Here is a 194,872-nt window from a genome sequence, read left to right on the forward strand (position 1 = left end):
GCGAGTTGGTAGCTCCATCAATTCCCGTGCTACAGCCCGAACGTTGTTGAGCCGAGCAGCCCCCATAAAGCCATATGGTGGATCGGCCTTGTCGAACGAGACGGGCTCCATGTAACGAGCAACGTTGCCAGCAGCCAAATCAATCAGGTGAAAGTTGCTGGCCACACCGCTTGCGTGAGCGAGGGCCGAAATTAACCGTGGCTCTTGGCAAAATGCGCTCAGATGCAGAAAAGAACCTGTTGTTCCGATAATATGCGCCGCCCCTGACATTAAATTTATCTGGTCTACAAAATTCAACTCCTCAGGATAGACTATGCGCGCTCCAAGGCTTCTGATCTCTTCTTCGAGGTCGAAGTCATTTATGATTTTGAGCGTGCCCATCCGAAGCTTAGTTCTAGAGTAAAAAACCGTTTCGTTTGTGGCTTCAACCTTTTCGCCGCCACACAACACACTTGAAATGCGACGGCACATATCAGCATAGACAGGGTGAATAAGGGTTTGCCCAACCAATGCGGGTCGAGGAACGATTAACTTTTTTATTTTTGTTGGGCGATCCAAAACTACGAAATCTTCGTGGCTGAGCCCAAGTGATCCCATAATCCGGGCGACAAAGGGATTGTCGAACCATTCCTTAGGCGGCTCCTCCGAATGGCAGATGATTTTGAGGCGGTTGTTATCAAATAGATTTTTGCTCCAATATCTAGGAAGCGTATCAACTAGAAAATGGCCAAAATGACAATTAAAAAAACCGCCATAAATATATACATCGTCATTTGCGACGAATTCAATGTCGTCGGATGTAATGCCTACGTCCAGAGGGATGTTGTAGATTAGGCGGCCGACCATCGCGTCAACCACGGGAGTTCCGTCCGACGTAAAGATCCCCCATGGTCCCTGGAGGCTCCATGGGACATAAAAAGCATTTTTAACTTCGGACAAGCTCGGATCTGAGTGTACGAATTTGGTCCCGCCCCAAATCTTGGATGCGGGACGGAGCGCTCCATCCTTCGACAGCGCCTCGCTTTGTTCAATGATGGCGGCAATTTCATCTTTATTGATTAAATCAAATGTTTCCCATTGATTTGCACTCTTTCGGTCGAACTCAACAGCATTCCACCCCGGCGCGGCGCAAATATAAAAATCATTCAATCTAAGATGGGCGCTAGATTGACCAGCCCTAACAAGCTCATATCCCGCCAGTTTTCCTCCCTGGACCCTGTGGTCTCTTAGTTCTAGGTCAATGAATTTCGGCAAATTTTCAGCTGAAATTGATAGTTGTACGACGTCGCCGACCGAATTTGATCCCAATACTTTTCCGCTTGTTGTCCGCAAAAACATATTAACTCCCGATCGCCGGCTCAACCTCAGGTCTATCTAGGTTTTCCTCAAATTATCCGGCTTTGCAAGTTTTGCCTTGCCCCTGCAGATCCTCTGCGCTCAGCGCGCCGACCGGGCAATCGGCCGCGGCACCTGCCGCGTCGCGCTTCAGCCCCTCTGATCCTCCCGCGCCAGGACCGCCGATGTCCCGCCTCGCCTACTATGCCGATTTCGTGTCGATGCCGGCGCTCGCGCTGGCGCTGATCCTGTTCGGCGGCGCCACGCTGCCGGGCATCGTCCTCGGCCTCGTCGGCTGGACGCTGGCCGAGTACGCGATCCACCGCGTGCTGTTCCACCGGCTACCGCTGTTCAAGGCGGGCCACGACGAGCATCACGCCAAGCCCTCGGGCCGCACGGGCGTCACGTCCTGGCATTCGCTCCTCGTGTTCGGGGTGCTGTTCCCGGCGCTGCCGGCGGGCGTGCTGGCCGGGCTCGCTCTCGGGTATCTGGCCTACATCGCGGCCCACCACGCCGTGCATCACTGGCGGATCGCGCCAGGTCACCCGCTCTACGGCCTCAAGATCCGGCACGCGATGCACCACCGCGGCGACGAGGTGAACTTCGGCGTGGTCACGACGGTCTGGGACCGGGTGTTCGGGACGTACCGCCCGTATGCCAAGCGCTGATCGCTCTTGCCAGCGGCCATTCTCGCTATAAGATCTGGGGATGCGAGAGAACGACAGACACTATCGCCTTGTAGCACTTGAGCAAATCGACGGCGAAAGATGGCTGTTTCGTTGCGACTGCGGTTCGGAAAAAGCAATTCGGCGACGGAACGTCGAGAGGGGCCTGTCGCGATCCTGCGGTTGCCTTCAAAAGGAGCGGACGTCCGCCGCAAAGGCGACCCATGGACATAGCCAGGGCGGTCGGATCACCCCAGAGTTTCAGGCCTATCGAAGCATGATGGCTCGCTGCTACCGGAAGTCGAACATCCGGTATGAGCAGTATGGCGGACGGGGTATCACCGTATGCGAGGAGTGGCGGACGTCCTTCGCCGCCTTTCTTGCTGATATGGGCCTACGCCCTGACAACTCGTACTCGCTGGATCGTATGGATAACGACCTTCCATACTCCGCCGAGAACTGTCGGTGGGCGACCCGTACAGAGCAGATGAGAAACAGAAGCTGCAATCTGTGGGTCAAGCTAGAAGGCGCCCGCATCACCTTGGCGGAAGCTGCTGATCGCTCCGGTATCCCATACCCGACGCTCAAGGCGCGCATCTTTACGCGCGGCTGGCCGGCTGATCGGGCTCTCTCGGAACCAGTAAGACCGATGAGACGGAAGACCCCGATTTAGCTCGCGCTACCGCGAACACGCTCTTTGACATCGTGAGGATACGACATGGACCTGAGTGGCATCGGCCGCGCAGCCCTCAAGGCGCGCGAAGGCGACGTGCTGACCGCCTACAAGGATTCGGTCGGTGTCTGGACGATCGGCGTCGGCGTCACCACCGCCTCCGGCCTCATCAAGGTCGTGCCGGGACTGCGGATCACGCAGGCGCAGAGCGACGCGCTCTTCATTCGGGCGGTCGAGAAATACGTCGATCCGGTCCGCAAGGCGCTGCGGAGCGACCGAGCGTTCCCGCAGGAGTTCTTCGACGCCTGCTGCTCGCTCGCCTACAACATCGGGCCGGTGCGGTTCGCGGAAAGCACCATCGTGCGCCGGGCGAATGCAGGGGACCTCGGGGGCGCGATCGAGGCGTTCCTGATGTGGAACAAGCCGGCCGCAATCATCTCGCGCCGGCAGGGTGAGCGCGACCAAGCGGCGACGCCCTACAGCAAGGCGCTGCCGAAGGCGCGGCGCGGGGACAAGAGCCCGGTGAAGGTGCCGGCCGGCGCCGCGATCTCGGCTTCGGCCCCGAGGGTGGTCGATCCGCTGGCGCCGATGACGGGGGCGCCATCGCCTCTCACCGGTGAGAAGCAAATCGATCTGTCTCTCACGAAAGCCGATCCGCTCAACACAAAGCCCGCCCCCACCGGCGGGCTTGTTCGTTCCGGGGTCCAGGCCACCGGCGGCGCGGTCCGCTCCGGCCTCGCCGGGCTCTACGACCTGATTCACACCTCGTTCCGGAAAGCCTGACCATGGCGCCCCGTCCCTTCCTCGCGCGGGCCCGCCTCGGCCTGCGCCGTTGCTGGCGCGCCGCCTCCGGCAAGCGCGTCTACCTACTCGCGGGCGTCATGGCCCTGCCCGACGTCCTCGATGCACTGCCCGGCGTCGATCTCACGCCGCTGCTGCCGGAGTGGCTGCCGGGCGCCAAGGTTGCGACCTTCCTCGCCGTCGCCCGGCTCGCGGCGCGTGCCTACGCGACGAAGCTCGCGACGATGCCGGCGCGGGAGCCGCCGCGATGAACCTTCTCGGCTGGCTCACCAATCCCGTCGGAAGCCTGCTCGGCACCGTCGGCTCCGGCCTGATCAAGGTGTTCGGCAACTCGGTGCTGCAGCCCATCCTCAAGGGGATGGAGAACGGCCAGAACACGCAGCGCGACGTGGCGGTGCAGGTTGTCCAAGCCGAGATCGCAGCCAACCAAGCGAAGGCGGCGATCGCGCCCGCCTTCAAGGGGCTGATCTACGGCATCGGTATCCCGCCGGCCGTCCACTTCGGGGCGATCTGCCTCTCGAAGACCTTCGCCCTCGGCTGGCCCATCGAGCCGCTGCCAACCGAGTACGTGCCGATCGAGGCCACGATCCTGACGGCCTTCTTCATCTCCTCGCCGCTCACAACGCTGGCGCGTGCCGGTGCCGCCCGCCTGCTGAAAGCCTGATCCGATGGACACCTCGTTCCTCTCGCCCGGCCCGATCACCTGGGCGCAAATCGTAGCGCTCGCCGCCTTCCTCTTTGCCCTCGGCAAGGGGGCGGATTGGGTCATCGGCAAGCTTCGGGCCGGCACGAAGGACGCGGTGTCCCCGCTCACCATCGACATGGCAGCGGTGAAGATCCAGGTCGCGGCGCAGAACGAGGCCCTGCACAACTTCAAGGTCGAAGTCGCCCGAACCTACGTGACCGGCGACGTCATCACCCGGATGGAGCGCCGCATCGACGACCTCGTGACCTCGATGCGCGAGGAAATGGCCGCGACCCGGCGGGAAATGCTCCAGGCGATCACGGGGCGCCCGCCCCGCTGATCCCCGCTATTCACATCCGTCAACACACCGCCCCGGGGCTTCGGCCTCGGGGCTTTTTCGTGCGCGGCGCCACGTGAAAAGGCTTGATTGGCGGAGCCGAAACCGCCGATTTCCGCTTTGCGAAGCCCGCCTAACTTATTGATAAACATAGCGGCTAAAATTCAGTCTTTTGCAAAAATAGCATTTCTTTCCAGCAATCCGAGCCTGTCTGGGGGACAGGGGGTCGTCGGTTCAAGTCCGGCCACTCCGACCATTCATTGCCGAGACCGCGTTCCTGCCGGTGGACGAGGCCGTCTCGCACTTCCCCTCTCGGCCACCTTTATGCGCGGCTGCCTTCGCTTTTGCTGAGGCGATGGCGCTGGTCTACGGCTGATACGGTAAGCCCGGCGCTCGAGGGCCGCCGCCATCCGCCATCCCGAAGGGATCAATCGGGTGTCGCGTGAGATCCGGCGGCCGGCGGCCGGGGATCGGTTTTGCGAAGCTTCACGATCGTCTCCCGCAGCCAGCGCTGACTGGGGATGGCGTCGTTGGATGTGTGCCAGATCATCGAGATGGACACGTCCGGCAACGCGATCGGTGCCGGGCTCACGGTCAGGCCCATGCTGTCGGCGAAGAAGCGCGCGAGCCGGGCGTGCATCGTGGCGATGACGGGGGCCTGCCGCACGACGAAGGGCGTCACCGAGAACCGCGGCGAGGTCAGCGCGATGACGCGTTTGCGGCCGATCTTGGCGAGCGCGTCGTCCACCACGCCGTGGGCGCTCTCGACCAGGCTCGTGAGCAGGTGGGGAAGCCGCACGTAGTCCTCGAGCGAGATCGGCGGCGTCACGCCGACCAGCTCGGCGTTGAAGATGCAGAGGTAGTTCTCCTTGTTGAGGATGCGTCGCTTATGATGCGTCTGGCCCTGTTCGAACACGCCGATGCCGAGATCGACCCGCCCCGTATCGAGGTCGTCGAGGATGCGGTGCCGATCGACCGTGTGCAGCAGAAGCTTCACCCCCGGTGCCACCGCCCGCAGATGCGCGATGAGGGTCGGCATCAGGAGAACTTCGGTCGAGTCCGGAATGCCGAGGGTGAAGGTGAGGTCGGCCGTGGCCGGATCGAAGGCGTCCGGCGGCGTCGTGATCTCCTGAATCTGGGAGAGTGCCGCCTGCACCGGCCCCATGAGCGCCAGCGCGCGCGGCGTCGGCCGCATGCCGTCGGGGCCGCGCGTTAGCAGCTCATCCGAGAAGGCGGTGCGCAGCCGCGCGAGGGCATGGCTCATCGCCGACTGGCTGATGCCGATCCGTCCGGCCGCGCGGGTCACGCTCCGCTCCGTCAGAAGCGCGTCGAGAGCGACGAGCAGATTGAGATCGAGTCGGGAAAGATGCACGTGATCGATGCGCATTATGAAATCGATCCATTTGATTCATGGGCTATGACCCAGCACATACAGTCTCACGAAGCGACGGGGAGCCCGCCGCCGGAAAAGAGGCTGATCTCGATGTCCAAGACTTTTCTCTCGCTCACCACCGCCGCGCTGGCCTTCACCGCCCTCGCCACGGTGCCCGCCCGCGCCGCGGAAATCGGCGGCGTCCACAACGTCAAAACGGTCGGCGCGCTGACCTTGGAAACCCAGGGTCTGGCCACCAGCGATGTCTCGGTTCACCGCCAGGGCGGCTTCGCCCTCCCCGGCTCGGTCCAGTGGATCGACACGCCCGCCGATCAAGTCAGGACCCGGCAGGCCGCCTTCTGAGCCGGCCTCGTGAGACGCATCGACGGAACAGATGACCCTCCGGCGCCATACGGCGCCGGAGACGTTCTCGACAGGTACGGAACAGGCCCGCGGGCCGACGCCGCGTCGGGATAGAGCATCATCCTTTTCCGAAAGCCGGCAACCACCTTTCGGGATGATGCTCTAGGAAGCGGGATCTCGCCTCCGATCCGACGGTCACAGCATGCCTTCCGCGGGCTTGAACCGGGCGAAGCGCAGGGCCAGCATCGGCAGCACGGCGAGGTTGAGCAAAGTCGAGGTCGCGAGGCCGCCGAGGATGACCAGGGCCATCGGGCCCTCGATCTCCCGGCCGGGTTCACCCGCACCGAGCGCCAGCGGCAGCAGCCCGAGGCCGGTGACGAGGGACGTCATCAGGATCGGCACGAGACGGTCGGAGGCGCCATCGATGGCCGCCGCGAGGTTCCAGGGGCGCCCTTCCACCAGCACCAGATGCTCGTAATGCGCGACCATCATGATGGTGTTGCGCAGCGAGATGCCGAACAACGTCACGAAGCCGACGATCGAGCCCAGCGAGATCACCGCGCCGCTCAGTGTTACGGCCAACACGCCGCCGACGAAGGCGAAGGGCAGGTTGACGAGGACGAGGGCGAGATTGGTCAGCGAGCCTGTCACGACGAGGAGCAGGAGCACGATCCCGAGACCGGCGAGCCCTGCGTAGAGCGCGAGTTCGCGCCGCGCCTTCGCCTGCGTCTCGGCGGCCCCCCCAAATCCGATATCGATGCCCGAGGGCTGCGCGACCTCGCGGGCGATCTTCCGTTTTGCGGCCTCGGTGAAGGAGGCGACGTCGCGCCCCTCCACGTTCGCGGTCACCACCCGCACCCGCTGCGCGCCGATATGGCCGACGGCATAGCGGCCGGCGGTCTCGTAGATGTCGGCGACCTGGGCGAGCCTGATGTAGCTGCCGCTCGGCGTGCGCAGCGGCAGGTTGCCGAGCGTCGAGAGGCGCGTGCGCACGATCGGTTCGAGCACCACGACGACGTTGAACACGGCGTTACCCTCGTAGGCTTGGCCGACGACATCGCCCTGATAGGCGGTGCGAACGATCTCCAGGACTTCGATCGCGTCGAGACCCCAGTGGCGCAGGTCGGTCGGACGCAGGCTTACATTCACCTGCGGCAGGCCCGGCGGCGACTTGAGCTGGACGTCGGCCGCGCCGCGCACTTCGGCGAGTTCGCGCGCCACGTCGCGGGCGGTGGCCTCGATCCGGTCGAGATTCGTGCCGGTGACGCTGATCACGACCGGCGCGGTGAACCCTGAGACGACCTCCTCGATGCGCTCGGTGAGGAAGGTCTTGAGCGAGAAGCTCGCGCCGGGCGTCGCCGCCATCAGCGCGCGGATGCCGGCCTCTGCCCGCTCCTGCCCCGCGCCGTCGAGGCCCGGTTCGAGGTCGATATGGATCTCGCTGTCATGCGTGCCGCCGAGATCGTAGCCCGCCTCGGCGCGCCCGACCTGCTGGGCCACCGCGCGCACGCCGGGCACCGCCTTCAGCCCCGCCGTCATGCGCTCGCCGAGCCTCAGCGTCTCCTGAAGGGAGGTGCCCGGTGCCGAGGCCATGTGCAGGATGAGGTGCCCCTCCTTGAGGTTCGGCAGGAACATGCCGCCGAAGAACGGCACCGGCAGGGCTGCCGCGAGGGTCAGGGCGAGGCTGGTGCCGAAGACGAGACGCGGGTGACGGTTGAGCCGCGCGAGCCCGCTGATATAGACGCCCCGCACGCGGCGGCTCACCGGCGGCTCGCGGCTCGGCAGGTTCGTGCGGCCAGCGAGCAGCAGGCGGGCCAGCGCGGGCGTGACCGTCAGCGCCACGGCGAGCGACGTCAGAACGGCGAGGATGTAGGCCAGCGCCAGCGGGCCGAACAGCCGGCCGGGCACGCCGGTCAGCGCCAGCACCGGCAGGAACACGAGCAGCACCGCGAAGGTGGCGTAGGCGACCGAGACGCGCACTTCCAGGATCGCGTCGAGCACCACCCTCGCCCCGTTCAAAGGCACGGCGGCGCGGCGGTTCTCGCGCAGGCGGCGCATGACGTTCTCGACGCCGATCACCGCGTCGTCCACGACTTCGCCGATGGCGATGGCGAGGCCGCCCAGCGTCATGGTGTTGAGGCTCTGGCCGAACAGGCCGAGCATCAGCACCGCGCCGATCAGCGAGAGCGGGATCGCCGTGGCGCTGATCAGCGCCGTGCGCCAATCGGCCAGGAAGACGAACAGCACCACGACGACGAGGATGCCGCCGAGGGCGAGTGCCTGGACCACGTTGTCGGTGGCCTGCGTGACGAAGCTCGCCGGGCGGAACAGGTCGGTGCGCAGGGTGATGCCGTCGCGCTCCAGCCCGGGGCGCATCTCGGCGAGCGCCGCCTCGACGCCCGCCGTCACGTCGAGGGTGTTGGCGCCGTATTGCGCGCCGACCATCAGCAGCACGCCCGGTTTGCCATCGACGAGAGCCGCGCTGATCGCCGGTTCCGGCGCCACCGCCACGTCGGCGACGTCGCCGAGCACCACGCTCGCCCCGCCCTCGTTGATGAGCACGGTGCGCGCCACCGCCTCCGGGGTCAGGGATTGCCCCTCGGTCTGCAGGGTGATGCGCTGGTTGACGGTATCGACGAAGCCCGCCCCGCGTACGCCCGTCGCCTTGCGGCCGGCCGAGAGCACGTCGTTCAGGCCGATGCGGAAGCGCACCAAGTCCTGCGGCCGGACCTGGATGCGGATCGAGCGGGTGTCACCGCCATAGACCAGCACCTCGCCGACGCCGGGGGCGGCGAGCAGGCGCAGGCGCAGGCGCCAATCGGCCACCGTGCGCAGGTCCATGAGTGACGGCGTCGGGGAGGTCAGGCCGATGAGGAGCACCGAACTCGTCGAGGAGGTCAGCGCCGTCATGGTGGGGGGCAACACGCCCTGCGGCAACCGCGCGGTGACGGAGGCCAGACGCTCGTTCACGAGCTGGCGGGCCCGGTAGATGTCGCTGCCGGAGGCGAAGGTGGCGGTGATGACCGAGAGGCCCTGGATCGAGTTCGAGCGCATCGTCGCCAGCCCCGGCAGGCCGCTGATCGCGACCTCCAGCGTCTGCGTCACCAGGGTCTCGACCTGCTCGGGGTTGAGGCCGGGCGCCTCGGTCTGCACCGTCACCGTGGGCGGGGCGAATTCCGGGAAGACGTCGTACTTCGCCGAACCCAAGGCGACGATGCCGTAGACGGCGAGCGCCAGGACCAGGGCCAGGACGATGCCGGGCCGGCGCACCGCGAAGGCGACCAGGGCGGCCTGAGGGCCCGAAGCCGCGAGCGCAGGCGAGAAGGCCGGCGGAGGCGGGGCCGGCGGATCATCGCGCGCCGGTCCGCGTGCGGGCCGTTGGTCGAGCATGCTCAATCGTCGTCCGCATCCGAGGACTGGATCTGCCCCTTCAGCTCCTCGGAAAGGACGGCCTGCGGCCCGGTCACGACGATCTCCGCCTCCGGCCCGAGATCGTCCACGACGTAGGCGTCGGCCGAGATCGGTGCGTCGGCCCGGAGGGGATGGCGCGCAAAGGCGTCGTCGCCGACGCTCCGGTAGATCCAGGCGCCGCCCTGCCAGTGCACCACGGCGCTTTCCGGCACGGCGATGCCGGTGGTCTCACGCTCCGAGGTCAGGAAGGCGAGCGTGCTCATGCCCGGAAGCAGCCCGCTATCGCCGGCCACGGTGTAGAAGTAGCTGACGCCCTGGATGCGCTGGTCGGTCCGGGTCGCGGGCGAGACGTAGCGCAGCGCGACGCGCTCGCTCTGCGGCGGCACCTCGGCATGGGCCGTGCCGGGCGGTGCCCTCAGGGTCTCGCCGGGCGGCAGCGTCACCTGCACCAGGAAGTCGGTGCGCTCGATCAGCCGGGTGATGACGGGCGAGCGCTCGATGATCGCCCGCCCGATCACCGTGCCCCATTCCTGCTGCGCCGTCGCCGCGAGCGTGCGGACCTGCGACTGCGCCGCGGCGAGCGCCGCCTCGTCGGTGCGAAACGTGCCCTCCGCCGTCTCCAGCTGTACCTGCGTCGCGTACTGGCCGAGGCTGCGCGCCCGGCTGTAGGCGGCGCGCGAGACTTCCGCCTTGGCTTCGGCGGTCTGCAATTGCGCCCTGGCGCTGGCGTAGCTGTTGGTGAGCTCCGTGACCCGCGCGAGATCGAGGACCGAGCCGAAGGCCTGGACCTCGATGCGATGGGGCATCCGCTTGTGGCGCGCCGTCGCGATGCCGATCCGCGCCTGCTCCGCATCGGTCAGCCGCACGACGGCCTGACCGCCTTCCACCGCGACCCGCGATGGCGGGGGGCTCGGTGCGGCCGGCAGCTGATGCGCCGCGGGCGTCATCACCCCGGAAAACCGATCATGCAGGTCCGAGAGGATGGGGCCGGCCTTCACGCGCAAGCCGATGCCGGCTTCGGTCAGCATGAGCGCTCCAAGCGCACCCGCGCCGAGCGCCAGCCCCACGGGCAGGACGACCCGCCGCATCACCACGCCTCCACAGCCCTCGCGTTCTCTGCGCGATTTGCCACTTTTGCCCGGTTTGTTCAGCGTGGTCTACCTGGTTCTCGCGGACCGATCCGCATGGAACGGGACATGTGCCGTGACATCGGCAAAAAGCGCGTCCGGCCGGCGCGGTGAACCTGCCCTCCGGCCCGATGTGGCCCTCCGGTACTGGACAGGCCGGCGCAATCCGCCGATGACGGATGACCTGTCCAAGAGAGTCGTTGAGAGCCGTGCGCGCGGTGAAGAAGTTTCTGAAGAAGCCGAGTCTGTCGGCGCTGACGACGCGGCGAGCGCCGTCCTCGATCGTTCGCACCCCGCTGCCGGGCTTCGATCCGATCTATTACCTGTACTGGTATCCGGACGTCCGCGCGTTCCCGCAGGGGCCGCTGGTCCATTACATCCATTACGGTTGGCGCGAGGGACGCGATCCGAGCGCCGGCTTCAGCGGCGAGGGCTATTTGAAGGCCAATCCGGACGTGCGCGAGAGCGGCTGCAATCCGCTTGTGCATTTCGTCGAATGCGGCCTCGCCGAGGGCCGGAGGGGCTGGCAGAAGAATCCGGACGCGCCGCCGCCGAAGCCGCATCCGATGGATTACCAGTCGGGCAAGCTCCTGCCGCCGCCGGCCCGCCCTGCCGGCGGCTGAGGCCTACAACGGAGCCGGTCTGCAAACCCGATCCCGTTGACGCGTGGGGCCGGCTGTGGCTGTAGGCCCCACTGCCTCCCCGTTTGATTGAGAATCTCCGTGATGTCCGAAGGCGATACGCTGGCCAAGGCCCTGGCCGATGTCCGGCAGCGGATGACCGATCTCCAAGCAGAGTACGACCGTGTCTCCGGGGAGCTGACCAAGCTCCGGGCCGCGGAGAAGTCCCTCGCTTCCATCGTGGAGGGCGGCCCTTCGGAGGCGGTCACGAGCGGACGCGGCGCGGTCGCACCGGCGTTTCCGGGTGAGGCGCGTTCGGCGCGCGGCGGCGGGCGGGGCAGCCGCGGCCCGCGGGCCAACTCGGCCAAGGGGCGGCTGAAGGCTCTCCTGGAGGAGGCCGGGCCGCAGGGCCTGTCGCATGCCGAGATCGCGCGGCGCCTGCCCGATGTCGCGCCCAACACGCTCAACACCTATCTCAGCGTCATGGCCAATAGCGGCGAGGCGGTGCGCCGAGGCGACTTCTACGCGGCTGGAACCCCCCGCCCCGCCTCCGACGAGGCGCGGGAGGACGAGGCGGACGGGCACGAGCCGGATGACGGGGACGAGGAGCCCGACGCGGCGGAGTAAGGCGCGGGCCCGCTACTCGGGCAGCGCGAACACCACGAGCGCGTCGCCCGTGCCGAACCCCGACCCCTTGGTGAAAGAAGCGCCGCCCGCAGCGACCGCCACGTATTGGCGGCCCTCGACGGTGTAGGTGACCGGCGGTCCGCCGATTCCCGCCCCGCACTGGAAGCGCCAGAGGATCTCGCCGGTCTTCGCGTCGTGCGCGTCGAGATGCCCGTCCTCCTCGCCTGAGAAGACCAGACCGCCCGCCGTGGCGAGGGTGCCACCGGAGAGCCGACTGCCCGCCTTGCGCGACCATGCCACCGCTCCGCCCTGCGCGAGATCGACCGCGGTCAGTGTCGAGAAGGTCGGCTCTCCTTTCGCCTCCCCTGTCTCGGTGTAGCGGATCTCGCCGCGTCCGCCCGCGGCCGGCGCGGTCTTCACCGTGTAGGTCGCCGCGCCATGCCGCACCTGGGCGAAGGCGAGGCCGCTGCCCGCATCGTAGGCCACCGGATGCCAGGAGACCGCACCGAGGGGGCCGGGGCTGACCACCGTGCCTTCCGGGCTCGGGGGCACGAACAGGTTCTTGTGGGTGATGAGCGGGGCGGATTTGGCGAGGAGCCGCCCGTCGGCGCGGTCGTGGACATAAATCCAGCCGAGCTTGCTCGCCTGCGCCACCGCCTTCACCACGCCCTTCTCGGTCGGGTAGTCGAGGAGGAAGGGCGGGCTCGCCACGTCGTAGCCCCACTGCTCGTGCGGCACCTGCTGGAAGTGCCAGCGCAAGCTGCCGGTCTTCACATCAAGGGCGACGAGACTCATCGTGTAGAGGTTGTCGCCGGGGCGCGTCAGGCCGAAATTCTGCGGCGCCGGATTGCCGGTGCCGAGATAGATCAGCCCGAGATCGGCATCGTAGGCCGGCGTCATCCAGAGCGAGCCGCCGCCGACCTTCCACGCTTCCCGGTGCTCGGGGGCGGCGGCCTTCTCCGCGGCGATGTCGCGGTGGAGCGGGATTCCGTCCGCTGTCTTCTCCGCGAAGCCACCCTCCCAGCCGTCAGCCTTGGTGACGTACCAGCGCCAGCGCTCCTCGCCGGTCTTCGCGTCGTAGGCGGCGAGCCAGCCGCGACGGCCATAGCCGCCTTCGATCCCGACCACCGCGCCGCCGTCGAGCCCGCCCTTCTCGTCCTCGACATGGAGGCCGTAGCCCGCCCCCGTCACGCCGACGATGACGAGGCCGTCGGCCACCAGCGGCGGCATCTTGAAGCCCAGGCGGCTCGAGCCCTGGACCGGCTTGTCGCCGAGGCTCGCCGCGAGCGCCGAGGCGGTCTCGGTCTCGCCCTCCTCCGGTCGCACCGCCTCGCGGTCCCAGACCAGCCGGCCGGTCTTCGCGTCGAGGGCGATCACGCGCCCGTCCATGGTCGCCTCGAAGACGAGGCCGCCCGCGACCGCCACGCCCCGGTTCGAGGGCGGCCCGAAGATTTTCTCCGTGCGCGCCCTGTGGGTGTAGGTCCACAGCGTCTTGCCGGATTTCGCGTCCAGCGCCGCGACGTGGTTGCCCGTGGTGGAGACGTACATCACGCCCTCGATCACCACCGGCTCGGCCTGGAAGTAGCCGGTGACGCCGGTCTGGAAGATCCAAGCCGGGCGCAGGCGGCCGACATTGCCGCGGTCGATCTGCGCCAACGGCGAGTGATGGGTGTTGCTGGCGTCGCGTCCGAAGGCCGGCCAGTCGCCGGACGGTCGGACCGTCTCCTGCGCGGATGCGTGCGCCGTCGGCAGTAGATTCGCCGCAAGGAACAGCAGGGCGGCAAGGCCGGCGCGTCCCCGATTCGGATGCGAGCGCCGGCGCTCGGCAAGCGTCTTCGTGCGGCGTGTCACTCTGCTTCTCCCGTGCTTCGATTCTTGGTTACGGCGGGGCGGCGATCCTGTCGAACGGCGAAAGCGCTTTCGGCGAAAGCGCTTTGGCCGCACGACTTTCTCGGACCCAACATCCGTCTGCGTGGTTCTTCCATCACAGACCGACCGCCGGCCTGCGCGACGGGCACCCGAGCGGCGGTTCCATCACTCGAGACGTGAGGACTTGATGCGAACCCTGATCCTGGCCGCGACGCTGGCCTTTGCCGGCTCGGCCTTCGCCCAGACCACGGCACCGACGGCGCCCCAGTCCGGTGCGCCCGTGGCGGGTGGCCAGAACAATACCGGTGCCGATACGAACGTCACCATCCCGCGCGGCAGCACCGGGGCGGACACGGTGCAGACCAATTCGGCCGCGGGCGGCAATGCCAACCAGCCCTCGCGCGCCGTGCCGCAGGGCAGCGGCGGCGGCGGAAGCGGCAGCGGCGGGGGCAACTGATCCGCGAAGACTTGAGCCGGGGCCGGCTCTCGTGCCGAGCCCGGTTCACCCGCGTGGCGCCATCCGCAGCTCGAACTGGGCGCCCTTGCCCGGCCTCAGCGTCAGGGTGCCATCGAGCTGTCGGGAAAGATTGCTGACGACGCGCATCCCGAGGCTCGCACGTGTTTTCAGCGGGTCGAAGCCCGGTGGCAGGCCGATGCCGTCGTCGCAGACCGAGACGGTGAGTCCGCCATCCTCGCGCATGACGGCTTCGACGCGGATCTCGCCGTGTCCGTCGGGATAGGCATACTTGATCGCGTTGGTGACGAGTTCGTTCACGAAGAGGCCGAGCGGAATTGCGAGATCGGCCGGCATGGTCACCGTCTCTGCGCGGCAGATCAAGGCATGGGCGCCCGCCGTCTCCGTGAGCTTTTCGCACAAGGCTTCGAGGAAGCCGGCCACGTCGATGCGCGTGAGGTCCGGCTGACGCCAGAGTTGGTCGTGGACCTGGGCCACCGCCTCGACGCGGGCCCGCGCGTCGGCAAGAGCGCTTTTCACGTCCTCGTTGTCGGTGCCGCGCGCCTGAAGCGCGAGAAGCCCCGCGACCACGGCGAGGCTGTTCTTGACCCGGTGGCTCATCTCGCGGCTCAGCAGGTCCTGCCGCTCCAGGGCGACCTTGAGCTGCGCCTCCGAGCGCTGCCGCTCGATCGCGCTGCCGAGCAGGTTGGCAAAGCCCTGCATGAAGGCGATGTCGGCAGGGCCGAACATGCCCTCGCGGGTATCATCCACCTCCAGGACGCCGTAATGCCCCTCGCGGTTGGTGATGAGCACGTTCACCGCACGGCGGATGCCATGGCTCGCCATCAGCTCCGGCGTGCGGAAGCGGGTCTCGTTCTCCAGATGGTTGGAGATGACGGGGCGGCCGGTCTTCAGGGCATAGCCCGCGGGCGAGGCGAGGTCGGCACCGACGATGGCCCGCCCGATACAATCCGGCTCCCAGCCGACGCCTGCGCAGACGAGCAGCATGTCCTGCGCCGGCTGATATTCGAGTGCCTTGCAGAACTGCGCGTCCATGCCCTCGGCGCAGAGTTCGGTCGCCCGCTGCAGCAGAGGCAGCAGTTCGGTTGCGCGCAGGGCCTCGACGCCGAAATCGGACAGGATCGCCTGCTGGCGCAACCGGAGGTCCAGAACCTCCGGTGAGATCTCGGTCATGCGGTCGTCTCTGGGTTCCCGAAATGCGGGCTCACGCGCGAACAATGCGCGGTTGCAGACGACGGTGTCGGCAATGTCGGAAGGTTGGGTGCGCGGAGGACAAAGGAAAGACTGGCGCGGACGGAAAGGCACGATCGCATCGCGCCTTCCCTCCGTAAATGCGATCGATGGAAATTCGCGGACGCGCCGCGTTCCGCTCAGGGCTTGGCGTCGAGGAGCTTTTCCGCCCGGGCGACGGCCGCCTCGCAGCCTGCGGTGTCGCCCTTCTTGTCGGCCGCCAGGGCCTCTTCCATGGCCACACGAGCCTGTTGCGCGTGCTCGCCGCCCTTGCCGGCCTCGGCGGACTTCTCCGGAGATGCGGTGCCCGTGTCGGTCTGACCGCCGGTGCCGGTCTGTCCCTCGCCCTCGCGCTGGGCGGCGACGGACTTGCCGCTCGACGCGGCCGAGATCGAATCCGACGCCTCGGACTTCGCCCGGCCGTTGAGCCCCGCGATCTTGTCCGAGCAGGGGGACGCGAGCGCCGGCCCGGCCAGCAGGATTCCGGCCAGCGACAGGCCGAGGGTGAGGCGGGCGGTGGATGTCATGAAGGGTGGGTCCTCGTGCAACACAGATGCCTGTGAAAGTCGCGAGGCGCCCGAGGGTTGCCGCTTACGCCAACCCTCGGACGCCTCGAATTTCGGCCGACGCCCTCCCCCGGCGAAGGAGACGAGCGTCGGCCGGCGACCTCAGGTGCTGAGCTGGTCGCGCAGCGGCAGTTCGCGCACCCGGCGTCCGGTGGCGGCGAAGACCGCGTTGGCGATGGCCGGCGCGACCGGGGGAACGCCCGGCTCACCGACGCCGCCGAGCGGGCTGTTAAAGTCGTTCGAGGGTACGAGATGCACCCGCACCACCTTCGGGGCGGCGTCGATGCGCAGAACCTCGTAGCCGTCGTAGTTGGACTGCTCGGCCCGGCCGTTCTTGAAGGTGATCTTCGAGGTGAGCGCGAGGCCCATCCCCATGACCACCGCGCCCTCCATCTGCGAGCGGACGCGCTCCGGGTTCACCTGCGGCCCGCAATCGACGGCGATGTCGATGGCGTGGACCTTCACCTGACCCTTGTCGTCCACCTCCACCTCGGCCGCGACCGCGGTGTAGGTCACGAAGCTGTAGTGGCCGGCGATGCCGAGACCCCGACCCTTCTCCAGCTTGCGGCCCCACTTGGCGCCGTCGGCCACCGTCTCGATGACGCGGCGCAGGCGGCCGGTATCGACGGGGTAGTGCTTGGGATCCTCGCCGTAGTTCCAGACGTCGCCGATCTCGGTCGGGTCGATCTTCCGGGCGGGGCCGATCAGTTCGAGAAGGTAATCCTTCGGGTCGCGGCCCGCGGCATGGGCGAGTTCGGCCACGAAGGACTGGATCGCGAAGGCGTGCGGGATGTTCGAGACCGAGCGGAACCAGCCGATCCGGGTATGGGCGCTGGCTTCCGGGTTCTCGAACCGCAGGTTCTTCAGCGCCAGCGGGTTGTTGACGAGGCCCATGCCGAGCTCGAAAGGCAGCTCGTGCTTCGGGTCGGGCGCGAAGATCGAGCCGATCGTCGGCGCCACCGAGCGGTGGAGCCACGCCACCGGCATACCCTTCTCGTCGACGCCCGCCTCGATCCGCTCGACCGAGATGGTGTGATAGTAGCTGTGCTGGATGTCGTCCTCGCGGGTCCAGACCAGCTTGACCGGCTGACCGTCCATGGCCTGCGAGCAGAGGGCGGCCTCGACCACGTAGTCGGGCTTCGACTTGCGGCCGAATCCGCCGCCGAGCAGCGTGACGTTCACCCGAACCTTGTCGGCGGGCAGGTTGAGGCGCTTGACCACCCGGTCATGGGCGGCCTGGGGCCCTTGGGTGCAGGCCCAGATCTCGCAGGCGCCATCCTTGATGCGGGCGACCGCGGCCGGCGGCTCCATCGGTGCCTGGGCGAGGTGGGGCACGAAGTACTCCGCCTCGAACTTCGCCTTGGCGGTCCTCATCGCCGCATCGACGTCGCCGGCCACGCGCACGACCTTGCCGGGCGCGCGGGCGGCCTTCTCCAGCTCCTTGCGGAAGGCGGTGGTGTCGTAGGAGGCGTTCGGGCCGTCATCCCAGGTGATCTTGAGGGCCTCGCGGCCCTTCATCGCGGCCCAGGTGTTCTTGGCGATCACCGCGATGCCGCCCAGCGGCATGAACTCGGACGGGATCTCACCGCCCTCGATCTTGAGGATCTTGACGACGCCCGGGACCTTCTTGGCCTCGGTGTCGTCGAACGAGACGACCTTGCCGCCGTAGACCGCGGGGCGCGCGACCAAGGCATAGAGCATGCCGTCGAGCTTCACATCGAGGGCGTAGATCGCCTTGCCGGTGGTGATGTCGCGGTTGTCGATCAGGCCGATCTTACCCTTGCCGATGTAGCGGAAGGCTTCCGGCTTCTTGAGCTGCACGCTCTCGCGGGCCGGCACCGGCAGGGCGGCGGCCGCCTCGGCGACGTCGCCGTAGCCGAGGGTACGGCCCGACTTGGCGTGGGTCAGGACGTGGTTCTCGGCCTTCACCTCACCCGCGGGCACGCCCCAGTGCTTGGCGGCGGCCTGGATCAGCATCAGCCGCGCGGCAGCACCGGCATGGCGGAAGTGCTGGAAGAAGTGGCGGAGCGAGCGCGAGCCGTCGGTGTCCTGGTTGCCGAAATGAGTCTCCTCACCCCAGGCCTGGACCACCTTCACTTTCGACCAATCGGCCTCCAGCTCGTCGGCGACGGTGAAGGCGATCGAGGTGCGAACGCCCTGGCCCATCTCGGAGCGGTGGTTGGTGACGGTGACGGTGCCGTCCTTGGCGATCGCGACGAAGACCTTCGGATCGTCGCGCCAGCCGTTCGGCATGCCGTCGGCGCCGAACTTCTTCGCCTTCTGCTCCTCGGTCTGGCCCTCGTCGGCCTTGGCGCGGTCCGAGAGCGAGAGGGCGAGCACCAGGGCACCCATGCCGCCGAGGATGCCGCGGCGGCTGACATTGTCGATCCGGACCGGGCCGGCGGCGTTCTGGGAGGCGGCGAGTTCGGCCATCAGTTTTGCTTCGTGGATCACAGGCTGTCTCCCTTGGAAGCGGGCGCCTGACCGGCAGCCTGATGGATCGCGGCGCGGATGCGCGGATAGGTGCCGCAGCGGCAGATATTGCCGCTCATGGTCTCGTCGATCTGCTGGTCGGTCGGCTTCGGGCTGTCCTTGAGGAGGGACGCTGCCTGCATGATCTGGCCGGTCTGGCAGTAGCCGCACTGGGCGACGTTGAGGTCGCGCCACGCCACTTGGACCGGGTGGTTGCCGTCGGGCGAAAGCCCCTCGATCGTCGTGATCTCCTGGCCCTCCGCCGCGGAGACGGGGGTGATGCAGGCCCGCGCGGCGGTGCCGCCGAGATGGACCGTGCAGGCGCCGCACTGGGCGATGCCGCAGCCGAACTTGGTGCCGGTGAGGCCGAGTTCGTCGCGCAGGTACCAGAGCAACGGCATCTCGGGATCGCCGTCGAAGCTGCGTTCGGCTCCGTTGACCGTGAGTTTTATCATCGCTGTCATCTGCCGTTTCAGAATGGAGGGCGCGCGAGCGGAGGGAATGCCCGCCCGGCGGCCGGATCGATCTACCGTTCCCCAGGGATGCCGTACCGGGACCGGCCCGAAGCCCGACAGGCGGGTGGGCGGTGCCGTGGCGACCGGTTTCACGGGCGACGCCGTCCGGCTCTTGGTTCGTGCCTGCCGTCGGCCGCAGCCGTTTCGCTGCGCCGCGACGATGCGGAGGCCGCAGGACGGCCTCGACTGCATTTCTTATCTGGAATTAATCAGAACTGGGACGCTCTGGCAATCGCGCGACCCGGCTGTGTCCGTCGCATCGGCGTCCCGAGGCGTCGATCGGCCGTACCCCGAGCGATCGCTCGGAATCGTCTGTGCGGTCGCGCACATCTGGGTTGTATCAAATGCTGGCCCCGCCCCGTTCTCAGCGGCGCTCGTGCTCGAGCTTCACGGCGGCGGGCAGGGCCGTGTACCACGCGGCATAGGGCGTGTTGGCGATCATGCGCCGGTTGAGGTCGGGCGTTCCGTCCGTCCACCAGACGGGGCCGCGTTCGCCGAGCCCGTGCTTGGCGGCATCGACGGCCGCGCGGGCATGCACGAGTGCCGCTTCGTCGCCGGAGCGCTTGGCCGCGCGCACCCCGCGGCGAGCATCCATCAGGTCGCGGACCAAGCGGTCGCGCTGCAACGGTTCGAGATCCGGCCGATGGCGCCGCCACAGCCGGCCGTGCACGACGATGTAGCGCCCATCCGGCGTTTCCAGCACCCGCATCGCCGCTCCCTCGCCTGGATCTCAGGATGCCCCGTCACCGATCCCGAATCCTCCGACCGCGACCGTCCAGCGGAGGTTGCCCGAGAGGGACCGAGACGGGGACGCTTGTCCCACGTGAAGGTTCCGGGGCGGCATCTCAGGCGAAGTCGCCGACCTTGTCGGCGACGACGTCGGGCGCCGTGACCGAGGCGTGGCCCGCCTGCCAGAGCCGGTGATCGTCCGAGCCCGATTCGTGCGGGTTGCTGTCCGCCCCCTCGCGCCGCTCGGCAGCCCGGCGGCCATCGAGATAGGCAGGCTCGTTGGTCTCGTCCCAGTCGATGCCAGTGCCGATACCGTCCATGGTGCCCCTCCGCTCGCGACCTGCAGCCTCCGCGCCCTCGGAATGTATCGCTGCCCGCGCTGATGGCGAGGGGCGCGCTGGAGCAACCGCACCGCGCTGCCGGCCAAGCGAGGTTTGCGTTCGGGCGTGGTTCACTTAAGCCGCGCTGGGTGTCTCTCAGCAAATTCCCGCCCCACCGTCAGGCCCGAAGGGGTAACGGTCGGTGATCGGGAGTCTTGAAAGGCACGCTGAGGCTGCCTCCCGCCGGAGACGGGACGGGGTGGCGCGCGTTTCATGCGTGAATCCGCACGGCCGGCCCTGTCGGCAGGATCACCCAACACCGAGTACGGCCCCGAGGACGCCCGATGAGTCGCCTGGACGAACTGAAGAACGACCCCGCCTTCCGCCAAGCCGTGCTCGCGGTGCGCGGCGCGGCCAGCACCCTGAGCGGGCGGGCGATGACCCTCGAGGAGGCCGAGCTGCTGGTGAGCTTCGCGCTCGCCACCTACGCCAATGCCGGCGGCCTCGCGGAGCCGAGCCTGAGCCGGCTCGCGCGCTTCGCCGGCAAGGTCGAGCCCCATGAGAGCTTCGAGAGCATGATGAAGCACTGAGGCCAGCTCAAGCGCATTCCGACGAAGTGGTCACCGGTTCGTCGAAAGACTGCGCGTCACAACCACGGGCTGGAGTCATATTCGGCCTGATGCAATGGGGTCGGATACGGCCCGAGGGGGGAAACGAGCCCCCCTTGCTCTTGATTGTGCCCTTGCCTCTTGGTTTCAGCCGAACGCGCCGACCTCGTGCTGGATGATCCCCGAGATCTCCCGCACCCGCTCGAACATCCGCCGGATCGGGCCGAACAGCGTGTTGTGCTCGGTCTCGTAGGTGCCGACGTCGCGCGGGCCCGGCGGCTCGCCGAAGTTCAGGCCGAGCGTCGGGTCGGGGGTCACGGGGTAGATCTCGTCGAGCAGCTTCAGGCAGCCGTCGATGTCGAGGCGCAGGAAGCGCTCCAGCAGCGCCTCGCGGGTCAGGCCCGCCTGCGGGCGGAAGCTCGGAATGTGGGCGGCCAGGAACCAGATCCGGTGGATCAGCGCGAGGCGGATCGCGTGGAGCAGGGCCAGCCGGGTCGACATCGCCGCCAGATCCGGCGCCGCGGCCTGGAGCAGAAGCCCGTCGCGGGTGAGACGACCGAACAGGCGGCGCAGGTCGGGCGAGAGGTTCAGCCGCTCCAGCGCGGCGGCGATGGTGACGAGCTCGTCGCGCCGCGCGTCGCGCCGGGTGCGCCGGGCCCGCTCCAGCCACACGGCCGGATCGAGCGTGTCGATATAGGCGCGCATGACGTCGAGGTCGCCGACGCTGGCGGCGTGCTGCACGAGGCGGAAGGCGCGGGAGAAGCGCACCGAGTTCGTCCGCATATGCCGGAACAGCTCCGGCGCCCGGTGCGCGGCGCGGCCGACGCCGTGCAGCGAGTTCGCGAGATAGCCGAGCTGCTGCAGGATCGCGTTGTTGGGGATCGCCCGCATCTGCCGCGGATGGGTGATCGCGGCCGGGCCCCCGCCATCCGACTGGCGCGCCACGGGGCGCGAGCCGGTGCGGTCGATCAGGCTCGGGCCGAAGGTGCCGAGAAGGGCGGCGTAGCCGCGATCATCGACCAGGGTTTCCATGTCCTGGCGGACAACGCGGAAGAACTCGGCGGCGAAGTCGGCCTCCTCGTAGATCGGGTCCGTGGTGGGTGCGGCGGCCCGGTCGTTGAGCGCGTAATCGGCGAAGGCGTCGTCCTCGGTCAGCGCGTCGGCGAAGACGTGCTCGGCGATGCGCGCCACCGAGGCGCCCGCGAGTTCGGGCGAGCCGAACATCAGGTAGCCGTCCGAGCCCTGGAAGCTCGATTCGAGCCGCTCGCGCATGCCCGCCTTCGCGTTGCGCTGGCGCGAATCCTCCGGCGCGAGATAGGCGAGGCGGTCGCGGAGGCTCGTTGGGTGGGCACCCCGGCCGATCGATTCGCCGTGGGTGTCGAAGATGACGAGTTCGATGTCGGAGAGCCCGTTCTGCGTCATCAGCTCGGTGATGCGCAGGCGCAGCCGCTCGATCCAGAAGGTGGCCGCCAACTGGCCGACATAGCGCCCGGAATCCGAGTAGCCGAACTGGACCGAGAGCCGGCCGAGGCGCTTGAGGTGGTTGCGCCAGTGCGGGTTGCGCAGGGCGTCGTCGAGGACGCGGATGCCCTGTTCGAGCGCGCTTGCGGTCTCGAACAGCGGCGTGATCTCGAGCTTATCCGAGATGCCGTAATGGCGCGCGAGCCAGAGCGCGGAGAGCAGGGTGTAGCCGGTCTCGGTCTCGGCGATGAGGAAGCGCACCGGGTGCGTGCCGTCGACATGCTTGAGGATCTGGGTGATCGTCATCATCAGCCGCGCGGCCGAGGCGCGCTCAGCGGCGAGCGCTCCGAAATCGACGGGCACGGGGCGCACGTCGTTGAGCAGCGTGTTGATCGCCGAGAGGTGCGAGCGGCGCTGCGCCGCGTCGGTCGGCTCGCCCTCCAGATCGATGACCCGGCGCACCGCGTTGTGGATCTGGCTGGCGTTGAGCCGGAAATGCGGCAGGGCGTTCGAGAGGCCGTGGGCGGCAATGCCTGAGCGCAGCACGGCGATGGCGCGGCGGTCCGCATCGGTCTCGGCGGCGCCGATCGCCGCGGCCAGCCCGGCCAGGATCGGCCCGGCATCGGTCTGCGCGCGCTCGCGCTCGATGATGAGGGCCAGCGCGAAGCGGTGGACCGCTTCCAGCGAGGGCTTGGTGCCGAGCAGCGGCGCGCCCGCGAGCTGACGCTCGACGGCGTCCCGCGCCCCCGCGGTCAGCTCGCGCACCACGCGGGTGGCCGGCACGTCCGGCAGGTCGCGCATCAGCCGGTCGAACTGCATGCGCTTGGAAATCAGCCGGTAGCGCATCGTGTCCCACCAGCCGATATCGGTGCGACCGTCGGTGTCGCAGCCGACCCAGCTCGCGATGGCCAGCGGCTTGGGCACCAGCTCGGTCCAACGATCCGGCCAGCGGGCGCGGGCGGCATCGAGGATCGCGCCGTTGAAGGCGTCGATCGCCGCACGGCCGTGGTTGGCGGCGACGCAGGCCTGCTCGAATTCGTCGTCGAGGCTGATCTGCGGATCGGGCCGGGTTGAGCGGGCGGCGGCTTCGCCGATGATCGGCGCGCGCCGGTCGGCATCGGCGAGCGAGGCGGCCCGCGCGATCAACTCGGCCACGGCCCGCGGCATGCCGAAGGTGGGGTGCGCCGTGAACACCGCCGCAAAAGCGGTGCGGCCGACGCGCTCGCGGAACGCGTCGAAATCGCCCGAGCCCCGCGCCACCGCCGCCACGAGCCGGTTCGCGACCTCCACCGCGGGCGCCGCCTCCCCCGTGGCGGCTTCGGTGTCGAGGCCGACATAGGCGCGCAGCCGCTCAGCCCTGTCTGTCAGCGCCCGCCGCCGCAGGGTGGCGAGCAGGGCGTCGAGATCCGATTCCCCGATCTCGTCCCGGTCGAGCCGGCGGGTGATGGCGAGCGTGACGGCGAGAACGGGGTTGCGGAACGGGTCCTCGCTCGCCTGCTCGCGGGTGCGGGCGACGAGGTCGAGAAGCTCGGCTTCCAAATCGCGATCCGTGGGCCGTGCGGACGCGGCGGTCGGGTGCCCGGACGTCGGCATCGAGGCGTTCGGCATCGAGGATTGCGGCGGGCCGGAGCGGGGATCTTCGAGGGGCATCGAGCGTTCCTGGGCGTGAGCGGCCGGTGACCGTCGGACGGCGTCGACCACGCGGTTCTCACCCTTCGGCCCGAGACGCAAGGACCGTTCCGGCAAGGGGGGTAGACGGGGATGTGGAGGGAAGACGTGTCGGCGTGATCGCGCGGCTCGATTGCGAAAAGTGCCGCCAACCCTGGCCCTCTCCCCGCTCGCTGCCTCGGCAAGGCCGAAGCCTCCTGCGCGTGCAACGGCTTGCGATCCGGTCTAAGGTCGGGACGATCATGGAAACCCTGGTGATCCTTGCCGCGGCGGCGGCGACCCTGCTCGCCTGCGTCTTCGTGGTAACGCTCTCCAAGGGGCCGCGCCGGCCGCCCCTGCGCCTTCCCCGCGAGGAGGAATGGGCCGACGATGCGGATGCCGTCGTGAAGGCGCTGATCCCGTCTCAGCCGAGCCTGATCGACCGCGGGGCGCAGGTGCTCGATGCTCGCGTTCTCGACGACCCGATCCGCGATGGCGATCTCATTGACGGTCACGTCATCGACGGCGAAACGGTCGATGCGCCCGAGGGCGGAGAGCCTCGAACGTTTCAAGCGGAAGAACTCGATAGCCGGATGCTCGATCAACTTCTCGACCAGCAGAACCAAGTGCTGAAGCAGACGCTCGAGCCGGACCCGCTCCCGCCCTCCGAGGCGAAGGACCGGGCGGCCCGATGAGGCGGGTCGGCCTGCTCGCCGCCCTCGCGGCGGCCTGGACGGCGCTCGTCCCCGGCCTGATTTCCAACGTCGTGGCACAGGACGAGGCGGCCCCGGCGCCCGCCGAGGCGGTGCCGGAGGCGCCCAAGCGCAAGGTACGGCCCAAGCCCCGCCCGAAGCCGCAGGCCAAACCCGCGCCGGCCCGGACCGAGCCCGCGACGTCGGCCGACACGCCGCCCGCCGAACCGGCCGCGAACCCGATTCCCTCCGCTCTCCCCTCGCCCACGGGGATGAACTTTGCCGCGCCGCCGGTCGCCTGCGATCCGGGACAGGCTGTCCGCTATCAGGGCGACAAGAATACCGAGCTGTGGGTGACCCGCAGCGGCCGCATCACCATCGACAACCCCCTGCGTCCGCTGACGCCCGATGTGACCCGCGTGCTGCAGGTCGTGGTCGCCGGCAAGGTCGCCACCGCCTACGGGCCGGACCTGCTGTCCCTGCGCCGGGGCGCGTCGCCGGCCACGCTGGAGGGGACCATCGGCGGCCGGATCCAGTGGGACGCCTCCCTCGTGGCCCTCCCCGACAGCCTGCCGATCAACGCGGAAACGGGCACGCCCCTGGCCGAGCTGCGCTTCCGCGAATGCGGCACCGCGCCCTCGGGCAGGCTCCTGCCGCCGCCGAAGGCCCGCCGCATGGCGCCGACCCCCGAAGCGGTCGCAGCGGAGGCGGAGAAGGCGGAAAAGGCGGCCAAGGCCGCCGCGCAGGCGGCCGCGAAAGCCGCGAGCGTGGGCCGGGCGGTGCAGCCCCCGGCCGGCGGCGCCCCGCAAAATCTCACGCCGCCGCGGGCGCCGGGCTCGGCCTTGCCGCAGGGAGCGATTCCCTGAGCGGACCCGTGATCCTCGTGGTGGGCGGGGCCGGCGCCTTCGGGGCGCGGCTCGTCGCCGGGCTCGCTGCGACCACCGATCTGCGCGTGATCGTCGCCGGCCGCGATGTCGCCAAGGCGGAGGTCGTGGCTCGCACGCTGCCGGATGGACGCGGGCGGGCGGCACGCCTCGACGCGACCGAGGCGGATGCGGCGCAGTTGCGGGCGCTCGGCGCGACGGTCGTGGTGGACGCCGCCGGGCCGTTCCAGGGCGGGGCGCCGGTGCTCGCCCGCGCGGCGATCGAGGCCGGCCTGCCCTATCTCGATCTCGCCGACGGCCGCGACTTCGTGGCGGCCTTTCCCAGGCTCGATGCAGCAGCGCAGGGCAAGGGCGTCGTCGCGCTGACCGGCGCCAGCTCGACCCCGGCCCTGTCGAATGCGGCGCTCGATGCGCTCACCGCGGGCTGGCGCACGGTCGAGACGGTGCGGGTCGCCATCGTGCCGGGCAACCGGGCGCCCCGCGGCCTCTCGGTGATGCGGGCGATCCTCTCCTATGCCGGGCAGCCGGTGCGGGTGCTGCGTGCCGGAACGTGGCAGAACCGGCCCGGCTGGGGCCTGCTCGGCCGGATCGCGGTGCCGGGCCTCGGCCGGCGCTTCGCCAGCCTGTGCGAGACGCCCGACCTCGACATCCTTCCCGCCCGTTTCCCCGCCTTGCGCACGGCCCTGTTCCGCGCCGGGCTCGAACTGCCCCTGCTGCATCTGGGCCTGAGCCTCGCGAGCCTGCCGGTGCGCTGGCGGCTGCTGCCCTCGCTCGTGCCCCTCGCCCGCCCCTTCCTGGCGATCGCCGGCTGGCTCGACCGGTTCGGCAGCGACCGGGGCGGCATGAGCGTCGAAGTTCTGGGAACGGACGCGACCGGCCGGCCGGTCCGCGCCGTGTGGAGCCTCGTCGCGGAAGCCGGCGACGGGCCCTATGTCCCGACCCTGCCCGCGCTCGCCGCGATCCGCCGGCTCACCGATCCGTCCGCCGCGGCGATCCCGCCCGGTGCCCGCCCCTGCGTCGGCGTGCTCCCGCTCGCGGCGATCGAGGCGGAGATGGCGCGCCTCTCGATCCGCACTCGCTGCGACACCGATCACCCCGTGCCGCTGTTCGAGCGCGTGCTCGGGGATGGGTTCGCGCGGATGCCCGACGCGGTGCGCCTCTTGCACGGCGCGGTGGGCGATGGCGCCTTTTGCGGCCGGGCCGCGGTGGTGCGCGGGCGCGGCCCCCTGGTCGCCCTCGTTGCCGGGCTGTTCCGCTTGCCGCCCGCCCTGGAGGATGGGCCGATCCGCGTGACGATGGAGCCCGACCTCGACGCCGGTTCGGAACGCTGGACGCGCCATTTCCCGAGCCGCCGCTTCTCCAGCCGGATGCGGCGCGCCGGCCCCGACGGGAGCGGGCGGGTGCGCGAGCGTTTCGGCCCGTTCGCGATGGATCTCGCGGTGAGGGCCCATGCCGACGGGCTCGACATGGCGGTGACGGGCTGGCGGCTCGGCCCGCTTTCCCTGCCGCGGTTCTTGCGGCCGACGACGCAGGCGAGCGAGCGGGTCGATGCGCAGGGCCGCTTCCGCTTCGACGTGGCCCTGTTCCTGCCGTTCCTGGGGCTGCTCGTGCATTATCGCGGTTGGCTGGTCCGCTGCGACGAGAGGGAAGAAGAAACGCCATGAGCGACACGCTGACGGCCGCGCAGGTGATCGATACCCTGGGGTTGAAGCCCCATCCGGAGGGCGGGCATTTCCGCGAGACGTTTCGCGACCCCCGCACGGTCGAGGGGCGCTCGGTCGGCACCGCGATCTACTACCTGCTCGGCCTCGGCGAGACTTCGGCCTGGCACCGGGTGGATGCGGCCGAGATCTGGCACTGGCATGCCGGCGCGCCGATGGTGATCACGATGAGCCCCAACGGCCACGACGCCTCCGCCCACCATCTCGGGCCCGACCTCCTGCGCGGCCAGCGTCCGCAGATCGTGGTCCCCGCGGGCCACTGGCAGACCGCGACGAGTCTGGGCGCCTGGACGCTCGTCGGCTGCACGGTCTCGCCGGGCTTCGCGTTCTCCGGCTTCGAGATGGCGCCCGAGGATTGGCGCCCGACGCCGCGGCGCTGACGGGCACCGGAGGAACCGCCCGGCGGGCTGTTCCATCTTGAGTTGATGACACCATGCCGCGGCACGGAACGCGAGAGTCGGGCGTTGCCGGTCAAGGCCCCGACGCCTTCGACCTTTGCCAGGAGACCTCCGTTTGCGCATTCCCGCTAACTCCCGCCGCCTGTTCCTGGCCGGAGGAGCCGCCGGCCTCGGCGCCGCCATCGCCGGCAGCCGCGCCGCCGCGCAGGGCGGCGGGAGCGGTATCCCGACCGGGCCGGTCGGGCGGCCCGAGCCGACGCTGGAGGCGGAGCCGCCCCTCCCGCTCGACCGCCAGGTCGGCTGGGCGGTGGTCGGCCTCGGTGACTATGCGCAGGGCTATGTCCTGCCCGCCCTCGCCCGTGCCCGCCGCTCGCGGGCGGTCGCCCTCGTCTCGGGCAGCGCCGAGAAGGCGAAGGGCGTGGCCGCGCGCTACGGCGTCAAGGAGAGTGCGCTCTACGGCTACGACACCATGAGCCGGCTCGCCGAGAACGACGCGGTCGGCGTGGTCTACATCGTCACCGCCAATTCCACCCATGCCGAGCTGACGGTGAAGGCGTTCGAGGCGGGCAAGCACGTCTTCTGCGAAAAGCCGATGGCGAACTCGCCGGCCGAGTGCCAGCGGATGATCGACGCCGCCAAGGCCGCCGGCCGCAAGCTGATGATCGCCTACCGGGCGCATTGGGAGCCGCACAACCTCCGCGCCAAGGAGATGCTCGACGCGGGCGAACTGGGACAGGTCTGGTTCGCGACGTCAGACCATCACCGGCCCCTCGACCCCGCGCTTCCCCGCGACCAGTGGCGGATGAAACGATCGGTGGCCGGCGGCGGCTCGCTCGTCGATATCGGGATCTACAGTCTCAACGGGCTGCAATGGTTCTTCGGCGAGAGCCCGAACGCCGTCGCGGCGTCGATGCAGGCACCGCCCGATGATCCCCGCTTCGCGGAGGTCGAGAACGTGTTCACCGCCGAACTCGCCTTCCCCTCGGGCCGGCGGGCGACGATGTCCTCGGGCTATACGGCCAACAAGAAGCGGATCGACCTCTGGGGCGACCGGCTCGTCGCCACCCTCGATCCGGCCACCGCCTATCAGGGCAACCGCCTCGTCGTCTCGAACGCGAAGCGGGCAGAGGAAATTCTGACGAAGGAGACGAGCGCTGCCCAGTTCACCGGCGAGATCGACCATTTCTCGCAAGCCGTGACGGAGGGCGCGGCGATCAGCACGCCGGGCGAGATGGGCCTGCGCGACGTGCGCCTGATCGAGGCGCTCTACTGGGCCGCCCGCGAGCGCCGCTGGCTCGATCTCAACCCGGACATGACCGTGCGCGGGGCCTGACCTGTCTCTCACGCCCCCCTACGCCACCGCACCCGGACGGGGCACGTTCGCTGATCGGGCGTTGTTCGAGACACTCTGACACCCTGCGGAGCCGAACGATGCCGTTTCTCATCGCCGCCGCGGCCGCCATCGCCGGCATCCTCAACACAGTGCAGTCGGGCGCCAACGCCTCTCTGAACAAGGCGCTCGATCAGCCGATCCTCGCGGCCCTTGTCGTCACCGCGGCCAATGTCGCGGTCTATCTTGCGGCCGCGCCCTTCATCGGGATCGGCTGGCCGGGGAGCCAGCGGCTTGCCGGCGTGCCGTGGTGGGCGTGGCTCGGTGGGGCGATGGGTGCAACCTACGTGCTCGCCACGATCTTCATCGCCGAGCGGCTGGGGGCGGCGGTGTTCACCGGCATCACGGTGACGGCCGCCATCGTCACCTCGGTTCTGCTCGATCATTTCGGCTGGGTCGGGTTTGCCCAGCACACCGCCGACCCCTGGCGCATCCTCGGCTGCGCGCTGATGATCGGCGGCCTCGTCCTCATCTGCCTGCGCTGACGCGGCGGCCCGTCTCCGCCAGGAAGCGCCTTGCCGGATCGCGTCACGCCGAGATCGGCCAGAAGCCGCGCGTCGAGACCGGACAGGTCCTCCGCGATCGGCTCACCCCGCCCGTCGCGCGAGGCCCCCGGCCGGTATCGGTGCCATCCGGCCGCGAGGCGGGCGATCCCCCGCTGCAGGGTCCGTTCCAAGCGTCCGATCATGGCTGCCTCCGCTGTTGCGACGGACAGAATGGGGCGTGTCGCGCGATGAATCGAACGAATTGATCTCACGGAAACGATGAGGAATGCTCATCGGAAGGACGAAGCTGCCGCAGCAGGATCATCGCCGCCGTGAATGCGCTCAATCCGTCGAACCTCGATCTCGATCTCATCCGTACCTTCGTGACGATCTGCGAGGCCGGCACCTTCGCCCGCGCGGCCGAGCGGGTCGGGCGCACGCCCTCGGCGATCAGCCTTCAGGTCAAGCGTTTGGAGGCGCGTCTGGGCCGGGCGCTGTTCCTGCGCCAGCCGCGCGCCGTCGTGCCGACGGCGGACGGCGAGGCGCTGCTCGGCCTCGGCCGGCGCCTGCTCGCCTTGAACGATGAGGTGGTGACCTTCTTCGACGCGCCGCCGATGGAGGGGCGGGTGCGCTTCGGCGCGCCCAACGATTCCGGCCTGTTCGCCCTGCCGGCGATGTTGCGCCGGTTTGCCGCCACCCATCCGCAGGTCGAGGTCGATGTCCGGCTCGATGCGAGCCGCCTTCTGGTGGAGGCCATCGCCGACGGCGCGCTCGATCTCGTGCTCTATGCCGGCCGCTTCCCGTCGAACCGCGCGGCGCAGGTGGTCCATTCGGAGGATCTGGTCTGGGTCGGCCTGCGCGGCGGCCTCGCCGAGGCGCGCCGCCCCTTGCCGCTCGCGCTCTGCCAGAGCGGCTGCACGTGGCGGGCGGCGGCGCTCGACGCCCTCGATCAGGCGGGCATCGCCTACCGGGTCGCCTATACGAGCGAGCATTGCCAGGGACAGATCGCGGCGGTGGAGGCGGATCTCGCGGTGGCGCCGCTCCCCCTGAGCGTCGCGCGGCCACCCTTCCAGCGGATCACGGCCCTGCCGCCGCTCGGCAGCTACGACGTGCTGATGCGCCTGCGCGACGGTGCCGGGCCGGCGGCGCGGGCGCTCGCGGGCCATGTGGCGGACAGTGTTCGCGATCTTCCCGGCCTCGGCAGCCGGCTCTTCGCCTGGACGCTTTGATCTTCGGGTGGGAGCCCATCGCGATAACGCGATGGGTGCCTTCCGTCAGGCGCCGCGCGGGCGGAGCGATACGGTCCCCGCTTCGATCAAGCGGCGATCAGAGCGTCACGAGGATCTTCCCGAATACCTTCCGCGATTCCAGGCGCTCCAGGCCGCTGGCGAAATCGGCGAGCGGCAGCACCGTGTCGATGACCGGGGTCAGGCCGGCGGCCATCTTGTCGAGGCTCTGGCTCATATTGGCGATGCGGCAGCCGAACGAGCCGGTGATGCGGTATTGCTGCTGGAACAACTGCATCAGGTTCATCTGCACCGAGACGCCCGAGGTCGAGCCGCAGGTGACGAGCCGCCCGCCGCGCTTCAGGCAGAGCAGCGAGCCGTTCCACGTCTCGGCGCCGACATGCTCGAACACCACGTCCACGCCCTTGCGCTTGGTCAGCCGCCGCACCTCACCCTCGAAGCGCTCCTCGCGGTAGTTGACGACGTGGTCGGCACCGAGCGCCTTCGCCTTCTCACCCTTCGCGTCGTCGCCCACCGTCGTGTAGACGGTGCAGCCGATCGCCTTGGCCATCTTGATCGCCGCCGTGCCGATGCCCGAGCCGCCGGCATGGACGAGGATCGACTCGCCCGGCTCCAGCCGCGCGTTGTCGAACAGCATGTGCTGCACCGTGCCGAAGGCGATGCCGGCGCAGGCCGCCTGGACGTGATCGACGCCGCCCGGCACCCGCACCACGAGGCGGGCCGGCAGGTTCACCCGCTCGCGGGCGAAGCCGTCGAGATGGAAGCCCATCACGCCCGAGACGTCCTCGCAGAGGTTGTCGCGGCCCTCCTGGCAGGCGCGGCACCGGCCGCAGGTCAGCGCGCCGTAGGGCACGACCGCATCGCCGACGGAGAGCCCCTCGACGCCCTCGCCGACCGCCGCGATCTCGCCCGCCGCCTCCGCGCCGACGGTCAGCGGCAGCTTGCGCTTGGCGAAGGCCATGCCGCGAAAGCCCCATACGTCGATGAAGTTGAGGCCGACCGCCCGGACCCGGATCTGCACTTCGCCCGGCCCCGGCGCGGGCGGCGGCTCGACCTCGGTGAGGCGCAGATCTCGGTCGCCGAAGAGCTGGAGGGCTTGCATCAGGATCGAACTCGTCTGGCGTTGAGGGATGGGCGCAGCGTACGAACCGGGCCCGGCCGGGGTCGCCCGACGCCGTACCGCGAAACAGCGGGCACCGGGAGCCCCCTCCAGCTCCGGCGCATCGACGACGCGCTGACCGGTTCGGGCGCCTCCCGGTTCGAAGGACGGTTCCTCTCGATCCCGTCCGACACCGTTGCGTGATTGATACAGAACGCTAGGTGACTTTTGGATCGGAGCATGTCTTTCACATAAGGATGTGTCGAGTAGGCAGCGAATGGCCAACCGGTGCGGGAATGTCCGCGCGTATTCGTGCTTACGATTGGGCACGGACACCTCTTGGTGCCATTGCTGATTGGCCGCAGAGCTTGAGGACGATGGTCGAGTTGATGCTCGGCTCTCCTTTGCCGGCCGCGATCGCCTGGGGACCTGAACTTACGGTAATCCATAACGACAGTTTCGACGCGATCGACAACTTCAGCGATCCGCCACCCCTTGGCCGCCCGTTCACGAAAGTCTGGCCAAAGCCGGAAAGCGACGGCATCGTCCACTCGATACGACAGGGGCAGGCTCGTCAGATCATTGATCGCTACTGGGAGCTGCCTGCGCGGCCGGAGCGACCCTTCGGCTGGTTCACGTCTCAGTGGACGCCCTTGCGGGACGAAGCGGGAGGCTTCGCCGGGTTCTATCTCTCGGCCTTCGAGACGACCGATCGCGTCCTCGTCGAGCGGGCCTTGCTCGAGCGCGAGGAGCAGCAGGCCTTCGTGCTCGGCCTCAGCGACGCGCTGCGCCCCCTGGCCGATCCGCTCGAAGTCCAGGCCGTGGCCTGCCGCTTGCTCGGTGAGCACCTTCAGGCCGACTACACGTACTACCTCAACCTGTACGAGGCGGAGGGTTTCGCGATCATCGCACAGGATTTTGCGCGCGCAGGTCTCCCCTCGCGAGCCGGGAAATATCCCCTCAGCCTCGTCGGTTGGGCGATGCCCCATCAGCGTCAGGGCCAGCCGATCGCGATCACGGACGTGCAGACATCCCCCCTGGTCCCGGACGACTGCCGGGAGAAGGTGCTGGCCGATCGTGTCGTGAGCCTGCTCGGCATTCCGCTGGCGAAGCAGGACCGCCTCGTCGGCGCACTTGCGATCTCCATGACGACACCGCGAGAATGGACCCCCGCGGAGATCACGCTGGCCACCGAGATCGGCGAGCGCACCTGGGCGGCGATGGAGCGGGCCCGCGCGGAGAAGACGGCGCGCGAGGCCGACATTCGCCTGCGCACCATGGCCGATGCCGCACCCGTCCTGATCTGGGACGCGGATTCGAGCGGCGCGATCCTCGTCAATGACCACTATCTCGACTTCTTCGGAGTCGGCTTCGAGGCCGTGGCGGGGCATGGCTGGCAGAAGTTCCTGCATCCCGAGGATGCCGAGCGACACCTTTCTCTCTTCCAAGGGGCGTTTGCGCAGCGCCATTGCTTCACCGACGAGGCCCGGCTCCGCCGTGCCGACGGGCAGTACCGCTGGCTCAGCACGTCAGGCCGCCCGCTGGAGGACGGGCGCTTCGTCGGCGTCTCGATCGACGTCACCGAGCGGCGCCTTGCCGAGGAGCGCATCAGGCGCAACAACGCCGTTCTCCAAGCGATCAACCTCGTCTTCAGCGAGACGCTCGGCGCCTCCTCGGAGGAGGAACTGGCGCGCATCTCCCTCGATGTCGCCGAGGAGCTGACGGGCAGCGCCATCGGCTTCATGGGCGAGATCGACAAGACCACCGGGCGCCTCGACGGCCTGTTCTTCAGCGACCGGAGCCGGGCCCGCTACGCCGCGCGCACATCGGACGGAGATGACCGCTTCCCGATGGGCAAGTCGGCCCTGGGGCTCGCGATTCATGGCATCTACGGGCGGGTGTTGCAGGACGGCGCGGGCATCATCGTCAACGATCCCGCCTCCCACCCCGACCGCGTCGGCACGCCGGCCGGCCACCTGCCGCTGACGGCCTTCCTCGGCGTGCCGCTGAAGCAGGGCGACAGGACGCGGGGTATGATCGGGCTCGGCAACCGCCCGGGCGGCTACCGTTCGGAGGACCTGGAGGCGGCGGAAGCGCTGGCGCCCGCGATCTGGCACGCCCTGCGCAGCAAGCGGGCGGAACTGCGCCTGCGCGAGAGCGAGGAGCGTTTCCGGCAATTCGCCGAGGCCTCCTCCGACGTCCTCTGGATCCGCGATGCGGAGACTCTCGCGATGGAGTACGTGAGTCCGGCCCTGCGGACGGTCTACGGCATCGAACCCAGCTTGCTCGGCACCGATATCCGGCGGTGGGCAAGCCACATGCTGCCGGAGGATCGCGAGCACGCCCTGCAGAACCTGCAGCGGGCAGCGACCGGCCAATCGCTGCTGAACGAGTTCCGCATCCAGCGGCCGAGCGACGGCGCCTTCCGCTGGATCCGCAGCACCCTGTTCCCCTTGCGCGACGAGCAGGGCCGGGTGCGGCGCATCGGCGGTCTTTCCTCCGACATGACTGAGGCCAAGTTGCTGGTCGACCATCAGGCCGTATTGCTCGCCGAGCTGCAGCACAGGGTGCGCAACATCATGGCGGTGACCCGCTCGATCGTCGCCCGCACGGGCGAGCGGGCGGAGACCGTATCCGACTACGCGTCCCTGGTGGGAGGGCGCCTCCTGTCGCTGGCCCGCGTGCAGGCCCTGCTGACCCGCTCTCCCAATGCCGGTGTGCTGGTCGCCACCATCGTCCGCGACGAGATCGACGCCCAGGACCTGCGCGCGGACCAGTACGATCTGTCGGGACCCAAAGTCGAACTCTCGCCCAAGGCGGCGGAGATCCTGACCCTCGCCGTTCACGAACTGGCGACCAACGCCCTGAAATATGGAGCCTTGTCGGTGTCGGAGGGCCGCGTGCGGGTGCGCTGGTCCTTGTTCGAGAAGAAGGGCGAGTCCTGGCTCGGCTTCGATTGGGCGGAAGATGGCGTGCCGAAAGCGAAGATTGCGGCTGAGCGCGAGGCAAATGGCCGCACCGGCGCGCGCCGTGGTTTTGGCCGCGAACTAATCGAGGGGCGCCTGCCTTACGAACTCGGGGGGCGCGGCCGCCTGGAGATCGGTCCGGAGGGGGCGCGGTGCCGCCTCGAATTCCCGCTCCGCGTCGGCGCCAGCATTCTAGAAACCGATGCCCCGCAACGCGCGACCGTGTTCGGAGGAGCGCTCGACATGACCGGTCAACCAGACCTGAGCGGCTATCGCATCCTCGTGGTGGAGGACGATTATTATCTCGCCACCGATACGGCACGCGCGCTTCAGGGAGCGGGTGCGGAGGTGGTCGGCCCCTGCCCCAGCGAGGAGGCGGCGCGCGAGGCGCTCGACGAAGGTGCGCTGGCGGCGGCGCTGGTGGATATCAATCTCGGCTCAGGGCCGTCCTTCACCCTGGCGGCCCTGCTTCGGGAGCGCGGCGTGCCGTTCGTGTTCATCACCGGTTACGACGAGGGGGTGATTCCGCCGGATTTCGCGGATGTGGAGCGTCTCCAGAAGCCGGTCGAGCTGAAACGCGTGGTCAATTTCCTCGCCGAGGCGCTCCACGCGGTGCCGTGAGATCACCGGAGCGCGCTGTTCGGGGATGCCGCGCCTGTGTTCGTCGCCCGGGACGTCGGCGCGGATCTCAATCCGGCGTCAGGTAGCGCCGCCGCGCCCAGCCGAGGGTGCGGTCGAACTTCACCCGGCACCATGTCAGCCCGCTCGGCGTCTCGTTGGTGCAGCCGAAGCCGAGCACCCGGCGCCCGACCGGGATCTGTCCAAGGGCCGGCGCGCCCGCATCCGGCGTCTCGCGGATCGTCAGGCTGTCGTCCCGCGGCAGGCCCTCGACCCGGAAGGTCTCCGCGCCCCAGGCGGAGCCTCCCCCTGCGAGCAGCAGAGCGAGGGCGAGGCGGGGCAGGGAGCGGGACATCGCCGGCAGGCTTCAGGTGCGGTGGATGCCCATCATCGCGGTCAAACCGCCATCGACGGGTAGCACCGCACCGGTGATGTAGGCCCCGCCCTCCCCGATCAGGAACGCGGCCATCGCCGCGACCTCTTCCGGCTTGGCGAAACGTCCGAGCGGGATCTGGCGCTCGATCCCCTCGCGGTGGCTGGCATAGGCCGCCAGCATCTCGGTGTCGATGAAGCCGGGAGCGATGACGTTGACGGTGACGCCGCGCTTGGCCGACTCGATCGCCAGCGTGCGGCAATAGGCGATCAGGGCGCCCTTGGTCGCCGCGTAGGCCGCATTGCCGGCATTGGCCTGGAGCGCGGCCACCGAACCGATGGCGACGATGCGGCCGGCGCGCGCCCGGATCATCCCACGCACCAGCGCCTTGGCGATCCGGGTCATCGACCAGAAGTTCACCTGCATCGCCGCCTCGGCCCGCTCGCGGTCGAGCATGGCCGCCAGCGCATCCGCCGACTGGCCGGCATTGTGGACGTAGCCGTAGAAGCCCTCGCCCTCGGCCCATTCGCAGAACGCCTCCACCGCGTCGCGGTCCGACAGGTCGAGGGCGCGGGCGGTGAGGCTGCCTTCGCCATGCATCGGCACGAGCTCGTCGGCGAGCGCCTGCGCCCGCTCCGGCGAAGAGCGGTAGGTGAAGGTGACGGCGTGGCCGGCCGCCGCCAGGGCGCGGACGGTCGCCGCACCGAGCCCGGAGGCACCGCCGACGACGAGGACGGATTTTCTTTCGTCGCTCATGCCGGCTCGTCTCCCAGAACCAGGCAGGTGTTCTGCCCGCCGAAGCCGAAAGAATTCGAGAGGATCCGCGAGACGCGGGTGTCGCGGGCGCTTCCCACCACGTCGAGGAGCAGCGCTGGATCGGGCACCGCGTAGTTGATGGTCGGCGGGATGCGCCCATTCTGGATCGTCAGCAGCGAGACCACCGCCTCAATCGCGCCGGCCGCGGTCAGCGTATGGCCGATCATCGACTTGTTGGAGGAGATCGGCAGACGCTCCACCCGCTCGCCGAACACCGCCGAGCAGCCGAGCGCCTCCATCTTGTCGTTCTCCGGCGTCGAGGTGCCGTGGGCGTTGACGTGATCGATGGCCTCGGGCGTGACGCCGGCATCCTCGAGGGCTGCGCGCATCGCCGCGATGACCGGCGCCCCGTCGGGGCTGGAGCGGGTCCGGTGGAAGCCGTCGCCCTTCTCGCCGCAGCCGAGCACATAGCCGAGGATGTTTGCGCCGCGCGCGCGTGCCGACTCGGCACTCTCCAGCACCAGGGCGGCGGCGCCCTCGCCCATGACGAAGCCGTCGCGGTTCTTCGAGAACGGCTTCGAGGCGCCCTCCGGCGGATCGTTCTGCGTGGAGAGCGCCGAGAGCAGCGAGAAGCGGATCAGCGATTCCGGATTCACCGAGCCATCGGTGCCGATGCAGAGCGCGGCGTCCATCTCGCCCCGGCGGATCGCCTCGACGCCGAGCTGGATCGCGGTGGCGCCCGACGAGCAGGCGGTCGAGAGCGAGATCGGCGAACCGCGCGTGCCGAAGCGGTCGGCGAGCCGGTCGGCCACCGTGCCGAAGATGAACAGGTCGTGCCAGGCATCGAAGCGGCGGGAGGCGGCGGCGCGCTGAAGCCCCGCATAGGTCACCTCGTCGGGCTCGCCCGCGGCCTCCGCCAGGGCCTGCCGCTGCGGCCATTCCATCTCGACCGGCGGCACCGCCACGAACAGCCCGCCCGGAAAGCCCGCGCCGATGCCGGATTGCGTCACCGCCTCCTCGGCCGCCACCATGGCGAATCGCTCGGACAGGAGGGGGGCCACCAGCGGGTCGGTGTCGAGGAAATCGACGGTGCCGGCGATGCGGGTGCGCAGGCCCTCGGTGGAGAAGCGGCTGATGGCGCGGATGCCGGAGCGCCCGGTCGTCAGCGCATCCCAGTTCTCGGTGGCGCCGCGGCCGAGCGAGGTGACGATGCCGAGGCCCGTCACCGCGACGAGCGGGCGTCCCAGGGCATCGTGGGTGGATGAGGAGCGCGGTTCTGGCATCGGGGCCTCAGACCATGGTTTCGGCCGGCACGCATCCGGACCGCGGCGGCGGCGGTCTCCGAAGCGGCGGACACTCGTTCTCGCATCGCCATCGTCCCGAAAGCCGGCAACCACCTTTCGGGATGATGCTCTAGGTCTTCACGACGCGGATCACACCCTCGCCGCGGCGGTGGCCGACCGAGGTGACCGCGACCTCCGCAGCCGATCCTGCCGCGCAGAGTGCTGCGGCCAGAGCCGTCCCGAACGGGGCCGCGACCTCCATCGGATGGCCGATCATATCGCCCGTGGCGCGGATGCGCGCGCCCGGCAGCGCCGTGTGGAGGCCGGCGATCTCCTCGGCCGCGAGGTCGGCCAGGCCGGTGGCGCCCGAGAGCACCACGTCCGGCCGCTCGATCCCGGCCTCGCCGATGAGACGAGTCAGACTCGCCGACACGCTGCCCGGCGCGCGGGCCACCCGGTCGTTGGCCACCGGCATGAGCCGGGCCAGGGCCCTGGCGCCGCGGGCGGCGGCGTGCTCGGCCGCTTCCAACACGAGGAAGGCGGCGGCACTGCCGAGCACGAAGCCGCCCGTGCCCTCTGCCCCCCGCTCGAAGACCGGCCGGTAAGCGGTCTTGAGAAGGTAGCCGCCCATCTCGTGGACGACCATCACGTCGGGCCGCTCGGCGTTGTAGGAGCCGCCCACCATCATGGTCTCGACCTGACCCGAGGCGATCCGGGCATGGCCAATGCGCAGGGCATCGACGCCGCTCGACTCCTCGCCCATGAAGGTGCGCGAGGCACCGGTGACGCCGTGGACGATGCTGATGTTGCCCGCGAGCAGGTTCGAGAGCTGCGCCAGGAACAGGGTCGGCCGCAGGTCGTTGAGGAGCCGCTCGTTGAGGAAGGCGCCGGGATCGTTGGTGCCGCGCAGGCCGGTCAGGATCGCCCCATCGACCGCGTAGTCGCGTTCGCCGCCGCCCGCCGCCACCACGAGCGACAGCGCCGACTTGAAGCCCGCGTCCTCCTTCACCCCGGCCGAATCGAGCGCGAGGCCGGCGGCGTAGACGCCGAGCCGCTGCCACGCCTCCATCTGCCGCTGATCCGACTTCTTCGGGATCTGCGCGTCGAGGCTTACCGGCGCCGCCGGGTGCACCGGATAGGGCGCGAACGTCTCCGCATCCGTGCGCGGCAGCGCATTCGAGGCGAAGGCGGTCAGGTGCGTCTCGATCCCCTCGCCGGCACAGGAGACGAGGCCGATCCCGGTGACGACGACGTCGCGGGCCTGCGGACGGCTCACGGCTGCGCTCCATCCAGAAGGCCGATCTTCCGAGCGCGCTCGCGCATCGGCGCATCGAGGCCGGCCGGGAACGGCATGGTGCGGAACCGCAGTTCCGCGTCGCAGAGCGCCTTGCCCTCGTGGCGGATCGCGGCCTTCGTCACCGCGTAGCCGGAGCCATCGTGCTCCAGGCTCGCCGTGATCTCGAGGGCCGCCCCCGGACCGACGAAAGAGCGGAAGCGCGCCTTGTCCACGGCCATGAGGAACGGCATCTGCGCGAAGTCGAGATGGGCCAGCACGAGGTAGCCGGAGGCCTGCGCCATGGTCTCGGTGAGCAGGACGCCCGGCACCAGCGGGTGCCCGGGGAAATGTCCCTCGAAGACCGGGCTCGCCTCGGGCACGAGCGCCCGCGCCTCGATGCGGCCGGCGGCGCGGTCGAGCCGCACCACAGAGTCGATCATCTCGAAATATTCGAGCCGCATCGCGCGTTAATCCCTGAAGCCCGACGGATCAGGCCTTGGCGGCCTTCTCGGCGACCAGAGCGTCGATGCGCGCGCAGAGGTTCTTCAGCACGAAATACTGCTCGGCCGGAACCTTGCCCTCGTTGACTTCCTGGGTCCAGCGCTCCAGCGGCAGCTTAATGCCGAAGGCCTTGTCGACCGCAAAGGCGATGTCGAGGAAGGCGAGCGAATCGATGCCGAGATCGTCGATGGCGTGGCTCTCGGGCGTGATCTTGTCACGCGGGATATCCGCCGTCTCGGCAATGATGTCCGCGACGCGGTCGAAGGTGGCGGTCTCGTTCGACATTAGGGCTGGCCGCTTTCTTGATTCTTCATATCCGGCGTCGCCAACCCTTCGCGCGGCACGCCCCCATGGCGCCCGAGCCGGTCTGCGGCCCCGCTTCGCCGCCGGTTCCCGATGGCGTCTATGAAAAGATCGCGACCCCTTACACGAAGCGATGGAGCACGGGCAACCTCGGGCGTCGCAGCCGGCCAGCCTCCCGCGCTGCTTCTCAGCCGGCTGAGCGGCTGAGGTCGAGTGCTGGCGCACGAGTGTCCGCACCCTGCCGCGGACGCTCGCGACCGGTGCGGCGGCCCTCCGCCGGCAGCGTCCGCTTGCGCTCCGCCGTGCGCGGGCGCACCAGTTCGCCGAGCGCCACGAAGCGATCGTTGTGCCGCTGCCCCGCATCCTGAATCCCGAAGCCGAGGGCGAAGGAGCGGGCGAGATCCGCATCAGCCGCCACACCGTAGCGATCGAGGGCGGCCAGGAAGACCCGCCGGAAGCCCAGCGGCGCACACCACGCCTTTTCGGCGAGCTGCATCGGCCAGGTCCACAGCCCGTCGCCGCGCCGGCTGGCGATCTCCTCACGGGCGATGAAATAGCCGCTTGCCGGGTGTTCGAGGCCTTCCTCGAGGATGCGCCAGTCGCGGTCCGGGGACGGTTGCCGCGTCGCAGGCGCCGGCCGGTCGAGCCCGTCGTCGTCGAAGCCGATCTCGATCATGGAAGCCTCCTGCCTTGCGCGCTGCGCCGAGGCAGCGAATCAGTCCGGAACGTTCCATGAACAGTGCGTCTGCGCGGCGAACAGGTCAAGCCTTTGTTCGCAGTTCGTTCCAATTCCCGCCGGGCGCTTTCCCGGCTTGCGTGCGCGTCGGACAAGACGAGGAAACCAGTCTCGGTGAGCGCAGAAAAGAAGCCGCCTGGCATCGTGAACCTGGGCCCGGACGCCTGCCTCGTCCGGCCCGGCGGCGACGAGTTCGTGCTGCTCGTGTCCGAACGAAGCCCGGCCGAGGCGCGCCGGCTCGCCGACAAAATTCGCCACGCGGTCGCTCGTGCGGACGACCTCCCGGCCTGGACCATCAGCCTCGGCATCGCCGCGGTCGAGCCGGGCGAGGCGGATGTTTCCGCCGCCGTCGAGCGGGCCGACCGCCCCCTTTATCGCGCCATGGCCCGGGGCGCGACCGCGCCGCGGCCTGAAGCCACCTCTGGATTGCCGCTGTGCCCGCCATAGGTCGCTCGCGCCGACACGGCGGAGAAACGGAGTGAGGCGGCGATGGCTGGCACGGATCGGACGGAACCTGAGGTCGCCCGCAGCCAGTGGGTGCTGCGCGCCCTCCTCGTCGCGGGGCTGCTGGCGCTCGGCGTCTACATCCTGTCCGGCTTCCTGAGAGCGCTGGTGTGGGCGGTGGTGCTCGCCATCGCCCTCTGGCCGCTCTTCGTCCGTGCGCGACGCCGCTTCCCGCCGGGGCGGCACAACATCCTGTGGCCGGCCGTCTTCACCGGCCTCGTGGCTCTGGTTCTGCTGCTGCCCATCGCCGTGCTGGCGGTCGAGGCGGGCCGCGAGGCGCACGACCTCCTGGCCTATGCCCGCGAGGCCGAACGCAACGGCATTCCGGTGCCGGATTTCATCGCCCGCCTGCCCTATGGGGCTGCCGCCGTCACCAAGTGGTGGAACGCCCACCTCGCCCATGCCGGGCTGGCGCATGAACTGAGCGAGCGGCTGAACACGACCTCGAACCGCGATCTCACCCGCAGCCTCGGGGCGGGTTTGGTGCACCGGGTGGTGCTGTTCGGCTTCTGCCTGTTGGCGCTGTTCTTCCTGTTCCGCGAGGGCGATACGGTGATCGCCCAGACGCTCCGGGCGAGCCATCGCCTGTTCGGTCCGCGCGGCGAGCGGGTGGCGCGCCAGATGGTGGCCTCCGTCCACGGCACGGTGGATGGGCTCGTCCTCGTCGGGATCGGCGAGGGCTTCCTGCTCGGGATCGTCTACGCCTTTGCCGGCGTGCCGCATCCGGTGCTGTTCGGGGCGCTCACCGCGGTCGCCGCGATGATCCCCTTCGGCGCGCCGCTGGCCTTCGGCCTCGCCGCCGTGCTGCTGCTAGCGGGCGGGGCGGTCGTCCCCGCCGCGATCGTGGTGGCGGCGGGTTTCGTCGTCACCTTCGTCGCCGACCATTTCGTGCGCCCGGTGCTGATCGGCGGCACCACCCGCCTGCCCTTCCTGTGGGTGCTGCTCGGCATCCTCGGCGGCGTCGAGACCTTCGGGCTGCTCGGGCTGTTCGTCGGCCCGGCGGTCATGGCCGCCCTGATCCTGCTGTGGCGGGAGCTGACGGAGCGGTCGCAGGAGCCGGCCTGACCCCTCAATGCTTCAGCGCGCGCCCGAGCTTTCGCGCCAGAATCCGCTGCGGGCTCTTCTCCGGGTCGGCCTGGTCGGCGACCGCGATGTAGGCGGTCTGCTCCAGCATGTAGCGTCCCCCCATGGCGCCGTGCATCACGAGATCGGAGAAGGTCACCCAGGTCTCGCCCGGCTGGAAGCGCACATCCGCCTGGGGCGCGTTCGCCTGATAGTCCAGGTCGCGCTTCAGGGCGTCGTGGAGGTGCAGCATCAGGTGGTCGTATTCCGAGCGCTTGGCCTTGGTGATCTTGAGCGCGGCCAACACGCTCGCCGAGAGGCCGGAATAGCCCGGAAGCTTCGGCAGGAATTTTTCGGCCATCGAGCCGAAATCCTCGCCGACCCGCCACAGCCGCGGCTGCCCCTCGGCGTTGATGTTGCGGAAGATGCGCAGGATGCGCTTTTCGCCGATCGGGTTGGAGGGGAAGGCATCGACATGCATCCGCGTGTCGTCGCGCCGCCAGCTCAGCTTGCGCTTGTCGACATCGAACGGCCGGTAGGATGTGCCCGCGAGCGAGACCTTGCCGCGGTAGGCCGGCAGGTAGCTGTCGATCAGATTTTCCGCGAAGCGGCGGTAGCGCACCAGGAGGTCGCGCAGGCGCGCCTGATCCTCCGCGCTGCCGGCCCCGCCCCTCAGTTCGGCGGTCTCGTTGCGGATCGCGACGTTCTTGGCCTTGCCGTCGGCGAAGGGGCGCTCGACGAAACGCTGCTCGAAGGCGTCGAAGGGGAAGTCGAGATCGCGGAAGACGAGGACCGAGCCGCTTTCCAGCGCCTCGACGAGACCGGGCGCGCCCGGCACCGCCTCGGCGCGGGAGACGGGGTGAACGGGGCTGATCATGGCTGGCATTTCCCGCACGATTGGATGGTGCGCGGTGTAACCGACCGGCTCACGCTCTGCCAACATGCCGGCCCGCTGCGGCATCGGGTCGGCCGCGCCTGAGCGTTTTGCGGTGGACGAGAGCGTCCATCCGCTTGCCCCGCTGCTCGTGCGCGCGTCTCCTGAATCCGCAACCTGAGGCATGGGCGGAGCGTTCTTCCCGCTGAACGTCCGTTCCCGGACGAGGAGCCCGCCATGGCGACGCTGAAGGAATTCGAGGAGGCTCTGCGCGAGCACGGCATGCATATGGCGCTCGCCCTGCTGGAGCGCCTGCGCGAGCGTGACCGCCAGACCCGCACCATCCGCCCGGCCCGGCGCATCACCGGCCAGAAGATGACGCCCGATCTTGCCCGCGCGATCCTCGAACTGCACGCCTCCACCGGCATGACGCAGCAGGAGATCGCCTTCAAGGTCGGGGTCAACCAGGGCCGGGTCAACGAGGTGATCAAGCGCGGCAAGTGGCTCGACGACGACCCGCACGCCCCCGAGGCGGTGGCGCGCGACAAGGCGAAGGCGCGGATGCGTGCCGACCCCAAGCCACGTCCGAAGCTCTCGGTTCGCAAGGAGACGCCGCGCGCGGCGAAGCGGCCCGCCGCCCCTCAGGGGCAGTTCGCGTTCGGGGACATGTAGCGCCATGACCGGCACGGGCGCGGCGCTCTGCCGGGTGGTGCGGCCCGGCGAGCCCTTCATCGGCAAGCAGGGACTTTCCTACGCGCCCGGCATCTCGGCGGAATCGGCGGGTGCCACGGGCCTTCACCTACAGATGGTGACGATCCCGCCGGGAGCGCGGGCCAAGGCGCACAAGCACGAGGGCCACGAGACCGCGATCTACGCGCTGGCCGGCACCTCCTGCACGTGGTGGGGCGAGCGGCTGGAGCACCACACCGAGCTGCGGCCCGGCGAATACTTCTACATTCCGGCCGGCATGCCGCACCTGCCCTACAATCCGAGCCCGACCGAGCCGTGCACGGCGCTCATCGCCCGCACCGATCCGAACGAGCAGGAAAGCGTGGTGCTGCTGCCGGAGCTCGACGGGATCCATCCGTGACGGGCATGGTTGAGGAATCAGATGTCCTCTCGCCGGACCCCCTTCATGCGATGCGCCCTGGTTTGCTCGGCCTCAATCTGCTTGGCCCTGCTCGCCGGCATCGGGCCTGCCCTGGCACAGCGCCCCTCCACCACGACGCTCACCTGCGTCCAGGCCCGCGCCGTGGTCACGCGGCAGGGTGCGGCGGTGCTCGGCACCGGCGGGCCGACCTTCGACCGCTTCGTGCGCGACCGTTCGTTCTGCGAGGCCACCGAGATCGGCCGGCGCGCCTTCGTCCCGACCCGCGACAATCCGGGCTGCTTCGTCGGGTACACCTGCTACGAGCCCGGTCCCGGCGATCGGTTCGGGGATTTCTGATCCCTCGGCACGAATACGCCCCGGCCTCGACGGCCGGGGCGCTCCCCTGCGGGGTCAGCCTCGCGGCTGAGCGGTTACGCGGCCTGCTGGACCGAGCCCTCGATCACCGGCTGGCTCGACGGCCGGCTGGCGATCTCGATGCGGCGCGGCTTCTTCGCCTCCGGGACCTCGCGGACGAGATCGACATGGAGGAGGCCGTTCTCCAGCGCCGCGCCGGTTACCTGAACGTGGTCGGCGAGCTGGAAGCGGCGCTCGAAGGCGCGGGCGGCGATGCCCTGGTAGAGCACTTCGGCGGACTTGCCCTCGGCGGGTTTGCGCTCGCCCTTGATGGTGAGGGCGTTCTCCTTCACCTCGATCGACAGGTCGGCTTCGGTGAAGCCGGCGACCGCGACGGTGACGCGATAGACGTTCTCACCGGTGCGCTCGATGTTGTAGGGCGGGTAGGTCGGAGCCGCCTCGGTGCTCACGAAACCGTCGAGGGCCGAGAACAGGCGGTCGAAACCGACGGTGGAACGGTACAGGGGAGCAAGATCGAACTGACGCATCACATATCCTCCAGAAGAAGCAACATGATCGATGTATTCGGGTCCGCCCGTAGGCCGGACCGTCGCGCCGCCGTCTCGGCCGGCGCATCGATGATATTGGTAGGCCCCAAAAACCGTGCAAGGGTCTGTTTGCGGGGATTTCGCGTGAGCTTGAGCAAAAATTTTCCCGGGGTGAGCCAGCCGTGCTGACCCTCCGTCCCACCCCCGGCAATCCGGTGCCGCCCGGCGCCCGCCTCGTGCCGGTCGAGACCGCCGACGGCGTCCCCTTGCGGGCCGCGACGTGGCAGCCGACGACGCGGGGCGTGAAGGGCACGGTCTGCCTGCTTCAGGGCCGAGCCGAGTTCATCGAGAAATATTTCGAGACGATCAGCGACTTGCGCGCCCGCGGCTTCTGCGTGGTCGCCTTCGACTGGCGCGGCCAGGGCGATTCCGGCCGTCAGGTCCGCGACGCCCACAAGGGCCATGTCCGTCACTTCGATGATTACCCCCTCGATCTGCAGGCGATCACCGAGACCGTGCTCGTGCCGATGATGCCCGAGCCGCATTTCGGGCTCGCCCATTCCATGGGCGGGGCGGTGGCGCTGATACGCGCGGCGGAGGGCCGGCTACCGTTCCGGCGGCTCGTCACCGTCGCCCCGATGCTGTCGATCCGCATGGTGCGCTGGCCGGCGGGCGCCTCGCTGCTGGCGCGGGGCCTGCATCGGCTCGGGCTCGGGCGCTGTTACATCCCCTTCGGCAAGGCCGTCTCGATCGCCACGAAGCCGTTCGCCGGCAACCGCCTCTCGACCGATCCGGTGCGCTACGCCCGCAACGCCGAGGCCGCCCGCGCGGTCGGGGCCGGCGCGGTGGGCGATCCGACCATTGCTTGGCTCGCCTCCGCCTTCCGGGCGATGCGCCGGCTGGAGGATCCGGCCCTGATCCGGAGGATCCGCACACCCTGCCTGATCGTCGCGGCGGGCGCCGACCCGGTCTGCAGCACGCCGGCGGTCGAGCGTTTCGCCGCCCGGCTCAAGACCGGGCACCTGATCGTGCTGCCCGGCGCCCGCCACGAGATCCTGACCGAGTGCGACGCGGTCCGCACCGATTTCTGGGCGGCCTTCGACGCGTTCATCCCCGGCCATCTCGTCCATTCGGCCGCCGCCGAAGCCGCTCCTCACGCCCCCGTCGCCGGCTGAGCGGATCGGACTTCGCGGACATCCTCCGCTCGCGGCGCTGACGCTCGGCCACGTCCGACGGCTCGGTCGCAACCCGTGCGGATGCAGGCTGGCAACCGTTCACGTGTGGCCGAGTTCGGGCTGGCCTGCGCCTCGCTGGCGTCAGCCGTGACGTCCTCGAGCGGCGCTCGTTGATCGGTTTGCGCTTCGATCCAGCGGAACCCGGATCGATCGACAGGACCACCGGTCGCGCCGCGGGCGCTTGGGGACCTCGTCATCCGGTTCGCCGGGACGCGATCCGGCCATGTCGGATCCGCAGGTCTGAAGTATTCCCGATCGGAATGTGCCGCTCGCCTTCTCGGCGCGTTCGATGTCCGGACCGCGTCGGCCCTGCACTCCATAGTAATGCCCGACGGCTGTTTTGATTTCGGATTTTCTGTTTCGCTCTTGGAGTTTCCCGGGATCGCAGCCTGTCGAAGCGAAACCTGTTCCATGTTGTTGCTGTTATATCAGTTACGTCTTGGATAAATTTGTGATCTATATGATATCCGTTTTGAAAAAGGGCGATTAAACAAGTTAAAATACTAATTTATAGGTCAATCGATCAGGAGCATCTTCATACTAGATTGCGATTCATCCGGTCTCTTGTTGGTAAAACTCAGAGCTGGCCTGTCGCGGGCCGACTTAGAGTTGCCCGACGGTGGCTGAACGGCGAAGCGATCCGGAAGCGGCGCGGATGGTTCGGAGGATGCAAGTATGGCGAAAATTTCGGTCACCTGGGCCAATGATTACTCGATCAGATCGGCGGGGGCGCAGGCCAGTCTGATCCTCGCGACGGCACAGGCGGCTGCCGACGCCTGGGCCAAGTACATCCAAGTCGAGAGCACGATCGATATCGCGCTCGGGATCGGCAATGTCGGCGGCGGCAATTTCCTCGCCAACGGCGGTCCTGAATGGTCCTGGAACGGGAGATGGTGGGAACATACCCCCATCCTGAAGGCACGCGAGGGGTATGACCCGAACGGCGGCGCGCCGGATGCCAGAGTCACGCTCGGCGAGCACAGGCTCGGCGATTTCTTCTACGACCCGGCAGGTGTGGCAGCCGTTCCCGGCAACAAGATCGACGCCTTCACCCTCTTCCAGCACGAGATCGGCCACGCGCTGGGCTTCCTCGATTTCGCTGCCACGGACGGGGGCAACGGGGTGCTCCTCTTCAATGGAGAGAACACGCGGACGGTTCTCGGCGGCCCGGCCAGGCTCGATGCGATCCGGTCGCACGTGTGGGGAATCGAGGATCTCATGGACCCCTTTTCCAACTGGGGTAGGCGGTCCCACATCTCGGATCTCGACCTGGCCATGCTTCAGGACAAGGGGATGCCGATCTCGACCGAGCGGGCCGACAAGGTCTGGCTCGGCAACCGAGCCGACACCTTCTTCGCCTATGGCGGTGACGACTGGATCGACGGCGGCGGAGGCAACGACAAGCTCTTCGGCGGCGCGGGCAACGACACGCTCATGGGCGGAAATGGGAACGACGCGCTGGACGGGGGCGCGGGCAACGACACGCTCATCGGCGGGAACGGGGGCGACGCGCTGGATGGGGGCGAAGGCACCGACAAGGCCGTGTTGACGGGCCGGAGCCAGGACTACGTCGCGCTCTACGGCACGAACGGTTCGCTCGCCGTCAAGCACCTCGCCTCCGGCAGCATCGACACGCTGACCTCGATCGAGACGCTGAACTTCGACGACACCGTGCTTGGCGTGTCGGGCCTCCTCGCCCATCTGCAGCAGCGCTTCGGCTCCGTACAGGCCGGCAAGGCGCCCTACGAGATGGCCCTGAACGCCGCCGCGGACGAGGCCTACCGCCCCGACATCCCCGAAATCGACGGCGCGTTCAGCGTCACCGCGCGGGTGCGGTTCGACGATCTCGCCGGCGGCCATTTTCAGCGCGTCTTCGATACCGGCAACGGTCCGGACAGCGACAACATCTGGCTCGGTCAGGTCGGCAACGGACGGGACATGGCCTTCGAGATCCTCGATGGCGCGATCAAGCATAGCATCATCGCCAAGGACGGCATCACCCAGGGCGTCGAGGCGCGCTGGACCGCCGGCGTCAACGAGCGGGGATGGATGTCCCTGTACAAGGACGGCGTGCTCGTCGCCGAGGGTCAGGGGACGGTGCCGCGCGACGTGACCCGCGCGAAGGATCTCGTGGGCCAATCCAACTGGGCGCACGACAGCGCACTGAAGGGCAGCATCTACGACCTGACCTTCAAGGACGACCTGCCCGACATCCACGGCGCCTTCACCGCCAGTGCGACGGTCCGGTTCGATGATCTCGATGCCGGCGCGTGGCAGCGTGTCTACGACATCGGCAACGGTCCCGGCGCCGACAACGTCTATCTCGGCCAGATCGGCACCTCCAAAGACATGCAGTTCATGATCATGAACGGCACCAAGTCCGCCAACATCGTGGCCAAGGGCGCGATCGTCGAAGGCCAGGAAGCGACCTGGACGACCAGCGTCAACGAGACCGGTTGGATGCGCCTGTTCAAGGACGGCGTGCTCCTGTCCGAGGGACAGGGCATCGTCCCGAAGGACGTCGTGCGGATCAACGAGTTCGTCGGCAAGTCCAACTGGGCGGCGGACAAACCGCTCGTCGGCGAGGTGAGCGACCTGACGATCACGCCGTTCAAGGGCATCCCGGAAATCGACGGCGCCTTCAAGATGTTCGCCGAGGTCCGCTTCGACGATCTCGCCCACGGGAGCTTTCAGCGCGTGTTCGATACCGGCAACGGGCGGGACAGCGACAACATCTGGCTCGGCCAGGTCGGCAACGGTGACGACATGGCCTTCGAGATCTTCACGGGCGCGACGAAGCACCGGATCACGGCGGCGGATTCCATCGTCGAGGGTGAGATGGCGAAGTGGCAGGCCAGCGTGGACGAGGCCGGCTACATGCGCCTGATCAAGAACGACAAGCTCGTGGCCGAGGGGCAGGGCGCGGTTCCGCTGGATGTGCTGCGCACGAGCGATCTGGTCGGCCAGTCCAACTGGTCGTGGGATAGCGCGCTGGCCGGACAGGTGAAGGATCTGATCTTCGCCTGAGCCCGGCCCCGCCCATCGCCGGGGCGGACCCACCTCCCCGGCGATGGACGCGTAGGGCACGGACAAGCGCGAAGACCCGTTCGCGCCGCTCCCGTTCGCCGTCGCGATCGGGGCGGCTCCTCTCGCGAGGGACGATGTCCGGCATCCCCCCTCCGGGGCGGAACCCTACGGGTTGAGCCGCTTCAGCGCCGCCTCGTGCAGCCGGCGGTCGCCCGCCGCGACGATCCGGCCGCCCTCCGTCGCCGGGCCGCCATCCCAAGCGGTGACGACGCCACCCGCGCCCTCGACGATGGGGATCAGCGCGACGATGTCGTAGGGCTTCAATCCCGCTTCGACCACGAGGTCGATCTGGCCCGCGGCCAGCATGCAGTAGGCGTAGCAGTCGGCGCCGTAGCGGGACATCTTCACCTCCGCCTCGATCGCCCGGAAGCGTTCGGCCTCCTCGCCCTCCGCGAACAGGCGCGGATCGGTGGTGGCGAGGATGGCGTTGCCGAGCGCCTCGTTGCGGCGGGTATGCAGGGGGCGTTCGCCCTTCGCGGAGCGCACGCTCGCGGTCCTGCCGTCGCCGAGGAAGCGCTCGCCGAGATAGGGCTGGTGCATCAGGCCGCGCACCGCCGCGCCGTGATGGGTGAGCCCGATCAGCGTACCCCAGGTCGGCAGGCCGCTGATGAAGGCGCGGGTGCCGTCGATCGGGTCGAGCACCCAGACGCATTCCGCATCCGCCCGCTCGGAGCCGAACTCCTCGCCGAGGATGCCGTGGCTCGGCAGCCGGTCGTTGATCATCCGCCGCATCACCGCTTCCGCCGCCCGGTCCGCCTCGGTGACGGGGTCGAAGGCGTGGCCCGTCCCGTGGGATTTATCGTCCAAGCCGAAATGCGCCCGGAAGAACGGCAGGATCGCCGCTCCGGACTGGGTGGCGAGGTCTTCCATGAACTGGGCGAGATCGACGACGCTCATCGAGGGGCAGCCTCCCATTGACGGACTGAGACGAAGCCGTCGGCAAGTTCTTCCGTCAAGCCGTCGCGTCGCCGTCCCGTCAGGCCGGCTCGGGCAGCGCCTGCCGCGGAGGCGTGGCCGCATCGCTCCGCTCGGACCGGTCCGGACCGCCCTCGTGACGGGCGATGGCGAGGATCGTCTCGATCAGGTCGCGCAGGGAGGTGACGTGGTCGTCCGCGCCGAGCTTGGCCCGCACCGCGTCGTCGGCGAGCATCGGCTCGTCGAGGCGCCATAGCCCGGCGACGATCGGCACGGTGTCGATCTTCTGGCGCAGCCGCGAGACGAGGCGGCGCAGATGGGTCGGCTCGCCGGACAGCGCCAGCGAGATCACGCAGACCGCTTGAGCCGGACCCGGCTCCCATTCGGCGATGCGTACCCGGGCGACCTCGGCAAAGGGCACCTGCCGGGTGCCGAAGCCGCGCTTGCGCAGGAGCTGGTCGGCGATGGCGGTCGCCGCCCCGTCGAGGAAGCCCCGGCCGGAGACGAGAAGCACCGCACCGTCGGCCCGCCACGCGGCGGGCAGCTCGCCGGGCTCGGGATCGGCGATCGGCCCGTTCTTGCACGCGCTCTCCCCGTCGCTCTCGAAGAGGCGAGCGGATTTGGTGGCCGGATCGGGCACGGCATCCTCGCGATCCTCCAGATCCTCCACCAGAGCGGTGATCGAGGCGCGGATCTCGTCCTTCTGGCTCGGCGTCAGCACGCCGCGGGCGGCGTCGCGGGAGGCAAGTTCGAGACCCTTCAGCACGACGTCGTCGTAATAGGCCGAGAGCGAGCATTCGCGCAGGATCAGGTCGGCATGTTCCTGCGCCTCCTCCGGGTCGTCGGCGAGCATGCGCTGGTAGAAGTTCTCGATCGGCGTCAGAGCCGGGCGGTTGCTGAACAGCACGTCGAGGAATTCCAGCCGATCGACGTGGCGCCCGAGCACGACGAGGCAGACGGTGAGCGGCGTCGAGAGCAGGAGGCCGACCGGTCCCCACAGCCAGGTCCAGAACAGGGCCGAGACCAGCACCGAGAATGGCGAGACACCCGTCGAGTGGCCGTAGACCAGGGGCTCGATGATTTGTCCGACGATGGGCTCGACGAGGGCGAAGAGCAGGAAGGTCGCCAGCACCATGCTCCAGCCCGGATCGACCGCGGCCGCGAGCGCGATCGGCAGGACTGCCGAGAGGAAGGCGCCGATATAGGGCACGAAGCGCATGACGAGCGCGAAGATGCCCCACAGCACGGGGCTCGGCACGCCGATGATCCAGAGCCCGACGCCGATGACGAGGCCGAAGGCGGAGTTGAGGGCGAGCTGGCCCAGGAAGTAGCGCGAGAGCCGCCGGGCCGCGTCGTCCATCGCCACGGTCGTGCGGTGGAGGTCGCTCGAACCGGCGAGCCGGATCAGGCGGTCGCGCAGGTCTTCCCGCTGCATCAGGATGAACAGGAGGACGACGAAGACGATGCCGGCGGTGGCGAGCGGCTGGGCCACCGGCGCGAGCACGGTGGTGGCCAGTTCAAGCGGGCCCGGGCGGCGCTCCTCCACCTGCACCAGTACCGGTTTCGGCGGCTCCGGCTCGGCCTTGCGGGGATTGTCGCGGGCGGCCTGCTGTTTGGCCTTCTCGGCCGCCTCCTTGCTCTCCTCGCCGCCCTGGTGGATCGCCCGGTTGATGTTGGCGATGTAATCCATCGTCTGTCCGAGCGTGCCGGCTCGCAGCCCCTCGATCTTGCGCTCGACGGTGCGCTGGTAGCGCGGCACATCCTGCGCGAGTTCGGCGACCTGCACGCCGATGACGGTGGACACCGCGGCGATGATCCCGGCGGCGAGCAGCACCGAGACCAGCACCGCGAAGGCCCGCCCCAGCCGCAGCCGGCGCAGGAAGTTCACCAGCGGGCCGAGCACGAAGGACAGCAGCACCGCGATCGCGATGGGGATCAGCACCTCGCGCGCGAGGAAGAGACCCGCGACGATGATCGCGAACACGACGAGGGAGGAGGCGAGCGGGCCTTTGGGCGTTTCGGCCGCGGAAACGCGCGTCGGGCGCGGCGGCACGATGAAGCCCTCACCGGGGGAAATACGCTTCATGTCAGGCCGGGCTTCCCTATCACGCCACGCTGCATCCAAGGCCCGACGGATCGCGTCGCAAGGCGGGCCTCGGTTCTGTTCACAAGGGTCCGCGCGAGCGCTGCACGGCGATCCGCGGCCTATCCCGGCGATCGTCGTTACGGGCCAGCGCACGGGCCTGCGCCCGAAGGCACCTGAACTCAAGAAACCGTGAGCAGGCCGAATTCGATCCCTGAAACGTCGCCGTAACGGATTCGTCCCTCAGGACGTCGCAAAAGACTCGGCGAAGGGATGCAGGCTAAAGCCCGCCCGTTCGAGCTCGGCCCGTACCGCGTGTGCCATCGCGAGCGCTTCCGGGTTGTCGCCGTGTACGCAGACCGTGTCGATCGCGACCGGGATGCGCTGGCCGCCGAGCGTGAATACGGCGCCCTCCCCGACCATGCGGGCAACGCGCGCGGCGGCCTCGCCCGCCTCGTGGATCACCGCACCGGGCGAGGCGCGGGGGGCGAGCGTGCCGTCCTCGGCATAGGCGCGGTCGGCGTAGATTTCCCGCACGAGGCGCAGGCCGAAGCGCTCGCCGGCCCGCTCGGCGGGAAGCCCCGGCATTACGACCAAGGCGAGATCAGGGTCGACGCCGGCCACGGCACGGGCCAGCGCTTCGGCGATGGCCGCATCCTCGTTCGAAAGGTTGGCGAGCGCCCCGTGCGCCTTGACGTGGGTGACGCGGGCACCGGCCAAAGCGGCGCAGGCCTGGAGTGCGCCGATCTGATAGGCGATGTCGCGCTCGATTCTTTCGGGACGCTCCTGGATCCGGTTTCGGCCGAAGCCGCGCAGATCGTGGAAGCCGGGATGGGCGCCGATCGCCACGCCCCGCGCCTTCGCCGCAATCACCGTCTCGACCATGATGTCGGGATCACCCGCATGAAAGCCGCAGGCGACGTTGGCCGAGGTGACGATGTCGAGGAGCGCGGCGTCGTCGCCGAGGCGCCAGGGCCCGAAGCCTTCGCCGAGATCGGCGTTGAGATCGATGCGGGTGCTCACCCGGCGGCCCGCATGGATCTCGACGTCTTCCCCGGCTGCGGCCCCTGTTGTGACCCTTGCCCCGGCCGCATCATCACGCCGAAGCCTTCGCTCTCGTCGCCGATGAAGCGGATGCCCTCGCCTTCGAGCACCGTGCGGATCGCGTCCAGGGTCCTTGCGCGCGGGGCGACCTGATCGCTCTCGATCATATTCAGCGTCACCACCGACACCGCGGCCCGACTCGCCAGAACCCCTTGCGTCCATTTGAGGAGACCGCGGCCGGCGCGGATCTGGGCGGGGGTGATGGCAGATGGGTTCATGGAGGGGAGATGCGTGAAGCTGAAAGAATTTTCAAGTTTCGGGTTGACGCAGTTCGGGTGCAACCGTAAGCACAAACCATCGGCTCAGCCGGGCCGGAGATGGAGCGTTCCCTCTTACCCCTACGGGTAAGCGTCCGATCTTTCGTACCGAGGTCCGGCTCTCTGTTCGAACAACATCACCGGCGCGGGCCGGTGGGCATCGGTTATCACCTATCTCGTGAAGCCCCGATCGCCCGTTCTCACGTCCGCGCTTCCCATTGGCCCCACCTCGACGGAGCAAGGCATGAGAAACGACGATCTACGCGTCTCCGCTTTCGCCAGTCCAGGGTCTGAGCGGCCATGGTCGAAGCGGTCGTATCCGATCGCGCGAGATACGGTCGGCCACGCGGGCCGATAGCGGACGGTTATCTCAGGGAGTCGAACGCCTGACGCCTTCGGGCGGAGGGCTCGATTGTCCGCAAGGACATTCCCGTCCGTAACCCCCATGCCCGCGTGGCCGCCGCTCCGGTTCGGCCACCCAATCCCCCCACGCCTCGTCCCGGCGGCCCCTGCGGGCCGAACGGGGACGGTTATCGATAGAGCGCCGCGGCCCACGCCGCGGAGGTCGCGAATTCGATCTTCGCCGGGCCTTGCGCCCGTAGCTCAGCAAACCCGTCCCCAACCCCCATGACCGCAGGACTGTTCGCGGCTGAGTTGTAGGAAAATATTCAGAACGCGCGGGCCGAAGAGGGAAGGTTACCGCTCCAAACGGGGATGTCGCGGGTTCGAATCCCGCCGGATCGCAAGGTCCGTAGCTCAGCGGCAGAGCACCACACGCCTTTCCTCACACCATGACCGCGCGGCCTGAGGCCGGACACCCGTCCGGACGAGGGGCGCAAACCAACAAAAATTCGGCCGTGCGGGCCGATGGAGACAGGTGATCGTCGGCCGAAAGGCCGGGTTCGAATCCCACGGGCCGCGAGGTCCGATGCCCGGGTGGCGGACGGGCGACGCAGGCCGCGCGAGCGGACCGCCTGTCTCCCCTCCATGCCCGCACGGCCGCTGACGCAACAAACGAATTCGGCCGCGCGGGCCGGATTGCGAGGGTGATCGGGTCCTCAGGGTTCGAATCCCAGGTGCCGCAAGGTGCTGTGGTCCCTCGCAAAAATCCACGGCCGCGCGCCGCAACGAGCCTCGGGGACAATCCCCAAAAAGCCCCGCGGAGAGAGGAGCGAGCAATGTTGAACTATGGAAAGCTGTTCTCGCTCCGGCGCACCCCGCAGTCGGAGCCCCTTCCCCGCACCGTGCCGAATTCGGCCGGCGGCCACGTCTTCGCCCTGAGCGACTGGGCGCGGCTCGACCGCTTCCTCGTGCTCGGCTCGGAGGGCGGCTCCTACTACGCGGGCGAGCGGGCTCTCTGCCGGGAGAACGCGGTCGCGGTGATGCGCTGCATCGCCGAGGACGGGGCGCGGGCGGTCGCGACCATCGTCGCGATGAGCGAGGCGGGCCGGGCTCCAAAGCAGGATCCGGCGATCTTCGCCCTGGCGCTCGCGGCGTCCGCAGAGGCCGAGGCGACCCGCCGGCTGGCGCTCGCCGCCCTGCCCCGGGTCTGCCGCACCGGCACGCACCTGTTCCAGTTCGCGGGCGCCGTCGAGGCGATGCGCGGCTGGGGCCGGGCGCTGCGGCGCGCGGTCGGCGACTGGTACCGGGCGCGTCCGGTGGATGCGCTCGCCTACCAGGCGGTGAAGTACCGCTCCCGTCAGGGCTGGTCGCACCGCGACCTCCTGCGGCTGGCTCATCCGGAGACGGACGAGCCGGCGCGGAAGGCGCTGTTCGACTGGATCTGCCGCGGGACGCTGACCGAGGAGACCCCTGCCCTCGTCCACGCCTTCACCAGCGTGCAGGCGGAGGGCGTCGACGGCGCTTACGCGGCGGCGCAGGTGCGCACCCACAACCTGCCCTGGGAGGCGCTGCCAACGGGGCTGATGACGAGCCGCGCGGTGAACGAGGCCCTGATCGAGCGCATGCCGGTCGGTGCCCTCGTGCGCCAGCTCGGCCGGCTCACCGCTTCGGGGGCGCTCGCGCCCTTCACCGTGGCGACCGAGCACGTGGTCGGCGTGCTGTCGGACCGGGAGCGCCTGTTGAAGGCGCGTCTGCACCCGATGGCGCTTCTGGTGGCGCTGCGGACCTACGCGTCCGGGCACGGCCAGCGCGGCCGGCTCTCCTGGGAGCCGGTGGCGGCCATCGTCGAGGCGCTGAACGCAGCGTTCTACACCGCCTTCGCGAACGTCGAGCCCACGGGCCGGCGTCTCGTGCTGGCGCTGGACGTCTCGGGCTCGATGAGCTGCGGCTCGGTCGCGGGCTCTTCGCTGACGCCCCGGGAGGCGGCCGCCGCGATGGCGCTCGTCACCGCGGCGACGGAGGAGCACTGGCAGGTCCTCGGCTTCACCGCCGAGCCCGGCCGGTCCTGGAGCCAGGGGGCGGCGCTGACCGCCCTGCCGATCGGGCCGTCGATGCGGCTCGACCAGGCGGTGGCGGCGACGGACGATCTGCCCTTCGGCGGGACGGATTGTTCGCTGCCGATGCGGTGGGCGCTGGAGCGGGGCGTCCCGGCCGACGCGTTCGTGGTCTACACGGATTCGGAGACCTGGGCCGGCCCGGTCCACCCGGTCGAGGCGCTGCGGGAATACCGGGAGAAGACCGGGATTCCGGCCAAGCTCGTGGTCGTGGGGCTCGTCTCCAACGGCTTCAGCATCGCCGATCCGAACGACGCGAGCATGCTCGACGTCGTCGGCTTCGACACGGCGGCACCCGCGCTGATCGCGGATTTTCTCCGCGGATGATGAGTGGGGTGGACGGCGACTTGCCGCCCGCCCCAATCCCAAAAAATTCAAGAAGACGGAGCGGCACCATGACCGCGATCAACGGACGCGATCTCATCGCTTGGGGCTTCCAGCCGGGCGAATGGTTCAAGCGGGCGGTTTCCATCGCCAACGCGATGCGCCTCGAGGGCGCCGACGATGCGGCGATCCGCGCGCATCTCGTCACTCTCGACCCGGCCACCCACGCGATTCCGATGCGCACGAACAGCCTCGAATTCGGCGTCTTCCTCGACGCCGAAACGGCGGCCGAGCGGGCGAACGCGGCCGCGGTGATCGCGCATATGGACGCGCTCATGCGGGTGCCGACCATCGTGAAGGGCGCGGTGATGCCGGATGCCTGCCCCTCCGGCTTGGTGGAGGGTACGATCCCCGTGGGCGGCGCGGTTGCCTGCGCGGATGCGATCCATCCGGGCTTCCACTCGGCCGACATCTGCTGCTCGGTGGCGATCACCGTGTTCCGTCGCGCCGACGACCCGAAGCGCGTGCTCGACGCGATGCAGGCGGTCACGCATTTCGGTCCCGGCGGCCGAAAGGGTGCGGTCGCGCCGCCGGACGCGGTGATGGCGGGGGTTGCGGGCAACCGCTTCCTTACCGAGTTCGCGGGGCTCGCGGTCGGCCACTTCGCCAGCCAGGGCGACGGCAACCACTTCGCCTATGTCGGGCACCTCGGCTCGACGGGGCAGGTGGCGCTCGTCACCCATCACGGCTCGCGCGGGCTGGGCGCCCAGCTCTACAAGAAGGGCATGGCGGTGGCGCGCCGGCATACCGGGATCGTCGCTCCGCGGGTTCCGGCGCACAATGCCTGGATCAAGGCGGAATCCGACGACGGCCGGGCCTATTGGGAGGCGCTGCAGATCGTGCGGGACTGGACCAAGGCGAGCCATTTCGCGCTCCACGACCTCGTGGCGCGTAAAACCGGCAACGCCGTCGCGGACCAGTTCTGGAACGAGCACAACTTCGTCTTCCGCCGCGAGGACGGGCTCTACTACCACGGCAAGGGGGCGACCCCGTCGTGGCAGGGGTTCTCGGCCGACGATGACGGGCGCACGCTGATCCCGCTCAACATGGCCGAGCCGATCCTGATCGCCCGCCACCGCGACCAAGTGGGCTCGCTCGGCTTCGCCCCGCACGGGGCGGGCCGCAACATGAGCCGGACGGCTTACCTGCGGGAGCACGCGCCCGTCCTGCCCGAGGGCATCGACGTGCGCTTCTTCTGCGGCAAGCCCGACCTGTCGGAGCTGCCGGGCGCCTACAAGGATGCGGCTTCCGTGCGTGCCCAGATCGCGAAGTACGATCTGGCCGAGGTGGTCGACACGGTGGAGCCTTACGGCTGCATCATGGCCGGCGACTGGGAAGCCGACGCACCGTGGAAGCGCAAGGCGGCGGAGAAGCGGGCGGCGAAGGCGGCTGCGGAGCTGACAGCGAAGTGAGAGTGGCGCCGGGCGGGAAACCCGGCGCCGCGTCTCCGTCGAGGCTGAGGCGGCCGCGGGCCATGTCGTCCTGCGCCTCGGGGGGAAGGGCGCGAACGCGCTCGAGGGCGCGTTCCAGAAGTTTGGTCATGCTTTGCATCATGCACGAGGCACGGAGGTCGGAAAACCAGTCGAACGAGGCCGCTCGTGCTGAGAGTCGTGCGATTTTCGGCCGGCAGACTCGCGCAAAACGTGCCTCACACCGCCACCGCCATCGCGGCCTGCTCCTCGACCCCGAACACCCGCTTGTAGCGCTCCACCTCGGCTGCCGGCCCCTGGGCCTTGCTCGGATTGTCGGAGATTTTCACCGTCGGGCGGCCCTCGGCTTCGGTGACCTTGCAGACGACCGAGATCGGGTCGAGCCGCCCCTCCGGCACGAGACCGCGAAAATCGTTGGTCAGCCGCGTGCCCCAGCCGTAGCCGATGCGCATGCGGCCGTGGAAATGGGCGTGGATCGCCTCGATGTCGTCGATGTCGAGCCCATCGGAGAAGATCGCCAGCTTTTCGCGCGGATCGCAGCCGCGCGACTCCCAGAAGGCGAGCGCCTCCTCGCCGCCCGCGATCGGCTCCTTCGAATCGATGCGGATGCCGGTCCAGGCGGTGAGCCAGTCCGGCGCCTTCGCGAGGAAGCCGGTGGTGCCGTAGGTGTCGGGCAGGGCCACCAATAGGTTGCCGGCATAATCCTGCTGCCAGTCGGCCAGCACCGCGTAGGGAGCCTGAGCGAGGGCGTCATCGTCGTCGCCGGCGAGCGCGGCGTAGACCATCGGCAGTTCGTGGGCGTTGGTGCCCACCGCCTCGACCTCGCGGCGCATGGCGATCAGGCAATTCGAGGTGCCGAGGAAGGCGCGCTCGCCCAATCCTTCCCGCATCGCCTGCACGCACCAATCCTGCCACAGGAAGCCGTGGCGGCGGCGCGTGCCGAAATCGGCGATGGAGAGGTCGGGCAGGCGCTTCAGGCGCTCGATCTTCTCCCAGACGCGGGTCATGGCGCGTGCGTAGAGCACCTGCAGCTCGAACTTGCCGAGGCCGCGCAGCACCGCGCGGGAGCGCATCTCGTTGAGGATCGCGAGAGCCGGCACCTCCCACATCGTGGTCTCGACCCAGGGGCCGTGAAAGGTCAGAGCCACCTGTCCGTCGCGCACCTCCAGCTCGTAGTCAGGCAGGCGAAACGCTTCGAACCACGCCATGAACTCGGAGGAGAGGATCTGGCGGCGGCCGTAGAAGGTATTCCCGCGCAGCCAGGTGGATTCGCCCCGGCTCAGGCGGATCGTGCGGGCATGGTCGAGCTGCGCCTGCAACTCCCCGAGGTCAATCTCGTCGGCGACCCGCACGCTCCGGGTGCGGTTCTGGATTCCGAAGCTGACGTTCAGCTCGCGATGGCGGCGGAAGATCATCTGCGCCATCAGGAGCTTGTAGAAATCCGTATCGAGCAGCGAGCGCACGATCGGGTCGATGCGGAAGTTGTGGTCGTAGACCCGCTTCGCGAGGTCGATCATGGGCCGTCCGTGTTCGGGGAGTGTCGCCCGAGCTTGGGGCGGAACGCCCCGGCGATCAACGCCGGTGGGCGCAGGGCTTTGTGACAAAAACGGCGCCCCCGCCGGGGGCGGGAGCGCCGAACGTCACGGAAAGGGGCACGAGGCCCACTCCCGAATAGAATCAGGCGAGGTTGACCTTCTTGGTCTCGGTCTTCGGGCTTTCGCCGGTGAGCGAGGCCTTCACGTAGCCGTAGAGGTGGACCATCGTGGAGGACGGGCTGTCCCAGTACTCGCCCTGCTCGGGATGGATGCGGATCAGGCCGACCTCGGGGTCTTCCTTGCCGTTGGGGAACCACGTCTTGAGGCTCTCCTGCCACTTTTCGTCGATCAGCTTCTGGTCGCGGATCACCTCGGCCTTGCCGGCGATCGAGACGTAGGTCTGGCTCGACGGGTCCGAGTAGGACAGGTTCACCTGATTGTCGCGGCCGATCTCGGCGGTCTTCGGGCTGTGCAGCTTGGTGAAGAACCAAACGTCGCCGTTCTCGTCGATCTCGTTGTTCCACATCGGGCGGCTGTTGAGCGTCCCGTCCTGGTCGGCGGTGGTCAGCATCGCCACCTTGACGTCCTTGACCAGCTCGAAGAGCTTCTTCGCGCCCTCGTGGTCGCGATGGTTGCCCTGGTGCATGAGATCCGTACTCCGTCTGTCGTCAATGGCGTGAGCCGGGCAGGCTGAAGACCCTTGTCGATGGTCCGCTGCCCGGCGATTGCCTCGACAACGAGCGAGGTCGATCTTGGTTCAGGGGGCGGTCGAAGCTTTGCCGGAGGGTGACGGGTGAACGGAATGAGCGTTGCGCTGCTGGCCACGCTGCTGGTCGCCGCTGTGCCGGCCTCCGCGGAGGTGCGCTTCGGCCCCGGCGTGCGCATCGGCGGCCACGATTTCTCGAACCGGCGCTCCCGCAGCGTCCATATCGAGCGGGTGAAGCGGCTGCGCGGCCCCGTCGGCTGCCGGCACCTGCGCCGCGGCGTCTACCGGCGCGGCGACGGCTCGATCGTGCGTGGGCCGATGGAGGAATGCAACCTGATCGCCATTCCGCCGGGGCGGCGGCGCTGAGAACACCGCTTGAAGGCTGGCGTTTGGCGCAAGGGTGGTTAGATGGTCGGGAGCGGGACGGCCCGCCCCGGCGCCCGATGGAGCTTGAGTTTTGGCGATCACGCGCGACGACGTGCTGAAGGCGCTCTCGACTGTCACGGTCGATCGCGGCGGCACCACCCTGCCCGATTCCGGCCGCCTCTCGCCGGTGGTGATCGACCCGGGCAACCGGGTGATGTTCTCGATCCGGATCGATCCGAGCGAGGCCGAGCGGTTCGAGCCGGTGCGGCGCGAGGCCGAAGGCCGCATCCTGGCGCTGTCCGGCGTGTCGAGCGTGCTCGCGAGCCTGACCTCGGAGCGTGCGCCCAACGCGCCGGCTCCCGGCGCGGCCCCGCGTCAAGCGGCCGGCGGTCCCGGTGCTCCGCCGCGCCAGGGCAACGCATTGCCGGGCGTGCGCCATATCGTGGCGGTGGCCTCCGGCAAGGGCGGCGTCGGCAAGTCAACCACCGCCTGCAATCTCGCCCTGGCCTTGAGTGCCCAGGGCCTCAAAGTCGGCCTGCTCGATGCCGACATCTACGGTCCGTCGGTGCCCAAGCTTCTGGGGCTGTCCGGCAAGCCGCGGGTGATCGAGGGCAAGACCCTGGAGCCGCTGCAGGCCTACGGGCTGAAAGCCATGTCGATCGGCCTGCTGATCGAGCCGGAATCGGCGATGATCTGGCGCGGGCCGATGGTGCAGTCGGCCATCACCCAGATGCTGCGCGACGTGGCCTGGGGCGAACTCGACGTGCTCGTCGTCGACATGCCCCCCGGCACCGGCGACGCGCAGCTCACCATGGCCCAGGCCACGCCCTTGTCGGGCGCCGTCATCGTCTCGACGCCGCAGGATCTCGCGCTGATCGACGCCCGCCGCGGCGTGACGATGTTCCGCAAGGTCTCGGTGCCGATCCTCGGCGTGATCGAGAACATGGCGACCTTCGTCTGCCCGAATTGCGGGGCGGCCTCCGCGATCTTCGGCCATGGCGGCGCCCGTCACGAGGCGGAGCGCCTGGAGGTGCCCTTCCTCGGCGAGATCCCGCTCACCATGGCGATCCGCGAGACCTCGGATGCCGGACGCCCCGTGGTCGCGACCGATCCGGACGGGCCGCAGGCCAGGATCTACCGCGAGATCGCCCGGAAACTCTGGGCCAACCTCAGCGGCGCGCCTGCCGGCCGCGCGGCGCCGAAGATCGTCATCGAGTGACTCCCGCCCCGGTCTCCGGGTCGGGTATCTTGGGCCTGATCCTGGCCGGCGGCCTGTCGCGGCGGATGGGTGGGGGCGACAAGCCCCTGCGCCGGCTTGCCGGGCGCACCCTCTTGGAGCGGGTCGCCGAGCGGCTCGGCCCGCAATGCGCCGGCGGGCTCGCGCTCAGCGCCAACGGCGATCCGGCCCGCTTCCGCGCGGCGTTTTCCGGACCCGTCCTGCCCGACACCGTGCCGGACCATCCGGGGCCGCTTGCCGGCATCCTCGCCGGGATGGAGGCCGCCGGTAGAGCGGGCCTCACACACATCGTCAGCGTGCCGGGCGACGCGCCCTTCCTGCCCGTGGACTTCGTCGCGCGTCTCGTCGCGGCCGCGGCTGTGGAGGGCAAGCCGATCGCGCTCGCGGCCTCGGGCGAGCGGCGCCACTTCACCAGCGCGCTCTGGCCGGTCCACTTGCGTGAGGATCTGCGCGGCTGGCTCGCTTCGGGCGAGCGGCGCGTCGGCGGCTTCATCGAGCGGCATGGGGCGGCGGTGGCCTCCTGGCCGGTCGAGCCGGTCGACCCCTTCCTCAACCTCAACGCACCGGAGGATTTGGCCGCGGCCGAAACGCTTCTGGCGCGGGTTCCTTGACGAGCCGGCAATGCACCGCCGGCAGGCTCGCGGATGTTGTGCAAGCCCCTCGGAATTCATATTTAAGTAACTGAGACGACGGCCTTTGGCAGGCAGCGGGTCATCCCACTTCTCCCCCCTCATCCTGAGGTGCCGGAGCGAAGCGGAAGCCTTGAGGGATCCTCCAGAACACGCGCGGGATCGGGAGGATCCCTCAAGGCCGCTTCGCGGCACCTCAGGATGAGGGGAGCGGTCGGGATTGGCGGCCCGTTGACCCGTCCTTGCTAATCTCCGTCCGTTGGCGTTCCGCCATGGGCGACCGAACGAGAACCCGAGAGAGCGACGTTGGCAGACGACAACGACCAACCCGGCGCCGGCACGCCCCCGCCCGCGACCGACATCAAGCCCGTCTCCATCACCGACGAGATGCGCCGGTCCTACCTCGATTACGCCATGAGCGTGATCGTGAGCCGCGCGCTGCCCGATGCGCGCGACGGCCTCAAGCCCGTGCACCGGCGCATCCTGTTCGCGGCGCACGAGAGCGGGCACCTGCCCGAGCGCCGCTACGTCAAGTCGGCCCGCATCGTCGGCGACGTGATCGGTAAGTACCATCCGCACGGCGACCAATCGATCTACGACGCCTTGGTCCGCATGGCCCAGGACTTCTCGATGCGCCTGATGCTCATCGACGGGCAGGGCAATTTCGGCTCGGTCGACGGCGATCCGGCCGCGGCCATGCGCTACACCGAATCGCGTCTGGCCAAGCCCGCCAGCGCGCTCCTCTCGGACATCGACAAGAACACGGTCGATTTCCAGGCGAACTACGACGGGGAGCACGAGGAGCCGACCGTCCTGCCGGCCCGCTTCCCGAACCTGCTGGCCAACGGCGCGGGCGGCATCGCGGTGGGCATGGCCACCAACATCCCGCCGCACAATCTCGGCGAGCTGATCGACGCCTGCATCGCCCTCATCGACGATCAGAGCCTGACCATCGAGGCGCTCAACGAGATCGTGCCCGGTCCCGACTTCCCGACCGGCGGCCTGATCCTCGGCCGCGCGGGCACGCGGCAGGCCTACGCCACGGGCCGCGGCTCGATCATCATGCGGGCGAAATCCCATGTCGAGGAACTGCGCAAGGAGCGCGAGGCGCTGATCTTCACCGAGATCCCGTATCAGGTGAACAAGGCGACGCTGGTCGAGAAGATCGCCGAGCTGGTCAAGGAGAAGCGCGTCGAGGGCATCTCGGACCTGCGCGACGAATCCGACCGCGACGGCATGCGCATCGTCGTCGAGATCAAGCGCGACGCCATGGCCGAGGTCGTGCTGAACCAGCTCTACCGCTACACGCCGCTGCAATCCTCGTTCGGCTGCAACATGGTGGCGCTGAACGGCGGCCGCCCCGAGCTGATGAACCTGAAGGACCTGCTGCTGGCCTTCAACGACTTCCGCGAGGAGGTCGTCTCCCGGCGCACCAAGTTCCTGCTCAACAAGGCGCGCGAGCGGGCCCACGTCTTGTGCGGTCTGGCCATCGCGGTCGCCAATATCGACGAGGTGATCCGCCTGATCCGCACCTCGCCGGACCCGAACACCGCCCGCGAGGCGTTGATGGCCCGCGACTGGCCGGCCCACGACATCGCGCCGCTGATCGCGCTCGTGGACGATCCGCGCTACCGCGTGGCCGAGGACGGCACCTACCGGCTCTCGGAGATCCAGGCCCGCGCGATCCTCGACCTGCGCCTGCAGCGCCTCACCGCTCTCGGCCGTGACGAGGTCGGCGACGAGTTGAAGAAGCTCGCCGACGAGATCGCCGATTATCTCGACATCTTGCGTTCGCGCGCCCGTATCCAGGCGATCGTGAAGACCGAACTGGCCGAGGTGCGCGCGCTCTTCGCCACCCCGCGCAAGACCGAGATCATCGATTCCGATTTCAGCGTCGAGGACGAGGATCTGATCGCCCGCGAGGACATGGTCGTGACCGTGTCCCATGCCGGCTACGTCAAGCGCGTGCCGCTCTCGACCTACCGGGCGCAGCGCCGCGGCGGCAAGGGCCGTTCCGGCATGGCGACCCGCGACGAGGATTTCGTCACCCGGCTGTTCGTGGCCTCGACCCACACGCCGGTGCTGTTCTTCTCCGACCAGGGGCAAGCCTACAAGGAAAAGGTCTGGCGCCTGCCGATGGCCGCGCCGAACGCCCGGGGCAAGGCGCTCGTCAACATCCTGCACCTTCAGAACGAGGGTGAGCGCATCTCGACGATCATGCCGCTGCCCGAGGACGAGACGTCCTGGGACACGCTCGACGTGATGTTCGCCACCGCCTCCGGCAATGTCCGCCGCAACAAGCTGTCGGACTTCACCACGGTGAACCGCAACGGCAAGATCGCGATGAAGCTCGATCCGGGCGACCACATCGTCCATGTCGAGATCTGCCGGCCCGAGCAGAACGTGCTGCTCACCACCGCGCTCGGCCAGTGCATCCGCTTCCCCGTCGAGGATGTGCGCGTCTTCAAGGGTCGCGACTCGACCGGCGTGCGCGGGATCAATCTGGCCAAGGACGACAAAGTCATCTCGATGGCGATCCTCAACGCCTTCGACGCTTCGCCCGAGGAGCGGGCTGGATACCTCAAGATGCGCCGGGCCGTGATCGGCGATGCGGGCGAGGCGGAGGCCGAGCCGGCCGAGGCCGACGAGGCTTCGGAGGCCACGGCGATCTCGCTGGAGCGCTACAACGAGATGGGGGCCGCGGAGCAGTTCGTGCTGACCCTGTCCGAGCGCGGCTTCGGCAAGCGCTCTTCGTCCTACGAGTACCGGACCTCGGGCCGGGGCGGCAAAGGCATCACGGCGATGCGGGTCAACGCCCGCAACGGCCACCTCGTCGCCTCCTTCCCCGTGGAGGCTTCGGACCAGATCATGCTGGTCACCAATGCCGGCCAGCTCATCCGCGTGCCGGTGGACGACATCCGCATCGTCGGCCGCGCCTCGCAGGGCGTGACGGTGTTCAACACCGACAAGGCGGAGCGTGTCGTCTCGGTGGAGCACATCGAGGGCGAGGACGAGAACGGCGACGGCGAAGAGGCCGTCTGATCGAAGGGGCTGCGGAGGGGGCGAAATGGCCTCCCCCTCCGCAGCTCGGCAGGAGTTCTCCATCAAAATTTTGTGATCGAGGATTATTTTTGGAATTACAGTGCCCAGATCTAGTCATGACAGGGTGTTGTTGTCGCGACATCAGTGTTGCCGTTATATCATAGTTTCCATATCCAGCCGTTGGTAGAGAAAGTGCAGCTTTCCTCACACCTTCGGTTCGAGCCGTGCGCAACTCCCTGATTCTCTCCGGCCTCGCGGGCATCCTCCTCTCCGGGACTGCGCTGGCCGCCGACCTGCCGCGCCGCGCCGAGGCGCCGGTCTTCACGCCGATCCCCGTCTTCGCCTGGACGGGCGCGTATTTCGGCGCCAACGGCGGCTACGCCTACACCGAGAGTGACACGCTGCGGACCACCGGCATCGGTGCGCTCCAGGCCAACGTCACCAACGACCTGCGCCGCGCGAACGTCGCTCTGCCGAAGGATGGGTTCAGCTTCGGTGGCCAAGCCGGCTACAACTTTCAGCTCACGCCGGGCACCGGCTTCGTCTTCGGCTTCGAGACCGACGCGCAGTACCTCGATCTGGCGCGCAGCCGCACCGAGACGATCTTCCGACCCGCCATCAACCCGAGCGTGCTGACCAACGTCTACGCCGCCGACCTCGACTTCCTCGGCACCGTGCGCGGCCGTGTCGGCTACGCCTTCGACCGCGTCCTGGTCTATGGCACCGGCGGCTTCGCATACGGCACCACCACGCTGGCCGCGGTCTTCCGCACGGGGACGCCCGTGACCTATGCCGGCGCCCGCTCCGGCCTCGAGACCGGATACGCCTATGGCGGCGGCATCGAGTACGCGATCCCGGCCAATTCCTTCCTGGATCTCACGGGGTCCCTGCAGATGACGGTCAAGGCCGAGTATCTGCGCTACGACCTCGGCAGCCGCACGGTGCTGATCCCCAGCCGGGGCGGCCCCGGCGTCGGCTACAACATCGAATCCCGCACCGAGGGCGCTCTGGCCCGCGTCGGCCTGAACTTCGGGTTCGGCACCTATTAAGCCAGGAAATCGGCGGAGCGCTCCGGTTCCACCGGAGCCTCCTTTCATCCCCGCCCCATCTCGTTCGCGCGGGCGCCCTCCGGGGCGCCCGTTTCTGTTGGCGGCGGTTCCGTTTGTGGGGAAAATGCTCTAGGCCCGTTCCCGTGACGACCCGTACAGCGCTCTACGCCGGTTCCTTCGATCCGGTCACCAACGGCCATCTCGACGTGGTGCGACAGGCCTGCCGCCTCGTGCCGCGGCTGGTGCTGGCCATCGGCGTGCATCCGGGCAAGGCGCCGCTGTTCACGGCCGAGGAGCGCGCCGCCCTGCTGCGCGAGACCTGCGAACCGCTCGCCGCGGCCGAGGGCGCGAGCCTCGAAGTCGTGACTTTCGACGACCTCGCCGTCACGGCCGCCCGGCGCTGCGGCGCACGCCTGTTCATCCGGGGGCTGCGCGACGGCACCGACCTCGATTACGAGATGCAGCTCGCCGGCATGAACGGCGCGATGGCCCCCGAGGTCCAGACTGTGTTCCTGCCCGCCTCCACCGGCGTGCGCCCGATCACCGCGACCCTGGTGCGCCAGATCGCGGCCATGGGCGGCGACGTCTCCCCCTTCGTGCCGCCGGTCGTCGCCGCGCAGCTTGCCGCCCGCTTCGCCAAATCCTGATCCTCATCCAATCCTGATTCCCACTACGGAGCTTTAGACCGCATGAATCGCCGCCACGCCGTCCTCGGCCTCGCCCTCTCCGCCATGCTCCTCGCCGCCCCGGCGCGGGCCGGCGAGAACACCGTGCTTCTCGAGACCAAGGACGGGCGGGTCACGATCGAGCTGCGCCCGGAGATCGCGCCCAAGCACGTCAAGCAGCTCAAGACGCTGATCGGCCAGGGCTTCTACGACGGCCTGAAGTTCCACCGCGTCATCGACGGCTTCATGGTTCAGACGGGTGATCCCAAGGGCAACGGCACCGGCGGCTCCACCCTGCCCAACATTCCCGCCGAGTTCTCCTCCGCGCCGTTCAAGCGCGGCACGGTCGGCATGGCCCGCTCGGGCAGCCCGAACTCGGCCAACTCGCAGTTCTTCATCTGCCTCGGCGACGCGGACTTCCTGAACAACAACTACACCGTCGTCGGCGTCGTCACCTCGGGCATGGACGTGGTCGACAAGGTCAAGAAGGGCTCCAAGGCCGATAACGGCTCCGTGCAGAACCCCGACAAGATCGTGAAGATGACGCTCGCCGGAGGCGGCCAATAGCGGCCCGCCGGCCATCGCGCCGCGGGGTCTGCATCCTCGCGGCCTGCCTTGCCCCGATCATCGCGGGCAGGGCCGATGCGTTCGAGGGCATTGAGCCCTGGCGCACCCTGCCCCAAACCTTGCGGGGTACGCAGCATGTGCCGCTGCCCGCCGGTGACACGGCGGCGGCCCCGGCCGATACCCTGAAGGCGCTCTACCCGGCGCTCGCCGCCTGCTGGAAGGCGCCCGAAGGGCTCAGCCGGTTCGAGCGCGCGGAAATCACGGCGCGTCTCTCCCTGCGCCGGGACGGCTCGGTGATCGGCACGCCGCAGATCACCTTCGCCAAGACGCCGTTTGCGAACACGCCGGGCGATGCCAGAGCCCGGGACATCCTGATTCGGGCGACGCTCGACGCGATCGCCCGCTGCACGCCGGTCCGGCTCACCCCGGCTCTCGGCGGAGCCATCGCGGGGCGCCCCCTGGCGCTGCGCTTCATCTACGACGGACCCAGAGGACAGGGAATTTAACTCATGGCAGAGACGAACGAGACCATCGTCCTGGAGACCACCAAGGGCCGCGTCGTCATCGCGCTGCGCGCCGACCTCGCCCCCAACCACGTCGAGCGGATCAAGACGCTGACGACCCAGGGCTTCTACGACGGCGTGCCGTTCCACCGCGTCATCGACGGCTTCATGGCCCAGACCGGCGACCCGACCGGCACCGGTTCGGGCGGTTCGGAGCTGCCCGACCTCAACGCCGAGTTCAACGCCGAGCCGCATGTGCGCGGCACCTGCTCGATGGCGCGCACCAACTTCCCGCACTCGGCGAATTCGCAGTTCTTCATCTGCTTTTCCGACGCGCGCTTCCTCGACCGCCAGTACACGGTGTGGGGCAAGGTGATCGAGGGCATGGAAGTGGTCGACACGATCAAGCGCGGCGAGCCCGTGCGCGATCCGGACCGGATCGTGAAGGCGACCGTCGCGGCAGCCTAAGCTTGGTTGTACCCCTCTCCCCGCTGTGCGGGGAGAGGGGATGCGCTTCTGATGCTTTGAATGGTCCGGCCGCGGCTCAGCTCTCCGGCGGTTCCCTGAGTCCCGCGGCCTCTTCGAGCCATGTCAGGATTTCCGGTGCCCGCCAGGGCTTGGGCATGAAGGTCGCGGTGACGCGCAGGTCGCTCGGCTGGTCGCCCGCGTCGCCCGAGGTCAGCAGCAGGCGGATGCGCGGCCACGTCACGCCGATGATCCGCGCGAGTTCGAAGCCGCCGATCGTGCCCGGCGTGCGCACGTCCGAGAACACGACGTCGATCCCGTCGCCCCGCTGGTGCAGGATGTCGAGCGCGCGCTCGGCCGTCTCGGCCTCGATGACCTCGAAGCCCTTCTCCTCCAGCAGCTCGGCTGCGAGGTAGCGCTCATCGGGTTCATCCTCGACGACGAGAATGACGGGCCGGCGGCCTGTGGGTCGTGCGTCACTCATGACTGGTCACTCATGACCCTGATAAATCTGGAGAGCTCGCGGGAAAAACGCAGACTGCGCATCCCATGCGACAACCTCCGGCAAAGTCCCCGGTAGACAATACGATAGAACGGTGTGGGCAAACGTCTGTCGTTCATGGGCAACAGCGCCCGGATTTGTTGCGCTCAAGTCCAGTCGGTATGCGGTTTTGCGTGAGATAAGCCGTCGCACCCGCTCTGCGTGCAGGGCTTGATGCGCCCCGACCCCACCGGTCCGGGGTCAAGTGTGCGGTCGGAATAAAATCCGCATTTTCAACGGGGATGGCAACGCGAGAGCGGTTGACGGGTTAAGGCTCAGGTGTGTTCACTGTTTGTTCTGAGCGATGCCCTCCCGAGCCCCTTCGAACCTGCGCCATGCCCCCTTCCCGCTCCTCCGACGTGCCGACGCTGGATGCGCTACGCCGCCTGACGGAGCGCACCGGGACCGGGAGCGAACCGGCGGATTCGCGCACCCTCCCCTTCGGGGTGACGGGGCTCGACGCGGCTTTGCCCGGTGGCGGGCTGGCCCTCGGGGCGCTCCATCAGATCCATGAGGGCGGCCCGCGCGGGCGCTACGCCGCCACCGCCGTGCTGTTTGCCGGCGGCATCCTCGCCCGGCTCGACGGGCCGGTGCTGTGGTGCCTGCACAGCCGCGACCTGTTCGCTCCCGCGCTGGCCCGGGTCGGGCTGCATCCCGACCGGGTGGTCTATTGCGAGACGTGGCGGGATGCCGAGGTGCTGCCGGCCATGGAGGAGGGTTTGCGCCATCGCGGGCTGGCCGGCGTCGTCGGCGAACTCACCCGCATGACGCTCACCCCGTCCCGCCGGCTCCAACTCGCGGCGGAGGGCTCGGGCGTCACCGCGCTCGTCGTGCACCGCCTCTGCGCGGGGGAGGCCGTCGAGCCGGAGCCCAGCGCCGCGCGAACCCGCTGGCGGGTGGCGCCCGCCCCTTCCGAAGGAACGAACCGTCGAATGGGCCGGCCGCGCTGGCGGCTCGACTTGCAGCGCTGCCGCGGCGGGGCGCCGGGGGCTTGGATCGTGGAGGCTTGCGATGCGCAGGGTCGTCTCGCTGTACCTGCCAGCCTGGCCGACCGACCGGCTGCGCCGGAGCGGGTCCAGCGCCGCGCCGCCGGATGAGCCGCTTGCCACCGTGGCGCAGGACGGTGCCCGTCGCGGGCTCGCCGGCGTGGACGCCGCCGCCCGCCGCCTCGGCCTGCGACCGGGCATGAGCGCGGCCCAGGCGCAAGCGCTGGTGCCGGGCCTTCATCTCGTCCCCGCCGATCCCGAGGCGGATGCGGCGGCCCTGGCGCGGCTCGGCCTGTGGTGCCAGCGCTACGCGCCGATCGTCGCCCTCGACCCGCCCGACGGCCTGATGATCGACATCACCGGCGCCGCCCATCTCCACGGCGGCGAGGCGCCCCTGCTCGCCGACCTGTCCGCGCGTCTGGAGCGGTCGGGAATCCTGGCGCGGCTGGCGCTTGCCGACATTCCGGGCTGCGCCTGGGGTGTGGCCCGCTTCGGCGAGGGCGGGATCGTGCCTCGGGGCGGGGCGGAGCAAGCGATCGCGGGGCTGCCGGTGGCGGCCCTGCGGCTCGGCTTCGAGGCGGTGCGGGCGTTGCAGGATGTCGGCATCACCCGCGTGGGCCACTGCCTCGACAAGCCGCGGGCCTCGCTCAGGCTGCGCTTCGGTGCCGAGTTGCTGTTCCGCCTCGACCGGGCGCTGGGCCGCGAGCCGGAGCCGCTGACGGCGCTTGAAGCTCCCGAGACGCCGCGTGTCGCCCTGCGCTTCGCCGAGCCGGTCGGCGCCCGCGAGAGCCTGGAGCGGGTCGTCGCCGACCTCTGCGCCCGGCTCGTGCCGGAACTGGAGCGGCGCGGCCTCGGCGCGCGCCGGCTCGATCTCGTCTTCGTCCGCGTCGATCGCCTCGATCAGGCGATCCGAATCGGCACGGCGGGGCCGAGCCGCGACGCCGCCCACCTCGCCCGGCTGCTCGGCGAGCGCCTCTCTCTGATTGATCCCGGCTTTGGCATTGAGGAAGCGGTGCTCTCCGCCTCGCGGGTCGAGCCTCTGGCCGAGCGGCAGGACACGCATCTCGCCGCCGGCCCGCAGGCGCCGGACCTCGCCGCTCTGGTCGATACCCTGCTGGTGCGCCTCGGCGCCGCCCGGGTCTACCGGCTGGCGCCGGTGGAGAGCGACCTGCCCGAGCGGGCGGTGTGCCGCGTGCCGGCGCTGGCCGCTCCCCTCGGCGCACTCTGGCCCACGGACCTGCCGCGCCCGGCCCGCCTCCTGGCGCCGCCGGAGCCGGTCACGGCGATGGCCGAGATCCCCGACGCGCCGCCGCTGTTCTTCGTCTGGCGCAACACCCGCCACCGGATCGCCCGGGCCGACGGGCCGGAGCGCATCCTCGGCGAGTGGTGGGTGGCGGATGCGGAGGCCGACCTGACGCGCGACTATTACCGCGTCGAGACGGAGGCGGGCGAGCGCTTCTGGCTGTTCCGCGACGGACCGATGGAGGCCAACGGCCGCTGGTGGCTGCACGGGCTCGGCGAGGCGTGACACCGACCCGCGATGATCCATGGCTGGTCGCCCCCGCGACTGCGGGGCGGCGGGCGTCCGACTTTGGTCGGGAGCGATGCAATTCAGCATGAGCACGCCGGAGCTTCAGGTCACGACGCACTTCTCCTTCCTGCGCGGCGCATCGAGCCCGGAGGAGCTGTTTTCCGCAGCGAGCTTGCTCGGCATCCCGGCTTTGGGCGTGACCGATCACGGCTCTCTCGCGGGGATGGTGCGGGCGCATCAGGCGGCGAAGGTCACGGGCGTGCGCCTCGTCGTCGGCTGCCGGCTCGACCTCGACGATCTGGCTTCGCCGCTGCTCGTCTATCCGACCGACCGGGCCGCCTACGGCCGGCTCTGCCGCCTGCTCAGCATCGGCAAAGCCAGGGGCGGCAAGGGCCGCTGCCGCCTGACATGGCGCGATCTCGAAGTGTGGCAGGAGGGGTTTTTTGCGATCCTGCTTGCCGAACGGCCCGAGCCGACGCTGCCGGGCGACCTCGTCCAACTCAAAAAAACATTCGGAGCCCGCGCCTCCTGCGCGCTGACCCGCCGCTTCCGCCCCGACGACGCCGACCGGCTCGACGCCGTGGCCGCCGCGGCGCGGGCGGCGCGGGTGCCCTGCGTCGCCACCGGCGACATCCTCTACCATGTGGCGGGCCGGCGCCGGCTTCAGGACGTCGTGACCTGCATCCGGCTCGGGCTCACCATCGACCGGGCGGGCTTCGCCAAGGAGCGCCACGCCGACCGCTACCTGAAAGCTCCGGCCGAGACCGCGCGCCTGTTCGCCCGCTTTCCCGAGGCGCGGGCGCGGGCGGGCGAGATCGCCTCCGCCTGCACCTTCTCGCTGGACGACCTCGCCTACACCTACCCGACGGAAACCCGCGAGGACGGGCTCTCGCCGCAGGAGCGGCTGGAGATCCTGACCTGGGCCGGCGCCGCGACGCGCTATCCGGCCGGCGTGCCGGAGGCGGTGACGCGCCAGTTGCGCCACGAACTCGACCTGATCGGGCGGCTCGCCTACGCGCCCTACTTCCTGACGGTCGAATCCATCGTCGCCTTCGCCAATCTTGAAAAGATCCTGTGCCAGGGGCGCGGCTCGGCGGCCAATTCCGCCGTCTGCTTCTGCCTCGGCATCACCTCGATCGATCCGATGCGGCAGAACCTGCTGTTCGAGCGCTTCGTCTCGGAGGCGCGCCGCGAGCCGCCCGACATCGACGTCGATTTCGAGCACGAGCGCCGCGAGGAGGTGATCCAGTGGATCTTCGCCACCTATGGCCGCCACCGCGCCGCCCTCACCGCCATCGTCAGCCGCTTCCGCTCCCGCGGGGCGCTGCGCGAGGTCGGCAAGGTGATGGGCCTGCCTGAGGACGTGACCGGCGCCCTCAACCGGATGACCTGGTCCTGGAGCAGCGAGGGCGTCGGCGAGCGCGAATTGCGCGAACTCAACCTCAACCCCGACGATCGGCGCCTGCGCCTGACGCTCGAGATCGCCCGCGAACTCATCGGCACGCCGCGCCACCTCTCCCAGCATCCCGGCGGCTTCGTCCTGACGCTGGACCGGCTCGACGAGCTGGTGCCGGTCGAGCCCGCGGCGATGATCGACCGTCAGGTCATCGAGTGGGACAAGGACGACATCGACGCCCTGAAGTTCATGAAGGTCGACGTGCTCGGGCTCGGCATGCTCGGCTGCCTGCGCCGCGCCTTCGACCTGTTGGCCGAGATCAAGCACGCGCCGCTCGATCTCGCCTCGATCCCTTCCGAAGATCCGGCCACCTACGCGATGATCCGGCGCGCCGACACGCTCGGCGTGTTCCAGATCGAGAGCCGCGCGCAGATGGCGATGCTGCCGCGGATGAAGCCGGACAAATTCTACGACCTCGTCATCGAGGTGGCGATCGTGCGCCCCGGCCCGATCCAGGGCGACATGGTCCATCCCTATCTGCGCCGCCGCGAGGGCCTCGAAGAGGTGACCTACCCGACGCCCGAGCTGCGGGCGGTTTTGGAGAAGACCCTCGGCGTGCCGCTGTTCCAGGAGCAGGCGATGCAGGTGGCGATGGTCGGCGCCGGCTTCTCCGCCACCGAGGCCGACGAGCTGCGCCGCTCCATGGCGACCTTCAAGTTCACCGGCGGCGTCCACCGCTTCCAGGACCGCCTCGTCGAGGGCATGGTCGCCAACGGCTACGCCCGCGACTTTGCCGAGCGCACCTTCAAGCAGCTCGAAGGCTTCGGGTCCTACGGCTTCCCCGAGAGCCACGCCGCCTCCTTCGCGCTCCTGGCCTATGCCTCGTCGTGGATGAAGTGCCACCATCCGGATGTGTTCTGCGCCGCGCTGCTGAACGCGCAGCCGATGGGCTTCTACGCCCCCGCCCAGATCGTGCGCGACGCCCGCGCCCACGGCGTCGAGATCCGCCCGCTCGACGTGAATTTTTCGCAGTGGGACTGCACCCTCGAATCGCTCGGTGCGGGCCGAAAACTGTTCGCGGTGCGTCTGGGTCTGCGCCTCGCGGGCGGCCTGTCCGAGCGGGACGGGCAGCATCTGGCGAAGATGCGCGGCGGGCGCCCCTTCGCCTCCCTGCCCGAACTGGCGGACCGGGCCGGAATCCCGGCAGCCAGCCTGACCTGCCTCGTGCGGGCCGATGCGTTCCGCTCGCTCGGCCTCAACCGGCGTGAAGCCGCCTGGGCGGTCAAGGCCCTGCGGCCCGATCCCCTGCCCCTCTTCGCCGCCCTGTCCGCACCGATGCCCGCCGAACCCGCCGTCTCGCTGCCGGCGATGAGCGAGGGCGGCGAGGTCGTCGCCGATTACGGTGCCAACGGCCTCAGCCTGCGCGCCCACCCCCTCGCCTTCCTGCGCGAGACCCTCACGGCTCTGGGGGCCCGGCCCTGCGCGGCGCTGGAGCGGGTGGGCAACGGGGCGCCGATCGTCGTCGTCGGGATCGTGCTGATGCGCCAGCGGCCGGGCTCGGCCAAGGGCACGATGTTCATGACTCTGGAGGACGAGACCGGCATCGCCAACCTGATCGTCCGGCCCGAGCTGTTCGACCGGCAGCGCCGGGTCGTGCTCGGCGCCCGGCTGATGGCCTGCCGCGGTCGGGTGCAGCGGGTCGGCGACGTGATCCACCTCGTGGCCGTGGAGCTGTTCGATCGCTCCGGCCTGCTGCGGCGGATCGGCGAGGCGCCGATTGCCCTGCGCACCGGCCGCGGCGACGAGACCGGCCAGAGCGTCCGGCCCGATCCGCGTGAGGCCGCGCTGCCGGTGCGGGCTCGCAATTTCCGGTAGGCTCGAAGCGCGATTGGCCCGTACAGAGACTGAGGACGCGCATCGGCGATCGCGCGGACGAGCCGGATGATCTGGAGGCCGTATCATGACCTCGGCGGAGATCGGTCTCTCGGAGCCGCCTACACATCGACGTCGGTCGCTGTCCCCGACCGTCATCGAGCGCGCGTTGGCTTATGCCTCGATCGCGTTGCTTGTCGCAGTGGCAGGCGCGCTCGTCCGTGGCCACGCGGACTGGCTGAAGGTTCCCGCCCTCATCCAGCTGCACATCGCGACAATCAGCCTGTGCCTTGTGCTGACGCCCGTGCTGCTCCTCGGACGGCGCGGCGTGCGGTGGCACCGCGTGCTCGGTTATGGATGGGTCGCGTCCATGAGTGCGACGGCTCTGCTGACCTTTGGTATCCGCGACAGCAACCACGGCGGGCTGAGTGCCATCCACGTCCTATCGGCAATCACGCTGACGCAAGCACCGATGCTGGCATGGCATGCCCGCAAACATCGCGTCGATGCGCATCGCTACACAGTCCTGTCGCTGGTTTCAGGTGCACTCTTGATCGCGGGGCTGTTTACCCTGTTGCCCGGTCGCATGTTGGGTCGATGGCTGTTTGCCTGATGCTAGAGCCATGCATTTCACCGATGTATCACTAAGGAAACCATGACCGGCCTCTGTGATCAGATTCATGAAGTCTTCGCATTGAGGTCTTTGGATCGCTCTCGAGTCGAAGCAATCAATCCCGGGTTAAACCCCATCTTTCGGCCGTAACGCGAAAGCCCGGGCCCTGCCCTCGCCGGTCCGTCACGCTGTCCGGGTGATCAGGATCCGATCTGCGCGCCGATCCTCATGTCGGGGGCCGGGCGAGGCCTTCTCGCCTCATTCTCCGCCGGCCGCGGCGACTCAGCGATCGACAGAACATGATCGCTTCCTGCCGGGTTAGCCCGAGCGCGAGGGGGGCCACGATGATCCTGCGAACGGGCGCGGTCTGGCTCGGGCCACCGCGAAGAAAAAAGGTCCGTTCCGTCGATGCAGACAGTCTCCCAACCGCGCGACACCGCCATCGTGTTCGGCGGCGGCAACGCGCTCGGTGCCTATCATGCCGGCGCCTTCGCGGTTCTGCAGGCCCGCGGCATCCGGCCGGACCGATTGGTGGGCGCCTCGATGGGGGCCGTCACCGGGGCGATCATCGCCGGCAACGCGCCGGAGGACCGGATCGAGCGGCTTGACCGGTTCTGGAACGAGGCGACCCTGCAGACCGGCCTCTCCGGAACCGATTTCCTGAAGCCGCGGCAGTACTACAATGCCCTCCACTCGCTCCTGACGCTGGCCTGGGGGCGGCCCAGCATCTTCACGCACCGCTATCCCGGCCTGTGGTCGGCCCTGCCCTGGGTGCCCAACGACGTCGCCTTGTTCGACCACAGGCCCCTGCGCGCCACGCTCGAGCGTCTGGTCGATTTCGAACGCCTGAACCGGGCCGAGATCCGGCTCACCATCGCCTGCATCGACGTGGCGACCGGCGAGGAGGTGTACTTCGACAACACCCATCAGGCGATCCAGCCCGAGCACATCCTGGCCAGCGCCGCCCTGTTGCCGGCGTTCCCGCCGGTCGAGATCGACGGGCGCATGCTGTGCGATGCCGGCTACACCAACAACCTCCCCCTCGATCCGCTGTTCGAGCCCGAGCCGACCCGCGACCTGCTCTGCATCGCCCTCGACCTGTTCTCCCTGCGGGCGGATCGTCCGCGCTCGCTCGACGCGGTGCTGGAGCGGGCCAACGACCTCATCTTCGCCAGTGCCGCCCGGCGTGCGGTCGCGGGGCTCGCGCGCAGCTATGCCCTGCGCGAGCGGCTCGATCCGGACGGCCCCGCCGCGACGCTCTTGCACATCGTCCATCAGGCCGGCGCGGACCAGCTCGCGTCGAAGAGCTTCGACTTCTCGCCCTCCTCGATCCGCGACCGCTGGGAGGCGGGCGCCCGCGACATGGAGCGGGGTCTCGACCGCCTGGCCGAACTGCCGCCTCCGCCGGGCCGCTTCCGCTACGAGTGCCCGTGACGGCACGGCGACGGCCGGCTTGTCGGGGGCAGACGATGCTCAGCGGTCGCAGCCTTGCCGGCTTGCGTTTGCGAGGGGGGGCTGTCGACCTCTTGCCGACCTTCGAAACGTCCGCTTCGAGGCTGTCGAGGCGGAGGACAATGACCGGGTCAGGTGGACGGCGCTCCAGCACGACCTGGGCAAATTCTGCAGAAAAAGTGTTTCAGATCAGAGAATTAGCCCAGTGGCCCGCTTTTGTTGAGTCATTGATCTCGCTGCGGAAATCCGGAATCTCGCCCAGGTAGTGCTCGCTAGTTTGGAGTTAAGGCAGATCAATATTTGCATTTGAAAACGATCGCTTTATAGGGATGTCCTTCGTTCAATGGATCGAAGCATTGTCAGCAATTCCGCGCTAACGCGTGCAATTTGGCGGTGATAAACTAGGGAAACGACTGATGTCCAGCGATCTTGGCCTCGACCTGCCGAACGACTTGTCTGCGTTCGTGGGAACCCATTTCATCTATACCTACGCCAACGGCTGGAAGTATGAGTGGTATGCCCGTAACGAGAAGACATGCGATTACCGCATACACCAGGGCTTGGTCGGTGGGCGCTGGGTGACCAACCAAGCGGTCGATCTCGTCCAGCTCGCGCCGGACATGTATAAGGCCGATTGGCACGAGCCCACCGGCACCTGCGTCAGCCTCTATTTCGATACGAAGCGCAGGCTGGTGCACGGCACCATCTTCTTCCCGCAGTGGATCGCGGGTGAAGGAGCACATCCCGAGAAGACGATCTGCTACCAGAACGACTTCATGGACGATATGCACCGCTTCCGAGACGAAGGCCCGGCATACCCATACGTGGTCATCGGCGAGTTCGCCAAGATCACATTCATGGAGCAGCGTGGCCGCGACAACGACGAGGTCATCAACGCGGCCCCCGGCCAGCTTCCTGCGGGCTATCTCGAACGCACGAACTGATCACGCCAGAGCGGATGACGGCATTCATTTGACCGAATGCCGTCGTCACTCGCTGTAGCGCCAGCCGAGCATGGTGCGGGAACGCTATAGACACGGTTGGGTTGGAGCCAGTTGGTCCCCTCTACGGCACACTTGGGTCGCATATGGAATGCCCGCCTCTGGTCAAAGGGTCCGCTCCCCACCCCAACGGTCCTTCGCACAGGCAAGCCGGCTGCGTTTCACCCCGATCCCCGCCGGCGTTCAGATCTGCGCCGACTTGGCCGGCCTGAGCGAGCGCCGCCACCGGCCTGGCATCGGCCACGCCGAGGCCGAGCGCGATTGCCGCCGCGCGGCCAGCACGAGGTAGATGAGCGAGGCGAGGTGCCCCGCACCCACCGCCGCCGCGGCGCCGCTGACGCCGCCGGCTTGCATCAGCGGGACCACCACGGCGAGCGACACGACCATGCTCACGCACAGCGACTCGAACAGCACCCGGGTGTTCTGCTTGGCGCGGAAGTAGTTCGCGGCGAGGTCGCGGGCCAGCACGATCACGACGCTGACCGAGAGGATGTGCAGGCAGTTGGCATAGGCCGCATATTCCGCCCCAAAGATCAGGCGCAGCCACATCTCGCCCGGAATGGCGAGGAACGCGAGGATCGTGATGATCGGCACTCCGAGCTTGACGCCTGTGCGCAGCAGGTAGCGGCGCAGAGCCGCCTCCCCGCCCTCGGAATGCGCGCGCGCGGCGGCCACCGGCAGGACGTTCTCCGTGGCGGCGAGCAGCAGCAGCACGGTCCCCACGAGGTACTGCGCCGCCCGCAGGCCGCCGAGTTCCTTGAGGCCGAGCGTCGAGCCTGCCATCAGCCAGATGAGCTGCTCCTGGACGAAGGTGACGAAGACGATCGGCAGGAGCCAGCGCGCGAGCGGGATGTGGCGTCGAAAGACCGCGCCGGTTTGCACGCGGCCGGGCCGGTGCAGGATCGGCCGGCCGAACGCAACGATGAAGGGCAGGCAGGTCGCGAGCGAAGTCGCGGCGAGCAGCCAGACGAAGCCGTTGCTGCCGATGGCATCGTGCTCGAGCCAGATCAGCAGGGCGACGAAGGGGAAGCTTGCGGCGCGGGCGAAATCCATGAGCAGGGCCTGCACGCCCCGACCTTTCGCAAACAGGAGGCGGCGCAGGGTGAACTGGAGGTTCTGCGCCAGCATCAGGGCGCAGGCCGCCAGAAGCGTCTCGCCCGACATCCCGCCGATGAGGAGGGCGATCACAACGAAGACCGCGCCGGGCACGCAGAGCAGGAAGGCGCCCGCGAGGATGGTCGCGGCATAGGCCGTCGAGACGCCGCTGCGGGCGCCGACAAGGGTCATCATCGGCGCGGTGATCAGGGCGTTGTGCAGGGCCTGTGCGAAGCTGAGCACGATCAGGATCATCGCGAAATGCCCGAACTCGGCGATGCCGAGCAGGCGGGCGGCAACGATGCCGCTGAGGAAGCCGAAGCCGCTGACGACGCCCTGGTCGGCCAGGGCGGCGAGGGCGGCCGGCGGACGCCGGACGAGGCCGGCGGCGCGCCGGAGCAGGCCTGCCGGCCGGGAGGACGCGGTGTGAGCTTCGGGCATCGCGGATTTCCTGCTCAGCGCGTGGCCAGGATGGCCGTCGCGGCGCGGCGCATCGCCCGGCTCCGGCTGAACAGCCAGAGCGGGTTGGATGCCACGACGTTGCGGCTGGCGCCGCGCTTGAATTCGGTGACGCCCGGGTTACCGGCGGGGTCGATGCCGCCGAGATCGAGCACCGACCCCCCCTCGCGCTTGGCCCGCTCGATCAGGCGCCAGAGGGCGAGGCGGCCGGCTCCGGTCGCCTTGGCCCGCTCGTTCGAGGCGACGTAGAAGTCCGTCCAGCGGTTCGCAGCCCGGTGGATGATCCGCACCAGAACGGGCTCGTTCCGCTCTCGTATTTCGAGGAACAGGAGGTTCGGGTCGTTCGCGGCCAGATCGCGGAAGGCGGTCGTGTCGAGGCTGTTGCGGAACCCTTTGCGCCGTTTCAGGGCATCGTAGAGCCGGACGAAGGTCTCGAAGGCCGCCAGCCGTTCTGCCGGACCGGTCGGGAATGTCGTCGTGAGATCCGGGTTTCGCTCGGCGGTCTTGAGAACGTCGCGCCAGCGACCCTCCATGGCGGAGCGGATCTGGTCGATCTCTCCGGTCAAATTGAGTTCCAGCGTGTGCATCCGGGCGGTGACGACCGGCGCGAAGCCGTGGCCGAGCAGGGCCAGCACCGCGGCCGGCGTCTGGAACTGTTGGTAGTTCACGCCGAGCAGATCGAGGCGGCCGAGGTCGAGATGGCCGAGGAAGGCGCGGAACACCGCCTCCGCCCGCTTCTCACCGAGCCGTGTCAGGACCGGGCAGCCCTGCGCCAGGACGATGTGGCTGAGCCAGCGGCGGCGGCGCTGAACCTGGGCGTAGGCGAGTGCCTGTCCGTCGCCGGCGCGGATGGCGAGCCGCCGCACCTCCCAGCCGACGCGGCGCTTGTACTCGCCCCAGTGGCGCGACGCGTAGAGGTTGGCGCCCGGCTGCTGCCAGACCGCCTCGTCCCAATCGGGATCCTCTGTGACGTCGACGACCGTCAGTTGCCCCACCTTCGAACATCCTTTCCGTGCCGGCCGTTCCGGCGCGGGACAGGCCATGGCCTGCCTGACGCTGATCAGCAAGGGACGAGCCACCACGCCGTCATCAATAATGAAACCAATATGTCAGATTAACCACGGTCGATCGGGATGATTTGTGCAGATGCCATCAGCTTATCCCTGTGATAGATGCGGGCATCGGAGGGTGAAGCGCGGATGAAGCACTGGGTCAAGACGACGTTGCGCCGCGCGCCGGCCCTGCGCGCGCTCGCCCTGCGCGGGGGCGCCCTGTTCAAGTCGCTGGCCTGCGCCGAACCCGGTCTCTACACCCTGTGCTACCATCAGGTGCCGGAAGACCAGCAGGATCGTTTCGCCGCGCAATTGCGCCATCTCAGCCGGCACGGGGATTTCATCGATGCCGACGGGGCTGCCGAACGCCTCGCCGCGGGCTGGCCCGCCCGCGACCGCGCCTTCCTCGTCACCTTCGACGACGGCTACGCCGACACCTTCGAGGTGGCGCGTCCCGTTCTGCGGGCCCTGGGCATTCCGGGTATCGTCTTCCTGATCAGCGACTGGATCGATGCGCCGCCGGGCACGCCGCCCGGCCTCGACCGGGCGACGTCCCTGGCCCCGAGCGGGCGCCTCTATATGGGACGGGCCGAGATCGCGGCCTGGTGCGCCGACGGTCTCGACATCGGATCCCACACCGCCACCCACTCGCAACTGAGCCGGCTCGACCGGGCGCGGGTCGCCGACGAGATCGCCCGCTCCCGGCGCGACCTCGCCGCCCTCACCGGCCGGGAGATCCGCCATTTCGCCTGCCCCTGGGGTGTCGCCGGCCGCGATTTCGACCCGGAACGGGACCCGGCGCTGGCCCTGGAGAGCGGTTACCGGACCTTCTTCACCACGCGGCGCGGCCGGGCGCTGAGCGCCGCGGATCTGCCGACGATGCCCCGCCACGTGGTCGAGCCGCATTGGCCGGTCACCGATTTCGAGGCCCTGATGGGCGGCCGCAGGACGGGATGGCGGGCGCGCGGCACGGCTTGAGACGAGTTCCGTTCAGAGCCGTATCCAGCCTGATCGCATCCGGCCGGCGCCGCTCGGCCCTTGTTGTGACGCGCTTTCTTTCGACGAGCCGGTGACCCCTTCGTCGGAATGCGCTTTCGCCTTCTGCCTCGTCCGGTTCCGAAAGCCGGTGGTGACCTTTCGGGACGATGCTCTGGGTTCCTGTCTTGGCATCATCTTTTTCCGAAAGCCGGCAACCACCTTTCGGGATGATGCTCTATCCCTGCCGATCGGCGCCGGGCCGGTTCGGGTCCGCGGCGCCTGACTTGAGGCCGCCCATCCATGGCAACCGGTGCGATGCGCCCGATCCTCGTCGTGACCGGGGCGCTCGCCCCCTACACGCATGTCCTCTACGATCATCTGGCCGAACGGCTCGCCGGCCGTGACGGCCGGGCCCTGCATGTTCTGTCCTGCACGCCGCGCGAGAGCGCCCGGCAGTGGGTGATGCCGCCGCCGCGCTTCTATCGTCATGCGGTGCTGCCGGGCCTGCGCTGGCACCGCTCCTCGATCCGGAACCTCTACGTCAACCCGGCGGTGGTGCCGCGGCTCGCCGCCCTCCATCCGGCGGCGGTGGTGCTCAACGACTTCTCGCCGACCATGCTGTTCGCGGCCGGCGCCGCGCGCCTGCGGCGTATCCCGACCCTGATCCGCAGCGACGGGGTGCCCGAGACCGATCCCGGGGAGCGTTCGGCCCCACATCGCTGGCTGCGCCGTGCCATCGTCGCGGGGGCCGCCGCCGGGATCGGGCCGAGCGAGGGCAGCGGCGCCGTGCTCGCCCGCTACGGCTTGCCGGCTCGAAACTTCGTCCTGAGCCCGCTCTTTCCGGCCTGGACGCCGCCCACCCCGCCTCCGCCCGACTGCGAACGGCCCTACGACCTCCTGTTCTGCGGCATGTTGAACGAGGAGGTAAAGGGCGCGCGCTTCTTCACCGACGTGGTGCTCGGCTGCTCGGCCCGCGGCCGGCGCCTGTCGGTCCGGGTCGCGGGGGACGGGCCGCTGCGGACGGAGATGGAGGCGCGTTTCGCGCAAGCCGGACTCTCCGCCCGCTTCGATGGCTTCCTGGGCCAGGAGGCGCTGCCCGAGGTCTACGCCTCGGCCAGACTCTTCCTGTTTCCGAGCCGCGGCGACGTGTGGGGAATCGTCGTGCAGGAGGCGCTCCAGAGCGGGACGCCGGTGCTCGCCTCGCCCCATTCCGGCGCGGCCCGTGGTCTCCTCGAAACCTATGGTTGTGGCGAGGTGCGGCCGATGGCGGTGGCGGATTGGGGCGAGGCGACCCTGCGGCTCCTCGACGACGAGGGCCGCCGCCGGGACCTGCGACGTGCGGCAGAGCGCGCGCTCCCGCACTTCACGGTGGAGGCGGCCGTCGCGGGGTATCTCGATGCCCTCGAGCCCCTTCTGGTGCAGCGCAGCTGACCTCGCCATCCGGTCCGGAGCACGCAATGCGAAGTTGTATCCAGACTTGTTCGCGGCAGGGGGCGGTCTGCAACCGATCCGAGCGGAGGCTACCTTCGACGGCGCAAGCGCAGATACTCGATGTATCCGGCCGGCTCAGGGTCAAACCTCTGTCGATAGTCCGAAAGGCCGCAACTCACCTCTATCGAACTGCCGAGCGTCTCAGGCGGGAGCGATTAACATTCTATATTAAATCGAGAATACATGTATCATATTTGTGATATTTTTACAACATCTTACTAGAAGGTAAACTCGGCAATATCGTCCTTAAAAATTTGCCTTGCTTCGGACGTTTATTTCGAACGATTGTGTTGTTGCGGATCATTCCTCGCCCGCTTGTGTCCGCCTGGCCTCCATGTCTCGCTGGAAGCGTTTCAAAATGGACATAATCAAGAAATTGCGCTGGGAGCGTCCACTTGATCTTGATCGCGGCGAGCCTCAAACTATGACCGTTGCTTCTCACGATGCTTCAAAGCAGGCCGATAGCCTGACGAGTATCCTGCGTCTCGTGCAATCGGATGCCGATGCGAACGCCGCCGTGCCGGTTGCGTCGCCCTCCTCCTCTCAGGATTGGGCGAACCTGATCGACCGCGTGCGGGCCGCCGCCCAGCGGACGCGCGAAGTCGAGGCGCAAGCCCAGGAGCAGGAGCAGCGCGTGCACGAGCTGCTGGAACGCGTTCGTGACGACGTGAAGCTCGCCAGCGAGCGGGTCCGGGCCGCGGAGACCAAGGCGGCCAACGTGCAGGCTCAGGCCGAGCAGCGCATCCGCGCGGCGGAAGAGCGGGCAGAGGCCGCCGAGGAGCGCGCCCGGATCGCCGAGGATTGGCTGAAGCAGGTGCACGAGGCCATCGTCAGCGAGTTCTCGACCCTCACCGAGGTGCCGTCCAAGGCTGCGTGAGACCTCCGCGGTCGTGATACCGGCCGGCGATCGTCCTCGGTGCCGATTGGTCGAGCTGTCAGCGCCGGGCGTCCGTGAACGGCGAGGCCGGTAGCCCGTCCCGCCGCATCTTCGACGGATCGAGGCGAAGCGTGACGCCGCGCTTGGCGGTGAAGCGGGCAAGCGCATCGAGGTCGCCCGGATTCGGGACCGGGCCGTCGAGGCGGGTGTTGAACAGGATGATCTGCCGGCCCGCCTCCGCCTTGTCGGTGAGCGCGAGATCGTCGCTGCCGATGCTCACGTTGTCGACGATCTGGTTGTTGCGCGCCACGCCCGGCTCGTCGTTGAGCGCCTCCGCGAGCTTCGGGTAGCGCATCCGCCAGGGCGGGGCGTCGAGCGGCATCGCGGCGAAGGCGGCTCGGAATTCCGAATCCGCCTCGGTCAGGGACGGCTTCATCCACGTCAGCCCCCGCGCGTCGAGGGCGACCATCGGGCTCGAAGCGACGAAGACGTTGCGGGTGATCGTGTTGTCGCTGCCGCCGCCGATGAAGACCGGCTGCTGCACATCGACGAACAGGTTGCGGCGGATGGTGAAGCCGCTCGCCATATCGTCGAGATAGATGCCCTTCACCTCCATGCCCGGCACGGTGCGGATGTCGTGGATGTAGTTGTCCTCGATGATCGAGCCGCGGGCCGTGAAATCGCGTCCGGCATAGATCGCGCCGGTATCGCTCAGGCCGTGGATCAGGCGGGCCACCTCGTTGCCGCGAAACAGGTGGTCGTTGCCGCGCAGGTAGATGGCGTAGCCGATCGCGTCGGTCATGAGGTTTCCGCTCGCCTCCGCGCCGACGCCGTCGAGTTCGATCGCCGAATTCTGGGTCCGGCTCAGCCGCGAGAAGCGGGTGAAGCGGGTGTCGCGCACGAACAGCCCGCCCCGCTGAAGCGTGGCGCGGTCGCCGCCGACGAGGCGGACCGCGCTCGCGCCGATGTCGTGGACCGTGCAGCCGGAGACGCCGCCCCCGGTCACCCCCTCGAACACCGCCGCACGGCCCGCCGCCCAGGCCATTTCGCTCGCGCGGATCTCGATATCCTCTCCCCCTTGCACGACGACCAAGTCGCCGCGTGCGCGCTCCAGCCGAAGCCGCTCGATGCGCAGGTGCCGCGCGCCATCGGCCCGGATCAGCGTCTCGGCGAGGCTGGCTTCGAGGCTGGCCGCGCCGGGAAACGGCCACGCCAGCAGCAGGCCGCTCTCGCGGTCGCGCCACCATTCACCGGGTTCATCGAGAGCACCGAGCGCGTGGACAAGTCGCATCCGCGCTCCCGCGCGGATGCCCTCGTAGGGCGGCTCCGCCAGTTCGAGCCGACGGCGCTGATCGACACCGGCGACCGGAAGCGTCTCCATCAGCCAATCCCAGCGCCAGAAGCCTTCGGCCCACATCTCCCGCTCCAGGGCCAGATCGGGCAGGCGCGGCGCGTCCTCGGGGGTGAAGTCGAGGCCGCCCGGTGCGGCGGTGGCGACCGTCGCCCAGCCGGAATTCAGCCCGGCGTTCGGCCCAAGGTTGGGCCCAGGGTTGGGCCCAGGGTTGGGCCACTGCGCCGGTCGCAGGGCGCCGTCCGCATCGAAGATCTCGGTAACGCGCGGATGCGTCTCGCGTAAGCGCCGCGGCGCGCGGTAGGCGGGCTCCCGGCGCAAGGCCTCGGGCAGTTGGTAGGCGCGCACCGCGCCGCGGGCCGAGGCGGTTAGCCGCGCGCGCAGGCGCAACGGCAGCGATGCGGGCGCCAGGGGCACGCTGCCGACGAGCCGGCTCGATCCGTCGGCCGCCCCGCGCAGGATCAGGGGCGACCCGGCCTTGCCGGCATGGTCGGGGCCGATCCGGACGGGCACCGAGATCCGGTGCGTTCCGGGTTCCAGCTCGACGACGATCGCCCGCCCCTCCCCCTGACGGCGCAGCGCGGCGACGCGCGCGAGCGCCAGCGGCAGATCCGCGAAGCGGTTGTCGCGACGGGGGCCGAGGTCTCCGGTGGGCGCAACCCGCAGGACCAGCGGCGCTTTTTCCTCGCCGCCCCGAACCTCCGTGGTGAAGCCGAAGAGCGGCGATCCGACGAGGACGGCGGCGAGGAGCGCGGCTGCGCTCCGCATCGCGGGGCTCACCCCTCGGCCTCGGCGTCGGTCATGACGAGCTGCACCCGCGGGTCGCGGCCGAGGGCATCGAGCGCCCGCCGCAGCCGGGCGGTGCCGCTGCGGGTGGCGCTCGCCGTCAGCAGCAGGGCCGGGAAGCGCTGGTCCTGGGCGAGGCGCTCGGCGGCGATGTCGGTGCCGATCAGTCCGATATCGACGAAGACCGTGTCGAACGCGGTCGCCGCCGTCAGGACCGCGCCGGTATAGGCCGCCGTTCCAAGGCGCAGAGCCGCGTCGTCGAAGGGCAGGATCTTGACCCCGGTCGGCCCCTCGACCAGCGCGTCACCGAGCCCCGAATGCGTCCGCAGCACGTCGGCGGCTCCGCGCTTGGCCTTGCTCCGGAGATTGCGCGAGATCATCGCCTCCGGATCGGCATCGACGAGCAGCACCCGCTGGCCGTCGAGTGCGGCCGAAGCGGCGAGGCTGCGCGCCAATTCCGACTTGCCGCCCCGGTCGTCCGCCGAGGTGACGAGGACGATCGTCGGCCGCGTGGCGCCGAAGTCGCGCTGCAGACGGCTGCCGAGGCGGGCCACGGCGACGTCGTAGGCGGTGTCGGCGCGCAGGGACTCGCTGCCCGCCTTGCTCCGCGTCCTGGTCGGCACCTTGGCCGGCAGGGCGGCGATCACGGGGAGCCCTGCGATCTGCTGAAGCCGGCGGCGCGAACCGATCCGCCCCGCGGCCGGCACGGCGAGCAGGGCGAGCGCGGCGCCGAGGCCGAGGCCCGCCGCCAGCGCCGCCGCGAAGATCACCGGGATCGGGGGGCCGAGCCGGCTCGCCGGCAGCGAGGCGGGCGAGATGACGCGCGAGGTCGAGGTGTCGAGGCGCTGCTGCTCCTGAAGCTCGCGGGCGCGGACGAGGAAGGCCTCGTAGATCGCGCGGCTCGCTTCGACCTGCCGCTCCAGTTCGCGCAGGCGCACGAAGCTCTTATCGACGGACAGAGCCTCCTTCTTGCGGCTCTCCAGGGTGGCGGCAAGCGAGGCCTCGTTGGACAGCGCCGACCGGTAGTCGTTGCGCGTGGCTGCCGCGATGCGGCGGATCTCGGCGGTGATGTCGTTGCGCAGGGTCTGCACCTGCAGCTCGCCGGTGCGCAGGGTGGGGTGACGGGGGCCGAGGTTGGACACCGTGTCGGCCCGGGCCGCCTCGACCTGAGCGAGCTGGGCGCGCAATTGCCCGATGGTCGTGGACTGGACGATCTCGGTCACCGAGTTGAGGTCGGCCCGCCCGTTGGCGACCGCCTCGATCTGGGCGAGGCGCCCGCGCAGCTCGCCGGCCCGGGCGCGCGCCGCGCCGAGCTGCTGGTTGAGCTGAGTCAGCGCCTGCTCGCTGACGAGCTGGCCGCGGGTGCCGACGAGATTGTTGGCAGCGCGGAACTTCTGCGCCTTGTCCTCGGCCTGGCGGAGGTCGTCCTGCAATTCGCCGAGGCGGCTCGACACCGCCTCACCGGCCTTGCGGGTGACCTGCGCCTGCGCCTGCGAGACGGTGGTGAGGTAGGTTTCGGCGATCGCCTGGGCGAGTTCGGCGGATTTCCGGCGCTCCTGGCTGGTGACGGCAAGCTCGACCACGAAGCTGCGCTCCAAGCGGCGCGCGGTCGCGCGATCGCGCAGGGTCCGCAGGGCGGTGAGCGTGTCGTCGGCAGGGCCGCCGGCGGTGACGAACAGAGAGGAGAGGCTGCTCTTGAGCGTATCCAGCAGCGAGGAGGGGCGGACGAATTCCGGGTCCTGATCGAGCTTGAACCGATTCACCACCTGCCGCAGCACGTCGTCGGAGATGAGGACGCGGATCTGGCTGTCGACGAGGAACAGGCTCGCATCGCTCGCCTGATCCGAGGGTGTCACGCCGTCCTTGACCACTTGGATGCCGCGCGGGTCGATCAGGATCTGCGTCACGGCGGGGTAGAGCGGCGGCACCAGGACGAGCCACGCCGCTGCCGCCGCCAGGAGCAGCACAGCCGGGGCCAGCACGAGCGCCCAGCGCGCACGCAGGGCCCGCCCAATCTCACGCGGGTCGAGGAACCAGGGTTCAGGCGTCACGTCCGGCTTGCCCGGCTCGGCGCCGACGAAGAATCGCGAAGGCATCCGCTCGATCATCGTCATAGCAAAACTCTCGAACAATACGCGCCTGCGGGTTCAACCGACCTGCAGCAACCGATCCGGTCCGCCATCCCCGTCCCCGAGCGGTCGTCCTGGGACGATCCTTCCCGTTTTGGGACAGTGGCCGCGGGCCGGAGGGTGGTTCGGGTCCGATGCTTCAAGATGTGCGCCAGGATGCGCATCACGCGGGCGCCGCGCGCGGGAGACCGAAGGGGGTCGCGCGCGGAACGGGGGCGGCTGCGTCCGCCGGCTCGCGCCCGAGGGCCCCGATGCGGGCATAGGCCAGCAGCCCCACGAAGGTGAGGACGTTGATGTTCCAGTCCTGAAAGATGCCCGGCGTCGTCATGCCGTTGAAGAGCAGGAAGAACACGCAGGTGGCAACGAAGCGGCGTCCGGGACGGTCGAGCTTCATCCCCCAGCGCAGGGCCGTCCCCAGCACCATCGCGCAGAGGCCGAGCCCGATCAGCCCCGTCCCGGCCCAGGCGCTCAGCAGCATGTTGTGCGAGCTGGAGATGAACACGGCGTCCCGCGACGACGTCTCGGCCAAGGCCGTGACGGGAATGAGGAGCTGGATGAAGCGGTCTCCCGCAGCGTAGCCGGCACCGACGAAGCGGTCCTTCGTCGCCTCGATGAAGACCGGCCAGAAGGTGCCGCGCCCCGTGGCGTCGGCCAGCTCCTCCGTGGGCTTCTGCAGCACCACCGAGACCACGTCGAGCAGGGCCGGGAAGGCGGACAGGCCGAGCATCAGCACCACGAACAGGATCAGGCAGACGGTGAAGGCCGTGTAGCCGAGGAGGCGCAGCCGGCGGTGGCGCGACGCCACCATCATGCCGGGGGCTGCCGCGACGAGCGAGGCGGTGCTCGCGGCCGAGCCGGCGATGACGAAGCCGACGAAGGCGAGCAGGAGGTGGGCGCGCCGATGCGGGATGCGGTCGTCGAAGATGACGAGGAAGGCGTGCGCGGCGCAGAGATAGGGCATCAGGTTGTGCTTGGCCGACGAGAACACGACCCCATGCGCCAAATTGTCGAGGATGATCGGCGTCGTGGCGACCAGCCACGCGACGGTGAACAGCGCGAAGAGGTTGGCGAGCCGACGCTCGATATCGCTGCGGTCGAAGATCAGGATCGAGGTGAGCGTGAAGATCGCCAGTTCGACTGTCCGATAGACGGTGTAGCTCGGCACGATCGACCACGCGGTGCTGAGGCCGTTCACGAGGATCATCAGGGTGAACGGCAGGTACGGCATCGAGAACGCCACCAGCAAAACGCGCCGGTCCACCGCGATCCGCGCCATGAGATAGAGCCCGGTCAGCCCGGTCATGACGATGAGCGCGAGGTTGGAGGCCGTCAGCCCCTGCTCCAGCACCGCGTTGCCGTCCTCCCGCGGGACGTTGAAGACCAGCGGCAGCAGCGCGAAGATCGTCATCAGGGCGAACGGGACCGCCAGCGGACCGTTCAGCGGCCCCATCCGGGTCTCGAGTCTGTGGCGCGCCAGCGGGTAGAGCAGCACGAACCAGACCGCCACCGCGACGACCAAGAGGAAGTTCAGCATTCCGGCGGTTCCATGGAACGGCGTCTCAGTCTGGGCCGGGTGTCGAGAAAGCCGATCTCGTGCCCCGTCGATCCCGTGCGGGCCAACACTCTGTGAAGTCTTGGTTTATGGCGGCTTTCAGGCTGTGAGGCGTGTGCGCGACGCCATGACCACTCGGACCGTCGGCTTACGCCGAGCGCATTCCGGCGAAGTGGTCACCGGATCGCCGCGTTGGGGCTCGCGACGACATCGACCGAAAAACCGCATCGAACCCTGTTTCGACGGGGTCCCGGTTCGAAACGGCGGCCGCTTCGGCGTAAGAGCGCCCTCAGGCACCGAACAGGACGACCTCGGTATAGCTGAGGTCTCCGGTGGCCGGCGGGTTCGGGCCGCGGGCGTATTTCGGGGCGCGGCCCTCGAAGAAGTGTCCGGCCAAGCCCGGCAGCTTGCCCACGGCATCGAGCACGAACCACGGCATGGCGTGGTGCAGCATGAGATGCCGGCCAATCGCGCCGAGGAAGGCGGACAGGTCGAGCGCGGTCGAACGGTAGACGAGCTGAAGGCAGGGCAGGCGCGGCCACCGGGTTTCCCCCGGCCGCAGCTTGATGGCGCGCCGCTGGAAGAGGACGGCCCACGCCTTCTCCCCATCCGAACAGACGAGGCCGATGCAGCCATAGGCGATGTGGTCGGCCACCAGCCGGGCCTCCGGCTCCGGCAACAGGCGCAGGGTCTCCGGCGTGGCCACGCGGACGCGGCGCCCCCGGCCGAGACCGGCGAGCAGCGGCATGACGAGCATCTGGCCCGAACAGACCGGCTTGAAACCGCGCGCCTTGTGCATCTGCCACGTCTGCGGAGCGGGCGAGACATTGGTGTAGGTGACCCGCCGGTCGCGCATGGCGAAGCCGTCGAGCAGGGTGCCCAGCGCGCGGAATTCCGGCAGAACGAACCAGCTCGAGAGGTTGCAGCGCAGATGCGTGCCGGCCTCGTCCGTCACCGTGCGGTAGAGAGCGAGCAGGACGCCGACGATGGCACCGTCCCGTTCCAGCACATAGCCGTAGCGCGGCACGTCGTCGGGCAGCGGCTGGGTGCGGTGCCGGTCGAGCCCGGTCCGCCAGTAGGTTTCGGAGCGATCGGGGAAGCCGACCTGTAACAGTCGCACCACGGATGGAAGGTCATCCTCCTCGATGGTGCGGCAGCGGACCTTGACCCGCGCGCTGCGGGCGCCCTCCTCCGCGAGTGGGACGCCGTCCACGGTCTGGTTCACCCCAATCATCGGCGGCCCCCTCCGGCTCGTCGCGCTGTCCGGCACCCATGTTCCTTCTACGGCTCCGCGCGATCGAACCGTGAGCAAGGTGCGCTTTCGTCCCGCTTGGAGACGCGCGCGAAACTGAGCGAAATCGATGCCAGCCGGCTGATGCCGTTTCGGGATTGCCGGTCTTGTTGACTAGTCTGCTATAGACAATAATTTTCGACCACGCTATTCGGTATCTATTGATTTTCCGTGATTACTCGTGGAGTCAAAGCTCGGATCGGGGTCGCCGGCCGGATTCAGGCCGTGCTGCCGGCGTCGATGGTGAGCACCGTGCCGGTGACGTTGCGGGCGCGGTCCGACATCAGGTAGGCCACGGCGTCGGCCACGTCCTGCGGCTCGGCCAGTCGCTTGAGGGCGCTGCGGTTGGCCACGCGCCCGCGCTCCGCCTCGTCCATCTCGCCGGTCATCGCCGTCTCGATGAAGCCGGGCGCCACCGCATTCACCGTCACGCCCAGCCGCCCGACCTCGCGGGCGAGCGACTTGGTGAAGCCGATCATCGAGGCCTTGGTCGCGGCGTAGACCGACAGGGCGTTGTAGCCGGTGAAGGCGATGATCGAGCTGACATTGACGATGCGGCCGGTGCCGGCCGTCATCATCCCGCGGGCGAGATACTTGGTCAGCACCATCGGCGCGAGGGTGTTAAGGTGGACGAGTTCGGCGATTTTCGAGACCGGCATCGTCGTCAGCAGGCCGGGCGTGCCGAGCGCGGCGTTGTTGACGAGGCCGTAGACCGGGCCGTGCTCGGCCCGGATTCTTTGGGCGAGAGCCTGGAGCGCGTCGATCTCGCCGAGATCGGCGGCCATGAAGGCGATCCGGCCGGGAGCAGCCACTTGCGCTGCCTCCAGCGCCTCGCTCGGGCGCCGGGCCACTGCCACCACGCGAAACCCGTCGGCGGCGAGGGTTTGGGCCATGGCGAGGCCCAGCCCGCGGCTCGCGCCCGTGACGACGACGAGGCGTCCGATCTTGAGATCGCCGTTCACGCGCCCCTCCGCACCAGCTTGCCGCCCGACGTGATCGGCAGCGCATCCACGAACTTCACGCTCGCCGGCACCTTGTGTCCGGCCAAGCGCGGGCGACAATGGGCGATGATCGCCTTCTTCAGCGCTGCCTGATCCGCGTCGGCGTCGGCACGCAGCACCACCTCCGCCTCGACCACCGCGCCGAGGATCGGGTTGGGCCGGGCCCGCACGCGGGACATCGAGACGCCGGGGAAGACGTTGATGACGGTCTCGACCTCCTCCGGCTGCACCTTGGCGCCGCCGACATTGATCACGCCGCTGCGCCGGCCGAGGAAGTGGTAGCGCTCGCCCCTTCGTTCCACGAGGTCGCCGGTGTCGATGAAGCCGTCCTCGGCGATCAGCGCCTCGGGCGCCGCGCCGAGATAGCGACGCCCGGTGCGACCGGAGCGCACGAACAGGCTGTCCGCGCGCACGGTGATCTCGATCCCAGAGCGGGTGCCGATCAGCGCGGCCGGAAAGCCCGCCTGCCCGTCCTCGACGGCAAAGCCGACGCCGCCTTCGGTCGAGGCGTAGGCGTGGGCGATGCGCGCCTCGGGGAAGGCGTCGCGGAGCGCATCGAGGATATTCTGGTCGGCGATCTCCCCCGAGAGCCGCACGTAGCGGGGGCTCAGCCGGTCGAGCGCCGCGCTCATCAGCGCGAGGCGCCAGTGCGAGGGCGTGCCGAGGATGTGGGTGACGCCCGCCGCGCCGACGCGGACGAGATAATCCCGCACCGGCTCGCCCGCATCGGACAACACGAGCGAGGACGGCCCGAGCATCGCCCGCAGGAACACTTGGAGGCCGCCGTAGCGGCGGATGTCGTAGAAGGTGCTCCACACCGTGCCGGGCTCCGGCGCCGCGGCTGTGTTGATGCCGCCGGCGAGGCCTTCGAGGCTGTGAGCGACGAGCTTCGGCGCGCCGGTGGTGCCGGAGGTGGCCAGGGCCCACTCCGTGTCGCGCGGCGTCTCCGCGCGGGCGCGGCAGGCGTGGTCCACTTCGATGCGGGGCAGGCCCGGCAGCGCATCGGGGGCAAGACCCTCGGCATCGGTGACGCAGATTTCCGCCTCCGAATCCGATGCGATCCGGGCGATGTGCTCCGGCGCGAGCTTCGGGGGGACGAGGGCGAGCCGGGCCGCGAGGCCGTCGAGCGCGATCATGGCACGCGCCGCCGCCATCTGCCCGCCGACGGCGAGCAGCACCCGGCGGCCGGCCAGCGCCGCGGTCGCGCCGGCGTCGCGCTCGCCGGAGACGATCCCGGCGAGATCTTTTTTGCTGCGGTGGTCGGACAGGAACAGGCCCTCGAGTCCGCCCGCCGCCAGAAGTCTCTCGCGCAGGATCATCGGGGTCAGGCCGCCTGCCGGGCCGCGGCGCGGTCGTAGAGGGCGACGAGGTCGCCGACCGTCACCGGCAGGTCGGAGGCATCCATCTCGCCGAACGGGTCGGCGCCGGTGAGATCCTCCATCCGCGCGACGAGGAGCGCGAAACAGAGCGAGTCGAACTCGGTGTCGAGCATCACGAGGTCGTCGGTGATCGGCGGCATCGCCTTCTCCTGCTCGGTCGCGATGGCGGCAATCTCGGCGAAGACGGTCTCACGCAGGGACATGGGGGCTCTCCTCAAGCATGGGTTGGGCAAGGGGTGGGGTAGGGCGCGCCGCGGAGGCACACGCCGAAGTCGCGGGCGATCTCGGACAGGATCGGCCGGCCGCGCGGCACCAGCCGCCCGAGGCCGTAGAAGAAATGGATCATGCCGGCGTGGGACGTGTGGACGGCTTCGACGCCCGCCCGCTCCAGGCGCGCGGCATAGGCCGCCCCCTCGTCGCGGACGGGGTCGTATTCCGCCGTGTGGATGCGGGCCGGCGGCAGGCCGGTCAGATCCGCCTCGCGCAGGGGCGAGAGCCGGGGCGACGGCGCGGCGGCGGCGGGGCCGCAGGCCGCAAGGTCGCGCCGGATCGTCGCCTCGTCGAGAAAGTAGCCGCGGGCGAAATCGCGGCGCGAGGGGTAACTGCCGTGCCCGTCGAGCACCGGGCAGATCAGGAGCTGCGCCCGGATCGGGCCGCCGCGCCGCTCCTGGCAGACCCGTGCCGCGAGCCCGGCCCCGGCGGAATCGCCGCCGATCCCGAGCCGGGCCGGGTCGATCCCGAGCGTATCCGCCTGTGTGGCAACCCCATCCATCGCCGCCAGCGCGTCGTCGAGGGCGGCCGGGAACGGGTGTTCTGGCGCAAGCCGGTAATCGACCGAGACGACGCGCAGGGCGCCGGCCTCGGCCAGCACCCGGCAGATCCCGTCATGGGTGTCGAGGCCGCCGGTCACGAGGCCGCCGCCGTGCAGATAGACGAGGCCGGGCCCGCCTTCGCTGCCCTCCGGCGCGTAGAGCCGCGCGGAGAGCGGCCCGGCCGGACCCGGCAGGACGAGATCGCGGGTCGCGACGCCCTCGGCGCTGAGCCCGGCGAGGCGAGCGAGCCCGCGCATCCCCTCCCGGCGGGCGTCGAGGGTGATGCCGTCCGCGCTTCCAAGCGCCATCATGTCGAGGAAGCGGCTGACATGCGGATCGAGCGGCATCGGACGGTGCCTTAACGTCAGAGCTTCAGCGCCGCGCGGACCGAGGCCGGCCACGCGTCGATGCCGGCGCCGTGGGTGGCGAACAGGGCCACCGCGAGGCGGTCCATGCCGAAGGCGACGCAGCCGGTATGGGCGGGCTCGCCGTCCTCCAGGTTGAGGCCCCAGGTCGTCCCGAAATGCTCGCGGTGATAGTTGAAGCTCATGCAGGCCGTGCCGGCGGCCGCACCGCGCAGCGGGATCAGCAACTCGAACTTCAAGGCCTGTTCGAGCTGGCTGAAGGCCATGATCTGGCCGAGCCGACCGAAGAACGGGTCGCTGGCGGTCTCGACCGTGTAGGGGAGCCCGAGTTCGTCGGCCATGGCGGTGGCGGTCGCGATCCAGCTCTCGCGGAAGGCGACGATCTGCTCCGGCGTGCCGATGCGGACGTATTCGCGCATCCGGAAGGATTGCAGCCGGTCGAGATGGCGCGAGGGCTCGCGGCGGAAGCAGTCGCAGGCGACGTCGAAGCGGTAGCCGGTGGCCGGCACCGCGCCGCGGGCGGCGGCGATCGGATAAACGGGATAGCAGGCGGCCGGGGTCAGAACGAGGTCGGCGGTCTCGAGTCCGGTGGTCCAGTCGCCGCCCTCCAGATGCTTGTCGGCCGAAGCGCGGATCTCCGTCTCGGTGCCTTCCAGGCAGGAGACGCAGCCCAGCAGGTTGGGGAAGCTCTTGAGGTAGCCGTGCCGCTCCAGATGCGCCCGGCTCATCACCGGCGGGAAGCGGAAGACCTCCGTGTCGGCCTCGCGCCGTGCCGAGATGAAGGCGGCCAGCGCCTCGACCACCGACTCGTAGGCGCCGGTGCGGGCGTAGACGCCCTGCGCGTTCATCGGCTGGAACATCGCGTCGAACAGGGCGTCGAGCGGGTCGGTCGCGGGCGGGGAGGCCGGCGCGTTCATCACGGGCATGTTCATGGCGGGCAGTCCTTCGGCAAAGGGGGCAGAGGAGCCTCTGCTCCGCCTGTCGGGCGCGAAGAGCGCCCCGCGGAGCGGGCCTCGGCCAAGCCGAGGCGTCGAGGGCAGTGGGAGTCGGGATCGCCGGGCGGCCTCAGGCGCCGAGCGAGGCGGCGACCGGGGACATCAGCGTCGCGGTGGCGAGGTTGGCCATGATCCGGTCGTTGTGGATCATGATCGGCGCCGAGAGGATGTCGCGCAGCGCCCGGCCGATGCTGAACGCGCCGTCCTGGCGGTAGCCCGCGAGTCCGTTGGCGCGCATGGCGCTCGACACCGCCGCGACGGCGAGGTCGGAGACCTCGACCTTGAGCATCGTCAGTGCGGTCTGCACGTCGAGGCCGGCGAGTGCTGCCGGATCGTCCTCGGCCCCCTCGAAGGTGTCGAGCGCCTGGGTGATCAGGGCGCGGGCCTGCTTCAGGCTGGAGACGGCGCGGGCATAGTGCAGCGCGCCGGGCGGGGCGACGCCGCCCGCGCCGCGCATCGCCGTACGGGTGAAGGCCTGGGCGCGGTCGACGGCGGAGGCCGCGATCCCGGCCCAGGCGCTCGACCAGAGGATGTGCGAGACCGGCGTCATGGTCCGGTTGTGGATGTCGCTGTAGCGGGCGGCGAGCACCTGCTCGGGGCGGCCGCGGGCGACGAGGCGGAAGCCGCTGCTGCAGGTGCCGCGCATGCCGAGCGTCTCCCAGCCGCTCAGGCGCTCCAGGGTGTAGTCCTCGCGCAGGAAGACGCAGAGCACCTGGTCGGAGGGGCCGGCCTCGGCCGAGCGGCGGGCGACGGTGACGACGCCGTCGGCTTGCGCGCCGTAGGAGATCACGGTCGCCGCCCGCTCCAGTGTGACGGCGTCGCCGTCGGCCTCGATCGCGGCGGACGAGGAGCGGACATTGCCGCCGCCCTGGCCCTCGGTGGTCGAGGAGGCCATCAGGAGCTGTTCGTCGGCGATGCGGCGCAGCAAGCCGTCCTGCCAGGGCTCGCCGCGGCCATGCCGGATCAGGCAGGCCATCTTGGTCTGGTGCATGGCGAAGATCATCGCCGAGGAGGCGCAGGCGCGGCCCAGCACGTAGCAGATTTCGGCCAGCATCCGGACCGAGGCGCCCTCCCCGCCGAGCTCGATCGGCACGGCCGCACCGAGCAGGCGCTGCGAGCGGAAGGCGGCGACGGCCTCCTCGGGGAAGCGCCCGTCGCGATCCACCGCGTCCGCGTGGGTGGCGGCGATCGCGGCGGCGGCGCTCGCGCGGGTCAGGAGGTCGGCGGCATCGTCGGCGCGGCCGTCCGGCCGGGTCGTGGGCTGCATCGTCATGGCTGGGCTCCGTTGGACTGAAGCCGGCCGGGCCGGCGGCACGTCAGAGATGTTCGCGAGGGGCGGCAGCGTCCGGGACGATCAGGCGCCCGGGCCGCGCACGCTCTCGACCATCCGGGCGATGGTCTCGATCGAGTAGAAGTTCTTCGGCGTCAGGCTCGCCGGCGGGATCATGATGTCGAACTCCGCCTCGACCGCGACCATCAGGTTGACGAGATCGAGCGACGAGAGCCCGACATCGACCAGGGCGTCCGCTCGATCGAATTCCGGCTTGATCGCGTGGCGGGCGGCGATCGCGTAGGCGAGGCCCATGGTGCGATCCGCGATATTGGCCGTCACTGCTTGCGACATTGTCCTTTTCCTTTGGCCTGTGCCGACTGGATTGTTCTGCGACCGCTTCGAATTCAATACAACATGGATTGCGTAGATATTATTGTTGATCATGCGTGGGAAGTGTTTCTTGATATTAAGTACGTTGCTGGTTAATCGGTCTTGTGGTCGGCTGCGCCCCGAATGTCGCCGGTGCCGCGTGCTGCCTGATCCGGTGAGATCCCGATGAAGCGCCCGCCGCCATAGGCCAGGGAGGGCCGCTCCATCGGGTTCAGCCGCACCTCGCGGACCGCGCCCAGCAGGATGGCGTGGCTATGCCGCTCGATGACCTCCTCCAGCGCGCAATCGACGATGGCCTGCGCCTCGGTGAGGCCGGAGGCGCCCGATTCCATGATCGTCCAATCCGCGCCGCGATAGCGGGCGGCGCCCCGCAGCCCGCCGATCCCGGCGAAACGCTCGGCGGTCGCCTGCTGCCCGGCCCCGAGGATGCTGACGCAGAAATGCCGACGCCGGGCGATGACCGGCCAGGTCGAGGAGTTGCGGTTGACGCAGACCAGCATGGTCGGCGGATCGACGGAGAGGGAGACTGCCGAGGTCGCGGTGAGCCCGACCCGGTCCTCGCCGGTTCCGGCGGTGATCACGACGACCCCGCCGACGAGGCGGCGCATCGCCTGCTTGAGGAGCCCCCCGTCGATGGCGGGTTCCGGCGCCCGTGCGGCAGCGGCCATCACGCCCCCCATCCGCCGAGCGAGCCGGCCGAGGTGCAGAGTGTCGATGATCTCCGGTGCGCAAGCATGGTTCGCAATCCGTTCGTCGATCTGAAATGGGACCTTGTGAAACCCGGCCGTTCCGCACCGGTCGAAACCGGACGTTATCGGTTCATTGCTATGGCGTTGCCTGTCCTTGCGGCTCGTCTGTGCAAGTCCAGGGCCCGGCTGGACGGGCCGGAAACTGTTCAGTTCCGGCACGAACCGCAGGATGCGCCGAGGGACGGTCCCGAACCGGGACGCGTCCTGCCGTCAAGCGAGATCGAAGCGATGTCCCAGAGCCCAGACGCCGCCCTCCCCACCCGAAGCCGCGGGCGGAACGCCGCCCAGGCGCTCGTGGATCAGCTCGTGGCCAACGGCGTCACCCACGTCTTCGCGGTGCCGGGCGAGAGTTACCTGCCGGTGCTCGATGCGCTCTACGAATCGGGCATCGCGCTCACCGTCTGCCGCCAGGAGGGCGGCGCGGCGATGATGGCGGAGGCCCACGGCAAGGCGACGGGGCGGCCCGGCATCTGCTTCGTCACCCGCGGTCCCGGCGCCACCAACGCCTCGGCCGGCATCCACATCGCCCAGCAGGATTCGACGCCGATGATCCTGTTCGTCGGCCAGATCGAGCGGGGTCTGCGCGACCGCGAGGCGTGGCAGGAGGTCGATTACCGCGCCGCCTTCGGTCCGATCGCGAAATGGGCCACCGAGATCGAGACCGGCGCGCGGATGCCGGAATACGTCGCGCGCGCCTTCCACACCGCCACCGGCGGGCGGCCGGGCCCGGTGGTGATGGCGCTGCCGAAGGACATGCTGAAGGACGCCGCCGAGGGGCCGCTGGCTCCGCCCTTCGCCGCCATCGAGGCCGCACCCGGCACGGAGGATCTGGAGCGCCTCGCCGCCCTGCTGGCGGAGGCCAAAAATCCCTTCCTGGTGCTCGGCGGCAGCCGCTGGACCGAGCAGGCCTATGCCGACATCCGCCGCTTCACTGAGGCCTTCGACCTGCCGGTCGCCACGAGCTACCGGCGGCTGCCGCTGTTCGACCCGCTGCATCCGAACTACGCGGGCGATCTCGGGCTTGCCGCCAACCCGAAGCTGGTGGCGCGGGCCAAGGCCGCCGACCTGATGATCGTACTGGGTGGCCGCCTCGGCGAGGTGGCGAGCCAGACCTATTCGCTCCTCGACATCCCGGCACCCCGCACCCGGCTCGTCCACATCCATCCCGGAGCGGAGGAACTCGGCCGGGTCTACGTTCCGCATCTCGGCATCACCGCCGCGCCGGCCCGGATGGCGGCGGCTCTGGCGCGGCTCGATGCGCCGGCCTCCGTTCCGTGGGCGGCCGAGACCCGTGCGGCCCATGACGAATATCTGGCGTGGTCGCAGACCCCGACGCCGCAGCCCGGCCCGGTCAATCTCGGGCAGGTGATGGTGCATTTGCGCGAGGCGCTGCCGGAGGATGCGATCCTGTGCAACGGCGCGGGCAACTACGCCGCCTGGATCCACCGCTTCTACCGCTTCCGCCGCCTTGCCACCCATTTGGCGCCGACCTCCGGCTCGATGGGCTACGGCGTGCCGGCGGCTGTGGCGATGAAGCGGGTCTTTCCCGACCGCACGGTGATCTCGGTCAACGGCGACGGCGACTTCCTGATGAACGGCCAGGAATTCGCGACCGCCGTGCAATACGGCCTGAACATCGTCTGCATCGTCGCCGACAATGCGAGCTACGGCACGATCCGTATGCATCAGGAGCGCGATTTTCCGGGCCGTGTTCTCGCCACCGATCTCGTGAACCCGGATTTTGCCGCCTACGCCCGCGCTTTCGGCGGTGCCGGCTTCACCGTGGAACGGACCGAGGATTTCCCGGCGGCGTTGGAGGAGGCCTTGGCGGCGCAGCGCCCGGCGATCATCCACGTCAAGTTTTCCGTCGATGCGATCACGCCGGGCATGAGTCTCACGGCGATCCGCGAGAAGGCGCTGGCGGGCAATTGAGAAAAGGGACTATCTTCGTATCGGGGACGGTTTTGGCAGATTCATTTCCCACGTAGGGGGCACGAGGGTTCGGGCGGTGGGTTTTGTGGTTTGAAATCCGACTTCGGATGCCCGGTCGCGTGGTCTGAAGCGGGTGCGGTGAGTGCCCGCCGGGGGGCGCCTGGAATATCGAAGCCGCTCCCAAGACCGTTCGGGCGAGGGATGCGAGACTCAAGCACGGCCGTTCGGCCCCGGCCGCGAACTAAAATTCGTTTCGTCGCGTTCCTAGCGGCTGATGAGGAGACGACCCGACATGAAGGCGATCTATGCAGTGGCGGCCGTGGGCCTGGGCTTGATGGGTTCCATCGCCTCAGTCTCGGCCCAGCCCTATGGCAGCCGTGACTATGGCTACGAAGAACGCGGCCGAGGCTATGGTGGCCGCGGTGGCGAGTACGAGGAGCGCGGCCGTGGCTATGGAGACCGTGGCTATGGCCGGCGTGATTACGGCTTCGATGAGCGCGAGTATCTGCGCTGCAATCCCGATGTGCTCCGCGCGGTCAGGCGGGGCCAGATGGAATCCGGAGCCGTGCACTACCAGACCTTCGGTCGCCGTGAGCGCAGACGTCTGAGCTGCTGACCGGGATTAGCCTGTGGCGGCTGCAAGGCTTGAACTTTGTACCGCTACGACAACCGCCCGTGCGCGAAATCCCAGTAAAGCTGGCGTGCGAGGCGAAACACCGGCCCTGGCTCGAAACGCACATCATCGAGCCTGGTGACCGGGGCGACCTTGGCGAAGTTGCCGGCGGTGAAGACCTCGTCGGCGCTCAAGAAGTCTTCGTAGCGCAGCGTCTTCTCCACCACCGTGACGCCGGCCCCGCGCAGCAGTGTGAGAACGCGGGCGCGGGTGATGCCGGCAAGGAACGTCCCGTTCGGGACCGGCGTGTAGACCACCCCGTCCCGGACGAAGAACGCATTGGCGTTGGCGAATTCGGCGACGTTGCCGAGCCCGTCGAGCATCAGGCAATTGCCGAAGCCGCGCGACAGCGCCTCGGTCAGCGCCCGCGCCCCATTGGGGTAGAGGCAGCCTGCCTTGGCATCGACGGGGGCGACCTCGATCGACGGGCGGCGGAAGGGCGAGAGCGTCGCCTTGACGCCTGACGGCAGCGGCATCGGCGCCGTGTAGAGCGACAGGCACCAGTTGGTCGAGGCGGGATCGAAGCGCACACCGCCGGCGAAGCCGCTCTCGGCCCAGTACATCGGCCGGATGTAGAGTTCGGCGTCGGCCGAAAAGCGCGTCAGCCCCGCGGCGACGAGGCAGGCCCATTCCTCGACCGCGACCTTCGGCGTGAGCCCGAGGGCCGTGGCCGAGCGGTTGACCCGGGCGAGGTGCAGGTCGAGGTCGGGCGTGACGCCCTCGAAGGCGCGGGCACCGTCGAACACCGTCGAGCCGAGCCACGCGCCGTGGGTGCGCGGTCCCATGATCCGGACGTTGCCGGGGTGCCACGCGCCCTCGAAGAAGGTCCAAGTGTCGGGGGGCGAGGTGTCGTGATCGGGAGTCGTCATCGCGGCCGAGCCTCCGGGATGTGCTGAACAGGCCATCGCTCGAACAGCGATTGCACCGCCAGCCGGGCGCGAAGAGCGCCCCGTGGAGCGGGTTCGGGAGGACGCTCCGTCCTTCCGAATACAGAGCGAAACGAAAGCCGGGGTCGCGGAGGCGTCCCCCGGCGCTCGATACGATCAGGCGGCTTCGAGCTGTCCGCCGGAGCCGGAGCGACGGCTCAGCATCCGCCTGGCCTTGCCGGCGGCGCGTAGGGCGAGTGCCACGACCTTCGGCTGCGTCTTCCGGCAGAAGGCGACCTTCCGCACGTAGCTCTCGACATGCCAATGGCAGACCGCGCCGCGGGGGATGAACAGCACGTCGCCGGCCCGGAAGGTCTTGGCCGGGGAGAGGCCGTCGCTGATCGTGGCCGAGCCGTCGATGAAGTGGATCGTCTCGTCGATGTCGTAGTGCCACTCGAACCGGCCGGCGGTGCAGTCCCAGACCATGGTCCAGGCCATGCCGTCGGCGCTGCGCGAGAGCATGGTGTTGCGGGCCACCGGCTGTCCCTCACGGATCCAGCTCGGCTCGATCGGCGCGGCGCGCAGCTCACCCGAGGTGACGGACGGAATCATCGCTGTGGTCGACACGGCATCCTCGCTGAAGCGCTCTCCGCCGAAGCGGGGCGCCGGCTCGGCGCACGAGAACGCGTTGATGACAAAGGGAGCGGGCGTTCGGGACCATTCCGGAAGCACCGAGCTTATCGGAAATCACGGCTCCGATCGTAAGACAAGTCGATTGTGGGGTTATGACTAACGTGAGGTCCGGCGAAGACTGTCGAGTTTCAGCCTATCTGGCGTTGTACAAAGACTAGGGTCGATCTGGCACGCCTGCCCCGTTTCGAGACAGGGGCCACGCGACAGAGATGTGCCGGGAACGACGGAGCCGTGCGGCCGGCACGGACATGTGCGGGGCGATTTCCCCGTCATCGATGTCGTCAATCAAGACTTGTCGAAGGTCCGCGTCCACAAAGTCTCGCAAGCGATCATCCCGTTCCGGTACGGCAAAGTCTGGTCCAGGCCTTGCGCTCAAGGCCACAACTCCGCGGTTTCGGGACGGCTTCACGACATGCGCAGCGAAACGATCGCCCTTCATGCCGGCTTCGACCACGATCCGGCCACGCACGCGGTCGCTGTGCCGATCTATCAGAGCGTTGCCTATGCCTTCGACAGCGCCGACCACGGCGCCGCCCTGTTCAACCTGGAGGAAGAGGGGTTCCGCTACAGCCGGATCGCCAACCCCACCGTGGCGGTGCTGGAGCGGCGCGTGGCGGAACTGGAGGGCGGCCATTCGGCGCTCGCCGTCGCCTCGGGGCAGGCGGCGCTGCACTACGCCATCGCCACGCTGGCGGATCACGGCGGCAACATCGTCGCGGTGCCCCAGCTCTACGGCACGACGCACACGCTGCTCGCCCACGTCCTGCCGCGCCAGGGCATCACCTGCCGCTTCGCCGCGAGCGATCGGGCCGAGGATATCGCGGCGCTGATCGATGGCGAGACCCGCGCCGTCTACTGCGAGTCGATCGGCAACCCGGCCGGCAACATCTGCGATATCGCGGCGCTGGCGGCCGTGGCCCACGCCCACGGCGTGCCGCTCGTGGTCGACAACACCGTGCCGACCCCGATCCTGATGCGGCCGATCGATTACGGGGCCGACATCGTCATCGCCTCGCTCACCAAGTTCATGGGCGGCCACGGCACCACGCTCGGCGGCATCATCGTCGATTCCGGGCGCTTCGACTGGAAGGCGCAGGCTGACCGCTTCCCGATGTTCACGCGGCCGGACGTTTCCTATCACGGCCTCGTCTACGCCGACCATTTCGGTCCCGGCGCCTTCGCCGCACGGGCGCGCAGCGTCTACCAGCGCACCACCGGCGCCGTGCTGCCGGCGATGTCGGCCTTCCTGCTGCTGCAGGGCATCGAGACGGTGGCGCTGCGGGTCGAGCGCCATGTCGCGAATGCGCGAAAGGTCGCCGAGCACCTGCGGGCGCACCCCCAGATCGCCTGGGTGAACTATGCCGGGTTCGAGGACAGCCCGAACCATCCGATGGCGCGCAAATATCTGAAGGGCGAGGGCTCCTCGCTCCTGACCTTCGGCGTTGCGGGCGGATTCGAGGGCGGCAAGACGTTCTACGACGCGCTGAAGCTGGTGAAGCGTCTCGTCAACATCGGCGACGCCAAATCGCTCGCCTGCCATCCGGCCTCGACCACGCACCGGCAGATGACCCCCGACGAGCAGCGGGTCGCGGGCGTGCTGCCGGAGACGATCCGGCTCAGCGTCGGCATCGAGCATATCGACGACATCCTCGAAGACCTCGACCAGGCGCTCGCCGCCGTGGCCCCCGCCGCACTCGCGGCCTGAACCCTTCCCCAACGCTTTTCGGAGGAGACCCGCCATGCTGGACCACGGCACCCCGATCCGATCCGTGAGCCTGTCCGCGGCGGAGCTGGATCTCGGCGCGCGCGGCGGCGTCGCGTGGCCCGAGCCGGCGCAGCCGAGGCTTCGCGTCGGCCTCCTCAACAACATGCCCGACAGCGCCCTGGTGCAGACGGAGCGGCAGTTCCGGCGCCTGATCGGCCCAGGGGTCGAGCTGCGTCTGTTCAGCCTCGATACGGTCCCGCGCGGTCCCCTCGCCCGCGCCCATCTCGAGCGCTTCTACGAGGCGCAAGAGGCGTTGGCCGGAGCCGGGCTCGATGCCCTCGTCGTCACCGGCGCCGAGCCGAAGGCCAAGCGTCTGGCCGACGAGCCCTTCTTCCCGGCGCTCGCGGCGGTGGTGGAGTGGGCGGATGCGAGCGGCGTCCCGACCCTGTTCTCGTGTCTGGCCGCGCACGCGGCCGTGCTGCACCTCGATGGCATCGAGCGCCGGCCTCTGCCGACCAAGCATTCCGGCGTCTATGCCTGCACGGCGGTCGCCCACCATCCGTTGCTCGCGGGATTGCCGCCGAGCGTGCCGGTGCCGCATTCGCGCTGGAACGACCTTCCCGAACCGGCGCTGACGGCCCGCGGCTACCGCGTCCTGCGGCGCTCCGAACAGGTCGGGGTCGATCTGTTCGTCCGCGAGCGCGGTGCCCCGATGGTCTTCCTTCAGGGCCATCCGGAATATGACGGCGATACGCTCGCCCGCGAGTACCGCCGGGACATCGGCCGCTTCCTCGATGGCGAGCGGGACCAAGCTCCGGCGCTGCCCGAGAATTACTACGCCGACGAGGCCGTCCTGCGTTTCGACGCCTTTGCCGCGGTGGCACGGGCCTATCGCTCGCCGGCCCTGCATGCCGACTTTCCGACCATGGCCGAGACCCCGCCCCGTCCGGCCGATTGGCAGGAGGCCGCCGCCGGTCTGTTCCGCAACTGGCTCGCGCTGGTCTCGGACCGCGTTGCGCTCGCCGCGTGAGAGCGCCCGCGATGGACCAGACTTTCGCCGCAGCGCCCTCCCCCGATCCGCTCGAGGGACGCCCGGAGCCGGACAGCGCGGCTCCGCCGCCCCGGCCCTCCTCCACGGCCGGCTGGCTCGGGGCCCTGGCCCGCACGGCGCGGATCGACGCGAGTCCGGAGCGCATCTTCCCCCTCGTGCTGGACGCCGTCACCGCCGAACGTCCCCATGCGCCGGCCCTGATCGGCCGGGACGAGACCCTGAGCCATCGGGAACTCGCCGCCCGCCGCAACCGCTACGCCCGCTGGGCGCTGGCGCGCGGGCTCGCCAAGGGCGACACCGTCGCCCTCTTGATGCGGAACTGCCCGGATTATCTCGCGGTCTGGCTCGGGCTGACCCGCGTCGGCGTCTGCGTGGCGCTGCTCAACACCCACCTGCGCGGCGCCGGCCTCGCCCATTGCCTTGCGGTCGCCGCCCCCCGCCTCGTGATCGCTGCCGCCGACCTCGCCGACGTGCTGCACGGGGCCCTGCCCCATCTCGCCGAGCCGCCGGAGATTGTGTGGCAAGGGCCGGACGCAAGCAATTCGCTCGCCGCCGCCTCGGCGGATTTCGACGAGGCTGCGCTCGGGCCCGACGAGGCGCCCTCCGTCACGCTGCGCGATCCCGCGCTGCTGATCTACACCTCCGGCACGACCGGCCTGCCGAAGGCCGCGCGGGTGAGCCACCACCGGGTGATGATGTGGACCCATTGGTTCGCCGGGCTGATCGACCCGACGCCTGACGACCGCATGTACGATTGCCTGCCGCTCTACCACAGCGTCGGCGGCGTGGTGGCGCCGGGCTCGGTGCTGCTCGGCGGGGGCTCGGTGGTGATCCGCGAGAAATTTTCCGCCAGCCGGTTCTGGGCCGACGTGGCCGAGAGCGGGGCGACCCTGTTCCAGTATATCGGCGAGCTCTGCCGCTACCTCACGCTCGCCGCCCCCGACCCCGCCGAGGGTCGGCACCGCCTGCGGCTCTGCACCGGCAACGGGATGCGCGCGGATGTCTGGGAGGCGTTCCAGGCGCGCTTCGCGATCCCCCGCATCCTCGAATTCTACGCCGCGACCGAGGGCACGCTCTCGCTCTACAACGTCGAGGGCCGGGTCGGCGCGGTGGGGCGCGTGCCCGCCTTCATGGCCCGGCGCTCGCCGGCCCTGATCGTCCGCCACGACGTCGCCACGGGCCTGCCCGCCCGCGATGCGCGGGGGCGCTGCATCCCGGCCGAATTCGGCGAGGCCGGCGAATTGCTCGGCCGGCTCTCGGAGCGGGCGGAATACACGTTCGAGGGCTATACCAGCGCCGCGGAGAGTGCGTCCAAGGTGCTGCGCGACGTGATCGAACCCAATGATGCCTGGATGCGCACCGGCGACCTGATGCGCCGGGACGCACAGGGCTTCTTCACCTTCGTCGACCGGATCGGCGACACCTTTCGCTGGAAGGGCGAGAACGTGGCCACCACCGAGGTCGCCGAGGCGCTCCACCGGGTCGCGGGCGTGCGTGAGGCCAACGTCTACGGCGTATCCGTGCCGGGGGCGGAAGGCCGGGCAGGCATGGCAGCGCTCGCGGTCGGGCCGGATTTCGACCTCGCGCATCTGCACGCCGAGATGCAGACCCGGCTTCCGGCCTATGCCCGGCCGCTGTTCCTGCGCCTGAGCGACGAACTCGGTCACACCGAGACCTTCAAGCAGAAGAAGGCCGCGTTGGCCGAGGACGGCTTCGACCCCGCCCGGACCGACGACCCGCTCTACATCGACCGCGATGGCGCCTACCGTCGGATCAATGCGGCCCTCTACGCGGAGATCGCCGGGAGCAGGCTGCGGCTGTGACTCGCTGCTGCGCCCTCTCAATCCGGGTTTCGAACGGACAAGTCCTTTCGCGGGTCCAGGGCAGAGCTCCGGTGAAGGGAAGCCCCGGCGCCCCGCCAAAGGGATGATCCCTCTGGGATCGCGCATTTCAGGCCGGCTGAAGGCTGCCGAGCGTGCCCGACGGGGCCCGCAGGACGCGGCGTAGCAGCCCAGCGAGGACGAGGCAGACCAGCACTTCGCTCGTGATGGCCACGCCGAGCAGGCCCTCGACGCCGAACCCGCGCACCGCCGGGTAGACCAGGGCGAGGTTGACGGCCGCCGCCGCGGCCGTCGCGGCGAAGACCGCACCGGTCCGCTCCAGCGCGCGAAACGCGCAGATCTGCGCGAAGGACACGAGCGAGACCGGAAACAGCAGCGAGTACCACGCCACCACCCAGGCGTAGGCCGCCATGTCCGGCCCGAACGCCGCCGCAAGCAGGCTTTTGCCGGTGAGCGCCAGCAGCGCCGTGAAGCTCAGGCCTCCGGCAAAGCCGATGGCGGCGGTGACGCCGATGACCGGCCGCAGACCGTGGAGGCCGCTTTGCGCCAGCGCCCGGCCCGCGATCGGCGGAACGATGTTCTCGAGGGCGTCGCGGATCAGATTGAGAACACCGAGGATGCTCTGCGCCGCGCGCAGCACGCCGATCAGCGTCACGCCGAGCAGGGCTCCGGCGACGAGCAGGCCGCCATAGCCGCTCAGCCATTGCATCAGCCCCGTGAGCACCAGCCAGCGGCCGGAATGCCATTGCCGCCGGCTCGCCGCGCCGAACTCGCCCGCCCGCCACGCCAGCGGACCCCGGAACGGGATCGCGCAGAGGCAGGACAGGGCGGCCGAGGCCGCGACGACCTCCAGGGCGCGGGTCGGCGAGAGCATCCCTGCCCGGCCGAGCAGGATCAGGCCCGCGAGCTTGATCCCCTGGTTGAGCGCATCGATCCCCAGAACGACCGGCGGCCGTCCGCGGGCGAACAGGTAGCGGCGGCAGAAGTCCTGGGCGAGGTGGGCGGCGCAGGCCGCGCCCGCCGCGAGCCCCAGCGCCCCGTCGCCGAAAGCCAGAGCGAGCCCGATCGCGACGGCCCCGCCGGCGAGCGTCAGGAAGGCGGCTTCGTGGACGAGGACGATGGCGTAATAGGCCGGCCGCGCCTCCTCGCCCAGGCCCGGCCCGATGCTGATCATCGGGCAGACGACGAGGCCGAGCTGCAGGCTGACGGTGAGCAGCACCGCGATCCAGGCGGTCGAGAACAGGCCGAAAGCCTCCAGGCCGAGCGCGTGCGCCAGCACGATGGTGGTGGCGAAGTTGCAGGCGCTCACCAGCGCCTGATCGGCCACCGAGAGCGCCGGTCCGGCCGCCCCTCGCGCAAGACCCCTTCGCCCGAGTACCGCGCGGCGGGCGCCGGCCAGGGCACGGAGGTCGCGCGGGGGGGCGGGCATGCTGTGTCCGGGTGAGGGCGAGGAGATGAAAAGGCGGCCGGAAGGAAGCCTTGGCGACCCTAGACGAGGCGGGCGCACGCACCACGCGGACATCGGGAGAGGCGGCGCCAATTCCTCGATCGTTCGGGGTACGTCGGAAGTACGGGCCGGCGCGCTCCCGATGCGCCGCCGGCCTCGATTGTCAGGACGTGCGCCGCCCGCGAGACTTCGCCCCGATCGAACCGGTGGCGATTGTCGATGGGCGGGTGTTGATGGCAGCGACGACGACCATCCATGCCCTGTCGCGGGAAAGCCGCCTCGCGGAGCTGTTCCTGGCGGCGCTCGGCATCGCGTTTGCCGGGTACATGATCTTCGGCAAGAGCTTCGCCTATCTCGGCCTGCCGCCGCTCTATGCCGGCGAATTGCTGTTCCTGCTGGGGCTTCTCGCCGCGCTGCGGGCGGGATCGGGCATCAACCTCGCGGCCGGGCTCGCCACCGCCCCGGCCCTCTGCCTCGCCGCGCTGATGGGCTGGGTGCTGCTGCGGACGCTCACCGGCCTGCGCGAGTACCGGGTCGATGCCCTGCGCGACGGCGCGGTCGCGCTCTACGGCGGCTACGCCTTCGTCCTGATCGCCCTTCTGCTCGACGATCCGCGCCGGCTCGGGAGCCTGCTGCGGATGTTCCGCTGGCTCGCCCGCATCGTGATCCCTCTGGCGATCATCGCCTTCATCCTCGGCGACGTGCCGTTCTTCGCGGCGCGGGCGGGCGAACTCTCGGCCCATCTGACCGGTGCCTGCGTTCTGGCGCTGGTCGGCCTCGTCCGGGTCGGGCCGGGCTGGATCGCCTTCGTCGGCCTCGGCGCGTTGCTCGCCGCCGCGCAGAACCGCGGCTCCATGCTGGCGATCGCGGTGCCGGTCGGCCTCGCCCTTCTGGCGGTCGGGCAATGGAAGCGGATGGCCGCGACGCTGATCCTCGGCGCCGGCCTTCTGGGCGCTGCCGCCGCCCTCGATGTCGAGGTGGATCTGCCCAACAGCGACCGGCCGGTCAGCGCGGCGGCGGTGGTGAACAACATCGTCAGTATCGTCGCCCCGAGCAGCGGCGGCAACCTCGACGACACCAAGCAGTGGCGGCTGCGCTGGTGGAACACCATCGTCGGCTACACCGTGCACGGACCCTATTTCTGGACCGGCAAGGGCTTCGGGCCGAACCTGGCCGAGGCCGACGGCTACGTGGTCGGGCTGGAGAATGGCGGGCCGACCCTGCGCAGCCCGCACAGCATCCACATGACCTACCTCGCCCGCAGCGGCGTGCCCGGCCTCGCCCTGTGGCTTCTCACCTGCGCCGTCTGGATGGCGGCCATGATCGCCGCCTTCTGGCGGGCGCGACGGATGGGCGAGCGGAAATGGGAGGGCTTCTTCCTGTTCATCGCCTGCTACGTCGCCTCGATCGTCATCGATGCGAGCTTCGACGTCGCCCTGGAGGGGCCGATGCTGGCGATTCCGTTCTGGACGCTGATCGGCATCGGCATCGGCGCCGCGATGATCTTCCGGGCGCAGGCCGCCGCCCTCCCGTCCGATACGCCGTTCCGGCCCGGACGGGCGCGAATGTCCCTGGGCGCGCTCGCCGGTCTCGTGCTCCTCGCGCCCTGGCCTGCGGCGCCCGCCCGTGCCGAAGAGAGCCGCCGCACGGTCAGCGACCCGTCCGGCCCCTGCCTCGTGCTACGCGACGTCTCCGACCGTACCATCGAAAACCTCGACCTCGGGCCGTGCGGCGGCGAGGGGGTGCGGATCGAGCGTTCGCGCAACGTGACGATCCGCAATCTCACGATCCGCGACACCGGGGATGTCGGCATCTATGTCGAGGGGAGCGACGGGGTCACCATCGAGGAGAACCGGATCGACAACACCCTCTCGGGCATCCGCGCGCTCTCCTCCACCGGGGTCGAGGTTCGCTGCAACAGCGTGCGCAACGTCCGGGGTCCGATTCCGGCCGGTCAGTTCGTGCAGTTCGACAAGGTGACAGGGCCCGGCAACGGCATCTCCTGCAACATCGGCGAGAACGAGCCCGGCCGCGGCGTGCCGGAGGATGCGATCAGCCTGTTCCAGTCGCGCGGCGAGCCGGGGCGGCCGATCCTGGTCGGCCGCAACCGCCTCGTCGGCGGCGGTCCGAGCCAGTCCGGCGGCGGGATCATGCTCGGCGATGGCGGCGGTGCCTACCTGGAAGCCCGCGACAACCTGCTGATCGATCCGGGCCAGTACGGGATCGCGGTGGCGAGCGGCAACCACATGACGATCGCCGGCAATGTCGTGATCGCCCGGCCGCAGCTCTTCACCAATGTCGGCATCTCGGTCTGGAACCAGTACGCCGAGCCCTGCCACACCGTGACGGTGAGCGGAAACAGCGTCGACTGGCGCGCCCGCACCGGCCGGCCCAACCCGTGGTGGGACGCCAAGAACTGCGCCGGCACGCTCTGGTCGCTCAACCGGACGCTTTCCCTCGATCCGCAGCGCGAGATCGCGGCTCAAGCCCCCTGCGCCTGCCGGACGGCCGGGCGTACCGCAGAATCCCCCGCCCTCCTCAAAACTCCGAAAGAAGCCGCGCGATGAGCGACCCGGTGCAAGGCCCCGTGCAAGACCCTCTGCAACACCCGGTCAATGCGGAGCGCCCCGACATCGTGGTGCTGGCGCTGGCACGCAATTGTGCGGCCACCCTCCCCGCCTTCCTGCGCTTCCTCTCCTCCTTGAGGGAGGCGGGGCTCGATTGCCGCGCTCTCGTCGGCGAGAACGATTCCCGCGACGGCACCGGGGCGTTGCTCTGGGCGGCGCAGGCGCGGGGCGAACTCAGCCATGTCCCCACCGCCTTCATGGCCGATATCCGCGGCCGGCTGGCGCGGATGGCCCGGGGCCGCGAACACCTCAAGCGCGTGCTGGACGGTCAGGGACCGGCGCCCGCCTATGTCTGTGTCGCCGACATCGACAACGTCATGGCGCGCCCGCCCGAAGCGGGGGCGGTTCTCGCGGCGCTGGCCAAGCTGGAGCGGCCGGGCCTGTTCGCCGTCTCGGCGGCGTCGCAGCCGCACTATTACGATCTGCTCGCCTACGAGGACGAGGCGGTGAGCTACGAGTACCTTCTCGACGACATCGCCCGCCACCGCCGCGGCGCGCTCGGCTATTACCGCTTCTTCTCCGACACGATCTACCCGGCGCAAAGTGCTCTGACCCGGGAGCGCGAGACCACCTGCCTCTCGGCGTTCAACGGGCTGACGCTCTACCGCGGCGCGGATTATCGCCTCGGCTCCTATCTCGACGACGATTACGCGCGCTGCGAGCACCTCACCCTCAACCGCCGCATCGCCGCCGCCACGGGCCGGCGGATGCTGGTCGATCCCGGCCTCGTCCTGCGCACCCCCGGCGACCACGCCCAGCGCGGGTTTCTCTCGTTCTACGCGAGCCGGGTGCGGAAGATGGCGGTGGCGCGGCTGCGGGGGTGACGAGATTGGCCGGTGGCGGATTTGGGGGCGGCTCGGGACGAGACTCTTCCGACCCGAGTCCTCTCACCTTCGGCGGCCGCCTCGCCCCCTCCTTCGAGGAAGGCGAGACGTGGCCCTCTTCCCGCGTGCGGGGATAAGGGGAATCAACGGTTCCCGATCAGCGAACCGGTCGCGGAGGCGTGGGACCGTCATTTCCTCAGCGGCACGCCCTTCGTGGTGAAGTGCTGCCCGCCGCCTGCGGGGCGTATGGGTCGCGGCTGGCCTCGCCCCTTGCTCGCGCCCGAACCTGTTCCCGGCGGCTGCGAGAACGGCACGAGCTGGTCCGGTCTCGGCCCGATGAGATCCGCACGGCCCATCTCGCGCAGCGCCTCGCGAAGCAGGGGCCAGTTCTCGGGGTCGTGGTAGCGCAGGAACGCCTTGTGCAGCCGCCGCTGCCGCAGGCCCTTGATCGCATCGACCGGCTCGCTGCCGCCGCGCCGCACGCCCTGCAGCGGGTTGATCTCGGTATGGTACATGGTCGTGGCGGTCGCCATGGGCGAGGGCAGGAACGTCTGCACCTGATCGGCGCGGTAGTCGTTCTTCTTGAGCCAGAGCGCGAGGTTCAGCATGTCCTCGTCGGTCGTGCCCGGATGCGCCGCGATGAAATACGGGATCAGGTAGTATTTCTTGCCGGCCTTCTTGGCGGCGGCGTCGAACATCTCCTTGAAGCGGTCGTAGGTGCCGATTCCCGGCTTCATCATCAGGTCGAGGGGGCCGCGCTCCGTGTGCTCGGGCGCGATCTTGAGGCGCCCGCCGACATGGTGGGTCACGAGCTCCTCGACGTATTCGGGGCTTCGGACCGCGAGGTCGTAGCGCACGCCGGAGGCGACCATCACCTTCTTGACGCCCTTCACCTCGCGGACCTTGCGATAGAGCCGGATCAGGTCGTCGTGCGAGGTGTTCAGGTTGGGGCAGATGTCCGGGAAGACGCAGGATGGCAGCCGGCACGCCGCCTCGATCTTCGGGTCCTTGCAGGCCATCCGGTACATGTTCGCGGTCGGCCCGCCGACATCCGAGATCACGCCGGTGAAGCCCGGCGTCTTGTCGCGGATCCGCTCGATCTCGCGCAGGATCGAGCCCTCCGAGCGGTTCTGGATGACGCGGCCCTCGTGCTCGGTGATGGAGCAGAAGGTGCAGCCGCCGAAGCAGCCGCGCATGATCGTCACCGAGAACTTGATCATGTCCCAGGCGGGGATCTTCGCGTCGCCGTAGGACGGGTGGGGCGCCCGCGCGTAGGGCAGGTCGTAGACCGCATCCATCTCGTCGCTGGTCAACGGGATCGGCGGCGGGTTCAGCCACAGGTCGCGGTCGCCGTGGCGCTGGACGAGCGGTCGCGCGTTGCCGGGATTGGCCTCCCGGTGCAGCACCCGCGAGGCGCGGGCATAGGCCTCCTTGTCGTCCTTGACCTCGTCGTAGGCGGGGAGCCGGATCACGGTGTCGCCGGGCCGGCGGGCGGCGGCCTCGTCCGTCGAGTCGAGATCGTCGGCGGGCAGCTCGGTGTAATGCCCCGGCACGCGGCGGAACAGGGCGACGCCCCGAACGGATTCGAGTTCGTGCGGCGCCTCGCCGGCTGCCATGCGGTTGGCCACCTCGACCACGGCGCGCTCGGCATTGCCGTAAAGGAGCAGGTCCGCTTTGGCGTCGGCCAGGATCGAGCGGCGCACCTTGTCGGACCAGTAATCGTAGTGGGCGATGCGCCGCAGCGAGGCCTCGATGCCGCCGAGCACGATCGGCACGTCCTTGTAGGCCTCGCGGCAGCGCTGCGTGTAGACGATGGTGCAGCGGTCCGGCCGCCTTCCGCCTTCCCCGCCCGCCGTGTAGGCGTCGTCATGGCGCAGGCGACGGTCCGCCGTGTAGCGGTTCACCATCGAATCGAGGTTGCCGCCGGTGACGCCGAAGAACAGACGCGGCTTGCCGAGCGCCTTGAACGGCTCGGCCGACTGCCAGTCGGGCTGCGCGATGATGCCGACCCGGAACCCCTGCGCTTCGAGCAGCCGGCCGATGATCGCCATGCCGAAGCTCGGATGATCCACATAGGCGTCACCCGTCACCAGCACGATGTCGCAGGCGTCCCAGCCGAGCGCCGTCATCTCGGCGCGGCTCATCGGCAGGAACGGCGCAGCCTTTCCGGGGGGCGGTTTGCAGGCCAAGGGCGCCAAGGATCGCTCGGTTGAAGCTCGGAGTTCCATGGGGTCCATCCATAGGCCGCCCAGGCCGCGAGCTCAACGAAGGGCAAGCGGGCCATCCGTCGCCCCTTGATCCCGACCCTGCGCGATGCCTGGGCCCGGCGCTGGCCCTCAGGCCGAAAGCATCACGGCTCGGGCGGGGCCTTCGGGTTCTTCTCGGTGCGGTCGCGGTGGGCGGCGGCGCGGGCGAGCAGCAGCATCGTCACCGGCGTGGTGATGGTGATGAACAGGCCGATCAGCACGTCGCGCAGGATGATGTGACCCGCGATCAGCGACAGCAGCAGCATCGAGCCGGCCAGGATCAGGAAGGCGCCGAGCGTGGCCCCGAGCGTCGGGGCGTGAACGCGCTCGTAGAAGGTTTTCAGGCGGATGAGCCCGAGCGCGCCCGTCAGCGAGAACCCGGCGCCGGTCAGCGCCAGCGCCACGACGATCCAGGCCGCCCAGACGGGCAGATCGGCGCCGGTCACTGGATCACCTCGCCCTGCATCAGGAACTTGGCGAGCGCCACGGTGGCGGTGAAGCCGATCATGCCCAGGATCAGCGCGCCCTCGAAATAGAGTCCGCTGCCGGTGCGCATGCCGTGGACGACGATCGCCAGCATGCCGTTGAGGTAGAGCGTGTCGAGGCCGAGGATGCGGTCCTGGGCGCGGGGGCCGCGCAGCATCCGCCACGCGGCCAGCGCCATCGCCAGCACCAGCATGCCTTGGGCGAGGCCGAGGCCCCAATCGAGGATGGTGGCGGCGCTCACGCGAAGATCTCCATCAGGGGGCGCTCGTAGCGGTCCTTGACGCGGCGGACCCAGCCCTCGCTGTCGGTGTCGTCGAGGAGGTGCATCAGCAGGCGCCCGGTATGGGAATCGTACTGGACCCAGAGGGTGCCGGGCGTCGCGGTCAGGATGATCGACAGCACCGACAGGCCGAACGGCGTCGTCATGTCGAGGGGGATCGAGACGAAGCCCGTCCGCCGCTCAGCCCGATGCAGGCCGAGGATGATCCTGGCCACGTCGATGTTGGAGCGCAGCATATCGTAGAGGACGTTGAACAGCAGCCGCACGGCGAGACCGGGGCGGCGGACCCGCACCGGCCTCGGGCGCAGCGCCCGCATCACCGCCGGCACGACCAGCCCGACGAGGACCGCAAGCACGACGTTGCCCGGTGTCGGCGGCGCGTTCAGCAGCAGCCACATCAGGATGAGGCCGGCGGAGAGGAAGGGGTGAGGCAGGAGCGCGTTCATGAGCGTGACCCCGCTGCACCCTTGCCGGCGTCGCCGTTGCCTGCGCCACTCCCGCCCGCTTCCCCTTTGCCCGAATCGAGGACGGCGCGGACGTAGTCCTGCGGCTGCGACAGCCAGCGCACGGTGGCCTCGCTGTAGGCGAGCGCCGGGCCGCCCCAGAGCGCGAGCGCGATGCAGGCCGCGAGCAGGACGCTGAGGCTCGCCAGTTCCGGCGTCCGCATCACCGGCGGCGGGTCGTCGTGGGGCACCCACAGGCTGAAGATGCCGAGCCGCACCAGGGGAATCAGGGTGCCGAGGCTGGACAGCGTGAGCGCGGCGATCAGCCACCAGGCCGAGGCGGTCATGGTGTTCGAGGCGAGCCCCGAGAACATCGCCAGCTTGCCGACGAAGCCCGCGAGCGGCGGGATGCCGGCGAGCATCAGCGTGCAGAGCAGGAAGCCGCTGCCGAGGATCGCCACCGCGGCAGGGATCGCCCGGCCGACCTCGACGGCGTCGGCATCGTCGAAGGGATCGCGGTACTCGTCGGCGAAGACGGGCTGGGCGGCGTCCGCCGGGTCGCGGCCCCGCTGCAGGATCTCGGCCAGCAGGAACAGGGCGCCGGCCGCGCAGGTCGAGCCGACGAGGTAGTAGAGTGCGCCGGAGAGCGCCGCCGCGCTGCCGGTGCCGAGCGCTGCGAGCACCGTGCCCGACGAGATCATCACCGCGTAGCCCGCCGCCCGCGTCAGGTGGCGCGCGGCCAGGATGCCGAAGGTGCCGAAGGCGATGGTCGCGAGGCCGGTGACGAGGATCCAGCTCTGGCCGAACCCTGCCGAGCTGCCGTCCTCGAACAGGAGCAGGCTGAGGCGGATCACGACGTAGACGCCGACCTTGCTGAGGATCGCCAGGATCGCCGACGCCGGGGCGGTGGCGGCGGAATAGGTGGTCGGCAGCCAGAAGCCGAGGGGCCAGGCGCTGCACTTGATGAGGAAGGCGATGCCGAGCACGGCGCAGCCGACCTCGAACAGGGCGGCCTCGGCCGGAGGGCTCGCGAGCCGCCGGGCGAGGTCGGCCATATTGAGCGTGCCCATCGTGCCGTAGATCAGGCTGACGCCGATGAGGAAGAACAGCGAGGCGACGAGGTTGACGGCGATGTAGCCGAGACCCGCCCGGATGCGGGTCTCGCCCGAGCCGTGCAGGACGAGGCCGTAGGAGGCGGCCAGCATCACCTCGAAGAACACGAACAGGTTGAACACGTCACCGGTGAGGAAGGCGCCGTTCACCCCCATCAAGAGCAGCAGGAACAGGCCGTGGAAGCGTGGGCCCGCCCGGCCCCATCGGGCGAAGGAGAAGACGAGGGCGGCAAGCCCCAGCACGCCGGCCAGCGTCAACATCACCGCCGAGAGCCGGTCGGCCACCAGCACGATGCCGTAGGGCGCCGCCCAGTTGCCGAGTCGGTAGACCTCCGGCGCCTCGGCCGCCCGGCCGACGAGGGCGAGGGCGATACCCAGCAGCACCAGCACCGTGGCGAGACTGATCGCCGATTTCAGGCGGTGGCGCCGCTCGTCCATCAGGAACATGACACCGGCCGCGGCGATCGGCAGCACGATCGGCAGGACGACGAGATGATCGGACCACAGGACCGCGCCGGGGCCGCTCAGGAGGGGCGCGTTCATGGATGCGGGTTCTCCGGCGTGGGTTCGGCGTGATGCGGCTCCCGGCCGTCGACGTGATCGCTGCCGGTGATGCCGCGGGCCGCGAGCAGCACCACGAGGAAGAGGGCGGTGAGCGCGAAGCTGATCACCAGAGCGGTGAGCACCAGGGCCTGCGGTACCGGATCATCGACCGAGACGGTCTCGGGCCCGGCCCCGAGCACCGGCGGCGCGCCGACGGTGAGGCGGCCCATGGCGAAGATGAAGAGGTTGACGGCGTAGCTCAGCAGCGAGAGCCCGAGCGCCACCTGGAAGGTGCGCGGGCGCAGCATCAGCCACACGCCGGAGGCGGCGAAGATGCCGATTCCGGCCGACAGCACGATCTCCATTACGCCGTCTCCTCGCCGGCCTGTTCGGCCTCCGCCTCCGCACTGCGGGTGCGGCGCAGGGATTGGTGGGCGAGCGCCACCAGCATCAGCGCGCTCGCACCCACCACCAGCACCATGATCCCGAGATCGAACACCAGGGCGCTCGCCGCCGGGACCTTGCCGAGCAGCGGCAACTCCCAATAGGCGAAGTAGGCGGTGAGGAAGGGCCGCCCGAACGCCCACGAGGCCGCGCCGGCGCCCACCGCGATGAGCAGGCCGAGGCCGATCCACGAGATCGGCTGGATGCGCAGGCGCTCCTCCACCCACTGCGCGCCGCAGGCCATGTATTGCAGGATGAAGGCGATGGTGAGCGCGATGCCCGCCGCGAAGCCGCCGCCGGGCAGGTCGTGGCCGCGCAGGAACAGGTGCAGCGACAGCAGCACGATGAACGGGAACAGCCACGTCATCACCACCCGCGGCACCAGCAGGGCGTCGGCGGTGGTGTCGCCGGGTTTGCGGCCCTCTCGGGCGCGGTCGTAGGCGTCGTGGTGGTGCTGCTGCTTGGGCCGTTCCAGGCTGTCCGGCGCCGGGCGGAAGCGGCGCAGCAGCGCGAACACCGTGAGGCCGACGACGCCGAGCACCGAGATCTCGCCCAGCGTGTCGAAGGCGCGGAAATCGACCAGCAGCACGTTGACGACGTTGCGCCCGCCCGCCTGCGGATAGGCCTCCTCGATGAACCAGCGCGCGATGCCGTCGCCGGCCGGGCGGGTCATCACGGCGTAGGCGAGGCCGGCGAGCCCGAGCCCGGCAAAGCCCGCGATGCAGAGATCGACGAGGCGGCGGCGGCGGGCCCGCGCCTTCTCGGCGGCGGGCGCGGGAATCGCCTGGTCGCGCTTGGGCAGCCAGCGCAGGCCCAGCAGCAGCATGACGGTGGTGACGATCTCGACGAGGATCTGCGTCACCGCAAGATCCGGCGCCGAGAGCCAGAGGAAGGTCAGGCTGCTGACGAGCCCTGCCCCGCCGACGAAGATCGTGGCCGAGAGGCGATGATACTTCGCCCGCTCCGCCGCACCGATCGCGCAGGCGCCGCCGACGAGCCACATCAGCGCGAAGGCGGGATCGAAGGGTGTCAGCCGGCCCGGCGCGAAGAGGTCGAGGCTGCGGGCGATGCCGGTCGCCAGTGCGGCGAGCAGGGCGGCGAGGAACAGGATGCGCAATTGCGGCTGGAGCCGCTCGGCGCCGAAGGCCCGTTCCAGCAGGCGGGCGCCCTTCGTCAGGCCGGTCATCGACCGCTCGAACAGCCAGCCGCCGTCGAGCCGGTCCATCAGCCAGGGACCGCCGCGGGGGTTGGTATTGATGCGCTTGCCGAACAGCACATACAGCACGACGCCGCCGACGAGCGCGACCATGCTGAGCGCCAGCGCCGCGTTGAAGCCGTGCCAGATCGCGAGGCTGTAGGTCGGGGCGTTGTCGCCGAATACCGCACCGACGGCGCGCTCCAGGGCCGGGCCGATGGTGAGGTTCGGGACGAGGCCGATGGCGATGCAGGTGAGCACCAGCATCTCGATCGGAATGCGCATCCACCGCACCGGCTCGTGCGGCGTCTCCGGCAGGTCGTGCGGGGGTGGGCCGAAGAAGGTCTGGCGGATGAAGCGTAGCGAGTAGAGCATGGTGAAGGCGCTGGCCAGCGTCGCCAGCACCGGCAGGGCGAGGTGGATCGGGTGGTCGCCCATGTTGTCGACCGCCTCGGAGAGGAACATCTCCTTCGAGAGGAACCCGTTGAGCAGCGGCACGCCGGCCATCGCCGCGGCGGCGACCATCGCCAGCGTGGCCGTATACGGCATGGCCCGCCACAGGCCGGAGAGGCGGCGCATGTCGCGCGTGCCGGTCTCGTGGTCGATGATGCCGACCGCCATGAACAGCGAGGCCTTGAAGGTCGCGTGGTTCACCGTGTGGAAGATCGCGGCGACCACGGCGAGCGGCGAGTTGAGGCCGAGCAGCAGCGTGATCAGCCCGAGATGGCTGATGGTCGAGTAGGCGAGCAGGCCCTTCAGGTCGTGCTGGAAGATCGCGCTCCAAGAGCCGACCAGCAGGGTCGCCATGCCGGCGCTGCCGACGATCCAGTACCACGCGTCGGTGCCCGCGAGCACCGGCCACAGGCGGATCATCAGGAAGATCCCGGCTTTCACCATGGTGGCGGAGTGCAGGTAGGCGCTGATCGGCGTCGGCGCCGACATCGCCCGCGGGAGCCAGATGTGGAACGGGAACTGCGCCGACTTGGTGAGCGCGCCCATGAGCACCAGCACCAGGGCCGGCAGGTAGAGCGGGCTGTTGCGGATCGTGTCGCCCGAGGCCAGCACGGTGGCCAGATCGTAGCTGCCGACGATGCGCCCGATCAGCACCGTTCCGACCAAGAGGCACAGGCCGCCGGCGGCGGTGATGGTCAGCGACATCCGCGCCCCGTCCCGCGCCGCCGCGTTGTCGTACCAGTAGCCGATCAGCAGGAACGAGACGATGCTCGTCAGTTCCCAGAACAGGACGAGCTGGATCAGGTTGCCGGAAAGCACGATGCCGAGCATCGCGCCGACGAAGGCGAGAAAATAGGAGAAGAGCCGCGGCACCGGGTCGGCGGCGGCCATGTAGTAGCGGGCGTAGAGCACCACCAGCGCGCCGATGGCGAGCACCAGCACCGCGAAGAGCCACGCGAGCCCGTCGAGCCGCAGGACGAGGTTGACGCCGAGGCTCGGCAGCCACTCGACGGCATGGACGACGGTACCGCCCCCGCCGAGTTGCGGGGTCAGCGCGAGGAGACAGCCGAGGCTGGCCAGCATCACCAGCCCGGCGGAGACCGCCGCAGCCGTGCGCGCGCGGCTCGGCAAGGCAGCTGTGAGCACGGAGCCCGCGAAGGGCAGGATCGCTGCGGCGGCGAGAAGGGCGTTGGACGACATCAACCCGTGCGAGATGCAGGCTCGGAAGCGGCCTGAAGGACGAAAAGGGACGGCGCGTGAGAGCCAAGCCGCTCGCCCTGGCGGGCGCGGCCTTCGCGGATGCACTTAAGGCATGCCCGACGGTTCGACCGCAAGGGATCGGCGAGGAAAAGGCGAAATCGGCCCGATGGTTGCGCGGCGTGAGAATCCGCACCTGGCCCCCCAAGCGCACCGGAAGCCGGTCGGATGGAGGCGCGAACGGCAACCGTTGTCTGAATAGGGCGTGGGCGATCGACTTGAGCCTGTGGGCCGGTCCGACGAAGGGCAGGCCCTGCCCTCCTGCAACGAAGCCTCGGGACAGGCCGTATGAATGTCGGAACTGCCGGTGACGCGACGAACCCGTCGGAACACGATGTGGCGACGCTGGGCGAGCGGATCTGGCTCGCCACGGAGATGGCGTGCGATCCGATCTGGAACGCGTATCGGGATCGCCTCGGCGTCCAGCCGCCGCTGCAGACCGTGGGCGCCATTCTCGCCACCACCCGCGGCCGGTTCGGCCCCGAGGCGCAGACGGAGGCCTTGCGGATCGCGGCCCGTGTCAGCGACGAGACCGTGCTGCGCCTGACGGAGCGGTTGATCCAGGCGCGGGACGCGCAAGCGGTCCTGCGCACGTCGCGGGCCGCCTTCCTGCGCTCCCTCGTGACCCTCGCCGCAGGCCCGGAGGCCCCGCCTTCGCCGGCTCCGATCGCGCCGTGATGCGGGGATGACGCCCTCGGGCCTCCGCGGCGTCATCCTCGGTGTCTCTCACGAAGCGCCCGCCGCGCCGCCGTGACCGACGGAGAGCCGTCCGGCGGCCGGGAGCTGTCGTGGGATCTCAGAGCGGAAAGGCCGCCAGCGCTTGTTCGAGCGCGCGCCGTGCCATCTGCCGCGCGGCGGCCTCCGTCTGCGTCTCGGATTCGATGGCGGGCACCCGCACCGTCGCCGCGACCTCGACGACGTCGCGTCCCGGGTCCGGCCGGCCGAACAGAACCCGCACCACAACCTGCCGCCGGCCGTCGATCACGTCCTGCGTTTCCTGGGTCATCCGAACCGGCATCCGCGTCTCCCTCCAAGCCGGCGGCGCCCGATGCGCCCTCGCCGTCTCCGGCAGGACGAACGAAGCGCGGGGCGAAGCGTTGCCTGGATAGCACCGGGGCGGGCTGAGGCTATGGGCCGCGCGGGCGCAGCGGGATTGAAACGGTTCGGCGGGTGAACGGGTCGCGATCTCCTCGCCCCGGCCGATCCGGCAAGGATCAACGGCAAGGATCAAATGCTTCGCCCGCCGGACGCCGATCGTTTACCGTCGAAAGTCCCGAAATCTTCACGAGACGCGATCACTCTGTCCAGTGACGGGCCGGCGATCCCGTTTTGATACGGCTTTCCTCAGGCACACACTTTGCGGAACCGGCAAAGTTCAATCCTGCGCGGTTTCGGCCGTCCCGGGGTGGAGCGATGACGCGGTGACAGACGAGCGTTTGCGCCGTGCCGGATTTCGAACCGGTCAGAGACTCCGACGATCGATCGCAGACGGGACCAAGTCATGGACGCCAGAAAAGCTCCCAACGTCGTCATCATCGGTCTCGGTTACGTCGGCCTGACCCTGTCCGTTGCTCTGGCCCGCCGCGGTGTCCAAGTCTACGGCATCGAGAAGCGGGCCGACGTCGTCGAGAAGACCAATGCCGGCGTGCCGCATTTCGCCGAGGTCGGGCTTCAGGCCGCCCTCGCCGACGTCGTGAAGAAGGGCCGCTTCGTCGCGAGCACGACGACGCAGGACGTGCCGCGGGCCGAGTACTACATCATCACGGTGGGCACCCCGCTCTATCCCGGCTCGCACGAGCCGCGTCTCGACATGATCGAGGAGGCGACCCGCGAGGTGGCCGAGCACTTCACCGACGGCGCGACGGTGATCCTGCGCTCGACCGTGCGGATCGGCACGACCACCGGCGTGGTGAAGCCGATCCTCGACCGCACCGGCACCGACTACCACCTCGCCATGTGCCCCGAGCGGACGCTCGAGGGCGATGCCATGCGCGAACTCATCAACCTGCCGCAGATCGTCGGCGGTGAGACGCCGGACGCGTCCGACGCGGCGGCCGCCCTGTTCAGCCGCCTGACCCACACCATCGTCCGGGTCGCCAGCCCCGAGACGGCGGAGATGATCAAGCTCGTGGACAACACCTCGCGCGACGTCCACTTCGCCTTCGCCAACGAGGTGGCGCGGGCCTGCGACGCGCTCGGCATCAACGCCAACGACGTGATCCGCTACGGCAAACTCGGCTATACCCGCACCAATGTCGCCGCGCCGGGCCTCGTCGGCGGTCCCTGCCTCGAGAAGGACCCGCACATCCTGCTCTCCTCGGTCTCCGGCAAGGGCGTGAACCTCGAGATCACCGCGGCCTCCCGCCTCGTCAACGAGCGCCAGCCGGCGGAGACGGTGGGCAGCCTCGTCGAGCGGCTGCGGGCCCGCCGCGCCGGGCCGTTCAAGGCGGTGGTCGCCGGCCTCGCCTTCAAGGGCCGCCCGGAAACCGATGACCTGCGCGGGTCGATGTCCCTCCACGTCATCCGCGAGATGATGGCGACCGAGCAGTTCTCCGAGATCCGGGTCTATGACGGCGTGGTGCCGATGGATCACATCCGGGCGATCTCGTCGGGGCTGACGCCCTACGACAACCTCGCCGCCGCCTGCGCCGGCGCCGACGTGCTCGTGATCGCCAACAACCATCCGGAATATTCGAAGATCGACCTGGAAACGATCATCGGTACGATGTCGGACGACGCCTTCGTCTACGATTACTGGAACAACCTCAGCGAGATGCCGGCGGAGGTTCTGGAAAATCGCTACGTCACCGTGGGCAACCTCGTGGGTAAGTTTCAATGAGCAGACTGGCTGTCACCGGGGCGGGCGGATTCATCGGCGCCCACCTCACCCGCGCGCTCCTGGCCGAGGGGCACGAGGTCGTCGCGATCGACAACTACATCCGCGGACAGGCCTCGCGGCTCGCCAGCGCCCAGGGCGCGATCGAGCGGGTGACGCTCGACGTGCGTGACAAGGATGCGCTGGTCGAGGCGCTCCGGGGCGTCGAGTGCGTGTTTCATCTGGCCGCCGTCAACGGCACGGAGAACTTCTACACGCAGCCGCAGCTCGTGCTCGATGTCGGCGTGCGCGGCGCGCTCGCCGTCTCCGAAGCCTGCATCGAGGCCGGTGTGCCCGATCTCGTCGTCGCCTCCTCGGCGGAGGTCTACCAGACCCCGCGCGTGGTGCCGACCGACGAGACCATCGAGATGGTGATCCCCGACTCGCTCAACCCGCGCTATTCCTATGGCGGGTCGAAGCTGATCTCGGAACTGATCGCCTTCAACTATTGCCGCGACAAGTTGCGCAAGGTCCAAGTCTTCCGCCCGCACAACATCTACGGGCCGGATATGGGCTGGAAGCACGTCGTGCCGCAGCTCATCGAGAAGATCGTCGCGGCCGGTGACGGCGGATCGATCACGCTCCAGGGCGACGGCAGCGAGACCCGCGCCTTCTGCTACGTCAGCGACGTCGTCGACGGCATCGTCCGGATGTGGCGCGATGGCGAGAGCATGAACGTCTACCATATCGGCTCGATGGAGGAGGTCGCGATCCGCGATCTCGCCCGGATCACCGCGGAGGCGCTCGGCACCCGCGTCGAGCTGATCGCCGGACCGGCCGCCGCCGGGGCGACGCCGCGCCGCTGCCCCGACATCGGCAAGATGCAGGCGATCGGCTACGCGCCGAGCGTTTCCCTGGTCCAGGGCATCGAGCGCACGGTCGCGTGGTACCGCGAGAATCCGGCGCCGACCGATTCCAACCCGCTTCTGTAGGGGCCGACCGATGCACAGCTTGGCGGGCAAGACCGTCTTCGTCGCCGGACATCGCGGCCTCGTCGGCAGCGCTCTGGTACGGCGTTTGAAGGGTGAGGATTGCGAGGTCCTCACCGCGACGCGGGCGGAACTCGACCTGTGCGATCAGGCCGCCGTGCGCGCCTGGATGCGAGAGCGGCGGCCGGACGCGGTGTTCCTGGCCGCGGCTAAGGTCGGCGGGATCCTGGCCAACGCGACCTACCCGGCTGACTTCCTCTACGAGAACCTGATGATCGAGGCGAACGTCATCGAGGCGGCGTTCCGCGAGGATGTCGGCAAGCTGCTGTTCCTCGGATCGAGCTGCATCTACCCGAAATTCGCCGAACAGCCGATCGTTGAAGCGAGCCTGCTCACCGGCTCGCTGGAACCGACCAACGAATGGTACGCGATCGCCAAGATCTCCGGGATCAAGCTCGCCCAGGCCTATCGGCAGCAGCACGGCCGCGACTTCATCTCGGCCATGCCGACCAACCTCTACGGGCCGGGCGACAATTTCGACCTCAATTCCAGCCACGTCCTGCCGGCCCTGATCCGCAAGGCGCACGAGGCCAAGCGCTCCGGCGCCAAGGAGATGGTGATCTGGGGCACCGGTTCGCCGCGCCGTGAGTTCCTGCACGTCGATGACTGCGCCGACGCCTGCGTGCACCTGATGAGGACCTATTCGGAGGCCGAGCACGTCAATGTCGGCTCGGGCGAGGACATCCCAATCTACGACCTGACCCGCCTCGTCTGCGACGTCGTCGGCTTCGAGGGCGAGATCGTGCGCGATCCGAGCAAGCCCGACGGCACCCCGCGCAAGCTGATGTCGGCGGACAAGCTGCGTTGCCGCGGCTGGGCGCCGAAGGTGCCGCTGCGGGACGGTATCGCCGCGACCTATGCGTGGTTCCAGGAGCATGTCGCCCATGGCTGAGATCGAGGGAAGCCTGTCCATGAGCGACGCCGTGGCCATCCCGGCCTCCGGGCCCTACGCACTCCGGATCAACCGGAACGACCCCTACCTCGTCCAGGCGGACGGGCCGGCGGCGCATCGTCTCCCGGCGACCCGCATCCTCGGCGTGCCGGTGAGCGTCATCGACATGCCGTTCGCTGTCCGCACCCTCATCGGCTGGGCGCGGGCGCGGCGCACCAGCATGATCTGCGTGCGCGACGTGCACGGCATCATGTGCGCTCAGGACCAGCCCGATCTGAGGGCCGCGCACGAGCGGGCCAGCATGATCACCCCGGACGGCGCGCCGCTCACGATCATCAGCCGGTTCTTCCGGGCGCACGGCACCGGCCGCGTGCCGGGCCCCTCGCTGATGGAGGAGATGTTCGCGGCCACCCAGAACACCGGCATCCGCCACTATCTCTACGGCGGCAAGGAGGGCGTGGCCGAGCAGGTCGCGTCGAATTTCGCCCGCAAGTATCCCGGCACCGAAGTCTGCGGCCTCGCTTGCCCGCCCTTCGGCGCCGTCGCGCCCGATCTCGACGCGCGGCTCACCGATGCAATCAAGGCGGCCGAGCCGCACATCGTCTGGGTCGGCATGTCGACGCCCAAGCAGGACATCTGGATGAACGATCACCTCGATCGTTTGCCGGGCATGGTGCTGATCGGGGTCGGTGCCGCCTTCGATTTCCATTCCGGAGCGGTCAAGCGTGCGCCGAAACTCATGCAGGTGCTCGCCCTCGAATGGCTGCACCGGCTCCTGAGCGAGCCCCGGCGGCTGTGGCGGCGCTATCTCGTCATGGCGCCCGTCTTCCTGTGGAAGATCGCGCGCCAACCCGAGCCGCGCCGGTCGTAAGGAGCCCTCTGTTGCGCGTCCTCATCGTCCACAACCACTACCAGATCCGGGGCGGCGAGGACGCGGTGGTGGAGCACGAGGCCGCGGCCCTGGCCGCGGCCGGCTGCACGGTCGAGACCCTGGCCTTCCACAACGACGAGATCCGCACGCCGCTGGACCGCCTGCGCACAGCGTTCGAGGCGCCGCACGCGCCCCGCGGCATCGCCCGCGTGGTCGCGGCGGTGGAGCGCTTCCGGCCGGACGTAGTCCACGCCCACAACACCTTCCCCCTGGTCTCGCCCGCCATGCACGGGGTGGTGCGGGCGCTCGGCCCGGTGACGGTGCAGACGCTGCACAATTTCCGCCTCGCCTGCGCCGGCGCGATCCTGATGCGCGACGGCGCGCCCTGCGAGACCTGCCTCACCGGCTCCGCCTACGCGGCGGTGCGCCACGGCTGCTACCGCGGCTCGCGGCTCGGCACGTTTGCCGTGGCGCGGATGATCGACCGCCACCGCCGGGCCGGCACTTGGACGCGGGACGTCGATGCCTTCGTCGCGCTGACCGAATTCGCCCGCGATCGCTTCATCGCGGCGGGTTTGCCCGCGCACCGCATCTTCGTGAAGCCCAACGGCCTGCTCGATCCGGGACCGCCGGATGACGGCCCGCGCGAGGGCATCCTGTTCGCCGGCCGCCTCAGTGTCGAGAAGGGTGTGGAGATCCTGAAGGGGGCCGCCGCCCTCCTCGCCGCACCGGTCGATGTCGCGGGCGAAGGGCCGCTGCGGGAAAGCCTCGAAGGCGCGCCGGGGCTCAACCTGCTCGGCGCCCTGCCCCGCGCGGAAATGCGGGCGCGGATGAGCCGGGCCGTCGCCCTCGTCGTGCCTTCGCTGTGTTACGAGGGGCTGCCGATGGTCGTGGCCGAGGCCTATGCGGCGGGCACGCCGGTCATCGCCTCGCGGATCGGTGCGCTCACCGGCCTCGTGGAGGAGGGCGTGACGGGCCTGCTGGTGACGCCGGGCGATCCGACCGAACTCGCGCGAGCCATCGAGCGGCTGCGCGCCCGGCCTGAGGAAGCCCGGCGGATGGGCGCGGCCGCCCGTGCTGCCTACCTGCGTGATTGGACCGAGACGGCGACGACCGCCACGCTGCTGACGGTCTACCGGTCGGCGCTCGCCGCACGGATGCGGGAAGGGCGCGCCATCGCGTGAGGAGGCGTGACCCGGGTTCGATCGTGGTCAGTGGGCCATCGAGAGGGCGCACGCCTCATGGGGGGTACGGGCAGATCCGTGGATGGGGCCCGACCTCCACCCAAATCCGGCTGATCTCACCGGCAGGACGGATTTGGCTTTCGCTCAAGCGCCGCACCGGCTGAGGGCTTACGCTTCATCCTGTTCCGAAAACCGGCATCCGCTTTTCGGGACGATGATCGAATCCAGCGACAGGTAGCGCAACCTCTGCTTCTCGAGTTCGGACAGCACCCGCTCGGGTTCGAGACCGTCGTCGTAGGGAGCGTTCCTGAGTTCGTGCAGAAGGAACAGCATCGCGAGGAATCCGATGCCGATCGCTCCACAGATCACCAACGACAGGCCCGTCATCGCTCCCCCACGAATCGCCTGTGTTTTATAAACATAAGCTAATATAATCGGAAAACGGCTTGTACGCGGATCGGTACGCGCCCGCCGCGTGTGCGGCGAAGGGCAGCAGGCAGAGTCACCGGCACGCCATCAGGCTGATCTTGGCCGCGATCACCCGGCAGCCGGCGGCAGAGAACGCGCCTTCGTGGCCGAAACCCGGAACGCTGACGCTTTCGCTGTTCTCGGCATAGGCCCGCCAGCCGAGCAGCGGGTCGAGCGCGGGGCCGACCGGAACGCTCTCGCTGCGGACGATCAGCACCGGCCCGCGATGGGGGCGCGGCTCGTAGGCCAGGGCGAGCGCGTCGAGTTCGTCGGTCAATTGCCAGAACGCGTCCTCCGGGCTCGGGGCGGCGAGCCCCATCCGGTTCAGCATGCGCCGCAACCCGCGCCATGAGCGATGCGAGCGGAACCAGAGATGAGCCCGCGAGCCGAGGTAGCCGATTCCGTCGCGGCGGACGTGGCGGATGAGCGCGGCGAGCCGGCCGCGCCGGTAGGCGGCCATCGCCCGCATGCGAGCGGGCGGCTTGAGGCGCCGGATATAGCCCGGCTCCCAGCAATCGATGAGGACGACGAGGGCGACGTCCCGGCCGCCCTGTGCGAACTGCCGGGCGATCTCGAAGGCGAGGACGCCCGAGCGGCAGAACCCGACGAGGCGGATCGGCCCTTGCGGCTGCGCGGCATCGATCGCGTCGCGATAGGCGCCGGCCAGCCGCTCCAGGGTTTCCTCGTGGGGCGGAACCCGGCTTTCCAGTTGCAGCGTCGCGAAGGGATGGTCCGCCCCAAGGGCCTCGGACAGGGGCCGGTAGAGTTCCTGATCGGCCGCGGCGTGGTGGATCGCGGTGAAGCCGGGCCGCGCCTGCGCCGTCGGTGGCGGTTCCTGAAGCAAGCGGTGCCGCACGCCCGCCGCCGCCTCGCCACCGAGGAAGGCGCAGAGCCGCGCGACCGTGCTCGCCTCGAAGAACGACCAGAGCGGAACGGTTCGGCCCGTCGCCGCCTCGATCCGCGCGACGACGCGCGCGGCCAGCAGCGAGTGCCCGCCCGCCGCGAAGAAATCCTCTTCGTCGGACAGGTCGGGGCGGCCGAGCATCTCCCGCCAGATCGTGCGTATCGCGGGCAGGAGGTCGTCGGACGCCTCGCCCACCGAGGGACGCGCCGTCTCGGGGGCAGGTGCCGCATCCGTCGTCGTGCGCCCGGCCGCCTGCTCCGCCTCCTCCGCCTCTTGGCGCCGGGCTCCCTGGCGAGGCTCCTCACGCTCGGCCGCGACCCCTCGCCCGCCTCTTCCCAGGGAGGCCGGATCGGGCAGCCGCGCCCCGACCGCCGCGCGGGCGGCCTGCTCGAAATCCGCGAGCAGGCCAGCGACGGTCTCCGCCGCGTAGAGGCCGGCATCGTACTCGCAGATCAAGCGCCAGCCGGCCGCGCTCGGCGCGAGTTCGAGATCGAGGTCGAAGAAGCTGCCGGTGGCGGCATAGTCGAGATCGACGAGGCGGATCGGGGCCGGCTCCCCCACTGACGACCCGCCGGACGGCGTCGCCTGGGGCGTCGGCCGCATCCGGACATTGACCGAGACCAGCGGCGGCCGCAGCCCGTCGCGGCAGGGCGCCAGCGCCTGCACCACCCGGTCGAAGGGGGCGAGCGCGTGATCGCAGGCGTCGAGGATCGTCCGGCGCGTCGCCGCCAGCCGCTCGGCGAAGCTCTGATCTGCTCCGAGATGAGTCCGAAGCACCAGCGTGTTCACGAAGGTGCCGACGACCCCTTCCAGCTCGATCTCGTCGCGCCCCAGCACCTGCGTGCCGATGGCAATGTCGCCGCGCCCGGTGCGTGCGCTCAGGAGCCCGAACAGAATGGTGCAGGCGAGGACGAAGGGGGTGGCGCCCTGTGCCCGCGCGTACGCTTCCATGCGCGCGCCGAGATCGGCGGAGAGCGGGCGGGTCTCGGCGGCGAAGCGGCGCTCCCGGCCGGGGCGGCGGGGATGGTCCGGCGACAGCTCGAACGGAGTGAGATCGCGCAGCGACTGCGCCCAGAAGGCGAGGTCGCGTTCCGCCGCCTCGGCGAGGACCGGGGAGACTTCCCATTCCGCGAAGTCGGCATAGTGCAGGGCTGGCGGCGCCAGAGCCGGTGCCTGTCCCCGGATCAGGGCACCGTAGATCGCGACGAACTCACGGGCCAGCACCACCATCGACCAGCCGTCGCAGACGCTGTGATGGGCGGTGACGAGCAGCAGGGAATCGCCGCGCCCGAGCCGCAGCAGCGTCACCCGCACGAGCGGCGCACGGGCCAGATCGAAGGGCTTCCCGGCCTCCGACTCGGCGATCCCGCCCGCCTCGCCGAGGCGGTCGCCGGGCAGGCCGGAGAGGTCGATTTCGGAGAAGGCCAGCGGCACCGTTCCGGCGATCCGCTGCACCGGCCGCCCGCCCTCGCCGACGATCGACGTGCGCAAAGCCTCGTGCCGGTCGAGCAGGAGGCGGAAGGCTCGGGTGAGGATCTCGGCATCGAGCCGCCCGGCGATGCGCCAGCGGGCGGCGACATGCAGGCTCGGATCGCCCGGCCTCAACTGATCGAGCAGCCAGAACCGCGTCTGGCTGTGGGAGCAGCGGGCCGTGAACGCGTCGCCGCCGTGAAGCTCGCCGGTCACGGCCGGTGATTCTTGCGTGAAATGCCGCATCCTGCCCGCCCTTACGCCTGACCGACCGCGGCGCGGTCGGCGTCGGCGGGCTTTGGGCGCCGGATCGACGGGATCGGCGCGCGCGGGGCGGCCGGTGTTTCGCTCCCCTCCCCGAGGCGTCCGTGCAGCACGGCCGCGATCCGCGCGATGGTGCGTTCCTGAAACAGGTCGCCGGCCCCGAGCGGCAGGTTCTCACGTCTCGCCCGCGCGACGATGCGGAACACGCTGAGCGAATCCGCTCCGAGCGCGATCAGGTCGTCGTCCCGCTCCACTCTGGCGAGCCCCAGCACCTCCCGCCAGATCGCCGCGAGGGTGGTCTCGAGGGCGTCGTCGGATGTCGGGACCGGAGCGGGCTTGAGGGGAAGCTTGATCGCGGCGGCCGGGCCGGTGGGCCGGGCCTCCGGGGCGGGCAGCGCCCGGCGATCGACCTTACCGCTTGCCGTCAACGGCAAGGCCGACAGCCGGACCCATTCCGAGGGGATCATGTAATCGGGGAGTTCGCGGGCGAGCGCGGCGCGCAGATTGCGCAAGGTGGGCGCCGCCTCGCCCTCCGGGCGCACGAAGTAGCAGACAAGGCGATCTTCGCCCGCCGCGTCGGGGCGCAGCACCACGACGGCGTGCAGCCCGGTCTGGCGCAGCAGCACCGCCTCGATCTCAGCGGGCTCGATCCGGTAGCCGCGCAGCTTGATCTGGTGGTCGGCCCGTCCCAGGATCTCGACGCGTCCGTCCGGCCGGTAGCGGGCGCGGTCGCCGGTCCGGTAGAGCCGCGCCCCGGCACATTCCGGCAGGGTGCTCGCGATGAAGCTCCGCTGCGTCAGATCCGGCCGTCCGAGGTAGCCGCGGGCGAGCCCGGTCCCGCCGATCAGCAATTCACCCGTGACCCCCACCGGCACCGGCTCGCCCTGTTCATCGAGGATGAACAGGCTGGTGTTGTCGATCGGCCGCCCGACTGTGACCGTCTCCTCCCCCGGATCGACCCGCGCGGCCGAGGACCAGATCGTCGTCTCCGTCGGCCCGTAGAGGTTCCAGAGCTCGCCCCCGCCCTCGGTGAGGCGCCGGGCCAGATCGAGCGGAAGCGCTTCGCCGCCGCACAGCATCTTGAAGCCGGGGCGGGAACGGAAACCCGCCTCCAGCAGGAGCCGCCACGTCATCGGCGTCGCCTGGAGCATGGTCGCCTCGCGCTGTTCCAGGCGGGCGAGGAGGGCATGGCCGTCGCGCGCTTCCTCGGCGGAGGCGAGAATGATCTGGGCGCCGCGGATCAGCGGCAGCAGCAATTCGAGCCCGGCGATGTCGAAGGTGACCGTCGTCACCGCCAGCAGCCGGTCGTCACGGTCGATCCCCGGTGCCCGCGCCATCGAGAACAGCAGGTTCGAGAGGCCGCGATGCAGCACCTCGACGCCCTTCGGCGCCCCGGTCGTGCTCGACGTGTAGATCAGATAGGCGGCCCGCTCCGCCGGCACGCGCGGGAAGCGGGTCGGCACCGGTCCGTCGAGACGATCGACCTCGATGACGCGCGGGCCCTCCGGCAGGAGCGCGCGGTCGGCGGCGAGGGTGAGCATCGCGCCGATCCCGGCATCGGCGACGATTCCCGCGCGGCGGGCGGACGGCATGGCCGGGTCGAGCGGGACGTAGGGGATGCCGGCGCGCAGCGCGCCGAGCATCGCCGCGACGAGGCCGGGCGACCGGCGCATGAGCAGGCCGACGCGGGCCCCCTCGGGCAGAGTGCCTCCCTGCAAGGCCGCGGCGACGCGATCGGCCCAGCGGTCGAGGGCGCCGTAGGAGACGCTCTCTTCGCCGAAACGGATCGCGATCCGGTCCGGGTCGCGCCGGGCGTGGAGCCTGAAGGCGCGCATCGCCCCGACCTCGAGCGGATGCACGGTCTCGGTCGCGTTCCAGGCCACCAGCATGGTCTGCCGCTCGGCCGCATCGAGCAGCGGAACGCGCCCGATCGGCTGCGCGGGATCGCGGGTGAGATGCCCGAGCAGGGTGAGATAGTGCCCGATCCAGCGCTCGATCGTGGCCGGCTCGAACAGGGCGCTGTTGTAGGTGGCGTCAAGGGTCAGTCCGTCGGTCGTCTCGCTGAGGCTGACGGTGAGCTCGAACGTCGAGAAGCGCTTCGGCGCGGGTGCGAGGGTGCCGTGCAGGCCCGCCCCGAAATCGATGGCGTCGGCGAAACGCTGGAGGTTGAACTGCACCTGCGCCAGCGGCGGGCGCGCCGGATCGTGCGGCCGGTCGAGGTGGCGCAGCAGCCGCCCCAGGGTGCAGTCGGCGTGGGCGGCGGCCTCGGCCAGGGCCGCCCCGGTACGGGCGAGATGGGCAGCGAACGGCTCACCCGGGTTGAATTGGGCCCGCAGCGGCAGGAAATCGGCGTGGTGACCGACGAGGCCCGGTTCACCGCGGCGCGGCTGGCCCGCCATCGGTATGCCGACGACGAGGTCGTCCTGCCCCGAGAGCCGCGCGAGGAGCACTTGAAAGGCCGCGAGCAGCGTGGCGTTCAGCGTCTGCCCCTGGCGCGTCGCGAGCGCTTTCAGCGCGGCGACGAGCGGCGGCGGCAGTGTGGCGCTTCGGGTGTCGCCGGCAAAGCCGCGCAGCTTCGGCCGCGGATGATCGGCCGGCAGGTCGAGCGGCTCGGGCAAACGCGCATAGAGCCCGGCCCAGTAATCCAGCGCCCGGCTCGCCTCCGCCTCCGACGGAGCACAGCCAGGGGTCTGCGGGGCCGGAGCCAGCTCTTCCGGCGCGGCGCGGTAGGCGCCCGCGATCGCGTCGGCCAGGACCGCGAAGGACCAGCCGTCGCAGGCGATGTGGTGGGCCGAGAGGACGAGGACGTGACGCCGCTCGCCGAGGCGAACGAGGTCGGCTTGCGCCACCGGGCCGGCGACGGGATCGAACGAGAGGCCCGCTTGCGTGTGAAGATGCGCCGCCAGAGCGGCCTCCGGATCGGATTGCCCCGCGAGATCGACCCACCGCACCGGCACGAGGCCCGCGGGATCGATCCGCACGGTCTCGCCACTCGGCGAGAAGCGGCTGCGCAGGGCGTCGTGGCGGCCGAGCACCGCTCTCACGACGGAGAGAAGCCGCTCGGCGTCGAGCGGGCCGTCGAGCCGCAGGGTGACGATCTCGGTCATCGCAGCATTGGCGTCGGCGCCGAACTGCGCGGCGAGCCAGATCTCGGCCTCCCCGTCGGTCGCCGACCGCTCTGCCCCGCGCTCCACCGTCGGCAGAGCCGGGGATGGCTGTGGCTCGGGCCGGCTCACCCGCGCGGCTGTGAAGGTCAGCGCGAGCGTGCGAAGCTGCTCCTCCACCACGCGGCACACGGCATCGAGCTGATGCCGGAAGATCCCCTGCAATTCCTCCGGCGTCGGCGTGGCGAGCGGGACGGCCGGCCGCCCCTCCCCGCCCGAACCGGGCGCGGCGTAACGAGCCGGGATCGCCTGGAAAACAGCCTCGCCATCGATGCAGGACATCCCGATCCTCGTCTGGCCGTGCGGCTCATCGGCGAAGGCCGGGTATCCCGCACCGGACGCCAGCCGCGCCGCCGGGTTGGAACCGGGCGCTCTCGGCGATCGGGCGTCCGATGAGGCACACTTGCCTTCGCGTGACGAGCAGGAGGGTCATCGCGTCGCCGGGAGTGTGGAGACCGGTGTCTCGACCGATTTCCGCAAGCCCCCGAGAGACGTTTTCACGACCATACCAGCGGGCCGGCGACGATCATCTGCCTCCTTGGGAGTAGTGCTTCTCCACTCTGCGCGGTTCATCGCGCGGGGGACGGTCGGTGCTCTTCGAGGCGGAGTCCTATAGTGCTGAGTTCGGCCGTGCCTCCGACGACGCGGTTCCGGAGAGACGCGCCTCCAGCCGCTCGATCGCCGCGCTCACCAGCGCCTTCGAGGCGTGCAGCGTGCCGAGTTCGACCGAGGACATCGCCAGCAGCACCGGCAGGAGGTTGTCGCTCGGGCGGCCGTCGTCGCGGAACAGGCGCAGATCGTCGTCGGGCTTGAGGCCGACGCTGCCAGCGATCCGTGCGGCGTAGTTGCGGATGCGCGTCTCGTCATTGGCGCAGACAGGGGCCGGGAGGCTGAGATCGAGCAGGCTGCCTTTCGGCAGCGAGGCGGCGATCGAGGGCAGCGCGGCCGCCTCCGCCGCGAGCCGGTCGGGCGCCAGCAGGGCCGCGGGATTGGCCGCGCCGGAGGCGACGAGCGCGCGGGCCGGGGTGACAGCCGCGGGAGGCTTGGCCGCGATTTGCGGTGCCTCGGTCAGGCCCGTCGCGATGTCGGGAGCGGTCTTCGGCACGGAGACGGCCGATCTTGCCACGGCGCGGGGTACCCGGCCGGGATGCCCGGCGAGCCGTGCGCGGGCCGACCAGGGTTGCACCCGCAGCCCCGCGGCGGCGCTCGGAGCTGCCCGCGCGACGCCGCCCCGCCCATGCCGCGCGAGGAAGCGGGCACGCAAGGTTCCGCCGATGCCCCGCGGTGCCGTCGTCGTCGACACGGCGGCCTGTCGCGCCGGCGGCCTCGGCTTTCCACCGACAGGCGCCGCCGCCACGGGGCGGGCCGTGCCGCACTCGGCGGGCGCCCAGCGGCGGACGATGGCGAGCGCCGAGCGGCGTCCGTAATCACGCTGGTAGCGGCGCAGGAGCTGCACAGCCGCATCCGCCCCATCGGCGGCGGTGGCGAAGCCGGTATGGCCCTCGGCGTCGCCGCCGAGCTCGCCGCTCCAGCGCGCCTGTTTGATACACCAGTAATTGTTGAGCCGCACACAGCGGGCAACGAAGCCCGGCTCGGTCGCCGCGTGCCGGACGACGAAGGCGAGCGAGCCCGGCGCGAGGTTCTCGCCCGCCTGTTCCCGCCAGTTCGAGACGGCACGCGCCACGAGGCTGAAGCTCGGCGCGGGCGCCGGGGGCGCCTCGGCCGCGCGGGGGAGAGGCGGCAGGCGCGCCCGCGCCGCGTCGAGTGCGGGCTCGATCCGCGGCAGCAGCATCGTCAGGGCGAGGAGCGTTTCGAGGAGCACGCCAGTCTTCCCTCACGCGGTATCAGCTCGGCTGTTCTCGTTGGGGAACGGCGCGAGGCGGCGAAGGGTTCGGTGCTCCCGCTTCTGAAACCCCTCAATCGTCGTCCATGTCCGCCGCGAGCTGGCGCGGGCGCACGAACCGGAGGAGGCGCCCGGCGCCCGCGGTGATGTCCTCCCAGCCTTCCGCGTCGAACGCGAACACGGCGAGCGCCGCGGTCGGAAACTTCTCGCGCAATGCCTTCTGCAAATCCTTCGGCCCCTCGCCGATGAGCCGCAGGGCGAGATCACCGAGGCCGGGATTGTGGCCGATGACGAGCAGGGTCGCCGCCTCCGCCGGGGCGGAGCGGATCGCGTCGAGAATGCGCGCGGCCGGCGCCTCGTAGATCGAAGGCACCGTCTCCATCGGCGTCTCGGGAAGCTCGGCCCGCAAAGCCGCCCAGGTCTCCTGCGTGCGCCGGGCCGGCGAGACCATGACATGGTCGGGCACCAACGACTCGCGGGCGATGTAGGCGCCCATCAGCGGTGCGGCCTCCCGGCCGCGGCCATTGAGCGGGCGGTCGATGTCGGCCACGCCCTGCGGATAAGCGGATTTGGCGTGGCGCAGGAGGAGCAGGCGGCGCATCATTGGAACCCGACCACGGCATGCGGAACGTAAGGGGCTTCGAGCCGCGCGATCTCGTCCTGTGTCAGCGTCAGGTCGAGGGCGGCGGCGGCATCGTCGAGATGCTGCGGCTTCGAGGCGCCGATGATCGGGGCGGCGACGCCCGGCTTCTGGATCACCCAGGCGAGCGCCACCTGCGCCCGCGGCACGCCGCGGTTCTTCGCCACCTCGGCCACCGCCTCGACCACCTGCCGGTCGGCATCGACCGTGGCGTCATAGAGGTTCTTGCCGACGAGATCGCTCTCCTGCCGGGCACTGCCGGCATCGAAGTCGCGGGTCAGCCGGCCGCGGGCGAGCGGACTCCAGGGCAGCAGCGGGATGTTCCGGTCGGCGCAGAGCGGGATCATCTCGCGCTCCTCCTCGCGGTGGAGCAGGTTGAGGTGATTCTGCATGGTCACGAACCGCGTCCAGCCGTTCAGGTCGGCGGTGTAGAGCGCTTTGGCGAACTGCCACGCGAACATCGAGGAGGCGCCGATATACCGGGCCTTGCCGGCCTTCACGACATCGTGGAGTGCTTCCAGCGTCACCTCGATCGGCGTGGCGTAGTCCCAGCGGTGGATCTGGTAGAGATCGACGTAGTCGGTGCCGAGGCGCTTCAACGAGGCGTCGATCGCCGAGAAGATCGCCTTGCGCGAGAGGCCGCCGGCATTGGGCTGGCTCTTGAGCGGGTAGTAGACCTTGGTGGCCAGCACGATGCTGTCGCGGTCGGCGTAATCCTTGAGCGCGCGGCCGACGATCTCCTCCGAGGTGCCGTCGGAATAGTAGTTAGCCGTGTCGAAGAAGTTGATCCCGAGATCGAGCGCCCGCTTGATCAGCGGGCGGCTCTCCTCCTCCCGCAGGGTCCACGGATGCGGTCCCCGCTCCGGCACGCCGTAGGTCATGCAGCCGAGGCAGAGGGGCGAGATGTCGAGGCCGGTGCGGCCGAGTTTCTTTGTCTGCATGGAAGCGGTCACGCGAAGGCGAGTCGGAGCCGCTTAATTGGGGCGCCGAGGCGGTCCGTCACCCGCCCCGCCCTTCGCGCCGCATCATGAAGGCGAGCTTCTCGAACAGGCTCACGTCCTGCTCGTTCTTGAGGAGCGCGCCGTGCAGCGGCGGAATCAGCTTGCGGCCGTCGCGCTCGCGCAGGGTCTCGGGCTGGACGTCCTCGGAGACGAGGAGCTTGAGCCAGTCGAGTAATTCGGAGGTCGAAGGCTTCTTCTTGAGGCCCGGCACCTCGCGGGTCTCCAGGAACACCCGCAAAGCCTCTTCGACGAGGCGGTGCTTGATGCCCGGATAATGCACCTCGACGATAGCCTTCAACGTCTCGGCATCGGGGAACTTGATGTAGTGGAAGAAGCAGCGGCGCAGGAAGGCGTCCGGCAGCTCCTTCTCGTTGTTCGAGGTGATGATGACGATGGGGCGGATGTCGGCGCGGATCGTCTCGCCGGTCTCGTAGACGTGGAACTCCATCCGGTCGAGTTCGGTCAGCAGGTCGTTGGGGAACTCGATGTCGGCCTTGTCGATCTCGTCGATGAGCAGCACGGGACGCTGCGGGGCGGTGAACGCCTCCCATAGCTTGCCGCGGCGGATGTAGTTGGCGATGTCCGACACCCGCGGGTCGCCGAGTTGCGAGTCGCGCAGCCGCGAGACGGCGTCGTACTCGTAGAGGCCCTGCTGCGCCTTGGTCGTGGACTTGATGTTCCAGGTCAGCAGCGGCGCGCTCAAGCCCCGGGCGATCTCCTCGGCCAGCACCGTCTTGCCGGTGCCGGGCTCGCCCTTCACCAGGAGCGGGCGCTCCAGCACGATCGCCGCGTTGACCGCCGTGGTGAGATCGGGCGGCGCGACGTAGGACTCGGTTCCGGTGAAGCGCATGGAGCCTCGCGTCGGGAGGGGGATCGGAGCGGACTAACCCGAGGCGAAGCGGGTCGGCAACCGCTCGCGCGGCGGTCGATGCCCGGGGCGTTTCCTCACAACGTCTTTCCGTCGTGCCACACGCAGTTCGAGGCCAGAATCCCCAGATTCACGTCCGACTTCTGCGGCTGGGGCAGTGTCTTGCCGTCCATGGCGAGGTCGATCTTGATCTCGACCTGCCCCTTGGTCTCGTTCGAGCGACGGGAGAAGTAGCAATATTGCTGGAACGGCCGCTCCTCGTTGGCCTTGAAGTTCCAACCCGTCACGATCTGCCCGTCGAGATAGGGCACCTGCTTGAACACCGTGAAGGTCGTGTTCACCGGCGCCTGCGAGGCCGGGGCGGCGTCGGTGCCGAGCTGCGCCTTGGTCGGTGTCGGCACCGCGTTGGCCTTCTGCGCCGGCAGCCCTTCGAGCTTCAGGGTGTTGTCGGTGAGGGTGACCTCGCCCTTGGTCTTCAGCGTCACGTCGGAGAGCGCGGCCTGCATCGCGCTGGCGATCTTCTCGGCGGCCGAGTCGAACTGGTTCATGTAGGCGTAGCCGTAGCAGGCCGCGCCGATGCCGATCCCGGCGAGCGCCGAGAAGGCGCCGGCTCCGATCGCCCGCAGCAGGAAGGCGCGGGCGAAATGCATCCGCGCCTCCGCCCTGAGCCGGCCGTTGACGTGCTGCGCGAGCACGATGTTCTCGTGCGTACCCTCGGTGTGGATGCTCATGGCCGGGCGCTCGACTGGATGGGCTTACGCGGTGGCGCCGGTGGCGGCGTTGCCGGAGGTGTTGGCGGGCGGCGGGGGCGGCGGCACCACGGGGGCCGTGCGCCGCTCCAGCGGGATCACCGAGGCGTCGCGCGTCATCGGTCTCGGCTGGGCCAGCGCCATCTCCTGGCGCACGCCGTCGGCGATGGAGGCGAGCAGGTAGGGCGTGGCCTCCGGGTTCACGGCGGCGCCGAGGTCGTCCTCGTCCATGAAGGTCTTGCGCACCGAGACCGCCGAGAGGGCCAGAATCGTCGAGGCGAAGGCGGCGCAGAGCGCGGGCACGAACACGAAGATGCGCAGGAAGGCGTGGACCTGCGCGTCGGTCACGTCGATCGGATCGACGCCGTAGACCATGGCGGTGAAGGAGTGGAGCTGCGAGCGGTTGACCGAGTTGCGGTAGGCCTGCTCGGCATCGGCCACCTTGCGGTCGGTCGCGCCGCGGTCGAGGGCGGTGCGGGCCTTGCGGGCCTCTTCCAGCTCCTTGACGATGGCGCCCCGGTCGCTACCCGCCTTGGCCACCGCGGCGTTGAGCGTCGCGGTGCGCGGGTCGGTGACGCATTTCAGGTTCGAGTAGCGCATGCCGCGGCTGTTGGTGCCGTAGACGCGCTCGCAGCGCTGGGCCGGAAGACCTGCGAGTTGCGACGCGTTCTCGGCCGAGCGCCGCTCGATCTGCTCCAGCTCGTTCGTGTACTGCTCGACCCGGGCGTTGGCGGCGGCGATGCGCGTGTCGATGCTGTCGCGGTCGGCCTGGGCGTCCTTGAGGGCGGTCTTGGCCTTGGCCGCATCCATCAGGCGGGGATGGAACATCATCTCGCCGAGCTGCGACACCGATTTGGTGGTGACGCCCGCGGCGAAGATGATGCCGATGATGGCAAGCCCCTTCACGAACCACGAGCGCTGGGTCCGCGCCAGGATGCCGAGCGGCACCCGGCACAGTTCCACCGCGGCGTAGACCAATGGTGCCAGCAGCATGAAGTAGAAGGCGCGGTCGTCGCCGTCGCTGTAGGTGCCCGCGAACAGCCACGCGCCCCAGAGCGAGGCGCCGATCACCATGAACTCGACGAGATAGGCGATGGCGACGTAGCCCCACTTGATGCGGTAGCCGCGCTCGATGTCGCGCTGGTGCTTCCAGCGCTGCTGGTCGAGCATCCATTCGCGCCGCTCGCGCTGCACGTCGCGGCTCGGAGGCGTGTCGGACAAGAATTTCATGGGCCAGAACTTCATGGGCCTCAGATCGCTGCGGGCCTCCGGCTGAGCGGCGGACCTGCCATCCCCTAACATCGCGTTACCCGAGCGTAAGAGCGTATTGTGCCGAAGTTGTGCCGGCCCGATCGATGAGCGGTGGATGGCGGCCTGCCGCGGCCGCCGCGGGTGAAGCGGGCGCGAAAACGGCCGGTCGTCACGGAAAACGGTTGCTCCGCCACCGGCTCGCCGCCCATGATGCCGCCGGTCCCTCCCGCGGCATCGAAGATGCAGGGAGCCGGGCCGCCCCTCTCTCCCCTCAAGGCGGCAGCGTATCAGCCCGATGACCGACCCCGTGCAGGCCGGAACCCAGATCGCCGCGGAAGCCGGCGCGCATGCGGGCGGCTACCGGGAGGCGATCCTCTTTCTTGTCACCGCCGGCATCGTCGTGCCGCTGTTCCACCGCCTGCGGGTCAGTCCCGTGCTCGGCTTCATCGGCGCGGGCGCGCTGCTCGGGCCGTTCGGCCTCGGGCGCTTCGCCGACGCGCATCCCTGGCTCGCGCCCTTCACCATCGGCAACCGCGCGGAGATCGCGCATCTGGCCGAGTTCGGCGTCATCTTCCTGATGTTCATGATCGGGATCGAGCTGTCCTGGGAGCGCCTGCGGGTGCTGCGCCGGCTCGTCTTCGGCCTCGGCGCGATCCAGGTGATCGCCTCCGCCGCGGTGATCGCTGGCATCCTCGTCGCCCTGGATCAGCCGGTGGCCGGGGCGGTGCTGGTGGGACTGGCGCTCGCCCTGTCCTCCACCGCCGTGGTGCTGCCGGTGCTCGCCGAGCAGAAGCGGCTCGGCACGCCGGCCGGACGCACCAGTTTCGCGATCCTGCTGTTTCAGGATCTGGCGGTCGCCCCGATCCTGTTCGCTATCGCCGTGCTCGGCCGCAAGGATGGCGGCGACCTCGGGGCCGCACTCGCCCTGGCGCTCGGACAGGCGGCGATCGCCCTCGCCGTGATCGTGGTGGCCGGCCGGGTCGCGCTGCGCCCGCTCTTCCATCTCGTCGCGCGCACGCGCTCGCCGGAATTGTTCATGGCGGCCTGCCTGCTCGTCATCGTGGCGACCGCCCTGGTCGCGGCGGGCAGCGGCCTGTCGATGACGCTCGGCGCTTTCGTCGCCGGCCTGCTGCTCGCCGAAACCGAGTATCGCCGCGCCATCGAGGCGACCATCGATCCGTTCAAGGGGCTCCTGCTTGGGGTGTTCTTCGTCTCGGTCGGCATGAATCTCGATCCGGCCCAGCTCATCTCGGCGCCGGGCGCGATCCTCGGCCTGTCGGTCGGGCTCCTCGTCATCAAGGGCGCCGTGGTGCTCGTCGGCGCTCGCATCATGAAGCTGTCCCGTTCGGTCGCCCTGGAGGCGGCCCTGCTGATCGGCCCCGGCGGCGAGTTCGCCTTCGTGCTGATCGGCGGCGCGATGGCGACGGGACTCGTACCGGAGCCGGTGGGCGGCGCCGCCCTCATCGTCACCACCGTCACCATGATCGCGATTCCCGGCCTCGCGGCGCTCGGCCGCCGCATCGGCGGCCGCGCTTCGAAGCAGCAGGTCGGTCCGGCGCAGGCCGAGCCGGTGCCGGAGCCGGAGCAGAATCGGGTGATCATCGCGGGCTATGGCCGGGTCGGGCGGCTCGTCAGCGAGATGCTCAAGCGCCACGCGATTTCCCACATCGCCGTCGATTCGGACCCCGCCCGTGTCGCCGAACAGCGCCGGCTCGGCAGCCCGGTCTATTTCGGTGATTCGGCCAACACGGAGATGCTGCGCCGCTGCGACATCGCCACGGCCCGCGCGCTGGTGGTGACCCTCGACAATCCCCGTGCCGTGGAGGCCGTGGTGCAGGCCGCCCGCGCCGAGCGGCCGGACCTTACCATCGTCGCCCGCGCCCGCGACGCGCGCCATGCCACGCAGCTCTACGAGATGGGCGTCGACGACGCGGTGCCCGAGACGATCGAGGCCTCGCTCCAGCTCTCGGAGGCCGTGCTGGTCGATGTCGGCGTGCCGATGGGCAACGTCATCGCCTCGATCCACGAGCGGCGCGACGAGTTCCGCACCATGCTCAAGCGCCGGGAAGCGGAGGCGCGGCCCGTCTTCCGCGCCCGCCGCACGGTCGGCAAGGGACGCGAGACGCCGTCCGAGGCCAAGGCTGCCGAACCGGCCCCGAGCCCGCGGCCGGTCGGCAAGAGCGCCTGAGTGGAAGAGCGCCTGAGCGGGCTCGGGCCCGCTCTCAGGCGTCCGGCAGCGCGGCGACCAGGGTCCGAAAACGGTCGCCGCGGACCTCGAAATTCGGGAACTGATCGTAGGAGGCGCAGGCCGGCGACAGCAGCACGACGGGGGCCTCGGTGCCGGATGCGTGGGCGGCCCGCGCCGCCGCCTCGGTCGCGGCCTCCAGCGTGCCGCAGCGGGTGACGGCGACGCGTCCCTCCAGCGTCGCGGCGAAGGCCTCGCTCGATGCGCCGATCAGGTAGGCATGGGCGACGCGGTCGAACAGCGGCGCCAACGGCTCGATGCCGCCCTCCTTCGCCTTGCCGCCGACGATCCAGTGGATGTCGCGGAAGGCCAGCAGTGCCTTCTCGGTCGAATCGGCATTGGTCGCCTTGGAATCGTTGACGAACAGCGTCCGGCCGATGCGGCGCAGCGGCTCCATCCGGTGAGCGAGGCCGGGAAAGCTCTTGAGCCCCGCTGCGATCTCCGTGCTGCTGAGGCCGAGCCGGATCGCGGCGGCGACCGCCGCGGCGGCGTTCTGGAGGTTGTGGTCGCCGAGCAGGGCCTGGATGCCGGAGACCTCCGCGATCACGGCGCCGTCAGGCCCGCGCACCGTACCGTCGGCACCGACATAGTCGCCCGCCGCATCGCCGTGCCCCTCGACATGGAGGCGGATGCGCTCGCCCGTGCGGCGCGCGGCGATCGCTGCGCAGTAGGGGTCATCGACGCTGATCACGGCGAGGTCCGCGCCCGCCACAAGCCGCTCCTTGATCGCGGCGTAGTTCTCCATGGTGCCGTGACGGTCGAGATGGTCCGGCGTCAGGTTGAGCAGGATGCCGACGCCGGGCTTGAGCGAGGGCGTCAGGTCGATCTGGAACGAGGACAGTTCGACCACGTGAACGCGGTTTGCCGCGGGCGGCTCCAGCGACAGGATCGCGGTGCCGATGTTGCCGCCCATCTGCACGTCGCGCCCGGCATGGCGCAGCAGGTGGGCGGTGAGCGCCGTGGTGGTGGATTTGCCGTTGGTGCCGGTGATGGCCACGAAGGCTGCGTCGGGCGCCAGGGCCGCACGCTCGCGGCAGAAAATCTCGATGTCGCCGATGATCGGGATGCCGGCCTGCCGCGCGAGCCCCACCGTCCAGTGCGGCTCGGGATGCGTCAGCGGCACGCCGGGCGCCAGCACCAGGGCTTCGAAGCCCGACCAATCGGCTTCGTTGAGATCGGTGACGGTGATGCCCTGCTCGCGGGCGCGGTCGCGGCTGCCCGCGTTGTCGTCCCAGGCCAGCACGTCGGCGCCGCCGGCCAGCAGCGAACGGACGGTGACGAGCCCGGACCCGCCGAGGCCGAACAGGGCGAGCTTCCGGCCGGCGAAGGTGGTGGCTGGCGTCATGGTTTGTTGTCTCTCGTCCCGGCTCAGCGCAGCTTCAGCGTGGCGAGCCCGACCAGCGCCAGGATGACGGCGATGATCCAGAAGCGGATCACGACCTGCGGCTCCTTCCAGCCCTTCTGCTCGAAGTGGTGGTGGATCGGCGCCATGCGGAAGACGCGTTTGCCCGTGAGCTTGAACGAGACGACCTGGATGATCACCGACATGATCTCCAGCACGAACAGGCCGCCGACGATGGCAAGCACGATCTCGTGCTTGGCTGCCACGGCGATGGTGCCGAGCAGGCCGCCGAGCGCGAGCGAGCCGGTATCACCCATGAAGATCTGCGCGGGCGGCGCGTTGAACCACAGGAAGCCGAGCCCTGCCCCGATCACCGCGCCGCAGACCACGGCGAGTTCGCCGGTGTCGCGCACGTAGTTCACCTGCAGGTAGCCGGCATAGATGACGTTGCCGACGAGGTAGGCGATCACGCCGAAGGTGGCGCAGGCGATCATGACGGGGACGATGGCGAGCCCATCGAGCCCGTCGGTGATGTTGACCGCGTTGCCCGCCCCCACGATCACGAAGGCGGCGAACGGCACCCAGAACCAGCCGAGGTTCAGCAGCGTGTCCTTGAGGACGGGGAAGGCGAGCTGGTTCTGCAGTCCGGCGGGCGAGTAGAGCGAGATCATCAGGCAGGCTGCGCCCGCGATCGCGAATTCGAGAGCCAAGCGGAAGCGGCCCGAGAAGCCCTTGTGCGATTGCTTCGTGACCTTGAGGTAGTCGTCGTAGAAGCCGATCGCGCCGAAGCCGAGGGTCACTGCGAGCGTCACCCAGACGTAGTGGTTGTGCGGGTTGGTCCAGAGCAGGATCGAGACCACGGCGCCGGCCAGAATCATCAGGCCGCCCATGGTCGGCGTGCCGCGCTTGGTCAGGTGGCTGGCCGGACCGTCCTCGCGGATCGGCTGGCCCTTGCCCTGGCGCAGGCGCAGCAGCGAGATGATCCAGGGCCCGAACCAGAACACGAAGAAGCCCGCCGTGAACAGCGCGCCGCCGGTGCGGAAGGTGATGTAGCGGAACACGTTGAGAGGCGTGAGCGTGCCGCTCAGTTCCGACAGCAGATAGAGCATGCGTTCGTCCGCCCGCGGCAGGTTCTTTGTCGACACGCCCGGCACGGCGTTGCGCGCGGCCGGATGGAACGGCCGGGCGCGAGGGCCCGGCCGATGGAGTGAAGCTTAGCGAACCGCGTTCAGCGAGGCTTCGCGCGCGTCCGGCGCGACCGCGTAGCGGGCTTTGACCGCTTCGACAATGCGGACCATGCGCATGGAGTTGGAGCCCTTGACCATCACGGCATCGCCCGGCCGCAGGGTCGCGAGGACGGCGTCGGTGACGTCCTCGGCGGCCGGCGCGGCCGTCCCCCGCACCGGTATCGGCAGCGCCTCGAACAGGTGCGCCATCAGGGGGCCGACGGCGAAGACGAGGTCGATGCCGTTCGCGGCAACCGAATCCGCCAGTTCGCGGTGCAGCGCTTCCCCGGTCGCGCCAAGCTCCTTCATGTCGCCGAGCACGGCGATGCGCCGGCCCTTGGCACCGGTGTCGATGCCGGCGAGCGTCGCCAGCGCCGCGCGGATCGAGGCGGGATTGGCGTTGTAGCTCTCATCGACGAGGAAGGCCTCGCCGTCTCCGATCCGAAGCGCGGTGCGCTCGCCGCGCCCGACCGGCGGCTTGAGGCTCGCCAGCGAAAGGGCGGCGCGGGCGAGGTCGGCGCCGAGCGCGTGGATGCAGGCCAGCACGCCGAGCGAGTTCATCGCGACGTGCCGGCCCGGCGTGCCGAGCTGGTAGGTCAGGGGCACGCCCATCACGCTGGCATCGACCACCGAGACGTCGGGGCGGGTGAGGATGCGGTGGGCGCGCACATCCGCCGCCGCATGCTCGCCGAAGGTGATGACGCGCCCCGCCCGGGAGGCGTGCGCGTGGGCGAGCAGGCGTTCGTAGTTCGGGTTGTCGCGGTTGATCACCGCGACGCCGCCGGGCTTGAGTCCTGAGAAGATCTCGCCCTTGGCGTCGGCGATGGCCGAGAGCGAGCGGAAATGCTCGATATGCACCGGCTCGACCGTGGTGATCAGCGCCACGTCCGGCCGCACCATCGCGGTCAGCGGCAGGATCTCGGCGCCGTGGTTCATGCCGATCTCGAACACGCCGAAGCGGGTGGCCTCCGGCATCCGCGTCAGCGTCAGCGGCACGCCCCAATGGTTGTTGTAGGAGGCGACCGAGGCGTGCGTGGCGCCTTGCGCCGAGAGCACGTGGCGCAGCGCTTCCTTGGTACCGGTCTTGCCGACGGAGCCGGTCACCGCGACGATCGCCGCCCCGGTGCGGGCGCGCGCGGCCAGACCAAGGCGACGCATCGCGTCCAGAACCGGATCGTCGCCCTCACCCGGCACGGCGAGAACGGGACCGGCATCCGCGAATTCGCTGGCGCGCGACGCGGAGACCACGGCGGCGCCCGCCCCTTTCCCGAGGGCGGCCGGCACGAAGTCGTGCCCGTCGCGCGCCTCGCCGCGGATGGCGAAGAACAGGTCGCCGGGTTCCAGGCTGCGGGTGTCGATCGAGGCGCCGGTGACGGCACGCGGCGCGCCGATCAGGCGCCCGCCGGTGGCCGCCTCCAGGGCGGCAGGGGTCCAGAGGGGGGCGTCGGTCATCCGTTCAACTCCGCGATCGCGGCGCGCAGGGTGTCGTGATCCGAGAACGGGAGCACGCGTGGCCCGACGATCTGGCCGGTTTCATGTCCTTTGCCGGCCACCACCAGCACGTCGCCGGCTCGCAGGTCCCGCCCGCCCGCGCGGATCGCCTCGGCCCGGTCGCCGATCTCCTCCGCGCCCGGCGCTGCGGCGAGGATGGCGGCGCGGATCGCGGCGGGCTCCTCGTTGCGGGGGTTGTCGTCGGTGACGATGACCCGGTCGGCGAGGCGCGCGGCGATCGCGCCCATGATCGGCCGCTTGCCGGCGTCGCGGTTGCCACCGCAGCCGAACACGACGACGAGGCGCCCGCTGGCGAAGGGGCGGAGCGCGGTCAGCACATGCTCCAGGGCTTCCGGCTTGTGGGCGTAATCGACGAGGCACAAGCCCCCGTTCGCTTCGCCGATCCGTTCCATGCGGCCCGGCACGCCGGTGAGCCCTTCGAGCGCGGCGAAGACGCCGGCCGGATCGGTCTGACCCGCTGGCGTCGCCAGGGCGAGGCCCGCCGCGACCAGGGCGTTCTCGACCTGGAAGCCGCCGACCAGCGGCAGGCGCACGCGATAGTCCTTGCCGTCGTGGGCGAGCGTCAGGCTCTGCGCAAAACCCTCCGTTCCGGCCTCGACGAGGCGGATGAAGTCGCCGCCGCGCCCCGTGGTGCGGATGACGTGGCCGGGGGCGTCGGCCACGCCGATGACGCGCTCGGCATAGGCGCCGTCCGCATTGACGACGACCGGACGGCCCTTCGGCAGCAGCGTCGTGAACAGGCGGAGCTTGGCATCGAGATAGTCCTCGATGGTGGGGTGATAATCGAGGTGGTCGCGGCCGAGATTGGTGAAGGCGGCGGCCGTCAGTTCCACCCCGTCGAGGCGGCGCTGCTCGATGCCGTGGGAGGAAGCCTCCATGGCCAGATCGGTGATGCCCTCCTCCGCCAGGCGCGCCAGGGTCTCGTGCAGCGTGACGGGGTCGGGCGTCGTCAGCGAGCCGTATTCCGCCCCCCGGTTGGTGACGATGCCGACGGTGCCGAGGCTTGCCGCTTCCCGCCCGAGGCGTGACAGGATCTGCCGCACGAAGTCGGCGACCGAGCTTTTGCCGCTGGTGCCGGTGACCGCGACCACCGTCTCGGGCTGACGACCGGAGAGGCGGGCGGCGGCGAGGGCCAGCGCCCGGCGGGCATCCGCGACTTCGATCCAGGCGGTCGCCTCGGGCAGGTCTGCCGGGCGCGTCCCCTCCCCGGCCACGGCGACCGCGCCGGCTGCTGCGGCGGCGGCGGCAAAGCGGCGTCCGTCGGCGGCGGTGCCGGGCACCGCCACGAACACGCCGCCGGGTACGACCTTGCGGCTGTCGGCGGTGAGGCCGGCGACGGGACGGCCGGCGATGGCCGCGTCCGCCTCCGGGAACAGCGCCCCGAGAGTCCGGTCGTCAGGCGTCGGCTGGCTCATCGGCAAAACAATCCTCGGAAGCGTCCGTGCGGGTCAGGCCGACCGGGTACAGGCTGCCGTCACTGCCCGTCCACCATGGTCGCATGGTAGGCGCCGAGCTTTACCATCAGCGGGAACGGCTTCACCGGCGGATCGAAGCGCGGTGCCAGCCCGAGGATCGGCGCGGCCCGCTCGATGATCTTGCCCGTCACCGTGCCGGAATTGTAGGCGGCCGTGGCGTAGCCGCCGGTCTCGGGCAGGCCCTGCGGCTCGTCCATGATCGTCAGGAACAGGTATTTCGGCTTGTCCATGGGGGCCGCCGCCATGAACGTCGTGAACAGGCGGTTCTTGGCGTAGCGCCCGTTGATGACCTTCTCCGCCGTGCCGGTCTTGCCGCCGACGTAGTAGAGCGGGATCGACGCCTTCTTGGCCGAGCCCTCGACGGCGTTGAGGCGCATGATGAAGCGCATCGCCTCGCTGGCCTCCGGCTTCATCACGTGGCTGGCCTTGCCCCGCGCGGTCGGCTCGTCGGTCTTCAGGAAGGTCGGCGTCATCAGGTCGCCGCCGTTGATGATCGCGGCCACCGCCGCCGCCGCCTGGATCGGCGCCACCGCGATGCCGTGGCCGAAGGCGATGGTGATGGTGTTGATCTCGGCCCAGCGCGGCGGAAGGATCGGCGCGGCCGATTCCGGCAGCTCGGTCCGCATCCGGTCGAGCAGGCCCATCTTCTTGAGGAAGGCGCGGTGGCCGGGCACGCCGACGCCCAGCGCCATCTTGGCCGAGCCGATGTTGGAGGAGTGGGTGAACACCTCCGGCATCGTCAGCACGCGCCCGGTGGCGTGGTAGTCGTGGATCTTCTGACGGCCCCAGTGCAGCACGCCGCCGCGGGTGTCGAAGGTGGAGTTGACGTTGTACTTGCCGGAATCTAGCGCCATGGCGAGCGTCATCGCCTTGAAGGTCGAGCCCATCTCGTAGACGCCGACATTCATCCGGTTGATGCGGTCGTCCGAGAGCGCGTCCTTCGGCTCGTTCGGGTCGAAATCCGGATAGGAGGCGAGCGCGACGACCTCGCCGGTGGTCACGTCGAGGATCATCGAGGCGCCGGCCTTGGCCTTGAACTTCTCCACGCCCTTCACGAGTTCGTCGCGCAGGGCGAACTGGGCGCGCAGGTCGAGGGAGAGCTGGATCGGCGAGAGGTCGGTCTGCTTGGCGACGAGGCCGAACTCGTTGAGCGCCTTGTTGCCGCGGTTGTCGATATACTTTTCGATGCCGGCGATGCCGATATTGTCGAGGTTCGTCGCGCCGATGACATGCGCGGCCGCGACCCCGTTCGGGTAGACGCGCTTGTGGTCGGGCAGGAAGCCGACGCCGGGGATGCCGAGGCGGTGGACTTCGAGCTGCTGCTTCGGCGTGATCTCGCGCTTGATCCAGACGAAGCCCTTCTTCGAGGACAGCTTGGCGCGCAGCTCCGCCGCGTTCAGCTCGGGCAGCACCGCGGTCAGCAGTTCGACCGCCTCGTCGGTGTCGAAGGTGCGCACCATCCGCTTCGGCTCGGCAAAGACCGAGACGGTGCGGATGTCGGTGGCCAGGATCTCGCCGTTGCGGTCGATGATGTCCGGGCGGATCGTGGTGGTGGCGGCGGCCGCCACCCGGTGCTCGTCGCTGTTGCTCGCAGGCGTCGCCGCCATCACGATCAGCCGCACGCTGATGGTGACGAACACCGCCGTGAAGGCGAGGCCGACCAGTGCCACGCGGGCATGCGAGCGCTCGATGGCGAGACGGAACATGATCCGGGTGAGCCGCGTCAGCGCCGAGACCGGCGGCTCGCTCGCCACCACCCGGTCCGCACCCGGCTCCGGCACGGCGGCGTCAGTCGCGCGCGCGTCCGGCTGCGCGTGCTGCAGGCCCCGTGACGGACCTTCCTGCGACGGATCTTCCTGGGAAGGATCGTGGGACACGGGGACGCTACCTCGAAACCGCGGGCGGGCGGGTGGAGACGGTGCGGGTGGTGACGGAGCCGGTGGTGCGCGGCTCGTCGCGGGCGCTCCCCGGTCTGTCCGTCGGGGTCACGGTCGGAGTCGCCGTGGAGGCGAGCAGGCGGCCGATCTCGTCGCCGCGGTCGGGCCGGTTCGGCAGGTCGGAGAGCCGGGCGAGATGCCCGTTGCCGATCGGCTCCAGGGTGAGATGCCGCTCGACCGCCGCCTGGAGCCGGTCCGGGCGGGTGAGAAGCTGCCATTCGGCGCGCAGCACGGCGATGGCCTGCCGCTCCTTGTGCAGGCCGGTCTTCAGCTTGGAGACCTGACCCGCCTGATAGAGCGTGTCGTACTTGGTCGAGTAGGCGTAGACCGCCGAGCAGATCAGCCCGACGATCGCCAGCACGTTGAGAAGCCGGATCACCGCCGTGGCCCCCGTCCCTGTGGAGCCGGCAGGCTCGCCAGCGTTTCGATGGCGCTCAGAGGCGGCGGCGCGGGTGCGTCGGTCCGCTCGCCGGCGCGTAGCTTGGCCGAACGCGACCGTGGGTTGACGTCCGTTTCCGCTTCCGAGGGCAGCACCGGACCCTTGGTCACCAGCTTGAAGCTCTTGGGTGCCGGCCGCTCAACGCCCGGGACGTGCCGGGAGGCTTGCGCCGCCCGGCCGCTGCGGGCGGAGAAGAACTGCTTGACGATGCGGTCCTCCAGCGAATGGAACGTCACCACCGCGAGCCGGCCGCCGGGCTTGAGCACCCGCTCGGCGGCGTGCAGGCCGCGCACCAGCTCGCCGAGTTCGTCGTTCACCGCGATGCGCAGGCCCTGGAAGCTGCGCGTCGCCGGGTGGATCGGGCTGCCGGGCTCGGGCCGGACCACGCTCGCCACGAGGTCGGCGAGTTGCGCCGTGGTCTCGATCGGAGCGCGGCGCCGCGCCTCGACGATGGCACGGGCCACCGCCCGCGAGCGGCGCTCCTCGCCGAAATAGTAGAGGATGTCGGCGAGCGTGGTCTCCTCCTCGCCGTTCACGAGATCGGCCGCCGAGGGCCCCTCCCCGCCCATGCGCATGTCGAGAGGCCCGTCCTGCCGGAACGAGAACCCGCGCTGCGCCTCGTCGATCTGCATCGAGGACACGCCGATATCGAGCACGACCCAGTCGGCCTGCGCCTCGTCCTGATCGGTGATGAGCGTGTCGAGATCGCCGAACCGGCCCTGGACCAGCCGCAGGCGGCCCCCGGAGGCATTCACGAGATCCGCTCCGCCCCGGATCGCGGTGGGATCGCGATCGATGGCGATCACGCGCACCTCCGGCCCGGCATCGAGCAGCGCGCGGGTGTAGCCGCCCGCTCCGAAGGTGCCGTCCACGGCCAGGCCCGGCCGGTCGAGGGAGAGCGCGGCGAGGACCTCGGCGAGCAGGACGGGAACGTGGCGAGCCTGCTCGCCCTTCGGCAACTCGGCTCTCGGCGTGCGCGGCGCCCGGCTCATCGGCATCGCCCCACGGCGCTCTCGCGGAATCCGTAGAGAGCTCGGGCGCCACCCGGCGGGGGATGCATCATGGGAGCCTGCTGAATGGACGGACCGCAGGGCGGCCCGAGATGTGGCGACGCCGATCCGCGAGCGGCTCCGGCCATGCGCGCGCAGTCCCGCGAGGCAACCTGAGCGAGTGTTGGCCGATCCAGAACAGGGCGTCAACGGGATGGCGCGGGGTAACATGGGCCCTCGAAACGCGTCAACGAGCTTGACCATGCAGGCAGCTCTGATCTGACCGTATCAAGGTTAACCGAGCGTCAATGATCGGGATGTTTTCTTGACGTTTACCAAGCGGCGCCATGGCAACTCACGCCCCCGGCGGTGGATGCGCTGCGGCGGAATTCCCGAAACTCGGGAAGCACTTGCGCCAACGGGCGCGGGAGCGCGCGCGTCGGTTGGATCGGGTGGATCAGCCGGCCTGTAAGCCGGGTTCTGTAGGGCCCGTGAGACGAACTCACGGACGTGGCAGCCATTCCTCTGGGACGTCCGTTACCGGCCGCCTCGAGCAACCAACCCGGGCGACGAGCCTGGAGAGAGGGCCTGCCCTCCCCTCGCGGGGAGCGGCGTGTCGCCCCTATTCGGTTTTGCTCCCGGTGGGGTTTGCCGTGCCGTCCGCGTTGCCGCGTCCGCGGTGCGCTCTTACCGCACCCTTTCACCCTGACCTTGCGAAGGACGAGCCTTCAGCAAGGCGGTCTGCTCTCTGTGGCACTGTCCCTGGGGTCGCCCCCGCCGGAGGTTATCCGGCACCGCCTCTCCATGGAGCCCGGACTTTCCTCCCCGTCTGACGACGGAGCGGCTGCCCGGCCGGCTGATCCGGGGCACGGATTGCGCCGCGGGGGGCGCGGGGTCAAGGCATGGCAGCGTTTATTCACGCCTCCGCCAACATCGCCAGCCAATCGTCCTCCGAGACCACTTTCACCCCGTGACGCTCGGCGTCCTTGAGCTTCGAGCCGGCGCCGGGGCCGGCGACCACGAGGTCGGTCTTGGCCGAGACCGAGCCGGAGACCTTGGCGCCCAGGCGCTCGGCGGTGGCCTTGGCCTCGCTGCGGGTCATCTTTTCGAGGGTGCCGGTGAACACCACCGTCTTGCCGGCGAACGCCGCCGCCGAGGTCGTGGCCGCAAGCGGCTCGGTTCCCACCTCTTCGAGCAGCGCCCGCACCGCCGCATCGTTATGCGGCTCGGAGAAGAACTGGATCAGCGAATCCGTGGCGACGGGGCCGATCTCGCCGTCGTCTGCGAATAGCCGGTAGGCGTCGCCGGGCCGCTGGGAGGCCGCCCGCTCCAGCGCCGCGTCGGCCCTGTCCTCGCTGCCGTAATGGGCAAGCACCGCCTCGCGCTGGGATGGCGTGAGCCGCCCCCGCAGGCGGGCGCCGAGGCTGAGGTCCTGCATCGCCTCGCCGGGCAGTGGATCGAGGGTCTCGAACAGCCGGTCGCGGGTGCCGGGTCCGATCCGCGGGAGCGCCGAGAGCTCGAGCCAGTCCTGGCCCGCCTGCTCCCGCGTCGCCGCCGCGAGGGCCGCCCTCAGAGCGGGCATGTCGGGAAAGCGCTTGGCCAGCGCCTTGGCCGTCGATTCGCCGATCTGCGGGATGCCGAGGGCGAACAGGAAGCGGTTGAGCGGGATTTTTCGGCGGGCGTCGAGCGAGGCAAGCAGGTTCTTGATCGCCTTGTCCTCCTCCTCACCCTTCTTCTTGGTCGGTTTCTTCGGCGCCGGCTCGCCCTCGGTGCGGCGCTGCGCGGACAGCGCTTCGCGCCGGGCGACGATCGCCGCCTTCAGGGGCTCGAACTCCAGCCGGAACAGGTCGGCGGGCTGCTTCACGAGACCGGCCTCGAACAGCACCTCGATATAGGTCTGGCCGAACCCTTCGAGGTCGAAGCCGTTGCGCGAGACGAAGTGCTTCAGCCGCTCGACCCCCTGCGCCGGGCAGATCAGCCCGCCGGTGCAACGGCGGATCGCGTCGAGCTTTTTCGTACGCGGGTTGAGTTCACGCACGGCCCGGCTGCCGCAGGCCGGGCAGGTGTCCGGGAAGACGTAGGGCACCGCATCGGCCGGGCGCTTGTCGAGCACCACGTCCCGCACCTTCGGGATGACGTCGCCCGCGCGCACCACGATCACGGTGTCGCCGACGCGGATGTCGCGACCCGCGCGGATCGGCTCGCCGTCGGCGCCCACGCCCTGCACGTAGCCCTCGTTGTGCAGCGTCGCATTCGAGACCACCACGCCGCCGACGGTGACGGGCTTGAGCCGCGCCAGCGGGTTGAGCGAGCCGGTTCGGCCGACATTGATGTCGATGGCGAGGAGTTCGGTGATCGCCTCCTGCGCCGCGAATTTGTGTGCCAACGCCCAGCGCGGCGCGCGGCTGACGAAGCCGAGTCGGCGCTGGAAGCCGAGGTCGTCCACTTTGTAGACGACGCCGTCGATGTCGTAGCCGAGACCCGCCCGCTCCGCCTCGATGGCGCGGTAATGCGCGATCATCTCTTCGGCCGAGCGGCACAGCTTGGTCCGCGGGTTCACCGGCAAGCCCCAGCCTTGGAACCGCTCCAACACCGCCGATTGCGTGTCGGCGAAGGGCTCGGAGACCTCGCCCCAGGCATAGGCGAAGAAGCGCAAGGGGCGCGAGGCGGTGATCGCCGGATCGAGCTGGCGCAGCGACCCGGCCGCAGCGTTGCGCGGATTGGCGAAGAGCGGCTTGCCCGCTGCCTCCTGGCGCGCGTTGATGGCCGCGAAATCGGCGTGCGACAGGTAGACCTCGCCGCGCACCTCCAGGACGTCGGGAATGCCCTCGCCGGAGAGCGTTTCCGGGATGTCGTCCACCGTCAGCGCGTTGGCGGTGACGTTCTCGCCGACCTCGCCGTCGCCCCGCGTCGCCGCGGTGACGAGCCGGCCCGCCTCGTAACGCAGCGACAGCGACAGCCCGTCGATCTTCGGCTCCGCGGTGAAGGCGACCGCCGCCTCGGCCGGGAGGTTCAGGAAGCGGCGCACGCGGGCGACGAACTCCTCGACGTCCTCGTCGGCGAAGGCGTTGCCGAGCGACAGCATCGGCACCGCGTGGCGGACCTTGGCGAATTTCTCCGAAGGCTTGGCGCCGACGCCCGCGCTCGCCTCGGTGGTGCCGGTCAGCGCGGGGAAATGCGCCTCGATCGCCTCCAGCTCCTGGCGCAGGGCATCGTAATCCGCGTCCGTGAGTTCGGGCGCGTCCTCGTTGTAGTAGAGATCGTTTGCCCGCTCGATCGCCCGCGACAGCTCGGCATGGCGCGCCTGGGCGGCTTCCTCGCTGAGGGCTTCGACGGCGGCGGAAAGGGGCGTGCGCGGCATGAGCCGCGTTTACCGCATCTCGCACGACGGTGCGTTAACGCTCGCGGTTTCACGACCCCATTCCCGCCACAACTCGACCGTCACAACCCTCGGACAGGCGGCGCGGGGACGGATCATGGCAGGACGCATCATCACGGCATTGGCGCTGGCCGGTCTCGCGGCCCCGGCGCTGGCCGCCCCGTGCACGCCGCCGACGCCCCCGCCGGCGGAGGCGCGGCCGGAAAAGCCGAAGCTTCCCGAAAAGCCCGCCTGCCTCGACAAGAAGGACGGCTGCCCCGGCTGGGAGGCCTACAGCTACAACGACGCGATCAAGGCTTACAACGCCCAGGCGCAGGCTTTCCAAGGGATCGCAGGCGCTTACGTCCAGAAGCTCAACGCCTACGTCAAGGCGAGTTCGGACTATGCGCAATGCGAGGTGAAGGCGTTGCAGCAGTAGACGCGCCTTCGCGGGCTCGGACAATGGTGATAGGCTCAGTCCTATGAGCGTGCAGCCCAAGACCGGGCCGACAGCCCGCATGAATGTCGATGAGTTCCTGGCCTGGGCCGAGGGCCAGCCGGGACGGTACGAACTCGTCGTTGGCGAGGTGTTTGCCATGTCGCCTCAGCGGGCGGTCCATGCCCGCGTGAAGTATCGAGTGCATCGTGCGCTCGACCGGGCGATCGAGACCGCCGGTCTGCCCTGCGAGATGTTTCCTGATGGAATGACCGTTCGCGTCGATGCCGACACATCCTTCGAGCCGGACGCCCTCGTGCATTGCGGTGACCGCCTGGCAGACAACGCCGTAGAAACCAGCGATCCGCTGATCATCGTCGAAGTCCTCTCACCGAGCACGCGGCACGTTGACACCGGCACAAAGCTCATGGGCTACTTCCGCCTGCCGAGCCTGTGCCACTACCTCATCCTCGACACCGAGCGGCGCACGGTGATCCACCACCGCCGCAGCACCGGCGACCTGATCGAGACGCGCATCGCCGCTTCGGGCGATCTCGTGCTCGATCCGCCCGGCCTCAGGCTCGCCGTGGCGAGCCTGTTCGCGGAGCCTTGAGACGGCCTTTGCTTGACGCTTGCCGAGCGGGGTGCGACAGGCCCGGCCCATCTGTCACGCGAGACCGGACGGCCCGATGTCCCAATCCCTCGACCTCCTCGTCCTCGGCAACGCCATCGTCGATCTCATCGCCCATGCCGAGGAGGATTTCCTCGTCAAGCAGGGCGTCACGAAGGGCGCGATGCAGCTCGTCGACGAGCCGCGGGCCGAGAGCCTCTTCGAGGTGATGGGTCCGGCGACCGTCGTCTCCGGCGGCTCGGGCGCCAACACCGCCGTCGGCGCGGCCTTGCTCGGGACCAAGGCCGGCTTCGTCGGAAAGGTGCACGAGGACGAACTCGGCCGGCTGTTCAGCCACGATCTGAAGGCGACGGGCGTGCGCTTCGACGTGCCGCCGGCGACGGAAGGGCCGACCACCGCCCGCTGCTTCATCCTGGTGACGCCCGACGGCGAGCGCACCATGAATACCTATCTCGGCGCCTGCCAGGGCCTCTCCCCCGACGACGTGGACGAGGCGATCGTGCGCTCGGCCCGCGTCACCTATCTCGAAGGCTATCTGTGGGATCCGCCGGCCGCCAAGGACGCGTTCCGCAAGGCGGTGAAGGTCGCCCATTCGGCCGGTAACGCCGTGGCGCTGACCCTGTCGGATGCGTTCTGCGTCGGCCGCTACCGCGAGGAATTCCTCGATCTGATCCGCAACGGCAGCATCGACATCCTGTTCGCCAATATCGGCGAGCTGCAGAGCCTCTACCAGACCGACGATCCGGACGCCGCCGTCGCGGCCCTGCGCGAGGAGCGCGGCGGGCAGGGCACGCACCTGCTCGGCCTCGTCACCCGCTCGGCCAAGGGCGCGCTGGTGGTGCGCGGCGGCGAGGTGCGGGCGGTGGATGCCTTCCCGGTGCGCGAGGTGATCGACACCACCGGGGCCGGTGACCTGTTCGCGGCGGGCTTCCTGGCCGGCTACACCCGCGGCATCGACTACGTGTCGTCGGCCCGTCTCGGTGCGCTCGCGGCGGCCGAGGTCATCGAGCATATCGGCGCCCGGCCGCAGCGCGATCTGCTGGCGCTGGCGCGGGAGCACAAGCTCATCTGAGGCTGTTGCCTGCGGGATCCGGCGCCCTCGGGGGCGCCGGACGCGTTTCGCGATCAGCGCGAGCCGATCAACTCGACGTCGAAGATGAGCGTGGCGTTCGGCGGGATCACGCCGCCGGCGCCGCGGGCGCCGTAGCCGAGATCCGGCGGGATCGTCAGGATGCGGCGGCCGCCGGCCTTCATCGTGGCGACGCCCTCGTCCCAGCCGCGGATCACCTGGCCTGCGCCGATGGTGAACGAGAAGGGCTGGCCGCGATCACGCGACGAATCGAACTTCTTGCCCCGCTTGCCGCCGCCCTCGTCGAGCCAGCCGGTATAGTGGACGGTGACCTGCTGGCCGGTCTTCGGCTCGGGGCCGGTGCCGACCACTTCGTCGGTGTAGCTGAGGCCCGAGGGCAGCGTGACGGGCTGGGCGGAAGCGGCACTGGTCATGGCGAGGGCGATGGCTCCGGCTATGGGAAAGATCGAGCGCATGAATCTCGTCTCGGCGCGTCGTCGCTGACGACGGGGCGCGCGGGTTAACACGCGCCCGGCCGCAAGGCTAATAGCGGGAAGGCTAATAGCGGGCCCGGATGGCCTCGCGCTCCGTCGCTGGGCAGGCGCCGGCCTGCGGACCGACCACCAGATCCCCCTGGCGCGGATTGTTGAGGGCGAGCGGCCCCGTATCCTTCCGGCCGATGAAGCCGCCGCCGAGCTGCTCCTCGAAGAAGCCGTCGCCGAAGCGGATATAGCAGCGGTCGATGATCGCCACCGTGTCGTAGCTCGCCCGGTAGGCGGCCTGCTCCGGCAGGGCGCCCGGGCCACAGGTCAACGCCACGTCGATGCGGCCGGAGTGATAATACTGGATCGTCTGCGAGCGGTTCGGCCGCACCGCGACCCAGGGGCCGCCGTCGCGGCTGACGAGGGCGATGTAGCCGGATTTGTTGATGATGCGGCGGGCGCAGGACGCCTCCGCCGGAGCGATGCTCGCTGCCGTCACGGCGAGGGCCGCCGCAAGTCCCAGTGCCGTGCTCAACCCGCGCATCGATCCCTCCGCTCCACAAGGCCGGCCAGGGAGACGCTCCGACGGCCACGCTTTCGCCGACAACCGAGAGCCGGCCCGCGCGTTCCATCGCGGGCGTCGAACGCGCTCACCGTCTTGCTTGCATCCTGCCGATCGCATTCAAAACTGATTGCGTCTGCGGTGATCGAGTCCGTAAAATCGATACAAAATACGGATGATCGCCGGCCCCTCGCACGGTTCCATCGCCGCAAGAGAGGGGCCGCTGGCATTCCAAGGGAGGATTGATGTGATGGGCTGTCGGCAAGCGTTCGATTCACCTTTTGCGTGTGGCCCGACCGGGCGGCGGCACGACTGAGGCGGGGCCGATGATGGACGCCGCGAAGTCCGGTCCTCTGGCCGGCGTGAAGGTCATCGAACTCGCCCACATCATGGCCGGACCGGTCTGCGGGCTGATGCTCGGCGACATGGGCGCCGAGGTCATCAAGGTCGAGAAGATCGAGGGTGGCGACGACACCCGCCGCTCGGTGCCGCCCGCGATCGAGGGTGAGAGCGCCGCCTACATGATGATGAACCGCGGCAAGCGCGGGATCGCCCTCGACCTCAAGAGCGCGGACGGCAAGGCGGTGTTGCGGCGTCTGCTCGAAGATGCGGATGTGCTGATCGAGAATTACCGCGCCGGCACGATGGAGCGCCTCGGCCTCGGCTACGACGTTCTCGCCCAAGAGTTTCCGGGCCTGGTCTACTGCTCGCTCTCGGGCTTCGGCCGTTCCGGGCCCTATGCCGAGCGCGCGGGCTTCGATCTCGTGGCACAGGGCATGAGCGGCCTGATGAGCATCACCGGCGAGGGGCCGGGCCGGCCGCCGATGAAGTGCGGCCCGCCGGTGACCGATATCACCGCCGGCATCCTGGCGGCGATGGGTGTGCTGGCCGCCCATGTCCACAAGCTGAAGACCGGCCAGGGTCAGGTCGTCGATACCTCGCTGTTCGAGGCCGGCATCACCCTGACCTACTGGCAATCGGCCATCGCCATGGCGACCGGCGTCGCACCGGGGCCGATGGGTTCGGCCCATCCGCTGAACGCGCCCTACGAGGCGTTCGAGACGGCAGATGGCTGGATCACCATCGGCGCGGCCAACCAGACCAACTGGCTGCGCCTGCTCGCGGTGCTCGGGGCCGAAGATCTCGCCGCCGATTCGCGCTTCTCGGCCAACCGCGACCGCATGGCGAACCGTGCGGCGCTGGCCCAGATGCTGGCCCCGCATTTCCGCACCGCGCCCTCCGCCGATTGGCTCGCGCGTCTGGAGGCCGGTGGCGTGCCGGCCGGACCCGTGCTCGACGTACTCGCGATGCAGGCCGACCCGCAGGCCCGCGCCCGCGAGATGGTGGTCGAGGTCGAGCACGCCCGCGCCGGGCGGATGAGCACGCTCGGCCTGCCGGTCAAATTCTCGGCGACGCCGGGGCGGGTGCACGGCCCCGCGCCGCTGCTGGGCGAACACAGCCGCGCCATCCTCGCCCAAGCCGGCTATGACGGGGCGGCGATCGACGATCTGATCGCCCGGGGCATCGTGCGCGAGACGACGGCCTGAGATGCTTGACGAGGAGCCGCTCCATGAACGCTGACGCCGAGACCGCTTCGACCGACGAACTGCTCTTCGCGGTGGATGCGGCGGGCATCGCCCGCATCACCCTCAACCGGCCGAAGGCGCGCAACGCGCTGACCTTCGCGATGTATCGCGGGCTGGTGGAGCTGTGCGAGCGGATCGAGGCGGACCACGCGACCAAGGCGGTGATCATCACCGGCGCCGGGGACAAGGCGTTCGCGGCGGGCACCGACATCGCCCAGTTCCGCAGCTTCAGCAAACCGGAAGACGCCCTCGGCTACGAGCGCTTCATGGATCGGGTGCTCGGCGGCCTGGAACGCCTGCGGGTGCCGACCATCGCGGCGATCGCGGGAGCCTGCACCGGCGGCGGCGCGGCCATCGCTGCGGCCTGCGACATGCGCATCGCCAGTCGCGACGCCCGCTTCGGCATCCCCATCGCCCGCACGCTCGGCAATTGCCTCTCGCAGAACACCCTGAGACGGCTGGCGAATCTCATCGGCGCGCCGCGCGTGAAGGACATCCTGTTCACCGCCCGGCTCGTCGAGGCGCAGGAGGCGCTGGCGATCGGCCTCGTCAACGAGGTGGTCGAGGATGCCGCGGCCGTCGCGGCCCGAGCGGATGCGCTGGCCACCCTGCTCGCGAGCCACGCGCCACTCACTCTCCAGGCCACCAAGGAAGGCCTGCGCCGCATCGGCGAGGAGGGCGCGGCGGAGGCTGCCGAGGGCGAGCGGCCCGGCGACGACCTGATCGTGATGACCTATATGAGCGAGGACTTCCGAGAGGGCATGGAAGCCTTTCTGGGCAAGCGCCCGCCGAACTTCAAAGGGCGTTGAGCCTGCGGCGTCCGCTTCAGCGGGGCGGCGCCTCCGTCCCTTCTTCGCCGTAGATCGCCGCAATCACCGGCTTCTTGGAGCGGATATGCCGACGCATCAGCCCGGCAAGTTCCTCGCCCTGACGGGCGCGGAGCAGCGGGATCATGCGCTCGTGCTCCTCGACCGCCTGGGCCCACTGCGCCTCGGTCTGGTGGGCACTGTAGCGGGAGCGTTGAATCCGGCCGGTGAGACCCAGATACAGGCTGCGCAACTTGGTGTTGCGGCTCGCGAGCATGATCGCTTCGTGGATCTCACGATTCAGACGGAAGTAGCTCGCCTCGTCGCGCGCCTGCCACGCCGCCATCATCGCCTGATGCTTCGCCTCGATCTCCGCCAGTTCCGCGTCGGTGATCGTCCGGCAGGCGAGGTCGCAGGCGGTCGCTTCGAGCCCGGCAATGACCTCGATCATCTCTTCCAACTCGTCGGGTGAAATGCTGGCGACCCGGGCGCCGCGATTAGGCAGCAGCTCCAGAAGTCCTTCGGTCGCCAGAATCTTGATCGCCTCGCGCAACGGCGTGCGCGAAATTCCGAACCGTTCGGTCAACTCGCTCTCGTTGACGCGCGCACGCGGCTCGAGTTCGCCTTCGTTGATCAATTCACGCATCCGGTCCGCCACCTCGTCGTGAAGGTAGCGACGGCTGATCCCGATACTGGGCTCAATTCTATTCATCGAGCTCTCAAAGAATTTTAAATGCGAAACTACGCGTCGCAATTTCTAGACTTGCGGCTACCGCCTGTCGAGATACGTGGCCGTTCCCAGCTTCGTGAGCCACACCGAAAGTTCCGGACGGAGAGTTCCGAGTTTGCGAAAGGCGACCATCGCGACGTCACGCGGGACGGCTTGCGGGAAATTGAATTTTTCATGCATTCAGGGGCGCCGCGGGAGCCCCTTGCAACAGAGCGTGGCGGCGAGACCGAGCGGACGGGGCTCGCAAGGAAGGGATGCGCCATGATCGATCTGTTCAGCGACACCCAGACGCGCCCGACGCCGGGCATGCGCGACGCGATGGCACGGGCCGAGGTCGGCGACGAGCAGTCGAACTCCGATCCGACCACCAATGCGCTGTGCGAACGTGTGGCGGAGATGCTCGGTCAGGACGCGGCCGTGTTCATGCCGTCGGGCACGATGTGCAACCTCGCCTCGATCCTGGTGCATTGCCGACCAGGCGACGAGATCATCGTCGACGACCAGTCCCACATCTACAACACCGAGGCCGCCGGCTCCGCCGCGATCGGCGGCGTCTCGGTGAAGGCGCTGCCGACGCGGGTCGGGCTGTTCACCCTGGCCCAGGTCGAGGCGGCGATCCGGGTTCCGCAGCGCACGGCGCCGCGCTCACGGCTGGTCTCGATCGAGCAGACCACGAGCTTTTCCGGCGGGACGGTCTGGGATATCGCCGCGATGCGCCTGATCCGCGACTACGCCCAGGCGCGCGGCCTCAAGGCGCATATCGACGGGGCGCGCCTGCTCAACGCGGTGGTCGCCAGCGGCCTCTCGGCGGCGGAGTATGCGGCCGGCTTCGACAGTGTCTGGATCGATCTCAGCAAGGGTCTCGGTTGCCCGGTCGGGGCGGTCCTGTCCGGCACGCGGGATTTCATCGACCAAGCGTGGCAGTGGAAGTACCGGCTCGGCGGCGCGATGCGCCAGTCGGGCGTGCTGGCGGCGGCGGGGCTCTACGCCCTCGACCACCACATGACCCAGCTTGCCGAGGACAACGCCAATGCCGGCCGGCTGCACCGGGCGATCGCCGACGTGCCGGGTCTCGCCTTCGACCCGACGGCGGGGCAGTCGAACATCCTGTGCTTCACGGTGGAGGCCCTGGGCATCACCGCCTCGACCTTCGCGAGCGCCTGTCTGGAGGACGGGGTGCGGGTGCGGGCGATCGGAGCCCATCAGATTCGTGCAACCGCCAATCTCGACGTGGATCGCGCGGGCATCGACCGGGCGGCCGACGTGATCCGCGCGAAGGCCGCGGCGTTCATGCAAAGGGTTTGATGGTCGGCGGCCGAGTGCCTGTTGTCATCCCGACCCCTCACCCTGAAGTGCCGCCGGCCGGGCGGCGCTCACCGAAGAGCACCGCCCGAAAGCGCAAAAAACTACTTCTTGTTGTCGAGGTCCTGAGCCATCTTCAGGTGCTCGTCGAGATGCGGCTTCGTCTTGATGGCGAAGGCCTTGAGGGCCGCGTTGTCGCCGCCCTCGGCGTAGCGCTTGTAGAGGTCGGTGGCGTTCTTGTGCGCCGTCACCTGATCGTCGTGATACTGCTTCGTGAAGTCGCCGCCGCTCAGGCTCTTGAGCTTGTCGAGCTTGCTCTGGTGGCTCGAATCCAGGGCGGTCGGAAGGTTGAGCTTCATGTCGCCGGTCTGGACGACGGATTTCAGCTCGTCCGAGGTCTTCTTATGGTCCTCGATCATTTTCTTGGCGAAGGATTTGGTCTTCTCATCGGCCTTCTCCAAAGCGAGCTTGCTCGACTGATCCTCGAACATGTCGCTGATGACGGCTTGGGTGACGAAGTCCTGAGCCGTGGGGGCGACGCCGATCAGCGAGTTCACGCCGGTCTTCTCGCCGACCGATTGCGCATGGGCCGGCATCCCCGCCGCGCCCAGCAGGAGTAGGCAGGCGGCGGCGGTGAGTGTCGTTCTCATGGAGATACTCCTCGGACAAAATCGGACCTGTCGGAGCAACCGGAGCGGGCGTTCGATGTTCCTGGCGGAGCCGGAGGGGCGCCGTCACGCCTCGCAGTTGGCGGTCTCGCGGGCGAGCCAGTCGATGACAGCGGACAGCGCCTTGCGCTCGCTGCCGCCCGCGGCGAGCGATGCCTCGTAGGCCCGGATCTGCCCGTCCGCGCTGGAGCCGCATTCGGTGATGGTGAGGGCGTGCGCGACCTGGGCGTTGCAGCCCAAGGCCGCGGCATCCTCCGCCACGAGGTCGAGCAGGCGCTCGACGAGGCGGCCCACCGGCACCGCCTCCTCCGCCGCCTCATCGATCAGGGCGGCGTGAACGCCGTCGCGCTGCGCCCGCCACAGGTTCTCCATGACGAAGCCGCGCGAGGCGCCCGTCGGCCGGGCGTTCAGTTCCGGCCGGCGCACGCAGAGCCGCACGAGGCATCGGTAGAGCGCGGCGATGGCCAGCGTGTCCTTGAGCCGGGTGCAACTGTCGGCGACCCGCAATTCGAGCGTCGGGTAGCGGATCGACGGGCGGATGTGCCACCAGAAATAGGTCGCGTCCTCCACCGCGCCCGCCCGCGTCATCACCCGCACGTAGCGCTCGAAATCGTCGGCCCCGTCGAACAGTTCCGGCAGGCCGGTGCGCGGCAGTTCGGCATAGGCCCGCAGGCGATAGCCGGCGAGCCCGGTGCGGTGGCGCTCGTAGAAGGGCGAGGAGGTGGAGAGCGCGAGCAGCACCGGCAGGAACGGCATCAGCCGGTTGATCAAGTCGATGCGCCGGTCGGGCTCGGGCACCTCGACATGGACGTGCAGGCCGCTGACGATGGAGCGCCGGCCCACCATCTGCAGCGTCTCGATCATCTTGCGGTAGCGGACCTTGGCGGTCTCGCGCTGGTCGGTCCAGATCGCCGTCGGGTGGGTGCCGGCGGCGAAGACCTTCAGGCCGTGCTCGCGGCCGATGCCGCACAGGCCGGTGCGGAGCTTGGCCAGGGCCTCGTGGGTCTCGGCAAAGCTCGCCGAGGGTTTGGAGCAGATTTCGGCCTGGCTCTCCAGCATCTCGCGCTCGACGCCCTCCAGCCGGCTCCGCGCCGCCTTGTGGAAGGCCGAGACCGACTCGCTGGGCGCCGCCCGGGTCCGGCTGCTGGCCAGGAACAGCTCTTCCTCGATCCCGAACCGGTACGCGTGTGCCATCGCTCGTCCCACCTTCCGGGCCCGACCCGGTCCGGATGGAAGCAAGCGAGGGCCCAATTGGTTCGTGCGTTAACGAACGATCCGATCGAGGCGGTTGTTCACGAAGAAATACAGCTCCTTGGCGCCGGGCTCGGTGTAGAGCACCTGCACCTCACGACCGGAGCGGCCTTCGCCGACCAGCACGTCGGTGGGCGGGCGCCCCTTGAGCCGCACGAGGTCGCATTCGCCGATTCCGGTTTCGATGGCGGCGGCCGTGCCCGGCGCCGGGCCGGTGCAGGCGCCGTTGCCATCGAGCACGGGGCCGAGCGCGGCTGCCGGCGACGCCGGGAGGGCGGGCAGCACCGCGCTCGGGGACGGCGGCGGCGGGATCGGTTCGCGGCGCTCGGCGGTGTTGCAGCCCGCCAGAAAAACGGCGGGCAAAACTCCCAAAAGAATCCTCAAGGCGTCGGTCTCTTCTCCGGCATGGTCGCGCCCGACGCGCCTCCGCCCTTCGCGCTCCCGTCGGAGCGGGTCTCCAGCGCTCGGGCGAACAGGTCGGCGGCGTCGTCGTGGAAGGCGTTGCGCGAATCCGGCCGCGTGTAGAACATGTGGCCGCCGGGATAAACCGAGAGCTTGAGGCGGTCGGGCGAGCCGTAGACCGGCATCTGGTCCAGCAGCATCTTCGAGGTGAAGTAGGGCGTCACGAGGTCTGTGAAGCCGTGGGCGACGAGCACCCGCATCCGCCCGTCGAGCGCCAGCGCGTCCTTCAGGGCCCCCATGGCTTCCGGCGCCGAGCGGCCCGAGCCCCAGCTCCAGCCACGGTTGACCGCGCCGTTGAGCAACTCGTAGCGCATGTTCTCGACGCGCCAGTTCAAGCGGCCCTGATAGAGCTGCACCATGGCGGTGGTGAGCGGCGCCTGCAGCGCGTCGAGCACCGGATCCTCGAAGTTCGATTGCGGCGCGGTCGGGTCCGGGTCCCAGCCGGTCACGCCGGTGTCGTAGGCCGAGGCGACGCGGCCGGCGTCCCGCCCGATCTCGCGCTGGTAGCTGTGGGCGGTGAGCCGCCCGGCCTGACGCCGTGCGGTCTCCGGATCGAGGCCGGTCAGCGCCGAAACCTTCTCGGCGAGCCGCGCCACCGCCTCCCGGTCGGACGGGCCTTTCAGGAGATCGGTGAGATAGGCACCGGACGCGTAGGTCTCGGCCTCCTTCATGAGTTCGCGGCTGGGCGTCGTGCCCGCGCGCTCCAGCGCCGCGGCGGCAAACGACGGGAGTTTGGTCACGAAGCCCCACGGCGTCGTGCGGGGCGGCTGCAGCCACGCGAAGTCGAGCACGGGGGAGAGCAGCACGAGGCCCGAGAGGCCGACGCCGACATCCTGCTGCAGCTTCTGCGCAATCAGCGGTCCGCGGAAACCGCCATAGCTCTCGCCGACGAAGAATTTCGGCGAAGCGAGACGGTCGTTCTGGCGCAGATAGCGGGCGATGGAAGCGGCCAGCACCGAGGCATCCGCATCGACGCTCCAGTACTTCTTGCCGTCGCCGTCCGCCGCGCGGCTGTAGCCGGTGCCGACGGGATCGATGAAGACGAGATCGGTGAAGTCGAGCCAGGTCGCCGGGTTCGGCTGAAGCGCGATCGTCTGCGACGGGCTGATCGAGGGGCCGTCGGTCGGCAGCCGCCAGGGGCCGATCGCACCGATGTTGAGATAGGCCGAGGCCGCGCCCGGCCCGCCATTGACGCCGAAGGTGATCGGCCGGGAGGCGGTCTCCTCCGGCTTGCCCGCCTTGGTGTATGCGATGAAAGCGATCTCGGACTGAAGCTTGCCCTCCTCGTCCACGAGAGCGAGGCTGCCGGCGGTGGCGGTGAAGGCGAGCGCACGGCCGTTCGGACCGTCGATGCTGTGCTCGGTGGTCGCGTCCGGCGGCAGGCGGCGGCCTTCGGGCGCCTTGCGCGACGGTGCCTGCCCCGGTGCCTTCCCCTGTGCTTGGCCGGGGCCCTCGCCCTGCGCCGGGCCGTGCTGGGCGAGCACCGGCACCGGCCCCAATCCCACGGCGAGGGAGAGGAAGCCGGCAAGGCAGAGCCGGGCCGTTCCGGCACGGGGGGAGAGGGAGAAGGCTTGCGTCATCGGTCTCTCGCGATCCTCGGCCGGTTGGTCGCGCCCCGCCGTCGGACGGGGCGCGGGTCTCATGCCTTCTTGGTCCAGCGCCCGCCCTCGTCCTGCTGCCAGTAGGCGATGGCGTGGCCGGCGGCCTTGGCGCCGCGCCATTGCTCGCGGGCGTGGAGCAGCGCGTCGGTGTCGGTGCCGTCGAACAGGATGCAGATCCGCTGGTAGCTCTCCGCATCCTCCGGCAGTTCCGCGCCCTCCACGAGGAAGCGGATCGAGGCACCGTTGGGGTTGGTCTCGCGCAGGGTCAGCACCACGGGCTGGCTCGCCGCGTCCTGATCACGGTCCGTGCCGTGGGGCAGGAAGCTCTCGTCGGTATAGGTCCAGAGGCCGTCGTCGAGCGCCTGAAGCCGCTCCTCGCTCACCGCCTGGATGGCCGCCTGCCAGCCGCGCTCCAGCGACTTCTCGACGAGGCTGGGCAGCACCTTTTCGAGGGGCTGGCGCTGGAGGTGGTAGAACAGGATCTCGGTCACGGCATCGCACCATATAGGGTCCGGCGCTCCTAAGGCAGTGCGGACGTGGCGTCGCGGCCGCCGGCCCCACGGATGGCGCGACGGCTGAGGAAATTCGCGCTGAACCATGCCGTCGGCGGCGGGTTCGCTGTTCACACACGATATCAGGGAAGGACAGAGCCATGCCGACCAAGATGCTCGCGCTCGCTGCCGCGCTGACCCTCGCCGTCTCCGGGGCGGCCTTCGCCCAGTCGAGCACCGGCAAGGGCGGCACCGGCGGCACCACGGACAGCGCCAGCCCGGTGCGGAACAACTCCGGCAACAGCATGCGGCCGACGAACGGCAGCCCCGCAGGTGCCACCACCGGCTCGACCGGCACCATGGCCCCCGGCGCCGCGACCGGCAACGCGCCGGGCGGCACCATGGGCGGTGGCGCGGGCAGCGCCGGCGGCGGCAACAGCGCCGCGGGTCGCTAACGAGAGTTGCCGCTCACGAAAGCGCAAGCGAGGGGCCGGAGCCGATCCGGCCCCTTTTTCTGGCCCGGCGTCAGCCCGGTTCGATCAGGTGCGGCACGAACAGCGCGCCGTCGCCGGTGATCGGGCCGTCGGATTCGCGGATGCAGAGACCGGCCGGCGCATCCCCGACGATCCAGGCGCCGAGGAGCGGGCGGCGGCCCTCGAAGCACGGCAGCTCGGCCAGACCCTGGCGGATGAAGCCGTCCGCACCGTAAGGCCCGTCCGCCCCGGCGATGCGGGCCCCATCGGAAAAGATCTCGACATTGGCGCCCTCCCGCGAGAGCAGCGGCTTGCGCACATAGGCGCCGCCCAGGCTCGCACAGGCGGGATCGGCCTCGAAGAAGGCCGGCAGCAGGTTCGGGTGGCCGGGCTCGCGGGCCCAGAGATGGGCGAGCAGACCCTTGTTGGAGAGCACCATCTTCCACGGCGGCTCGAGGAACCGCGTCGGCGAGGCCGCGACCGCCGAGCCGAACGCGTCCCGGAACGCCCATTCCCAGGGGTAGAGCTTGAACAGGGCCGCGAAGGGTCGCTCGTCCGGTCCGCAGAAGGCGCCGTCCGCGCGCAGGCCGATCTGCGCGAGGTCGAGCAAGATCGTGGTGCAGCCGGCCTGGACCGCGCAATCCTGAAGGTAGCCGGCGGTGCCCAGGTCCTCCGGGCCGCTCGTGTCGGCGGCGAAGGCGATGAGGCCGGGCGGCGCGATCTCGGACAGGCGCGCGATCAGCCGCTCGTGCAGTGCGTTGAACTGGTCGCTGCCCGCGGGCAGGCGCCCTTCCGTCAGCCCTTGTTCGAGCCAGAGCCACTGGAACACGGCGGTCTCGTAGAGGGCGGTCGGCGTGTCGGCGTTGTATTCGAGGAGCTTGGCCGGCCCGGTCCCACCGTAGGAGAAGTCGAGGCGTCCATAGAGACTCGGATCGCCCCGGCGCCAACTCGCCCGCACCGTGTCCCAGACCGGTTCGGGGATTGCGAGCGAGGCGAGGATGCGCTCGTCCGCCACCGCCTCGGCCGCGAAGTCGAGGCAGAGCGCGTGCAGCTCGGCGCTCGGTCCTTCGATGTCGTCTTCGGTCTCGGCCAGCGTGAAGGCGTAGGCGTGGGTCTCGTCCCAGTAGGGTTCGCCGTCGATGGTGTGGAAGGCAAAGCCCGCGTCCCCCGCGATCTCCCGCCAGCCGGGCCGCTCTCCGCAGGCGATGCGGCGCATCAGGTTCCGCCGAAGGAGGAGACGCTGCGCCCGCTGCTGCCGAAGCCGCCGAACTTCGTCGCCTGCGTAGCGGCGGGCTTGAGCGTCGCCGAGGAGGCGTGGCCTCCGCTTCCGGTGAAGACCTTGCCGCCTGAGCCGGTGCAGTAACTTCCATGATGACCGCCGTGACCCTCGCGGTGCTCGTAGACCGGTTCGGGTGTCACCCAATCCGACGCCCGGCGACCGAGGAGGAAGCCCGCCATACGGGGGACGAAGTGCGGCGGCGCATCCGGGTCCGGCAGGCAGTGCGACGAGCCGTGGTGCTCCTCGCACTCCGCCGGAGAGCCGTAACGTGGCGCGGTCGAGGGATAGGCCGCGCGGGCGGTGGCATAGTCGCTGCGGCACTCGTCGGCCGGGCGGATGCCGTCGGCGGCGCAGGCGGCCACGTCCGCGTAGACCAGGACGTCCTTCGACGGCACGGTCCGCTCGAGAGAGGCAAGGCCGAGAGCGGCGAGGCCGGCGCTCGCGACCAGCACCGTCGAGACGGTCTGCGAGCGTTTGCTTGCGCCCCTGTCGCGTGGTGTGACGGCGGGAGCAGGGTCGGTCGGCCTGCGGCGGCCGAATTCTGCCCGGTTCTCGCGGTCGTCCGCCACGGGGTCAGTAGCTCATGGAGGCGGCGTTCACGAGGCCGCCCGCCAGGGACGCGGCCCCGAGCAGGACAGCGGGCGCGGTCTCGCCCTCGTCGATCCGCCGCGACAGGTTCGGCAGCAGCGGCCGCATCAGCCAGTAGATCGCGACCTGCACCACGAGGGCGACGAGCCCCCAGACGATGCAGTCGAGGAGCGAGCCGGCGTAACGCACCGCCGCCGAGAGCGGGATCGAGTAGCCGAGCAGGCTTCCTCCGAGGGCCAGCGCGGCCGCGAGGTTGCCCTCGCGCACCAGGGCGATCTCCCGGTGCGCCGTCGCGGTGAGGTAGGTCACGAGGTAGAGGGCGGTGAGGCCGAGGGAGACGGCGAAGTAGGCGAGAAAGGCCGGAAGGCCCGAGATCGTCGTCAACCGGCGTTCCCCTCAGGTCAGACCAGGCGGCTCTGCTCGATCGCGGCGGCGATGAACCCCTTGAACAGGGGGTGCGGCTCGAACGGGCGCGACTTCAGCTCCGGGTGGAACTGCACGCCGATGAACCACGGATGGCCCACGTGCTCGACGGTCTCGGGCAGGAGCCCGTCCGGCGAGGTTCCGGAGAAACGCAGGCCCTTGGCTTCCAGGCACGCGCGATAGGCCATGTTGACCTCGTAGCGGTGGCGGTGCCGCTCCGAGATCTCGGTGCCGCCGTACATCTGCGCGATCTTGGTGTCCGGGTGGAGCGTCGCCTTGTAGGCGCCGAGCCGCATGGTGCCGCCGAGATCGCTCTCGGCCGCGCGCCGCTCCAGCTCGTTGCCGCGCATCCATTCGGTGAGGAGGCCGACCACCGGCTCCTCGGTCGCGCCGAACTCGGTTGAGTTGGCGCCCTCGATCCCGGCGAGCGAGCGCGCGGCCTCGATCACCGCCATCTGCATGCCGAAGCAGATGCCGAAATACGGGATGTTGCGCTCGCGCGCGTAGCGGGCCGCGCGGATCTTGCCCTCGGCGCCGCGCTGGCCGAAGCCGCCGGGCACGAGGATGCCGTGCAGGCCTTCGAGGAAGGGGGCGGGGTCCTCGCGCTCGAACACCTCAGCCTCGATCCATTCGAGGTTGACGCGCACGTTGTTGGCGATGCCGCCGTGGGTCAGCGCCTCGGTGAGCGACTTGTAGGCGTCCTTCAGGCCCGTGTACTTGCCGACGATGGCGATGGTGACCTCGCCCTCGGGGTTGCGCACCCGCTCGAGGATGTCCTGCCAGCGGTCGAGCTTGGGCTGGCTCTCGGGTTCCATCTGGAAATGCGCCAGGATCTCCCGGTCGAGTCCCGCCTCGCGGTAGGAGAGCGGCACGGCGTAGATCGTGTCCACGTCGCGCGCCTCGATGACGGCGCTCTCCCGCACGTTGCAGAACAGGCCGAGCTTGCGCCGCTCGTCTTGCGGGATCGGCCGGTCGCAGCGGCAGAGGAGGATGTCGGGCTGGATGCCGATGGAGCGCAGCTCCTTCACGGAATGCTGCGTCGGCTTGGTCTTCAATTCGCCGGCGGACGGGATGTAGGGCAGCAGCGTGAGGTGCAGGTAGCAGACGCTGCCGCGCGGGCGCTCCTGGCCGATCTGGCGGATCGCCTCGAAGAACGGCAGGCCCTCGATGTCGCCGACCGTGCCGCCGATCTCGACCAGCACGAAGTCGTAGTCGTCGTTGCCGTCGAGGACGAACGCCTTGATGGCGTTGGTGACGTGCGGGATCACCTGGATCGTGGCGCCGAGATAGTCGCCCCGCCGCTCCTTGGTGATGATGTCGAGGTAGATCCGCCCCGTGGTGACGTTGTCGGCCCGCGAGGCCGGCAGGCCGGTGAAGCGCTCGTAATGGCCCAGATCGAGGTCGGTCTCGGCGCCGTCGTCGGTGACGAACACCTCGCCGTGCTGCGTCGGGCTCATCGTGCCCGGATCGACGTTGAGATAGGGGTCGAGCTTGCGCAGGCGCACCCGGTAGCCGCGCGCCTGGAGAAGGGCGGCGAGCGCCGCCGAGGCGAGACCCTTGCCGAGGGAGGAAACCACGCCGCCGGTGATGAAGACGTACCGCGTCATGGGCTTTGGTCCATAAAGGGGCTCAAGCGATTCGCCAAACCGCAACGATTGCCGCACCCCGCCGGCCACGCGGGAGGCGGCACGGGGCGAGGCCCCTCATGCCGTTGAGGAATTCGTTTCTCACGTCCCTGCGGCCGATGCGCCGGCCGCAAGGCTCTTATCCGCAGATGATGCGGCTCGACCGCAGCGCTCAGCGCGATTGTGGCGCGTCCGGCGTCGCCGGTGCGGCCGGGGGCGTGTCGGGAGCGGGGGCCGGGGTCGCCGGCTTAGCCGGTGCGTCGGTCGGGACCGAGGCCGGCTGGCCGCCCTGGCTCGGGCTGCCGCTGCGCAGCGTGTCGAGCAGGTTGTCCGCGTTCACCGGCTTGTCGGTCTGCTGCGTCTGGCCCTGCGGCGTCCCGGCCTCGTCGAGGATCGAGCGGGGCGCGGCGCTTCGGTGGGCCAAGATCGCCAGCGCGATGCTGGTGGTGAAGAACAGGGCGGCGAGGATCGCGGTCGCGCGGGTGAGCGCGTTCGCCTGGCCGCGGCCGGTCATGAAGCCGGAGACGCCGCCCCCGCCGCCGCCGCCAAGCCCGAGCCCACCCTCCGAGCGCTGCAGCAGCACCACGGCGATCAGCGCCAGCACGATGATGAGATGGACGAAGATGAGGACGGTCTGCATAGCGATTCCGGTGCCCGCTCGCGCGGACGCTGTCGGTGTGCCGGACATGGGTCGCGCGCAAAAGCAGCGCGCCCGCGTATCCGCTGCACGAAGTGGGGGCTCCTACACCGTTTGCCCACCCGCGCCAACCGGCCTTCACGCAAGCGGGCGGGACAAACGCCTCGCGCGCCCGACACGAAGGACGAGCCGAGGCATCGGGAACCGCCACTCTCACCTATAGAGACGGCGCGCGGGAAAAACGCCGCAGGAGCATGGTCATAGGGCTACGGCCCGTGCGAGGAGTCGGAATGAGCGATTTTCAGCACGAAGCCGGGCGGTTTGCCGCCTTCATCGACCGCGCCGACCGCGAGGAGATGGAGGCCGTCCAGGGCGACCTCTTGCGGATCGCCCTGGAGCGGCCCGACCCGGTGGGGCGGGCGCAGGCAATGGATGCGCTGCAGGCCGCGCTCTCCGACCGGATCCGGCCGGACGCGATGAGCCCGTTGCAGCAGGCCTTCTACGTCGCGGTGCTCTCGATGATCGAGCGCACCAAAGAGGCGGTGGCAAAGGCACCGGCCCGGGCGGACTGAGCATGGACCCGGCGCGCTCCGTGCGGCGGGACCGGCAGGCCCTCCTCGTCGTCGATGTCCAGGCGAGCTTTCGCGTGGCCGACACGATCGTCGCGGACATCACCGCGCTGAGCCGGACGCTGCACACGGTCGCGACCGTCGAGCGGCACGACGAGGCGGTTACACCGTTCAGGGCGCAGCTCGGCTGGGCGCCGCCGACGGATGAGGAGTCGCTCGTCCCGGCCGACCGGGTTTTCGTCAAGCACGGCTACCTGCCGCCGCCCGCGCTGATCGACCATTTGAGGGCGCTCGACATCGAGCGCGTCCTCGTCTGCGGCGTGCAGACGGAGACTTGCTGCCTTGCCGCCGGCTTCATGCTGTTCGATGCCGGGCTGCGACCGACCCTGCTGCCATGGCTCAGCGTCGGGTCGTCCCTCGACCGTTCGGCCTCGCTCGGGACCGAACTCTAGCGGCATCATTTCGGCAGCGTTCTGAGCGGTCCCGACGCGCTTTAGAGTGCCTCACACAACTCGTGGTCTCTGACCATTCTCGCTCTGCGATGACAGCGCGGCGGGCGTTTTGTGAGAGACATTGAGCGGGCCGGCAGGTCGGCGGCTCAGCGTATCTCGGTGCAGCGCGCCGTTGCGAGGGCGGCCCATGCCGGTTCGAAATCCGGCTCGGTGCCATCGCCCCGCTGCACCGAGGCTTCGAGACGGACGACACCGCCCGCACGCTCGGCCTCCGCGACGAGTGTCGTCTCCTCGCCCCCCGATCCCCCGGTCTGGCGTGTCACCCGGTAGCGGACGATCGTCGCACCGAGCGGCCGGCGCTCCGTCAAGATGGCCGCGTCTCGGCCGTGTCCGGGCGTCAGTCTGATCTCGACCACGCTGCGCCGGCCCTCCTGCCCGATCGGCTGCAGAGTGATGTCGCCGCCGCGTAGCTGGGCCGAAAAACCCTTGGGGATCTCGACGGTCAGCCGACATCCGCCCGGCGCCGTGATCGCTGCGCCCTGCGCTGCCGTGACCGCCAGGAGAACGGGGATGGTTCCGATCGCCCAAAGAAGCCGCCGGGCGCCGAGCAGCCCCGGTCGTAGGAGGCTGACGGCGCGGCAAGGACGCGAAGGGCTCACCCCTCGTAAGCGCGGCAGATTCCCAAAAAGTCCTCCGCCACGAGGCTGGCGCCGCCGACCAGCGCGCCGTCGACGTTCTCCACCGCCATCAGTTCGCGGGCATTCGAGGGCTTCACCGAGCCGCCGTAGAGGATGCGGATCTTGTGCGCCTCGTCGCCGACGAGCTTGTCGAGCATCTCGCGCAAGCTGGCATGGACCTCGGCGATCTCCTTGGCCGTCGGCGTGCGGCCCGAGCCGATCGCCCAGACCGGCTCGTAGGCGATCACCGTGTCGGCGCCGGTCGCGCCCTTCGGTAGGCCGATGGCGAGCTGCGCACGCACGATGTCGAGCGCCCGGCCCTGCTCGCGCTCCTCCATGGTCTCGCCGACGCAGATGATGCCGCGCAGGCCGGCGCGGCGGGCGCCCAGCGCCTTGGCGTGGACGCCGTCATCGGTCTCGTAGTGGTAGGCGCGCCGCTCGGAATGGCCGACGATGACGTAGGTGGCGCCGAGATCGGCGAACATCTCCGCCGAGATCGAACCGGTGAAGGCGCCGCTCGGCCGGGCGTGCAGGTTTTGGCCGCCGATGGCGACCACGGAGCCGTAGACCGCTGCCACGCAGGAGGAGATCAGCGTCGCGGGCGGGCAGATCAGCACGTCGATCTTGTCCGCAAGGGCCGGCGAAAGCCCGTCGCGGATCGCCTCGACGGTCGGAACCGAGGAGAGCAGACCGTTCATCTTCCAGTTGCCGGCAACCAGCGGACGGCGTCCCTCGCTTGCCATGGCGTCCTGCTTCTCCGTGTCTCGATGGAAGGCTACAACTTTGTCGGCGCACCTAGCAGAGCAAGCTTGGGCGCGCAAACGACCTTTGGGCGGTCGCCCCCGGCGGTCGGCGTGCAATCGACATGCCCTTTGCGCCGCCGCCCCGATCGTCTATCGCGGGGCTCGAATTTGTTCCCCGCCCCTGCGGGCAGGGACCGTAGAGATCTAGGCCCGGGCGTCCGATGCTCCAGTCCATTCGCAGTGCCAGCCAGCATTGGCTCGGCAAGGTCGTGCTGTCGGTGATCTTCACCTTCCTGATCGCGGGCGTCGCGATCTTCGGTGTGGAGGAGTTTTTCCGCGGCGGATCGACCACGGCGGTCGCCACCGTCGGCAAGACGCCGATCTCGGCCGAAGAAGTTCGCACCGCCTATCAGAACCAGCTCCAGCGCTATCAGGCGCAGCTCAAGCGGACGCTGACGCCGGACCAGGCACGGGCGATGGGCCTGGAACGCCAAGTGCTGGCGCAGCTCATCACCGAGGCGGCGCTCGACCAGAAGACCACGGATCTCGGACTCGCGGTCTCCGACGCGACGGTGCTGCGGGCGATCCAGGACGAGCCGAGCTTCAAGAATGCCAATGGCAGCTTCGACCGGGTGCTGTTCTTTCAGACGCTCCAGCGGGCGGGCCTGAACGAGGCGATGTTCGTGCGCGAGCAGCGCTCGGTCATCGCCCGCTTGCAACTGGCCGATGCGATCGTCGCCGAGATGCCGGTGCCCCAGGCGATCCGCGAGGCGGTGCATCGCTACTCGACCGAGCGCCGCGACGCCGCCGTGCTGACGCTGGCGCCTTCCGCCGCGGGCGAGATCCCGGCCCCGACCGACGAAGAGCTCAACGCCTACTACGAGAACAACAAGGCCTCGTTCCGCGCCCCCGAGTACCGCAGCCTCAACCTGCTGGTGCTCGACCCCGCCGCGCTGGCCAAGCCCGACGAGGTGTCCGACGACGAGGCGCGCAAGGTTTACGAGGCCAATCCCGGCCGGTTCGGCAAGCCGGAGCGGCGTACGATCCAGCAGATCAGCTTCCCCGACGACGCGGCTGCAGCGGAGGCGCGGACCAAGATCGAGAGCGGAGAGACGCCGTTCGAGACCGTGGCCGCCGACCGTGGCCTCGACCCGAAGCAGCTCGATCTCGGCACGATGACGAAGGCCGAGCTGTTCGATCCGGCGGTGGGCAACGCCGCTTTCGCTCTGGAACAGGGCAAGGTGAGCGAGCCGGTGAAGGGCCGCTTCGGCACCGTGCTCCTGCGTGTCACAGCCATCGAGCCGGGCTCGGTCAAGCCGTTCGACGAGGTCAAGGACGAGATCCGCAAGGAGATCGCGCTGAAGCGCGTGCGTGACGGCGGCTTCGACAAGGCGCAGGACGCCATCGAGGATGGTCGCGCCTCCGCCAAGCCGCTCGCCGAAATCGCCGGGGACCTGGGCCTGACGCTGCTGAGCATTCCAGCGGTGGATGCGCAGGGCAACGACCCCTCCGGCCAGCCGGTCGCCGGCATTCCGGACAAGGAGACCACGCTGCCGGCCGCCTTCCGCGCCGATGTCGGCAACGACACCGAGGTGCTGCGCACTAAGACCGGGGGCGCGATCTGGTACGACGTCGTCAAGATCGACCCTTCGCACGAGAAGCCGCTGGCGGAGGTCCGCGACGAGGTGGTGAAGGGCTGGACCGCAGCCGAGATCGAGAAGCGCCTCGTGGCCAAGTCGAAGGAGCTGACCGAGCGCCTCGACAAGGGCGAGGCCATCGAGACCGTGGCGCAGGAGGCGGGGGTGCCGCTGAAGACGATCACCGAGATCGGCCGCAACCAAGCGAAGGACGACCTCTCGACCGAGATCGTCGAGCGTATCTTCACCACCCCGGTGGGCAAGGCAGCCTCGGCGCCCGCCGGCGAGGGACGCGCGGTGTTCAAGGTGACGGCCGCCACGATGCCGGCTTTCGTGCCGGGCACGCCGAGCGACGGGCAACTCGTGACCTCGCTGCGCACGGCGCTCGCCGACGACGTGCTCGGCGAGTTCATCGCCGAGGTGCAGAAGAGCGCCGGCGTCAACGTGAACCAGACCGCCCTGCGGCGGGCGCTCGGCGGCGAGTACTGAGAGGCCCCCGATGACCGAGCCTGCGCACGAGGCCGTAGCGCGCGCCTACGAGGCCGGACGGGCAAGCCTGCTCGGCCTCACCCTGGTGGCCGATCTGGAGACGCCGGTCGCGGCCTTCCTCAAGCTTAAGGCGGTCCATGCCGGCCCCGGCTTCCTGCTCGAATCGGTCGAGGGCGGCGCGGTGCGCGGGCGCTACTCGATGATCGGACTCGACCCCGACCTGATCTGGCGCTGCCGCGACGGGCGCACCGAGATCGCCCACGACGCGGGCCTCGCGGAGTTCGTGGCCGACGAGCGGGCGCCGCTCGCCTCGCTACGTGCGCTGATCGCCGAGAGCGCCGTGGGCGACGACGCCGAAAGCGCCGCGCTGCCGCCGATGGCCGCCGGCCTGTTCGGCTATCTCGGCTACGACATGGTCCGCGCCATGGAGCGGCTGCCGGAGCCGAACCCCGATCCGCTCGGCGTGCCGGATGCGATCCTGATGCGCCCGCGCGTGATGGTGGTGTTCGACGCGGTGGCCGACGCGCTCACCGTCGTCACCCCCGTGCGTCCAACCGACGGCGTGAGCGCCCGCGCCGCGCTGGAAGCCGCGCAGGCCCGGCTCGACCGGGTGGCGGAAGCCCTCGAAGGCCCGCTGCCGGTCGAGGCGCGCCTCGACGTATCGAGCCTTCCCCTGCCCTCTCCGGTCTCGAACACCGAGCCGGACGCGTTCCTCGGCATGGTGGCCAAGGCCAAGGAGTACATCGTCGCGGGTGACATCTTCCAGGTGGTGCTGTCGCAGCGCTTCGAGGCGCCGTTCACCCTGCCCGCCCTTGCACTCTACCGCTCTCTTCGCCGCACCAACCCGGCGCCGTTCCTGTGCTACCTCGATTTCGAGGCGTTTCAGGTCGTCTGCTCGTCGCCTGAGATCCTCGTGCGGGTGCGCGAGGGCAAGGTGACGATCCGCCCGATCGCCGGCACACGGCGGCGCGGCGCCACACCGGCCGAGGACCGGGCGTTGGCCGACGAACTCCTGGTCGACCCGAAGGAGCGCTCCGAGCACCTGATGCTGCTCGATCTCGGCCGCAACGATGTCGGCCGCGTCTCGAAGATCGGCACCGTCACCGTCACCGACTCGTTCTTCCTCGAATACTATTCCCAGGTCATGCACATCGTCTCGAACGTCGAGGGCGACCTCGACCCCGCTCACGACGCGCTCTCGGCCCTGGCCGCCGGGTTTCCGGCGGGCACCGTTTCGGGCGCGCCGAAGGTGCGGGCGATGGAGATCATCGACGAGCTGGAGCGCGAGAAGCGCGGCCCCTATGGCGGCTGCATCGGCTATTTCGGCGCGCGCGGCGAGATGGACACCTGCATCGTCCTGCGCACGGCCATCGTGAAGGACGGCCGCATGCATGTGCAGGCGGGTGCGGGCATCGTCTACGATTCCGATCCGCACTCCGAGCAGCAGGAATGCGTGAACAAGGCCAAGGCGTTGTTCCGAGCCGCGGAGGATGCGGTGCAGTTCGCGAGCCGGGCCAAGCGCGGGCAATAGAGGCTGCGGCGAAAGCAGGCCTGCGCCCCCGCGCTGCGGCGGGGGCCGTGTCTCGGCAGCCTCAGGCCGCCTTCACGTCCGCGAGGAAGTTCGCGACCGTGCGGCCGAGCCCTTCCGAATCGCGGGCGAGCTGGCGGGCCGCTCCGAGCACCTGCGTCGCCGCCGACCCGGTCTCGCCCGCGCCTTGCCGCATGCCGGAGACGCTGCCGGTGACCTGTTCGGTGCCGCGCGCTGCCTCCTGAACGTTTCGGGCGATCTCGCGGGTCGCAGCCTCCTGCTCCTCCATGGCCGCCGCGATGCTGGTCGAGACCTGTTCGAGGCTGGCGATCTGCCCGCCGATGGCGCGGACGGCGGCGACGGCCGCCTTGGTCGCGTTCTGGATCGCGCCGATCTGGGCGGAGACCTCCTCCGTCGCCTGTCCGGTTCGGGCCGCAAGCTCCTTCACCTCGGTGGCGACGACCGCGAAGCCGCGGCCGGCGGCGCCGGCGCGGGCCGCCTCGATCGTGGCGTTGAGCGCCAGCAGGTTGGTCTGACCGGCGATGCCCGAGATCATGGCCACCACCGCGCCGACGCGTTCGGCCGTTTCGCTCAAGGCGTGAATGGTCGCGTCGGTCTCGGCGACACGCTCGACCGCTGCCCCGATCAGGCTGATGGAGTGGGCGACCTGGGCGGTGATCTCGGCGATCGAGGCCGACAATTCCTCCGTGGAGGCGGCGACGGTCTGGACGTTGGCCGCGGTCTGCGTCGCGGTCGAGGACACCGCCATCGCCTGCGTGGTCGTCTGGTCGGCGATTCCGCTCATGGAGCGGGCGGTCACCTCCATGTCGGCGGCGGCCGTGTTGAGGCCGCTGGTCATCCGGGTGGCGTCGGTCTCGAAGGCGCGGGTCACCGCGTCGAGCCGCTCGGCGCGCACCATCTTGGCCGCGGTCTCACGGCTCTGTTCGGCCTCGAGCCGTTGCCGGGCCAGCGCGCTGTCCTTGAACACCGTGAGCGCCCGGTTGAGGGCACCGATTTCGTCGCGCCGCGCCACGTCATCCACGGGCGTGGCGAGGTCGCCGGCGGCGAGCCGCTCGGTCGCCCGAATGGCCCGGCGGATCGGGCGTGCGATGCCGAACACGGTGATCAGGCCCGCCAGCGAGGCCAGCACCCCGACACCCGTGATGGCCCCGATGATGAGGCGCGTCGTGGTCGCGCGGCCTTCCTCCTTGACCGCGCGGATCGTGGCCTCGGTGGTGGCCGCGTTCACGCTGAGGTGGGACGACAGGCGCTCCTCGAGGCGCTGGCGCGCGGCCCGCCCCTCGCTGTTGGAGATGGCAATCGCCCCCTTCAGGTCGCCCTGCAGAGCGCGCTCGATGCTCCTGTCGACCGCCTGCAGATAGGCGCTCACGACGCTCCGGGTCTCCGTGTAACGCTTGTGCAGCTCGCTCGTCTCGGCCGCCGCGAGGATCATGTCGATCTGCCGAAAAATCTCCGCCCGGCTCGCTTCCAGAAGCGCCTTCGTCTTCGTCACCTCGGCCGGATCGGTGGCGATGATGATGCTCTTCTCGTGGATCGTCACGTCCTTGGCCGCGCGATCGAAGTCGCTGACCGCGATACGGCGCCGAAGGGTGTAGTCGGTGAGCCGCGTCACCCGTTCCAGCGTCCCGTCGATGCCGGATTTGGCCGTGACCACGAGGCCGGAACTCAGGCAGATCAGAAGGCCGATCGGGATCGCGAGCTTCAGGGGCAACTTGAGATCGTTGAGTAGGCGCACGAGGTCTTTCCGATCATGACGTGAGATTATTATTCATCCAAACAAATGATGGGATCCGAATTTTAAGATGCGGTTGCTCTCCCGAGCTCTTTTCTTTGAATACTCAGTTTGTGAAGTGCGCTCTTGCTCCCCTCCCGGGAATGGGCTTCCCCGACTCCGGCCACGTCGATCCCGTGGAGCGCGGGACCGGGTCCGCGGTGCGCTCCGGGAACCCGTTGACCCCGGCTCGATCAGGGGTCACATCGGCCGGGTCACTCCGCAAAGCCGGCGGCCATGTCCAACGTCCTCGTCATCGACAATTACGATTCCTTCACCTGGAATCTCGTCCACCTGATCGGCCCGCTCTGCGGTCGGATCGACGTGGTGCGCAACGATCAGATCGATGTCGCCGGCATCCGTGCGCGGGCGCCCGACGCGCTCGTGCTCTCGCCGGGGCCGTGCACCCCGAACGAGGCCGGCATTTGCCTCGATGCGGTGCGGGAACTGGGCTCCGAGATCCCGATCTTCGGCGTGTGTCTCGGGCTCCAGACCATCGGGCAGGCCTATGGCGGTGACGTGGTGCGTGCGCCCTCCCCCATGCACGGCAAGGTCTCCACCATCCGCCACGAGGCGAAGGGTGTGTTCCGCGGCATCAACGAGGGCTTCGCCGCCACGCGCTACCACTCGCTGGTGGTCGACCGTGCAAGCTGCCCGCAGGATCTCGCGGTAACGGCGGAGGCCGACGGGCTCATCATGGGGCTCCAGCACCGGGAACTGCCGGTCCACGGCGTGCAGTTCCATCCCGAGAGCATCCTCTCGAACCACGGCACGCAGATCCTACGCAACTTCCTCGACATCGCCGCGGCGTGGCGCAAGGAGTCGGCCGCCCGAGCGTGACAAGCCCGGCCTCGGCGTGCATTGACGGGGCACACCCTATTCCCTCTCCCTTTCGCGGGTGAAGGTGCCTCGCGGATGAGAGGCGGAAGGGGAGCGAGGCGTTCCGAATTACGCGGAGCCCTCCCCTCGCCCGACCCGGCTCGCGGGCCACCCTCTTCCGCGAAGGTGAGAGGGCTTCCAGCGGATGATCACGGACCCATGGAGTCCTTCAAAACCCATCTCGCGACCGTCGCGGCCGGCGCCTCGCTGAGCCGCGAGCAGGCCCGCGCCGCCTTCGATGACCTGCTCTCGGGCGAGGTCACGCCGATCCAGGCGGGCGCCTTCCTCACCGCCCTCTCCGTGCGCGGCGAGAGCGAGGAGGAGATCGTCGGCGCGGTCTCGGCGATGCGCGCGCGGATGCTGCCGGTGGCCGCACCCGCGGGCGCCATCGACATCGTCGGCACCGGGGGGGACCATTCGGGCAGCTACAACGTCTCGACGCTGGCCGCGATTCTCACCGCCGCCTGCGGCGTGCCCGTGGCCAAGCACGGCAACCGCGCCGCCACCTCGCGCTCCGGCGCCGCCGACGTGCTGGCGGCCCTCGGCGTCAAGATCGGCTTGCCCCCCGAGGCCCTGGCGCGCTGCCTGTCAGAGGCGGGGCTCTGCTTCATGTTCGCGCAGACGCATCACGGCGCCATGCGCCATGTCGCGCCGGTGCGCACCGAACTGCCGTTCCGCACCATCTTCAACATGCTCGGGCCGCTCTCGAATCCGGCCGGGGTCACCGCGCAGGTGTTCGGCGTCTCGCGCCCGGCCTGGGCCGAGCCGCTGACGCGGGTGCTGGCCACGCTCGGCAGCCAGCGGGTCTGGACCGTGCACGGCTCCGACGGGCTCGACGAGATCACCACCACTGGCCCGACTGCGGTGGTCGCGCTGGAGGCTGGCGCGCTGACGCACTTCACCCTCGATCCGCGCGAGGTCGGCCTGCCGCTCGCGACCCTGGACGACCTGCGCGGGGGCGACCCCGAGCACAACGCCGCCGCGCTTGGCGCCGTGCTGGAGGGCGCCCGCAACGCCTACCGCGACATCGCCGTGCTGAATGCCGGCGCCGGCCTCGTGGTGGCAGGGGCCGCCGGCACGCTCGCCGAAGGCGTCGCGCGGGCGCAAGGCGCGATCGATTCCGGCGCGGCGCGGGGCACGCTGGCGCGCCTCGTCGCCGTGTCCAATGCGTGATAGACGGCTTCGAACGGTTCTAAGGACAACCCGATGGACGATATCGTCGCCGACGTGACCGCCGGGCCCGCCCCGGAACGGGCGAGCGTGCTGGCGCGGATCGAGGCCTACAAGCGCCGCGAGATCGCCGAGGCGAAGCTGCGCGTGCCGCTGGCCAAGCTGGAAAAGCAGGTCGCCAAGGCCGAGCCGCCGCGCGGATTCGCCGATGCCATTGCCCGACATATCGCGGAAGGCCGTCCCGCCCTGATCGCCGAGATCAAGAAGGCCTCGCCCTCCAAGGGGCTGATCCGCGCCGATTTCGACCCGAAGACGCTGGCCAAGGCCTACGCCAAGGGCGGCGCCACCTGCCTGTCGGTGCTGACCGACACGCCGTCCTTCCAGGGGGCGCCGGACTTCCTGATCGAAGCGCGCGCGGCCTGCGGCCTGCCGGTCCTGCGAAAAGACTTCATGTTCGAGCCGTATCAGGTCTACGAGGCCCGCGCCTGGGGCGCCGATTGCGTCCTCGTCATCATGGCCTGCCTCGACGATGCGGAGGCCGCCGACATCACCGAGACCGCGCATGATCTCGGCATGGATGTGCTGGTCGAGGTCCACGACGCGCAGGAGCTGGAGCGGGCCCTGCCGCTCGGCACCCGTCTGGTCGGCGTCAACAACCGCAACCTCAAGACCTTCGAGGTGTCGTTCGAGACGGCGATCACCCTGAAGCCCGGCATCCCCGCCAATCGGATCGCGGTGGCCGAGAGCGGCATTGGCGGACATGCCGACGTGCTGCGGCTGAAGCAGCACGGGCTCGATACCATCCTCGTCGGCGAGAGCCTGATGCGGCAGGACGACGTGACTGCGGCGACACGGTCCCTGCTGTTCGGGGATCGGGACCGGTGAGCGGCGCCACCCTCACCCATATCGACCGGACCGGCGCGGCCAACATGGTCGATGTCTCGGACAAGGCCGCGACGTCGCGCACGGCCGTGGCCGAGGGCGTGGTGGTGATGCAGCCCGAGACCCTGGCGCTGATCCGCGAGGGCGACGCCAAGAAGGGCGACGTCATCGGCACCGCCCGGCTCGCCGGCATCATGGCCGCCAAGCGAACGCACGAGCTGATCCCGCTCTGCCACCCGCTGCTGATCACCAAGGTGCGGCTCACCTGCGAGCCCGACGACGCCCTTCCCGGCCTGCGCCTGACTGCGGAGGTGAAGGTGCAGGGCCAGACCGGCGTCGAAATGGAGGCCCTGACCGCCGTCTCGGTCGCCTGCCTGACGGTCTACGACATGGTGAAGGCCGCCGACCGCGGCATGCGCATCGAGGGCATCCGCCTCCTGTCGAAGGAGGGCGGCAAGTCCGGCGCATGGAACGCCGGCTCATGAGCCTGCTCTCGGTTGCTGAGGCGCTCGCAAAGATCCTCGCCGCCATCCCCGGCCCGGTCGCGGTGGAGGATATCCCCATCGCGCAGGGCGCCGGCCGCACCCTGGCCGCCGACCTGACCGCCCGGCGGACCCAGCCGCCGTTCCCGGCTTCCGCCATGGACGGCTACGCCGTGCTCGCCGCCGACGTGGCGACCGTGCCGGCCCGCCTGCGCCTGATCGGCACCAGCGCGGCCGGCCACGGGTTTTCCGGGACATTGGCCGCGGGCGAGGCCGTCCGCATCTTCACCGGCGCACCGGTTCCCGAAGGCGCCGATGCGATCCTGATCCAAGAGAACGCCGAGGCCGAGGGCGAGACCGTCACCGCCCGCGAGCCGGTGGCGACGGGCCGCTTCCTGCGCCGCGCCGGCCTCGATTTCCGCGAGGGCGAGACGCTGGTGCGGGCCGGCGAGGTCCTCGACGCGCGCCGCCTCGCCCTGGCGGCCAGCGCCGGCCATGCCGTGTTGCCCGTGCGGCGCAAGCCCAGGGTCGCCGTCCTCGCGACCGGTGACGAATTGGTGCGGCCGGGCGAGCCGGCGGGGTGGGACCAGATCGTCGCCTCGAACGGTCTCGCGCTCGGAGCGCTGAGCCTGGAGGCCGGCGCGGAGGTCATCGATCTCGGCATCGTCACGGACGAGCTCGGCGCCTTGCGCGAGGCGGTCGGCCGTGCGCGGTCGGCCGAGGCCGATCTTCTGGTGACGCTTGGTGGCGCCTCGGTCGGCGATCACGACCTCGTCCAGGCGGCGCTCGGTGCCGAGGGGCTGGAACTCGGCTTCTGGCGGGTGGCGCTCCGCCCCGGCAAGCCGCTGATGCACGGGCGGCTCGGGCCCATGGCGGTGATCGGCCTGCCGGGCAATCCCGTCTCCTCGATCGTCTGCGGCCTGCTCTTCGTGGTGCCGGCGATCCGCGCGCTCCTCGGCGATCCCCGCGCGGGCGAGGACCGCAGCGAGCCGGCGCTTCTCGGCCGCGACATGCCGGAGAACGACGCCCGCCAGGACTATCTGCGCGCCCGCCTCGATACGGCGCCGGACCGGTTGCCGGTCGTCCACCCCGAGGCCCGCCAGGATTCATCGATGCTCTCGGTGCTCGGCACCAGCGAGGCCCTGCTGGTCCGTCCGCCGCATGCGAGCCCCGCCAAGACGGGCGACCCGTGCCGCATCATCCGGCTGGATCGGCGGATCGTCTGAGTTGCCATCGCGGCCGGTGCCGCTGGTTGTGGCCCCAACGGCGCAAAAGTCTTGCATCCGCCTGATTTTCTGCCGAAGAGGGCGGCCTTCACCGGCAAAAGGCACGGGACCGCGCGGCGGACGCCGCCGGGCAAGCATGGGCGGGGAGCGTTGGGACCGATGAGTGAGACGCGGGAGCTGGGTTCGGCCGATATCCAGAAAGTGCTGGAACTGCTGCCCCACCGCTATCCCTTCCTGATGATCGACCGCATCATCGAGATCGACCGGGACGAGAGCTGCATCGGTATCAAGAACGTCACGGCGAACGAGCCGCAATTCACCGGGCACTTCCCCGGCCTGCCGGTCTTCCCCGGCGTGCTTCTGATCGAAGGCATGGCCCAGACCGCGGGCGCGATCTGCTGCCGCCACATCATGAATGACGACCTGAAGACCAAGCAGGTCTTCTTCATGACCATCGACAAGTGCAAGTTCCGCAAGCCCGTCGTGCCCGGTGACCAAGTGCGCTTCCACATGACGAAGATGAACCAGCGCAAGACCATGTGGTGGTTCCGCGGCGAGGCCCGCGTCGACGGCGCCCTCGTCGCCCAGGCCGAGATCGGTGCCATGCTGGTGACGGAGTGAACGCAGTGCGGGACGGGATCCATCCGAGCAGCGTCGTCGAGGACGGCGCCCGGCTCGGGGACGGCGTGCGGATCGGCCCGTTCTGCCATATCGGGCCCGACGTCGTGCTGGGGGATGGCTGCGAACTCGTCAGCCACGTCGTGGTCGCCGGCCGGACCACGGTGGGCGCGCGCACCCGGATCTATCCCTTCGCTTCGATTGGCCATCCGCCGCAGGATCTGAAGTTCCGCGGCGAGCCCTCGACGTTGGCGGTCGGCTCCGATTGCCTGATCCGCGAAGGCGTGACGATGAACCCCGGCACCGCCGGCGGCGGTCTGGAAACGGTGGTCGGCAACGGCTGCGCGTTTCTCGCCAACAGCCATGTCGGCCATGATTGCCGCGTCGGCGACCACGTCATCTTTTCCAACAACGTCATGCTCGCCGGCCATTGCACGGTCGGCAACTACGCCATCCTCGGGGGCGGTGCGGCGGTGATCCAGTTCGCCCGCGTCGGCGATCACGCCTTCGTCGGCGGCCTCTCGGGGTTGGAGAACGACTGCATTCCCTACGGCATGGTGCTCGGCAACCGCGCCTACCTCTCCGGGCTCAACATCATCGGCCTGCAACGCCGCGGTTTTTCGCGCGATGACATCCACGCCCTGCGCCGGGCCTATCGGCTGCTCTTCGCCCAAGAGGGCACGCTGATGGAGCGCGTCGAGGACGTGGCCGCCGAGTTCGATACCCATCCGGCGATCCACGAAATCCTCTCCTTCATCCGCGCGGGCGGTAAGCGCTCGATCTGCACGCCCCGCCCCGTCTCCGCGGCGGCCTGAGGCGGCCCGCCGTGATCGATCCGGCCCGACCCCTCGCCCTGGTGGCCGGCGCGGGCCACCTGCCGGAACTCGTCGCGGCCTCCCTCGATCGGGCGCGGCGGCCGTTCCGGATCCTGGCCGTGCGCGGTTTCACCGAGCGGGCGATGCGGCGGCGCGCGGACGCGGTGGTCGATCTCCTCGATATCCCCGGCACCCTGCGCATCCTGAGGGAGTGGGCCCCCGCCGCCGTGGTACCGGCCGGCGGCGTCACCCGCCCGAGCCCGGCCGCCCTGCTCAACGCGGCGCATGCGGTGCGCAACCGCGATATCCTGAAAAGCCTGGCCGGCGGTGACGACCGGCTCCTGCGGGCCGTGCTCTCGCTGCTCGAGGAGAACGGGCACCGTGTGCTCGGCGTTCACGAGGTCGCGCCCGACTTGCTCGGCCGGCTTGGCCGGCTCGGCGAGGTGGAACCGGATTCCGACGCGACCCTCTCGATCGCCACGGGCCGTGCCATGCTCGGCGCCCTGAGCCCGTTCGATGTGGGTCAGGCGACCGTGGTGGCGGGCGAGCGCGTCATCGCCGTCGAGGGACCCGAGGGCACGGACCGGATGCTCGCCCGCGCCCGTGCGCTCAACCGCAAGCCGTTCGGCCGCGGTACGCCTGCGAAGGGGACGGTGCTCGTCAAGCTGCCGAAGCTCGGCCAGGATCTGCGGATCGATCTGCCGGCCATCGGCCCGCGCACCGTGCGCCGTGCCGCGGAGGCCGGCTGCGCCGGCATCGCCATCGGCGCCGGCCATACCCTGGTGATCGACGGTGCGGCGACGGTGGCGGCCGCGGATGCGGCGGGCCTGTTCCTGATCGGCGTGGAGGTCGCCCCGTGACGCATCGGCGGATCTGGCTCGTGGCGGGCGAGGATTCCGGCGACCAGCTCGGCGCCAAGCTGATCCGGGCGCTGCGGGCGTTGTCGCCGGCGCCCCTGACGCTCGGCGGCGTCGGCGGCGAGGCGATGGAGGCGGAGGGCTTCCGCTCGCTCTTCTCCATCGATGACGTGGCGGTGATGGGCTACCTCCCCGTGCTCGCCCGCGCCCGCACCCTGCTGCGGCGCATACGCGAGACGGTGGACGACGTCGTGGCGGGCCGGCCCGACGTGCTCGTCATCATCGACAGCCCCGGCTTCACCCACGCGGTCGCGACCCGCGTGCGCAAGCGCCTGCCGGATCTGCCGATCGTCGACTACGTCTCGCCGAGCGTCTGGGCTTGGCGGCCCTGGCGGGCCAAGGGCATGGTGCCCTTCATCGACCACGTGCTCGCCCTCCTCCCCTTCGAACCGGAAGCGCATCGCCGCCTCGGCGGGCCGCCCTGCTCGTATGTCGGCCACCCGCTGATCGAGCGTCTGGCCGAGCTGCGCCCCTCCCCCGACGAGGCCGCGATCCGCGAGGGACGTCCACCTCTCCTCGCCGTGCTGCCGGGCTCGCGCCGCTCGGAAATCGAGCGGCTGATGCCGGTCTTCGGGCGGGCGATCGCCGAACTCAGCCAGCGGGTCGGCCCGTTCGAGATCGAACTGCCGGCGGTGAGCCGTCACCGCGCCCTGATCGAACGGCTCGCCGCCGCCTGGGAGCGGCATCCGCGGATCGTCCACGGGGAGGCCGACAAATACGCGACCTTCCGCCGGGCGCGGGCCGCGCTCGCGGCCTCCGGCACCGTGACGCTCGAACTCGCGCTCGCCGGCGTGCCGATGGTGGTGGCCTACAAGGTGTCGCGGGTCGAGGAGGTCATCGCCCGGCGGCTCATCCAAGTGCCGACGATCGTGCTGCCGAACCTCATCCTGTCCGAGAACGCCATGCCGGAATTCGTGCAGGCCGATTGCACACCGGAGCGGCTGGCCGGGACGCTGGCGCCGCTTCTCTCGGGCGGCCCCGCCCGCCGGACGCAGCTCGACGCGCTGGCCCGCATCGACGGCCGGATGCGGCTGCCCGGCGACGAGGAACCGAGCCGGGCGGCGGCCCGGATCGTTTTGGAGGCACGGCGGGCGGCATGAGCGAGGAAGCGACGACACCGAGAATCGCGATCTACGTCGATGCCGACGCCTGCCCGGTGAAGGACGAGGTGTACCGCGTCGCCGGGCGCTACGGCCTTCACGTCTTCGTCGTCTCGAACAGCTTCCTGAACCTTCCGCGCGAGCCCTGGATCGAGCGGGTCGTCGTCGGGGACAAGTTCGATGCGGCCGACGACTGGATCGCCGAGCGGGCGAGCCGTGGCGCCATCGTGATCACGGCCGACGTGCCGCTCGCGAGCCGCTGCGCGAAGGCGGGCGCCGTCGCGCTCGCGCCGAACGGCAAGGCCTTCACGGAATCGTCGGTCGGTCTCGCGCTCGCGACCCGCAACCTGATGCAGGATTTGCGGGAGGCCGGCGCGATCACCGGCGGTCCGAGGCCGTTCTCACCGAAGGACCGCTCGGCCTTTCTCGGTGCTCTGGATCGCGTGGTCATGCGCCTGAAGCGCGATCTCAAGCTCTGACATCGTGCGCCTCTGGACCGCTGGGTCCGGAGGTGCCCTTGAGTGCCTCTCACAAAACTCCCGCTCCGCCGTCCTCGTCGGAGGGAGAACGGTCAGAGATCGGGAGTTTTGTGAGGCACTCTTCGCTCAGCTCCGCTGGCCGATCGGCGTGTAGTCGCGGCGATCCGGGCCGATATAGAGCTGGCGCGGGCGACCGATCTTCTGGGACGGATCCTCGATCATCTCGGCCCATTGCGCGATCCAGCCGACGGTGCGGGCCAGCGCGAACAGCACCGTGAACATCGAGGTCGGGAAGCCGAGCGCCTTGAGGGTGATGCCCGAGTAGAAGTCGATGTTCGGGTAGAGCTTCTTCTCGATGAAGTACTCGTCCTCGAGGGCGATCTTCTCGAGTTGGACGGCGACCTCCAGCAGATCGTCCTTGATCCCGAGTTCGTTCAGCACCTCGTGGGTGGTCTTCTGCATGATGCGCGCACGCGGGTCGTAGTTCTTGTAGACCCGGTGGCCGAAGCCCATCAGGCGGAAGGGATCGTTCTTGTCCTTCGCCTTGGCGACGTATTTCTGCACGTTCTCGGGATGCCCGATCTCCATGAGCATCTTGAGCGCCGCCTCGTTGGCGCCGCCATGGGCCGGTCCCCAGAGGCAGGCGATGCCGGCGGCGATGCAGGCGAACGGGTTGGCGCCCGAGGAACCGGCGAGACGCACCGTCGAGGTCGAAGCGTTCTGCTCGTGGTCGGCGTGCAGGATGAAGATCTTGTCCAGCGCGCGGGCATAGATCGGGTTGACGACGTATTCTTCGCACGGAACGGCAAAGCACATCCGCAGGAAGTTCGAGGTGTAATCGAGGTCGTTCTTCGGATACACGAAGGGCTGGCCGATCGTGTACTTGTAGGCCATCGCCGCCAGCGTCGGCATCTTCGCGATCATGCGCAGCGAGGCGATCATCCGCTGCTGCTCGTCCGAGATGTCGGTCGAGTCGTGGTAGAAGGCCGAGAGCGCGCCGACGCAGGCCACCATCACCGCCATCGGGTGGGCGTCGCGGCGGAAACCCTGGAAGAAGCGGTTCATCTGGTCGTGCACCATGGTGTGGCGCGTGACCCGGTAATCGAAATCCGCCTTCTGGGCCGAGCTCGGCAGCTCGCCGAACAGCATCAGGTAGGCGGTCTCGAGGAAGTCGCCGTTCTCGGCGAGCTGCTCGATCGGGTAGCCACGATAGAGCAGCACGCCCTCGTCGCCGTCGATATAGGTGATCTTCGATTCGCAGGAGGCGGTCGAGGTGAAGCCCGGATCGAAGGTGAACTTGCCGGTCTGGGCGTAGAGCTTGCCGATATCGACCACGTCGGGGCCGATCGTTCCGGTCTTGATGGGCAGTTCGACGTTTTTGTCGCCCACGATGATGGTGCTGGCGGAAGCGCTCATGGGATCGCGGACCCTTTCTCGCGACGGGAACAGCACTGGAGCGGAAGACAAGGCCTCCCGCTCCGTTGTGGCGCCGCAGCAGAGCACTGCGCCCGCTCACTGAAGCACCGGGTTAGCGGATCGGTCGGCGCCCAGCAACGGTGGGCTGCTCCCGGTCTCTTCGCATATGCGAAAAACAGGCTGGATCTGTCACCCCACGAACGGGATGAAATCCTATCCGACCCGTTCTCCCTCGCAGTTCTCGATAATTCTGAACGCTCTGCAAGAGCGGAGATGACGCTGAAACACGCGCTCAGGCAAGACTTTCCGGCCCTCGACCGGACGATGTGCCGCTGTCGGAAAGTGGGCTGTCATTTGCGCTAGATTGTCATTTTAGGCGTCGCAAGGCTCAGGCGGATGCGGACACCGCGATGCGGTGCACCAGCATCGGCCGATGCACCCGATGTTCTGCGTCGGGATCCGTCGCGTGGACGGTTCAGGCTGGCAGGCGATCCCGGAGGCGGGCGAGCGCTTCGTCGCGGCCGAGCACGGCCAGGACGTCGAAGACCGGCGGCGAGGTGGCACGCCCCGTGAGCGCCGCCCGCAGGGGCTGGGCGACTTGGCCGAGCTTGACCCCCTGACTGTCGGCGAACTGTCGCACCGCAGCCTCCGTCGTCGCCGCGTTCCAGTCCGGAAGCGCTTCGAGCGCCGGCAGGAGTGCCCGCAGCCGCTCGGGCGCTTCGCCCGCGAGCAGGGCTTCGGCCTTGACGTCGAGGGCGAGCGGCCGGGCGGCGTAGAGGTAGTAGGCGCTGTCGAGGAGTTCGACGAGCGTCTTGGCGCGCTCCTTCAGGCCCGGCATCGCCGCCACGAGCTTCTCACGCAGGGCGGGCTCGAGCTTGGTCGGCAGACCGCGCTCGGGGCCGCGGGCGGGCAGGATCGCCTCGATCGCATCCACCAGCGCCGCATCGTCGCTACCGCGGATGTAGAGCCCGTTGAGGCTTTCCAGCTTCGTGAAGTCGAACCGCGCCGCCGAGCGGCCGATCGCCTTCAGGTCGAAGGCGGCGATCATCTCCTCGGTGGAGAACACTTCCTGATCGCCGTGGCTCCAGCCGAGCCGCACGAGGTAGTTGCGCAGGGCCGCCGGCAGGTAGCCGCGGTCGCGGTACTCCTCGACGCCGAGCGCACCGTGGCGCTTGGACAGCTTGGCGCCGTCCGCCCCGTGAATGAGCGGGATATGCGCCATGGCCGGCACGTCCCAACCCAGCGCCCGGTAGATCTGGCCCTGGCGCGCGGCGTTTGTGAGGTGGTCGTCGCCGCGGATCACCTGCGTGACGCCCATGTCGTGGTCGTCCACCACGACGGCGAGCATGTAGGTCGGCGTGCCGTCGGAGCGCAGCAGCACGAGATCGTCGAGGTCGCGGTTGGCCCAGGTCACGCGGCCCTGCACGGCATCCTCGACCACGGTCTCGCCCTCGCTCGGGGCCCGCAGGCGGATCACCGGCTGCACGCCGGCGGGCGCCTCGGACGGGTCGCGATCGCGCCAGCGGCCGTCATAGCGCGGGGCGCGGCCCTCGGCGCGGGCGGTGTCGCGCATTTGCGCCAGCTCCTCTGCGCTGGCGTAGCAATGGTAGGCGTTGCCCGAGGCGAGCAGGCTCTCGGCGACCTCGCGGTGCCGTTCGGCGCGGGCGAACTGATAGATCACCTCCCCGTCCCAATCGAGGCCGAGCCAGCGCATCCCATCGAGGATCGCGTCGATCGCCCCTTGCGTCGATCGCTCCCGATCGGTGTCCTCGATGCGCAGCAGCATCCGCCCGCCGAAATGTCGGGCGTAGAGCCAATTGAACAGAGCCGTACGCGCTCCCCCGATATGCAGGAAGCCCGTGGGTGAGGGCGCAAAGCGCGTGACGACCGGTGACGACATCGGCGGCTGGGAGGCTTCTTCAAAAAGTGCGGGATGGCGCGCGTACGGCTGCGGCCGGTCTCGGCGGGCGTGTAGCACGAGCGAGCCGATGCGTTAAGAATTCGTCATGGTTGCCCAGCGCGCGGGCAACGCAGGTCTCCGAGCGCGGCGGGGCATAGGCAGGGCACATGGCAGGGGGCGGCGGCAGGGCGATGCGCGGGGCCGTTCCGGCCCCCCTCGCCGGTCGCCTCCCCGCCCCTGCACAGCTCTGGCAGGCCGCGCGCGACGGCTTGCGCGGCAGCGTCGCTCGCGAGGCCGAGCAGCGGCGGTTGTTCCCCTGGCTCGCCGTCGCCTTCGGGGCCGGAGTTCTCGTCTTCTTCACGGCGACCGATGGAGAGCCTTCCCTCGCCGCTCCGCTGATCGCGGCGGGGCTCTGCCTTTCGGTGACGCCGCTGCTGCGGGCGCGCCCGGTGGCGCTCGCGCTGATGCTCGGCCTCGCCGCCGTCTTCCTCGGCTTCGCGGCAGGCGTCTGGCGGGTCGCCTCCGTCGCGGGGCCGGTGCTGACCCGCGTGACCATCGCCCCGCTCGTCGGCCTCGTCGAAGGGCTCGATGAGCGCGAGGGCGGCGCGCGGCTGATCGTGCGCGTCGAGCGTTTCGGCGATCTCGATGCGGAAAGCCGCCCGCGCCGGGTACGGGTCTCCTACCGCGCCGCGCAGGCGGTGCGGCCGGGTGACGCCATCCGCGCTACCGCCCGCCTCTTGCCACCGCCGGAATCGGTGCGGCCGGGCGGCTACGACTTTGCGCGCGACGCTTACTTTCGCGGGATCGGCGCCGTGGGCTCGCTGGTCGGCAAGGTCGAGGTCGGGCCCCCGGCCGAGCCTCTGGCCCTGTCGCTGCGGTTGACCGCCGCCATCGACGCGGCGCGCAATGCCTTCACCCGCCGCATCACCGATGCGATCGGCGGACAGGCCGGCGCGGTGGCGGCGGCCCTCGTCACGGGAAAGCGGGGACTGATCTCGAACGAGACCAACGACGTGCTGCGCGCGGCGGGGATTTATCACGTCGTCTCGATCTCCGGGCTCCACATGGTGCTCGCGGCGGGCGTCGTGTTCTGGCTGGTGCGGGCCGGGCTCGCGCTGGTGCCGGCGCTGGCCCTCGCCTGGCCCATCAAAAAGATCGCGGCGGGTACGGCGATGCTGGGCGTGACCGCCTACTGCGCCTTCTCGGGCTGGGACGTCGCGGCCGAGCGGGCGCTGATCATGACGCTGGTGATGCTCGGCGCGATCCTCGTCGATCGCCCGGCGCTCAGCCTGCGTAATCTCGCCCTCGCGGCGATCCTGGCGCTCGCCCGCGAGCCGGAGGCGCTGCTGGGTCCGAGTTTCCAGATGTCGTTCGGCGCGGTCGCCGGCCTCATCGCCTGTGCGCCGCTCATCGATGGGCGGGTCTTCCGAACCGACAGCGCATCCCGGATCGCGCGGTCCGCCTCCTGGGTGGCGAAGGCGGTGGTCGGAACCCTGGCCACGACGCTGGTCGCGCAACTCGCCACCGCGCCGTTCGCGACCTATCACTTCCAGACCGTGCAACCCTTCGGCCTCGTCGGCAACGCGCTGACCCTGCCGCTCGTCTCACTCGCGGTCATGCCCGCGGCGGTGCTCGGGATGCTGGCCTATCCCTTTGCCCTCGACCGTCCGGTCTGGTGGCTGATGGGGCTCGCGGTGCGCGGCATGCTCGACATCTCCGCCTGGATCGCCGGGTTCGGGCAGGCCAACGTCGTGCTGCCTGCCTTCGGAACGGGCGCCCTGATGCTGCTCGCCGCCGCCCTGCTGCTGGCGACACTTCCCGTGTCGCGGCTGCGTTTCCTCGCCCTTATGCCGGCGGGGCTCGGTGTTGCCCTCGCCGCGAGCCCGATCCGCTACGACATCTATATCGATCGGGACGGGGCCGGTGCCGCGGTCCGCGGCAAGGACGGGCGTCTCGTGGTCCTTGGGCGCCCGCCCGGCTTCGTGCTCGAACAATGGTTGAAGGCCGACGGCGATGGGCGCCGTCCGGACGCCGCGATCGGTGCTGCCGGACCGCGCTGCGACCGGATCGGTTGCACCCTCACCGCGGTCGACGGGCGCGCCGTCGCTCTCGCGATGGACAAGCGTGCCTTCGCGGAGGATTGCGCCCGGGCCGACATCCTCATCACCCGACTGCGTGCCCCGCCGGGCTGCGCCGCGCCGCTGATCGCCGACCGGGCTTTTCTGGCGGTGCGGGGTGCCACGGCGATCCGCCTCGGAACGGCAGGGCCTGAAATCGTCACTGCCCGCGGGGCCGATCAGCCGAAGCCCTGGCAGCCCCGGCCTGCCAGCGTGACGACGCCGGCAACCGGGTCGGGGCCCCAACCTCCCAACGATGCCAGTGCGGCGGATCCATCAGACCCTCCGCCCTCCGAGAACCCTCAGTAACGGCGCACGAGGCTCACGAGCTTGCCCTGGATGCGCACCCGGTCGGGGCCGAGCACGCGGGTCTCGTAGGCCGGGTTGGCGGCTTCCAGTGCGATCGACGAGCCGCGGCGGCGCAGTCGCTTGAGGGTCGCCTCCTCGTCGTCGATCAGCGCGACGATGATGTCGCCATTGTTGGCGGTGTCCTGTTTGTGGATCACCACGAGGTCGCCATCGAGAATGCCGGCCTCGATCATCGAATCGCCGCGGACTTCCAGCGCGTAATGCTCTCCGCCCGACAGGAAGTCGGGGGACATCGAAATCGAGTGGCTCTGGCTCTCGATCGCCGAGATCGGCACACCGGCAGCGATCCGGCCCATCACCGGCACCATCACCGATTGGCCCTTGCCGTCATGGGCCTGAAGCATGGCAGGCTTCGGCGTGGCTGGCTTGGCCGAAAGGCCGCCCTCGACCACGCTCGGGGTGAAGCGCCGCGGTTCGGACGATGCGGGCTTGGCCGCCGGCATGTCGGGCATGCGCAGGATCTCGATTGCCCGGGCCCGGTTCGGCAGACGGCGGAGAAAGCCGCGCTCCTCCAGTGCCATGATCAGGCGGTGGATGCCGGACTTGGATTTCAGGTCGAGCGCGTCCTTCATCTCGTCGAAGGACGGCGGCACACCGCTCTCCTGCATCCTCTGCTGGATGAACTGGAGCAGTTCGAGTTGCTTGCGGGTCAGCATGCGGCACCTGCTGTCGACCGCGGGCCGAAGGCGCCGCAGAATCGTTGAAAACAAAGCACGAACAGCCTAGACGTTCCTCTCCTGTTCCGCAAGCATCCCCCGGGAAGCGGCAGGGGCGGCGGAGCTGTCGCCCCGCCGCCTCTCGTGTCGTGCCGTGCAACCGGATCAGGCCGGGATCACATCCACGATCTCGTAGGTGTCGGGGTCGATGATGACGATGTCGTCCCCGACGAGAATGAACTGCAGGCCGCGATAGGCCGGCACGACCGTGAGGATCGCCGGCGGCAGCGGGTGCAACGAGACCGAACGCGGGATCGCCGTGCCGACGCGGACGGCGAAGTTGACGTTCGGGACGGCGCGGACGCTGGAGCGGCTGATCGACTGGCGGAACTCGGTGCGCTGTGTCGTATTCAGGTTCTTCGAAGCGCCCCGCGCCTCGGCGGCAGACCCGCGACCGCCTCGCTCGCCAGCGCCGCCGCGTTCACCCGCCGCATCCCGCCCGCCACGCTCGCCCGGCCCCTCGCGGCCGTCCCGTCCACCGCGCTCGCCTGCGCCGCTGCGGTCGGGCTGCCCCGACTCGCGG

The 194,872-nt window shown here is 69.6% G+C and carries 172 protein-coding genes and 1 other RNA gene; 81 read left to right on the forward strand and 92 right to left on the reverse strand.

Translation table 11 applies throughout. The annotated features are described in order from the left end of the window. On the reverse strand, positions 1 to 1,338 hold a 1,338-nt coding region (locus E4V01_RS11235; RefSeq protein ID WP_135298392.1), incomplete at its 3' end, for a DUF563 domain-containing protein. A 182-nt stretch (positions 1,339 to 1,520) separates the two neighbouring features. Here E4V01_RS11235 and E4V01_RS11240 point away from each other — a divergent pair. The 5 genes from E4V01_RS11240 to E4V01_RS11260 all read left to right on the forward strand — a co-directional run bounded on the left by E4V01_RS11240 (position 1,521) and on the right by E4V01_RS11260 (position 4,499). Further along, positions 1,521 to 2,003: a sterol desaturase family protein gene (locus tag E4V01_RS11240; protein ID WP_135298393.1), complete on the forward strand. Its 483-nt coding sequence runs from the start codon at positions 1,521 to 1,523 to the stop codon at positions 2,001 to 2,003. 715 nt (positions 2,004 to 2,718) lie between these two features. Beyond that, entirely contained in the window at positions 2,719 to 3,456 is a 738-nt protein-coding gene (locus tag E4V01_RS11245; protein WP_135298394.1) for a lysozyme, read from the forward strand. A 2-nt stretch (positions 3,457 to 3,458) separates the two neighbouring features. Beyond that, positions 3,459 to 3,725: a hypothetical protein gene (locus E4V01_RS11250; RefSeq protein WP_135298395.1), complete on the forward strand. Its 267-nt coding sequence runs from the start codon at positions 3,459 to 3,461 to the stop codon at positions 3,723 to 3,725. Continuing rightward, complete coding sequence (locus tag E4V01_RS11255; protein ID WP_135298396.1) at positions 3,722 to 4,138, forward strand: hypothetical protein; 417 nt, start codon at positions 3,722 to 3,724, stop codon at positions 4,136 to 4,138. Before E4V01_RS11250 ends, E4V01_RS11255 begins: the two co-directional genes overlap by 4 nt. A gap of 4 nt (positions 4,139 to 4,142) precedes the next feature. Next, a complete protein-coding gene (locus tag E4V01_RS11260; protein WP_135298397.1) occupies positions 4,143 to 4,499 on the forward strand; it encodes a hypothetical protein in 357 nt (118 codons plus the stop codon). Positions 4,500 to 4,923: 424 nt separating this feature from the next. Here E4V01_RS11260 and E4V01_RS11265 read toward each other — a convergent pair whose 3' ends face one another. Further along, positions 4,924 to 5,883, reverse strand: a complete 960-nt coding sequence (locus tag E4V01_RS11265) for a LysR family transcriptional regulator (protein ID WP_135298398.1) — start codon at positions 5,881 to 5,883, stop codon at positions 4,924 to 4,926. Positions 5,884 to 5,979: 96 nt separating this feature from the next. Between E4V01_RS11265 and E4V01_RS11270 the strand changes: the two genes are divergently transcribed. After that, a complete protein-coding gene (locus E4V01_RS11270) occupies positions 5,980 to 6,231 on the forward strand; it encodes a hypothetical protein (RefSeq protein ID WP_060771785.1) in 252 nt (83 codons plus the stop codon). 195 nt (positions 6,232 to 6,426) lie between these two features. On the opposite strand, the gene E4V01_RS11275 is transcribed toward E4V01_RS11270, so the two are convergent. Both E4V01_RS11275 and E4V01_RS11280 read right to left on the reverse strand, forming a co-directional pair. Further along, on the reverse strand, positions 6,427 to 9,621 hold the full coding sequence (locus E4V01_RS11275) for an efflux RND transporter permease subunit (RefSeq protein ID WP_135298399.1): 3,195 nt from the start codon (positions 9,619 to 9,621) through the stop codon (positions 6,427 to 6,429). Between the two features lie 2 nt (positions 9,622 to 9,623). Further along, a complete protein-coding gene (locus E4V01_RS11280) occupies positions 9,624 to 10,730 on the reverse strand; it encodes an efflux RND transporter periplasmic adaptor subunit (protein WP_135298400.1) in 1,107 nt (368 codons plus the stop codon). Between the two features lie 248 nt (positions 10,731 to 10,978). Between E4V01_RS11280 and E4V01_RS11285 the strand changes: the two genes are divergently transcribed. Together E4V01_RS11285 and E4V01_RS11290 are read left to right on the forward strand one after the other, a co-directional pair. Further along, the gene (locus tag E4V01_RS11285) at positions 10,979 to 11,392 is read left to right on the forward strand and encodes a hypothetical protein (protein WP_060771788.1); all 414 of its coding nucleotides are present in this window, start codon (positions 10,979 to 10,981) and stop codon (positions 11,390 to 11,392) included. 102 nt (positions 11,393 to 11,494) lie between these two features. Further along, on the forward strand, positions 11,495 to 12,016 hold the full coding sequence (locus E4V01_RS11290) for a hypothetical protein (protein WP_135298401.1): 522 nt from the start codon (positions 11,495 to 11,497) through the stop codon (positions 12,014 to 12,016). 12 nt (positions 12,017 to 12,028) lie between these two features. On the opposite strand, the gene E4V01_RS11295 is transcribed toward E4V01_RS11290, so the two are convergent. Next, entirely contained in the window at positions 12,029 to 13,867 is a 1,839-nt protein-coding gene (locus E4V01_RS11295) for a PQQ-binding-like beta-propeller repeat protein (protein WP_135298402.1), read from the reverse strand. A 205-nt stretch (positions 13,868 to 14,072) separates the two neighbouring features. Between E4V01_RS11295 and E4V01_RS11300 the strand changes: the two genes are divergently transcribed. Further along, positions 14,073 to 14,342 (forward strand): hypothetical protein, encoded by a 270-nt coding sequence (locus E4V01_RS11300; RefSeq protein WP_135298403.1) that lies wholly within the window; start codon positions 14,073 to 14,075, stop codon positions 14,340 to 14,342. A gap of 45 nt (positions 14,343 to 14,387) precedes the next feature. Here the strand turns inward: E4V01_RS11300 and E4V01_RS11305 are convergent, their stop codons facing one another. The 6 genes from E4V01_RS11305 to E4V01_RS11330 all read right to left on the reverse strand — a co-directional run bounded on the left by E4V01_RS11305 (position 14,388) and on the right by E4V01_RS11330 (position 20,192). Next, complete coding sequence (locus E4V01_RS11305; protein ID WP_060771792.1) at positions 14,388 to 15,533, reverse strand: sensor histidine kinase; 1,146 nt, start codon at positions 15,531 to 15,533, stop codon at positions 14,388 to 14,390. Between the two features lie 197 nt (positions 15,534 to 15,730). Further along, positions 15,731 to 16,117, reverse strand: a complete 387-nt coding sequence (locus E4V01_RS11310) for a hypothetical protein (RefSeq protein WP_060771793.1) — start codon at positions 16,115 to 16,117, stop codon at positions 15,731 to 15,733. Positions 16,118 to 16,258: 141 nt separating this feature from the next. Continuing rightward, the gene (locus E4V01_RS11315; RefSeq protein ID WP_135298404.1) at positions 16,259 to 18,610 is read right to left on the reverse strand and encodes a xanthine dehydrogenase family protein molybdopterin-binding subunit; all 2,352 of its coding nucleotides are present in this window, start codon (positions 18,608 to 18,610) and stop codon (positions 16,259 to 16,261) included. Next, a complete protein-coding gene (locus tag E4V01_RS11320) occupies positions 18,607 to 19,083 on the reverse strand; it encodes a (2Fe-2S)-binding protein (RefSeq protein WP_135298405.1) in 477 nt (158 codons plus the stop codon). Before E4V01_RS11320 ends, E4V01_RS11315 begins: the two co-directional genes overlap by 4 nt. A 424-nt stretch (positions 19,084 to 19,507) precedes the next feature. Next, positions 19,508 to 19,852: a hypothetical protein gene (locus E4V01_RS11325; RefSeq protein WP_060771795.1), complete on the reverse strand. Its 345-nt coding sequence runs from the start codon at positions 19,850 to 19,852 to the stop codon at positions 19,508 to 19,510. Between the two features lie 136 nt (positions 19,853 to 19,988). Further along, positions 19,989 to 20,192 carry a hypothetical protein gene (locus E4V01_RS11330; protein ID WP_060771796.1) on the reverse strand — a complete coding sequence of 68 codons (204 nt, stop codon included), beginning with the start codon at positions 20,190 to 20,192 and terminating at the stop codon, positions 19,989 to 19,991. A gap of 344 nt (positions 20,193 to 20,536) precedes the next feature. Between E4V01_RS11330 and E4V01_RS11335 the strand changes: the two genes are divergently transcribed. Then, positions 20,537 to 20,782 carry a hypothetical protein gene (locus tag E4V01_RS11335; RefSeq protein WP_060771797.1) on the forward strand — a complete coding sequence of 82 codons (246 nt, stop codon included), beginning with the start codon at positions 20,537 to 20,539 and terminating at the stop codon, positions 20,780 to 20,782. A gap of 165 nt (positions 20,783 to 20,947) precedes the next feature. Here E4V01_RS11335 and E4V01_RS11340 read toward each other — a convergent pair whose 3' ends face one another. Further along, positions 20,948 to 23,911, reverse strand: coding sequence for a phosphoenolpyruvate carboxylase (locus E4V01_RS11340; protein ID WP_135298406.1), 2,964 nt, complete (start codon positions 23,909 to 23,911; stop codon positions 20,948 to 20,950). Between the two features lie 260 nt (positions 23,912 to 24,171). On the opposite strand from E4V01_RS11340, the gene E4V01_RS11345 reads away from it, so the two are divergent. The 7 genes from E4V01_RS11345 to E4V01_RS11375 all read left to right on the forward strand — a co-directional run bounded on the left by E4V01_RS11345 (position 24,172) and on the right by E4V01_RS11375 (position 30,707). Further along, positions 24,172 to 24,603: a hypothetical protein gene (locus E4V01_RS11345; protein ID WP_245517515.1), complete on the forward strand. Its 432-nt coding sequence runs from the start codon at positions 24,172 to 24,174 to the stop codon at positions 24,601 to 24,603. Continuing rightward, complete coding sequence (locus tag E4V01_RS11350; RefSeq protein ID WP_135298408.1) at positions 24,600 to 25,466, forward strand: hypothetical protein; 867 nt, start codon at positions 24,600 to 24,602, stop codon at positions 25,464 to 25,466. Before E4V01_RS11345 ends, E4V01_RS11350 begins: the two co-directional genes overlap by 4 nt. A gap of 8 nt (positions 25,467 to 25,474) precedes the next feature. Beyond that, the gene (locus tag E4V01_RS11355) at positions 25,475 to 27,148 is read left to right on the forward strand and encodes an SDR family oxidoreductase (protein WP_135298409.1); all 1,674 of its coding nucleotides are present in this window, start codon (positions 25,475 to 25,477) and stop codon (positions 27,146 to 27,148) included. After that, a complete protein-coding gene (locus E4V01_RS11360) occupies positions 27,145 to 27,585 on the forward strand; it encodes a cupin domain-containing protein (RefSeq protein WP_060771802.1) in 441 nt (146 codons plus the stop codon). The genes E4V01_RS11355 and E4V01_RS11360 overlap by 4 nt, the downstream gene beginning before the upstream one ends. Before the next feature lie 133 nt (positions 27,586 to 27,718). Then, positions 27,719 to 28,936 carry a Gfo/Idh/MocA family protein gene (locus E4V01_RS11365; RefSeq protein ID WP_135298410.1) on the forward strand — a complete coding sequence of 406 codons (1,218 nt, stop codon included), beginning with the start codon at positions 27,719 to 27,721 and terminating at the stop codon, positions 28,934 to 28,936. A 98-nt stretch (positions 28,937 to 29,034) separates the two neighbouring features. Continuing rightward, positions 29,035 to 29,478, forward strand: coding sequence for a DMT family transporter (locus tag E4V01_RS11370; protein WP_135298411.1), 444 nt, complete (start codon positions 29,035 to 29,037; stop codon positions 29,476 to 29,478). Between the two features lie 332 nt (positions 29,479 to 29,810). Beyond that, positions 29,811 to 30,707 (forward strand): LysR family transcriptional regulator, encoded by an 897-nt coding sequence (locus E4V01_RS11375; protein WP_135298412.1) that lies wholly within the window; start codon positions 29,811 to 29,813, stop codon positions 30,705 to 30,707. A 97-nt stretch (positions 30,708 to 30,804) separates the two neighbouring features. On the opposite strand, the gene E4V01_RS11380 is transcribed toward E4V01_RS11375, so the two are convergent. Beyond that, positions 30,805 to 31,827, reverse strand: coding sequence for a zinc-binding dehydrogenase (locus E4V01_RS11380; RefSeq protein WP_012255613.1), 1,023 nt, complete (start codon positions 31,825 to 31,827; stop codon positions 30,805 to 30,807). Positions 31,828 to 32,201: 374 nt separating this feature from the next. Here E4V01_RS11380 and E4V01_RS11385 point away from each other — a divergent pair, with 374 nt between their 5' ends. Further along, entirely contained in the window at positions 32,202 to 35,411 is a 3,210-nt protein-coding gene (locus E4V01_RS11385; protein ID WP_135298413.1) for a PAS domain-containing protein, read from the forward strand. A 67-nt stretch (positions 35,412 to 35,478) separates the two neighbouring features. On the opposite strand, the gene E4V01_RS11390 is transcribed toward E4V01_RS11385, so the two are convergent. The 7 genes from E4V01_RS11390 to E4V01_RS11420 form a co-directional block, all read right to left on the reverse strand. Continuing rightward, positions 35,479 to 35,763: an SH3 domain-containing protein gene (locus E4V01_RS11390; protein ID WP_060771807.1), complete on the reverse strand. Its 285-nt coding sequence runs from the start codon at positions 35,761 to 35,763 to the stop codon at positions 35,479 to 35,481. A 12-nt stretch (positions 35,764 to 35,775) separates the two neighbouring features. Continuing rightward, positions 35,776 to 36,537 carry an SDR family NAD(P)-dependent oxidoreductase gene (locus E4V01_RS11395; protein WP_060771808.1) on the reverse strand — a complete coding sequence of 254 codons (762 nt, stop codon included), beginning with the start codon at positions 36,535 to 36,537 and terminating at the stop codon, positions 35,776 to 35,778. Continuing rightward, entirely contained in the window at positions 36,534 to 37,820 is a 1,287-nt protein-coding gene (locus tag E4V01_RS11400) for a beta-ketoacyl-ACP synthase (protein WP_060771809.1), read from the reverse strand. Before E4V01_RS11400 ends, E4V01_RS11395 begins: the two co-directional genes overlap by 4 nt. Positions 37,821 to 37,950: 130 nt before the next feature. Next, positions 37,951 to 39,096 (reverse strand): beta-ketoacyl-ACP synthase, encoded by a 1,146-nt coding sequence (locus tag E4V01_RS11405; RefSeq protein ID WP_135298414.1) that lies wholly within the window; start codon positions 39,094 to 39,096, stop codon positions 37,951 to 37,953. Continuing rightward, entirely contained in the window at positions 39,093 to 39,557 is a 465-nt protein-coding gene (locus E4V01_RS11410; protein WP_060771811.1) for a 3-hydroxyacyl-ACP dehydratase FabZ family protein, read from the reverse strand. Before E4V01_RS11410 ends, E4V01_RS11405 begins: the two co-directional genes overlap by 4 nt. A 28-nt stretch (positions 39,558 to 39,585) precedes the next feature. Further along, on the reverse strand, positions 39,586 to 39,882 hold the full coding sequence (locus E4V01_RS11415) for an acyl carrier protein (RefSeq protein ID WP_003601886.1): 297 nt from the start codon (positions 39,880 to 39,882) through the stop codon (positions 39,586 to 39,588). Positions 39,883 to 40,087: 205 nt separating this feature from the next. Then, the gene (locus E4V01_RS11420; RefSeq protein ID WP_060771812.1) at positions 40,088 to 40,576 is read right to left on the reverse strand and encodes a hypothetical protein; all 489 of its coding nucleotides are present in this window, start codon (positions 40,574 to 40,576) and stop codon (positions 40,088 to 40,090) included. 174 nt (positions 40,577 to 40,750) lie between these two features. Here E4V01_RS11420 and E4V01_RS11425 point away from each other — a divergent pair, with 174 nt between their 5' ends. Then, on the forward strand, positions 40,751 to 41,083 hold the full coding sequence (locus E4V01_RS11425; RefSeq protein WP_135298498.1) for a diguanylate cyclase domain-containing protein: 333 nt from the start codon (positions 40,751 to 40,753) through the stop codon (positions 41,081 to 41,083). Between the two features lie 42 nt (positions 41,084 to 41,125). Beyond that, positions 41,126 to 42,205, forward strand: coding sequence for an AI-2E family transporter (locus E4V01_RS11430; RefSeq protein WP_135298415.1), 1,080 nt, complete (start codon positions 41,126 to 41,128; stop codon positions 42,203 to 42,205). A gap of 4 nt (positions 42,206 to 42,209) precedes the next feature. On the opposite strand, the gene E4V01_RS11435 is transcribed toward E4V01_RS11430, so the two are convergent. After that, the gene (locus E4V01_RS11435) at positions 42,210 to 43,079 is read right to left on the reverse strand and encodes a Kdo hydroxylase family protein (RefSeq protein ID WP_135298416.1); all 870 of its coding nucleotides are present in this window, start codon (positions 43,077 to 43,079) and stop codon (positions 42,210 to 42,212) included. 234 nt (positions 43,080 to 43,313) lie between these two features. On the opposite strand from E4V01_RS11435, the gene E4V01_RS11440 reads away from it, so the two are divergent. From E4V01_RS11440 to E4V01_RS11450, 3 genes are read left to right on the forward strand one after another with little or no spacing between them, the layout of a single operon-like run. Beyond that, complete coding sequence (locus tag E4V01_RS11440; RefSeq protein WP_060771816.1) at positions 43,314 to 43,748, forward strand: hypothetical protein; 435 nt, start codon at positions 43,314 to 43,316, stop codon at positions 43,746 to 43,748. A gap of 4 nt (positions 43,749 to 43,752) precedes the next feature. Further along, positions 43,753 to 44,166 carry a cupin domain-containing protein gene (locus tag E4V01_RS11445; RefSeq protein WP_135298417.1) on the forward strand — a complete coding sequence of 138 codons (414 nt, stop codon included), beginning with the start codon at positions 43,753 to 43,755 and terminating at the stop codon, positions 44,164 to 44,166. A 45-nt stretch (positions 44,167 to 44,211) separates the two neighbouring features. Next, positions 44,212 to 44,523, forward strand: coding sequence for a hypothetical protein (locus E4V01_RS11450; protein ID WP_135298499.1), 312 nt, complete (start codon positions 44,212 to 44,214; stop codon positions 44,521 to 44,523). 74 nt (positions 44,524 to 44,597) lie between these two features. Here E4V01_RS11450 and E4V01_RS11455 read toward each other — a convergent pair whose 3' ends face one another. Then, positions 44,598 to 45,068: an Hsp20 family protein gene (locus tag E4V01_RS11455; protein WP_060771819.1), complete on the reverse strand. Its 471-nt coding sequence runs from the start codon at positions 45,066 to 45,068 to the stop codon at positions 44,598 to 44,600. Positions 45,069 to 45,250: 182 nt separating this feature from the next. Here E4V01_RS11455 and E4V01_RS11460 point away from each other — a divergent pair, with 182 nt between their 5' ends. Together E4V01_RS11460 and E4V01_RS11465 are read left to right on the forward strand one after the other, a co-directional pair. Beyond that, entirely contained in the window at positions 45,251 to 46,243 is a 993-nt protein-coding gene (locus E4V01_RS11460) for an alpha/beta fold hydrolase (protein ID WP_060771820.1), read from the forward strand. Positions 46,244 to 46,978: 735 nt separating this feature from the next. Next, positions 46,979 to 49,330, forward strand: a complete 2,352-nt coding sequence (locus E4V01_RS11465; RefSeq protein ID WP_135298418.1) for a hemolysin — start codon at positions 46,979 to 46,981, stop codon at positions 49,328 to 49,330. A gap of 165 nt (positions 49,331 to 49,495) precedes the next feature. On the opposite strand, the gene hisN is transcribed toward E4V01_RS11465, so the two are convergent. From hisN to E4V01_RS11485, 4 genes are all read right to left on the reverse strand, one after another. Continuing rightward, entirely contained in the window at positions 49,496 to 50,287 is a 792-nt protein-coding gene (gene hisN, locus E4V01_RS11470) for a histidinol-phosphatase (protein WP_060771822.1), read from the reverse strand. A 79-nt stretch (positions 50,288 to 50,366) separates the two neighbouring features. Continuing rightward, entirely contained in the window at positions 50,367 to 52,391 is a 2,025-nt protein-coding gene (locus E4V01_RS11475; RefSeq protein WP_135298419.1) for an AI-2E family transporter, read from the reverse strand. 240 nt (positions 52,392 to 52,631) lie between these two features. Next, on the reverse strand, positions 52,632 to 53,411 hold the full coding sequence (locus E4V01_RS11480) for a LamB/YcsF family protein (protein WP_135298420.1): 780 nt from the start codon (positions 53,409 to 53,411) through the stop codon (positions 52,632 to 52,634). Then, positions 53,408 to 53,710 (reverse strand): helix-turn-helix transcriptional regulator, encoded by a 303-nt coding sequence (locus E4V01_RS11485; protein ID WP_060771825.1) that lies wholly within the window; start codon positions 53,708 to 53,710, stop codon positions 53,408 to 53,410. Before E4V01_RS11485 ends, E4V01_RS11480 begins: the two co-directional genes overlap by 4 nt. Positions 53,711 to 54,927: 1,217 nt before the next feature. Between E4V01_RS11485 and E4V01_RS11490 the strand changes: the two genes are divergently transcribed. Further along, positions 54,928 to 56,532 (forward strand): TROVE domain-containing protein, encoded by a 1,605-nt coding sequence (locus E4V01_RS11490; protein ID WP_135298421.1) that lies wholly within the window; start codon positions 54,928 to 54,930, stop codon positions 56,530 to 56,532. 68 nt (positions 56,533 to 56,600) lie between these two features. Next, positions 56,601 to 58,001, forward strand: coding sequence for an RtcB family protein (locus E4V01_RS11495; protein ID WP_060771827.1), 1,401 nt, complete (start codon positions 56,601 to 56,603; stop codon positions 57,999 to 58,001). Between the two features lie 236 nt (positions 58,002 to 58,237). On the opposite strand, the gene E4V01_RS11500 is transcribed toward E4V01_RS11495, so the two are convergent. Further along, positions 58,238 to 59,536, reverse strand: a complete 1,299-nt coding sequence (locus E4V01_RS11500; protein WP_135298422.1) for a nicotinate phosphoribosyltransferase — start codon at positions 59,534 to 59,536, stop codon at positions 58,238 to 58,240. Between the two features lie 160 nt (positions 59,537 to 59,696). After that, positions 59,697 to 60,200, reverse strand: a complete 504-nt coding sequence (locus E4V01_RS11505) for a pyridoxamine 5'-phosphate oxidase family protein (RefSeq protein WP_060771829.1) — start codon at positions 60,198 to 60,200, stop codon at positions 59,697 to 59,699. A 156-nt stretch (positions 60,201 to 60,356) separates the two neighbouring features. On the opposite strand from E4V01_RS11505, the gene E4V01_RS11510 reads away from it, so the two are divergent. From E4V01_RS11510 to E4V01_RS11550, 9 genes are all read left to right on the forward strand, one after another. Beyond that, entirely contained in the window at positions 60,357 to 60,626 is a 270-nt protein-coding gene (locus tag E4V01_RS11510; RefSeq protein ID WP_060771830.1) for a hypothetical protein, read from the forward strand. A 91-nt stretch (positions 60,627 to 60,717) separates the two neighbouring features. Then, positions 60,718 to 61,845 carry an Mrp/NBP35 family ATP-binding protein gene (locus E4V01_RS11515; protein WP_135298423.1) on the forward strand — a complete coding sequence of 376 codons (1,128 nt, stop codon included), beginning with the start codon at positions 60,718 to 60,720 and terminating at the stop codon, positions 61,843 to 61,845. 29 nt (positions 61,846 to 61,874) lie between these two features. Continuing rightward, positions 61,875 to 62,474 (forward strand): molybdenum cofactor guanylyltransferase MobA, encoded by a 600-nt coding sequence (gene mobA, locus E4V01_RS11520; protein ID WP_083530996.1) that lies wholly within the window; start codon positions 61,875 to 61,877, stop codon positions 62,472 to 62,474. A 324-nt stretch (positions 62,475 to 62,798) separates the two neighbouring features. Further along, complete coding sequence (gyrA, locus tag E4V01_RS11525; RefSeq protein WP_060771832.1) at positions 62,799 to 65,534, forward strand: DNA gyrase subunit A; 2,736 nt, start codon at positions 62,799 to 62,801, stop codon at positions 65,532 to 65,534. A gap of 224 nt (positions 65,535 to 65,758) precedes the next feature. Further along, complete coding sequence (locus tag E4V01_RS11530) at positions 65,759 to 66,583, forward strand: outer membrane protein (protein ID WP_135298424.1); 825 nt, start codon at positions 65,759 to 65,761, stop codon at positions 66,581 to 66,583. Between the two features lie 143 nt (positions 66,584 to 66,726). Beyond that, entirely contained in the window at positions 66,727 to 67,230 is a 504-nt protein-coding gene (gene coaD, locus E4V01_RS11535) for a pantetheine-phosphate adenylyltransferase (RefSeq protein ID WP_060771834.1), read from the forward strand. Between the two features lie 42 nt (positions 67,231 to 67,272). Beyond that, entirely contained in the window at positions 67,273 to 67,815 is a 543-nt protein-coding gene (locus tag E4V01_RS11540; RefSeq protein WP_060771835.1) for a peptidylprolyl isomerase, read from the forward strand. A gap of 59 nt (positions 67,816 to 67,874) precedes the next feature. After that, on the forward strand, positions 67,875 to 68,321 hold the full coding sequence (locus tag E4V01_RS11545; RefSeq protein ID WP_060771836.1) for a hypothetical protein: 447 nt from the start codon (positions 67,875 to 67,877) through the stop codon (positions 68,319 to 68,321). Positions 68,322 to 68,324: 3 nt separating this feature from the next. Then, entirely contained in the window at positions 68,325 to 68,786 is a 462-nt protein-coding gene (locus E4V01_RS11550; RefSeq protein ID WP_012255637.1) for a peptidylprolyl isomerase, read from the forward strand. A 76-nt stretch (positions 68,787 to 68,862) separates the two neighbouring features. Here E4V01_RS11550 and E4V01_RS11555 read toward each other — a convergent pair whose 3' ends face one another. Then, positions 68,863 to 69,267: a response regulator gene (locus E4V01_RS11555; protein ID WP_060771837.1), complete on the reverse strand. Its 405-nt coding sequence runs from the start codon at positions 69,265 to 69,267 to the stop codon at positions 68,863 to 68,865. Positions 69,268 to 69,659: 392 nt separating this feature from the next. On the opposite strand from E4V01_RS11555, the gene E4V01_RS11560 reads away from it, so the two are divergent. The 6 genes from E4V01_RS11560 to E4V01_RS11585 all read left to right on the forward strand — a co-directional run bounded on the left by E4V01_RS11560 (position 69,660) and on the right by E4V01_RS11585 (position 78,118). Beyond that, on the forward strand, positions 69,660 to 70,421 hold the full coding sequence (locus tag E4V01_RS11560; protein ID WP_135298425.1) for an ImuA family protein: 762 nt from the start codon (positions 69,660 to 69,662) through the stop codon (positions 70,419 to 70,421). Continuing rightward, entirely contained in the window at positions 70,336 to 71,838 is a 1,503-nt protein-coding gene (locus E4V01_RS11565) for a DUF6504 family protein (protein WP_193763193.1), read from the forward strand. Before E4V01_RS11560 ends, E4V01_RS11565 begins: the two co-directional genes overlap by 86 nt. 88 nt (positions 71,839 to 71,926) lie before the next feature. Beyond that, entirely contained in the window at positions 71,927 to 75,112 is a 3,186-nt protein-coding gene (locus E4V01_RS11570; protein ID WP_371688518.1) for an error-prone DNA polymerase, read from the forward strand. An 85-nt stretch (positions 75,113 to 75,197) separates the two neighbouring features. Next, positions 75,198 to 75,722, forward strand: a complete 525-nt coding sequence (locus tag E4V01_RS11575; protein ID WP_201026756.1) for a DUF2306 domain-containing protein — start codon at positions 75,198 to 75,200, stop codon at positions 75,720 to 75,722. 408 nt (positions 75,723 to 76,130) lie between these two features. Next, entirely contained in the window at positions 76,131 to 77,156 is a 1,026-nt protein-coding gene (locus tag E4V01_RS11580; RefSeq protein WP_135298427.1) for a patatin-like phospholipase family protein, read from the forward strand. 434 nt (positions 77,157 to 77,590) lie between these two features. Further along, positions 77,591 to 78,118, forward strand: coding sequence for a phenolic acid decarboxylase (locus E4V01_RS11585; protein WP_060771841.1), 528 nt, complete (start codon positions 77,591 to 77,593; stop codon positions 78,116 to 78,118). 240 nt (positions 78,119 to 78,358) lie between these two features. Here E4V01_RS11585 and E4V01_RS11590 read toward each other — a convergent pair whose 3' ends face one another. Then, positions 78,359 to 79,711, reverse strand: coding sequence for an oligosaccharide flippase family protein (locus E4V01_RS11590; RefSeq protein ID WP_135298428.1), 1,353 nt, complete (start codon positions 79,709 to 79,711; stop codon positions 78,359 to 78,361). Between the two features lie 14 nt (positions 79,712 to 79,725). Then, on the reverse strand, positions 79,726 to 80,724 hold the full coding sequence (locus E4V01_RS11595; protein WP_135298429.1) for a GNAT family N-acetyltransferase: 999 nt from the start codon (positions 80,722 to 80,724) through the stop codon (positions 79,726 to 79,728). A gap of 204 nt (positions 80,725 to 80,928) precedes the next feature. On the opposite strand from E4V01_RS11595, the gene E4V01_RS11600 reads away from it, so the two are divergent. The 3 genes from E4V01_RS11600 to E4V01_RS11610 all read left to right on the forward strand — a co-directional run bounded on the left by E4V01_RS11600 (position 80,929) and on the right by E4V01_RS11610 (position 84,127). Next, positions 80,929 to 81,759 (forward strand): polysaccharide deacetylase family protein, encoded by an 831-nt coding sequence (locus E4V01_RS11600; protein ID WP_060771844.1) that lies wholly within the window; start codon positions 80,929 to 80,931, stop codon positions 81,757 to 81,759. A gap of 300 nt (positions 81,760 to 82,059) precedes the next feature. Next, the gene (locus tag E4V01_RS11605; RefSeq protein WP_135298430.1) at positions 82,060 to 83,190 is read left to right on the forward strand and encodes a glycosyltransferase family 4 protein; all 1,131 of its coding nucleotides are present in this window, start codon (positions 82,060 to 82,062) and stop codon (positions 83,188 to 83,190) included. A 484-nt stretch (positions 83,191 to 83,674) separates the two neighbouring features. Further along, positions 83,675 to 84,127: a hypothetical protein gene (locus tag E4V01_RS11610; protein WP_245517518.1), complete on the forward strand. Its 453-nt coding sequence runs from the start codon at positions 83,675 to 83,677 to the stop codon at positions 84,125 to 84,127. A gap of 58 nt (positions 84,128 to 84,185) precedes the next feature. Here E4V01_RS11610 and E4V01_RS11615 read toward each other — a convergent pair whose 3' ends face one another. The 12 genes from E4V01_RS11615 to E4V01_RS11670 form a co-directional block, all read right to left on the reverse strand. Further along, a complete protein-coding gene (locus E4V01_RS11615) occupies positions 84,186 to 86,246 on the reverse strand; it encodes a right-handed parallel beta-helix repeat-containing protein (RefSeq protein WP_135298431.1) in 2,061 nt (686 codons plus the stop codon). An 8-nt stretch (positions 86,247 to 86,254) separates the two neighbouring features. Next, positions 86,255 to 88,378, reverse strand: a complete 2,124-nt coding sequence (locus E4V01_RS11620; protein ID WP_135298432.1) for an exopolysaccharide transport family protein — start codon at positions 88,376 to 88,378, stop codon at positions 86,255 to 86,257. A 178-nt stretch (positions 88,379 to 88,556) separates the two neighbouring features. Next, entirely contained in the window at positions 88,557 to 89,927 is a 1,371-nt protein-coding gene (locus E4V01_RS11625) for an O-antigen ligase (protein ID WP_135298433.1), read from the reverse strand. Between the two features lie 307 nt (positions 89,928 to 90,234). Beyond that, positions 90,235 to 91,179: a hypothetical protein gene (locus tag E4V01_RS11630; protein ID WP_060771850.1), complete on the reverse strand. Its 945-nt coding sequence runs from the start codon at positions 91,177 to 91,179 to the stop codon at positions 90,235 to 90,237. 275 nt (positions 91,180 to 91,454) lie between these two features. Continuing rightward, a complete protein-coding gene (locus E4V01_RS11635; protein ID WP_135298434.1) occupies positions 91,455 to 92,198 on the reverse strand; it encodes an SDR family NAD(P)-dependent oxidoreductase in 744 nt (247 codons plus the stop codon). Then, entirely contained in the window at positions 92,195 to 93,556 is a 1,362-nt protein-coding gene (locus E4V01_RS11640; protein WP_135298435.1) for a fatty acid--CoA ligase family protein, read from the reverse strand. Before E4V01_RS11640 ends, E4V01_RS11635 begins: the two co-directional genes overlap by 4 nt. Before the next feature lie 5 nt (positions 93,557 to 93,561). Further along, the gene (locus E4V01_RS11645; protein WP_135298436.1) at positions 93,562 to 93,819 is read right to left on the reverse strand and encodes an acyl carrier protein; all 258 of its coding nucleotides are present in this window, start codon (positions 93,817 to 93,819) and stop codon (positions 93,562 to 93,564) included. 11 nt (positions 93,820 to 93,830) lie between these two features. Then, positions 93,831 to 94,775 (reverse strand): alpha/beta hydrolase, encoded by a 945-nt coding sequence (locus E4V01_RS11650; protein ID WP_135298437.1) that lies wholly within the window; start codon positions 94,773 to 94,775, stop codon positions 93,831 to 93,833. Positions 94,776 to 94,792: 17 nt separating this feature from the next. After that, positions 94,793 to 95,725, reverse strand: a complete 933-nt coding sequence (locus tag E4V01_RS11655; protein ID WP_135298438.1) for an amino acid--[acyl-carrier-protein] ligase — start codon at positions 95,723 to 95,725, stop codon at positions 94,793 to 94,795. Positions 95,726 to 95,858: 133 nt separating this feature from the next. Beyond that, entirely contained in the window at positions 95,859 to 97,061 is a 1,203-nt protein-coding gene (locus tag E4V01_RS11660; protein ID WP_135298439.1) for an acyl-CoA dehydrogenase family protein, read from the reverse strand. 81 nt (positions 97,062 to 97,142) lie between these two features. Beyond that, positions 97,143 to 97,412 (reverse strand): phosphopantetheine-binding protein, encoded by a 270-nt coding sequence (locus E4V01_RS11665; protein ID WP_060771855.1) that lies wholly within the window; start codon positions 97,410 to 97,412, stop codon positions 97,143 to 97,145. A gap of 131 nt (positions 97,413 to 97,543) precedes the next feature. Then, a complete protein-coding gene (locus E4V01_RS11670; RefSeq protein WP_245517520.1) occupies positions 97,544 to 98,119 on the reverse strand; it encodes a flavin reductase family protein in 576 nt (191 codons plus the stop codon). A 309-nt stretch (positions 98,120 to 98,428) separates the two neighbouring features. Here E4V01_RS11670 and E4V01_RS11675 point away from each other — a divergent pair, with 309 nt between their 5' ends. Further along, complete coding sequence (locus E4V01_RS11675) at positions 98,429 to 100,132, forward strand: thiamine pyrophosphate-binding protein (protein WP_135298441.1); 1,704 nt, start codon at positions 98,429 to 98,431, stop codon at positions 100,130 to 100,132. Between the two features lie 292 nt (positions 100,133 to 100,424). Next, positions 100,425 to 100,748 (forward strand): hypothetical protein, encoded by a 324-nt coding sequence (locus E4V01_RS11680; RefSeq protein ID WP_083530942.1) that lies wholly within the window; start codon positions 100,425 to 100,427, stop codon positions 100,746 to 100,748. A 44-nt stretch (positions 100,749 to 100,792) separates the two neighbouring features. On the opposite strand, the gene E4V01_RS11685 is transcribed toward E4V01_RS11680, so the two are convergent. Both E4V01_RS11685 and E4V01_RS11690 read right to left on the reverse strand, forming a co-directional pair. Next, positions 100,793 to 101,674, reverse strand: a complete 882-nt coding sequence (locus E4V01_RS11685; protein ID WP_135298442.1) for a branched-chain amino acid aminotransferase — start codon at positions 101,672 to 101,674, stop codon at positions 100,793 to 100,795. Positions 101,675 to 101,848: 174 nt separating this feature from the next. After that, positions 101,849 to 102,283, reverse strand: a complete 435-nt coding sequence (locus E4V01_RS11690; protein WP_060771860.1) for a cupin domain-containing protein — start codon at positions 102,281 to 102,283, stop codon at positions 101,849 to 101,851. Positions 102,284 to 102,776: 493 nt separating this feature from the next. Between E4V01_RS11690 and E4V01_RS11695 the strand changes: the two genes are divergently transcribed. The 3 genes from E4V01_RS11695 to E4V01_RS11705 are packed head-to-tail and all read left to right on the forward strand — an operon-like array spanning position 102,777 to position 106,943. Continuing rightward, positions 102,777 to 104,069: an O-acetylhomoserine aminocarboxypropyltransferase/cysteine synthase family protein gene (locus E4V01_RS11695; RefSeq protein WP_060772421.1), complete on the forward strand. Its 1,293-nt coding sequence runs from the start codon at positions 102,777 to 102,779 to the stop codon at positions 104,067 to 104,069. Positions 104,070 to 104,103: 34 nt separating this feature from the next. Beyond that, complete coding sequence (locus E4V01_RS11700; protein WP_135298443.1) at positions 104,104 to 105,099, forward strand: homoserine O-succinyltransferase; 996 nt, start codon at positions 104,104 to 104,106, stop codon at positions 105,097 to 105,099. Positions 105,100 to 105,110: 11 nt separating this feature from the next. After that, positions 105,111 to 106,943, forward strand: coding sequence for a long-chain-acyl-CoA synthetase (locus E4V01_RS11705; protein WP_135298444.1), 1,833 nt, complete (start codon positions 105,111 to 105,113; stop codon positions 106,941 to 106,943). A gap of 127 nt (positions 106,944 to 107,070) precedes the next feature. Here E4V01_RS11705 and E4V01_RS11710 read toward each other — a convergent pair whose 3' ends face one another. Further along, complete coding sequence (locus E4V01_RS11710) at positions 107,071 to 108,390, reverse strand: lipopolysaccharide biosynthesis protein (protein ID WP_135298445.1); 1,320 nt, start codon at positions 108,388 to 108,390, stop codon at positions 107,071 to 107,073. Positions 108,391 to 108,641: 251 nt separating this feature from the next. Between E4V01_RS11710 and E4V01_RS11715 the strand changes: the two genes are divergently transcribed. Then, positions 108,642 to 110,975 (forward strand): right-handed parallel beta-helix repeat-containing protein, encoded by a 2,334-nt coding sequence (locus E4V01_RS11715; RefSeq protein WP_135298446.1) that lies wholly within the window; start codon positions 108,642 to 108,644, stop codon positions 110,973 to 110,975. Then, positions 110,972 to 111,859 carry a glycosyltransferase family 2 protein gene (locus tag E4V01_RS11720; protein ID WP_135298447.1) on the forward strand — a complete coding sequence of 296 codons (888 nt, stop codon included), beginning with the start codon at positions 110,972 to 110,974 and terminating at the stop codon, positions 111,857 to 111,859. Before E4V01_RS11715 ends, E4V01_RS11720 begins: the two co-directional genes overlap by 4 nt. A 188-nt stretch (positions 111,860 to 112,047) precedes the next feature. On the opposite strand, the gene E4V01_RS11725 is transcribed toward E4V01_RS11720, so the two are convergent. The 7 genes from E4V01_RS11725 to E4V01_RS11755 form a co-directional block, all read right to left on the reverse strand. Next, a complete protein-coding gene (locus E4V01_RS11725) occupies positions 112,048 to 114,087 on the reverse strand; it encodes a YgiQ family radical SAM protein (protein ID WP_135298448.1) in 2,040 nt (679 codons plus the stop codon). Positions 114,088 to 114,209: 122 nt separating this feature from the next. Continuing rightward, complete coding sequence (mnhG, locus tag E4V01_RS11730) at positions 114,210 to 114,551, reverse strand: monovalent cation/H(+) antiporter subunit G (protein WP_135298449.1); 342 nt, start codon at positions 114,549 to 114,551, stop codon at positions 114,210 to 114,212. Next, on the reverse strand, positions 114,548 to 114,832 hold the full coding sequence (locus tag E4V01_RS11735; RefSeq protein WP_012255673.1) for a K+/H+ antiporter subunit F: 285 nt from the start codon (positions 114,830 to 114,832) through the stop codon (positions 114,548 to 114,550). The genes mnhG and E4V01_RS11735 overlap by 4 nt, the downstream gene beginning before the upstream one ends. Continuing rightward, positions 114,829 to 115,317, reverse strand: coding sequence for a Na+/H+ antiporter subunit E (locus E4V01_RS11740; protein ID WP_135298450.1), 489 nt, complete (start codon positions 115,315 to 115,317; stop codon positions 114,829 to 114,831). The genes E4V01_RS11735 and E4V01_RS11740 overlap by 4 nt, the downstream gene beginning before the upstream one ends. Then, complete coding sequence (locus tag E4V01_RS11745; protein WP_135298451.1) at positions 115,314 to 116,969, reverse strand: monovalent cation/H+ antiporter subunit D; 1,656 nt, start codon at positions 116,967 to 116,969, stop codon at positions 115,314 to 115,316. The genes E4V01_RS11740 and E4V01_RS11745 overlap by 4 nt, the downstream gene beginning before the upstream one ends. Continuing rightward, positions 116,966 to 117,334, reverse strand: coding sequence for a Na+/H+ antiporter subunit C (locus E4V01_RS11750; protein WP_015952758.1), 369 nt, complete (start codon positions 117,332 to 117,334; stop codon positions 116,966 to 116,968). The genes E4V01_RS11745 and E4V01_RS11750 overlap by 4 nt, the downstream gene beginning before the upstream one ends. Then, a complete protein-coding gene (locus tag E4V01_RS11755) occupies positions 117,334 to 120,261 on the reverse strand; it encodes a monovalent cation/H+ antiporter subunit A (protein WP_135298501.1) in 2,928 nt (975 codons plus the stop codon). The genes E4V01_RS11750 and E4V01_RS11755 overlap by 1 nt, the downstream gene beginning before the upstream one ends. A gap of 345 nt (positions 120,262 to 120,606) precedes the next feature. Between E4V01_RS11755 and E4V01_RS11760 the strand changes: the two genes are divergently transcribed. Continuing rightward, entirely contained in the window at positions 120,607 to 120,996 is a 390-nt protein-coding gene (locus E4V01_RS11760; RefSeq protein WP_060771870.1) for a hypothetical protein, read from the forward strand. 118 nt (positions 120,997 to 121,114) lie between these two features. Here E4V01_RS11760 and E4V01_RS11765 read toward each other — a convergent pair whose 3' ends face one another. Next, a complete protein-coding gene (locus E4V01_RS11765; protein ID WP_135298452.1) occupies positions 121,115 to 121,336 on the reverse strand; it encodes a hypothetical protein in 222 nt (73 codons plus the stop codon). 483 nt (positions 121,337 to 121,819) lie between these two features. Between E4V01_RS11765 and E4V01_RS11770 the strand changes: the two genes are divergently transcribed. From E4V01_RS11770 to E4V01_RS11790, 5 genes are read left to right on the forward strand one after another with little or no spacing between them, the layout of a single operon-like run. Beyond that, positions 121,820 to 123,157, forward strand: a complete 1,338-nt coding sequence (locus E4V01_RS11770) for a nucleotide sugar dehydrogenase (RefSeq protein ID WP_060771872.1) — start codon at positions 121,820 to 121,822, stop codon at positions 123,155 to 123,157. Next, the gene (locus E4V01_RS11775; protein WP_135298453.1) at positions 123,154 to 124,125 is read left to right on the forward strand and encodes an NAD(P)-dependent oxidoreductase; all 972 of its coding nucleotides are present in this window, start codon (positions 123,154 to 123,156) and stop codon (positions 124,123 to 124,125) included. The genes E4V01_RS11770 and E4V01_RS11775 overlap by 4 nt, the downstream gene beginning before the upstream one ends. 10 nt (positions 124,126 to 124,135) lie before the next feature. After that, positions 124,136 to 125,074 (forward strand): GDP-L-fucose synthase, encoded by a 939-nt coding sequence (locus E4V01_RS11780; protein WP_135298454.1) that lies wholly within the window; start codon positions 124,136 to 124,138, stop codon positions 125,072 to 125,074. Further along, complete coding sequence (locus tag E4V01_RS11785) at positions 125,067 to 125,945, forward strand: WecB/TagA/CpsF family glycosyltransferase (RefSeq protein WP_135298455.1); 879 nt, start codon at positions 125,067 to 125,069, stop codon at positions 125,943 to 125,945. Before E4V01_RS11780 ends, E4V01_RS11785 begins: the two co-directional genes overlap by 8 nt. A gap of 11 nt (positions 125,946 to 125,956) precedes the next feature. Then, entirely contained in the window at positions 125,957 to 127,129 is a 1,173-nt protein-coding gene (locus E4V01_RS11790) for a glycosyltransferase (protein ID WP_135298456.1), read from the forward strand. A 168-nt stretch (positions 127,130 to 127,297) separates the two neighbouring features. Here E4V01_RS11790 and E4V01_RS11795 read toward each other — a convergent pair whose 3' ends face one another. The 9 genes from E4V01_RS11795 to E4V01_RS11835 all read right to left on the reverse strand — a co-directional run bounded on the left by E4V01_RS11795 (position 127,298) and on the right by E4V01_RS11835 (position 139,745). Then, on the reverse strand, positions 127,298 to 127,516 hold the full coding sequence (locus E4V01_RS11795; protein ID WP_060771877.1) for a hypothetical protein: 219 nt from the start codon (positions 127,514 to 127,516) through the stop codon (positions 127,298 to 127,300). Between the two features lie 115 nt (positions 127,517 to 127,631). Then, positions 127,632 to 130,187 (reverse strand): condensation domain-containing protein, encoded by a 2,556-nt coding sequence (locus tag E4V01_RS11800; protein ID WP_245517521.1) that lies wholly within the window; start codon positions 130,185 to 130,187, stop codon positions 127,632 to 127,634. 41 nt (positions 130,188 to 130,228) lie between these two features. Continuing rightward, positions 130,229 to 133,681, reverse strand: coding sequence for a non-ribosomal peptide synthetase (locus tag E4V01_RS11805; RefSeq protein WP_135298458.1), 3,453 nt, complete (start codon positions 133,679 to 133,681; stop codon positions 130,229 to 130,231). A 328-nt stretch (positions 133,682 to 134,009) separates the two neighbouring features. After that, on the reverse strand, positions 134,010 to 135,221 hold the full coding sequence (locus tag E4V01_RS11810; RefSeq protein WP_135298459.1) for a hypothetical protein: 1,212 nt from the start codon (positions 135,219 to 135,221) through the stop codon (positions 134,010 to 134,012). Between the two features lie 94 nt (positions 135,222 to 135,315). Further along, positions 135,316 to 135,846, reverse strand: coding sequence for a histidine phosphatase family protein (locus tag E4V01_RS11815; RefSeq protein ID WP_083530943.1), 531 nt, complete (start codon positions 135,844 to 135,846; stop codon positions 135,316 to 135,318). Next, positions 135,843 to 136,823: an aldo/keto reductase gene (locus E4V01_RS11820; RefSeq protein WP_135298460.1), complete on the reverse strand. Its 981-nt coding sequence runs from the start codon at positions 136,821 to 136,823 to the stop codon at positions 135,843 to 135,845. Before E4V01_RS11820 ends, E4V01_RS11815 begins: the two co-directional genes overlap by 4 nt. Before the next feature lie 58 nt (positions 136,824 to 136,881). Further along, the gene (locus E4V01_RS11825) at positions 136,882 to 137,733 is read right to left on the reverse strand and encodes a MoxR family ATPase (protein ID WP_060771882.1); all 852 of its coding nucleotides are present in this window, start codon (positions 137,731 to 137,733) and stop codon (positions 136,882 to 136,884) included. A gap of 95 nt (positions 137,734 to 137,828) precedes the next feature. After that, positions 137,829 to 138,482: a hypothetical protein gene (locus E4V01_RS11830; RefSeq protein ID WP_060771883.1), complete on the reverse strand. Its 654-nt coding sequence runs from the start codon at positions 138,480 to 138,482 to the stop codon at positions 137,829 to 137,831. Positions 138,483 to 138,506: 24 nt separating this feature from the next. Beyond that, positions 138,507 to 139,745 carry an ATPase gene (locus E4V01_RS11835; RefSeq protein WP_135298461.1) on the reverse strand — a complete coding sequence of 413 codons (1,239 nt, stop codon included), beginning with the start codon at positions 139,743 to 139,745 and terminating at the stop codon, positions 138,507 to 138,509. Between the two features lie 301 nt (positions 139,746 to 140,046). Between E4V01_RS11835 and E4V01_RS11840 the strand changes: the two genes are divergently transcribed. Then, a complete protein-coding gene (locus E4V01_RS11840; RefSeq protein ID WP_135298462.1) occupies positions 140,047 to 141,939 on the forward strand; it encodes a cation:proton antiporter in 1,893 nt (630 codons plus the stop codon). Positions 141,940 to 141,973: 34 nt separating this feature from the next. Here the strand turns inward: E4V01_RS11840 and murD are convergent, their stop codons facing one another. The 9 genes from murD to ligA form a co-directional block, all read right to left on the reverse strand. Continuing rightward, entirely contained in the window at positions 141,974 to 143,341 is a 1,368-nt protein-coding gene (murD, locus tag E4V01_RS11845; RefSeq protein ID WP_135298463.1) for a UDP-N-acetylmuramoyl-L-alanine--D-glutamate ligase, read from the reverse strand. 23 nt (positions 143,342 to 143,364) lie between these two features. After that, positions 143,365 to 144,447 carry a phospho-N-acetylmuramoyl-pentapeptide-transferase gene (gene mraY, locus E4V01_RS11850; RefSeq protein ID WP_060771887.1) on the reverse strand — a complete coding sequence of 361 codons (1,083 nt, stop codon included), beginning with the start codon at positions 144,445 to 144,447 and terminating at the stop codon, positions 143,365 to 143,367. A 105-nt stretch (positions 144,448 to 144,552) separates the two neighbouring features. Further along, positions 144,553 to 146,016 (reverse strand): UDP-N-acetylmuramoylalanyl-D-glutamyl-2,6-diaminopimelate--D-alanyl-D-alanine ligase, encoded by a 1,464-nt coding sequence (locus E4V01_RS11855; RefSeq protein ID WP_135298464.1) that lies wholly within the window; start codon positions 146,014 to 146,016, stop codon positions 144,553 to 144,555. Further along, the gene (locus E4V01_RS11860; protein ID WP_135298465.1) at positions 146,013 to 147,491 is read right to left on the reverse strand and encodes a UDP-N-acetylmuramoyl-L-alanyl-D-glutamate--2,6-diaminopimelate ligase; all 1,479 of its coding nucleotides are present in this window, start codon (positions 147,489 to 147,491) and stop codon (positions 146,013 to 146,015) included. Before E4V01_RS11860 ends, E4V01_RS11855 begins: the two co-directional genes overlap by 4 nt. Positions 147,492 to 147,550: 59 nt before the next feature. Further along, a complete protein-coding gene (locus E4V01_RS11865) occupies positions 147,551 to 149,428 on the reverse strand; it encodes a penicillin-binding protein 2 (RefSeq protein WP_135298466.1) in 1,878 nt (625 codons plus the stop codon). A 7-nt stretch (positions 149,429 to 149,435) separates the two neighbouring features. Further along, on the reverse strand, positions 149,436 to 149,867 hold the full coding sequence (locus E4V01_RS11870; protein WP_060771891.1) for a hypothetical protein: 432 nt from the start codon (positions 149,865 to 149,867) through the stop codon (positions 149,436 to 149,438). Beyond that, complete coding sequence (gene rsmH / locus E4V01_RS11875) at positions 149,864 to 150,919, reverse strand: 16S rRNA (cytosine(1402)-N(4))-methyltransferase RsmH (protein ID WP_135298467.1); 1,056 nt, start codon at positions 150,917 to 150,919, stop codon at positions 149,864 to 149,866. Before rsmH ends, E4V01_RS11870 begins: the two co-directional genes overlap by 4 nt. A 450-nt stretch (positions 150,920 to 151,369) precedes the next feature. Beyond that, positions 151,370 to 151,776: RNase P RNA component class A (gene rnpB, locus E4V01_RS11880), an RNA gene on the reverse strand. Between the two features lie 56 nt (positions 151,777 to 151,832). Then, positions 151,833 to 154,277: an NAD-dependent DNA ligase LigA gene (gene ligA, locus E4V01_RS11885; RefSeq protein ID WP_135298468.1), complete on the reverse strand. Its 2,445-nt coding sequence runs from the start codon at positions 154,275 to 154,277 to the stop codon at positions 151,833 to 151,835. Positions 154,278 to 154,392: 115 nt separating this feature from the next. On the opposite strand from ligA, the gene E4V01_RS11890 reads away from it, so the two are divergent. The 3 genes from E4V01_RS11890 (at position 154,393) to E4V01_RS11900 (ending at position 156,413) form a co-directional block, all read left to right on the forward strand. Then, a complete protein-coding gene (locus tag E4V01_RS11890) occupies positions 154,393 to 154,713 on the forward strand; it encodes a hypothetical protein (protein ID WP_135298469.1) in 321 nt (106 codons plus the stop codon). A 43-nt stretch (positions 154,714 to 154,756) separates the two neighbouring features. Continuing rightward, complete coding sequence (locus E4V01_RS11895; protein ID WP_135298470.1) at positions 154,757 to 155,323, forward strand: Uma2 family endonuclease; 567 nt, start codon at positions 154,757 to 154,759, stop codon at positions 155,321 to 155,323. 76 nt (positions 155,324 to 155,399) lie between these two features. Beyond that, on the forward strand, positions 155,400 to 156,413 hold the full coding sequence (locus tag E4V01_RS11900; RefSeq protein WP_135298471.1) for an adenosine kinase: 1,014 nt from the start codon (positions 155,400 to 155,402) through the stop codon (positions 156,411 to 156,413). Between the two features lie 53 nt (positions 156,414 to 156,466). Here E4V01_RS11900 and E4V01_RS11905 read toward each other — a convergent pair whose 3' ends face one another. Together E4V01_RS11905 and E4V01_RS11910 are read right to left on the reverse strand one after the other, a co-directional pair. Continuing rightward, entirely contained in the window at positions 156,467 to 156,886 is a 420-nt protein-coding gene (locus E4V01_RS11905) for an FKBP-type peptidyl-prolyl cis-trans isomerase (protein WP_135298472.1), read from the reverse strand. An 82-nt stretch (positions 156,887 to 156,968) separates the two neighbouring features. Next, positions 156,969 to 157,436 carry a hypothetical protein gene (locus E4V01_RS11910; protein ID WP_135298473.1) on the reverse strand — a complete coding sequence of 156 codons (468 nt, stop codon included), beginning with the start codon at positions 157,434 to 157,436 and terminating at the stop codon, positions 156,969 to 156,971. Positions 157,437 to 157,780: 344 nt separating this feature from the next. Here E4V01_RS11910 and E4V01_RS11915 point away from each other — a divergent pair, with 344 nt between their 5' ends. Continuing rightward, positions 157,781 to 159,001, forward strand: coding sequence for a CaiB/BaiF CoA-transferase family protein (locus E4V01_RS11915; protein ID WP_135298474.1), 1,221 nt, complete (start codon positions 157,781 to 157,783; stop codon positions 158,999 to 159,001). A 23-nt stretch (positions 159,002 to 159,024) separates the two neighbouring features. Further along, a complete protein-coding gene (locus E4V01_RS11920) occupies positions 159,025 to 159,849 on the forward strand; it encodes an enoyl-CoA hydratase (RefSeq protein ID WP_135298475.1) in 825 nt (274 codons plus the stop codon). Between the two features lie 16 nt (positions 159,850 to 159,865). On the opposite strand, the gene E4V01_RS11925 is transcribed toward E4V01_RS11920, so the two are convergent. Beyond that, complete coding sequence (locus E4V01_RS11925) at positions 159,866 to 160,558, reverse strand: GntR family transcriptional regulator (RefSeq protein WP_060771899.1); 693 nt, start codon at positions 160,556 to 160,558, stop codon at positions 159,866 to 159,868. Positions 160,559 to 160,837: 279 nt separating this feature from the next. Here E4V01_RS11925 and E4V01_RS11930 point away from each other — a divergent pair, with 279 nt between their 5' ends. Beyond that, on the forward strand, positions 160,838 to 161,881 hold the full coding sequence (locus E4V01_RS11930) for a low specificity L-threonine aldolase (protein WP_135298476.1): 1,044 nt from the start codon (positions 160,838 to 160,840) through the stop codon (positions 161,879 to 161,881). A gap of 101 nt (positions 161,882 to 161,982) precedes the next feature. Here E4V01_RS11930 and E4V01_RS11935 read toward each other — a convergent pair whose 3' ends face one another. The 5 genes from E4V01_RS11935 to E4V01_RS11955 all read right to left on the reverse strand — a co-directional run bounded on the left by E4V01_RS11935 (position 161,983) and on the right by E4V01_RS11955 (position 166,351). After that, positions 161,983 to 162,528 carry a DUF4142 domain-containing protein gene (locus tag E4V01_RS11935; RefSeq protein WP_135298477.1) on the reverse strand — a complete coding sequence of 182 codons (546 nt, stop codon included), beginning with the start codon at positions 162,526 to 162,528 and terminating at the stop codon, positions 161,983 to 161,985. A gap of 84 nt (positions 162,529 to 162,612) precedes the next feature. Continuing rightward, the gene (locus E4V01_RS11940) at positions 162,613 to 163,740 is read right to left on the reverse strand and encodes a carboxylate-amine ligase (protein WP_135298478.1); all 1,128 of its coding nucleotides are present in this window, start codon (positions 163,738 to 163,740) and stop codon (positions 162,613 to 162,615) included. A 69-nt stretch (positions 163,741 to 163,809) separates the two neighbouring features. Then, positions 163,810 to 164,181, reverse strand: coding sequence for a hypothetical protein (locus E4V01_RS11945; RefSeq protein ID WP_135298479.1), 372 nt, complete (start codon positions 164,179 to 164,181; stop codon positions 163,810 to 163,812). Continuing rightward, positions 164,178 to 165,839: a S10 family peptidase gene (locus E4V01_RS11950; protein WP_060771903.1), complete on the reverse strand. Its 1,662-nt coding sequence runs from the start codon at positions 165,837 to 165,839 to the stop codon at positions 164,178 to 164,180. The genes E4V01_RS11945 and E4V01_RS11950 overlap by 4 nt, the downstream gene beginning before the upstream one ends. 59 nt (positions 165,840 to 165,898) lie before the next feature. Continuing rightward, positions 165,899 to 166,351 (reverse strand): DNA polymerase III subunit chi, encoded by a 453-nt coding sequence (locus E4V01_RS11955; RefSeq protein WP_060771904.1) that lies wholly within the window; start codon positions 166,349 to 166,351, stop codon positions 165,899 to 165,901. Between the two features lie 161 nt (positions 166,352 to 166,512). Here E4V01_RS11955 and E4V01_RS11960 point away from each other — a divergent pair, with 161 nt between their 5' ends. Next, positions 166,513 to 166,806: a hypothetical protein gene (locus tag E4V01_RS11960; RefSeq protein WP_135298480.1), complete on the forward strand. Its 294-nt coding sequence runs from the start codon at positions 166,513 to 166,515 to the stop codon at positions 166,804 to 166,806. Positions 166,807 to 166,876: 70 nt separating this feature from the next. On the opposite strand, the gene E4V01_RS11965 is transcribed toward E4V01_RS11960, so the two are convergent. The 5 genes from E4V01_RS11965 to secG form a co-directional block, all read right to left on the reverse strand. Continuing rightward, complete coding sequence (locus E4V01_RS11965; protein WP_135298481.1) at positions 166,877 to 168,040, reverse strand: glutathionylspermidine synthase family protein; 1,164 nt, start codon at positions 168,038 to 168,040, stop codon at positions 166,877 to 166,879. Next, complete coding sequence (locus tag E4V01_RS11970) at positions 168,040 to 168,672, reverse strand: DUF1190 domain-containing protein (RefSeq protein WP_135298482.1); 633 nt, start codon at positions 168,670 to 168,672, stop codon at positions 168,040 to 168,042. Before E4V01_RS11970 ends, E4V01_RS11965 begins: the two co-directional genes overlap by 1 nt. Positions 168,673 to 168,676: 4 nt before the next feature. After that, positions 168,677 to 169,075: a DUF350 domain-containing protein gene (locus tag E4V01_RS11975; protein WP_135298483.1), complete on the reverse strand. Its 399-nt coding sequence runs from the start codon at positions 169,073 to 169,075 to the stop codon at positions 168,677 to 168,679. A gap of 17 nt (positions 169,076 to 169,092) precedes the next feature. After that, the gene (locus E4V01_RS11980) at positions 169,093 to 170,721 is read right to left on the reverse strand and encodes a CTP synthase (RefSeq protein ID WP_060771909.1); all 1,629 of its coding nucleotides are present in this window, start codon (positions 170,719 to 170,721) and stop codon (positions 169,093 to 169,095) included. Positions 170,722 to 170,911: 190 nt separating this feature from the next. Next, a complete protein-coding gene (gene secG / locus E4V01_RS11985) occupies positions 170,912 to 171,379 on the reverse strand; it encodes a preprotein translocase subunit SecG (RefSeq protein ID WP_135298484.1) in 468 nt (155 codons plus the stop codon). A gap of 287 nt (positions 171,380 to 171,666) precedes the next feature. Between secG and E4V01_RS11990 the strand changes: the two genes are divergently transcribed. Both E4V01_RS11990 and E4V01_RS11995 read left to right on the forward strand, forming a co-directional pair. Beyond that, entirely contained in the window at positions 171,667 to 171,948 is a 282-nt protein-coding gene (locus E4V01_RS11990) for a hypothetical protein (RefSeq protein WP_060771911.1), read from the forward strand. A 2-nt stretch (positions 171,949 to 171,950) separates the two neighbouring features. Beyond that, complete coding sequence (locus E4V01_RS11995) at positions 171,951 to 172,397, forward strand: isochorismatase family protein (RefSeq protein WP_135298485.1); 447 nt, start codon at positions 171,951 to 171,953, stop codon at positions 172,395 to 172,397. A 146-nt stretch (positions 172,398 to 172,543) separates the two neighbouring features. Here the strand turns inward: E4V01_RS11995 and E4V01_RS12000 are convergent, their stop codons facing one another. Both E4V01_RS12000 and tpiA read right to left on the reverse strand, forming a co-directional pair. After that, the gene (locus E4V01_RS12000) at positions 172,544 to 173,056 is read right to left on the reverse strand and encodes a Tsi3 family protein (RefSeq protein WP_245517523.1); all 513 of its coding nucleotides are present in this window, start codon (positions 173,054 to 173,056) and stop codon (positions 172,544 to 172,546) included. Beyond that, positions 173,053 to 173,817, reverse strand: coding sequence for a triose-phosphate isomerase (gene tpiA, locus E4V01_RS12005; protein WP_135298486.1), 765 nt, complete (start codon positions 173,815 to 173,817; stop codon positions 173,053 to 173,055). The genes E4V01_RS12000 and tpiA overlap by 4 nt, the downstream gene beginning before the upstream one ends. 221 nt (positions 173,818 to 174,038) lie before the next feature. Between tpiA and E4V01_RS12010 the strand changes: the two genes are divergently transcribed. Further along, a complete protein-coding gene (locus E4V01_RS12010; RefSeq protein WP_135298487.1) occupies positions 174,039 to 175,943 on the forward strand; it encodes a peptidyl-prolyl cis-trans isomerase in 1,905 nt (634 codons plus the stop codon). 10 nt (positions 175,944 to 175,953) lie between these two features. Further along, the gene (trpE, locus tag E4V01_RS12015; RefSeq protein WP_135298488.1) at positions 175,954 to 177,474 is read left to right on the forward strand and encodes an anthranilate synthase component I; all 1,521 of its coding nucleotides are present in this window, start codon (positions 175,954 to 175,956) and stop codon (positions 177,472 to 177,474) included. 61 nt (positions 177,475 to 177,535) lie between these two features. Here trpE and E4V01_RS12020 read toward each other — a convergent pair whose 3' ends face one another. Next, positions 177,536 to 179,227, reverse strand: a complete 1,692-nt coding sequence (locus E4V01_RS12020; RefSeq protein WP_135298489.1) for a methyl-accepting chemotaxis protein — start codon at positions 179,225 to 179,227, stop codon at positions 177,536 to 177,538. Between the two features lie 273 nt (positions 179,228 to 179,500). Between E4V01_RS12020 and E4V01_RS12025 the strand changes: the two genes are divergently transcribed. From E4V01_RS12025 to E4V01_RS12070, 10 genes are all read left to right on the forward strand, one after another. After that, the gene (locus E4V01_RS12025; protein WP_135298490.1) at positions 179,501 to 180,103 is read left to right on the forward strand and encodes an aminodeoxychorismate/anthranilate synthase component II; all 603 of its coding nucleotides are present in this window, start codon (positions 179,501 to 179,503) and stop codon (positions 180,101 to 180,103) included. Between the two features lie 198 nt (positions 180,104 to 180,301). Beyond that, positions 180,302 to 181,315, forward strand: a complete 1,014-nt coding sequence (trpD, locus tag E4V01_RS12030) for an anthranilate phosphoribosyltransferase (RefSeq protein ID WP_060771918.1) — start codon at positions 180,302 to 180,304, stop codon at positions 181,313 to 181,315. Positions 181,316 to 181,348: 33 nt separating this feature from the next. Next, the gene (trpC, locus tag E4V01_RS12035; protein WP_060771919.1) at positions 181,349 to 182,197 is read left to right on the forward strand and encodes an indole-3-glycerol phosphate synthase TrpC; all 849 of its coding nucleotides are present in this window, start codon (positions 181,349 to 181,351) and stop codon (positions 182,195 to 182,197) included. Further along, positions 182,194 to 182,679, forward strand: coding sequence for a cyclic pyranopterin monophosphate synthase MoaC (moaC, locus tag E4V01_RS12040; protein WP_060771920.1), 486 nt, complete (start codon positions 182,194 to 182,196; stop codon positions 182,677 to 182,679). Before trpC ends, moaC begins: the two co-directional genes overlap by 4 nt. Further along, positions 182,676 to 183,902, forward strand: coding sequence for a gephyrin-like molybdotransferase Glp (glp, locus tag E4V01_RS12045; RefSeq protein WP_135298491.1), 1,227 nt, complete (start codon positions 182,676 to 182,678; stop codon positions 183,900 to 183,902). Before moaC ends, glp begins: the two co-directional genes overlap by 4 nt. Positions 183,903 to 184,061: 159 nt before the next feature. Continuing rightward, positions 184,062 to 184,523, forward strand: a complete 462-nt coding sequence (fabZ, locus tag E4V01_RS12050) for a 3-hydroxyacyl-ACP dehydratase FabZ (protein ID WP_003603892.1) — start codon at positions 184,062 to 184,064, stop codon at positions 184,521 to 184,523. 5 nt (positions 184,524 to 184,528) lie between these two features. Next, positions 184,529 to 185,335 (forward strand): acyl-ACP--UDP-N-acetylglucosamine O-acyltransferase, encoded by an 807-nt coding sequence (lpxA, locus tag E4V01_RS12055; RefSeq protein ID WP_135298492.1) that lies wholly within the window; start codon positions 184,529 to 184,531, stop codon positions 185,333 to 185,335. Positions 185,336 to 185,346: 11 nt separating this feature from the next. Then, positions 185,347 to 186,195, forward strand: a complete 849-nt coding sequence (locus E4V01_RS12060) for an LpxI family protein (RefSeq protein WP_135298493.1) — start codon at positions 185,347 to 185,349, stop codon at positions 186,193 to 186,195. Beyond that, positions 186,192 to 187,352 carry a lipid-A-disaccharide synthase gene (lpxB, locus tag E4V01_RS12065; RefSeq protein ID WP_135298494.1) on the forward strand — a complete coding sequence of 387 codons (1,161 nt, stop codon included), beginning with the start codon at positions 186,192 to 186,194 and terminating at the stop codon, positions 187,350 to 187,352. Before E4V01_RS12060 ends, lpxB begins: the two co-directional genes overlap by 4 nt. Continuing rightward, positions 187,349 to 187,831 (forward strand): YaiI/YqxD family protein, encoded by a 483-nt coding sequence (locus E4V01_RS12070; protein ID WP_135298495.1) that lies wholly within the window; start codon positions 187,349 to 187,351, stop codon positions 187,829 to 187,831. Before lpxB ends, E4V01_RS12070 begins: the two co-directional genes overlap by 4 nt. Before the next feature lie 126 nt (positions 187,832 to 187,957). Here E4V01_RS12070 and gltA read toward each other — a convergent pair whose 3' ends face one another. Continuing rightward, positions 187,958 to 189,247 carry a citrate synthase gene (gltA, locus tag E4V01_RS12075; protein ID WP_060771924.1) on the reverse strand — a complete coding sequence of 430 codons (1,290 nt, stop codon included), beginning with the start codon at positions 189,245 to 189,247 and terminating at the stop codon, positions 187,958 to 187,960. A gap of 475 nt (positions 189,248 to 189,722) precedes the next feature. After that, entirely contained in the window at positions 189,723 to 191,147 is a 1,425-nt protein-coding gene (gltX, locus tag E4V01_RS12080; RefSeq protein ID WP_135298496.1) for a glutamate--tRNA ligase, read from the reverse strand. Positions 191,148 to 191,314: 167 nt separating this feature from the next. Here gltX and E4V01_RS12085 point away from each other — a divergent pair, with 167 nt between their 5' ends. After that, entirely contained in the window at positions 191,315 to 193,573 is a 2,259-nt protein-coding gene (locus E4V01_RS12085) for a ComEC/Rec2 family competence protein (RefSeq protein WP_135298497.1), read from the forward strand. On the opposite strand, the gene lexA is transcribed toward E4V01_RS12085, so the two are convergent. Both lexA and E4V01_RS26165 read right to left on the reverse strand, forming a co-directional pair. Next, positions 193,567 to 194,289: a transcriptional repressor LexA gene (lexA, locus tag E4V01_RS12090; RefSeq protein ID WP_060771927.1), complete on the reverse strand. Its 723-nt coding sequence runs from the start codon at positions 194,287 to 194,289 to the stop codon at positions 193,567 to 193,569. The genes E4V01_RS12085 and lexA overlap by 7 nt on opposite strands. Before the next feature lie 165 nt (positions 194,290 to 194,454). Beyond that, a partial coding sequence (locus tag E4V01_RS26165) for a DUF1236 domain-containing protein (protein ID WP_245517525.1) occupies positions 194,455 to 194,872 on the reverse strand: 418 nt, incomplete at its 5' end.

The organism is Methylorubrum sp. Q1 (genome assembly GCF_004683995.1).
Classification (GTDB): Bacteria; Pseudomonadota; Alphaproteobacteria; order Rhizobiales; family Beijerinckiaceae; genus Methylobacterium.

Bases quoted from the DNA above. Each gene is read 5' to 3' on its own strand.
- E4V01_RS11240 (WP_135298393.1), top strand. From the start codon at position 1,521: ATGTCCCGCCTCGCCTACTATGCCGATTTCGTGTCGATGCCGGCGCTC.
- E4V01_RS11245 (WP_135298394.1), top strand. From the start codon at position 2,719: ATGGACCTGAGTGGCATCGGCCGCGCAGCCCTCAAGGCGCGCGAAGGC.
- E4V01_RS11250 (WP_135298395.1), top strand. From the start codon at position 3,459: ATGGCGCCCCGTCCCTTCCTCGCGCGGGCCCGCCTCGGCCTGCGCCGT.
- E4V01_RS11255 (WP_135298396.1), top strand. From the start codon at position 3,722: ATGAACCTTCTCGGCTGGCTCACCAATCCCGTCGGAAGCCTGCTCGGC.
- E4V01_RS11260 (WP_135298397.1), top strand. From the start codon at position 4,143: ATGGACACCTCGTTCCTCTCGCCCGGCCCGATCACCTGGGCGCAAATC.
- E4V01_RS11265 (WP_135298398.1), bottom strand. From the start codon at position 5,883: ATGCGCATCGATCACGTGCATCTTTCCCGACTCGATCTCAATCTGCTC.
- E4V01_RS11270 (WP_060771785.1), top strand. From the start codon at position 5,980: ATGTCCAAGACTTTTCTCTCGCTCACCACCGCCGCGCTGGCCTTCACC.
- E4V01_RS11275 (WP_135298399.1), bottom strand. From the start codon at position 9,621: ATGCTCGACCAACGGCCCGCACGCGGACCGGCGCGCGATGATCCGCCG.
- E4V01_RS11280 (WP_135298400.1), bottom strand. From the start codon at position 10,730: ATGCGGCGGGTCGTCCTGCCCGTGGGGCTGGCGCTCGGCGCGGGTGCG.
- E4V01_RS11290 (WP_135298401.1), top strand. From the start codon at position 11,495: ATGTCCGAAGGCGATACGCTGGCCAAGGCCCTGGCCGATGTCCGGCAG.
- E4V01_RS11300 (WP_135298403.1), top strand. From the start codon at position 14,073: ATGCGAACCCTGATCCTGGCCGCGACGCTGGCCTTTGCCGGCTCGGCC.
- E4V01_RS11305 (WP_060771792.1), bottom strand. From the start codon at position 15,533: ATGACCGAGATCTCACCGGAGGTTCTGGACCTCCGGTTGCGCCAGCAG.
- E4V01_RS11310 (WP_060771793.1), bottom strand. From the start codon at position 16,117: ATGACATCCACCGCCCGCCTCACCCTCGGCCTGTCGCTGGCCGGAATC.
- E4V01_RS11320 (WP_135298405.1), bottom strand. From the start codon at position 19,083: ATGATAAAACTCACGGTCAACGGAGCCGAACGCAGCTTCGACGGCGAT.
- E4V01_RS11325 (WP_060771795.1), bottom strand. From the start codon at position 19,852: ATGCGGGTGCTGGAAACGCCGGATGGGCGCTACATCGTCGTGCACGGC.
- E4V01_RS11330 (WP_060771796.1), bottom strand. From the start codon at position 20,192: ATGGACGGTATCGGCACTGGCATCGACTGGGACGAGACCAACGAGCCT.
- E4V01_RS11335 (WP_060771797.1), top strand. From the start codon at position 20,537: ATGAGTCGCCTGGACGAACTGAAGAACGACCCCGCCTTCCGCCAAGCC.
- E4V01_RS11340 (WP_135298406.1), bottom strand. From the start codon at position 23,911: ATGCCCCTCGAAGATCCCCGCTCCGGCCCGCCGCAATCCTCGATGCCG.
- E4V01_RS11345 (WP_245517515.1), top strand. From the start codon at position 24,172: ATGGAAACCCTGGTGATCCTTGCCGCGGCGGCGGCGACCCTGCTCGCC.
- E4V01_RS11350 (WP_135298408.1), top strand. From the start codon at position 24,600: ATGAGGCGGGTCGGCCTGCTCGCCGCCCTCGCGGCGGCCTGGACGGCG.
- E4V01_RS11360 (WP_060771802.1), top strand. From the start codon at position 27,145: ATGAGCGACACGCTGACGGCCGCGCAGGTGATCGATACCCTGGGGTTG.
- E4V01_RS11370 (WP_135298411.1), top strand. From the start codon at position 29,035: ATGCCGTTTCTCATCGCCGCCGCGGCCGCCATCGCCGGCATCCTCAAC.
- E4V01_RS11380 (WP_012255613.1), bottom strand. From the start codon at position 31,827: ATGCAAGCCCTCCAGCTCTTCGGCGACCGAGATCTGCGCCTCACCGAG.
- E4V01_RS11385 (WP_135298413.1), top strand. From the start codon at position 32,202: ATGGTCGAGTTGATGCTCGGCTCTCCTTTGCCGGCCGCGATCGCCTGG.
- E4V01_RS11390 (WP_060771807.1), bottom strand. From the start codon at position 35,763: ATGTCCCGCTCCCTGCCCCGCCTCGCCCTCGCTCTGCTGCTCGCAGGG.
- E4V01_RS11395 (WP_060771808.1), bottom strand. From the start codon at position 36,537: ATGAGCGACGAAAGAAAATCCGTCCTCGTCGTCGGCGGTGCCTCCGGG.
- E4V01_RS11400 (WP_060771809.1), bottom strand. From the start codon at position 37,820: ATGCCAGAACCGCGCTCCTCATCCACCCACGATGCCCTGGGACGCCCG.
- E4V01_RS11410 (WP_060771811.1), bottom strand. From the start codon at position 39,557: ATGCGGCTCGAATATTTCGAGATGATCGACTCTGTGGTGCGGCTCGAC.
- E4V01_RS11415 (WP_003601886.1), bottom strand. From the start codon at position 39,882: ATGTCGAACGAGACCGCCACCTTCGACCGCGTCGCGGACATCATTGCC.
- E4V01_RS11420 (WP_060771812.1), bottom strand. From the start codon at position 40,576: ATGATCGAGATCGGCTTCGACGACGACGGGCTCGACCGGCCGGCGCCT.
- E4V01_RS11430 (WP_135298415.1), top strand. From the start codon at position 41,126: ATGGCTGGCACGGATCGGACGGAACCTGAGGTCGCCCGCAGCCAGTGG.
- E4V01_RS11435 (WP_135298416.1), bottom strand. From the start codon at position 43,079: ATGATCAGCCCCGTTCACCCCGTCTCCCGCGCCGAGGCGGTGCCGGGC.
- E4V01_RS11440 (WP_060771816.1), top strand. From the start codon at position 43,314: ATGGCGACGCTGAAGGAATTCGAGGAGGCTCTGCGCGAGCACGGCATG.
- E4V01_RS11445 (WP_135298417.1), top strand. From the start codon at position 43,753: ATGACCGGCACGGGCGCGGCGCTCTGCCGGGTGGTGCGGCCCGGCGAG.
- E4V01_RS11450 (WP_135298499.1), top strand. From the start codon at position 44,212: ATGCGATGCGCCCTGGTTTGCTCGGCCTCAATCTGCTTGGCCCTGCTC.
- E4V01_RS11455 (WP_060771819.1), bottom strand. From the start codon at position 45,068: ATGCGTCAGTTCGATCTTGCTCCCCTGTACCGTTCCACCGTCGGTTTC.
- E4V01_RS11465 (WP_135298418.1), top strand. From the start codon at position 46,979: ATGGCGAAAATTTCGGTCACCTGGGCCAATGATTACTCGATCAGATCG.
- hisN (WP_060771822.1), bottom strand. From the start codon at position 50,287: ATGAGCGTCGTCGATCTCGCCCAGTTCATGGAAGACCTCGCCACCCAG.
- E4V01_RS11475 (WP_135298419.1), bottom strand. From the start codon at position 52,391: ATGAAGCGTATTTCCCCCGGTGAGGGCTTCATCGTGCCGCCGCGCCCG.
- E4V01_RS11485 (WP_060771825.1), bottom strand. From the start codon at position 53,710: ATGAACCCATCTGCCATCACCCCCGCCCAGATCCGCGCCGGCCGCGGT.
- E4V01_RS11490 (WP_135298421.1), top strand. From the start codon at position 54,928: ATGTTGAACTATGGAAAGCTGTTCTCGCTCCGGCGCACCCCGCAGTCG.
- E4V01_RS11495 (WP_060771827.1), top strand. From the start codon at position 56,601: ATGACCGCGATCAACGGACGCGATCTCATCGCTTGGGGCTTCCAGCCG.
- E4V01_RS11500 (WP_135298422.1), bottom strand. From the start codon at position 59,536: ATGATCGACCTCGCGAAGCGGGTCTACGACCACAACTTCCGCATCGAC.
- E4V01_RS11505 (WP_060771829.1), bottom strand. From the start codon at position 60,200: ATGCACCAGGGCAACCATCGCGACCACGAGGGCGCGAAGAAGCTCTTC.
- E4V01_RS11510 (WP_060771830.1), top strand. From the start codon at position 60,357: ATGAGCGTTGCGCTGCTGGCCACGCTGCTGGTCGCCGCTGTGCCGGCC.
- E4V01_RS11540 (WP_060771835.1), top strand. From the start codon at position 67,273: ATGAATCGCCGCCACGCCGTCCTCGGCCTCGCCCTCTCCGCCATGCTC.
- E4V01_RS11550 (WP_012255637.1), top strand. From the start codon at position 68,325: ATGGCAGAGACGAACGAGACCATCGTCCTGGAGACCACCAAGGGCCGC.
- E4V01_RS11555 (WP_060771837.1), bottom strand. From the start codon at position 69,267: ATGAGTGACGCACGACCCACAGGCCGCCGGCCCGTCATTCTCGTCGTC.
- E4V01_RS11560 (WP_135298425.1), top strand. From the start codon at position 69,660: ATGCCCCCTTCCCGCTCCTCCGACGTGCCGACGCTGGATGCGCTACGC.
- E4V01_RS11565 (WP_193763193.1), top strand. From the start codon at position 70,336: ATGCGCAGGGTCGTCTCGCTGTACCTGCCAGCCTGGCCGACCGACCGG.
- E4V01_RS11570 (WP_371688518.1), top strand. From the start codon at position 71,927: ATGAGCACGCCGGAGCTTCAGGTCACGACGCACTTCTCCTTCCTGCGC.
- E4V01_RS11575 (WP_201026756.1), top strand. From the start codon at position 75,198: ATGACCTCGGCGGAGATCGGTCTCTCGGAGCCGCCTACACATCGACGT.
- E4V01_RS11580 (WP_135298427.1), top strand. From the start codon at position 76,131: ATGCAGACAGTCTCCCAACCGCGCGACACCGCCATCGTGTTCGGCGGC.
- E4V01_RS11585 (WP_060771841.1), top strand. From the start codon at position 77,591: ATGTCCAGCGATCTTGGCCTCGACCTGCCGAACGACTTGTCTGCGTTC.
- E4V01_RS11590 (WP_135298428.1), bottom strand. From the start codon at position 79,711: ATGCCCGAAGCTCACACCGCGTCCTCCCGGCCGGCAGGCCTGCTCCGG.
- E4V01_RS11600 (WP_060771844.1), top strand. From the start codon at position 80,929: ATGAAGCACTGGGTCAAGACGACGTTGCGCCGCGCGCCGGCCCTGCGC.
- E4V01_RS11605 (WP_135298430.1), top strand. From the start codon at position 82,060: ATGGCAACCGGTGCGATGCGCCCGATCCTCGTCGTGACCGGGGCGCTC.
- E4V01_RS11610 (WP_245517518.1), top strand. From the start codon at position 83,675: ATGACCGTTGCTTCTCACGATGCTTCAAAGCAGGCCGATAGCCTGACG.
- E4V01_RS11615 (WP_135298431.1), bottom strand. From the start codon at position 86,246: ATGCGGAGCGCAGCCGCGCTCCTCGCCGCCGTCCTCGTCGGATCGCCG.
- E4V01_RS11620 (WP_135298432.1), bottom strand. From the start codon at position 88,378: ATGACGATGATCGAGCGGATGCCTTCGCGATTCTTCGTCGGCGCCGAG.
- E4V01_RS11625 (WP_135298433.1), bottom strand. From the start codon at position 89,927: ATGCTGAACTTCCTCTTGGTCGTCGCGGTGGCGGTCTGGTTCGTGCTG.
- E4V01_RS11630 (WP_060771850.1), bottom strand. From the start codon at position 91,179: ATGATTGGGGTGAACCAGACCGTGGACGGCGTCCCACTCGCGGAGGAG.
- E4V01_RS11640 (WP_135298435.1), bottom strand. From the start codon at position 93,556: ATGATCCTGCGCGAGAGACTTCTGGCGGCGGGCGGACTCGAGGGCCTG.
- E4V01_RS11645 (WP_135298436.1), bottom strand. From the start codon at position 93,819: ATGTCCCTGCGTGAGACCGTCTTCGCCGAGATTGCCGCCATCGCGACC.
- E4V01_RS11650 (WP_135298437.1), bottom strand. From the start codon at position 94,775: ATGCCGCTCGATCCGCATGTCAGCCGCTTCCTCGACATGATGGCGCTT.
- E4V01_RS11655 (WP_135298438.1), bottom strand. From the start codon at position 95,725: ATGAACATGCCCGTGATGAACGCGCCGGCCTCCCCGCCCGCGACCGAC.
- E4V01_RS11660 (WP_135298439.1), bottom strand. From the start codon at position 97,061: ATGACGATGCAGCCCACGACCCGGCCGGACGGCCGCGCCGACGATGCC.
- E4V01_RS11665 (WP_060771855.1), bottom strand. From the start codon at position 97,412: ATGTCGCAAGCAGTGACGGCCAATATCGCGGATCGCACCATGGGCCTC.
- E4V01_RS11670 (WP_245517520.1), bottom strand. From the start codon at position 98,119: ATGGCCGCTGCCGCACGGGCGCCGGAACCCGCCATCGACGGGGGGCTC.
- E4V01_RS11675 (WP_135298441.1), top strand. From the start codon at position 98,429: ATGTCCCAGAGCCCAGACGCCGCCCTCCCCACCCGAAGCCGCGGGCGG.
- E4V01_RS11680 (WP_083530942.1), top strand. From the start codon at position 100,425: ATGAAGGCGATCTATGCAGTGGCGGCCGTGGGCCTGGGCTTGATGGGT.
- E4V01_RS11685 (WP_135298442.1), bottom strand. From the start codon at position 101,674: ATGACGACTCCCGATCACGACACCTCGCCCCCCGACACTTGGACCTTC.
- E4V01_RS11690 (WP_060771860.1), bottom strand. From the start codon at position 102,283: ATGATTCCGTCCGTCACCTCGGGTGAGCTGCGCGCCGCGCCGATCGAG.
- E4V01_RS11695 (WP_060772421.1), top strand. From the start codon at position 102,777: ATGCGCAGCGAAACGATCGCCCTTCATGCCGGCTTCGACCACGATCCG.
- E4V01_RS11700 (WP_135298443.1), top strand. From the start codon at position 104,104: ATGCTGGACCACGGCACCCCGATCCGATCCGTGAGCCTGTCCGCGGCG.
- E4V01_RS11705 (WP_135298444.1), top strand. From the start codon at position 105,111: ATGGACCAGACTTTCGCCGCAGCGCCCTCCCCCGATCCGCTCGAGGGA.
- E4V01_RS11710 (WP_135298445.1), bottom strand. From the start codon at position 108,390: ATGCCCGCCCCCCCGCGCGACCTCCGTGCCCTGGCCGGCGCCCGCCGC.
- E4V01_RS11715 (WP_135298446.1), top strand. From the start codon at position 108,642: ATGGCAGCGACGACGACCATCCATGCCCTGTCGCGGGAAAGCCGCCTC.
- E4V01_RS11720 (WP_135298447.1), top strand. From the start codon at position 110,972: ATGAGCGACCCGGTGCAAGGCCCCGTGCAAGACCCTCTGCAACACCCG.
- E4V01_RS11725 (WP_135298448.1), bottom strand. From the start codon at position 114,087: ATGGAACTCCGAGCTTCAACCGAGCGATCCTTGGCGCCCTTGGCCTGC.
- E4V01_RS11740 (WP_135298450.1), bottom strand. From the start codon at position 115,317: ATGAACGCGCTCCTGCCTCACCCCTTCCTCTCCGCCGGCCTCATCCTG.
- E4V01_RS11745 (WP_135298451.1), bottom strand. From the start codon at position 116,969: ATGAACGCGCCCCTCCTGAGCGGCCCCGGCGCGGTCCTGTGGTCCGAT.
- E4V01_RS11750 (WP_015952758.1), bottom strand. From the start codon at position 117,334: ATGGAGATCGTGCTGTCGGCCGGAATCGGCATCTTCGCCGCCTCCGGC.
- E4V01_RS11755 (WP_135298501.1), bottom strand. From the start codon at position 120,261: ATGTCGTCCAACGCCCTTCTCGCCGCCGCAGCGATCCTGCCCTTCGCG.
- E4V01_RS11760 (WP_060771870.1), top strand. From the start codon at position 120,607: ATGAATGTCGGAACTGCCGGTGACGCGACGAACCCGTCGGAACACGAT.
- E4V01_RS11765 (WP_135298452.1), bottom strand. From the start codon at position 121,336: ATGCCGGTTCGGATGACCCAGGAAACGCAGGACGTGATCGACGGCCGG.
- E4V01_RS11770 (WP_060771872.1), top strand. From the start codon at position 121,820: ATGGACGCCAGAAAAGCTCCCAACGTCGTCATCATCGGTCTCGGTTAC.
- E4V01_RS11775 (WP_135298453.1), top strand. From the start codon at position 123,154: ATGAGCAGACTGGCTGTCACCGGGGCGGGCGGATTCATCGGCGCCCAC.
- E4V01_RS11780 (WP_135298454.1), top strand. From the start codon at position 124,136: ATGCACAGCTTGGCGGGCAAGACCGTCTTCGTCGCCGGACATCGCGGC.
- E4V01_RS11785 (WP_135298455.1), top strand. From the start codon at position 125,067: ATGGCTGAGATCGAGGGAAGCCTGTCCATGAGCGACGCCGTGGCCATC.
- E4V01_RS11795 (WP_060771877.1), bottom strand. From the start codon at position 127,516: ATGACGGGCCTGTCGTTGGTGATCTGTGGAGCGATCGGCATCGGATTC.
- E4V01_RS11805 (WP_135298458.1), bottom strand. From the start codon at position 133,681: ATGTCCTGCATCGATGGCGAGGCTGTTTTCCAGGCGATCCCGGCTCGT.
- E4V01_RS11815 (WP_083530943.1), bottom strand. From the start codon at position 135,846: ATGATGCGCCGCCTGCTCCTCCTGCGCCACGCCAAATCCGCTTATCCG.
- E4V01_RS11820 (WP_135298460.1), bottom strand. From the start codon at position 136,823: ATGCAGACAAAGAAACTCGGCCGCACCGGCCTCGACATCTCGCCCCTC.
- E4V01_RS11825 (WP_060771882.1), bottom strand. From the start codon at position 137,733: ATGCGCTTCACCGGAACCGAGTCCTACGTCGCGCCGCCCGATCTCACC.
- E4V01_RS11830 (WP_060771883.1), bottom strand. From the start codon at position 138,482: ATGAGCATCCACACCGAGGGTACGCACGAGAACATCGTGCTCGCGCAG.
- E4V01_RS11835 (WP_135298461.1), bottom strand. From the start codon at position 139,745: ATGAAGTTCTGGCCCATGAAATTCTTGTCCGACACGCCTCCGAGCCGC.
- E4V01_RS11840 (WP_135298462.1), top strand. From the start codon at position 140,047: ATGACCGACCCCGTGCAGGCCGGAACCCAGATCGCCGCGGAAGCCGGC.
- murD (WP_135298463.1), bottom strand. From the start codon at position 143,341: ATGACGCCAGCCACCACCTTCGCCGGCCGGAAGCTCGCCCTGTTCGGC.
- mraY (WP_060771887.1), bottom strand. From the start codon at position 144,447: ATGCTCTATCTGCTGTCGGAACTGAGCGGCACGCTCACGCCTCTCAAC.
- E4V01_RS11855 (WP_135298464.1), bottom strand. From the start codon at position 146,016: ATGACCGACGCCCCCCTCTGGACCCCTGCCGCCCTGGAGGCGGCCACC.
- E4V01_RS11860 (WP_135298465.1), bottom strand. From the start codon at position 147,491: ATGAGCCAGCCGACGCCTGACGACCGGACTCTCGGGGCGCTGTTCCCG.
- rsmH (WP_135298467.1), bottom strand. From the start codon at position 150,919: ATGAGCCGGGCGCCGCGCACGCCGAGAGCCGAGTTGCCGAAGGGCGAG.
- ligA (WP_135298468.1), bottom strand. From the start codon at position 154,277: ATGCCGCGCACGCCCCTTTCCGCCGCCGTCGAAGCCCTCAGCGAGGAA.
- E4V01_RS11890 (WP_135298469.1), top strand. From the start codon at position 154,393: ATGGCAGGACGCATCATCACGGCATTGGCGCTGGCCGGTCTCGCGGCC.
- E4V01_RS11895 (WP_135298470.1), top strand. From the start codon at position 154,757: ATGAGCGTGCAGCCCAAGACCGGGCCGACAGCCCGCATGAATGTCGAT.
- E4V01_RS11900 (WP_135298471.1), top strand. From the start codon at position 155,400: ATGTCCCAATCCCTCGACCTCCTCGTCCTCGGCAACGCCATCGTCGAT.
- E4V01_RS11905 (WP_135298472.1), bottom strand. From the start codon at position 156,886: ATGCGCTCGATCTTTCCCATAGCCGGAGCCATCGCCCTCGCCATGACC.
- E4V01_RS11910 (WP_135298473.1), bottom strand. From the start codon at position 157,436: ATGCGCGGGTTGAGCACGGCACTGGGACTTGCGGCGGCCCTCGCCGTG.
- E4V01_RS11915 (WP_135298474.1), top strand. From the start codon at position 157,781: ATGATGGACGCCGCGAAGTCCGGTCCTCTGGCCGGCGTGAAGGTCATC.
- E4V01_RS11920 (WP_135298475.1), top strand. From the start codon at position 159,025: ATGAACGCTGACGCCGAGACCGCTTCGACCGACGAACTGCTCTTCGCG.
- E4V01_RS11925 (WP_060771899.1), bottom strand. From the start codon at position 160,558: ATGAATAGAATTGAGCCCAGTATCGGGATCAGCCGTCGCTACCTTCAC.
- E4V01_RS11930 (WP_135298476.1), top strand. From the start codon at position 160,838: ATGATCGATCTGTTCAGCGACACCCAGACGCGCCCGACGCCGGGCATG.
- E4V01_RS11935 (WP_135298477.1), bottom strand. From the start codon at position 162,528: ATGAGAACGACACTCACCGCCGCCGCCTGCCTACTCCTGCTGGGCGCG.
- E4V01_RS11940 (WP_135298478.1), bottom strand. From the start codon at position 163,740: ATGGCACACGCGTACCGGTTCGGGATCGAGGAAGAGCTGTTCCTGGCC.
- E4V01_RS11950 (WP_060771903.1), bottom strand. From the start codon at position 165,839: ATGACGCAAGCCTTCTCCCTCTCCCCCCGTGCCGGAACGGCCCGGCTC.
- E4V01_RS11960 (WP_135298480.1), top strand. From the start codon at position 166,513: ATGCCGACCAAGATGCTCGCGCTCGCTGCCGCGCTGACCCTCGCCGTC.
- E4V01_RS11965 (WP_135298481.1), bottom strand. From the start codon at position 168,040: ATGCGCCGCATCGCCTGCGGAGAGCGGCCCGGCTGGCGGGAGATCGCG.
- E4V01_RS11980 (WP_060771909.1), bottom strand. From the start codon at position 170,721: ATGACGCGGTACGTCTTCATCACCGGCGGCGTGGTTTCCTCCCTCGGC.
- secG (WP_135298484.1), bottom strand. From the start codon at position 171,379: ATGCAGACCGTCCTCATCTTCGTCCATCTCATCATCGTGCTGGCGCTG.
- E4V01_RS11990 (WP_060771911.1), top strand. From the start codon at position 171,667: ATGAGCGATTTTCAGCACGAAGCCGGGCGGTTTGCCGCCTTCATCGAC.
- E4V01_RS11995 (WP_135298485.1), top strand. From the start codon at position 171,951: ATGGACCCGGCGCGCTCCGTGCGGCGGGACCGGCAGGCCCTCCTCGTC.
- tpiA (WP_135298486.1), bottom strand. From the start codon at position 173,817: ATGGCAAGCGAGGGACGCCGTCCGCTGGTTGCCGGCAACTGGAAGATG.
- E4V01_RS12010 (WP_135298487.1), top strand. From the start codon at position 174,039: ATGCTCCAGTCCATTCGCAGTGCCAGCCAGCATTGGCTCGGCAAGGTC.
- trpE (WP_135298488.1), top strand. From the start codon at position 175,954: ATGACCGAGCCTGCGCACGAGGCCGTAGCGCGCGCCTACGAGGCCGGA.
- E4V01_RS12025 (WP_135298490.1), top strand. From the start codon at position 179,501: ATGTCCAACGTCCTCGTCATCGACAATTACGATTCCTTCACCTGGAAT.
- trpD (WP_060771918.1), top strand. From the start codon at position 180,302: ATGGAGTCCTTCAAAACCCATCTCGCGACCGTCGCGGCCGGCGCCTCG.
- trpC (WP_060771919.1), top strand. From the start codon at position 181,349: ATGGACGATATCGTCGCCGACGTGACCGCCGGGCCCGCCCCGGAACGG.
- glp (WP_135298491.1), top strand. From the start codon at position 182,676: ATGAGCCTGCTCTCGGTTGCTGAGGCGCTCGCAAAGATCCTCGCCGCC.
- fabZ (WP_003603892.1), top strand. From the start codon at position 184,062: ATGAGTGAGACGCGGGAGCTGGGTTCGGCCGATATCCAGAAAGTGCTG.
- E4V01_RS12070 (WP_135298495.1), top strand. From the start codon at position 187,349: ATGAGCGAGGAAGCGACGACACCGAGAATCGCGATCTACGTCGATGCC.
- gltA (WP_060771924.1), bottom strand. From the start codon at position 189,247: ATGAGCGCTTCCGCCAGCACCATCATCGTGGGCGACAAAAACGTCGAA.
- gltX (WP_135298496.1), bottom strand. From the start codon at position 191,147: ATGTCGTCACCGGTCGTCACGCGCTTTGCGCCCTCACCCACGGGCTTC.
- E4V01_RS12085 (WP_135298497.1), top strand. From the start codon at position 191,315: ATGGCAGGGGGCGGCGGCAGGGCGATGCGCGGGGCCGTTCCGGCCCCC.
- lexA (WP_060771927.1), bottom strand. From the start codon at position 194,289: ATGCTGACCCGCAAGCAACTCGAACTGCTCCAGTTCATCCAGCAGAGG.